This window comes from Metabacillus sp. B2-18, assembly GCF_021117275.1.
Taxonomy (GTDB): Bacteria; Bacillota; Bacilli; order Bacillales; family Bacillaceae; genus Metabacillus.
In genome coordinates, this window is sequence record NZ_CP088245.1 from 4,395,343 (window position 1) to 4,626,028 (window position 230,686).

General features: G+C 36.1%; 193 protein-coding genes, 4 pseudogenes and 1 riboswitch (2 of these 198 running past the window's edge). Of the genes and pseudogenes, 40 read left to right on the plus strand and 157 right to left on the minus strand.

All coding sequences use genetic code 11. The features are described from left to right. On the minus strand, window positions 1–124 hold the beginning of the coding sequence (locus tag LPC09_RS22190; RefSeq protein WP_231308322.1) for a helix-turn-helix domain-containing protein. Its footprint begins 1,430 nt before the window's first position; only the first 124 of its 1,554 coding nucleotides appear in the window; it begins with the start codon at window positions 122–124; its stop codon lies off the left edge, out of view. A gap of 127 nt (window positions 125–251) precedes the next feature. On the opposite strand from LPC09_RS22190, the gene LPC09_RS22195 reads away from it, so the two are divergent. From LPC09_RS22195 to LPC09_RS22205, 3 genes are all read left to right on the plus strand, one after another. After that, window positions 252–1,298, plus strand: coding sequence for a FecCD family ABC transporter permease (locus LPC09_RS22195; RefSeq protein ID WP_231308324.1), 1,047 nt, complete (start codon window positions 252–254; stop codon window positions 1,296–1,298). Next, window positions 1,298–2,329: a FecCD family ABC transporter permease gene (locus LPC09_RS22200; RefSeq protein ID WP_231308325.1), complete on the plus strand. Its 1,032-nt coding sequence runs from the start codon at window positions 1,298–1,300 to the stop codon at window positions 2,327–2,329. The genes LPC09_RS22195 and LPC09_RS22200 overlap by 1 nt, the downstream gene beginning before the upstream one ends. Before the next feature lie 127 nt (window positions 2,330–2,456). After that, window positions 2,457–3,668: an MFS transporter gene (locus LPC09_RS22205; protein WP_231308326.1), complete on the plus strand. Its 1,212-nt coding sequence runs from the start codon at window positions 2,457–2,459 to the stop codon at window positions 3,666–3,668. A 129-nt stretch (window positions 3,669–3,797) separates the two neighbouring features. Here LPC09_RS22205 and LPC09_RS22210 read toward each other — a convergent pair whose 3' ends face one another. Together LPC09_RS22210 and LPC09_RS22215 are read right to left on the minus strand one after the other, a co-directional pair. Next, entirely contained in the window at window positions 3,798–4,394 is a 597-nt protein-coding gene (locus tag LPC09_RS22210; RefSeq protein ID WP_098797119.1) for a class I SAM-dependent methyltransferase, read from the minus strand. Window positions 4,395–4,404: 10 nt separating this feature from the next. Then, on the minus strand, window positions 4,405–4,815 hold the full coding sequence (locus tag LPC09_RS22215) for an Lrp/AsnC family transcriptional regulator (RefSeq protein WP_098797118.1): 411 nt from the start codon (window positions 4,813–4,815) through the stop codon (window positions 4,405–4,407). 130 nt (window positions 4,816–4,945) lie between these two features. Here LPC09_RS22215 and LPC09_RS22220 point away from each other — a divergent pair, with 130 nt between their 5' ends. Then, complete coding sequence (locus tag LPC09_RS22220; RefSeq protein WP_231308327.1) at window positions 4,946–5,707, plus strand: MBL fold metallo-hydrolase; 762 nt, start codon at window positions 4,946–4,948, stop codon at window positions 5,705–5,707. Window positions 5,708–6,180: 473 nt separating this feature from the next. Here LPC09_RS22220 and LPC09_RS22225 read toward each other — a convergent pair whose 3' ends face one another. Then, a complete protein-coding gene (locus tag LPC09_RS22225) occupies window positions 6,181–6,483 on the minus strand; it encodes a hypothetical protein (protein WP_231308329.1) in 303 nt (100 codons plus the stop codon). Window positions 6,484–6,744: 261 nt separating this feature from the next. Here LPC09_RS22225 and LPC09_RS22230 point away from each other — a divergent pair, with 261 nt between their 5' ends. The 3 genes from LPC09_RS22230 (at window position 6,745) to LPC09_RS22240 (ending at window position 9,275) form a co-directional block, all read left to right on the plus strand. Then, entirely contained in the window at window positions 6,745–7,053 is a 309-nt protein-coding gene (locus tag LPC09_RS22230) for a PadR family transcriptional regulator (protein WP_098797116.1), read from the plus strand. Window positions 7,054–7,071: 18 nt separating this feature from the next. After that, on the plus strand, window positions 7,072–8,259 hold the full coding sequence (locus LPC09_RS22235; RefSeq protein WP_231308330.1) for a chromate transporter: 1,188 nt from the start codon (window positions 7,072–7,074) through the stop codon (window positions 8,257–8,259). A gap of 194 nt (window positions 8,260–8,453) precedes the next feature. Continuing rightward, entirely contained in the window at window positions 8,454–9,275 is an 822-nt protein-coding gene (locus LPC09_RS22240; protein WP_231308331.1) for an STAS domain-containing protein, read from the plus strand. A 125-nt stretch (window positions 9,276–9,400) separates the two neighbouring features. Here the strand turns inward: LPC09_RS22240 and LPC09_RS22245 are convergent, their stop codons facing one another. From LPC09_RS22245 to LPC09_RS22255, 3 genes are all read right to left on the minus strand, one after another. Then, complete coding sequence (locus LPC09_RS22245) at window positions 9,401–9,739, minus strand: DUF1048 domain-containing protein (RefSeq protein ID WP_231308333.1); 339 nt, start codon at window positions 9,737–9,739, stop codon at window positions 9,401–9,403. A gap of 13 nt (window positions 9,740–9,752) precedes the next feature. After that, window positions 9,753–10,079: a PadR family transcriptional regulator gene (locus LPC09_RS22250; protein ID WP_231308334.1), complete on the minus strand. Its 327-nt coding sequence runs from the start codon at window positions 10,077–10,079 to the stop codon at window positions 9,753–9,755. A gap of 234 nt (window positions 10,080–10,313) precedes the next feature. Continuing rightward, window positions 10,314–11,783, minus strand: a complete 1,470-nt coding sequence (locus LPC09_RS22255; protein WP_231309795.1) for a SulP family inorganic anion transporter — start codon at window positions 11,781–11,783, stop codon at window positions 10,314–10,316. Between the two features lie 254 nt (window positions 11,784–12,037). Between LPC09_RS22255 and LPC09_RS22260 the strand changes: the two genes are divergently transcribed. Together LPC09_RS22260 and LPC09_RS22265 are read left to right on the plus strand one after the other, a co-directional pair. Next, on the plus strand, window positions 12,038–12,457 hold the full coding sequence (locus LPC09_RS22260) for a universal stress protein (RefSeq protein ID WP_231308336.1): 420 nt from the start codon (window positions 12,038–12,040) through the stop codon (window positions 12,455–12,457). 124 nt (window positions 12,458–12,581) lie between these two features. Continuing rightward, window positions 12,582–13,058: a hypothetical protein gene (locus LPC09_RS22265; RefSeq protein ID WP_231308337.1), complete on the plus strand. Its 477-nt coding sequence runs from the start codon at window positions 12,582–12,584 to the stop codon at window positions 13,056–13,058. Between the two features lie 136 nt (window positions 13,059–13,194). Here LPC09_RS22265 and LPC09_RS22270 read toward each other — a convergent pair whose 3' ends face one another. The 20 genes and pseudogenes from LPC09_RS22270 to LPC09_RS22365 all read right to left on the minus strand — a co-directional run. Next, window positions 13,195–14,406: a PDZ domain-containing protein gene (locus tag LPC09_RS22270; protein WP_442920003.1), complete on the minus strand. Its 1,212-nt coding sequence runs from the start codon at window positions 14,404–14,406 to the stop codon at window positions 13,195–13,197. Window positions 14,407–14,438: 32 nt separating this feature from the next. Beyond that, complete coding sequence (locus LPC09_RS22275; protein WP_231308338.1) at window positions 14,439–14,786, minus strand: swarming motility protein SwrAA; 348 nt, start codon at window positions 14,784–14,786, stop codon at window positions 14,439–14,441. 139 nt (window positions 14,787–14,925) lie between these two features. After that, window positions 14,926–16,386 carry a S41 family peptidase gene (locus LPC09_RS22280; RefSeq protein WP_231308339.1) on the minus strand — a complete coding sequence of 487 codons (1,461 nt, stop codon included), beginning with the start codon at window positions 16,384–16,386 and terminating at the stop codon, window positions 14,926–14,928. A gap of 161 nt (window positions 16,387–16,547) precedes the next feature. Continuing rightward, window positions 16,548–17,837: a murein hydrolase activator EnvC family protein gene (locus tag LPC09_RS22285; protein WP_231308340.1), complete on the minus strand. Its 1,290-nt coding sequence runs from the start codon at window positions 17,835–17,837 to the stop codon at window positions 16,548–16,550. Between the two features lie 60 nt (window positions 17,838–17,897). Next, window positions 17,898–18,788 (minus strand): permease-like cell division protein FtsX, encoded by an 891-nt coding sequence (gene ftsX / locus LPC09_RS22290; protein ID WP_231308342.1) that lies wholly within the window; start codon window positions 18,786–18,788, stop codon window positions 17,898–17,900. Beyond that, entirely contained in the window at window positions 18,781–19,467 is a 687-nt protein-coding gene (ftsE, locus tag LPC09_RS22295; protein ID WP_098797105.1) for a cell division ATP-binding protein FtsE, read from the minus strand. The genes ftsX and ftsE overlap by 8 nt, the downstream gene beginning before the upstream one ends. A 252-nt stretch (window positions 19,468–19,719) precedes the next feature. Continuing rightward, window positions 19,720–20,655, minus strand: coding sequence for an HD-GYP domain-containing protein (locus LPC09_RS22300; protein WP_231308344.1), 936 nt, complete (start codon window positions 20,653–20,655; stop codon window positions 19,720–19,722). 116 nt (window positions 20,656–20,771) lie between these two features. Beyond that, window positions 20,772–21,110 (minus strand): cytochrome c551, encoded by a 339-nt coding sequence (gene cccB, locus LPC09_RS22305; protein WP_231308346.1) that lies wholly within the window; start codon window positions 21,108–21,110, stop codon window positions 20,772–20,774. A gap of 68 nt (window positions 21,111–21,178) precedes the next feature. Beyond that, window positions 21,179–22,039 carry a YitT family protein gene (locus LPC09_RS22310; protein ID WP_231309797.1) on the minus strand — a complete coding sequence of 287 codons (861 nt, stop codon included), beginning with the start codon at window positions 22,037–22,039 and terminating at the stop codon, window positions 21,179–21,181. A gap of 933 nt (window positions 22,040–22,972) precedes the next feature. Continuing rightward, a protein-coding gene (gene prfB, locus LPC09_RS22315; protein ID WP_231309798.1) for a peptide chain release factor 2 occupies window positions 22,973–24,074 on the minus strand; the annotation gives its coding sequence in 2 pieces (ribosomal slippage) (window positions 22,973–24,001 and window positions 24,003–24,074; 1,101 coding nt in all). Then, window positions 24,000–24,353, minus strand: a complete 354-nt coding sequence (locus tag LPC09_RS22320) for a hypothetical protein (RefSeq protein WP_231309813.1) — start codon at window positions 24,351–24,353, stop codon at window positions 24,000–24,002. The genes prfB and LPC09_RS22320 overlap by 75 nt, the downstream gene beginning before the upstream one ends. Continuing rightward, complete coding sequence (gene secA / locus LPC09_RS22325; protein WP_231308347.1) at window positions 24,298–26,808, minus strand: preprotein translocase subunit SecA; 2,511 nt, start codon at window positions 26,806–26,808, stop codon at window positions 24,298–24,300. Before secA ends, LPC09_RS22320 begins: the two co-directional genes overlap by 56 nt. A 353-nt stretch (window positions 26,809–27,161) precedes the next feature. Next, window positions 27,162–27,446, minus strand: a complete 285-nt coding sequence (locus tag LPC09_RS22330; protein ID WP_098797101.1) for a hypothetical protein — start codon at window positions 27,444–27,446, stop codon at window positions 27,162–27,164. Window positions 27,447–27,672: 226 nt separating this feature from the next. Next, the gene (gene rbsB / locus LPC09_RS22335; protein ID WP_442920004.1) at window positions 27,673–28,611 is read right to left on the minus strand and encodes a ribose ABC transporter substrate-binding protein RbsB; all 939 of its coding nucleotides are present in this window, start codon (window positions 28,609–28,611) and stop codon (window positions 27,673–27,675) included. Window positions 28,612–28,642: 31 nt separating this feature from the next. Beyond that, window positions 28,643–29,584 carry an ABC transporter permease subunit gene (locus LPC09_RS22340; protein ID WP_098797100.1) on the minus strand — a complete coding sequence of 314 codons (942 nt, stop codon included), beginning with the start codon at window positions 29,582–29,584 and terminating at the stop codon, window positions 28,643–28,645. Continuing rightward, window positions 29,581–31,083 (minus strand): sugar ABC transporter ATP-binding protein, encoded by a 1,503-nt coding sequence (locus LPC09_RS22345; RefSeq protein WP_231308349.1) that lies wholly within the window; start codon window positions 31,081–31,083, stop codon window positions 29,581–29,583. The genes LPC09_RS22340 and LPC09_RS22345 overlap by 4 nt, the downstream gene beginning before the upstream one ends. Further along, window positions 31,080–31,481 carry a D-ribose pyranase gene (gene rbsD / locus LPC09_RS22350; RefSeq protein WP_231308350.1) on the minus strand — a complete coding sequence of 134 codons (402 nt, stop codon included), beginning with the start codon at window positions 31,479–31,481 and terminating at the stop codon, window positions 31,080–31,082. The genes LPC09_RS22345 and rbsD overlap by 4 nt, the downstream gene beginning before the upstream one ends. Beyond that, a complete protein-coding gene (gene rbsK / locus LPC09_RS22355; RefSeq protein ID WP_231308351.1) occupies window positions 31,478–32,386 on the minus strand; it encodes a ribokinase in 909 nt (302 codons plus the stop codon). The genes rbsD and rbsK overlap by 4 nt, the downstream gene beginning before the upstream one ends. Window positions 32,387–32,396: 10 nt before the next feature. After that, the gene (locus LPC09_RS22360) at window positions 32,397–33,377 is read right to left on the minus strand and encodes a LacI family DNA-binding transcriptional regulator (RefSeq protein WP_231308352.1); all 981 of its coding nucleotides are present in this window, start codon (window positions 33,375–33,377) and stop codon (window positions 32,397–32,399) included. 168 nt (window positions 33,378–33,545) lie between these two features. Then, window positions 33,546–33,692 (minus strand): annotated as a pseudogene (locus LPC09_RS22365) (sigma 54 modulation/S30EA ribosomal C-terminal domain-containing protein); the annotation flags it as partial. A 108-nt stretch (window positions 33,693–33,800) separates the two neighbouring features. Between LPC09_RS22365 and hag (LPC09_RS22370) the strand changes: the two are divergent. After that, complete coding sequence (gene hag, locus LPC09_RS22370; protein ID WP_231308353.1) at window positions 33,801–34,742, plus strand: flagellin Hag; 942 nt, start codon at window positions 33,801–33,803, stop codon at window positions 34,740–34,742. A gap of 151 nt (window positions 34,743–34,893) precedes the next feature. On the opposite strand, the gene hpf is transcribed toward hag (LPC09_RS22370), so the two are convergent. From hpf to LPC09_RS22605, 47 genes are all read right to left on the minus strand, one after another. After that, a complete protein-coding gene (gene hpf / locus LPC09_RS22375) occupies window positions 34,894–35,448 on the minus strand; it encodes a ribosome hibernation-promoting factor, HPF/YfiA family (protein WP_098796394.1) in 555 nt (184 codons plus the stop codon). 200 nt (window positions 35,449–35,648) lie between these two features. Then, window positions 35,649–35,819 (minus strand): YjfB family protein, encoded by a 171-nt coding sequence (locus LPC09_RS22380; protein ID WP_231308354.1) that lies wholly within the window; start codon window positions 35,817–35,819, stop codon window positions 35,649–35,651. A 167-nt stretch (window positions 35,820–35,986) separates the two neighbouring features. Next, window positions 35,987–36,340, minus strand: a complete 354-nt coding sequence (locus LPC09_RS22385; protein ID WP_231308355.1) for a flagellar protein FliT — start codon at window positions 36,338–36,340, stop codon at window positions 35,987–35,989. After that, a complete protein-coding gene (fliS, locus tag LPC09_RS22390) occupies window positions 36,340–36,741 on the minus strand; it encodes a flagellar export chaperone FliS (RefSeq protein ID WP_231308356.1) in 402 nt (133 codons plus the stop codon). Before fliS (LPC09_RS22390) ends, LPC09_RS22385 begins: the two co-directional genes overlap by 1 nt. Window positions 36,742–36,759: 18 nt before the next feature. After that, on the minus strand, window positions 36,760–38,319 hold the full coding sequence (locus LPC09_RS22395) for a flagellar hook-associated protein 2 (RefSeq protein WP_231308357.1): 1,560 nt from the start codon (window positions 38,317–38,319) through the stop codon (window positions 36,760–36,762). A gap of 11 nt (window positions 38,320–38,330) precedes the next feature. Then, window positions 38,331–38,690, minus strand: coding sequence for a flagellar protein FlaG (gene flaG / locus LPC09_RS22400; RefSeq protein WP_331275814.1), 360 nt, complete (start codon window positions 38,688–38,690; stop codon window positions 38,331–38,333). 64 nt (window positions 38,691–38,754) lie between these two features. After that, the gene (locus tag LPC09_RS22405) at window positions 38,755–42,204 is read right to left on the minus strand and encodes a flagellin N-terminal helical domain-containing protein (RefSeq protein ID WP_231308360.1); all 3,450 of its coding nucleotides are present in this window, start codon (window positions 42,202–42,204) and stop codon (window positions 38,755–38,757) included. A gap of 1,094 nt (window positions 42,205–43,298) precedes the next feature. Next, window positions 43,299–44,192 carry a polysaccharide deacetylase family protein gene (locus LPC09_RS22410; protein WP_231308361.1) on the minus strand — a complete coding sequence of 298 codons (894 nt, stop codon included), beginning with the start codon at window positions 44,190–44,192 and terminating at the stop codon, window positions 43,299–43,301. Between the two features lie 127 nt (window positions 44,193–44,319). Then, window positions 44,320–44,568, minus strand: a complete 249-nt coding sequence (locus tag LPC09_RS22415; RefSeq protein WP_231308362.1) for an acyl carrier protein — start codon at window positions 44,566–44,568, stop codon at window positions 44,320–44,322. Between the two features lie 8 nt (window positions 44,569–44,576). Then, window positions 44,577–46,106: a class I adenylate-forming enzyme family protein gene (locus LPC09_RS22420; protein WP_231308363.1), complete on the minus strand. Its 1,530-nt coding sequence runs from the start codon at window positions 46,104–46,106 to the stop codon at window positions 44,577–44,579. Between the two features lie 27 nt (window positions 46,107–46,133). Beyond that, window positions 46,134–47,309 carry a Gfo/Idh/MocA family protein gene (locus LPC09_RS22425; protein ID WP_231308365.1) on the minus strand — a complete coding sequence of 392 codons (1,176 nt, stop codon included), beginning with the start codon at window positions 47,307–47,309 and terminating at the stop codon, window positions 46,134–46,136. 97 nt (window positions 47,310–47,406) lie between these two features. Further along, window positions 47,407–47,601, minus strand: a complete 195-nt coding sequence (locus tag LPC09_RS22430) for an FkbM family methyltransferase (RefSeq protein WP_231308367.1) — start codon at window positions 47,599–47,601, stop codon at window positions 47,407–47,409. Beyond that, window positions 47,592–48,545, minus strand: a complete 954-nt coding sequence (locus tag LPC09_RS22435) for a class I SAM-dependent methyltransferase (protein WP_231308368.1) — start codon at window positions 48,543–48,545, stop codon at window positions 47,592–47,594. The genes LPC09_RS22430 and LPC09_RS22435 overlap by 10 nt, the downstream gene beginning before the upstream one ends. A 30-nt stretch (window positions 48,546–48,575) precedes the next feature. Beyond that, window positions 48,576–49,634 carry a hypothetical protein gene (locus tag LPC09_RS22440; protein WP_231308369.1) on the minus strand — a complete coding sequence of 353 codons (1,059 nt, stop codon included), beginning with the start codon at window positions 49,632–49,634 and terminating at the stop codon, window positions 48,576–48,578. Between the two features lie 1,098 nt (window positions 49,635–50,732). Further along, on the minus strand, window positions 50,733–51,482 hold the full coding sequence (locus LPC09_RS22445) for an acylneuraminate cytidylyltransferase family protein (RefSeq protein ID WP_231308370.1): 750 nt from the start codon (window positions 51,480–51,482) through the stop codon (window positions 50,733–50,735). Beyond that, window positions 51,482–52,432 (minus strand): Gfo/Idh/MocA family oxidoreductase, encoded by a 951-nt coding sequence (locus LPC09_RS22450; protein WP_231308371.1) that lies wholly within the window; start codon window positions 52,430–52,432, stop codon window positions 51,482–51,484. Before LPC09_RS22450 ends, LPC09_RS22445 begins: the two co-directional genes overlap by 1 nt. A gap of 1 nt (window position 52,433) precedes the next feature. After that, window positions 52,434–53,411 carry a Gfo/Idh/MocA family protein gene (locus tag LPC09_RS22455; protein WP_231308372.1) on the minus strand — a complete coding sequence of 326 codons (978 nt, stop codon included), beginning with the start codon at window positions 53,409–53,411 and terminating at the stop codon, window positions 52,434–52,436. Then, window positions 53,412–54,578 (minus strand): UDP-N-acetylglucosamine 2-epimerase, encoded by a 1,167-nt coding sequence (gene neuC, locus LPC09_RS22460; protein WP_231308373.1) that lies wholly within the window; start codon window positions 54,576–54,578, stop codon window positions 53,412–53,414. Continuing rightward, entirely contained in the window at window positions 54,575–55,570 is a 996-nt protein-coding gene (gene neuB / locus LPC09_RS22465) for an N-acetylneuraminate synthase (protein ID WP_231308374.1), read from the minus strand. Before neuB ends, neuC begins: the two co-directional genes overlap by 4 nt. Window positions 55,571–55,575: 5 nt before the next feature. After that, complete coding sequence (locus LPC09_RS22470) at window positions 55,576–56,214, minus strand: acetyltransferase (protein ID WP_231308375.1); 639 nt, start codon at window positions 56,212–56,214, stop codon at window positions 55,576–55,578. Further along, a complete protein-coding gene (locus tag LPC09_RS22475) occupies window positions 56,204–57,259 on the minus strand; it encodes a sugar phosphate nucleotidyltransferase (protein ID WP_231308376.1) in 1,056 nt (351 codons plus the stop codon). The genes LPC09_RS22470 and LPC09_RS22475 overlap by 11 nt, the downstream gene beginning before the upstream one ends. An 18-nt stretch (window positions 57,260–57,277) precedes the next feature. After that, on the minus strand, window positions 57,278–58,453 hold the full coding sequence (locus LPC09_RS22480; RefSeq protein ID WP_231308378.1) for a LegC family aminotransferase: 1,176 nt from the start codon (window positions 58,451–58,453) through the stop codon (window positions 57,278–57,280). A 12-nt stretch (window positions 58,454–58,465) separates the two neighbouring features. Next, on the minus strand, window positions 58,466–59,449 hold the full coding sequence (locus LPC09_RS22485; protein ID WP_231308379.1) for an NAD-dependent 4,6-dehydratase LegB: 984 nt from the start codon (window positions 59,447–59,449) through the stop codon (window positions 58,466–58,468). Window positions 59,450–59,758: 309 nt separating this feature from the next. Further along, window positions 59,759–61,027 carry a motility associated factor glycosyltransferase family protein gene (locus tag LPC09_RS22490; RefSeq protein WP_231308381.1) on the minus strand — a complete coding sequence of 423 codons (1,269 nt, stop codon included), beginning with the start codon at window positions 61,025–61,027 and terminating at the stop codon, window positions 59,759–59,761. Then, window positions 61,024–61,374 carry a DUF8042 domain-containing protein gene (locus tag LPC09_RS22495; protein ID WP_231308383.1) on the minus strand — a complete coding sequence of 117 codons (351 nt, stop codon included), beginning with the start codon at window positions 61,372–61,374 and terminating at the stop codon, window positions 61,024–61,026. Before LPC09_RS22495 ends, LPC09_RS22490 begins: the two co-directional genes overlap by 4 nt. Before the next feature lies 1 nt (window position 61,375). Then, window positions 61,376–63,166 carry a motility associated factor glycosyltransferase family protein gene (locus LPC09_RS22500; protein ID WP_231308384.1) on the minus strand — a complete coding sequence of 597 codons (1,791 nt, stop codon included), beginning with the start codon at window positions 63,164–63,166 and terminating at the stop codon, window positions 61,376–61,378. A gap of 72 nt (window positions 63,167–63,238) precedes the next feature. After that, a complete protein-coding gene (gene hag / locus LPC09_RS22505) occupies window positions 63,239–64,063 on the minus strand; it encodes a flagellin Hag (protein ID WP_231308385.1) in 825 nt (274 codons plus the stop codon). A gap of 307 nt (window positions 64,064–64,370) precedes the next feature. Then, on the minus strand, window positions 64,371–64,601 hold the full coding sequence (csrA, locus tag LPC09_RS22510) for a carbon storage regulator CsrA (RefSeq protein WP_231308387.1): 231 nt from the start codon (window positions 64,599–64,601) through the stop codon (window positions 64,371–64,373). An 11-nt stretch (window positions 64,602–64,612) separates the two neighbouring features. Next, a complete protein-coding gene (gene fliW / locus LPC09_RS22515) occupies window positions 64,613–65,050 on the minus strand; it encodes a flagellar assembly protein FliW (RefSeq protein WP_231308388.1) in 438 nt (145 codons plus the stop codon). A 22-nt stretch (window positions 65,051–65,072) separates the two neighbouring features. Further along, window positions 65,073–65,642 (minus strand): DUF6470 family protein, encoded by a 570-nt coding sequence (locus tag LPC09_RS22520; protein ID WP_231308390.1) that lies wholly within the window; start codon window positions 65,640–65,642, stop codon window positions 65,073–65,075. Window positions 65,643–65,684: 42 nt separating this feature from the next. After that, complete coding sequence (gene flgL, locus LPC09_RS22525) at window positions 65,685–66,593, minus strand: flagellar hook-associated protein FlgL (protein ID WP_231308391.1); 909 nt, start codon at window positions 66,591–66,593, stop codon at window positions 65,685–65,687. A 10-nt stretch (window positions 66,594–66,603) separates the two neighbouring features. Next, on the minus strand, window positions 66,604–68,196 hold the full coding sequence (gene flgK, locus LPC09_RS22530) for a flagellar hook-associated protein FlgK (protein WP_231308393.1): 1,593 nt from the start codon (window positions 68,194–68,196) through the stop codon (window positions 66,604–66,606). Between the two features lie 17 nt (window positions 68,197–68,213). Beyond that, a complete protein-coding gene (locus tag LPC09_RS22535) occupies window positions 68,214–68,708 on the minus strand; it encodes a flagellar protein FlgN (protein WP_231308394.1) in 495 nt (164 codons plus the stop codon). A gap of 68 nt (window positions 68,709–68,776) precedes the next feature. Further along, window positions 68,777–69,214: a YaaR family protein gene (locus LPC09_RS22540; RefSeq protein ID WP_098798424.1), complete on the minus strand. Its 438-nt coding sequence runs from the start codon at window positions 69,212–69,214 to the stop codon at window positions 68,777–68,779. Between the two features lie 118 nt (window positions 69,215–69,332). Continuing rightward, a complete protein-coding gene (locus tag LPC09_RS22545; protein ID WP_231308395.1) occupies window positions 69,333–71,144 on the minus strand; it encodes a flagellin N-terminal helical domain-containing protein in 1,812 nt (603 codons plus the stop codon). A gap of 3 nt (window positions 71,145–71,147) precedes the next feature. Beyond that, window positions 71,148–71,603 carry a flagellar export chaperone FliS gene (gene fliS, locus LPC09_RS22550; protein ID WP_231308397.1) on the minus strand — a complete coding sequence of 152 codons (456 nt, stop codon included), beginning with the start codon at window positions 71,601–71,603 and terminating at the stop codon, window positions 71,148–71,150. Window positions 71,604–71,645: 42 nt separating this feature from the next. Next, window positions 71,646–71,942, minus strand: a complete 297-nt coding sequence (locus LPC09_RS22555; protein WP_098798444.1) for an EscU/YscU/HrcU family type III secretion system export apparatus switch protein — start codon at window positions 71,940–71,942, stop codon at window positions 71,646–71,648. After that, window positions 71,942–74,335, minus strand: a complete 2,394-nt coding sequence (locus LPC09_RS22560) for a hypothetical protein (protein ID WP_231308399.1) — start codon at window positions 74,333–74,335, stop codon at window positions 71,942–71,944. Before LPC09_RS22560 ends, LPC09_RS22555 begins: the two co-directional genes overlap by 1 nt. Before the next feature lie 83 nt (window positions 74,336–74,418). Then, window positions 74,419–74,682, minus strand: a complete 264-nt coding sequence (gene flgM / locus LPC09_RS22565; protein ID WP_098798420.1) for a flagellar biosynthesis anti-sigma factor FlgM — start codon at window positions 74,680–74,682, stop codon at window positions 74,419–74,421. Between the two features lie 81 nt (window positions 74,683–74,763). After that, window positions 74,764–75,189, minus strand: coding sequence for a TIGR03826 family flagellar region protein (locus LPC09_RS22570; protein WP_231308401.1), 426 nt, complete (start codon window positions 75,187–75,189; stop codon window positions 74,764–74,766). Between the two features lie 59 nt (window positions 75,190–75,248). After that, window positions 75,249–75,941, minus strand: coding sequence for a ComFC family protein (locus tag LPC09_RS22575; protein ID WP_231308403.1), 693 nt, complete (start codon window positions 75,939–75,941; stop codon window positions 75,249–75,251). Beyond that, window positions 75,941–76,216 carry a late competence protein ComFB gene (locus LPC09_RS22580; RefSeq protein ID WP_231308405.1) on the minus strand — a complete coding sequence of 92 codons (276 nt, stop codon included), beginning with the start codon at window positions 76,214–76,216 and terminating at the stop codon, window positions 75,941–75,943. Before LPC09_RS22580 ends, LPC09_RS22575 begins: the two co-directional genes overlap by 1 nt. A 69-nt stretch (window positions 76,217–76,285) precedes the next feature. Beyond that, on the minus strand, window positions 76,286–77,776 hold the full coding sequence (locus tag LPC09_RS22585; RefSeq protein ID WP_231308407.1) for an ATP-dependent helicase ComFA: 1,491 nt from the start codon (window positions 77,774–77,776) through the stop codon (window positions 76,286–76,288). Then, the gene (locus tag LPC09_RS22590) at window positions 77,773–77,976 is read right to left on the minus strand and encodes a Myb-like DNA-binding domain-containing protein (RefSeq protein ID WP_231308409.1); all 204 of its coding nucleotides are present in this window, start codon (window positions 77,974–77,976) and stop codon (window positions 77,773–77,775) included. Before LPC09_RS22590 ends, LPC09_RS22585 begins: the two co-directional genes overlap by 4 nt. Before the next feature lie 127 nt (window positions 77,977–78,103). Beyond that, window positions 78,104–78,946: a DegV family protein gene (locus tag LPC09_RS22595; RefSeq protein WP_231308410.1), complete on the minus strand. Its 843-nt coding sequence runs from the start codon at window positions 78,944–78,946 to the stop codon at window positions 78,104–78,106. A gap of 168 nt (window positions 78,947–79,114) precedes the next feature. Beyond that, on the minus strand, window positions 79,115–79,798 hold the full coding sequence (locus tag LPC09_RS22600) for a two-component system response regulator DegU (RefSeq protein ID WP_098798413.1): 684 nt from the start codon (window positions 79,796–79,798) through the stop codon (window positions 79,115–79,117). Between the two features lie 89 nt (window positions 79,799–79,887). Beyond that, complete coding sequence (locus tag LPC09_RS22605) at window positions 79,888–81,054, minus strand: two-component sensor histidine kinase DegS (protein WP_231308412.1); 1,167 nt, start codon at window positions 81,052–81,054, stop codon at window positions 79,888–79,890. 132 nt (window positions 81,055–81,186) lie between these two features. Between LPC09_RS22605 and LPC09_RS22610 the strand changes: the two genes are divergently transcribed. From LPC09_RS22610 to LPC09_RS22630, 5 genes are all read left to right on the plus strand, one after another. Beyond that, complete coding sequence (locus tag LPC09_RS22610) at window positions 81,187–81,819, plus strand: YigZ family protein (protein ID WP_231308413.1); 633 nt, start codon at window positions 81,187–81,189, stop codon at window positions 81,817–81,819. Between the two features lie 102 nt (window positions 81,820–81,921). Next, window positions 81,922–82,929, plus strand: coding sequence for an LCP family protein (locus LPC09_RS22615; RefSeq protein WP_212135706.1), 1,008 nt, complete (start codon window positions 81,922–81,924; stop codon window positions 82,927–82,929). A gap of 133 nt (window positions 82,930–83,062) precedes the next feature. Beyond that, window positions 83,063–85,702, plus strand: a complete 2,640-nt coding sequence (locus tag LPC09_RS22620; protein WP_231308415.1) for an N-acetylmuramoyl-L-alanine amidase family protein — start codon at window positions 83,063–83,065, stop codon at window positions 85,700–85,702. 1 nt (window position 85,703) lies between these two features. Beyond that, entirely contained in the window at window positions 85,704–86,351 is a 648-nt protein-coding gene (locus LPC09_RS22625; protein WP_231308417.1) for an SH3 domain-containing protein, read from the plus strand. Window positions 86,352–86,355: 4 nt separating this feature from the next. Then, window positions 86,356–87,876, plus strand: coding sequence for a SpoIID/LytB domain-containing protein (locus tag LPC09_RS22630; protein WP_231308419.1), 1,521 nt, complete (start codon window positions 86,356–86,358; stop codon window positions 87,874–87,876). A gap of 427 nt (window positions 87,877–88,303) precedes the next feature. Here the strand turns inward: LPC09_RS22630 and LPC09_RS22635 are convergent, their stop codons facing one another. The 9 genes from LPC09_RS22635 to LPC09_RS22675 all read right to left on the minus strand — a co-directional run bounded on the left by LPC09_RS22635 (window position 88,304) and on the right by LPC09_RS22675 (window position 99,008). Continuing rightward, the gene (locus LPC09_RS22635; RefSeq protein ID WP_231308420.1) at window positions 88,304–89,671 is read right to left on the minus strand and encodes an oligosaccharide repeat unit polymerase; all 1,368 of its coding nucleotides are present in this window, start codon (window positions 89,669–89,671) and stop codon (window positions 88,304–88,306) included. 212 nt (window positions 89,672–89,883) lie between these two features. Then, on the minus strand, window positions 89,884–90,939 hold the full coding sequence (gene wecB / locus LPC09_RS22640; protein ID WP_231308422.1) for a non-hydrolyzing UDP-N-acetylglucosamine 2-epimerase: 1,056 nt from the start codon (window positions 90,937–90,939) through the stop codon (window positions 89,884–89,886). A 4-nt stretch (window positions 90,940–90,943) separates the two neighbouring features. Next, window positions 90,944–92,533: an asparagine synthetase B family protein gene (locus LPC09_RS22645; protein ID WP_231308424.1), complete on the minus strand. Its 1,590-nt coding sequence runs from the start codon at window positions 92,531–92,533 to the stop codon at window positions 90,944–90,946. A gap of 9 nt (window positions 92,534–92,542) precedes the next feature. Then, entirely contained in the window at window positions 92,543–93,973 is a 1,431-nt protein-coding gene (locus LPC09_RS22650; protein WP_231308425.1) for a lipopolysaccharide biosynthesis protein, read from the minus strand. Continuing rightward, window positions 93,974–94,705: an N-acetyltransferase gene (locus LPC09_RS22655; protein WP_098798403.1), complete on the minus strand. Its 732-nt coding sequence runs from the start codon at window positions 94,703–94,705 to the stop codon at window positions 93,974–93,976. A 20-nt stretch (window positions 94,706–94,725) separates the two neighbouring features. Continuing rightward, entirely contained in the window at window positions 94,726–96,042 is a 1,317-nt protein-coding gene (locus LPC09_RS22660) for a nucleotide sugar dehydrogenase (protein WP_098798402.1), read from the minus strand. Between the two features lie 13 nt (window positions 96,043–96,055). After that, window positions 96,056–97,069, minus strand: coding sequence for a Gfo/Idh/MocA family protein (locus tag LPC09_RS22665; protein ID WP_231308427.1), 1,014 nt, complete (start codon window positions 97,067–97,069; stop codon window positions 96,056–96,058). After that, the gene (locus LPC09_RS22670; protein WP_231308429.1) at window positions 97,062–97,796 is read right to left on the minus strand and encodes a hypothetical protein; all 735 of its coding nucleotides are present in this window, start codon (window positions 97,794–97,796) and stop codon (window positions 97,062–97,064) included. The genes LPC09_RS22665 and LPC09_RS22670 overlap by 8 nt, the downstream gene beginning before the upstream one ends. Before the next feature lie 102 nt (window positions 97,797–97,898). Then, window positions 97,899–99,008 carry a DegT/DnrJ/EryC1/StrS family aminotransferase gene (locus LPC09_RS22675; protein WP_231308431.1) on the minus strand — a complete coding sequence of 370 codons (1,110 nt, stop codon included), beginning with the start codon at window positions 99,006–99,008 and terminating at the stop codon, window positions 97,899–97,901. Window positions 99,009–99,340: 332 nt separating this feature from the next. On the opposite strand from LPC09_RS22675, the gene secA2 reads away from it, so the two are divergent. Both secA2 and LPC09_RS22685 read left to right on the plus strand, forming a co-directional pair. Beyond that, window positions 99,341–101,701 (plus strand): accessory Sec system translocase SecA2, encoded by a 2,361-nt coding sequence (secA2, locus tag LPC09_RS22680; RefSeq protein WP_231308433.1) that lies wholly within the window; start codon window positions 99,341–99,343, stop codon window positions 101,699–101,701. 1 nt (window position 101,702) lies between these two features. After that, window positions 101,703–102,527, plus strand: a complete 825-nt coding sequence (locus LPC09_RS22685; protein WP_231308434.1) for an accessory Sec system S-layer assembly protein — start codon at window positions 101,703–101,705, stop codon at window positions 102,525–102,527. A 140-nt stretch (window positions 102,528–102,667) separates the two neighbouring features. Here LPC09_RS22685 and LPC09_RS22690 read toward each other — a convergent pair whose 3' ends face one another. From LPC09_RS22690 to LPC09_RS22700, 3 genes are all read right to left on the minus strand, one after another. Next, window positions 102,668–104,188, minus strand: coding sequence for a lytic transglycosylase domain-containing protein (locus LPC09_RS22690; RefSeq protein ID WP_231308435.1), 1,521 nt, complete (start codon window positions 104,186–104,188; stop codon window positions 102,668–102,670). A gap of 17 nt (window positions 104,189–104,205) precedes the next feature. Next, window positions 104,206–105,300 carry an NlpC/P60 family protein gene (locus tag LPC09_RS22695; protein WP_231308436.1) on the minus strand — a complete coding sequence of 365 codons (1,095 nt, stop codon included), beginning with the start codon at window positions 105,298–105,300 and terminating at the stop codon, window positions 104,206–104,208. Between the two features lie 211 nt (window positions 105,301–105,511). Continuing rightward, on the minus strand, window positions 105,512–107,647 hold the full coding sequence (locus LPC09_RS22700; RefSeq protein ID WP_231308437.1) for a M14 family zinc carboxypeptidase: 2,136 nt from the start codon (window positions 107,645–107,647) through the stop codon (window positions 105,512–105,514). Between the two features lie 266 nt (window positions 107,648–107,913). Here LPC09_RS22700 and LPC09_RS22705 point away from each other — a divergent pair, with 266 nt between their 5' ends. Further along, window positions 107,914–108,942, plus strand: a complete 1,029-nt coding sequence (locus LPC09_RS22705) for an acyltransferase (RefSeq protein WP_121663661.1) — start codon at window positions 107,914–107,916, stop codon at window positions 108,940–108,942. 579 nt (window positions 108,943–109,521) lie between these two features. Here the strand turns inward: LPC09_RS22705 and LPC09_RS22710 are convergent. The 6 genes from LPC09_RS22710 to LPC09_RS22735 form a co-directional block, all read right to left on the minus strand. Then, window positions 109,522–111,939 carry a S8 family serine peptidase gene (locus LPC09_RS22710; RefSeq protein WP_231308438.1) on the minus strand — a complete coding sequence of 806 codons (2,418 nt, stop codon included), beginning with the start codon at window positions 111,937–111,939 and terminating at the stop codon, window positions 109,522–109,524. 65 nt (window positions 111,940–112,004) lie between these two features. Further along, the gene (locus tag LPC09_RS22715) at window positions 112,005–114,680 is read right to left on the minus strand and encodes a hypothetical protein (protein ID WP_231308439.1); all 2,676 of its coding nucleotides are present in this window, start codon (window positions 114,678–114,680) and stop codon (window positions 112,005–112,007) included. A gap of 484 nt (window positions 114,681–115,164) precedes the next feature. Beyond that, entirely contained in the window at window positions 115,165–117,186 is a 2,022-nt protein-coding gene (locus LPC09_RS22720) for a glycosyl hydrolase family 18 protein (protein WP_231308440.1), read from the minus strand. Window positions 117,187–117,299: 113 nt separating this feature from the next. Further along, entirely contained in the window at window positions 117,300–119,075 is a 1,776-nt protein-coding gene (locus LPC09_RS22725; RefSeq protein ID WP_231308441.1) for a hypothetical protein, read from the minus strand. 46 nt (window positions 119,076–119,121) lie between these two features. Continuing rightward, window positions 119,122–119,679 (minus strand): hypothetical protein, encoded by a 558-nt coding sequence (locus LPC09_RS22730; RefSeq protein ID WP_231308442.1) that lies wholly within the window; start codon window positions 119,677–119,679, stop codon window positions 119,122–119,124. 152 nt (window positions 119,680–119,831) lie between these two features. Then, entirely contained in the window at window positions 119,832–121,433 is a 1,602-nt protein-coding gene (locus LPC09_RS22735; RefSeq protein ID WP_231308443.1) for an ankyrin repeat domain-containing protein, read from the minus strand. Between the two features lie 192 nt (window positions 121,434–121,625). On the opposite strand from LPC09_RS22735, the gene LPC09_RS22740 reads away from it, so the two are divergent. Continuing rightward, window positions 121,626–123,350: a hypothetical protein gene (locus LPC09_RS22740; protein ID WP_231308444.1), complete on the plus strand. Its 1,725-nt coding sequence runs from the start codon at window positions 121,626–121,628 to the stop codon at window positions 123,348–123,350. Window positions 123,351–123,438: 88 nt separating this feature from the next. After that, window positions 123,439–125,166 carry an O-antigen ligase family protein gene (locus tag LPC09_RS22745; protein ID WP_231308445.1) on the plus strand — a complete coding sequence of 576 codons (1,728 nt, stop codon included), beginning with the start codon at window positions 123,439–123,441 and terminating at the stop codon, window positions 125,164–125,166. Window positions 125,167–125,621: 455 nt separating this feature from the next. On the opposite strand, the pseudogene LPC09_RS22750 reads toward LPC09_RS22745, so the two are convergent. After that, window positions 125,622–127,025, minus strand: a pseudogene (locus LPC09_RS22750) (alkaline phosphatase); the annotation flags it as partial. A 218-nt stretch (window positions 127,026–127,243) separates the two neighbouring features. Between LPC09_RS22750 and LPC09_RS22755 the strand changes: the two are divergent. Beyond that, a complete protein-coding gene (locus LPC09_RS22755; RefSeq protein WP_098797836.1) occupies window positions 127,244–128,485 on the plus strand; it encodes a transglutaminase domain-containing protein in 1,242 nt (413 codons plus the stop codon). A 263-nt stretch (window positions 128,486–128,748) separates the two neighbouring features. Here the strand turns inward: LPC09_RS22755 and LPC09_RS22760 are convergent, their stop codons facing one another. Together LPC09_RS22760 and LPC09_RS22765 are read right to left on the minus strand one after the other, a co-directional pair. Continuing rightward, window positions 128,749–128,886, minus strand: coding sequence for a hypothetical protein (locus tag LPC09_RS22760; RefSeq protein WP_231308446.1), 138 nt, complete (start codon window positions 128,884–128,886; stop codon window positions 128,749–128,751). Window positions 128,887–129,181: 295 nt separating this feature from the next. After that, window positions 129,182–130,159, minus strand: coding sequence for an LCP family protein (locus tag LPC09_RS22765; RefSeq protein WP_231308447.1), 978 nt, complete (start codon window positions 130,157–130,159; stop codon window positions 129,182–129,184). 208 nt (window positions 130,160–130,367) lie between these two features. Between LPC09_RS22765 and LPC09_RS22770 the strand changes: the two genes are divergently transcribed. Beyond that, window positions 130,368–131,780 (plus strand): L,D-transpeptidase family protein, encoded by a 1,413-nt coding sequence (locus tag LPC09_RS22770; RefSeq protein WP_231308448.1) that lies wholly within the window; start codon window positions 130,368–130,370, stop codon window positions 131,778–131,780. A gap of 41 nt (window positions 131,781–131,821) precedes the next feature. Here LPC09_RS22770 and LPC09_RS22775 read toward each other — a convergent pair whose 3' ends face one another. The 6 genes and pseudogenes from LPC09_RS22775 to LPC09_RS22800 form a co-directional block, all read right to left on the minus strand. After that, a complete protein-coding gene (locus tag LPC09_RS22775; RefSeq protein WP_231308449.1) occupies window positions 131,822–132,820 on the minus strand; it encodes a hypothetical protein in 999 nt (332 codons plus the stop codon). 135 nt (window positions 132,821–132,955) lie between these two features. After that, entirely contained in the window at window positions 132,956–133,405 is a 450-nt protein-coding gene (locus LPC09_RS22780; RefSeq protein WP_231308450.1) for a hypothetical protein, read from the minus strand. Between the two features lie 169 nt (window positions 133,406–133,574). Further along, on the minus strand, window positions 133,575–137,087 hold the full coding sequence (locus LPC09_RS22785; protein ID WP_231308451.1) for a S8 family peptidase: 3,513 nt from the start codon (window positions 137,085–137,087) through the stop codon (window positions 133,575–133,577). Between the two features lie 1,085 nt (window positions 137,088–138,172). Beyond that, the gene (locus tag LPC09_RS22790; RefSeq protein WP_231308452.1) at window positions 138,173–140,047 is read right to left on the minus strand and encodes a hypothetical protein; all 1,875 of its coding nucleotides are present in this window, start codon (window positions 140,045–140,047) and stop codon (window positions 138,173–138,175) included. Then, a pseudogene (locus LPC09_RS22795) lies at window positions 140,005–141,732 on the minus strand (hypothetical protein); the annotation flags it as partial. The gene LPC09_RS22790 and the pseudogene LPC09_RS22795, both read right to left, overlap by 43 nt. Window positions 141,733–141,744: 12 nt before the next feature. Further along, entirely contained in the window at window positions 141,745–142,074 is a 330-nt protein-coding gene (locus tag LPC09_RS22800) for a hypothetical protein (protein ID WP_231308453.1), read from the minus strand. Window positions 142,075–142,395: 321 nt separating this feature from the next. Here LPC09_RS22800 and LPC09_RS22805 point away from each other — a divergent pair, with 321 nt between their 5' ends. Together LPC09_RS22805 and LPC09_RS22810 are read left to right on the plus strand one after the other, a co-directional pair. Beyond that, on the plus strand, window positions 142,396–143,058 hold the full coding sequence (locus LPC09_RS22805; protein WP_231308454.1) for a hypothetical protein: 663 nt from the start codon (window positions 142,396–142,398) through the stop codon (window positions 143,056–143,058). A gap of 13 nt (window positions 143,059–143,071) precedes the next feature. Continuing rightward, window positions 143,072–144,319: an efflux RND transporter periplasmic adaptor subunit gene (locus tag LPC09_RS22810; RefSeq protein ID WP_231308455.1), complete on the plus strand. Its 1,248-nt coding sequence runs from the start codon at window positions 143,072–143,074 to the stop codon at window positions 144,317–144,319. A gap of 568 nt (window positions 144,320–144,887) precedes the next feature. On the opposite strand, the gene LPC09_RS22815 is transcribed toward LPC09_RS22810, so the two are convergent. Together LPC09_RS22815 and LPC09_RS22820 are read right to left on the minus strand one after the other, a co-directional pair. Next, the gene (locus LPC09_RS22815) at window positions 144,888–146,450 is read right to left on the minus strand and encodes an N-acetylmuramoyl-L-alanine amidase (protein WP_231308456.1); all 1,563 of its coding nucleotides are present in this window, start codon (window positions 146,448–146,450) and stop codon (window positions 144,888–144,890) included. A gap of 133 nt (window positions 146,451–146,583) precedes the next feature. Then, entirely contained in the window at window positions 146,584–148,935 is a 2,352-nt protein-coding gene (locus tag LPC09_RS22820) for a 5'-nucleotidase C-terminal domain-containing protein (protein ID WP_231308457.1), read from the minus strand. 335 nt (window positions 148,936–149,270) lie between these two features. Between LPC09_RS22820 and LPC09_RS27435 the strand changes: the two genes are divergently transcribed. Further along, entirely contained in the window at window positions 149,271–150,638 is a 1,368-nt protein-coding gene (locus LPC09_RS27435; protein WP_269217403.1) for a L,D-transpeptidase family protein, read from the plus strand. A gap of 53 nt (window positions 150,639–150,691) precedes the next feature. Here the strand turns inward: LPC09_RS27435 and LPC09_RS22835 are convergent, their stop codons facing one another. Continuing rightward, the gene (locus LPC09_RS22835; RefSeq protein ID WP_231308458.1) at window positions 150,692–150,898 is read right to left on the minus strand and encodes a hypothetical protein; all 207 of its coding nucleotides are present in this window, start codon (window positions 150,896–150,898) and stop codon (window positions 150,692–150,694) included. 340 nt (window positions 150,899–151,238) lie between these two features. Here LPC09_RS22835 and LPC09_RS22840 point away from each other — a divergent pair, with 340 nt between their 5' ends. Then, complete coding sequence (locus tag LPC09_RS22840; RefSeq protein ID WP_231308459.1) at window positions 151,239–152,108, plus strand: hypothetical protein; 870 nt, start codon at window positions 151,239–151,241, stop codon at window positions 152,106–152,108. 45 nt (window positions 152,109–152,153) lie between these two features. On the opposite strand, the gene LPC09_RS22845 is transcribed toward LPC09_RS22840, so the two are convergent. The 10 genes from LPC09_RS22845 to LPC09_RS22890 all read right to left on the minus strand — a co-directional run bounded on the left by LPC09_RS22845 (window position 152,154) and on the right by LPC09_RS22890 (window position 165,706). Then, window positions 152,154–152,951, minus strand: coding sequence for a lamin tail domain-containing protein (locus LPC09_RS22845; protein WP_231308460.1), 798 nt, complete (start codon window positions 152,949–152,951; stop codon window positions 152,154–152,156). Between the two features lie 161 nt (window positions 152,952–153,112). Continuing rightward, the gene (locus tag LPC09_RS22850; RefSeq protein ID WP_231308461.1) at window positions 153,113–154,669 is read right to left on the minus strand and encodes an N-acetylmuramoyl-L-alanine amidase; all 1,557 of its coding nucleotides are present in this window, start codon (window positions 154,667–154,669) and stop codon (window positions 153,113–153,115) included. A 234-nt stretch (window positions 154,670–154,903) separates the two neighbouring features. Then, on the minus strand, window positions 154,904–155,839 hold the full coding sequence (locus LPC09_RS22855; RefSeq protein ID WP_231308462.1) for a CAP domain-containing protein: 936 nt from the start codon (window positions 155,837–155,839) through the stop codon (window positions 154,904–154,906). A 394-nt stretch (window positions 155,840–156,233) separates the two neighbouring features. Further along, entirely contained in the window at window positions 156,234–157,535 is a 1,302-nt protein-coding gene (gene nagZ / locus LPC09_RS22860) for a beta-N-acetylhexosaminidase (RefSeq protein ID WP_231308463.1), read from the minus strand. Then, on the minus strand, window positions 157,532–159,439 hold the full coding sequence (locus LPC09_RS22865) for a TcaA NTF2-like domain-containing protein (RefSeq protein WP_231308464.1): 1,908 nt from the start codon (window positions 159,437–159,439) through the stop codon (window positions 157,532–157,534). The genes nagZ and LPC09_RS22865 overlap by 4 nt, the downstream gene beginning before the upstream one ends. 147 nt (window positions 159,440–159,586) lie before the next feature. Beyond that, complete coding sequence (locus tag LPC09_RS22870) at window positions 159,587–161,065, minus strand: Hsp70 family protein (protein WP_231308465.1); 1,479 nt, start codon at window positions 161,063–161,065, stop codon at window positions 159,587–159,589. After that, window positions 161,055–162,140 (minus strand): nucleotide exchange factor GrpE, encoded by a 1,086-nt coding sequence (gene grpE, locus LPC09_RS22875; protein WP_231308466.1) that lies wholly within the window; start codon window positions 162,138–162,140, stop codon window positions 161,055–161,057. The genes LPC09_RS22870 and grpE overlap by 11 nt, the downstream gene beginning before the upstream one ends. Before the next feature lie 12 nt (window positions 162,141–162,152). Next, window positions 162,153–163,742, minus strand: coding sequence for an Hsp70 family protein (locus tag LPC09_RS22880; protein ID WP_231308467.1), 1,590 nt, complete (start codon window positions 163,740–163,742; stop codon window positions 162,153–162,155). A 12-nt stretch (window positions 163,743–163,754) separates the two neighbouring features. Continuing rightward, a complete protein-coding gene (locus tag LPC09_RS22885; protein WP_231308468.1) occupies window positions 163,755–165,278 on the minus strand; it encodes an Hsp70 family protein in 1,524 nt (507 codons plus the stop codon). A 200-nt stretch (window positions 165,279–165,478) separates the two neighbouring features. Further along, window positions 165,479–165,706 carry a hypothetical protein gene (locus tag LPC09_RS22890; RefSeq protein ID WP_231308469.1) on the minus strand — a complete coding sequence of 76 codons (228 nt, stop codon included), beginning with the start codon at window positions 165,704–165,706 and terminating at the stop codon, window positions 165,479–165,481. A gap of 73 nt (window positions 165,707–165,779) precedes the next feature. Further along, window positions 165,780–165,864: riboswitch (cyclic di-GMP riboswitch) on the minus strand. A 272-nt stretch (window positions 165,865–166,136) separates the two neighbouring features. Here LPC09_RS22890 and LPC09_RS22895 point away from each other — a divergent pair. After that, a complete protein-coding gene (locus LPC09_RS22895; RefSeq protein ID WP_231308470.1) occupies window positions 166,137–167,987 on the plus strand; it encodes an MBL fold metallo-hydrolase in 1,851 nt (616 codons plus the stop codon). 42 nt (window positions 167,988–168,029) lie between these two features. Beyond that, window positions 168,030–168,281, plus strand: a complete 252-nt coding sequence (locus LPC09_RS22900) for a DUF3006 domain-containing protein (RefSeq protein ID WP_231308471.1) — start codon at window positions 168,030–168,032, stop codon at window positions 168,279–168,281. A 159-nt stretch (window positions 168,282–168,440) separates the two neighbouring features. Here LPC09_RS22900 and LPC09_RS22905 read toward each other — a convergent pair whose 3' ends face one another. Both LPC09_RS22905 and LPC09_RS22910 read right to left on the minus strand, forming a co-directional pair. Further along, window positions 168,441–170,147 carry a methyl-accepting chemotaxis protein gene (locus LPC09_RS22905; protein ID WP_231308472.1) on the minus strand — a complete coding sequence of 569 codons (1,707 nt, stop codon included), beginning with the start codon at window positions 170,145–170,147 and terminating at the stop codon, window positions 168,441–168,443. A 133-nt stretch (window positions 170,148–170,280) separates the two neighbouring features. Continuing rightward, complete coding sequence (locus LPC09_RS22910; protein ID WP_231308473.1) at window positions 170,281–171,120, minus strand: class I SAM-dependent methyltransferase; 840 nt, start codon at window positions 171,118–171,120, stop codon at window positions 170,281–170,283. Between the two features lie 225 nt (window positions 171,121–171,345). On the opposite strand from LPC09_RS22910, the gene LPC09_RS27685 reads away from it, so the two are divergent. Continuing rightward, entirely contained in the window at window positions 171,346–171,762 is a 417-nt protein-coding gene (locus tag LPC09_RS27685; protein WP_442920005.1) for a Spo0E family sporulation regulatory protein-aspartic acid phosphatase, read from the plus strand. Here the strand turns inward: LPC09_RS27685 and LPC09_RS22915 are convergent. The 7 genes from LPC09_RS22915 to LPC09_RS22945 form a co-directional block, all read right to left on the minus strand. Further along, entirely contained in the window at window positions 171,717–173,033 is a 1,317-nt protein-coding gene (locus LPC09_RS22915) for an alpha-glucosidase/alpha-galactosidase (protein WP_231308474.1), read from the minus strand. The genes LPC09_RS27685 and LPC09_RS22915 overlap by 46 nt on opposite strands. Before the next feature lie 27 nt (window positions 173,034–173,060). Next, complete coding sequence (locus tag LPC09_RS22920) at window positions 173,061–173,888, minus strand: carbohydrate ABC transporter permease (protein WP_231308475.1); 828 nt, start codon at window positions 173,886–173,888, stop codon at window positions 173,061–173,063. Further along, a complete protein-coding gene (locus LPC09_RS22925; RefSeq protein WP_231308476.1) occupies window positions 173,888–174,814 on the minus strand; it encodes a carbohydrate ABC transporter permease in 927 nt (308 codons plus the stop codon). The genes LPC09_RS22920 and LPC09_RS22925 overlap by 1 nt, the downstream gene beginning before the upstream one ends. A 92-nt stretch (window positions 174,815–174,906) precedes the next feature. Then, the gene (locus tag LPC09_RS22930) at window positions 174,907–176,169 is read right to left on the minus strand and encodes an ABC transporter substrate-binding protein (RefSeq protein ID WP_231308477.1); all 1,263 of its coding nucleotides are present in this window, start codon (window positions 176,167–176,169) and stop codon (window positions 174,907–174,909) included. Between the two features lie 256 nt (window positions 176,170–176,425). Next, window positions 176,426–177,451, minus strand: a complete 1,026-nt coding sequence (locus LPC09_RS22935) for a LacI family DNA-binding transcriptional regulator (protein WP_231308478.1) — start codon at window positions 177,449–177,451, stop codon at window positions 176,426–176,428. Between the two features lie 685 nt (window positions 177,452–178,136). Further along, the gene (locus LPC09_RS22940) at window positions 178,137–179,537 is read right to left on the minus strand and encodes an IS110 family RNA-guided transposase (RefSeq protein WP_231308479.1); all 1,401 of its coding nucleotides are present in this window, start codon (window positions 179,535–179,537) and stop codon (window positions 178,137–178,139) included. Window positions 179,538–179,668: 131 nt separating this feature from the next. Beyond that, a complete protein-coding gene (locus LPC09_RS22945; RefSeq protein WP_231308480.1) occupies window positions 179,669–180,097 on the minus strand; it encodes a hypothetical protein in 429 nt (142 codons plus the stop codon). Between the two features lie 386 nt (window positions 180,098–180,483). Between LPC09_RS22945 and LPC09_RS22950 the strand changes: the two genes are divergently transcribed. Next, entirely contained in the window at window positions 180,484–181,113 is a 630-nt protein-coding gene (locus LPC09_RS22950; RefSeq protein ID WP_231308481.1) for a response regulator transcription factor, read from the plus strand. Between the two features lie 48 nt (window positions 181,114–181,161). Here the strand turns inward: LPC09_RS22950 and LPC09_RS22955 are convergent, their stop codons facing one another. From LPC09_RS22955 to LPC09_RS22970, 4 genes are all read right to left on the minus strand, one after another. After that, on the minus strand, window positions 181,162–183,441 hold the full coding sequence (locus LPC09_RS22955) for an ATP-binding protein (RefSeq protein WP_231308482.1): 2,280 nt from the start codon (window positions 183,439–183,441) through the stop codon (window positions 181,162–181,164). Window positions 183,442–183,485: 44 nt separating this feature from the next. Then, window positions 183,486–183,659 (minus strand): hypothetical protein, encoded by a 174-nt coding sequence (locus LPC09_RS22960; RefSeq protein ID WP_231308483.1) that lies wholly within the window; start codon window positions 183,657–183,659, stop codon window positions 183,486–183,488. A gap of 15 nt (window positions 183,660–183,674) precedes the next feature. Next, a complete protein-coding gene (locus LPC09_RS22965; protein ID WP_231308484.1) occupies window positions 183,675–183,836 on the minus strand; it encodes a hypothetical protein in 162 nt (53 codons plus the stop codon). 170 nt (window positions 183,837–184,006) lie between these two features. Further along, the gene (locus tag LPC09_RS22970; RefSeq protein WP_231308485.1) at window positions 184,007–184,522 is read right to left on the minus strand and encodes a hypothetical protein; all 516 of its coding nucleotides are present in this window, start codon (window positions 184,520–184,522) and stop codon (window positions 184,007–184,009) included. Between the two features lie 260 nt (window positions 184,523–184,782). On the opposite strand from LPC09_RS22970, the gene LPC09_RS22975 reads away from it, so the two are divergent. Together LPC09_RS22975 and LPC09_RS22980 are read left to right on the plus strand one after the other, a co-directional pair. Continuing rightward, window positions 184,783–185,085, plus strand: a complete 303-nt coding sequence (locus LPC09_RS22975; protein ID WP_098797844.1) for a helix-turn-helix domain-containing protein — start codon at window positions 184,783–184,785, stop codon at window positions 185,083–185,085. A 44-nt stretch (window positions 185,086–185,129) separates the two neighbouring features. Beyond that, window positions 185,130–185,999, plus strand: coding sequence for an IS3 family transposase (locus tag LPC09_RS22980; RefSeq protein ID WP_231308486.1), 870 nt, complete (start codon window positions 185,130–185,132; stop codon window positions 185,997–185,999). Between the two features lie 213 nt (window positions 186,000–186,212). On the opposite strand, the gene lepB is transcribed toward LPC09_RS22980, so the two are convergent. Next, window positions 186,213–186,761: a signal peptidase I gene (gene lepB / locus LPC09_RS22985; RefSeq protein WP_231308487.1), complete on the minus strand. Its 549-nt coding sequence runs from the start codon at window positions 186,759–186,761 to the stop codon at window positions 186,213–186,215. A gap of 205 nt (window positions 186,762–186,966) precedes the next feature. On the opposite strand from lepB, the gene LPC09_RS22990 reads away from it, so the two are divergent. Beyond that, window positions 186,967–188,253, plus strand: coding sequence for a M48 family metallopeptidase (locus tag LPC09_RS22990; RefSeq protein ID WP_231308488.1), 1,287 nt, complete (start codon window positions 186,967–186,969; stop codon window positions 188,251–188,253). A 160-nt stretch (window positions 188,254–188,413) separates the two neighbouring features. Then, on the plus strand, window positions 188,414–189,865 hold the full coding sequence (locus tag LPC09_RS22995; protein WP_231307707.1) for an IS1182 family transposase: 1,452 nt from the start codon (window positions 188,414–188,416) through the stop codon (window positions 189,863–189,865). Window positions 189,866–190,395: 530 nt separating this feature from the next. Here the strand turns inward: LPC09_RS22995 and LPC09_RS23000 are convergent. After that, the gene (locus LPC09_RS23000) at window positions 190,396–191,643 is read right to left on the minus strand and encodes a NupC/NupG family nucleoside CNT transporter (RefSeq protein ID WP_231308489.1); all 1,248 of its coding nucleotides are present in this window, start codon (window positions 191,641–191,643) and stop codon (window positions 190,396–190,398) included. 276 nt (window positions 191,644–191,919) lie between these two features. Here LPC09_RS23000 and LPC09_RS23005 point away from each other — a divergent pair, with 276 nt between their 5' ends. Further along, window positions 191,920–192,681 (plus strand): TrmB family transcriptional regulator, encoded by a 762-nt coding sequence (locus tag LPC09_RS23005; protein WP_231308490.1) that lies wholly within the window; start codon window positions 191,920–191,922, stop codon window positions 192,679–192,681. A 37-nt stretch (window positions 192,682–192,718) separates the two neighbouring features. Here the strand turns inward: LPC09_RS23005 and LPC09_RS23010 are convergent, their stop codons facing one another. The 9 genes from LPC09_RS23010 to LPC09_RS23050 all read right to left on the minus strand — a co-directional run bounded on the left by LPC09_RS23010 (window position 192,719) and on the right by LPC09_RS23050 (window position 205,392). Further along, entirely contained in the window at window positions 192,719–194,002 is a 1,284-nt protein-coding gene (locus tag LPC09_RS23010; protein ID WP_231308491.1) for an NCS2 family permease, read from the minus strand. Window positions 194,003–194,017: 15 nt separating this feature from the next. After that, window positions 194,018–194,830, minus strand: a complete 813-nt coding sequence (locus tag LPC09_RS23015) for a purine-nucleoside phosphorylase (RefSeq protein WP_231308492.1) — start codon at window positions 194,828–194,830, stop codon at window positions 194,018–194,020. 17 nt (window positions 194,831–194,847) lie between these two features. After that, window positions 194,848–196,155 (minus strand): amidohydrolase family protein, encoded by a 1,308-nt coding sequence (locus LPC09_RS23020; protein ID WP_231308493.1) that lies wholly within the window; start codon window positions 196,153–196,155, stop codon window positions 194,848–194,850. A gap of 347 nt (window positions 196,156–196,502) precedes the next feature. After that, a complete protein-coding gene (locus tag LPC09_RS23025; protein ID WP_231308494.1) occupies window positions 196,503–197,711 on the minus strand; it encodes an ROK family transcriptional regulator in 1,209 nt (402 codons plus the stop codon). 177 nt (window positions 197,712–197,888) lie between these two features. Then, entirely contained in the window at window positions 197,889–199,649 is a 1,761-nt protein-coding gene (locus tag LPC09_RS23030; protein ID WP_231308495.1) for a glycoside hydrolase family 2 protein, read from the minus strand. Window positions 199,650–199,676: 27 nt separating this feature from the next. Next, on the minus strand, window positions 199,677–201,314 hold the full coding sequence (locus tag LPC09_RS23035) for an extracellular solute-binding protein (protein WP_231308496.1): 1,638 nt from the start codon (window positions 201,312–201,314) through the stop codon (window positions 199,677–199,679). Between the two features lie 344 nt (window positions 201,315–201,658). Further along, window positions 201,659–202,024, minus strand: coding sequence for a hypothetical protein (locus LPC09_RS23040; RefSeq protein WP_231308497.1), 366 nt, complete (start codon window positions 202,022–202,024; stop codon window positions 201,659–201,661). A gap of 548 nt (window positions 202,025–202,572) precedes the next feature. Continuing rightward, window positions 202,573–203,693 (minus strand): IS3 family transposase gene (locus tag LPC09_RS23045; RefSeq protein WP_231307522.1). Its coding sequence is split into 2 segments (ribosomal slippage): window positions 202,573–203,411 and window positions 203,411–203,693, totalling 1,122 coding nucleotides; the frame shifts between segments, so codons are not numbered across the junction. Window positions 203,694–203,937: 244 nt separating this feature from the next. Further along, a complete protein-coding gene (locus LPC09_RS23050) occupies window positions 203,938–205,392 on the minus strand; it encodes a phospholipase D family protein (RefSeq protein WP_231308498.1) in 1,455 nt (484 codons plus the stop codon). A 232-nt stretch (window positions 205,393–205,624) separates the two neighbouring features. Here LPC09_RS23050 and LPC09_RS23055 point away from each other — a divergent pair, with 232 nt between their 5' ends. After that, window positions 205,625–205,798 (plus strand): hypothetical protein, encoded by a 174-nt coding sequence (locus tag LPC09_RS23055; RefSeq protein WP_212135605.1) that lies wholly within the window; start codon window positions 205,625–205,627, stop codon window positions 205,796–205,798. Between the two features lie 169 nt (window positions 205,799–205,967). On the opposite strand, the gene LPC09_RS23060 is transcribed toward LPC09_RS23055, so the two are convergent. The 5 genes from LPC09_RS23060 to LPC09_RS23080 all read right to left on the minus strand — a co-directional run bounded on the left by LPC09_RS23060 (window position 205,968) and on the right by LPC09_RS23080 (window position 213,772). Then, window positions 205,968–207,650: a methyl-accepting chemotaxis protein gene (locus LPC09_RS23060; protein WP_231308499.1), complete on the minus strand. Its 1,683-nt coding sequence runs from the start codon at window positions 207,648–207,650 to the stop codon at window positions 205,968–205,970. A 48-nt stretch (window positions 207,651–207,698) separates the two neighbouring features. Next, entirely contained in the window at window positions 207,699–209,156 is a 1,458-nt protein-coding gene (locus tag LPC09_RS23065) for a sugar ABC transporter substrate-binding protein (protein ID WP_231308500.1), read from the minus strand. A 254-nt stretch (window positions 209,157–209,410) separates the two neighbouring features. Then, the gene (locus LPC09_RS23070; RefSeq protein ID WP_269217404.1) at window positions 209,411–211,096 is read right to left on the minus strand and encodes a glycerol-3-phosphate dehydrogenase/oxidase; all 1,686 of its coding nucleotides are present in this window, start codon (window positions 211,094–211,096) and stop codon (window positions 209,411–209,413) included. 294 nt (window positions 211,097–211,390) lie between these two features. Further along, entirely contained in the window at window positions 211,391–212,917 is a 1,527-nt protein-coding gene (gene glpK / locus LPC09_RS23075; RefSeq protein WP_231308502.1) for a glycerol kinase GlpK, read from the minus strand. A gap of 33 nt (window positions 212,918–212,950) precedes the next feature. Further along, a complete protein-coding gene (locus tag LPC09_RS23080) occupies window positions 212,951–213,772 on the minus strand; it encodes an MIP/aquaporin family protein (RefSeq protein WP_231308503.1) in 822 nt (273 codons plus the stop codon). 428 nt (window positions 213,773–214,200) lie between these two features. Here LPC09_RS23080 and LPC09_RS27690 point away from each other — a divergent pair. After that, a pseudogene (locus LPC09_RS27690) lies at window positions 214,201–214,460 on the plus strand (hypothetical protein); the annotation flags it as partial. Between the two features lie 56 nt (window positions 214,461–214,516). Here the strand turns inward: LPC09_RS27690 and LPC09_RS23090 are convergent. The 11 genes from LPC09_RS23090 to LPC09_RS27695 all read right to left on the minus strand — a co-directional run bounded on the left by LPC09_RS23090 (window position 214,517) and on the right by LPC09_RS27695 (window position 225,300). Next, the gene (locus LPC09_RS23090) at window positions 214,517–216,265 is read right to left on the minus strand and encodes a methyl-accepting chemotaxis protein (protein ID WP_231308505.1); all 1,749 of its coding nucleotides are present in this window, start codon (window positions 216,263–216,265) and stop codon (window positions 214,517–214,519) included. A gap of 268 nt (window positions 216,266–216,533) precedes the next feature. Then, a complete protein-coding gene (locus LPC09_RS23095) occupies window positions 216,534–216,971 on the minus strand; it encodes a DUF3862 domain-containing protein (RefSeq protein ID WP_231308506.1) in 438 nt (145 codons plus the stop codon). Window positions 216,972–217,254: 283 nt separating this feature from the next. Further along, complete coding sequence (locus LPC09_RS23100) at window positions 217,255–218,187, minus strand: DUF3298 and DUF4163 domain-containing protein (RefSeq protein ID WP_231308507.1); 933 nt, start codon at window positions 218,185–218,187, stop codon at window positions 217,255–217,257. A gap of 499 nt (window positions 218,188–218,686) precedes the next feature. After that, on the minus strand, window positions 218,687–218,920 hold the full coding sequence (locus tag LPC09_RS23105) for a hypothetical protein (protein ID WP_231308508.1): 234 nt from the start codon (window positions 218,918–218,920) through the stop codon (window positions 218,687–218,689). 77 nt (window positions 218,921–218,997) lie between these two features. Further along, window positions 218,998–219,852 (minus strand): transposase, encoded by an 855-nt coding sequence (locus LPC09_RS23110; RefSeq protein WP_231308509.1) that lies wholly within the window; start codon window positions 219,850–219,852, stop codon window positions 218,998–219,000. Then, window positions 219,804–221,318 carry a YifB family Mg chelatase-like AAA ATPase gene (locus tag LPC09_RS23115; RefSeq protein WP_231308510.1) on the minus strand — a complete coding sequence of 505 codons (1,515 nt, stop codon included), beginning with the start codon at window positions 221,316–221,318 and terminating at the stop codon, window positions 219,804–219,806. Before LPC09_RS23115 ends, LPC09_RS23110 begins: the two co-directional genes overlap by 49 nt. Before the next feature lie 284 nt (window positions 221,319–221,602). Beyond that, entirely contained in the window at window positions 221,603–222,808 is a 1,206-nt protein-coding gene (locus LPC09_RS23120; protein WP_231308511.1) for a PPC domain-containing protein, read from the minus strand. A 33-nt stretch (window positions 222,809–222,841) separates the two neighbouring features. After that, a complete protein-coding gene (locus tag LPC09_RS23125; RefSeq protein ID WP_231308512.1) occupies window positions 222,842–223,477 on the minus strand; it encodes a DUF4352 domain-containing protein in 636 nt (211 codons plus the stop codon). A gap of 358 nt (window positions 223,478–223,835) precedes the next feature. After that, window positions 223,836–224,123 carry a hypothetical protein gene (locus LPC09_RS23130; protein WP_231308513.1) on the minus strand — a complete coding sequence of 96 codons (288 nt, stop codon included), beginning with the start codon at window positions 224,121–224,123 and terminating at the stop codon, window positions 223,836–223,838. 654 nt (window positions 224,124–224,777) lie between these two features. Then, on the minus strand, window positions 224,778–225,095 hold the full coding sequence (locus LPC09_RS27440) for a lecithin retinol acyltransferase family protein (protein WP_269217405.1): 318 nt from the start codon (window positions 225,093–225,095) through the stop codon (window positions 224,778–224,780). Further along, the gene (locus LPC09_RS27695; RefSeq protein ID WP_442920006.1) at window positions 224,998–225,300 is read right to left on the minus strand and encodes a lecithin retinol acyltransferase family protein; all 303 of its coding nucleotides are present in this window, start codon (window positions 225,298–225,300) and stop codon (window positions 224,998–225,000) included. The genes LPC09_RS27440 and LPC09_RS27695 overlap by 98 nt, the downstream gene beginning before the upstream one ends. A gap of 505 nt (window positions 225,301–225,805) precedes the next feature. Here LPC09_RS27695 and LPC09_RS23140 point away from each other — a divergent pair. After that, window positions 225,806–226,000: an aspartyl-phosphate phosphatase Spo0E family protein gene (locus LPC09_RS23140; protein ID WP_231308514.1), complete on the plus strand. Its 195-nt coding sequence runs from the start codon at window positions 225,806–225,808 to the stop codon at window positions 225,998–226,000. A gap of 21 nt (window positions 226,001–226,021) precedes the next feature. Further along, window positions 226,022–226,177 carry a hypothetical protein gene (locus tag LPC09_RS23145; protein WP_231308515.1) on the plus strand — a complete coding sequence of 52 codons (156 nt, stop codon included), beginning with the start codon at window positions 226,022–226,024 and terminating at the stop codon, window positions 226,175–226,177. 363 nt (window positions 226,178–226,540) lie between these two features. Here LPC09_RS23145 and LPC09_RS23150 read toward each other — a convergent pair whose 3' ends face one another. Further along, a complete protein-coding gene (locus LPC09_RS23150; RefSeq protein ID WP_231308516.1) occupies window positions 226,541–228,148 on the minus strand; it encodes a pre-peptidase C-terminal domain-containing protein in 1,608 nt (535 codons plus the stop codon). A 464-nt stretch (window positions 228,149–228,612) separates the two neighbouring features. Beyond that, the gene (locus tag LPC09_RS23155; protein ID WP_231308517.1) at window positions 228,613–229,665 is read right to left on the minus strand and encodes a hypothetical protein; all 1,053 of its coding nucleotides are present in this window, start codon (window positions 229,663–229,665) and stop codon (window positions 228,613–228,615) included. Between the two features lie 267 nt (window positions 229,666–229,932). Here LPC09_RS23155 and LPC09_RS23160 point away from each other — a divergent pair, with 267 nt between their 5' ends. After that, complete coding sequence (locus LPC09_RS23160; RefSeq protein WP_231308518.1) at window positions 229,933–230,151, plus strand: hypothetical protein; 219 nt, start codon at window positions 229,933–229,935, stop codon at window positions 230,149–230,151. Window positions 230,152–230,166: 15 nt separating this feature from the next. Here LPC09_RS23160 and istB read toward each other — a convergent pair whose 3' ends face one another. After that, window positions 230,167–230,686, minus strand: partial view of an IS21-like element helper ATPase IstB gene (gene istB / locus LPC09_RS23165; RefSeq protein WP_098799614.1) — the 3' portion only. 245 nt of this gene lie beyond the right edge of the window; the window shows 520 of its 765 coding nt (coding positions 246–765); the start codon falls outside the window, past its right edge — the gene reads right to left on this strand; it ends in the stop codon at window positions 230,167–230,169.

Consider the following 230,686-nt stretch of genomic DNA (forward strand, 5'->3'; position numbering starts at 1 on the left):
CTGAAGCAATATAAATAAGGCTAATATGCCCATTCATGACGTGGATGAATTCCATACCTCCATCACGGATTTTCATCATATCTAACTTAAAATGATGAAGCTTAGTCAAAAGTAAATGTGTCATAAAAGCACCTTCCTTATTTTTGAAAAAGAATTGACAAACTGAATGTAACAATAGTAGATTAATAGACAATTACGACAGTAAATGAAAATGATAATCATTTACACGAAAAATAAAAGGAATGATTACGATGAAAAACCATTCAATGACTGAATTACCATGCGATTCACCATCTCAATCTGTGAAGAAAAATAACGCAACAGCACTGAGTTTATTTGGTTTGCTTTTCATTTTTATTAGCTTAATTGTATCCATTGGTCTTGGTGCAGTTCTGATAAAACCTTCTGTTATCATTGATTCTTTTTTTTCGTTTCAAAATGGAAATATCGAGCATCAGCTTATCTGGGAAATACGCATTCCACGTGCTTTAACAGCAGCTTTAATTGGGGCAACACTTGCTGTTGCAGGAACAATCATGCAAGGACTAACACGAAATCCCCTTGCAGATCCATCAATTATTGGCATTACACATGGTTCAGGATTAGCCATCGCAATTTCTCTTGCGTTTGTGGGATCTGGATCTTATTGGGTTCTTCTTCTTTGGTCATTTGCAGGATCAGCGATTGGTGCATTCTGTGTTTTAGCTTTTTCGATGATATCAAGAGATCGAATCTCTCCTGTAACACTTACTTTAGCCGGAGCTGCCTTGAGTACACTTTTTAGTGCCTTATCAACTGGTATTGCGCTTTATTTTCAAGTATCCCAAGATCTTAGCTTTTGGTTTGCAGGTGGGTTATCAGGAACAAAATGGCTTCATGTTTTTATTCTCCTTCCTACCGTTATCATTGGCTTAACACTTGCTTTATGGATAAGTCGTTCGCTAACGATTTTAGCTATGGGAGAAGAAGTCGCTACAGGACTCGGACAATCTTATCAAAAAGTTCGTTGGATCGGATTGATTAGTGTTATTTTACTGTCAGGTGCTGCTGTTTCAATTGCAGGTAGCATCGGCTTTATCGGACTTGTGATTCCACATGTAATTCGGTTGCTTGTTGGTCCCGATTATCGTTTATTGCTACCTCTTAGCGCGATTGCTGGAGCCTTTCTTCTTGTTGTCGCAGACATCGGCGCCCGAATGATCAACCCACCATTTGAAACACCTGTTAGTGCGGTTACTGCCCTTGTCGGGGTACCATTTTTCCTTTATCTATCACGTCAGAAAAGGGGGTATATGTAATGGATTGGAAAGAAGCATTTCTTCAATCAAGATTATGGTTATTCCTACTTATGTTCTTGATTTTCAGTGTTTTTATTGTCAGTCTCTCAACTGGTGTTTTACCCATATCACTCAAAGAAATTTTTGCAACTATTTTAGGAAATGGAACTCCTCAGCAAGAGCTTGTTTTGTATCAATTAAGATTACCGCGAATGATTATTGCTATGTTAATTGGAGCAGGGCTAGCGCTATCAGGAGCGATTCTTCAAGGCTTATCACGTAATTCATTAGCTGATCCTGGAATACTAGGAATAAATGCAGGAGCAGGATTAGCTGTAGTGTGTTGTATTTTCATATTTGGGCAATCAAAAAGCAGTATTCTTTCTTCCACTTTTTTTCTACCTGTTTTTGCGTTTGTAGGCGCTTTACTCATTGCACTCTTAATCTATAGCTTTTCTTGGAAAAACGGAATTGATCCTGGACGTCTCCTTCTTATGGGACTTGGCTTTAATGCCCTATGTGGGGCCTTATTAATTATTTTTCAACTAAAAATGGATCCTAAAGATTTTCAAGCTGCAACGATATGGCTAACAGGTAGCATTTGGGGAGCACAATGGCCGTATGTATGGGCATTGCTACCTTGGATTCTGATTTTAATTCCGATCTCTTTTTTAAAAGCAAGATCAATGAATCTGCTTCAGTTTAGTGAAGCTGTTCCACATGTTCTTGGTCTAAAGGTTGAGTCTGAGCGCAGGTTTTTATTAATTCTTTCAGCAGCTTTAGCTGGAGCATGCGTAGCTGTTGGTGGTGGCATAGCATTTATTGGACTATTGGCTCCTCACCTTGCCCGTCGACTATGTGGAGCAAATTATTTCAGCCTATTACCTTTATCTGCTTTAATCGGTGCCCTTCTTTTACTTGTTGCTGATATGATTGGGAAAAATCTCTTAGCACCGGCTGATATTCCAGTCGGTATTGTGATCTCTGTTATCGGAGCTCCCTATTTAATTTATATGTTACTTACTAGAAAGGGAACTGGCTTGAAAAGCTAACTAAATGACTTACCTTCTCTGCTATTATAAATAATAATGATAATCAATTTCAATAAGACTGTGGATGAATATTCAAATATGTACATATCTAATCCGAAATAATACGAGAATGTGAGGCTGCTTACTTATGAGAAAAAATAGAAATGTGTGGATTCTGCTAACAGGTGAATTTGTAGCAGGATTTGGATTATGGCTGGGGATTATCGGTGATCTTGAGTTTATGCAGGATAAGGTATCTTCTGATTTCTTAAAATCTCTTATTCTTATAGCTGGTATTTTTGCAGGAATGATCGCTGGCCCACTTGCGGGAAAGATTACAGACCAATATAACAAGAAGACGATCATGCTCTACTCTGGTGTAGCACGACTTATCAGTGTAGCTTTTATGTTTATCGCGATCGAAACAGGCTCTGTTTGGTGGATGATTGCTTTTCTCGTTTCGATTAATCTTTCGGCAGCCTTCTATTTCCCAGCATTGCAAGCAACTCTCCCTCTTGTTGTGGAGAAAAAAGATTTATTGCAGCTTAACGGAATACATACAAATGTTTCTACCCTATCCCGCATTCTTGGTACAGCCGCTGCTGGGATTTTCTTAAGTGTAATGTCACTTTGGACGCTTTATTTGTTGGCGTTTATCTCTTATGTTGTTCTTTTTATTCTTACATGCTTCTTAAAAGTAGATGAACAAAAGGGTAAAGCTCAAGGCATTAAAGAAGATGTTGCTTCAAATGGACAAGGATTTAAAGAGGTGTTTCCTCTTATAAAAGGTCAGCCTCTTGTCCTCATGACACTTGTTTTAACGGTCGTACCGATTCTGTTTATTGGGGGCTTTAATCTAATCATTATTGCGATAAGTGAAATCCAAAACAATCCCTCAGTAAAAGCCTGGCTATATGCTGCAGAGGGAATTTCCTTTATGCTCGGTGCGTTTTTCGTTAAAAGATATGGTAACAAGTCTCCATATGCTACGTTATTGTTCTTCTCTACTATAATCGGGATTTCTCAACTAGTCCTTTATTTTACAAACATGCCGATTATTACAGTTGTAGCGTTTATTTTATTCGGCTTTTCAGTAGGCACTTTCTTTCCAACTGCAGCGACGATCTTTCAGACAAATGTTCCGAGTGATTTTCATGGTCGATTTTTCTCTTTCAGGGGAATGTTTGACGATTTCACCTATCAAATCGTTTTAGTCGCAACAGGACTTTTATTAGATATCATCGGATTTCAACAGATGACTGTGATCTTTGGTGTGTTGTCACTCCTAATTACGGGTTGTTTTTATATGAAGTTTAGGAATGGGAATAGAGAGAATTCTTTGTTTGAAGAAGCTGGGTGATGTAGATTGATTTATGGAACATGAATGTTATTAATATTGCATAAGCATAGCAGGCTGTCCCATTAATGAGATACCCTGCTATCCATATTTTCAGCCTTAACAGAACTTTAGTGTTAAGCTGTAAAAATATTACTTAACACTACTACATATAAACATCGAAGCATCTTGATTCATAAAAATACGCTGTCCATGATGAAAAGTCTTCATTTCAGCCGATTTAAATCCAACTTCGGATAATGTCTTTTTCAGTTCTTCATGCGAAAAGCCATTATGAACTTTTTGATGATGAATTTTATTGTTTTTGTCAAAATCAACAATGATTAGCTCGCCACCATTATTTAAGATGTTGAACAATTCTTGTAGTATTTTTTTCGTATCCGGAATATGGAGAAGAACTAGTGACATAAAGACGATGTCTGCCTTAAGCTCGGGCGTTTCTTGAGTAAAATCTGAATAAAGTACGTTTGCGTTAGTGATACCCTTGAGAGCAATTTTGGCTTTCGCAACCTCCAGCATTTCCTTTGATGAATCAACCAACAAAACAGAATCTACTAAATCAGATAATTCTAAACTAACGAGACCAGTACCACTTCCATAGTCTATTAATGATTTTGCTTGGCTATTTTGTAACTTTGATCTTACTTCCTTAACAATCACATTAGCTAATTCCATTCTTTCTTGTGTATCATATCTTTTTGCCATCTCTTCAAAAACGTTATGTTCCATAATTCGCTCCCTATTTATTAATAACAATCGTTAGTTTGTAGTTTGCATGCTCATTTAACTTCTCCAAAAATTGATTCATTTGTTCATTGGACGGAAATTTGCATTCGAGAAGATAACAGCCTTCCCCACTAATCTTATAATTATTTAGGATGTATTCATCATAAAATCCAATAAAAGATAGATACGGCTGGTGATTCATGCTTTGGGTAAAGATTGTAATAAAAGCATATATATTATAACCTAATTTACCTTGATTCACTTTAATCGTATACCCTTCAATCACTCCACTATCTTCTAGCTTCTCCACTCTTGCTGAAGTAGCCGGTCCTGTTAAATGGACTTTCTCGCCCAGTTCTTTCATTGTAATCCGGCTATTCTTAGAAAGCTCATTTAGGATTTTCATATCCGTGTTATCTAACATTTTCTTTAACTCCTTTCATTAATAAAGTAAAAAGGCCAAAAGAGTTTATTTATTCTATGTATTCATCGTTTGCTCATATTTTAAAATATACATTGTGCAAAGGAATTTTTAAAGAAAAGGAGTTTTTCACATGAAGATAAATACAATACGAAATGCGACGATCGTAGTTGAATATGCAGATAAAAAGTTTTTAATAGATCCAATGTTAGCACCAAAGGGAGCTTACCCGCCATTCCCAAATTCACCAAGACAAGACCAACACAACCCTTTAGTTAGCTTACCAACATCCATCGAAGAAATTATTAACGTAGATGCGGTGATTGTCACTCATCTACACTATGATCATTGGGATGAAGCGGCAAAAGACGCATTGCCAAAAGATATGAAAATTTTTGCCCAAAATGAAGAAGATGCCATAGAAATTCAAAGTGCTGGTTTCCAAAACGTAGAGGTTTTACAAGAGGATACAGTCTTTGATGATATCAAACTAATTAAAACAAAAGGTCAACATGGAAGAGGCGAAATCTTAAAGCTCACTGGTTTAGTATGTGGTGTTGTCTTCAAACATCAGACTGAGAAAACATTATATGTTGCCGGAGATACTGTGTGGTATGAAGACGTTCAAGAAGTGATCGATACACACAAACCGGAAATCATTGTAGTAAATGCTGGTGATAATCAATTCTTTGAAGGCGGTTCTCTAGTTATGGGGAAAGATGATGTTTTTGAAGTGTATAAAGCAGCTCCTGCCTCCAAGATTATTGCGGTCCACATGGAGGCTGTAAATCACTGGGGTTTATCTAGAGGAGAATTAAAACAATTTAGTAAGGATAAAGAAATGTCTCCTAATCTTTTAGTAACAGATGACGGTAATTGTTATACATTTAAATAGGACAGAAAGGCTTAATAAAACTTTTAAAGATTGGAGCATCTGTATAGCTTATTAAGAGTCTGTTAACATAATGGGGTGTTGAACTTTGTGTAACACTCCATTGTGTTTGTTTTTCTCTGTTATTTTATAGAAAGTTTATGTAGGAAATCAGCTACATGACATAAAGCCCCGTACATTACCTTAAATTTCATTCTAAACGAAGCAAAAAATACTGCCTTAACCTTAAAAAGGTGATTTATCTTCGATTTTGGAGTGTTTATCTTCGATTACTAGAATTTATCAGCGATTTTCTCTATTTTATCTGCGATTCTGCATATTCCTACTTATTTCGCCACCTTTGAAAACACATAAAAAGAAATTATCGTAGGTATTAATCTATTTACTATTTTTCAGTTGTTTTAAATGCCACGGTAAAAAATAAACAAATACAAAGATGAACAAAGGGATTGAGTACCATGTTTTCCATCCTTTGCTTACCATGTACCCCGATGCAACTCACCCCATTCAAGAAGATATGCAACAACTACCCATAGCCATCTATATAATACTGATTGGTACTTGTTTAAGAAATTAAGATAAACTAAGCCAATTGATAAAGGCACAAATGAGATAAAAATGTAGTCAATTAAATAAGTATCATGAGAAGGACCAATTTGAAAAGCTTTAAAAACATCACCAACTAATGCATCACCAAGCCAAGCTCCAAACCCCAGAATTCCCGAACTAAAGTAGATTTCTCTTAAGGTAAGCTTCTTTGGCATTAACAATAAAATCACCAAGAAAGCCCCAATAATTGCATAGGCATACCACATAGTGACTCACGGTCCTTCCGATAAACTTACCACTAATTTTCCCTATTTTTCTTTTTATATTCTTTACTCGAAGCTTCCTTGTTATGGGATCTATTAGAATAGTATCAACGTTAAGAATTTGTAAATATATCTACAAAGTATTGCAAATGTTAATCTCATGTTGTAGACTCTCGTTATCGAAAACCGATATTGTGTATTGATATTGAACTTTTCAGAGGTGATGATTTGGAAGACAAAGTTTTACGCAAACTATTTCTCGGTTTTATCCACATTCACATTTTACATCATGCCAAAGACCACCCTATATATGGAGTTTGGATGGTCGAAGAATTAAGAGAGCATGGCTATAATATTAGTTCTGGTACTCTTTACCCCATTCTACATTCTATGGAAACTGATGGATTACTAGAAAAAGAAGAAAAAAATGTTGCGGGGAAAATTAGAAAATATTACACAACGACCGAAAGAGGAAATGAAGTCCTAGTAGAGGCTAGAAAGAAAGCTTACGAGTTATTCAAAGAAATAAAAGATTAATAAAAGAAGGTGAGTTTGATGAAGAAAAAAAACCTAAGTTTTAAGGCACTTTTGGAAATACTTTTTATTTCTACAAGGCTTGGTTTAACGTCATTTGGAGGACCTGTAGCTCATTTAGGTTATTTCCACAATGAGTATATTCGAAGAAGAAAATGGCTGGATGAAAAAAGCTATGCTGATTTAGTTGCCCTGTGTCAGTTCTTACCAGGTCCAGCAAGTAGCCAAGTAGGTATTGGAATTGGTGTCATGCGAGCTGGAGTCTTAGGAGGAATTGTCTCATTTATCGGTTTTACATTGCCATCGGTTATCGCTCTTATTGTATTTGCATTAATTCTTCAAGGTATAGATGTTGCAGATGCAGGCTGGATACATGGGTTAAAAATTGTAGCCGTTGCGGTTGTTGCACATGCCATTTTAGGAATGGCACAAAAGCTTACTCCTGATTTAAAGAGAAAAACACTCGCTTTATTAGCATTAGTGAGTACCCTTTTATGGCAAACAGCCTTCACGCAAGTTGGAGTTATTCTTATTGCAGCTTTTATCGGATTTTTATTGTATAAAGAAAATAAAGATACTGATGATGCTGATTTACAAGTACCAATTTCAAAACGTTTTGCACTAGTGTGTTTATCATTGTTTTTTGGGCTTCTTGTCCTTTTGCCAATCCTGAGAGAAACAACAGCTTTAAATTGGATCGCAATGTTCGATAGCTTTTATCGTTCAGGTTCTTTAGTATTTGGTGGCGGCCATGTTGTTTTACCATTATTAGAACGTGAATTTGTGCCAACAGGATGGATGACAGAAGAAGCCTTTTTAGCTGGATACGGTGCTGCACAAGCAGTTCCTGGACCCCTATTTACATTTGCTGCCTATTTAGGAGCAGTGATGAACGGCTGGCAAGGAGGCCTTTTAGCCACAATCGCGATCTTCTTACCAGCATTTCTATTAATTTTTGGTACACTTCCATTTTGGGACACTTTACGTCGAAATCCTAAAATCAAAGGAGCCTTAATGGGAGTAAATGCAGCAGTAGTTGGAATTTTAATTTCTGCCTTTTATCAACCAATCTGGACGAGTTCCATTTTAACTCCAATTGACTTTGCCTTTGCTGCGATTCTTTTTACCATGTTGGTGTATTACAAGCTATCACCTTGGATCATTGTCATTGTTGGGGCTATTGGCGGATCATTAATCACACTAATATAAACAGAAAAGGACCTCACCTTTGTGGGGTTCTTTTTCCTTTTATAACAACGAGCAGCTGATAATTTACGTGAATAGGACTAATTTCTTTCTGTTGTAATTTAGGTCAAAGAATCGTTTATTTTTCTCAAACACTATAATAAAATGTATATAGGCAGTGGAATTCAAAAAATTCAAAACATATTGGGGGGAGCGCAGTGGAATTCTTCTACCATGAATCATATCAATTAAAAGATTTTTTTGAGAAAAACCTTCAAAACTTTGAAGAATTGCTTCTTTCTGAAGCTGTTAATGTAAAAGATATGATTGATGATATTTTACATATTGGAAATATCGATTTAGTTAATAATGCTAAGAAACTTGTTTTCTTTATTATTGACCAAAAAGAAAAAGAACTTCGACAGTTTGCCAAACATGAAGGTATTGCTTGGGCCACGCATTCAATTGATCTATCATTTAAATTAGAGTGGATACAAGCCATTCGTCGCACAGTTTGGTTCCTAATTAAAGAGTATAACAAGTTAACAAATGAAAAAGTTATTGAAAACTTTTTTACTCTTGAAAAAGAAGTAAATGATCAAATCGATGATTTTTTAAATGCTTTCTTTATAAGTTACTCTACATATAAGGATTCTTTGATTAAGGCACATAGAGAGCTGGTCGAGAACCTATCTGTACCAATAATTCCAATTAACTCCTGTGTTTGCATATTACCACTAATTGGAGCCATTGATGAATTTCGCACAAATATATTAGAAGAAAAGGTTCTAACTGAAATTGGTTTGCTACGCATTCAAACGTTAATAATTGATTTATCTGGAATTGCCGATATGGAGATTGATGTGATCGAACATTTATTAAAGATAATAGACGGTGCGAGTATGATGGGATGTAAATCAGTTATTACTGGTTTACGAGTAGAAGTAGTTAGAAAAATGATCCACCTTGGTATCTCATTTGAACCGAAAACCAAAACATTAGGAACACTGCAACAAGCTTTAAGTGAATATTTAAGTTAATTAAACTTATGGGAGGAGGATTTTATCATCCTCCTCTTCTATTAGTATAACTTTCTAAAGTTAGCACAGATGAATCTTCTTTTGGGTTCTAAACTAATAATAAGTCTGATGGCCAGGCAAAACCCTTACCCACGACCAATCGTATCGTTCAACTTCGTGCGATACTTATCCGACCACGTTTTTGTATCCTTCACGAGTTCATCGCAGAAAGAAGCCACGTCCTCACCTGTGAGGTCAGTAACTTTCTTGCCTTCCGCTGCACCTTCCTCAAAAAGGTCGATTATTCCATTAAAGATACAGCTGCATTCCTTCCAATCAGTAGGACCACCAGTAGTCCACATATACTTTTGAATGGCTTTATAAGCATGATGGTACTCACTTGGAAGAGCCTTCGCACGTGCCTCCATCGCTCTCCATTCTCGCTTGTCTTCCAGACTTCCGATCATTTTTTCAATTATATTCATATGAAATCTCCTTTTATTTTACTTTTGTTTTGAGTTCGTTAATTTTACTCGAGACAAATTCCCATTTTCTCCAAAAGGTTTCCAGATGCTCTTGACCTGCTGCGTTGAGTGTATAAAATTTTCTCGGCGGTCCCATATTGGATGGCTTTTTCTCAATATCCACCAGATTGTTTTTCTCAAGCCGCATAGTAATCGTATAAACTGTGCCCTCTACCACATCAGTGAAGCCAAGTTCTCGCAGCTGTTGTGTGATTTCATAGCCATAAGTTTCTCCACGACTGATGATTTCAAGCACACAGCCCTCAAGCACTCCTTTCAGCATTTCCGTTATATTTTCCAAAGCATTCCCTCACTTGTGTTTCGATTTCAACTTCTTTTTTCCACAGGTACCTTGTGATACCGATATTTAGTATTACTTACTACCGGTATATAGTAACGCAGAATAGCTTCACTTGTCAAGGGTTGAACTTCAAGCAATAAAGCCTGTTATTAAAGGTTTTCATAGGCGTTGTTTTAACAGATTTTCACGTCAAATAAAAAAACATCAAATCGTTTCGATTTGATGTTTTTATCATTAATGATTGGCTACTTTGGTTAAACCGCCTGGCTTATTATGAACAGAGATTTTCTCCATTAATTTGTTACTCTCTGTATTCACACCAATCAGGTTAACCTTCACTCCATTTTGTTGATATTTAATGATGACTTTATCAATAGCACCCACTGCCGAATCATCCCATAGGTGAGCATTTGTTAAGTCTAAATCAATTTCTTTTACATTTTCTCTATAATTAAAGCTTTCAACAAATTCACTAACAGAAGCAAAAAATAATTGACCAGACACACGATAGATTTTCTTGCTAGATTGACCTGAGGCTAAACTTGTTATCTTGACCTTAGATATTTTAGAGGCAAAGAAAATCGCACTTAAAATAATCCCAACAAGAACACCTTTTGACAAGTCATGTGTCAAAAGAACCGTGACCACTGTTACAACCATAACAATCGTATCTGTTAATGGTACCTTATGAAGGGTTTTTAATGATGTCCAGTCAAATGTTCCGATTGATACCATAAACATAACTCCTACAAGAGCAGCCATTGGAATTTGTACTAATAAGTCATTAAGTAGTAGAATGAGGATCATTAAAAATACCCCAGCCACTAAAGCAGATAAACGACCTCTACCACCTGACTTCACATTAATGACAGATTGCCCAATCATCGCACAACCAGCCATTCCACCGAAAAATCCTGAAACGATGTTTGCAATACCTTGCCCACGTGCTTCTTTATTTTTGTCACTGCCTGTATCAGTCATATCATCTACGATTTGAGCCGTTAATAATGACTCAACTAAACCTACAATGGCAATTGATAAAGAATATGGGAAAATGATTTGTAATGTTTCAAAAGTAAAAGGAATATCAGGTATTAAGAACATTGGTAATGTTTGAGATAACTCACCCATATCTCCTACCGTTCCAACATTACTTCCCGTCATTACAGCAATAATCGAAATCACAACAATTGCTACTAAAGGTGATGGCACTACCTTTGTAAAACGAGGTAAAATGTAAATAATCGCAAGAGCACCTGCAACCATTGCATACATTGGCCATGATTCACCTACAAAATGAGGCAATTGTGCAGTGAAGATAAGGATAGCCAACGCATTAACGAAGCCTGTCATAACCGAACGAGGCACAAATTTCATCAGTCTGCCTAATTTCAAAATCCCCATAACGATTTGAATAATACCAGTTAAAATGGTTGCTGCAAGTAAATACTGCAATCCATAGTCAGCAACTAATGTTGTCATAAGCAAAGCCGTCGCACCAGTTGCAGCTGAAATCATTCCGGGACGTCCGCCGACAAACGCTATTGTGACTGCAATACAAAATGAGGCATACAAACCAATCATAGGATCAACACCCGCAATAATTGAGAATGCGATAGCCTCAGGAATTAAAGCTAGTGCTACAACAATACCTGACAAGATGTCTCCTCTGATATTTCCAAACCAAGAATATTTAGTTGTCATATTCTCCAAAAAAAATCCTCTCCCTTTTCGCTATTATTTTTTAATGACTTTCAACTCTCATGAAAGTCGGGTCCGTTGTTAACAAAAAGCATTATAAATGATTTTTAAAGTATTGTGAAATAGACAGTAAGCGTATACATTTACCACATACTCTTTATTTCTCTATTTTTCTACTTCATGCAACTTAATATCAATATTTGTGTCGGTAAATTTTTACTTATCATATAATATCCTAATAGTAGGAGGTATATAGAATGTATAAAAGAATAGTATTAGCTTCTGACGGCTCGGAGCATTCAAAACGTGCAGCAGAAAATGCCATTCATATTGCTCAATATAGTAAAGGATCCAGAATTGATGTTGTGTACGTTGTTGACCCCGATCGAGCTAAATCAGATGTTCTTAGCAACTGGAACTCTGTAGATATTAACGATTATCGTAAAAAACGGATGAAGGAAGTTGAAAAAAAAGCACTGCAAGCCGGAGTATCATATGAAATGAAGATTCTGCACGGTGAACCTGGACCAACAATTGTTAAATATGTAAACGATAACAATATTGATCTTGTTGTGATCGGGAGTCGAGGGTTAAATAGACTTCAGGAGTTTGTCTTAGGAAGTGTCAGTCATAAAGTAGCCAAAAGAGCTAATTGTCCTGTGTTGATTGTGAAGTGAAAGAAAATCCACTTTCCTTTAAAAAGCTATTTAAGATTAGATGTTAATGAATTGAAAATTTTAATGAATGATTTTCATCTCTCTTAAACAAACTACCCTTATCAGCTATAAGGATGGATAAGAGATGAAAAATGTAGGGAAGTTAGAATCAGTTATGTGGAATATAGCATTGCCTGGATTCAGCCAATTACTAACAGGCCACTATGTTAAAGGCATTTTTTTTATTCTTTCAGAAGTAATCATTAACCTTAACAGTCATTTTAATCTTGCCATTATGTTTAGCTTTTTAGGGGAATTCGAAAAGGCATACTCTGTTACAGATTATCAATGGTTATTATTTTATTCATGTTTATACTTTTTTGCGATGTGGGATGGCTACAAAACCGCAATGCCTCCAGGAGAACAGTTTTCATTTCTTCCATTCGTTTTTTCAGCTTATTTAGTTACAGTGGGGTTATTTTATTGTGGTAAATTAAAATTATTTGGTCATTTAATTGGACCAGTATTTATGCCTATGCTCTTTGTAATTCCTGGCTTAATTCTCGGATTCACTTTAAGGTATATTATTTTAAAAATAGCGAAAAGAAGAGGTATAGTTTAATCTCTTACCTTTTCTGTTTTCAATAGATATCAAACAAAACAAATTACTCTATATAAAAATAGAGAAACGACATAATCGTTTCTCTAAAATTACACAGTCATATGATTTTTCATTAGATAGTATTAGGAACTTACTATTAAACAGCCTCATTCTCCCACTTCTTCTTAGCTTCCTGCACAAACAAAATCCCTAGTTCATGATGCTCACCATCATACAGTGCCCTTTGTGCATAACGAATTTCGCCGTTAAAATTGACTATTTCGAGCTTACAAAATGCTCGGTTTTTCTGGAGAGCTTGATAGAACTCGTCCACTGTTTTAACAGCATGCCCATTGACCTTTGTTACCATTTCCCCAACTTGGAGGGTCATTTTTTCTGCTGGTGAATGTGGAAGGATGCCTAGTATCATCAAGCCATGATCTCGTTTTGAAAAATAGAAGGCAGCGGAATCATCGTTCAGTCGCTGGCGGATTGTGATGAATTCACGTCCTACCATCGCAACAAACACAGCGATAAACGCGACCGGTGTAAACCAAATACTTGCCACCGCTAAGCATAGGGTTAACACACCTAGCCAAATGACCCGTTCTCCTGTTACCTTCATGCTTTCTTTTGGCAGTGAACCTTGAACACGCTGATGGAATCCAAGGAAAATTGGAATAAACAGCAGTAAAAACGGCTCTCCATTAATCGATACCACTGGCCACCAAGGTAGTGTTGAGGTTAACGTACCACCCGGAACAAGTAACAGCAATGGAAGCATCCACGTTCGTTTCGCTTGATGATTTCCAATTGGCAAACCTCTTGTACTCGTTTTTAAAAACGGAGACGTTTGGATATGTGCTGTACGGAAAATAAGAATTCCTTCCGCTATGACTAATAAGCCAGCTAGAATGCTGAGTGAAGCAAAGCTAGTCTCAGATAATCCAACAAAAAAAGAACCATCTGGAATAAAAGTTGCTGCTAGCAATGTTAATCCCACTGTAAAAGCAGCTGACAGCCATCGCAGCTGAAATGTAAGACCAATAAGCGCTGTAATAATCGCCATGAGGACAACGGTTCCAAATGGCAGACTTAAGCCTAATGCAAGAGAAAAGACAGAGACAATCAGTCCCAACACAATTCCTTTTGTATACGTAAACTTCATTTCATTATAAATATCAAACACACGAATATGAAAAGAATTTCTTTCTTGCTTAACACGAAGATAGCCATAGGCAAATGTTAAAAGGAAAAAAAGATAAAAGAGCGGATGGATAAAGAAGCGACCGGCTGCCCATAGCAACTCTAGTAACCAATCATCGATCAAAACAGAATCCCACCTTACTGTTTCTATTAGGTTAATCATATTTTAACATCTCGGTGGAAAATTTAGTATGCTTATTTTAAGTTGTTCCAAATACATGTGTTAGAAAGTGAAAAATCACTAAAGCAATCATCTTCCTCAATACCTAAAATAAGCACAATCGTTTTAATCGATTTTTTTATATCTGATAGAGAAAGCGAAAGTCGCTTATGATTTTTTAGTAAATAAGAAAAAAATGCTTTCACACATTCTTGATCGATCTGCTGTATTTTTTTGATGCTTGTGTAATTAGCAATATACATACTAAACAGCCGAACAGGCTTACTGGGGCTAGTGTGAAACTTATGTTCAGAGCTGCTTTCCATCAGCTCAGTTAAAAACTCCTGATACACCTGCACCTTTTGTAAACTGGAATTTCTCATGGTTAACCTCCTAAGTTTCACCGATATATTATAAAGGTTCGAACATAGAGGCTTTTTTTCGTCCTTAGCTGGGCTTGTTGTCAGGCACTAATTCAAAAAATCAGGGCTAACATGATGTTAGCCCTGATTCATTAAACGTTTATTTAAACAACGATTTTATCGCCATTTTCAACTGAACATCGTTGTCTTCTTTTCCTCGAAGCTCTACTACCTTTTGATTTAAAGTGTCTGCTGTTTGCAAATCAATTTTCCCGCTGATTGGAAGCTCATTTGTTTGCTGGAATGCTTTTACGGCATTTTCTGTTGCTTTACTAAAGTAGCCGTCCTCTCTTCCAGGTTCAAAGCCCAAACCCTTTAACGCAAGCTGTGCAGTTTTAATTTGGTCATTGTTCATATCAAACGTTAACGCCTTTTCAATTTGTAAAGGACTCGCTTGATATAGTGCCGGCTGTTCAACTTTAATTGTTGGCTCCACACCTTTTTTGTGAATCCAATTTCCTTCAGGTGTTAACCATTTGTAGAGAGTTAACTTGATATTGCTTCCATCTCCCATAGGAACAGCCTGCTGTACCGTTCCTTTACCGAACGAAGTTACACCGACAATTTCATATCCTGATGCTTCTTTTAATGCACCTGCTAAAATCTCTGAAGCAGAAGCACTTCCTTTATCAATTAACACAGAAACAGGATAGTCTTTTTTCTCAGAAAGCTTAGAGAAATAACGCTTTTTATCTCCATTGCGTTCTTGAATTTGGATATATGGGTGATCCTTCGTCACAAACTCTTTTAAAATTTCTTCAACACTTTGTAAGTAGCCGCCAGGATTTCCACGAACATCTAACACAAGTCCTTCAATATTGTCTTTCTCTAATTTTGTTAATGTTTCTTTAAAGTCTTGTGCAGTATTTTCAGAGAAAGAAGTAATTTGAATGTAACCAACCTTTTTCCCTTGATAATCCTTTGTTGAACCGAACACTGTTTCTAAAGGAATTTCATCACGAACAACATCAAATGTTAATTTTTCTCTTGTGTTCGGACGAACAACCTCTATCGCAACTTTTGTTCCTTTTTTCCCGCGAATTTTTAACACAGTTTCGTGTAAATCAAGGCCTTCAACGTTTTCTCCATCAATGCTCACGATTTGGTCATTTGGCTGAAGACCTGCTTTTTCAGCAGGAGAGCCTTTAAATGGAGAAACAATCGTTACTCTGCCTTCCTGCATGCCAACCTCAGCGCCAATTCCTTCAAAGGAGGAATCAAGTGATTGTGAAAACTGCGCTGCTGTTTCTTTGTCCATATATACAGAGTATGGATCTTCAAGCGTTGAAAGCATACCCTGAATTGCGCCTTCTAATAGCTCCTCTTCATCAACATCCTCAACATATTTTGTTGAGATTAATTCAAGAGCTTGCTTAAACTTATCAAACCCTTCAATTTCAGATGCTTGTTCTTCTTCAGATTGAAACACATTCCCAAACGTTGGGATCGCTTCAGCTTCCTTAGGTGCTGGATCTTCCGTAAGCTCTAATCCTACAAACATTCCACCTGCGCCAACGAGTACGCCAAGTGCTAGTAAAAATGCTGTGATTTTCTGATTCATCCTTTACCTCCTCATGCCAATATAGCCAGGTTTATGTAAATCATTTTGTAAGTAGACTTTTCCTATTATATGTAAAGCTTGGTCATATCATGTAAATAAAATCTGAATTAAAAAAGCCTCTTAAACATCAAATGTTTTAGAGGCTTTCTATGTGGGTAATATTATGGTAAATAGTCCAATGGATTAACAGAGCTTGAAGATCCGTTCCATGGTCCTTTATGAATTTCAAAGTGTAAATGCTGTCCTGTTGAACGACCTGTATTTCCCATGATGCCAATTTGCTGACCTTTGGAAACAGATTGTCCTGATTTAACATAGAATTGTTCCATGTGAGCATAAACAGTTGTGTAAACTTGTCCATTAATTTTATGAGAAATGTATACTACATTTCCGTAACTGCTTGAGTAGTTGGCACGTATTACTGTACCTCCTGCTGAAGCCACAATCGGAACATCAGCACTGTTAGCAATATCAATACCAGAGTGCAGCTTCTTACCACCTGTTACAGGGTGAATGCGGTAGCCATATCCTGATGTGAAGGATCCAGATGCAGGCCACGTAAAGCTCCCACTTGAAACAGCAGGTTTTTGTGAAGATGAACTATTGTTTGAGCTTGAAGGACTTGAGCTAGATTTCTTAGCTGCTGCTGCCTCAGCTTTTCGTTTTGCTTCCGCAGCTGCTGCTTCACGCTGACGCTTTTCTTCAGCTTCGATTGCTGTTTTTTGCTCTTCTAAAAATGCTGCTTCATCTTCTAACTCATGCATTTCATGAATGGCTTCATCATGCTGCTCTTGAACTTGTGCCATTAACTCTTCTTTTTTCTTCTTTTGACCAGCTAACTGCTGTTTAAGAGTTTCTAATTGTGTTAGGGCATTTTCAAGTTCTACTAATTTCTTATTTAGATCTGCCTCTGCTTGCTCTAACGTTTGCTTATCTGCTTCATGTGCTTTAATAATTTCACGATCAGCTTCTACAATTGTTGTGACCGCATTAACACGACCAACAAAATCTCCAAAGCTTTGAGCCCCTAGAAGCACATCTAAATAACTAATCACACCGCCAGATTCTTGTAGAGTACGAGCACGATCTTCTAAAAGCTTATTACGCTCAGCAATACGAGCTTTCACTTCTTCAATTTTTACTTTTAATTCTTCAATTTGCTTTCTAGATTCTTCGATACTTGCTTCTTGTTCACGAATTTTTCCGTTCGTTTCAGCAAATTGCGTGTCTATTTTTTTAATCTCTTCATCTAATTTCGCTTCTTTATCTTTAAGCTCTGAGATTTCACTTTCCTTTTGACCAAGATCAGAAGATACATCTGATTGTTTCTTCTCAATTTCTTGCTTCTTTTCCTGTAACGTTTGAGCGAAGCCAAGGTGGTGATTAGGTAGTAATAAAGTGCTTGTCCCTAAAACAGCAGCCAAGCTAAACGTCATTAGTTTTCGATTCATCTTGTTTCCTCCCCAACGTTATGTAAAAACTAGTAAACTAGCAATAAAAATATTGCTAGTTTACACTTTTAAAAACTTACGAACAGACATTAAACTTCCCCAAATTCCAATTAACGCACCGATGAACAATAGAAGAGCTGATATTTGGAAAAGGAATGGACTTGACGGTAATAACTCAACAAATGATCCTTGAAGCTTAGGAATCGCCCATGTGTACAGAGATTTATAAACAACGCCAATTAAAATAATCGGAATCACTGCACCAAAAACACCTAGGAATAAACCTTCAAGGAAGAATGGCCAACGAATAAATCCGTTAGTTGCCCCTACAAGTCTCATAATCTCAATTTCATGTCGACGAGCAACGATTGTAATTTTAATCGTATTAGAAATTAAGAACATGGCAGTAAAGATTAGTCCGATGATTAAGCCAATTCCAATATTACGAGAGATCGAAATGACATCAAATAATTTTTCAACTTGATCTTGACCGTATCTTACCTTAGAGGCATTATCCAATTTCGTAATCTTCTCGGCTAAAGCACTCGTATCATTTGGATCCTTTGCTTTTACAATAAACACGTCATTTAACGGGTTATTTTGTTCAAAAAGCTGGAATGACTTTCCTTCTTCTCCTAAGCTTTCAACAAGATTTTCTAGCTCTTTTTCTTTAGGAGAGAAAACAACGGTATCCACTTGTTCTATTTTTTCTATATTACTTTTAAGAGCATTTTGCGCTGCTTCATCTGCTGTTACATCGATCAATACACGAATCTCAACATCTTTTTCAAGATTAGATGCAACATGGTTAAGATTCATCATGATGACTAGGAATGTTCCGACTAAGATCAGCGTCACAGTCACCGCACTGATCGATGCAAATGTCATCCATGTATTTCTTGCTAAACTCTTTAAGCTTTCACGAATATGACGGCCAAGAGAATTAGTCATAAATACCATACTCCCCTCTTGCTTCGTCACGCACAATCTTTCCATCCTCGATTGCGATGACACGCTTTTTTAACGTGTTCACGATTTCTTTGTTATGTGTAGCCATCACAATCGTTGTTCCACGATCATTGATTTCTTCAAACAAGTGCATGATTTCCCATGATGTGTCAGGGTCAAGGTTACCCGTCGGCTCATCGGCAATCATTACTGCCGGATTGTTCACAATGGAACGCGCAATCGATACACGCTGCTGCTCCCCACCTGATAATTCATTTGGGAAAAATCTCGCTTTGTGTTTCAGTTGAACTAAGTCTAGTACATCTAGTACTCTCTTTTTAATATTTTTAGGGTTTTCACCAATAACTTCTAATGCAAATGCTACATTTTCAAAGACTGTTAGCTTCGGTAAAAGTTTAAAATCCTGGAAAACGACGCCGATATTACGTCTTAATAAAGGGACCTTGTTTTCCTTAAGCTTAGATAAATCCATTCCGTTAATGATGATTTTTCCACTTGAAGGCTTTTCCTCACGGTACATCATTTTAATAAATGTTGATTTACCTGCACCACTTGGTCCAACAACATAAACAAACTCACCTTGGTTGATCATTATATCGATTCCGTTAACGGCTAACACACCATTTGGATACGTTTTATATACTTCTGACATTTCTATCATAATAAACCACCTAAAGTTGTTTTTTGAATCTATGTCACTTTTTGTCGTTAATTGTCGAAAAAGTAGACATAGTAATTCCTTGTCTCTAAAACTACAAAATTTATTATAACATCAATTTTCGTCAAGAATAGACTAAATTATATTACATTTTCATTTCATGTCTGTTAATAGATGTCGAAACGCTGTAATATAGGAGGTTTTTTTGGCGAGTTTGGAATAATGTAACAAGAAAAAAACACTGATAAAATATCTTCAGTGCTTCTTTTTAATGAGGTGATGTTTATTTTTTTCAACATATGTAATAAAGGCATCAGCAATGGCTGGATCAAACTGTGTTCCTTTGCTTTTCTTTATTTCGTCTAGTGCTGCTTTAACATTTTTCTTCCCTCGGTACACTCTGCTCGTTGTCATCGCATCAAATGCGTCGGCAACTGCGGCAATTCGGGCTAGATACGGAATTTCTTCACCTTTTAAACCATTAGGATATCCTTTTCCGTCATATCTTTCATGATGGTGTAAAATGATATCTAAAATGCCTGTATTTTTATAGGTTGATAGGTTTTTTAGTGTATGGTACCCGACGCTCGGATGATCTTTTATTGTGTTGTATTCTTCTGCTGTTAGCTTCTCTTTTTTATTTAGAACGGCTTCTGGGATTGAGATTTTTCCGATATCATGCAGTAAACCACCAAGATAAACACTTTTTACTTTTTGTTCGGATAAGCCTAATTCCTCTGCGATTATTTTGGCATAGTAAGCAACATTCTCTGAATGCATAGCAGTGTACGGATCTCTTGAGTCCAGTAATCTTGAAAAGGACGCGGCTAATTCAACATTAACCTTTTGTTGACGGATGTAGCTTGATACTAGAACGGAAATGGCTGCCCCGACGATAAAATAGTAAACCCACACTAAAAAATAAGAGTCAATATAAGGGATACTATCAGGCGCTAAGAGATACCTCGCTAAAGAAACAAGTCCACTTTGCATGAGTAAAACAATCAGATTTTTATATATTAAGCCGAGCAGAATCATCACTAGCATTAACAAAACAACGACAAATCGACCATAAGGGGCTTTATCAGCTGTGAAAAGGATAAAGCCGCTGATAATATAAAGAACCCATCTAAATTTAGAGAGCGTTACCAATAATGGGTTTATAGAAGAGGTATCATGGTATATATTCATTCTTGTCTCCTTGGGAAAAATTTCTTAAAATTTAGTATACTACAAAATATGACAAAATCACCAAAATAGTGCGCTACCCACTAAAAAAAGGATAACCATTAGGCTATCCCTTACTCTTATTTCTTTTCAGCTAACCAAGCTGCCACAACTTCAGCATCTGCTTCATTTAAAATTCCCTTTGGCATACCACCTTGACCGTTGATGATGATGCTTGCAATTTCGTCCTGACTGTATTTTGCTCCAACTTCAGTTAGCTTTGGACCTGCTCCACCTTCAAGTTCACGACCATGACAGCCGATACAGCTTTTTTGATAAATCTCTTCTGCATCTCCGCTCGCTGTTTCTGTTGTGCCTTCAGTTGTATCTGCCGCTTCATCAGCAGGTGCATCTTCTCCACCACATGCTGATAAAACAAACACAGACCCTAATAATAAGGCGAATAATTTCGTTTTCAAAGGTATTCCTCCTTGCACCCGAATTTCATTATGTAAAAAGAGTCAATTCAAGGATTATTATAACCTATCTACACTCTTTTGAAACCTTCACCAAGCACCTCAGAAGCATCTGTAACTGTCACAAATGCGTGCGGATCGATACTTCGTACCAGTTGTTTCAATTTTGTGAATTCCGTTTGATCAACTACACACATGAGGACTGGTCTCTCATTATTTGTGAACCCGCCATGTGCTGCAAGTCTAGTAACGCCACGGTCGATTTCGGTGAGGATCGCATCCTGAACCTCGGCCTGTTTGTTTGTAATAATCATCGTCATCTTCGAACGCCCGAGACCAATTTGCACAATATCAATCGTTTTGCTCGTCACATATAAACCAACTAAAGCATAAAGTCCTCTTTCAATATCAAAAACAAATGCAGCTGATAGAACGATTAGACCATCAATAAGTGCCACACAAGTACCAAGTGACAGCCCTGTGTACTTATGAATGATTTGCGCAGCTAGATCAGTTCCACCTGTTGAAGCTTTACCGCGGAACACAATACCGAGACCAAGTCCTATACAAATTCCTCCGAAAAGTGAACCTAAGAGTGGATCCATTGTTGCTGGCTCCCAGTTTCTTGTTAGGTAAACGACTAATGGGACAAAAATGGTACCAATGAGAGTTTTGATCCCAAATTGCTTTCCTAGTAAAATAACTCCGGCAATAAATAGTGGTATGTTGAAGGCCCACTGAACATAGGCCGGCTCAAACCCAAACGTTGCATCAAGGATCGTACTAATTCCACTCACCCCACCTGATGCAACCCGGTTTGGTAGTAAAAATAAGTTGAATCCAATCGCAACAAACGATGAGCCAACTAATATGTAGACGTACTCAAGTATTTTTTCTAATGTAGGATTATATGTATCATTTCGTTTTCGCATATTCACCGCTTTGTTACCCTCCTTTTTTAAACAATGCTATCCTTGCCCTAGATGAGTATAGCACCCGTGATTTTATCTGTGAATAACACCTAAATAACGTGGTAACGAGGTAAAGAAATTAAGTGTTGTGGGGGGATTTTTTTTAGTGTTTGCTATTGTGGGGGAAATTATGGGGGGAGTGGTGTTTTTTGTGTAAGGGCGAGTTTGTATTGCTGAGGGTATGAGGTACATTTGACTGGCTTGGACCGGTGGTTTTGGTCTTCATCTTCTTTATGAAGTATATTTGGCGTGCGCGGAATGCTCGTTTTGGTCTTCATCACACTTATGAAGTACATTTCGCTTGCTAAGATTGCTGGTTTTGTTCTTCATTCCACTTATGAAGTACGTTTGGCTTGCTCGGGCAGCTGATTTTGGTCTTCATCTCCTTTATGAAGTACATTTCGCTTGCTCGGGCAGCTGATTTTAGTCTTCATCACACTTATGAAGTACATTTCGCTTGCTCGGGCAGCTGATTTTAGTCTTCATCACACTTATGAAGTACATTTCGCTTGCTCGGGCAGCTGATTTTAGTCTTCATCACACTTATGAAGTACATTTCGCTTGCTCGGGCAGCTGATTTTAGTCTTCATCACACTTATGAAGTACATTTCGCTTGCTCGGGCAGCTGATTTTAGTCTTCATCACACTTATGAAGTACATTTCGCATGCTTCGGCTGATGGTTTTGGTCTTCATAAAACTACAAAAATATTTTTTTCTAATTGTCTTTTTTAGTAAGTCGCTTTTAAAGTTAAACATTCTTGCTGCTGCTATATCTAGCATCACTCATTCAAATAAATGTAAACCAACAAATTTGATAAAGAAAAAACGCCCAGAACTGACTGTCCTCTTTATAAGAAGGAACAGCCAAACTCTGAGCGATTTTCATCACTATATTATTGAATCTTCGAACGTAAATACGCGTCAATAAACGGATCAAGCTCTCCGTCCATTACAGCATGAACGTTTCCGATTTCTGTGTTTGTGCGGTGATCTTTAACCATTGAATACGGGTGGAAAACATAAGAACGAATTTGGCTTCCCCAACCGATATCTTTTTGCTCACCACGAATTTCGGCAAGCTCTGCTTCTTGCTCTTCAATACGCTTTTGATAAAGCTTAGCTTGAAGCATTTTCATGGCGCGTTCACGGTTTTTAATTTGCGAACGTTCCGTTTGACATGTTACAACAATGTTAGTTGGAGTGTGGGTAATACGAACAGCTGAGTCTGTTGTATTGATATGCTGTCCACCGGCACCACTTGCACGGTACGTATCAATTTTCAAATCTTCTGTACGGATTTCGATGTCGATTTCTTCATTGAATTCAGGCATAACTTCACAAGAAACGAACGAAGTATGACGACGACCTGATGAGTCGAATGGAGAAATACGAACAAGGCGGTGTACACCTTTTTCAGCTTTTAAATAACCGTATGCGTTATGTCCCTTGATTAAAAGTGTAACACTTTTAATCCCCGCTTCATCACCAGGTAAGTAATCAAGTGTTTCAACCTTGAAGCCTTTTTTCTCTGCCCAGCGTGTGTACATACGAAGTAGCATTGAGCCCCAGTCCTGAGACTCTGTACCACCTGCGCCTGGGTGAAGCTCAAGGATTGCGTTGTTTTTATCATGTTGCTCGCTTAATAGCAATTGTAGTTCAAAGTCATTTAGCTTAGAAACTAAATCTTTTATTTCAGTCACTAGTTCTTCTTTTAACTCATCATCTTCTTCTTCTTTAACAAGCTCATATGTTAATTGAAGATTTTCATATGATTCGTGAAGTTCGTGGAATTGATCCACCATTTCTTTTAATGCATTTGTTTCATTAATAACAGCTTGTGCAGCGTTTTGATTATCCCAGAAATCAGGTGCTGTCATTTGTGCTTCAAGCTGTTGGATTCGTGCTTCTTTTATATCGAGGTCAAAGAGACCCCCTAAAGTCCGCTAAACGTTTAGCTGTTTTTTCGAGCTCTTGACGAATTTCTACTAGTTCCATTGAGTTCACTCCATTTAATATTTTTGGCAAGTATATGATGTCTCTCACTTTAAACAATTCATGGTGCTTGATGTGAGAGGTGAGATGTGAGACTTGAGGCATTCGGCGAACACCGATTGCACCGATTGCTTTTTTAAAACCACTCGCAACAAGAGAGAGGTGGGTGCACCTCTCTCTTTGATAATGATCTATTATATACGTTTCGATAGGTAAACGCCAGTTATTATTGGCCGCAGCAGTTTTTGTATTTCTTTCCGCTGCCACAAATACACGCATCATTACGGCCGATTTCCACAACTTTACGAGTTGGTTTTTTCTTAACTGGCTCATCGCCTTCTTTCGCGTGTACAGCTGTTTGACCTTTTGCAACCTCTTGACGCTCAAGGTTGTTGCGGATTTGCGCCTTCATGATGTACTTCGCAACATCTTCTTCAATAGATGCAATCATGTTTTCAAACATAGCGAAGCCTTCCATTTGGTATTCACGTAAAGGATCATTTTGTCCGTAAGCACGTAAATGAATACCTTGACGAAGCTGATCCATTGCATCGATGTGATCCATCCATTTTGTATCAACTGCACGAAGAAGGATTACTTTTTCGAACTCACGCATTTGTTCTTCGCCAAAGTCTGCTTCTTTTGCATCGTAGTGTGCAAGTGCCTTTTTATAGATCAACTCAGACATTTCCTCAGGATCTTTACGGCGAAGATCTGAAACAGCAAGCTCATCTTCTGTAAGAATGTTTGCATTCATATAGTCGATGATGCCTTCTAAGTTCCAATCTTCTTCTACTTCCTCTTTAGGAGTGTACATGCCTACCGCACGTTCGATCGTTGATTTTAGCATTTTCTCAACAATTTCACGGAGGTTGTCAGAATCAAGAACCTCGAAACGTTGCTTGTAAATAACTTCACGCTGCTGACGAAGAACATCGTCATATTGTAAAAGCTGCTTACGTGCATCAAAGTTATTACCTTCAACACGTTTTTGCGCAGATTCAACAGCACGTGAAACGATTTTACTTTGAATTGGCTGCGTATCGTCCATACCAAGGCGGTCCATCATGTTCATCATATTTTCTGAACCAAAACGACGCATTAATTCATCTTCCATTGAAAGATAGAATTGAGTGATACCAGGATCTCCTTGACGACCAGAACGTCCACGAAGTTGGTTATCAATACGACGAGATTCGTGACGTTCAGTACCGATTACAGCTAACCCGCCAACCTCACGAACACCTTCGCCAAGCTTGATATCCGTACCACGACCAGCCATGTTTGTCGCGATCGTGACAGCACCACGTTGTCCGGCATTTTCAATAATTTCTGCTTCTTTTTCATGATTTTTCGCATTCAAGACATGATGCGGAACACCTTTTTTCTTAAGAAGCTGAGAAATTAATTCAGACGTTTCAACGGCAACTGTACCAACAAGTATAGGTTGACCTAAGTCATAACGTTGTTTTACTTCCTCAACAACGGCACGGAATTTCCCTTCCATTGAACGGTAAACTAAATCAGCTCGATCATCACGAGCAATTGGTTTGTTCGTTGGAATCGCCACAACCTGCATGTTGTAAATATTACGAAACTCTTCTTCTTCCGTTTTCGCTGTACCTGTCATACCAGACAGCTTCTTGTACATACGGAAGTAGTTTTGGAACGTAATCGTTGCAAGTGTCATGCTTTCATTTTGAATTTCAAGACCTTCTTTTGCCTCAATTGCTTGGTGTAGTCCATCACTGTAACGGCGGCCCTTCATTAAACGACCTGTGAACGAGTCAACGATAACAACTTGTCCTTCTTCCACAACATAGTCCACATCATTTTGCATAACAAACTGTGCTTTTAATGCTTGGTTAATGTGGTGAAGTAATGCCACATGTGAAATATCGAAAAGATTTTCAATGCCAAACGCTTTTTCCGCCTTTGTCATACCATCTTCTGTTAACTGAACAGCCTTTGTTTTCACATCATACGTGAAATCTTCTTCCTGTTTAAGTTGACGAACAAAACCATTAGCTTGAATGTAAAGCTTAGTAGATTTAGCCGCTTGTCCCGAAATAATTAACGGAGTTCTCGCTTCATCGACTAAGATCGAGTCAACCTCATCGATTACGGCAAAGTTAAGCGGACGCTGTACCATTTGTTCACGATAAAGAACCATGTTATCACGTAAATAATCAAAACCTAATTCGTTATTTGTAGAATAGGTAATGTCTGCAGCATACGCTTCACGCTTTTCATCTTTATCTAAAGAATTTAAGTTAAGACCTACTGTTAAGCCTAAGAAATCGTAAAGTTGACCCATTTCATGTGCATCACGACTTGCTAAGTATTCATTGACCGTGACAACATGCACACCTTCACCAGAAAGCGCATTTAAATAAACAGGCATTGTGGAAGTTAACGTTTTACCTTCCCCTGTTTTCATCTCAGAAATATTTCCTTCATGTAAGGAAATACCCCCCATTAACTGAACCTTGTACGGGTATAGCCCCAACACACGCTTCGCTGCTTCACGAACAACAGCAAACGCTTCTATTAAAAGATTATCTAGCGATTCACCGTTCGCTACACGACCTTTAAACTCCTCTGTTTTTGCCTTTAATTGCTCATCAGATAAACCACTCATCTGACCGCTAAGCGCATCAATCTGATCAGCCATCTTCTCATAACGATTTAACGCACGCTTATTAAAATCAAACACCTTATTCAAAATTCCAAGCATCTAATACGCTCCTCTGTGTTTAGAGTGAAATTGCTTTTATGTAAAGTTTCGTCTATTCCCTATTTTAGCACTAGTTGGGGTGGTGGGGCAACAGGCGGGTGACATGGTTTGGTGTTGGGGGTGGGAGGGGGTTTTGGAGTGCCTGTCACTTCCCGAGTTTTGTCGGAAGAACTTCGGGGGGTGACAGGCACGACCCGAAGTTTGTCGATTAAAAAAGCACTCTTTTCACATAAAAAAACTTACCAAGAATAACCTTAGTAAGTTTAGAATAATTTATGATAGTTTATTCGCTAGATGGTATTGATAGTTGGAGTAATAGGAGCTAAAAACGAGGATCTAGTAGCAATAGTCATTTACGATTGATTTAATTCACGTAGCTTCTTTTCATGTTGTAATGTTTTAACAGAAATAAAGTCAACCGTTTCTTGCGTTTCCGTTAATTCCACACGAAAGCCATCCATTTTTTTCTCTATTCTATCTAATCGTCCTTCAATGCTGTCGAATCTTTCATCAACTCGTTCGAATCTTTCATCGATTTTCTCGAATCTTTCATCTACTTTCTTAAACTTTTGATCCATTTTATCTGAGTGTAATTTTAGTGCGTTGAGGATCTCTTTCAACATTGTCTCCTGTTCCATGGGTTTCACCTCCTTCTCTATCAACACTCCCATTATAACGGAATATACGTATTACCTCTATATGATTAAGTAGATTTACGATATCTTTACATAGCGGTGCCTGTCACGCCCCGAATTTTGTTGGAAAGACATCGGGAAGTGAGACATCGGGAAGTGACAGGCACCGCCCGAAGTTTGTCGAACGCAAAAGAGGACCCAATCCGGATCCTCTTCCTGCAATCTCACGTTATTTTACTAATTCAAGTTCAACAGGAATAAACTCTTCTACTGTTTCTCCATTCGCTACTTGAATAGCTGTGTCGATTCCTTTTTGACCGATGAGTGCTGGTTTTTGGGCTACTGTTGCAGCTAAGCGCCCGTCTTCAACAGCTTTTACTGCATCTTCTGTTGCGTCAAAGCCTACAACAACGATATCTGATAATCCTGCTGCTTCGATTGCTTGAAGTGCGCCTAGTGCCATTTCATCGTTATGAGCGAATACCGCTTGAATATCTTTGTTTCCTTGAAGGATATTTTCCATAACTGTTAACCCCTTCGCACGGTCAAAGTCTGCTGTTTGCTTTGCAGCTACTTCAATTGTATCTACTGCATCAACAGATTGGTGGAAGCCTTCTCCTCTTTCACGTGCTGCTGATGAACCAGGAATCCCTTCGATTTCGACTACTTTTCCTTCACTACCAAGCTGTTCTAAAATGAAGTCTCCAGCCATTTTTCCACCTGCAACGTTGTCAGATGCAATATGAGCAACAACTTCTCCACCTTCTGCACTTCGATCTAACGTAATAACAGGTACATCTGCACTGTTTGCTGATTCAATTGCGGCAGATACAGCTGCTGAGTCCGTTGGGTTTACTAGTAATACATCAACACCTTGTTGGATTAAATCCTCGATATCACTTACTTGTTTTGCTGAATCATTTTGTGCGTCAACAACAACGATTTCAATTCCTTTAGCTTTTGCTTGTTCTTCAGCACCTTCTTTTAATGTAACAAAGAATGGGTTATTTAGTGTAGAAATCGATAATCCAACCTTCACTGAACCATCATCGCTAGCGCCCTCATCAGATGAACTTTCTGAAGATGCGCCAGGTGCTTCAGTTGAACATCCTACTAATAAAATCATAGCAAATGCGAAAAATAAAATACTTTTAAACATGTTTTTCATTGTAAAAATCCCCCTTATTTCGGTTTATAATTTAAGCAGCTTTCTTACGATCAAGCAGTACAGCTAGTAAAATAACACCTCCTTTAACGACTTGTTGGTAAAAGGAGCTCACATTCATAATATTTAAACCATTGTTTAGAACACCGATAATCAGTGCACCAACCAATGTTCCAAAAATCCAACCACGACCACCAGAAAGACTTGTTCCTCCAAGAACAACCGCAGCAATTGCATCAAGCTCATATGAAGCACCAGCTGTTGGTTGTGCAGAATTTAATCGTGATGAAAGAATAATTCCAGCTAACGCTGACAGTAAACCTGTAATGGAGTAAATCCAAATTTTTACACGATCGGTTCGAATACCGGATAAAATAGCTGCTTCCTCATTACCGCCAATCGCATAAACTCTGCGACCAAAAGTAGTTTTCTTTAAGATAAAATATAAAATCGCATATGTTATTAACATCCAAATAACCGGCACTGGAACCCAGCCTACATACCCTTTTCCCATTAACACGAACAACTCACTGCTAGACAAACCTGTAATTGGTCGACCATCTGTATAAACAAGAGTTAATCCGCGGAACACCGTCATTGTTGCAAGAGTTGCGATAAACGGTGCAACCTTACCTTTTGTAATAATAAATCCATTGATGGCACCCATAATCGCACCAGCTAATAACCCTACTAAAATAGCTAAAATCGGATCCATGCCGCTAGCTAGCATACTCGCTGTTACTGCTGACGCTAACGCTAAAATGGAACCAACTGATAAATCAATTCCACCTGTCAAAATGACAAAGGTCATACCAAAAGCAATAAGTGCATTAATCGAAACTTGACGTAAAACATTTAAAATATTATCTACTGTCATAAAATTTGGACTCACAATAGAAAGAATGATTGTGATAATAAGTAAACCAACAAGTGGTCCTAACTTTTGCAGTTTTGATGTAATAGATTTTGAGTTCATGATTCATTCCCCCCAGTAGCTGCTTGCATAATTTTTTCTTGATCTGCTTCTTCTCTTAAAAGAGTTGTCGATAACTTTCCTTCACGGATAACAAGAATTCGATCACTCATTCCAAGAATTTCTGCTAGTTCCGAAGAGACCATAATGATCGCTACCCCTTGTTCTGTAAGCTGATTCATCAGTTGATAGATTTCTTTTTTCGCCCCAACATCAACACCTCTTGTTGGCTCATCCAGAATCAAGATCTTTGGCTCTATACCAATCCATTTGCCAATCACGATTTTCTGTTGATTTCCACCACTCAGAGACTTCACTGGGAGCTCACGACTAGCTGTTTTAACGTGTAATTTTTGTATTAAATCATCAACAAATGACTCTTCTGTCTTAGACGAAATCACACTTTTTTTAGAAATTCTCCCTAAATTTGTTAGTGAGAAATTTTCACGAACAGACAAGCCAAGTACTAAACCTTCACTTTTTCGATCTTCTGTTATAAAACCAATTCCTTGTTGAATCGCATCATAAGCTGATTTGATGGATACTTCTTTTCCATCGATTATCACTTTCCCACTTTGCTTATGACGATAGCCAAAGATTGCTTCCATAATCTCTGTTCTACCAGCTCCCATTAAGCCAGCAACTCCAAGAATTTCTCCTTGTTTAACTGAGAAAGAAATATTTTCAAATTTTCCTTTGCAAGTGAAGTTTTCAATGTTTAATCGCTCAGGACCAAGTGTTGTTTTTCTTTCTGGAAAACGATCACCTAATTGACGGCCAACCATCATTTTGACAATTTCATCAAAGTTTGTTTTCGGAATTTCTTTTACACCAATGAACTGACCGTCCCGTAATACAGAAATGCGGTCACAAATTTGGAAGATTTCCTCCATTCGGTGTGAAATATAAACAATTCCAACCCCTTCATCCCTTAATGAACGAATAACCTTAAACAACGCTTCGATTTCTCGATCCGTTAATGCGGCTGTTGGTTCATCCATGATAAGAACATCCATATTAGCCGCAACAGCTCTAGCAATCTCGATCATTTGTTGTTGACCAACAGATAGCTCTCCTGCCTCTATATCAGGATCAATTTCAATTCCAAGTCGATTTAAATATTCCTTCGTTTTTTGTTTCATCTCTTTATGCTTTACAATGCCAAATTTGCTGTATGTAAGTTCCTTTCCTAGAAACATATTGTCTGTAACGGATAAATACGGAATAATATTTAGCTCCTGATGAATCACGGCAATTCCTGCATTTTCAGCTTCCTTTGCATTTTTAAAATGCACTTCCTTACCATTCATATAAACAGTGCCTGCATCACGCTCATAAATTCCTGTTAAGATCTTCATCAGCGTTGATTTTCCTGCACCATTCTCACCCATTAAAGCATGTACTTCACCTGGCATAATTTCAAACTCTACACCTTCAAGTACTACGTTACCTGAGAAAGCCTTAGAAATTCCTTTCATCTGAGCTAAAGGAGTTTTGCTCATTTAAAAATCACTCCCGCATGTAAAATGATATTGGCATAAGGAGTTACTTCCCCCGTTCGGATAATCGCCTTTGCACTTTTACACTTTTCTTTTAATTTCTCATGTGATACATACTCTTTATTAACCTCTTCATCTAGTAAACTTAGAGTTTGTTTTTCAACTTCAGGATTCTGCTCAGAAATCTCTTCTGCTAAAGTGATTTTTTCAACCTCCATATCCTCTAGAATGACCTTCAAAGTTTTAAGAAAAGATGGATCACCTTGTTTAAGAGATAAGTCAATTCGAACTGTCTCATCAGGGATTGGCAGACCACAATCTGCAATCACAATCGTATCTGTATGACCTAGCCTTGAAAGTATTTCAGATATATGACTATTAAGAATTCCTTGCTTCTTCAACTTTTGTCATCCTCTCTTTGCTGTAAAAAACGTTCAACTTCTTCTTTTGTCGGCATCCCCGATTGTGCACCTAACTTCGTAACAGAAAGCGCACCAACCGCGTTTGCAAACCTACATGCTTCTTTTATGTCAATTCCTTCACTTAGTGAAACGGCTAATGCTCCATTAAAAGAATCTCCTGCACCAGTTGTATCTACTGCTTCTACCTTGAATCCTTTAATTTGACTTTCACCCTGATCGTAGATAAACACACCCTCAGGTCCCTTCGTTACAATACACTTTGACTTGATTTCCTCTAACTCATCAGGCGCTAGACTATTAGCAGCAAGAAGCAATTCCTGCTCATGTTCATTAGGAGTCAAATAATCTACTAAGCCTAAAAGCTCTTTTGGTAAAGCCTGAATAGGTGCCGGGTTTAAGATCACCGTTTTATTGTGTTTTTTTGCTAGTTTCGCAGCTTCCATTACACTATCTAGCGGAATTTCCAACTGTAGAAGAACAACATCACTGTCCGCAATAACGCTTTCATTTTTCATTACCATTTCAGGAGTTACCTCAAAATTTGCTCCCGAAACAACGATAATGCTGTTGTCTCCTTTAGATAAAGTAATAGTTGCTGTCCCAGTCGACACATGTGTAACCGGTTCCACATTATTCAAAATAATGCTTTCTTTTTCAAGATGTTCAAGTAGATCCTTTCCAAACATATCGTTTCCAACACAACCTATTAAGGTTACCTCAGCTCCCAGTCTCGCTGCAGCAACGGCTTGGTTCGCTCCTTTTCCACCAGGAATCGTGAAAAAGGATTCTCCCATAACCGTTTCTCCAACTTTAGGTATAACCTCTGTCTTTGTTACAAGATCCATATTGATGCTTCCTATGACCGTTACCTTCCGTTTCTCCATACGTTCCACCTCATCTTTTTGTAGACTGACCGATATTCAACGTAACATCCAATCGATGACTATACTCTTGTATTGGTTTACCTTCGATTAAATCTAATAAAATTTCTGCTGCTTTGTAGCCTATTTGATAAATCGGCTGAGCAATTGTCGTAAGCTCAGGGTTCGTTAATTTAGCAAGATTAATGCCATCAAAGCCAATGACTGATAAGTCCTCTGGAATTCTTTTGTCCAACTCAAGAGCAGCCTTAATAACACCTAATGCCATATAGTCATTTCCAGCAAAAATCCCATCAATATCGCTGTTTTCTATTAATAACTTCTTTGTTTGCTCAGTTGCTAGCTTAATATTAAAATTACCATTCAAAACCAGATTTTCATCAAACCAAGCTTCATGTTGAACTTCTTTTAAATACCCCTGATACCTTTCTTCGGCTATCGGTAAATCTTCAGGACCACGAATATGAGCAATCCTTTGACACCCTATGGCCTTTAAGTGCTGAACTGCTTGCCTTGCACCCTTCATATTGTCTACCGACACATAAGGAATATCTTTATCGATAAAACGGTCAACAGCCACAATTGGAATTTTATTTTTCACAATATGCATCGGCTTTAAAGTACTTGTCACAATAATGACGCCATCCACATATTTTTGTCTTAACATATCAAAATACTTTTTCTCTTTTTCCTCTTGATCATCCGAATTACAAAGAATCAATGTGTAGTCCTTGCTACTCATCACATCCTCAATTGCACGAGCAACCTCAGGGAAAAAGGGATTCGTGATATTTGGAACAATCAAAGCAATCGTTCTTGATTGCTTCTTATATAAACTACGAGCCACCGCATTCGGCGTATACTCTAGCTTTTTAATCGCATCTTCCACTTTCTTACGCGTTTCTTCATTCACATATCCATTATTGTTTAAAACTCTTGAAACAGTTGCAACGGAGACTTCTGCTTCTTTTGCTACATCTTTAATTGTAATCAACTGTTTCCACCTCATAAACAAATATCTGTAACCGGTTACAGGTAGGTCCAAAAAAATAACTTGTTATGTATGTAACCCGTTACATACATTGTAAACGGTACCAAGTTTAGGTGTCAACACTTTTTTATAAAATAAAACCAGCACCCGTTTAAGGTGCTGGTTTACGTATTATACAGTCGGCTCAATCAAGCCATATTTTCCATCCTTACGCTTATACACGACACTTGTCGTATTTGTTTTAGCATCTGTATAGACGAAGAAATTATGCCCTAGCATATCCATTTGAAGAATAGCTTCCTCAGCGTCCATTGGCTTTGTTGGAAGACATAACTGGCAAGCCATTAATATTTACAGTTCTTCACTAAAAATATAGATATAAATACCGATAATATAGATAAGAGTAAATTTAAGGATTTGATACCTATGATTATTCAACATAATATTTCAGCATTAAACACACATAATCAGCTCTCAAAAAGTAATCAATCTCAGTTAAAATCGATGGAAAAATTATCATCAGGTTTACGCATTAATAGAGCTGGTGATGACGCCGCGGGTTTGGCTATCTCTGAAAAAATGAGAGGACAAATTAGGGGGCTAGACCAAGCTTCCCGTAATGCTCAGGATGGAATTTCACTTATTCAAACAGCAGAGGGTGCACTAAATGAGGTCCACTCTATACTTCAAAGAATGAGAGAAATTACTGTACAAGCTGCTAACGATACAAACACGACTGAGGACAAAAATCAAATTCAGAATGAAATTCATCAGTTAACGAGAGAGATTAGCAAGATTGGAAACACAACAGAGTTTAACAATCAGAAACTGTTAATTGGTGATGGCTCTATAGCAAGTTCTTCTACTTTTACTTTTCAAATTGGAGCTAACGAAGGACAAAATATAGAACTACAGATACGAGACATGAGGAGTCAGGCGCTAGGATTAACTTCTGTATCAGGATCAACATGGGAAGGCTATCCTGTCTCAAGTCCCATCGGAACTGTATATTATAATTCTGTACCGATTGAACTTGGGAGTGATTCAACAACAGAAAATGAACTTACTTTACAGGTTAACGACCAGGATTCTGCAAACTCTTCTATGGTAATTATCGACCATGCAATCAAAATTGTTTCTGAAGAACGAAGTAAGTTAGGTGCCTATCAAAACCGGTTAGAACATTCTATTAATAACCTAATGACAACATCAGAAAATTTAACAGCATCTGAATCCAGAATTAGGGATTCAGACATGGCAAAAGAAATCATGAATCAAACAAAACAATCAATTCTCTCTCAAGCGGGACAAGCCATGTTGTCTCAAGCAAACCAGATCCCCCAAGGTGTTTTACAGTTACTAAGATAATTTTAAAGGTTGCAAGGATTGCATATAATCCTTGCAACCTTTTTTGTTGGAAAAGTCCCCTAATAATAAGCCAATAAAGTCTTTAAAGTTTAAATACTCACAAAAACTCACCTATAGAACTGAAAACAGCGCCCTGTAGGCGCTGTTCGAATTATACATGTGGCTCAATTAAGCCGTATTTCCCATCTTTTCGTTTATAAACAACATTTGTTTTATTCGTCTTCGCATCCGTATAAACGAAGAAATTATGACCCAACATGTCCATCTGAAGAATCGCTTCCTCACTGTCCATTGGCTTAAGGTTAAAGCGCTTCGTACGAACCACTTCTTCTTGCTCGTCTACTTCTTCTTGAACTTCATTTTCAGGTTGATAATTACTAAACACAAACTTAGGAGCTCCTTGTTCACGAAGCTTACGGTTCACTTTTGTTTTATGCTTACGAATTTGACGTTCTAATTTATTAACAACAAGATCGATTGCTGCGTACATGTCCTGGTGATTTTCCTCAGCACGTAACACAAGATCTGTCATAGGAATCGTTACCTCAATTTTAGATTCTTGCTCATTATAATACTTAAGGTTGATGTTCACATTGGCATCAACAGACTCTTCAAAGTATCTCTCAAGCTTACCAATTTTCTTTTCTGCATATTCTCTTAATGCTGGAGTTATTTCAATGTTTTCCCCTCTGACGTTATATCTCATGATTGAACTCCTCCTTTATGATAAAGCTATGTAGTACTACTTCTATATTTCCCTGCTTGTCTCCTGCTTAAACTGAAAAAAAATTCGAAAAATTTTGTGGATTTTGTAGAAGCATGCGGTTTTTATTTGTAAATAATTTGTTATTGGATAAAAAAGAACCTACTATAAATATATAGTAAGTTCAGAATAATATTACTGCTTCAAGCCTTTATATCAATAGACTTGCCTAATGTAGGATGGGAAGCTTTAAGCATTTCAACTGTTTGTTGACCTTTTTGTTCAACATTATCCAAAGTTTTCTTTGCTAAAGCAAGACTAACTTTTTGTCCTAGTGAAGCCTGAGCTTTACTTAATGAAAAAGAAACTTCCATAGTAACACCTCCTTATATCCTTTATCGGCTTATAAGAGAGGATCTTGAGTATGCATCATCCAAATTAAGATTTTCCACATAAAAAACACCTCCAAATACTTTAACGTACTATTTGAAGGTGCCATTTTATTTTCTTATTATTAGTGTTTCAAAGGTTTTTAGGTCAGTTATCTTCTCTTATCATAAAACATACCATCGGATACTGATACATCCTGATATGGATCAGCATATTGTCTATTTGTTACTTTTGCTTTTTTTAGATTCATCATATCTTGTTGGATTTGTGATTTCAGCTGAGCTAATCTTGCTTCTATGGTTTTATTCCATAAAATAATTTGTTCACCTAGTTGTTTTTCTTGATCATCTTTAGGTCTTATATTTTCTTTTATGATGAGTTCACGTTCTTCAAGCAAGGATGTAAGTTTCTCTATTAAATTTTCTCTGTCATCTGAATTAACTGGTTTTTCAACTAACTTAAATAGCTGTTCAGTAATTTTGTATATTTCAAGAACGGAGCTCACTAAGCCTGTCCACCTTGGCCATGCTGTTTTTGACGGTTAATTTGAATGACCTGTTTCCAGGTGTCCCGAAACTCTATAGCATAGTTTTCTACTTCTTTTAAAATAGATTGGTCATTCTTAATATTAGCTTCTACTAATCGATGATTCATATATTCATACATAACTTCAAATTTTTTAGAGACTTCAAAATCTTTATTTAGAGTGATCATTAACTCTGTAATAATTTTCTGGGCTTTTTGAATGTTTGTATTTTTTTCTTGAATATTTGAATCTTCTATTGCTTTTGATGCTTGAGAAATAAATTTGATACATCCGTTATAAAGCATTAGCGTAATTTCACCTGGCGTTGCTGTTGCTACTGCATTTTGTTGATAGGCTGAATACGGATTATTGATTGCCACTTATGACACTCCTTTTCTTTAAGCGAATTGTTGCATTAAGTAGTTTGATTGAGAATTTGCCTTTTGAATCGCTTGTTCCATTGCAGTAAATTGATTCCAGTATCTGTTTTCTATTTGAGTTAGACGATCTTGGAAACGACTTATTTGGGAATCTAAATCAACAATATTACGTCCGATTGAAAACTGTTGGTTTGTTGAAGTAAGTTTTCCAGCCTTTTTTTCAATACCAGCAACTGTATCATTGATAATATTTCGAAGTCGCTTTGTTAGTCCTAGTTCGGACTGTACAGTACTATCTTTTGTAGTTGTTGTACCATCTGCTGCGGTTGTTGTAATACGAGTCGCACCACTAAACATTTGAAACACTGCGTTTGGATCATTTGTAATGGCTTCCCTTAGCTTTGTTTCATCAATTATTAGTTTTCCATTATCTCGATAATTGGATGTCTTTATACCGATTTCCGCTAATTGGTTATAATCAGTATTTGCTCCTGTACCTGTATACGGAGTATATAAAGCAGTGCGCATCTTGTTTAATGAAGAAGACAGGACTGAATCATTTTTTAAAAGACCACTTTTGGCCTTTTCTTCCCATAGCTCAATTTGTTTCTCTGTCATTGACTCTTTTTCTTCATCTGAAAGTGGTTGATAACTTCGGTATCTCGCTTCACTGACTTCCCCATTTATTTTCTCAATTAATTCATTGTATTTGCTTACAAACTGGACGATTTTATCTACCATATTATCAGTATCATTCGAAACAGAGATAGTTGCAGTTTTTCCATTTGTTACATCATTTAATGTGTATGTGACATCATTAATCGTAAATTTGTTGCTAGATCTATCTGTTGCTAGTCCATTTATTGTAAATTCTGCATTATCCCCTGTTGTTGTAGCAGTAAGAGTATACGGAACCGTGTTATTCGTTTCCTGGAAGCCTAATTTACTAAATAGTGTATTTGCAGCTTCGTTTGCTATAGTTATAGAGGCACCATTTCCAGTATCATTTTTTGACATAACTACTTTACCATTTTCAGAAAATACATTGATACCTAATTCTTTTTTGCTTGACAGCTGCTTTAAGACATCCTCTAAGGTGGAGCCCGCTTTAATAGTTAATTCAATAACATCTGATTTCGTACCGTCACTATTGGTTACCATTGATTGAGTACCATCACCATTTGTAACCTTTAATTGTATCACAGTATCTGACGCAAATGTGTTTTGATCATAAGTTATTGCAGAGTTGGAAATCCAATTTGTAGAAGTAGCTAACTTACTTACTACAATTGAAGTATTAACATTTCCTGCATTCGCATTAGCTGTAGCAGTTACTGCACTAGGCATAGAACTTGTTACAGTCTTCTTTAGAAATTCCTTTTGAAGTGACATATTATCAAAAATATACTTATCAAAGTCACTTAAAAGGGTATTCATGCTACGATAATCATCTCGCTGCCATTCAAGTAATTGTTTTTTTTGAGTTAGTTTATCAAGAGGAATTCTTTCTGCTTTCATTAAATCACTAACTAGTGTATCGATATCCATACCACTAGCTAATCCACCTATTCGAACCATATTTTATCCCCCTATATTTTTTTATCAAACAGAATACCCATAAATTCTGTCATTTCCGAATATATATCAAGTATTTTTTTTGAGGGTATTTCTTTAATTACTTCATTTGTTTGGTCATTCACAACTGTTACATAGTATTCATTTAATTCATCATGAAGTTGAAATTTAATATGAGTGTTAGTTGGCTTTAGAAAATCGTTTAATCCTTTAATAATTTTCTTTAAACTCTCTTCATCCTGTTTCACATTCTTTCCTATTTCAGTTTTTACTTCTGAATCTTTTTTCTCTACAGTCTGGTATGTTAGTTCTGTGTTGTGAAGTGCTGGCTGTGAAGTAATTTTGTCGATAGACATAAAAACACTCCTCTGAATTAATTATCTATCTTTAATATCGGTAAATATTTATAGATGTTTAATTTATTGAAATTAAAAATTTTCATTTAAAAAGCCCCAGAACTTGTTCATGAGATTGTTTTAGATGTACCGCCATTGCTTGCTGTGCTTGAGATAATATTTGATCCTTTAAAAGATTCATTGTTTCCTTAGCCATGTCAGTATCTTGAATTCTACTCATGGAGGCAACTGTATTTTCTTCCATTACTGATAGATTAGTTGCTATATGATCTAGCCGGTTTTCTACAGCACCAACATTTCCTAGTTCTTGCAAAACAAAATCAAGAGCATTGTCAATGATTTTCAACCCCTGTACGGCATCATCTTGGGTTCTTAAACAAATAATATTTGTATCTCTTAGTAAATTATCAAAAGATGCAATTTCTACCTTGAAGTTTTGTCCTGAGTTAGCACCCGCTTGGAACGTAAATTCATTCGGTTCATACCCAATAGCTTGCCTAACACGATAGTCAACTGATAACGTATGATTTCCAGCACCAAAAGTGATCATATCCTTATTCAATACTATCTTACTATCCTGCAACGAATACTGGTCTATAGATAGCTGATTTCCATCTAAGGCAACTACTAAATGTGAAGGATCTATTTCCACCCCTGTTAAACTATCTCCTGTTTCATGGTCACAATAATTATGAAAATAGTTATTAGGCATATGATCATTTAATGATATGTCTAGTGAATCAAAGTATTGGACTGTAAATGATACGCCCGTTAGTGAATTAGTAACATCAGGACGCGCATTGCCCACAATTTCTACCTTCTGACCATCTACTGTATATCCATCTTCTGTAGTATCCTGCGCTTTTGAAATTTCCTCTCCATTCAAAATTACTTTATAGGCGTAAGAATCCTGAGGTATATTTTGCACTAACTCATTAGCAGTTAAAGAGTACACTCTAAAGTCTCCGGGATTATCATCAAACTCAGGACGATAAGAACCATGGAGGGACAGTCTATTTATATCAGGATCATATGAGAAACCATTTTCAGAATCATAAGGTACCTCCGTGCCATTTTGATAGACTCTAATTGCTTGTGGGCCTACTATACTATCAAGTCCATAATCAAGAGTATTTGAAGCAAGTTGGAAATCATAAGAATCATTTCCTCTACTAAAAGAGCTACTCTCATAGACATAACTTACTTTAACATCAGGATTGGATGTATTATTAGCTTCGGGACGCGCATCGCCGTAAAGCTCAATGCGGTTAGTTTGACTGTTGTAATAGTATCCGTTAGTTTTTGTTTCATCATATTCTACTTTAGCACCATCTACTTCAACTAAAAATGTAATTGGTTCACCTGTTCCGTATGTTTCAGGACTTGGTGACAAAGCAATTTCTATCTTCCCATCTTGGCGAGAAACGTCTTCTGTCGGGACAACCATCTGTATAGAATACGTATCATTTACATCAGGGCGGCTTGTCCCATAAAGCTCAATCGTATTTGTTGTTGAATTATATTGAAATCCATTAGTATTCGAATATTCGATTGCCTCTGTAGAATTTCGATATACACGTATAGAATTAGGTGACGTTGTACTACCCAAGTTATAAACTTCTGGCACATCGTATAATCTAATACCGTATACATCTTTAGAAGTAGATGTTGAATCATAAACATAATTAATCTTAACTTCTTCATTAGAGGCAATATCTGACCGTGCATCTCCATAAAGACTTATTCTACCACTTTCAAACGTATACCCATTGGTTTTAGTAGCATCATACTCTATTTCTTCCCCTCCAACATAAACACGTAAAGAACGATTTGTTGTAAGATCCGGATTTTCTAAATTATAGGTATCAATGTTGCTTGTTAAACTAAAAGTTTGAACTCCGTTTCGACTATCTACGTCATTAAAATATTCAATTTGTACCTCTTCAAGATATGAAGGACGAAGGTTACCATAAAACTCAATTTTCCCGCTGGCTTCATCCACAAAAACACCAGTTGTATTGTTAACATCTGTTGGTCTTGAAGAAAGCAGCTGATCACGAGTTACTTCCGTTCCACCCACTTTTATCCTTAGAGAACGTGGACCCACTTCTCCATGCATATTATATATTTCCGCTCCAGAAGGAATTGATGTCGTAAATATTTCATTTTGAAATGAATCTGAGACATAGAAGAATTTATAAAAATCTTGTGCATCATCGTCTGATTCACCACCTATGATCGCATCTCCGAAAAATTCAATTTCTCCTCCTGAAACCGTATAATACCCCCCGGTCGGTTCCGAACCAGTTCCATCCCAATAGGACAACTCTCTTTCTCCATTATCATTAACCTTTAAAACTCTTAAGGAAGCATCACCTGTGTTCATCCTGTATAAATCGGGTGATGATGGGAGTGATAGTTTGTTCACATTATCTTCTCGAGGCACTTTAAGTACATCAGAAGAGGGAATAAGCTCTATTGGTCCACTTGTTACTGTTTGGTTATTGAGGTCCACATTAACTTTTTTAATGTTACCAAGGTTATCCGAATATACGAATGAAGTATTCCCATTTTCAACGATTGGAGAAAAACTAAATCCTGAACTACCATCAAGGTAGTTGTATTCATATGTTTGATAACTAATCCAGCTATTGGATGTGGATGAACGTCTCTCCAAGATCAGCTCTGTACCACTATTTCTAAGCCTCATTAATGAATTGTCTGCAACCGTTTTTTGTACAGCAGTACTAGTTGCCTGACCTTCAATTGATACCTCACCTCCATCCTTAGGAACAATATATTGACCTCCATCACGTGAAGAGGTAAATACGATTGATTGTCCGTCTTGAGTCCATCTTGGAAGATGATCGTTAATCGTGGTACCGACATAAGCAACAGGTTGAGCACCACCTATAGTTGTGGGAGGATAATAGGTATAATTCAAGTCACTTGTTTCCATTTTAGGGAAAATATAATCGTATCCCTTAGTATTTATCGCAGTGTCAACATACTGATATTGTCCTACTTGAGATAATTGTATGGTTTTTGATGCAGTACGATCTTCATAAAGAAATTCACCATGTGTTTTATTAGATAATAATTTCATTGTATTAAATTCCGTATTGTGGACAATGTCATTTAGATCTTTTTTTAGCTCGTCTACTTCATTTTGTATAAGAAGTGTGTCGGCAGTAGTCAAGTTATTTGGTCGATCTCCAACCTCCGTGTTTGTTCCATTCATGGATTGTACAGTTAGTTCACGAATACGTTGGACGATATCTGTTATTTCTTGCATAGCCCCATCAGCTACCTGAACAAGAGAATTTGCATCTTGAACATTACGTATTGATTGATTGTGACCATTTGACAGTGCTCTCATTTTTTGGCTGATTGTCAATCCTGCTGCGTCATTTGCTGCACTTCTTATTTTTTGGCCATTGCCAATCTTATCAATTGTTTTCTGCAAATTGGTTTCTGTTTTTTTCATTTTATTAGTTAACTTTAATGATAATCCATTAGCGTTGATATACATGTTTGTCTTGCATCCCTTCTACTAGTGGCCAGCAACATAAAATCTTCATATAAAAAAAGAACTTTCTATGGAAATTAAAGTTTAATTTCTTCCTAATATTAATTTTTCAACTAAATAGTCAGTGGGTTAGATAAAATCTATATTACTTCTAAGTATGATTTAATATTAGATTTTCAATAAAATATTTAAAAGCTCCAAATCATTTTTTCTAAGTCCTAACCTATTGAGCATACTAAACACGAGAAAAGTGAGTAAACTTATTTAATAACTTGTTCCCTTTCAAATCAATAACCTAAAATACTCTTTATCTATAATTATTTTATCGGTATTTATTTAAGTTTATAAATAAATTTAGTACAAATCCCTCTATATAGTTAATATGATAAGGTCCATAAGCTATTGTCTCTTTCTTGAAAACAGATTATTAATAGCAATAGCATAATTTTTCTTTTGAATAAAATAACTTGTTAATGTAGCTACTCTTGTATTTTGAATTGCTAAGTTTACAACAATTATTTGTCGAAAAGGCAAAATTAATCTTCTGTTATAGATCTTATTGATATTACTGCTGAAAAAATCGGAAAGATATAATTAGAGGACTTAAATGAAATAAATTGGTTTAGCAGAATTTAAATAGTTTTAGAGTAATATCTTAGATGATTTGATTGGAAATCGAGTTCCATCATATTGAGGCAATGTATATTATTAATAATTACTTTAGTAGGTTAAGTAAACTTTATTTTATAATACGTTTCTAAGAATTCCCTTTTTGATCTAATATAAATAAAAAAGAAAACCCCAGAAGGTTTCCTAAATTTAATAAAAATACTAAATATTAATATACATGGTTGACTTACTGTTAATAAATGTATGATTTGATATTAAGAAGTGGTATTTAAGTGTTAGGAGACATCGCTCATTCTATCCAAAACTATGATTAAGACACCACCTAAACATGAACGTTATCACGATGGTTACAATTTTGAATATGATTTTTTTCGATTAGTTAATGCTTAGAAATCATGATTTTTTATCGGCATAAATTTAGCTTCTTTCATCTAATAATTCAGTTTCTTTATACTTAGATTATGTAATTAAAGGTTTAATAAATTTACTCTATTACAATCAATACGATCCAACCAAAATGAACTAGGGTCATAAATTTTACCACTATTAGTTGTAAATGCCCCCTTATACCCTGCTAATTGCAACTGTTTCTTTAGTTTTTCTCTCATATATACTTTATTTTCTCCACCACCAAATGGAGGGGTATACCAAGAAGGTGTAAAATTTAGATTGTCCTGAATAAACTTTGCACATGGAGCAATTTCATTATTAAAATACTCACTGACTCTACCATTAAACGGTATATGATTTGCTCCATGAACTCCAATAGACATTCCTGCTTGTTTCATTTTTTTAAATTCTTTAATACTAATATACATGTTTTGTATAAACTTTTCTTTTGAGCCAAAAAAGTTAAACACCATTTTTTCTAAAAAATCCTTACTTTGCTTAGATTCAAAAATAAAATTCAATGTATATTTAATATACCTCCTTAGTTGGGACTTCTCATAAGCATAAACGTTATTCGACTGGCACAATGCTCTTAACTCTTTTTGAGTTAGATGATCACGTAATTGGTCCCAAAGTAATTCTTCACTAAATGAAGACAGAGCTGCATGTACTAAATGGAAAACAGGAATTTCTCCTTCTAACAGTGGACCAGACATAACAGTAAAATACCCTGGCACTCCTTTTCTTTTCATTATATCAAAAGCAATCTCATACTGATCCCTTGTAGCATCATCAAATGTCAAAACACATTTTGGCTTAGGTGTAATTTTTGTAAGATCATCAGGTAACACAAACTCATGTGTTTTTCCTATTTGATCAATTTGTTCTTCAAATGCTTTTGGAGAAATTGGTACGCTTCCTTTCCACTCCTCAGGCTCTCTAACATAATGATACATAATTGCTAAATCCATTTTATCCACACCCTTGTTTATTATTTTTTCTCACCACGATAATCTTAAATTCTTATTAAAGTTTAAATAATAAAAATACCTACCTATCAAATAGGTAGGACCATATATAAAGTTATTCTCAAAAATGTTAATTTTCTTTCAGTTTACTTTCTATTAAGTTTATTAATTCTCCAACAATATGAAATGATGATGATGATATTTCTTCATCTGAGAACGTAATTCCAAATTCATCCTCAATTTCACAAACAAATTGAATAATACCAAGAGAGTCAACATAACCACTTTCTACATAATTTAGTGAAAAGACATCTACTGACTCATCAATGCTGTATTTTTTCTGCAGTGCACTTAAAACAAACACTGATACATTGTTCATATTTATTTTTATCCATTCCCTTCATTATTAAACTCGATATAATCTGTAATTTTCGATTTAACCAATTTTCCCATGGCATTTTTCGGCAATTCATCTAAAAAGAAAATCTTATGTGGTTGTTGATAATCTGCAAGGTTTCTCGCAGCGTGCATTTGAACAGTCCGCTTATTCAATTCACTACCTTCTTTAATTACAATTGCCAATGCAACAATTTCCCCGAGTCTATCGTCCGGAAAGGCAAATGCTGCACATTCACTTACAGCTGAAATTTCCATTACACATTTTTCTATATCTATTGGATAAACATTAGTGCCTCCTGTGATGATTAATTCCTTTTTACGACCGGAAAAGTAAAGATAACCCTCCTCATCAAGAAACCCTAAATCACCAGTCTTAAAATAACCATTTTGCATTGAATTTCTAAATGTTTCATTCATACCGTAGTATCCATCACAAATTAATGAAGTCATACAAGCTATTTCTCCAACCTCACCAGTGGGAGCTAATTCTCCATTATCTCTAAAAATGACAACGTCAGCTTCAGGTAAAGTCCTACCAACAGATTGCTTTTTATGAATTGCTTCCCTGAAATTAATACTCGTAACTGTTGACACTTCTGATGTCCCATACATTTCATGAAAATCGCAATGTAGCTTTTCTATCAATTCATTTTTAATTTTGGTGTCAAGTAGAGCAGAAGAAGAAACCACGCTTCTTAATGTGTTAATCCCTAATTCAATTGGATTAGATAAATATGAAGCAATCTGGTTTAACTGTGCAGACACTGCTATAGTAAATGTTACACCCTGCTCCTTTACACAGTCTAACCATAAATTTGGTGTAAATCTTGGTAATAATACGGAAGTTCCACCAATTAACAACGGGATTAATACAAGTCTTTCGGCCAATGAATGATATAGTGGTGTAGCAGCTAGAATCTTATCATCTCTCGTTATTTTATATAGATCAATGTGAGCAAATGCTCGTAAATATTTATTTTTTTGCGTTAAGCTTATAGGTTTTGGATTCCCCGTAGATCCAGAGGTCATTGTAATAATAAGGATCTCTTCACCATCAACTTCTTTGATGACCGGCCTCTCCACTGACATTTCTTCAGAATTAAGTAGAGATACAGTACCTTGATATTGATGATCAATACAAATACGAGAGCCTTCCACATCAATGCCTCCGTTTTTATCACACTGCTCAAAAAATGCACGACGAGCTATTATATGCTTAACATCAGCAACAGCGAAGGCCTTCCTAATTGAACTAATTGGCATTGTCGGATTAATAGGAACTAATCCAACACCAAGGTTTGCTGCTGCTAGTATTAGAGCAACTGAGGTAATACTATTATTCATTGGAATCCCTATATGGTCCCGGTAAGCAACTCCATTACTTATTAGGAAATGAGAGTATTGGCTAACCAAATTAGCTAGTTCTTGGTAAGTAATTGATTTACTTTCACACCATATTGCTGTTTTTTCCGGGTATGTTCTAACACTTTCATAGAACAAATCTGCAATTGTTTTCATAATGAATCCTTTCTTATTAATACATTGTTAATTTAGTAATAATTTTCGTCCTTCTTCTGCAGACTTATATGCAGCATAAGTCACTTTAATAGTGTCGTATGCCAACTTAAATCCTGACTTTGGTTCTCTATCGTAGTATATTGCTTCCATAAAATCCTGCATTTGATCTGTGTATCCACGAATGATTTCATCAGCGATAAATGGTTTATTCCACCCTGTTTTGGAGGGAAGCATTTCAGAAAGATAGACGTTGTCCAATCCGTCCTCATCTATAAAGTATGTTGTCATTAAATCATTCATTGTTAAATTGCAATTTATATTTGCGTCATTACAATAGAGTTCTACATAGTTTTTACTACCACCAAGACAGACATCCGTAGCTATTACTACAGCCTTTGAGCCGTCTGAGAAATTAACAATAACAGTACCATTATCCTCAACATCATTAGGACGTGCTGCAATATGTCTATGTTCATATTCAGTTAATGTTGGTGTTATTCTTCCCATATCAGCGAGAACACTCTCTACAAAAATCTCAACACCGCGTGCCTCGGCTTCTTGTTGCTTAAGCCATAATACTGCAGATAGAGGGTGTGAACCAGTTCGCAGAAATGTTCCGCCTCCAGTTTTAGACCATTCACCTGCTACAGGTGAGCTAGAACCTTTAAGACTTTCCTCGCCTTTCATGTAGAGAATTTTACTTTTTTTAGCAACAATAATTTCAGCTGCCTTCACTACAGCCGGTGCATAGACAAAATTTTCTGCGTACATAAACTTTTTATCAGATGAATCGATAATACTTTTCAGGTTTTCAATAGATTCAATGAGCTTGTCATACATATCTGATTTTGAGACGTTATCACCTACTGGTGCTTTGGTATTTTCATCACCAAAGTAACCCGTTAACGGTTTTTCACATATAACATGCTTTCCTGACTTTATAGTTTTTATTACCATTTCTTCATGTACATAGGGTGGTGTACAAATATCAATCACATCAATCTCAGGATCATTTAACAAGTCATCAAAATCATAAGATGCATTTTCAAACCCATATTTCTCTTTTGCTGGTAATAATTGTTCTGAACGCCGTGCAACAATTGTTTTAAATCGCAGTGGAATACCGCTTACCCGTTGTAAGGCATGCATATGGAGTTCAGTAGCTCGTCCAGCTCCAACCATGCCAACTACAATTTTCTTCATTCTATCTCTCCTAATAAACCTTAATTATATTAAGTTTTCTCCTACTGTTTGATTTGAAATCAATCAAAAATTCCCATAATATAAGATACATTAACTCTTATTCGGGAATTGCGTAACAAACAGTTTCGGCATCAACCATGTCAGTATAATGTCGAACAAACAATTTATAACCTGGATACAAATGTTTTATAAGTAGTGGAAGCTTATAATAATCCTCCAAACTATGGTAAAGACAAATTGCCAGGACTGGATTGTATTTCTTTATAATTTGACTTGCGCCTGTTAATGCCATCTCTTCGGCTCCTTCATCCCCATTTTCAGAAAAGTTACTCGTTCTTTCACAAGATTATCTAAGGTATCTGCTGCCACAGAAATCTCCCCCATTTCAGAGATATGCCCTGCAGTTTGTGAAGGTTGAAATTTCAAAACTGTTTTCTCACTCCAACATGCCACATTATATGTCTCAACATCTTTATATTTATTGCCAATAATTTTATGATTTAACTTCCTATATGTATCCTCATCAGCCTCAATAGCAATATATTTTTTATAATTCCCTTCAGTTAATTTAATAAAAGTTTCTAATGTATCTCCATCGAAACTACCACAATCACAGAATACTTCACTTTTCGTTAATTGAATAATTTCTTTATCAAAATATTGTTCAATCGTAGGGTCCGCAATTCCCTCTAAATAGCTATTGTCCAATGAGATCTTAGAGTTTAAAATTCCTAAAAAAACATCCTTTGAACGCTGATCTGATAAATAATCGTACACTTTTTCATAGCTTTCAAAATTGGAATGTATTATGTTAAATGGGGTTTCCTCTTGGAAATCAAAATAATCTTTTGCCAACCCAAATCCTCTGATGTCAATAATGTCTTGATCAACACCAAGCGAAATTAGCTGATTTTTTATTTCAACTAGATACTGGCTCGCAACTATAATGTTCATATCTGTTTTTCCCCGTACTTTTTGAAGGACTTCATTCGGAGACAAAACTAAAATTCCATTCTTGTTTGTTCCCCATCTAGTCTCATTATTATCAACAAAAAATTCCACTTTGTTTATAACACCGTATTCTTCCAGAAACTTATATACTAAATCCCCACCATTTCCAGTTCCCCATATAATTATCTTTTTTTTGTATTTTAGTTTATCAGCATAAGCTTTTGAATTTGCTTTATATTGATCTTCCTTTAATAATATATTTCGAAAATCACTCGAGCTTTTCATTATGATAACTCCTTTCAATTACAAACTTTATTATGGCCTATCTCTTATTTCATTCGGTCTATCCTGATCACCATCAGCTTTAAAAAACAAAGTACCTTCATGCTTATAATGAGCCCATATCTCTGCATTTTCGCGAACAAATGGTTCAAAATAATTAGGAATAATATTAGAGTCTTGTTCTATTCTTAGTGAAAATCCAGCTCTAAATATGTAATCTTCATCAAAGCCGAGTGTATAGAAATCAATGTATTCATAACCGTTATTCTTTAACATTCCTTCCAATGCTCTTCCTAAACCAGCAAAAAGTTTTTGATTACCGATATAATCAACTATTCTTAGTACCTTACTACCATTACACTCTACTGATCTTGTCATCATCAAAGCTCCAACCAACCCGTTTGAATCTCGCAGAGCATACACCTTATACTTATAATAAGGATGGTTAAAATACCTTTTGTTAATATACCAATAATCTTTATAAGGAATTGAATCAATACTCTCTAAATCAAATTCTCTCTTCACATCATTTATAGAAAGTAACTCAACAATAGTTGTATCTTGTACTTTAAACAGATGACCTTTATTATTCTTATCTTTAATTACAGCTATCTTGTATTCACCAATTTCATTATTCAAAAGATAATATTGCTTCATCATGGCCACTTTATCTCCAAAAAACATCCTTCTTAATGGGACTGTTGTATTGAGGTTAGCTCCATTGCCAATTTGAGTGCGGCAACCAGTTAAAGTAAATACTCTTTTTGCCAGTTCAACTCCTAAGAACGGAATATTTTCGCGACTGTCAACGACTTTCCACATACTTCCCCATATGTCTTTCTTATTTACATCTGTTGTTTTAGAGCAATTTAGAAAGCCAAATATTCCTTCAATAAACCCAGTATTTCTATCAATAGCTATGACAAAGTTAACCTGATTACCATCAACAAACTCATACTCAAACAGTTTTCTATCCAGAGCAAGTATATGACCCTTTCTCCAAAATTCATTAATAAAGCTCATTATTTTTTCAATTTCTGAATACTTTGCAAGTCTGATTTCATATCTTTCATCATACTTATTAATAGTCATTCGGTCCTTTCTAGGCTTACCTTTATCATCTAAGATAAATATTAGCTTTACCTCTCATAAATTAAGGGTATTTTCTGTACAAATACTTTATGGAAAACAGAATAGAGCATAGAATTATCCACTCTAAGTTCATATTTAATATCTCTATCAAATAAAAAATATTCTCTAATTACTTATACTATTAAATTAAGTTTTAAATATAGGTAATCCATAGGAAAAATCCACTTCTATAATTCCACTTTCAAAATACACTTTATATTTTAAATTTTTGTTTAGATTCTCATTAAGTTATGCTCAAGGCATAAGAAAAAGGTTCTAAGAAGTCAGCATTTAGACCCTGACCATTTGAGTTATATTTCACATTATCAACATCTTCCTTTTTAACAAGAATAAAATCAAAGTTAACCATACTCTCTATGACTCGTTTCTTTCAATATGGTTGACTAATTCATCATGATCTCCTTGAAATACTAGGATTTGTGTTTTCCCATTGTAATCTATATATAACGTTTTTAAATGTAAATCTTTTTTATTACTTATTATTTTTTTAGCTAATTAATCGAATTCAATGGCGAGAAATGAGTAACCTATTCCTTGAGTTAAAATTCGATTACGAGTTAAATATAATGGCTCTATCAAAGCTGACGATAATATACGAAAATAAATTAGTTACTAATCTATAGCATAAATGCAATAGATACGCTCCATGAGAATGACCATAACCAATAACTCGGTTAGAAACGTATTTTATATTATTATCATTTAAGAGTAATTTATCGCTCTAAAATACTTATAATATCAACTGCCTGCATATAGCTCATATCATTAAGTTCTTCTATATTTCCATCCAATATATCAACTACTGGTAAAGGTCCGCAAATACTTGCCTCATTTTTTTATAGACTTTTTAATCAATATTACCACCGAATCCTGGTACAAAGATTACCAAAACTGTCCTTTCATTTACACCATTTTGAGGAGTAGAAAACTCTATTTGTAGTTCTCAATTAGAACTACTACCTGTATATATATTATGATGCTGGAATAGCAATACTATGGTGTTCAGACATTAATTCTTGTCCCTCCTCACTATCTGCGTTATTTAATATTTCTCCTTACTTCCCCAAGTAATGGATAATTTTCAAACAAGTGCTTTCCGATCACTTCCATTAGTTCAAAATCATTCTCATGATCCAGGTCTAGTACAGCTGTATCCATCATCTTAATTACATCACATGTTCCTTCAAATAACCCTTTACCACTTACTAAGAATTCGGGAGAGTATGCATATAACGAGGCATTCATGTCATATATCTCTGGGGCCTCTTGCCTAGAATTAAATGAAGAATTTATTACACGTACATATCCATTTTCTGTTCTTTTAACCATGTTAAAGTATGGATTTCTTCTTGAATTTGTAACAGAAAATACAACATCTACCTGTGTATTCACCTTATGTTTGATTAAGTTTTCTACATCTAATGAAGTTCTTAGTGGAGACGTTATATCTAAATCTATAACCATATCATAGTTAACTGATTTTCTTTGTTTCATTATTTCTAAACTCTTTGCTATTACTTCTAATTTAGGTGTATTATCTAACCCTAAAGATGCTTCTCTTTCAATTACATCAATTTTTAAGGTACGATAGTCTTTAATCAATTTTATTAATTCAGCGCTATCTGTATTTAAAACAATATCACTAGAAATTTGAGGATTTTTCTGTCTATATAAATCAATTGCAGAAATCGTATAATACGGCAAGGGAAAGCCTAAAAACTCTTTCAGATTTTTATTCTTTATTCCTTTTGACCCAGCTCGACCACATATGGTAAATAGGATTTTCATTAAAATGTTCCATCCTTTGCTATCTTAAGAGTCTGTAGTGCCATTCTTAAATCATTATCGTTTTCTTTTTTGCCTTCTATTACGTTAAAGAAATGAGCCATTTCCTTTAACTGATAATCATTTCTCGTTTCATTGAACGATAACTTTCTCCCACTACTTAAAAAACGAACTTCACTTTTTAGTAAATCACCGACTATTGTTTCTTCCTCAGTAAAAAGTTGAATTTCTCTTATAGGCTCTCGACCGAAGTAATCCAAATGAACTTCCACAGCCATTTTCTGATATTTTCCTATATAAATGGATAAATCATCACTATTTATTTCTAAATTTGAGTATTTCCCTCTTATATTTAACACTTGCTCTGGTAGCCCAAATAAATAATTAATGTAGTCCCACTCATGGATTAAATCAATAGAAACACCTCCACCTTGCTCTTTTATAGCACTATAGGTTACTCTATAATCTACATGAGGTCTCCAAGCAGGAAGATAACTTGAGCATATGACTCTAGCACAGTAAACTTTCTTCAAATCATACTCATTCTTTAGGTATTCAATTACATTGGTATATCTCAATGGACAAGCAACATAATAGATACCTTCCTCCTTTAATGGAAGATCATCTAACGAAAGATCCGTTCGGTCAAATACAGGTTTCTCAATAAACATATGTTTTGTTTTAGATGAAAAACGTTTTATTGTGTCAAAATGAAGATGAGTTGGATTGGTTACATATATAATATCGTAATAATTTTGTACATTTTCATAGTCATAGTAGATTTTGTTTATTATTTTTTCTATCTCTTCATCCATTTCTTTTCCTGTTCTACTACTTCTGAACAAATCAATACTATACGTAATGTTTCTTTCTTCCAACACTCTTTTAATATTAAAGATATGTCTACACCCTATGGACCCTAAACCAATAACTGCAATATTATAATGCTTCATTTCATGCCTCAATCATGTCAATTAATTTTAAGATTTCTCTGTCCTTCTCAAAAGAATAGATTGGTTTCTTTTGATTATTCACTGATTCAAAAAATGCAGTTATTTCATTGTAATATGCATTTTCAACAACAAAATGACTATAGTTTTCTAATTGATCTATTTCTTTATAGAGGTCGATCACAACATCGACTTTTTTTTCATAATCATAGACTTTTAAACCTTGCGGAGAGCCATTCCAAGAAAGATATAATTGTTCTCCAAATACCTCTAGGTTCCTAACGGCCTTCCTTGATACAACATCAACTGCCAGTGTCCCCTTGTGACCGGAAGTATGTTCTACAATTGCTAAAAAATGATCATTGTAATTAATCGTTAAAGAACTATTTTTCCCTTTCACTACTTCTACATTAGTAATGTCTCCGAATACATCGACTAACCAGGGAAGCTCAATAGCAAAAATTTCTCTACAACCATTTGTACGTTTGTCTCCAACGAAAAAGTCGTTATAATGCTCCCAAGGATGCCAATCAGGTAAGTATTGGCCAACATGATATGTATAATTATGTAAGCCATTTGATTCTTGTACCAAACTTTTAATCTTCTTTATTTCCTCTCTATACAAAAATGTAGATGATATAAATAAAACTAAGTCCTTTTTTTTAGCCAAATTAATATTTCTCTCATATCCATCATGAACTAAGTTCAGTTCAGTAAACACATGAATATCTTGATTTAAACAATCAGTAATAATTGTATGGTGTGATAAAGGAGAGGTACATACAAATGCATAATTAATCTTATTTTCATTTAACAGGTCAGTTAATGTATTAAAAGTTTCAATACCATGAACTTCATTTGTTTCCTTCCTACGTTCTTCACTTTTATCCACACCGAATATCTGCATTGTTTGATTATATCTTTGTAATAATCGTATTCTTCTCTTTCCCATGGAACCTAACCCAATTACAACTACTTTCAATTATTTCATCTCACAATCATAGAATTTCTTTTGTAATGTAATTTTTTCGTTCAATAAGAATTCCCCTATATTTAATACTACCTGGTCCGATGTGTTTCCGTCCCCATATGGATTTACGGTTTCGGCAGCTATTCTCCTGAAGTTTTCACTTAAAGCCAATCTTATTGATTTCTCTATTTCCTTAGCTTCGGGCTTACAGTTTATTATGCTAGTTGCCTGCAGCCTACCCTTTTGACGATCTCCAATATTCACAGTAGGTATTTTAAATGAAGGTGCCTCAATAAGACCACTAGATGAGTTACCGATTACTAAATTACAGAACCTTAACGCACTTAAATATCTAGTCAGGCCTAGAGAGGTAAACGCTACTGCATGGTCGTTTTCATTAACATAATCGTCTATCATTTTATTAATAATACGGCCATCTGTATCAGCATTTGCTTTCGTAAAGATAAGACTCATGTTTTTAAAGCTTTTACATGCTTCAAGCAGGGACTCAAACTGTTCTTCTGAACGATTGTTTTCTAATGTTGTTGGATGAAAAGTGACTATGGCATATGGCTTGTCTAGTTTAAAATTAAGTGCATGTTCTAACTCATACTTTTTCATTAACTCCACGTTTAAAATATTCTCTATTCCTATTGCACCGACACAAAATACTCGATCTGGATGCTCTCCGAGCTGAATCACACGTTCCCTATATTCTTCAGTACTTGTAAAATGCAAATAACTCAGTTTAGTAATTGCATGGCGGATAGACTCGTCAGTTGCACCTTCTGTTTTCTCTCCTCCATATAAATGAGCTATTGGAATTCTCTGATTCATCGCTGCAATACAAACAGCTAAGGTCTCATATCGATCACCAAGTACAATAAGCAAGTCTGGTTTTAACCGTTCAAAATAATCCGCAAACCCAACCATTGCTAATCCCATAGATTTAGAAATAGATGAAGGAGTGTCTGAACTTAAAAGCATTTCTATCTTTTCATCAATAACGATACCATCCTGCTCGATTTCTTTATATGTTAAACCGAACTCAGGTGATAAATGTGCTCCAGTTACCACAACCCTTACATCAAATTCCTTCAAGATATTCAGTTTTTCAATTATAGGCTTTAATAAGCCATACTCTGCTCTAGTGGCGGTGAGTATGCTGATTTTTTTCATAGATCGATCAACTCATCTTCTTCAAAATCCCTATTAGCTATATTTCCAATTACTTCAAACCATTTCATAGGGCTTATACCATTTCCCGGCCTTTTTACTGTTATGTTTTCTTCAGTGAATGCTTCACCTTTCTTAATGCATCTATTTGCAACGATACTCTTTCTAGCAATCACTATATTTTTCAATTCTGAACCAGCAGGAATTTTGTTTCCATCACCTATCGCAACCTCAGTATTCCTTATTGCATTTACCATCTCTTTTAACTCAATTGGTTCTAGACTTGCCTTATGATCGGGACCTTCCATTTTTCTGTTAAGAGTAAAATGCTTCTCAATTACAGTTGCCCCTCTTGCAACTGCTGCAATAGATATGTGAATTCCCTTAGTATGATCAGAATAACCAACTGGAACATTTAACTCCTGTTTTATTGTATTCATGGCACTCAGGTTAACATCAACATATGGTGTCGGATACTCTGTTGTACAATGTAAGACCGTTATCTCCCCAGCTCCATATTTAACAAGTACTTCTAGAGCATCTTTAATTTCCTCCATAGTACTCATTCCTGTTGAAAGAATAATTGGCTTATTTAACTTTGCTATTTTTATTAAATATGGAAGGTTTGTAATCTCTCCTGATGGAATCTTCCACCTTTTCATATTTAAACTACTTAAAAAATCTATGCTATCAAAATCAAAACCTGTGGATAAAAACTCAATATCTTTGGACCGACAATAATTATTTAATTCAATAAACTCTTCAAATGATAGCTCCAATTTTTTTAGCATCTCTAACTGACTTTCATTAGCTGCTGTGTTTTGTTGTTGATATTCTGCCTTTTTTGCATTTTTAGATACTATATTCTTTGAAACAAATGTTTGAAACTTTATACAATCTGCACCTGCAGCCTTTGCACTGTCTACCATTTCTTTCGCTATTTCTATACTTCCGTTGTGGTTCACACCAGCTTCTGCAATTATGTATACACTCACATCCCTCAAACCTCCTTACAAGGGCTACCAAATGCTTCCTTACTATCTCCAATATCCTTTAACACGATACTTCCCATACCTATCATAGTATGTGAGCCAATTTTAATCTGTTGCTTTATTACACTATTTGCTCCAATATGTGTTTCTCTTCCAACTTGCACATTCCCACACATCACGGTTCCAGGAGCAATATGTGTAAATTCTCCTACTATACAATCATGTTCTATAATGGAAGCAGTATTAATTATTGCCCCATTATGAATAGTTGCCCCTGCATTAATCACTGCTTTTTTACCAATAAAAATTCCGTTACCCAACTGAACATCGTTACTAATAATTGCTGTAGGATCGATAATATTAGGAATAGTAAATCCGATATCTTCTAAAGTATTATACAAATTAATTCTTCTACTTGTTTTTCCTATACTACCTAAAGAAACAAAAGCGTGTTTATACCCTCCTTTGTACAGCTGGGGTAAATCTTTGTCAGTTCCTATAACGGAAGCAGATAGTACCTTCTTATTTAAAAATTCTTTTAGATCTACCACACCGATCTCAGAATACTGGTTTGTTAATAATAGAGTGTCTAATACTGATTTACAATGTCCGCCCCCACCAACTAAAATTATTTTTTTATTCATCATGGACTAACCTTTGTCTCATCTTCTCCATTTCATCTAACTGTCCCATATCATGCCAGGAATTTTCACTAATAGGATAAACACCAATTTTCTCTCCTGCCTTTTTATAACTATCAATAATATCTGGAAATCCAATTTCTTTATTATCTTCTAGTTCATCAATTACTCTGGGTTCAACGACATACATTCCTGTATTTGTGAAAAAGGATAGCTCAGGTTTTTCCTTCATTTCCTCTATTTCACCCTGCTCACTAATCTTAATAACTCCATATGGAATTCTAATATTCTTTAGGGAACATACCATAGTAATTAGGTGTTTCCCTTTCTTATGGAAGTTAAGAATCCTTTCATAATCCTCTTCAATCAAGATATCACAGTTAGATAATATGAATGTTGAACTTATTTTTCTCTTTAATAAACTTAATCCCCCACCTGTTCCTAAAGGTTGGTTTTCATCTATGTAATTTATTTCATAATCCTTGTGAATCTCATTAAAGTAAGCTTTAATCATATTCTTTTTATGATTCACTACTAAAAAGAACTGATCTGCCCCGTAGTTAGTAAATCTATTGATAATATGTTCTGCAATAGGTATTTCTCCAATAGGTATTAGTGGCTTGGGTAAAATTTTTGTATATGGATAAAGTCTTGTACCTAAACCACCAGCCATGATAACAACAGGTACTTTTAGCTTTTTATTAGGTCCAATTTCTTCATCATTCCACAATACTACTGACACTATATCCTCATTTTCATTAAGAACTGGTAATGCTTCAATATAATGTTTACGCATAATTCTTTTTGCTGAGTTTTTATCCTTTTCATAGACATATTTGGGTGAATAATTAGCTATATCTTTAACTTTAGCATCAAGACTACTATTTTTTAATATCCATCTTCTAATATCTCCATCAGTAATTACTGCAACAAAGCGTCCCTCTCTAACTACAAATAGAACCTTCTTTGCAACTTGATCTAGCAACGTCATTGCTTCGATCATCGTGGATTGTTCTTCAATTAAAAAGTCTTTTATGTCCAATTTACCCACCTCCTCTAAGCATTCAAGTTATTTTTTATTGTGTACATTTCTTAGACAATCAATTACATATAAAACATCTTCCGTGCTCAAGTTAGAACTACAAGGAATATTAATAATATGAGCTAAGTATGTTTTTGATTTTTCAATTTTATAATTTTGATTAGCTATATATGGCTGTTGTTCACTTATTAGATCCCATATAGGCCTTACTTGTACATTGTTAGAAGATAAATATTTTATCACTTGATCTCTCTTTAAAGGAAAATCATCCTTTATAAATAGTGCATAGAACCAATAATTACTTCTTATATTTTCATTAAAGTTAAGAATCTCTAAACCCGGAATTTCATTGATAAATTTTTTGTAAAGCTTATAATTTACTTCCTTAATTTTAATGAAATCTTCTAGTTGTTCCAATTGAGCTATACCTATGGCAGCCTGAAGATTTGTCATTCGATAGTTATATCCTATCTCATCGTGTATATAATAAAGCTCATCGCTTTTAGCCTGAGTAGTAAGATGTTTAGCTCTTTTTAGCAATTCTTCCTCATTAGAAACAATCATTCCTCCACCACCTGTGGTGATGATTTTATTGCCATTAAAAGAATAAACCCCTACTGTACCTATTGTTCCCGCATATTTCCCCTTATAAATACCATTAGTATAATATGTCCCCAAAGCCTCAGTAGCATCCTCTACAACTTTCAGGTTGAATTCTTCAGCAATTTTCATAATCTTATCCATAGATGACATATTACCAAATACATGAACAACGATAATAGCCTTTACATGTTTCCCTGTCCTTTTATTAATTAGCTTACCGTTAATAAAAGTGCATTCCATTCTACAAAATTCCATAAGCTTGTATGGATCCACACAAAGGGAATCATCACAGTCCATAAAAATCGGTTCTGCTCCTAGATACTTTACTGGGTTCACGGCAGCAATAAAAGTCAGCGTTGGAACAATAACTTCATCTTCACGTGTAACCCCACAAACTTTAAGTGCGATATGTAACCCGGATGTCCCATTTTGTACGGAAACAGCTCCTTTAGCATTTACATAATTACACACTTTTTCTTCGAATTCATTTACATAGGGACCGCCTGTTGATACCCACTCTGTTTCAATAGCATGTGTAACATACTCTAGTTCTTTCCCTTTAAAGTTAGGAACAGAAAGGGGAATAAACTTTTGACTCATTTGTCCCATCTCCTAAATGTTATATATATCCGGTTTATATTTATCAATGTTCTGCTTAAAAAACTCAATTGTTTCAGCTAAACCTCGTTCAAATGAATAATGTGGTTCCCAATTAGTTAATTTCTTAATTTTTTCATTAGATCCTAGCAGTCTGTTTACTTCACTATTTTCTGGTCTTAACCTTTGCTCATCACAAACGATTCTTGCGTTTGGATTAATTTGTTTAATAAGCTCTTCTGCTAGTTGCCCTATTGAAACCTCTTTCTGAGTAGCAATATTAATTTCTTCACCAATTGTATCCATTGAATTTGCAATTTCAATAAAGCCATTTGCAGTATCTTTTACATAATTAAAGTCTCTTGTAGGTGTGAGTGAACCCAGCTCAATTTTTTCTTTTCCTGAAAGTAACTGAGTAATAATTGTTGGAATCACTGCTCTTGCAGACTGACGTGGCCCATAAGTATTAAAGGGCCTTACTATTGAAATAGGCATATTAAAACTTCTATAAAAAGATTCAGCTAATCGGTCCGCACCAATTTTAGTTGCTGAATAAGGGGACTGCCCTTGGAAAGGGTGTTTTTCATCAATTGGAACATACTGCGCCGTCCCATATACCTCCGAAGTAGATGTAATGAGAACTCTTGAAGTACCCATGTCTCTAGCAGCCTGAAGCACATTTAATGTCCCCTTAATATTTGTGTCTATGTATGTATCTGGTGAATGATAGCTAAATGGTATTGCAATAAGGGCCGCTAAATGGAAGACTTTATCTATTTCTTTCATTGCTACCTTAACACCATTAGGATCTCTAATATCCCCTGTAACAACCTCTATTTCATTTAATATATCCTTAGGCAGGGTATCTAACCATCCCCATGCATTAAATGAATTATAATAAGCAAAAGCTTTTACACTATATCCTTGTTCAACTAGTTTTTCTGTTAAATGACTTCCTATAAATCCGTCAGCACCGGTCACTAATATACGATTAGACATCTTATTCACTTCCTTATCTCTTATTTATAATAAATAAATCAAATTTCTAAGTAGAAATTATATACTTATTTATTATATCGTTAAAGGATTGTATTAATTTAGAGTTCATTAAAATTAAATTTTAGTTTTTTTAGAAAAGATATAAAAAAAAGAAACTGATATCAAAATAATGGTGATATCAATTTCTGAATTTTTCAATATAGTTTTAAAAATTCTTATGAAGAACAATAGTTATAGGTAAATGTTGATGTGCAAATTATTATGAATTTATTTCTTATGGTAAACTTAGTTAATCGCAACCTAGTTGGGCTAATTAATACTTTTTAAAAATTGTTCAAGACTATTATGTTTCCATCCTTTAATAAAAGCCCCACCCTCGGTACAATTCCATAGTTCCACATTTCCCCTAAAATCCACAACGTATTTTTCAAACCACTTAAGATAACCGTACAAATGTTTTGGTGTTTTTACAGTTTCATTTTGATAGTAACCTTTTACCTCTATTAACTTTTCCAGTTCCATTTTTTTCACATTATGAGTACCCTTTGCATGGCTATAGCCATTTGTATAGGCCAAATCTTGCCCAACTAAAGCAATTCTACTAGCTCCAAACCATATCAATAAATCCAATAAACATGTCGCAACTGAACCACCTGTTTTAATTTTAGGTTCATCCCTCAATTGTGAAAGTTCTTCTGACTTAGAATAACCTTTCTGCCAAACAATATACCTTGGTCCCTGATACTGTTTAACACCTTCATGATTTGCTGTTCCTAAATAAAATAACGGAATATCCATATCTTTAGTGGTTTCAACAAATTGCTCCAAAATTGTAATCTGCGGGTCTGAAATCATAATTGCATTTGGGATAATTCTACTTTTTAACAAAGGAGTTAGTGCTGTACCTACACAAGCAATGAAAACTTCACCTGTCAAACTCGCAGCCTTGATTATAGGTATTTGCTTTGATAAGGATGGACCTGCTGATATTAGCAGTACAGACTTGCCATCAAGTTTGTTTTTCCATCCTGTTATCCCTTTATCCTCAAGCCTTAAGTTATTAAATAAGTTCTCTTCTAGTAACTTATTATTTTTACGTATAGTCCTCAAAAAAAACATATAATCTTCCAATAAAGTTTTTATTGAAGAAAGGTTATCGGGAATTAACTCGAGAGAAGGAGCATGTAACATGATCATAAAATCTGAATCATCTAATAAAGGCAACAAGCCTTCTTTAATTGTTTTCAAGTCATCCGATACATTTATGGTAATATTTTGTGTTTTCAATTTAGAAATACATTTTATCTCTTCCAACCAATTATAATAGTCAGGATTAAAATCAAAAACTATGATTGGAATACTAGGATAGATCTTTCTTAGCTGTATAATATGAAACCCTGCTCCCATACCAATTACACAAATTCTTTTGGGATTCTTACTTTCTACATCCCATTGGGTTACCCATCGCTTAGCTTCTTTAACCGGATCATATTTGCTATGCAGCAGGAATTCACGTTCTTTCTTTGTTAAAACAACAGTAAAATCACCACTAGCTGTTTGTATCAATCTCCACTTCATGATTCTACCTTATTTATAGTAAGTTGCCATTGTTTCAGTACAGGCGCAATTTCGTAATCTAGTAAGTCAGCTAGTAGAACATAATCTCTCATTTCTAATGAATCCACGACCTCCTTAAAATTATCTTTTAATGATATAAGTTCAATTTCTTGTAAATGTCCATTATTTTGTATCCCATTAATAGCTGCAAAAATCCATTGTAATCCTTCTACAAAATCCGGCATTTGACTCAAAGCGGTACCTTCATTTCCTTCCTGTAGATATTCAACAATTTCATTACATCCATTTATCATTCTAGGTAAATATTCTTTTAAACTTTGAATTGTTTCAAAAACAATCTTTTCCATTCTACCCTACTCCTTTTCTTTCACTCTCAATCGTATCTAATATTTTTAAAGTGTACTCTGCCGATTCTAATATACCTTTATATAAAGCCAGCGATTTCTTCATTACTCTCCTTTTTCTTTCTATAAGCGTTTCCCCTTCAACCTCTTGATGCGTATGATTAACCTGAAAACTTAAAGGCATAATCAAAAAATATATAATATTACTCTTAGAATATTCATTAATTTTATCATCTAGTGTATCAAGCTTCTTTAAAGCTTTGTTATCTATATACACTGTATCCATAGATAATCCATTAATTATCTCTATTGCTTTTTCAGTCATTCTAACTAGCTCTTGGAGATTTTTTTGTTCTATTTCAAAGCCCGAGGAGATGTTAGATTTTGATATAAAGTTATTTTTCTCTTCTAGGAAAGTATCAATAAATTCTTTATTATAACTCATAGAACAGTAGTTCTTAATAAAATCCTCAAAATCTAAGTTATTAATCCCTTCAATCTTTGCCCCCCCCTCCGTACAGTTGTATATATGGCGTTTGTCTCCAGATTTCCTAAAAAGATCAATCATATCCTCAAATACCTTTTTCATACTTAGTAAAGAATAATCACTAAGAATAGTTTTACCATAGTAACTCTTTACTTCAATATAATTCTTATTTTTATTTGTTTCGTTTTCAGAAATTTTTTTTAAGTTGCTGTTTCCAACAGCATGGCTAACATTATCAGTATAGGCAAGGTCTTGACCTATTAGACAAATTGGACCACTAGTAATTTTTTTAGCAATATAAAAACAATAGTTTGCAACTGAAGCTCCCCCAAAAACATAACCTAAGTCTTCACCTACAATTTTATTAATCCAATCTGATAAATCTTTATCTTGAGAATTAAAGATTACATTTACTCCATTATGATTTAGTGGTATTTCTTTATGAACGTTTAAACTATAAAAAAGAGATACGTCATCATAATCTAGACCCTCAAAGTGTTTCCAATTGGCTTCAGCACCGTCAATTGATACCACAATATGTGGTTTAATGCCAGCCTTAAGTAATGGATTTATAGTTGAACCTGCAGCTATAATAAGCGCAGACTGATTTTCTCTAATTTCTTTCAGTTTTCCTAATTGTTTATTTAACGATGGCCCTGAAGCAGCAATGATTACTGGGCAATCAAACTTATTTTCAATTTTTTTAAAGGGAGTAGATTTCCATGAATTATAAAGGTTATATAGCGTATTTTCTTGCCACAATTTCCCGTACTTAACCATAGTTGCTATGTTAACTAAAGACAATCTTACATTCTTTATAATTTCTTCTTTGAGGTGTTTTAATAAATGGGGATATAATCTCTCATAATTAGGAGAAGGTATAAACTCTAATTGCCCAATATTTCTAGTATTAACCAAATATCTTATTTCTTCCTCTAGTTGATTGTGTTCATAACCAACAATAAAAAACACTTGTTCACTCTCAAGTAATGGTTCTAAAGCACCTTTAGAATTAACCATTTCAAATAATTTAATGCTAGGTTCAATTATTAATAAAAAATCATTTTCTCCCATTTTATTAAGTAATTCTTTAGCTAGATAGGAATGCGCAAGACCAAATAGAACATGGGTATAGTTCTTCTTATAGTACTTATCAGCCAATTGTTTAGATTCCTTTAATGGGTTATATTTACTATTAAGGTAATATCCATTGAAAATAACTACAGGTAAGCCACCCTTACTGTTTTCAATTAATATATTTTCTTCCTTTTTTTCAAAGTCATCCTCTAAAACAGTTATATTTCTCATAAAAAATTCACTCCTAAACAAACCAAAATAGTAAGATGGACAACTTCAATGAGTTGTCCATCTTCAAAACTATTATCTTAATAGTTGTAATACTCCCTGAGGTTGTTGGTTGGCTTGAGCTAACATTGCTTGTGATGCTTGAGAAAGAATTGAATTCTTAGTTTGCGCCATCATTTCTTTAGCCATATCAACGTCACGGATACGTGATTCAGCTGCTGTTAAGTTTTCAGCACTTGTATCTAAATTGTTAATAGTATGCTCTAATCGATTTTGGTATGCTCCTAATTTAGAACGCTCAGAAGAAACTTTTGTAATTGCACTATTCACATTAGTAATAAAAGCAGTATAGTCTCCAAAGCTAGCTAAAGCTGTAATTGTCGCATCTGTTAAGCTACTTGATAAACTAGAAGCATTCATTGCACCAATACTTAAAGTAATAACTTGAGAAGAGTTTGCACCAACTTGGAAATTATATGTCCCTGAAGATTCGATAAGTTTTTGAGTATTGAATTCTGTATCTGTAGAAATTCTATCAATTTCTTTTTTAAGCTCTAGTAATTCAGAATTGATTGAATCTCTATCAGCAGTTACGTTAGTGTCGTTAGAACCTTGTACCGCTAACTCTCTCATTCTTTGAAGAATTGCATGCGTTTCATTTAATGCACCTTCAGCAGTTTGAATTAATGAAATTCCGTCTTGTGAGTTACGAGAAGCTTGCTCTAAACCACGGATTTGTCCACGCATTTTTTCAGATATTGATAGACCTGCAGCATCGTCTCCAGCACGATTGATACGTAATCCTGAAGATAATTTTTCCATTGACTTCATTTGTCCATTGTTAGCTTGTCCTAGTTGACGATATGTGTTAAGAGCTGCGATATTATGATTAATTCTCATTTTAATATTTCCTCCTTGAATGTTGTATTGATTCACATCCTTGTGAATCTTCTTTTAAGGTAGTACTCATGTCGGCCGCCATTAGTTCTACCTCTTACTTTATATATCGACAGTAGTTATAAATAGTTTAATAGTATTTTTTATTTTTTTAAGTAAATTTAAAAAGAAACTCTTATATCTAGTAATAAATTTTTTACCAAAGGTTTATGACTATACCTAATTTAACTATAAATTAAAATAGCAAGCATTGTTAGAACTCAATACATCAGCTATCACAATTCTCCAATAAAAAACCTTTAGCAATTAGCTAAAGGTCATACTTGATTGTTTTTAATTTATTGAGCAGAATCTCATTTATTGAAGCAGCTTCATTATTAGATTGCTGAATACTAAGGTAAACCTCCTTACGATGTATATCAACACTCTTTGGTGCTTTTATCCCAAGCTTTATTTGATCTCCTTGAACTGATACAACAGTTATTTCTATTTGTTCCCCTATCTGTATAGACTCTCCTACTTTTCTTGTCAATACCAGCATACATCCACCCCCTACTTGTTAACGGTCTCTTGAAAAAGTCTATGTTTTGTTGTATAGCTTGTCTTATTAAGAATTATTTGTTTCGCTAACATCTCTGAATGATTAACAACAATCGGCGCTTGAAGATTTGCAGTTGTATCCGTAAAGGGATCTCTTAATGATAAGATGGTTAGTACTTGAATTGTAGACTCATCACCTATTTTAAGTGCTTCCTTCTCATTACTAGTTAGATCGAATTCATAGTCTTTAAAAAACGAAAAAGGATCTGTAACGATAAATCCTAATTCTATAGTAGTCACGGACTGCATTATATAGTAAGGAGAATTCTCTTCAAGGGGTAATAGAACAAATTTCCTCTCGTCTATAAAGCCAGGCAATCCGTGCTCAAAGTATAAAATCTCTTCTTCATCTACTTTTATCATACCATGGTATTTTGTTTTCATTTCCATATAATCACATCCTAAATCAGCATTATGCCTTTATGTCAACAAAGTCCACACTAATTTTTAACTCATTTCTTTTTTGAAGATAAATCTCTACATTCCCTTGTTCATATTGTACATTAGGTTTATTGAGCTTAACATCTATCTTCGGTTTATTTTCCTTCGCCTCTATATAAACCTTTGCCGGCTCATAATTAATTTTAATACTGCCGTATGAAGGTACAAAAGTTATTCCAAATTCCTTCGCAGGTTTTTCACTGTTTTGTTTCGCCTGACTTACAATAGGGTTTCCACTATTCTCTATTTTCATTAGTTGATTACCTTGATTGACTCTACGGGCAATGCCAGCCAACAAATCTTGATACCCTTTTTGTGAAAATTCATCTACTCTTTGAGATATCGACTTTAAATCAACATCGGCTCTTGCCTGTGATTGATCAATGGTTAGTCGAGGGCTAGTTGTGATAATAGATAATTCTGCTTTTGGCTGTTCAATTGATAAATCAGCCATAGGTTGTTGAATATAATTCTTTGCATTCTTTGTTTGAATACCTATTTGAGCACTAGTACTCTCCATTCTCAATTGTGGAAATTCCAAACTAATCACTCCTAGTAAAAAAGCTATCCTAAAAAAGATAGCTTAACGTAAAAAGTCCATTAAAGTTGGTTGAATAATTTTAGAACCCGCAGATAGTGACGCACGATGAATACTTTCCTGAATGGTTAAGTCAGTAATCACTCGTTCCATGTCAGCATCTTCATTATCTGATAATATTCTATTTGCGATAACTTCCTGATCGGCAAGGCGATTGTCAATTAATTCAAGTCTGTTATATCTAGCTCCAAGCTCTGCTCTTTCGGCGGTCAGATTACCTAAGTGTTTATCCAAGTCAGTTAATAGCTGATCACCGTTTTCTAATGTACCAACACCATCAGTCAATTTTCTCTCTATTTCTTCTAATGTATTAATAAAGTCCTTGCCAAAAACATTGTGAGAATTAATGTTTACCTTTAACTGAACACCTTTTGACACTTCAACGTTATAAGAGGAAGTATCTTGTGTAAATGTATACTCTTTATTACCCACTGCATCTGTTATAAAAGCATCGTCTCCTATAGGAACAGTTTGCGTTTTTTGACCATTAAAGATATATTTTCCGGCTACTTGTGTATTAGCTACACCCATTAAATCTTCCTTAAGCTGGCCAATCTCAACACCGATTGCCTTTAAGTCCTCCGGGCTGTTCGTTCCGTTCTGACCCTGAACAACTAATTCACGAATTCTTTGTGTAATTTGAGTTGCCTGCTCAATACCTGCTTCTGAATTTTCCAGCCATGTATATGCCTCAGAGAGATTTCTCTGGTATTGTTCATTTTCAGTCAAATTTGTTCGATAAAACATTCCCTTAATTGCAACAACAGGATCATCTGATGGACGACTTATCTTTTTCCCTGTCGCTAATTGATCTTGATATTTACTTAAGTTTGAATAGCTATTACTCAAATTTCTCAATGAATTATTCGCTAACATGCTTTGTGTAACTCGCATATTAAATCACCTACCTTCCTGCACCCATACCGTTAATGATTTTATCTAGCAACTCATCCTGTAGCGAGATCATTCTAGCTGATGCATTATATGCATGCTGAAATTGAATCATATTCGTCATCTCTTCATCTAACGAAACTGCGCTAACAGATTGTCTTCGCTCTTCTACGGAATCTCTTAGGACCGTACTGTTTGTTGTTAATCTCTCCGCTTCCTGTGCGTTTACAGCCATGCCACCAATAACACCTTCATAGAAATTTTGTAGAGTTGTGTTCGTTCCACCAATGTCGATAACATCATTTTTAACATTTGATAGTGTGACAGCGTTATTTCCATTTCCGATTTGAGGCGAATTGCCATCTACCTTACCACCTGCTGCAATAAAATCAGTAGATTCTTTTATTTTATCTGAAATACTTAATGTGCTTGCAGCACCTTTGCTACTTGACCCAATATTAAAGAAATCTATATCAACTTTGACCTGTTCATCAATAGGATCTTTATCTTCATCATAATCCCTTAGATTCCAACCTTCACGGTGGACAGTATTAAATTCCGTTGCGAATTCATATGCCATGGTATCCAAATTGTTTAGCATATCAGGATATAAACCATATTCAACAACACTGCCGTCATCTAATGTTTCAGAATAACCATATGAATCTATTAATCCACTAATCTTCCCAGCACTATTAAAATCCAAAATGTTAATAGATTTTGAACCAATCTTAATACCTTCCGCGAGTCCCTCTGTAATATTTCCATTTTCATCAGTGATTTTTCTATAAGTAACACTAAACTCACTAACTCGTTGACTTTTTCCATCTACTAAAGTTCCTAAAATCTTACCGTTGTCATCAACAATTTCGACTGTTGCTGTTCCTTCAGAAATTTTTAGAGCGTTACCACCAGAAGCATTGTAAGAAACTTTAATATTTGCTAATGAAGACAATTTATCTAGTAGACGATCACGTTCGTCATAAAGGTCATTTGGTAAGTAGCCATTTGGTTCTATTTCTGAAATTTGTTTATTAATATTATTTAATTGATTTGCTAGTGAGTTAACTTCCTTCACAGAAACATCTAACTCATTTTTCAAATCACCTTGTACAGATTTAAGAGATGTCGCTAAATAGTTAAATGTATCAGCTACCGCATTTCCTCTTTCACGTACAACAGATCGTGCACCTGCATTTGTTGGATCTAATGCTAGATCCTGTAGTGACTGCCAGAATTTGTCCAAAGAACTAGCTAATCCTGTTTCTGATGGCTCGTTCATAATTTCTTCCATCTTTTGAAGCGCATTTGCTCTTGATTCCCAGTAACCCAATTTATTACTTTCCGAGCGATATTGAATATCTAAGAAGCTTTCTCTTACACGTTGAACACTTTCGACCTCCACACCTGTTCCCATTTGACCAGGAATTTGCGGTCGATTTAAACCAAGTGAAGGGTATGCTTCTGTTGCTTTAAAATTAACACGCTGACGTGTGTAGCCCTCTGTGTTGGCATTGGCAATATTATTTCCTGTTGTATGCAAAGCACTTTGCTGGGTAAACATACCTCGTTTAGCTGTTTCTAATCCCATAAAAGTTGAACGCATTTAGGTCCCTCCTATCATTAAGCCTTTGAATCAAATATAGAACGATTGATACTCTGAGTCTCATCAGAGGATTGATCGTTATAATTACTTGATTCCTGTTGTCCCAAAAGAAGATCAAGATTTAAATTAACAAAATTTAACGAGTGCTGAAGCAAATCCTGATTCAGTTCATTAATCTCTTTTAATACCTTCATTTGATCTACTAGCTGTTGTTGTAAATTTCTTAGTTTTTCTTTATCTTGAATTTTGTCAGAAGAAAGTAAATCAGATATCGTTAAACTCTGCGGAGAAATAGAAATCTCGTTTGCAAGTTGATGCTGAATTTTCTCTCTTTCATTATTTAATACTTCAATTGCTTTAATATGCTTTAACTCATCTTTCATTAATTCACCGAGGGCTTCGATATTATCTGCTTTTATGATCTCAGTTTTCTTTAACGCAATTTGATGAAGACTTTTTTGGAGCTTCAGTATTTTTTCTAAATTATGACTTAGCTGATCTTCAACAGACATACGACTCCCTCTTTCTTTCAATTATCTCTAATCTTTATATCGACCATTATCGATTATTATTTAGACCATTATGTGTAGATATTTATTAAAAGACCTTGAACTTCTCCAACAAGATTGAGAATGTTTAGCCCTTTTTGCTGCTTATTGAGCACTTCATTTGTTAAGTCAATTAGCTTACTGTCCACTTCTTTTACAATTTTATAGATTTTTGTACGACCTCTGCGATTAAAACCACGTTGATCCTCTAATTGAAGACCATTGTTAACTGCCTCTTCTAAAAATGTTTTTACTAGCTTTTTATATTTTTTCAAATCCTCTACAGTTCTTGACTCTGATAAAACTTTTCCTTGGTTTTCTATATCTTTAGCTAACGTAGCAAATCTTTCATATAGGGCATTTCCCCTTTTATTCGCCATCACTTCTGTAAAGCTTACAGATTCAGTTGCTACTGGCTGTTTTTTTTCTATGTTATTTAAAGTTGATCTTCCAATCTTTTGAACATCCATTTATTTCACCTCATTGGGTTATTAATAAAAACGATTGTTTTGCTACACCCATTTTATAAGAAGCATAAAAGAAAAAAAAGAGGAGGAGCCAATATATGACTTACCTCCCCAATGGTAATTATTTCAATAGTTGTAGAATTCCTTGTGGTAATTGATTTGCTTGAGCAAGCATTGCTTGTCCAGCTTGGTTTAAGATGTTGTTCTTCGTATATTCTGTCATTGACTTCGCCATATCTGTATCACGAATACGTGATTCAGCAGAAGTTAGGTTTTCATTAGCTGTTTGTAAGTTTGTAACAGTGTGCTCAAGTCGATTTTGGAATGCTCCAAGCTTACTACGCTCAGCAGATACAAGGCTAATCGCCTTATCGAAAGCAGTAATAGCTTGTTGCGCAGCATTTGCTGTAGAAACATTTACACCTAAAACAGCATTTACACCAGCCGTTGATAATGTAGAGAAATCACCATTACGTGCAATTCCAAGTGTTGCTGCATCCATTACTCCAAGAGATAAAGTTAATGATTCAGATGCGTTTGCCCCGATTTGTAAATCTACATTTAATTCTTTCCCTTTATCTGCCTCGAAGTCTCCATCAATAAGTGCAATATCAAGTCCATTTGTTGGGAGACCAATAGGGCTTATACCATCATCTGTTTTGGTTGTTCCTAATATTAAACTGTTATTAGAAACTGAGTGTACAGGAGCTAATGCTGGTACTGGTGTTGGGTTAGCATTTTTAGCTTGAGTAATAATGGCATCAATTTCACTCAATACTGTGTCTAAGTCTTTATCTGTTACATCAATAGTTGCCGCACTGCCAGTTAAGGCAGACGCCGGACTATTAAAGTTAATAGTTAGGCCATCAATCTTCAAAGCGTCTCCTGTTTTAGGCACTTCAGAGAACGTGATCGCAATTGGTTTTGCCTGAGCTGAATCAGGACTTGCAACTAAAGAAGTTGTTGGTGTGTTCGTTGCAGGGTCATTAAATGTAACTCCACTAGCAATATTTGTTGAGATGTTTTTACGAGTACCTAAATCTTGTACATCCTTAGGTGACATTGGATTTACTGTAGAAAGTGTTAGCTTACCATCAATAATTGTCCCCTCATTAGCTGCATCTGAATCTGTTGGTGAATCTTTAACTACAGCTAAAGATTGATTATCATTCTGAATAATCGCACTTTCTAATGAATCCATTAATTTGTTAATATTACTCATTCTTTCTGCATCAGTAGCAGCTGACTCATTCCATCCTGATATGTTTACAGCAATATTATCACCAATTACTCCAGGATTAGCTCCATCAGTTACATCTATTTCATAAGTTTTACCATTAATAACAAATGTTTTTCCTTCTAGATCAATTGAGGCTGCACTACCTAGCGCCGCATCAAACTGAATCTCCACTTTCGCAGGTTCAGTAGGCTCTGCAGTCACAACACCGCTCCAAGTTCCGTTAGCAGTATAAGCAACTTCAGATGTATTCACTTCTGCAAATGCTCTTCCTTCAGCAGAACCACTTAAAAGCTTCTTCGTGTTAAACTGTGTTGTATCAGCAATACGGTCAATTTCATACGTTAATTGATTAATTTCCATTTGAATTGCTTCACGGTCGCTGTCTTCTAACGTTCCATTTGCTGCTTGTACAGATAATTCACGCATTCTTTGTAGGATACTATGCGTTTCATTTAGCGCTCCTTCAGCAGTTTGAATTAATGAGATAGCATCTAGAGAGTTTCTTTCTGCCGTTTCTAACCCACGAATCTGTGAACGCATTTTCTCTGAAATTGCTAGACCCGCCGCATCATCAGCTGCTCTATTAATACGTAAGCCAGATGATAATTTCTCTAGTGTTTTAGAAGTTTGTCCCATTGTTTGCGAGAGATTTTTATAGGCATTTAGTGCTTGTATATTATGATTAATTCTCATAGTCTATTTCCCTTCTTCAACCGTATTTGGTTCTCTTTCATATACCATTACATTTCTTTCATATGCATTTGTTTTTCTTAAAAGCTGTTGCTGTATCTGACTTGATTTATTATTTTTCATTGCAGTTTGCCATGCCCCTGAGATATCTTCTAAAATTGTTAACACTTCTTTTAGAGGCTCAATATCTTTCTTCACATTAGCCTTAATCACAAGGTCTGCCATATAGTTGTAAAGAACATCAAGCTGTTCGGCAATAATACCTGCTTCGTAATTTATTCCTACACCTAAACGTTCTAGTATATCGTTCACTTTTTTTAGCTTTTCGTTTGCTTCTATCAATCTTGAAGCTTCAATGTCTTGTATTGCACCTTTTGTATGATCTATTAACGCTTCATATAGTAATGAAGTAATTTCTTGAGAAGATTTCTGGTAAATGATTTCTTTTGTTAAAAAGTCCATAATTCTACCTCCCATTTTATTATCGGAATATCCGGTCAAGTTTTAATACTTTTTCTCCATTTCTTCAATAAGAAGTAGAATTTCTGCTATAACAGAATAAAGCTGTGGTGGTACATTTTCTCCTAAATCTATATCTAAAAGATGTTGAACAAGTCCCTCATCTTCCTGCATTTGAATGTTATGTTGTTTTGCTAGTTCCATAATTTTGGTTGCAAGCAACCCTTTACCTTGAGCTATAACAGTCGGTGAACCACCTTTGGATTCATCATAGCGAATGACTGCAGCAGAAGGACCATTTATTTGACGACGATTTTTTTGATTAAAATATTGCTGTGACATCATACTGAAAAATCGTATCCTTTCTCGGTCATTTTAGACAATTGAGTTTGTTGGGCACTTGGTGTAACAGTTTCTGGTTTCTCATTTGTGTTAAGTGGCTCGAACTTGATTCCCGCGATGTTATAACCAATATCACTTAGCCTTTCTTTTGCTAGTTCAGCAAGAGGCTCCATTTTTTCTTGAAAGCCATGTTGATCATTCTTTATCTTTACAGAGAGCGTACGGTCAGTTGATGTTAGCGAGATTCCTACTTCTCCAAGTTTTTTTGTTTCAAAAAGAAAGAATAAGCTACAATTCTCCCAATCTATTTTTTCATTCTGATTTTTAGAGTTTACAAAAACCTTCACATTTTCTAATTTTTCTTGTAGTAATAAAGGTAATGTGAACATTAGACTTTGAAGTCCAGATGGGTCGTTTTTACTTAGTAGCTGCTGTCCAGTGATTGAATTGAGCACCCCGTCAGCTTTACCCTCTCCATCATTCATTTTTAATAAAAAGCTTTTAAGCGACTGTGGTAGACTTTCCTGATTTCGATCTCTTGATACAAGTGCCTGAGCATGATCCGTTTCATGTGTTAAGCCTAGATTACGTAAATATTCATACGCATTTCTAGCCATCGGCTCTTGTTTTAATGCATTCATTGACATTTCAAGATTTTGCGTTACTTGTTTTGATGCTGGTAAGTTTTCTAAATTTCCGAGCTCTTGTGACACAAAATGCTTCACACGGACATCTGAAGGTTTAAAGATCATTTTATCTAATACCGTTCTAACCTCTGAGACAATCTTTGTTGCTCCACTGAAATCACCTTTAGAAAGAAGCTTTTTAGCATCAGCTAGTTGAGCACTTGCCGTTAACATCTTCTTCTCGGTTCTCATATCTGCATAAAGCATAAAATCACTTCGAAGTATCGCTTGATCTAACTTTTGAATCACAGTTTCAAGCATCGGCTTTGCCGTGATGGTTGAACGCGATTTAAACTGTTGAACAAGTTGCTCCACAGTTTGTAAGCTTTTAGAAATATCGTTTTTAAAGTTTTTGAAATCAATTGCCATTTGCGAAAGTTTTTTTGATACTGTTTCCACGATAAAGTTCTTAGATTGAATTGGAAGAGACGCAATTAGCTCTTCTTGCATTTGGTATGCTTCTGCTTGGTCTACTTGAGTAATAGAATTCTGATTCTGCGATACGGGAATCTCATTATTTATTTTTGTTAGAGATTGCATTAATTCTTGTCTAGCACCAAGCTCTTTTCCACCATGAACAAGCTCTTCTGCTTTAGCTAGAGAGTTTGCAAACGTTTCTTGCTGCTTTTGATTTAAACTAGTGGCTTGATCGAGAACTGTTGATAACTTCTGAAAAACTTCATTCATGCTCGGTTCTTTTTTTAACACTTGTATAGCTTTTTGAATGAGTTGGCTTGAATTTGTATTGGTGTTATTAAGTGTAGTTGATTCTTTTTGCACTGTTTCTAGTCTGGGCTGCTGCACCTGTTCTTGGCCCTGATTAGCCACTCTTGCCATGTTTTCAAGCTTCGTTGCATCAGAAAGTTTCGATCCCACATTCTGTAATCGTCTCAGTTCAGCAGAAAAGGATTCTCTTAGCTTTTGAACAACTTCTTTAATATTTCTAGAGTTAATATCTGACTTTAGTTGATTAAGTAGTTCTAACTTCTTTGGATCAACAGTTACTTTTTCTAATAAATTTATAGCTTCTGATACCCTTTGGGCAGCTGCTTTTAATTGTAGTTGAGATTGTGCTGAGTTCCCTTCAGATTTCAAAGAATTTTCGGTTCTTCCTTGCGATTTGAATTGAAACTCTGGGTCTATTTGTTTTAATACTTCCTCAATCGAGCTTGCGAATGATTTCTCGTGTAATGCCTGGTGTACAGTCTTTATATGAATAGCTGTTGGTTCTAATCCTTTTTTCACCAAAGCTGAAAGAGTTTCAAGCTTTTGATCTAGTGTTCCATTTTTATCATCCATAAAGGTTTGGATTTGTTGAAAGGTATCTTTATTAAGGGGTATTCCTTTTGAAAGAAGGAAGTTAACAGCTGATTGTGTTTCATTCGAAACAGGTGCTCCACCATTTAATTGCTTTGCTACTCCATTTGTACCAGCTAACGAATTTGTTTTTTCTGTAGTAGACAAAGAGATTGCTTTGACTTGTGGAATTTCCTGTTTGGTATTCGTTATTTCAACTGTCACTTGATTTTGTTTAGGAGGCTCTCCTTCGAACTTTACTTTGACGTCCTGGCCTCTTATTTGTAGAATAGCTTCGTTTTGAGGCAGTCTTTCTTTGACGAGCGCACTGTAAATATCTCCTTCCTTCAATGGGACTGATTTTGTAGAAGGGATATGAGAAGAGACTTTAAGCTCTGAATTTATTTGCACTTTTCTCACTCTCCATGATTATGAATATTTCGGGTACGCTCGTCCTTGAGCTATAGTGAACATCCGTGTATTAGATGTTTATGTTACTTTTTATAAAAATTCAATAATCCTTTTGCAATTTCCTTTGGATCAATTGTGTAGGTTCCGTTCTCTAACTGTGCTTTAATTGCTTGTACCTTTTCTTCTCTTGCTTTTGCAACCTCGTTTGATTGCTGAAGATCAATTGCTTCAGTAGAAATTTCAACTTTGTCTTTCTGCACTTGTGATTTTTGATTCGCGAGATCGCTTTTCTCTTGGTTTCGTTTATAAGGATTAACTCCCATTGATCCTATATTATTTATTTTCATGAGTATTCCTCACTTTCTCATTCACCCTTCGAATGTCTACTCTGTATATCGGATTATATTAATTTATTATTTAGCCATTCCTTACTTTTTAGTACTTTGGGAGTAGAAAGCAGCAGTTGATGGCGAACTTTGTCGTTTGTTTCGTTCGCTAATCTGAGCTTCTTGCTCTACTTGGTGAAGCTGCTTGTGAATGTCTTGGCTACAACTCTCACATAAACGATCTTTTCTAATCGAAGTCCCACACTTCTCACACGGATATCCCAAGTTAGGAAAGTTTGATAACTGAATTCTTCCAGTTCGAATAAACTTCAAAATCAGGTCTCTAGACACACCAGTACCTTCCACAACCTCATCTAAAAGTGCTTTACGATTGTCACGTTTTCTTAAATAGGCATAAACTGTTTCAAATTTCTTTTCTTCTTCTTTATAACATTTATCACATACAGACCTAAATTGTGTTTGTACAAATAATGTATCACATACAGGGCAATTCGCTAATTCTCCCATAGTATATTCTCCTATTCAGTTTCTTTATATATAGTATATCGGCACATATTTTAATATTTTTAGCTTCTAATTAATGTTAAAGAGGAAACGGAAGCTGCTCCATTGTCTTTCAACACCTTAGCAGCATGTCTCAATGTACTACCAGTAGTATAGATATCATCAATTAATAGAATCTTCTTGTTCATTATTTTACTAGAATCTACTATAGAAAACACGTTTGAAGCTGTTAATCGTTCCTGTCGTGATTTTTTTGATTGTTTTTCATGGTGGGTTCGCGTGAGGATATCGATTTGAGCTAGTGGGAGAAAGGTAGCGAGCAGCTTTGCTTGGTTAAAACCTCGTTCATATAACCGCTCTGGGCTTAGAGGAATTGGAATCGTAAAATCTATTTTCTCTTTAACAAGATTTGTTTTGTAGCATGCTAAAAAGTCATTATGAAAAACCTCTACTAACGCAGCATCACCGCGAAACTTAAAGGTAGCAAGCAACTCTTTCATCGAATCATTATACTCAAAAACAGAAACATTTTTCTGTAGCATGTTTTTCCAGTGTTGGTCATTTTCCCATGTCTGACAATCCTGACAAACTTGCTCATTTTCTTGAGGTCTAAAACAAAGGGGACAGGTCGGGGATTGAATCTTTTTTAAACTCTGATAACACTCATCACAAGCTTTCGGCTCACTTAACAAAAAACTAGACCAACTCATTTGCTGCGAAAGCTCTTCATGACAAATAAGACATAAAATAAGCATCAAACTCCTTGTGTTTGACATAATGGTTGATCGGAAACAAGCTTTGCACATTCTGCTAGTTTCACTAATAGAGTAGTCATTTCCTGTTTATCTATAAACTCGGCTTTTACATACATCACCTTATCAATGTTCGTTACATAGCGTGGCTTTGTTTGGTTTAATGAAAGAGCAAGAATATCATCCATACATTCTGAACAAGTGCATTTGATATGAAGACCGTGCTTATATTCATCTAATAATTCCTTCATAATCCGTTCCATCGCATTAATAACCATATTCTTAAGTCTCCTCACTCAAATTATGAATATATTATGCCATATGAAAAGGATTCCGGAAAGTAGTTACTATTTTTTGGTAATATAGTCACTCTTGTGTGCTTTGTGATTCATTTGCCCTATATGGCTTTTGGCCTCTATCATGGCTTTTGTTTTTCCGTAATGAAAAAAGGTAATATTACCTGTGGGATAAGATGCACTTCTTCCAACTCGACCGGAGATTTGCACGAGAGCACTTTCTGTAAAAATACCATCCTCACTCCCAAGCACGGCCACATCACTATTCGGAATCGTAACACCCCTTTCCAAGATGGTTGACGTCACAATAATTGGCATCTCACCACTTCGAAACCGCAGGACTTTTTCACGGCGTTCTGGATCTTCAGCATGAACTCCTTCGATTCGCTGATCTAATTCTCTACACAAACCAACGACCTCATCAATAAGTCTTACAGAAGGCACAAATAAAAATGCCTGCTTTCCGCTTGTTAACCTCTCCTTCAGCCACTCCACGACATTCTTCGGGAGCTTCCCTTTACTAAGCTGCTTCCTCCAATTCCCACACCAAGCAAATTCCGGTACTGGCAACGGATGACCATGATATCGAGCGGGAATGGTCACGGCATCCCGCTTCTTCTGTTTTACTTCATTCTTCCAATTCTCAGATGGTGTTGCGGTTAAATAAATAAGAGAGCTTTCTACTTTCCGGGATTTTTCTACGGCGAATTGAAGAGAGGAGTCGGCAGAGTAGGGAAAGGCATCAACTTCATCTACAATGATGCAATCAAACGTTTGTTTAAAGCGCAGAAGCTGGTGGGTAGTGGAGATGGTAAGAGCTGCTGATTTGTGTTTTTCCTCACTGCCGCCATATAGAGCAGCTATTGAGGTTGAAGGAAATACATGTCGCAGGCGAGGAGCTAATTCAAGTACAACATCAGTGCGGGGTGTTGCGATGCAGATTTTTTTACCTTCAGAAAGTCCTCTCTCAATGCCTTTAAATAAGACCTCTGTTTTTCCGGCTCCACAAACAGCCCAGACTAGTAATTCATTGTTGTTTATCACAGCGTTTTCTACATGTTGCGAGGCCACGGCTTGACCTTTCGAAAGCTGGCCCTCCCATTTTAACTTGGAATCTGCTTTTTCTATGAAAGGTGGCCCACTCCAGCTATAAAGTGGGGTGCATTCACTAATTCTGCCCATCATAATACACTTTCGACAATAATGGCATTGCTGCTCCCCACATTTGGCACATGAGAAGGATGAAAAGAAGGCAGAGTTTGTGTTACCACATCGGGTGCAGGAAAGTCTTTGTTGTTTTCGTCTTATACCATAGTTTATCTGAATAAAGCCTTGCTCATAATGTGATTGAATTTCTTCTAGAGGGAAAGGAATTTCTGTAAGTAGTAATTCCTTCCCTTGAAGATGTTGTTGTAGTTTCTTTGAAAAAGAAAAATGCGGATTTTTTGATATTTGTGGTAGTTTCTCATACCTTGACAGAGGTTGACCTTCATTATAGGTAAAAACCGGAGTGAAAAACGAGTTGTTATGTATAAATCTCATATGTCACCTTTTAAAATCTTTCGGTAACGTTTTTCAACGCTGATTGGTGTACGTGACAGCTGTTCGGCAATATGTCTAAATTTCATTCCACTATTTCGTAATTCTAAAAGTTTTCGATCCTCAAGAGTTGTCCAATGGCGATATGTACGTTTACTTTCTTCTTGGTCTTGTTGCATTGTATGGTTGGATGGAGTATCCAATTGCTTAAAACCCCCTTATTTTTCTAATTTCTAGTATGAGTTAATTCTAGTTATATGTCTATATTTTTAGCAAAAATTAGGGAGTTAGTACTAATCAACCAGTACTAACTCCCCATAATATACCCTATTATTTCTTATACCATCCAATCCCAATTGCACCTTCACCTAAGTGTGTGCCAACGACGGGACCAAAATAACTTACCATACATTCGATATTTTCATACTTCTCTTGAAGCTCTTCTTTCATCTTCTCCGCTTCCTCCGGACGATTCGCATGAATCACAACAACCCTCATCGGCTCGTTATCCTTCGCATCCTCATGAAGCAAATCAAATACTCTATTTAGTGCCTTCTTTTTCGTACGCACCTTTTCATAAGGCACAATTACTCTGTTTTCAAAATGAAGAATTGGCTTTACTTGAAGTAAACTTCCAATTAGTGCGGCTGCCCCACTTAAACGTCCGCCTTTTTGAAGATTCGTTAAATCATCAACCATAATATAAGCACTCATTGTTTTTTTCATTTCTTCTAATCGTGCCATGATATCAGTCGGTGCTTTTCCTGCTTGAGCCATTTCTGCTGCTTCTAGCGCGTAGAACCCCTGTACCATTGCGCTTACTTCGGTATCAAACGTATAAACCTCTATGTTCTCTACCATGTCTCCTGCAGTTGCTGCTCCGTTATATGTACCACTAATACCACTTGAGAGATGAATTGAAATTACCGCGTCATATTCTTTTGAAAGTCTTTCAAATAGCTCAACAAACATTCCGATCGAAGGCTGTGATGTTGTTGGTAGGTCTTGATGTTCTTTCATTTTTTCGAAAAACTGTTTTGAAGTAATTTCAATTTCTTCCTGGTAGGTTTCATTCCCGAAGTTTACACTAAGAGGAATCATATGTATGTCATGTGATTCACGAATATGTTGAGGGATATATGCTGTACTATCTGTTACAATAGCCGTTTTCATAGTCAATTTCCTTCCTTGTCCATTATCGTTTTGTCCATTTCCCATTCTACCGGAAAATGCAGGGAATATCTATTTGTTTAGTGTATGTAATTTGTCTCACATTTTATTACTTGAAATTTTGGCAGAAAAAAAGAGCCAGCACTCCTCATAGAGTCTGACCCTTCACTCTTACTTCACTTCAACCCAACCATTTTTAATCGCGACAACAACGGCTTGTGTACGATCGTTCACATTCATTTTTTGCAAGATGTTACTTACATGGTTTTTAACGGTTTTTTCGCTTATAAACAATGCTTCTCCAATGCCGCGGTTACTTTTTCCGTCAGCAAGCATTTGAAGCACCTCACACTCACGACGTGTTAAAATATGTAATGGACGTCGAATTTCAGGCTGCATCGGCTGAAGATTAGCTTGTCCATTCGAAGTGGCAAGGCGTCTAAATTCGTTTACAAGGTTATGAGTAACCTTTGGATGTAAATAAGAGCCGCCGTCTGCTACAACCTTAACTGCTTCGATTAATGTGTCAGCATCCATTTCTTTTAATAGATAGCCTCTTGCACCTGTTTTCAGAGCGTGTGTTACATAGTTTTCATCATCATGAATCGATAGGATGATGATTTTTGTATCTTCATTTGCTTCAACCAATTGTTTCGTTGCTTCGACACCGTTCACTTTAGGCATATTGATATCCATGATCACAACATCAGGCTTGTGTGCATCAACGATTGCTAATGCTTCTTCACCGTCGTCACCTTCTGCAACTACCTCAAAGCTTGGTTCGAAATCTAAAATGCGTTTAACACCTTCACGAAATAATTGATGATCATCAATAATGGCAATTTTCGTCTTCATGAGCTTACGCCTCCCCATCGTCTATTCTAGTCTAAATGGCATCCATTACGTCAATATGTCTTTAGCCGTATTTATACTAGGAATTGGTATTAAGTGCCATGATATGGGACTTGGAACATGATAAAAGTCCCTAATCCAACTTTTGAGTCAATCGTCATCTTTCCGCCGAGAAGATCGACTCGTTCCTTCATTCCAATCAGTCCAAAAGATTTTTTATCTTTATTTCCTTTTGCTTCCTTAATATTAAACCCTATTCCATCATCTTTCACAATCATTGTAATCGACTCACATGTAACCTCAACTTTAACGGTTATTTCATTCGCATCCGCGTGCTTTAGTGCATTTGTGACAGCTTCTTGTGCTAGTCGGAATAACGCAACCTCAAATCGCGGTGGAAGTCGGTGTCCATCAATTTCGCCAATGCTTTGAAAATGAATTTTGGTTTTTCCATTATATTCTTCGATTGTGTCCATATATTTTCTGAGGGTGGGTATAAGTCCTAAGTCATCTAAAGCCATTGGTCTTAGGTCATAAATAATTCTTCTTACCTCATATAAAGCATTTCGGACGTTTTTTCGAAGGTTACGGATTTCTTTAAACCCTTCCTCCGCTCCCCTCTCACGATAAATACGTTCAATTAACTCAGAACGCATCATCACGTTCGCAAGCATTTGCGCTGGACCGTCATGAATCTCCCTAGACACACGTTTTCGTTCTTCTTCCTGCGCTTCTATAATACGCAAACCAAAATCCTGCTTTTGCTGGGCATCCTCTAACAGTATACCAACTTGGCGAAGATCGCTGTTTAAATAATTTAAAACAACGGAAATTTGTCCAACAAGCGCTTCTGATCGTTCAATAATTTCTTGAAGCCCCAGCAAACGTCTTTCTAAATCATCACGGCGATCACGAAGCTGCTTTTCGTGCTGCTGAAGCATAGAGTGCTCTACCTGAAGCTTATGAGCTTTTTCATAGGCTTCACGAATTTCATCTTCAGTAAAGTCTTTGAAATTTTTACTCACCTGTGAAAGTCGGTTTCGGGCAAGTCTGGCTTGAACCTCAAGCTTATCTCCCTCATCAATCACCGTATTCACTTGCTTTTTGATTTCAACTAACTCTTCTACTAAAGACTCATACTGCTGTCTGGACTGTTCACCGATTATAAAGATTTCATCCTTACTTCCAGCAACCGTCCCAATCATTTTGTCTAATATTTCATCAAGTAAATTACTATCTATTTTTTGACTGGAGTTCATTGTTTTCCCTCCGACTTTTATACCATAATTTTAGTTTGTCACATTTTTAACAATTGAAGTAAAAAATTTGTCGTTTTATAATAAAAGAATGTGCTATTCTAAATCTGCTTGCTTGTCAGGAGGTGTACAAGCATGCTTTCACACTATTATACCGTAAAAGGCTATGGAGAGCATGAAATTGTTATACAAAAATCACGTTTTATTTGTTATGTAGAACGAGTGAACACGGAAGAAGAAGCTACTCAATTTATTCAACAAATCAAGAAAAAACATCATGATGCCAATCATAATTGTTCAGCCTATTTAATAGGAGAAAACGATACCATTCAAAAAGCAAATGATGACGGTGAACCGAGCGGTACAGCTGGTGTCCCTATGCTTGAAGTTCTGAAAAAGAAACAGTTAAAAGACACAGTAGTTGTTGTTACCCGTTATTTCGGCGGAATTAAGCTAGGAACTGGCGGCCTCATTCGCGCTTACGGAAAATCGGTTTCAGAAGGACTATCAGCAATCGGAATCGTTGAACGCAAGCTGATGCGTGTGATGCATACAAAGATCGACTATACATGGTTAGGTAAAGTCGAAAATGAACTGCGAGATTCTATTTATAAAATAAAGGAAATTCATTACCTAGAGCAAGTCGAAATTGAAGCCTTTGTTGAAGAAGCTTCCATAAATACCTTTGAAAAATGGATGACAGAGCTTACAAATGGGCAAGGTTACATTATAAAGGGAGAAAATATTTATTTAGAAGAACCGATTTAATACCAAAGCTTTGATGATCTAGAAGGTGCCCGCAGAAAACAAGCGCCTCCTGCGAAACATTTCACGAAGCCTACCCAAACACTAAATAAATGAGGGATAGTAGTGGCTACTAGATTAAAAAATAAAAAAGTGAAGAAAAAGAAAAGCTTTTTGAAACGAATTCTTCTTTTTCTTTTACTTGTTCTTTTAGGTGTAGGCGGATATACCGGCTACACAATTTATAAAACCTATGCAGCAGCAAATCAATCGTATTCAGAATTGGAACGCGGTGAAAAATCTGAGCGAAGAGAAACAGCTGTTAAAGTAAATGAAGATCCATTTTCGATTCTTTTAATGGGTGTAGAGGATTATTCCTCGGGTGGAGAAAATGGACGTACGGATACATTAATAGTTGTCACCGTAAATCCAACACTTCAAACGATAAAAATGTTAAGTATCCCTCGTGATACATTTGTTACTCTCCCGGAGGATGGAAGTGAAACAAAAATAAATCACGCCTATGCCTTTGGCGGAAAAGAGTTAACAATTGAAACAACAGAAGAACTTTTGGACATACCAATCGATTATTATGCTACTGTTAGCTTCCAAGCGTTTAAATCAATTGTCGATGAGCTTGATGGTGTAACAGTCAATGTACCTTTTGATTTTTACGAGAACAGTGATGAAGACGGCAAACGAATTTATTTTGAAGAAGGACCTGCTGAGCTTGATGGTGAAGAAGCTCTTGCCTATGCAAGAATGAGGAAAAGAGATCCTCGCGGAGACTTTGGAAGAAATGACCGTCAAAAAGAGATTATTACAGCCATTATCGACAAAGCCACCTCTCCAGCTAATTTATTTAAAATTGATGAACTAGCTATGCACATCGGAGACAATGTTGAAACGAATTTTAGAATATCGCAAGCGATCGCCCTACAACAAAAATATCCAAACATTAATGGAGATAATATTGAAAAGCTAACAATTGAAGGCAGCGATGAATATATTAATGATATTTATTATTTTATTCCGGATGAAGAAATGCTTGAAGAAGTGCAGCTTGAGCTACAAACACATTTAGAGCAAGAACAACAAACCTCGACAAGCACCTCTTCAGATTATCAAAACTAGACAGATTAAGACATTATTCCCAAAGACAAACTTTTTATAGTTTGTTAGAATATTTATATAACTTATCCTCTGAATTTCCCTTTCAGAGGTATTTTTTTGCCAAATAAAATATAGGAGAGGAGAACTAGGTATATTGAAATGGTTTAGAACACTTATTGCTGTCACCTTCTTGTTTTTAAGTATCGGTCAGCCGTTCTCTACATATGCGGCGGAATCAACCGAACCCTACCCCTTCATCGGTCAAGTAACTGGTGATACTGTTAGCATGCATAAAGGTGCTACGACGAACTATGATGTTGTTTCTACATTGAAAAAAGGAGAAATTGTGGGGGTCATAGGAGACTTTACCAACAATTCAAATGAGGAATGGCTGAACATTTCTGTGAACTCCGTGAAAGGCTGGGTTAAGAAAACCAGTGTTTCCCCATTGGAGGAAGCACCCTCATCACTCTACGCAAACAAAAATCTTGCCGATGTTAGAAAAGGAGCATCAACATCTTATCCTTCTGTTGAAACATTACAATACGGACAGAAAGTAACCGTAATTGATACGTATGTAAGCACACAAGGAGAAATTTGGTATCGCATTGATTTAGGAAGTGTTCAAGGTTGGGTGTATAGTGAACAATTAACTAAAACACCTGTTGTCCAATTGCTTCAAACAAATCAATCCACAACCGTTCATAGTGGTGCAACATCTTCATACAAAATCGTCGCTACTCTTGAAGAAAATGTTGAATTAACTATTATTGATTCTTTTACCAATAATCAGCAAGAAGTATGGTATCGAATTCAGCTCGAAGATGGAACAAAAGGTTGGGTCCATTCAGAATTCACTGAAGTAATTCAAGAGAATAATGACACAACACAAAGCTTCCCTATTGTTTATGTGAAAAATGTAGGTTCCAAGATTCATAGTGGTGCACTAGATTCATATCGTGTTGTGTATCTACCAAACCAAAATGAAGCATTACAAGTTATTGATGAATTCACGAACAACTTAAATCAAACATGGTACCGTGTTGAATTAAGTGCTGATTTAAAAGGCTGGATTCTATCAACCGAAGTTCAAGAACAACCCCTTCATGAGAGTCAAATTGTTGGGAACTATGTTTTTGTTAAAAATGATGGAGCTGTTGTTAGAAAAGGTGCATTAAGCAGCTATCCTACAGCAGATACATTAACGGTAAATGATGATCTGAAGGTAATAGGCACATTTATTAACCAAAACGACGAATTCTGGTTACGTGTTCAAACATCAAACAATGTAACAGGCTGGATACTTGCTACAGACACTCAAAAGGAAACGATAGTAAACACCACTTATTATCTTAATACAAACGGTGTTGTAAGAAGCGGTGCCCTTGATTCTTATCGTCAGTTAGCATCACTTTCTCAAGGTTCTGCTGTTTACGTTATTGATACTTTTGAAAATAACAATAAAGAGCTTTGGTATCGAGTGACATTAGAATCTGGTGAGAATGGCTGGATCAAGTCAACAGCTGTAACGAGCAAACAGTTCCACCTTAATAAATCATTCGTTGTTGGTACTAATAGCACCTACGTTTATAAAGGTGCCATGCATCATTATAAAAAAGTAACAAAACTTCCATATGGTTCGAAGGTAAAAGTTTTATTCGAATTTATTAATGATAAAAATCAACATTGGTACAATGTTCAATTATCAAATGGAACAAAAGGCTGGGTACCTAAGGCAGAATTATTTACTAGCCTTTCAGACAGAACCTTTGTTTACCCGCTTAACGCCAATGTGCTACACAAAAGTGCAACTGCAAGCTCTGGATACAACACAAAAGTTCAAGCAGGTGAACAATTAATTTACCTTTGGAGTCACAATGAATGGATTAACGTTGAAAATTCAAAAGGTGTCCGAGGCTGGATCCTAAAGAATGACACAAGGGAATTCATTCCAAACATTTTCTTAAATCCTAAGGTTTCTCAATCAGGAAATGCCACAACATTAGTTTGGGATAAATCATTGAATTTTGCTGTAGGAAACAAGCTTCTTTCAAATGGAGTTGTTCAGCTAACAGGAAGCAAGCTTCATACTGTTTTACCTTCTCAATCGATTAAAGGATTGAAAAACATCTCAGCTACATCTAGTGCCATTACGTTAACACCTGAATCAGGCTATTTGATTGGAGTACGCAACAACAGCAAGCAAACTCAGGTTAAGGTCATGCCAATTGGATTAGCTGGTAAGAAAATCATTGTTGATGCAGGTCACGGAGATCAAGATCCAGGTGCCGTTGGTCCAACAAAATTAAAAGAAAAAGATGTAACATTAGACGTTTCAAGAAAATTAAAAGCAGAGCTTGAGCGCCAAGGAGCAATTGTTACCCTTACTCGAAGTGGTGATACGTTTTTAACTTTGGCACAGCGTGTTGCGATTGCAAACTCATCAGACAATGATGCCTTTATTAGCATTCATGCAAATGCTAGTGTGAGCACATCTGCACGAGGGACAGAAACATACTATAACACTGCCTATAACTTTAATGGCCCAAAAAGTAGTGTACTAGCTTCTTATATTCAAGATTCATTAGTTGATAGAATCAACACCTACGACCGTGGCACAAAAACAGCGAACTACTATGTACTAAAAAATAACGAACTACCAAGTGCATTAGTTGAATTAGCCTTTATCTCAAATCCAAACGAAGAGTCCATGCTAAAAAACGACATTACACGTGGACAAGCTGCTGTTGGAATTGCTGAAGGCCTTAAAAAATACTTCACTGGAGGAAACTAAGATGAAAAAGAAAAGTATGTTTGTTATCTCTTCTGTTTTTCTTACTGGATTTTTAGTAGGAAGCTACACCCCTACTCAAGTCGGCTCAGCTGCAAGCAATGTTGTGCTAGCAAGTGTTGAGTGGGTAACAAACCAAATCAATCCTCTTCAATCACGAGTAACAAAACTGGAAAGTGAAGTAGCCTCTCTAAAAAACGCCATAAAAGATGGTGGTGGCTCTGAGACAACTTTGCCTTCTAAAGTTTATGTAAGCAGTACATCTGCAACCGTTCATAAAGGAGCAACTAAAGATTACGCAGTTGTTGCTACGTTTATGAAAGGAAAAGAACTTTCTGTTATTGACGAACACGATGGTAGCACTGGTAAATGGTATCGCGTTGAATATGCAACAGGCAAATATGGCTGGATCTATTCTGGCGATGTTTCAACAACAACAGTCGCTAAGCTTTCAACTGTAACAATCACAGCAACAGCAACCGTTCATAGAGGAGCAACAACAGATTATCGTTCAGTTGCTGTATTACAAAAAGGGACAACCGTTAAATATGTAGGTTCGTTTACTAACAACAACGGTGAACTTTGGTACAACGTTGAATTATCAAACGGTGTAAGAGGTTGGATTCAAGCAATCTATGGAGAGGTGAAATAATAGTATGGCTAAAAAAGTTCTATTAGGTGTTTTTCTGACACTTAGCCTACTATGGAATGCAGATGCCGCTAATGCTGCATCAATTAAAACATATTCTAATCCCGTTGCTGTCCAACTCGTTGATATTTCAACTAGTACACTTAAGCTTCAAAGCATCTATGAATTAACGAATAAAGCAAACAACCAAAAAACTTACTTTTTACCGGGTCTTAATATTACGATTACCCGTTCACAAAGCAATGTAAACATTGACGCAGGATCTGCTTCTTTTTCTTCAGCAAGTGGATTTGAATTAAAAGAAGTGTATAACGTTGCCCAATATGCACGTTTCACCACAACAACTGATCTTAAAAGTGGTGCTACATCAGATTATCCAACAAGAAAGTCGTTAACAAAAGCAGAAACAGCTGAATATATTGGAAGCTTTGTTAACAACAAGGGCGAAACATGGTTCAACGTTCAGGTTGCAGATGGAACAAAGGGCTGGGTCCCTGCTAAAACAACCTTAATTGACAAAAATACCGTTTCGCTGCCGACGATTGCCTACGGTGCTAGCGCTTATCGAGGCGGTATGTCTCTTCTACCAAAAACAGCTGGTAAAGTAGCAATCGTCAATAATCTTGATCTAGAAGACTACTTAAAAGGTGTTGTACCAAATGAAATGCCAGCATCATGGCATAAAGAAGCTTTAAAAGCACAAGCAATTGTAGCGAGAAGCTATGCGGCTAACAGCATGTCTTTAAAAAATACAACTGCAAGCCAAGTGTACAAAGGCTACACATCTGAAGATGCTAGAACGAATCAGGCTGTTAGCGAAACAGCTGGTGTGGTCGTGAAGTATGGCGGTAAGCCAATTCAAACATTTTTCTACTCAACAAGTGGCGGCCGAACTGCAAATGTTGGTGATGTTTGGAACTCAAATCAAGCGAGCTTCCCATACTTGATTTCCGTTGATGATCCTTACGAAAATTCACCACACAGCAACTGGCAAAACTCATTTACATCAAGCATGATTCTAAACAGCTTCGGATTAGATCCAGCAACAACAACACTTTATGATATTAAAACAAATCCAACAGGAGCCAATGGCGAGATAACAAGTGTCACCATTAGCACGTCTGCTGGAGAAAAAACAGTCACAGGTAACGAGCTCACAATCCGTAAGCTCTTCCCAATCGAAGGAAGCTACGGCTTCTTAAAATCAAACTGGTTTACGTTAAACGTAGATAAAGAATACACCGTTCAAACCGCTAGTGGCCAACAATCACAATTAAGTGTTTCCGGCCAACAAGTCATGACGGGCACAAACACAACATCAACAATTTCATCATCAGACGTTTCCATTCAAACAGCAAGTGGAACCATCACAAAAGAAGCTGACCCTGCCTCTATTACCGCTACAGGTAAAGGCTGGGGCCACCGTATCGGCATGAGCCAATACGGCGCCAAAGGCTTCGCCGAAAACAACTGGAAAGCTGTTGATATTGTGAAGCATTACTTCCCTAATACGGATGTTTCGAAATAATGGATACTAAAAAGCATGGATCTGAATTGATCCATGCTTTTTATATTTCTGTAAACTCAGTGATGTTAGATATAATTAATAACAATGCCGAACTCTTACAATATTATTGATACCCATTTACCTTTTGCAGCTGGGGCGAGTCAACATTACTTAAATGAAGACCATCTTGCTTACACGGGCGAACCAGATTGGTCTTCATCACTCATATGAGAACCATCTCTCTTCCATTATTCACCCAACTTGGTCTTCATCACTCATATGAAAACCATCTCTCTTCCATTATTCACCCAACTTGGTCTTCATCACTCATATATAACACCATTTCCCTTGCACGTCCTCTAACAATCAAAATTATCACTCTACATTGAGACTATGAAAACAATAAAAGCCCCATCCACAATGTGAATGGAGCTTTTCCATCAACTTATCATTCCTTCACCGACGTCCATTTCCCCGTCCTCTGACTGATAAACTCCAACAGCCTCAAGAAAATGAAAGGTGCAATTAAGACAATTAATATCGCAACCCATAACGTATTAAGAAGGAAATCTGTAAATCCACCGATTACAACTCTTGGTATATTCACCGTGAAATACACAAACAAGGCAATGTACAATGGATTTTTTTGCAAACGAAGAAACGCAATATAAATCAATTGAATAAACACGCCAACATAAACGGTACCAAGTATTAATCCAATATATCCAAAGTTCGCAAAAGCTTCTCCTGCGAATAAAGTGTTTAACACCCCTGCTGTTCCCTCTTCGACACGTTGTGGGAAGTAAACCTCCATCGCTAAACGAGCTGAACGTATTTGTTCAATATCGTAAAGGCCGATGATTGAAGATGGCAAGCTCTGTCCCATTAACAGCGGCATTTTATCAGAGAATAGCTCTAAATGCATGTAGTATCCAGCAATTTGCGTAAGAATTAAGCGACCGACCGGACCACGATTATAATCTAAAAATGCACTTGGATCGGACACACCTTGAATGACTACATATAAAACAATAATTCCACCGATGGCTATTGTCCCAAGAGCAATCACACGTGACCACGTAAGCTTAATCACTTGAAGGTAAAGCAGTAATAAAATAAACATTAATAAATAGAAGAAAATCGGTGCTTTAGACAAATCATAAATTTGAATAAACACTGAGCATGAAAATGTAATAAGAAACAGTGCAATCCATTTCATTTTCATTGTTTTATAGCTATAAATAAACGTAATCATTGATAAAATCGGTGTTAGACCGATCGCAAAAATGTTACGAATGAGTGTATTCCCCTGGAAGCCTCGGGCAGCTTCAATACGAAGCTCAGCTAAGTTGCTGCTACCTAGCAGCAATTCAACAAGTGGAATGGCTTCTAAATAATAGATTGTGTAGGCAATCGATAGAAGAGAAAGTCCTGTTAACCCTAAGTACACAAGATATGTTAATTTGTCTTGTTGAATCACGATAGGACTTTTTAGATAAGTATCAAATTCCTTTTCCGCTCGAAAACCAATCAAGTTTGACACAAAATACATTGACAATGGCAGCATCACCATGACAAAACAAATCGTATAAAAGCCAATCACACGATAACGATCGTCTGATAACAGATTAATCATATAATGCTTATCAATGTCCAAGGCGATAAGTAAACTACCAATAAAGGAAGAAATAAATAATGAATAATAGAAGACAAGAGAAAGTAAATTTGGTTTTAATATGGACATCGTTCCTGCGGACTTTTTAAACAAATAAAAAGATAGAACAGCTACAATGAGCCAAATCGTGATATATAGCACTTGATTAGACCTCCAGCTCTGATGTTCTAAAATTGAAGCTTCTTTCGTAAATATTGTTGAAGTGACTAGATAACTAGAATCACCAACAATACCTGCGAAAATAGCCTAACTGAGTTTTTCATAATTCCGGAATTGACTGGCACCACCAACAAAAACCAGGATTGACAGACACCACAAACTAAAAAGGGGCGTCCGTTAAGCGCCCCTCTTTCTTATTTGTCGCTTATCATTTTAACAATTTTTTCGGAGGTGTTTCCATCCCCAAATATTGGTGGGTAGTCAGAATGGCATGGTGCTTGAACGGCTTCTAAGATTTTCTCTGTATCTGCTCCAACTAAAATGTTGGCATCTTGATGTAATGTTTCAACCCACTCGGTTTCATCACGAAGCGTCACACATGGAGTCTTCACAAAGTAAGCCTCTTTTTGTACCCCGCCAGAGTCTGTTAAGATCTTTTTCGCATTTTTTTCTAAAGAAAGCATGTCCAAGTATCCGATTGGTTCAATAACCTTTAAACCTGGAATGGCGTCAAGATCTATACCAGATGATTTTAGCTTGTTCTTAGTTCTTGGGTGAATAGGCCATACCTTTGTTCCTTCAACCTTGCTGAAAGCATCAAGAATATTGTTCATACGCTCAGGATCTTCTGTGTTTTCAGCACGATGAACCGTAATTAAGTAAAATTCTTTTTCTGTTAAGCCCAAGTCGTTCATTAACGTTGATTTGTCAGCAATGTCTTGGTTATACATAACCGCGTCATACATAACGTCTCCAACGTTAAAAACGTTTTTCGTAATGTTTTCTTTTTCAAGATTTGAAACAGCCGTATCTGTTGGGCAAAATAGAAATTCTGACACATGGTCTGTTAAAATACGGTTTACTTCTTCAGGCATTTTTTTGTTAAAGCTACGTAAGCCTGCTTCGATGTGAACAATTGGGATATGTAGCTTTGATGCAGCAAGTGCTCCTGCTAATGTTGAGTTTGTGTCACCGTACACTAACACATAATCAGGTTCTTCTTTTAGGATAATTTCTTCAATACTTGTTAGCATATTTGCCGTTTGAACACCGTGAGATCCTGACCCTACGTTTAAATGATAATCAGGCTTTGGAATGTTCAATTCCTCAAAAAAGATATCAGACATATTGGCATCATAATGTTGACCAGTATGAACAATGATTTCTGTATGTTGCTTTCTAATTTCACGGGAAACAGGACCTGCTTTAATAAACTGTGGTCGTGCCCCAAGTATCGTTACAATCTTCATATTATCAACCCTTTAAGTTATTAATATAATTTTTCACTAGAATTGAATTGATGTTATAGGGAGTATGATATTTGCTTCCCTTTACTTTAAATGATAGCGAATTAAGATATTGAACATAGTTACCCGTAATTCCGTACCATTCCATCGGATCTTTATGATAACGGCTGTACAACTCTTTTTTATTATAAACCTTCTTTAACAGAGGATAGAGTGCCCCATATTTGTTTTTATAAGAAGTAGTCTTTCCAACCGGATTGTTCGGCTTATCAAAGTAATGGGGATACATTTGATGCAAGGTATAATCATATAAGTATTTCTTAAAACGTTGATCAACCGGAACCTTTAGAAAGAATTCTACGAGAAGGTCGTCCCACAGTGGAATTTCCCAGCCCTGATGGTAGAATTCGTATACTCTTAATGAGTTAATAATAAATTTCCCTTGTCGTTCCTTCCAATCCCAATACTCAAACAACGCACTTGCTTCTTCACGATTTTCAAAAGGTAGTCCTTGAAGTTGTTCAGCAATAGACGTATGTACAGCCTTCGTAACCTGATGATCATTTGTTATCCATAAGCGATGATGCTTTTTCATAATTTCCTGAACAATTTCGTCTACTGTATACGAACGATCAATCATTAACTCATATGGAATATGACTTCCCGCGATAAAATCTCCTGAATGACCAGGCATAAACACATATTCATGGTCTTTTGCTTCTAATTTTTGTAGAAGACTTTTGACTGCTGGCCAATCTTGAATATGGGCGATTGATGATAGATTCGTTCCGAAATCTTGATACTTTCTCCACTCATCTGAATGATACCATTGAAACCAATCGCTTTTTGTATATGGAAAAACAGACCAATCTAAGCCAAGACGGTTCGCAATTTCCTTACTCCGTACCGCTTCCTTGCTTGTTGGAACGCCATATGTAAAGGTTGTGATGTTTTTAACATCATATTCCTTTAACAACAGAGCAATAATACGAGAATCATATCCCCCACTTAAAGGGATAATCACTTTTTTATCTTTTATACGCTTAACCATTTGATCAAACGTTTGATGAAAAAGCTTTGAGAGCTCAGTAGCTGCTTCCTCTACATCCATTTCTATTGGAGAATGATAGTATCTGAAGTACGTTTCTTGACCAAGATTCTTCCCGTTAAAAATAAGAAATTGACCAGCCTCAACTTGATACAATCCGTGATAAAGAGTACGATTGCCCGCGGCATACCCTGTTAAAAGGAATTCAGAAACCGATAAATCATGAAGCTCAGTATCAACATCACTTTGTGAAACCTGATCTTTAATGATGAGTCGGTCGTTTTTTTGTTGATAAAACAGAGGAATTGTTCTTTTACGATCAACTGCAGCAATTGTTTTCTCAGGATCATGATAAACAAGCGCAAACTCACCCTTAATTTTCTCAAAAAATTCCCGATGAAAGGATAGTTGAATGAGTTCATCAAGAGAGTTACTTGTAAACAGCTTATCTTGATAGTAAAAGTATCCCCTAAAATATAATTCTTTATTGTCTATTTTTAACTGTGACCAGCTATTTGAAAGAGTCAGGCTCACATTATTGATTTCCAAGTCAATCACCTAATTTGCTGTTTCGTGGATTGTTTTTTTTCTTAGCTCTTTATCAACACGAGTGATAAGCAGGGTAGCAAGATACACGCCCCAAGCTAGAACGATGTATAGTGTAGATAATCCATTTTCCTGTACATAAACAATCCCGATCGTGCCGATAAGCATAATAAGAAAAATTAAAGACATTTTCCAGTATGAAACTGGTACATAGTATATTTTTTGACTTTTGATAAAAATATAAATAACCGCTATGATATTTGACACTAAGAAAGCCACAACGACTCCCCATATTGTATACTTTGGAATCAACAGAAGATTTAATACAATATTTAAAACGGCTGCTGCCATAAATGCATAGGAAATAATTTTTGTTTTCTTTTGAAAGAAAATTCCTACTGAAATAATTAGATAGTAGAAGTTTAAAAATGTTGCGGCTGCAAGCAGTGCTACATATTGATAAGCAGATTCATATCCATCTCCTAGCAATAAAATAACATAAGGCATAATGGTTGCCACAACGAGTACCCCGACTGTACCCATGATTAAAATGATCAGGTACACTTTCGAAAAAAGCTCTTTACTATCAGGCTTGTCCTTTAATGACATTGAATAAGGTCTCCATGCCATTTGGATTCCACTTGTAACAAGCGTAATCAGAGCCGCAAATTTCGTCGCAACTCCATAGATCCCAACATCTTCAGCTGTTTTCATAAACGCTAAAAAGAACGAGCTGGAGTTTAAAATCACCCAGAATGCGATTGAAGCTGGTACTAGTGGTAGTCCGTACTTCAATAAGTCCTTTAAAACCTCTTTATTAATCTTAAAGTTGATCGCTTTAGCTAAAGGTCGGGCCAATAAAAGGACAATCAGAACTCCACTAATAATGCGGGCATAAATAATTCCTTCAACAGATTCAATAACCAGTTCAAGGAAAAGATAAGAGCCAATCGCTACTAATAGCATTTTCAAAACAGTGAGAATAACAACCTTAAGTGTTTTAAATTCATATCTTAGCACCGTCAAAACAAGTGCTGATAAGGTATCTAATAATAAAATGGCTATACTCAGATACAACAGATAAAGTCCATTGTCTGACTTTAGTAAGGTGTCTGCAAAAAACGGACCTACTATCACAACGACAAGAAAAAGAAGTAAAACCATAGCTAACCGTATATTTAATACATTTTGTACATATACTTTTCGCTTGTTTTCATCCTTCGTATCAAAATAATAAAAAGCTAATGCAGAATCTGTTCCTAGTATAACTAAAAACAGCAGCATCGAAGTCCATCGGTCAATAATATCAACTGGTGCATATTCTGGAGCAGTTAAAAAATGTGTGTAAACCGGCATCATAATGAATGCAATCATTTTCGTTCCAACATTCATTAATGCATAAAGGAGGGAATCCCCTCCTAGACGTTTTAAATTCTTTAACACCTATAACAGCTCCCGTTCCTCAACCATTCGTACAGGCTTAGCTGGGAACCCTTTTACAACTGTTTTTTGTTCCGTATCTTTTGTTACCAATGCCCCTGCTGCAACAAATGTTTCTTCTTCGATAACAACGCCTGGTAAAAGAATTGATGCTCCACCTACACGTGCTGCGCGTTTTACGACTGCGCCTTTAATTTTATCGAAGCGTTCTTCCGTACGTCCCATAAAGTTATCATTTGTTGTTGTCACACATGGTGCAATAAAGACGAAATCTTCAAGTGTTGTGTAAGCTGTGATGTAAGCATTTGATTGAATTTTTACTCTGCGACCGATTTTCACATAGTTTTCAACCGTTACACCTCTACCAACAATACACTCAGGTCCGATTTCTACGTTTTCACGTACACTCGCTAAGTCAGCAACAAGTGTTGAGGAACCGATTGTTGAGCCGGCATAAAGCACTGCATTCGTACCAATTGTTACATCATCTTCTAATTGAAGAGGTGCAACAGCTCCTGAAAGCTTCACAGTTGATGTTTTCCCCGGTGAAGGCTGTTTTCCTAGTACAGCTCCATCTGCAATACGAACATTGTCACCAATCACTGTGCCATCATAAATCGTTACATGATTACCGATTGTTACGTTTTCACCGATCTTTACATGTTCGCCGATCACATTAAAGTGACCAAGTGTAACTGAATCGTTCACAACTACTGTTGAATGGATACTATTCATACGATCCGCTCCCGTCTTTATTACAGTTTGATATATCTCTCTGGCTTTTTCTCAACATCTTTTAATGCATTACGAGTATCAAATACAACGCGACTGCTGTTTGCAATCAATTCATAATCAAATGTTGTATGATCTGTTGCAACTAATACTAAGTCAGCTGAAGATAATAGATCTTCTGTTAAAGCAACTGTTTCAATTTGCTTATCAAGTAAACGGAATGCTGGTACAAATGGATCAACCACTGTATAATCCGCACCCTCTTTATCTAAAATCGTTAAAATATCTAAAACTGGTGATTCACGAACATCATCAATATCCTTCTTGTAAGCAACACCTAAAACCGCAACTTTTGCTCCACGAAGTGCTTTGCCATCATGGTTAAGAATGCGCATCATACGATCTACAACTAATTCTGGCATTGAGTTGTTAATTTCACCAGCAAGCTCGATTAAACGAGTGTGATAGTTGTATTCACGTGCTTTCCACGTTAAGTAGAATGGATCGATTGGAATACAGTGACCACCAAGACCAGGGCCTGGATAGAACGCCATAAAGCCGTATGGTTTTGTTTTTGCTGCATCGATCATTTCCCAAACGTCAATTCCCATTTTTTCACAAAGAATCGCCATTTCGTTTGCTAACGCGATGTTAATGTGACGGAATGTGTTTTCGAAAATTTTCTCCATTTCCGCAACAGCTGGGCTTGATACTTCAAACACGTCTCCTTCAAGAACCGCACGGTATAGTGCAGACGCAACCTTTGTACAATTTGCCGTTACACCACCAACAACTTTTGGTGTGTTTTTCGTTTTGAATTGCTTGTTACCTGGATCAACACGTTCTGGAGAGTAAGCAACGAATACTGTGTCTCCACACACTAAGCCTTTTTCTTCTAATGCCGGTACAACGATTTCTTCTGTTGTTCCAGGGTATGTTGTTGATTCTAAAACAACTAACATGCCTTCACGCGCATACTTCGCAATTTCTTTTGAAGAGCTTTCTACATAAGATGTATCAGGCTGTTGATGGTGATCAAGTGGTGTTGGTACACAAATCGCCACAGCATCTACTTCTGTAATACGGTTATAATCTGTTGTTGCTTCAAGCATGCCCGACTTGATGATTTCTTCTAGATCTTCGTTCACAACGTCACCAATATAGTTTTGCGCGTTGTTTACTTGATCAACACGGCTTTGTTGTACATCAAAACCGATTACTTTAAAGCCAGCTTTTGCTTTTTCAACCGCTAACGGTAAACCTACATATCCTAAACCAACAACTCCGACAACCGCTTGTTTATTTTCAATTTTTGATAAAATCGAATCTAAATGAGACATTACGTTCACTCCTTTATTGTAAAAAGACTTTCTTACCTGTTTCCGCTGATTCTAAAAACGCTTCAATAAGCTTTACAGGTGCTAGTCCGTCTTTACCAGTTACCACTGGCTCTGTATTTGTTTCAACTGCACGAACCATATCCTCGATAATCCATTGATGACCTGGTTTACCAAATGGATCTTCTTTAATAGTTTCGATTAGTTTGTTCTTTTCTTCTTCGTTTATATCACTTACATTTAATGTTTCGAAATAAATCGCGTTCGGTCCGCCTACTTTTACTGTACCCGCTTCACCGAAAATCGATAGAGATTCTTCAAGATTTTTTGGATAAATCGTAGTTGCCGCTTCAATAACACCTAAAGCACCACTTTCAAATTCAACAACACCAACTGCTACATCTTCTGTTTCAATGTTACGAAGACGAGTTGCTGCCATTGCTTGAACCGATTTAACTGGTCCCATGAACCAAATTAACAGATCTAAATTATGTATCGCTTGGTTCATTAACACACCGCCGTCAAACTCCTTCGTTCCTCTCCAAGCAGCTTGATCATAGTACTCTTGACCGCGATTCCAACGAACCGTTGCATTCGCATGGCTCAGCTTACCAAACAAGCCTTTTGATTTAATATCTTGAAGAGCACGAATAGCTGGACGGAAACGATTTGGGTGAACAACAGAAAGCTTGATATTCGCTTTTTCTGCAATTGCAATAATCTTCTCAGAGTCACTGCTCGTTAACGCCATTGGCTTTTCCATAACAATGTGCTTGCCCTTAGCTGCAATGATTTCAGCAAGCTTAAAATGAAGTCCTGATGGCACACAAATATTTACAACATCAATATCTGTTTGCTGCTCAAGCATTTCATTTAAATCCGTATATACGTTACATAACTCTTTATATTCTTCAAGGCGCTGTGCATTTGTGTCACAAACCGCCACAAGATTTGCACCTTCAGCATTATTAATCGCATCAATATGTTTTTGAGCAATAAACCCTGCCCCTACAATCGCAAAATTAATCATTTAATGCCCTCCTAGCTTCACGAATGTATCTCCAAAGTAATAAAACAACTAACATTAGAAAAAAGCTCAGTGCAAATGATACAACTGCATTTTGAACTAGGTAATTGTCTGATTGAGTGATGGTTTCGCTAATTAATCTTGGTGGATCAAAAAGCAATAAGTCAGTCTTCATTCGACTAATAGATGTTTCATATTCAAATGCTATTTTATTCATAGTAGCAGCAGCAACTAAAAGGTCAGGATCTACTGTTTCACCTTCTTCTATTTTTTCAATAGCATCATTATACGTTGGTAAAAGCTTGCCATTTTCCTTTAGACCTTTTTCGTATATTTCAACCGTTTCTTGTGTACGATCATATCTTTCTTGGTAATTTTGTTGTAAATCCTCGGCATAAGAGGTGACTAGTTTTGTAAGCTGTTTATGAACGTCATCTCTATTATCAGCTGTTACCTTAATTTGGACTTGTTTGCTTTTAACAACTGTAAACTCAGCATCAGAGCCCTGTTGATCTTTAAGATATTCTGCTTGCAATAATTCAGGGTCTGTTAACTTACCTTTTATATCAGCAGTATCAAAAATCGCCTTCCCAACATACTCCCGACTACTAAACATTGAAAATGCTGACACAATGAGGCAAATGACTAATGGAATACCAATAAGCAGCCACTTTTTTCTCCAGAAAAACACTAGATTTTTATAAAACAGATATTCTTTTTTTTCGGACATTATATTTACCCTTTCTTTTGCATTGGATAAATGGAAAGAACCCGCCTCTTGGCGAGCTTCTTTCCAAAAGCATGTTTTCTCAAAAAGTCCTATAAAAGACTTTTATTGATAAAATTTCGTTACACACTCAACAACATATTGTTGTTGTTCTTCTGTTAATTCTGGGAACATTGGTAACGAAATGGCTTCCTTAGCCGCTTTTTCCGTAATTGGGAAGTCACCTTCTTTATATCCAAGATCCTTGAACACAGGTTGAAGGTGTAACGGCTGTGGATAGTAAATCATTGTTGAAACGCCTTGTTCTCCTAAGAACTTTTGAAGCTCATCACGTTTTTCAACTCGAATTGTATATTGATGGAACACATGGAAGTTCCCCTCAACTTCAACAGGAGTAACAATGTTGTCACCTAGTGAAGCTTTTAACAATTCAGTATAACGGTTCGCAATGTTTCTGCGCTTTTCGCTCCAATCATTTAAATGTGGGAATTTCACATTTAAGATCGCAGCCTGCATTTCATCTAAACGGCTGTTGTAGCCAAGAACATGATGATAATACTTTGGCTTACTTCCATGAACTCTGATCACGCGCATTTTTTCTGCAAGATCTTCATGCTTTGTTACAATCATCCCTGCATCGCCATATGCCCCAAGGTTTTTTGTAGGGAAAAAGCTATATGTAGCAGCGTCACTTAATTGACCAACTGTATTTCCTTTGTATGTAGCCCCAATTGCTTGAGCCGCGTCTTCAATCACGTATAAATTATGTTTTTTCGCAATTTCCATAATTGGATCCATGTCGGAGCTTTGACCATAAAGGTGAACCGGCATGATTGCTTTTGTTTTGTCGTTAATTTTCTCTTCAATCTTAGCAGGATCAATATTGAACGTAACAGGATCAATATCAACAAATACAGGAGTCGCATTGCATCTAGCAATCGCACCTGCTGTTGCAAAGAATGTAAATGGAGTTGTGATCACTTCATCACCAGCAGTAATTCCACTAGCCTGAAGTGCAATATGTAAAGCGTCACTACCATTTGCAACACCAATCCCGTAAGGAACATTACTATATGTAGCAACATCTTGCTCTAATTTTTTTACATTATCGCCTAAGATAAAGCGTGAAGATTTCATAACCTCATCTAATGTTTGAAGAATTTCATCACGTAGAGTCGCATATTGCTCTGAAAGATCGAGCATAGGTACTTTCATAAAAGAATCGTCTCCTTTATAACTAATAAAGATTTTACAATCTATGATATTCTACCACAATTTATGAGATAATTGTCACTATCTGTCGTTTATTTCTAATTGTAATAATCGTAATGTTTGTAATTTAGACAATTTCTAGCGTAACCTCCCGAATAGTGTGTCCAGAAATCTCCTTTTTAGTTTAAAAAAGAACAAATTGTTTAAACTAAACCCGGTTAATATTCGAAACATTTCCTCTAATTCCCTACCAATTAAAAGGAAGTAGTAGGAAAACTCGAAACTTGTTATGATATAATTATGGTCGAACATTAGAGGAAAATGGGGAATCAGACATGTCAGTTATGTTAAATCAATATACAAAATTAAAGTCTCGTTCTGAAATAAAAAAGTTAGAAAAACTAGTAAAACAAATTAACGCATTAGAAGCAGATTTACAAGCTTTAACTGATGAAGAGTTACGCGCTAAAACCGCTGACTTTCAAGAGGCCATTCAAAACGGTAAAACATTAAAAGACATTCGTGTTGAAGCTTTCGCCGTTGTAAAAGAAGCCGCGTCACGCGTCATTAATCAGCGCCACTATGACGTTCAGCTGTTAGGTGGACTCGTTTTAACAGACGGTAATATCGGGCAAATGCAAACAGGTGAAGGGAAAACATTAATGGCTTCTCTTCCAAGTTATTTATTCGCTCTTCAAGGAAAAGGCGTTCACGTCATCACTTCAAATGAATACTTAGCACAGCGTGATTTTGAGTTAATCGGACAAATTCATCAATTCCTTGGATTAAACGTTGGTTTAAATGTTGCTGATTTATCACCTGCTGAGAAAAAGGCTGCATATGATGCTGACATTACGTATGGAACTGGAACAGAGTTCGGTTTTGATTATTTACGTGATCATATGGTACTCAGTGAAGCTGACAAAGTTCAACGTGGTCATCATTTTGCCCTTATTGATGAAATTGATAACACATTAATTGATGAAGCAAGAACACCATTAGTGATTGCGAACAAATCGACCATTTCATCAGAGCTTTTCGCCATTTCGTCTATGCTCGTTAAATCTCTTAAAAAAGAAGAAGATTACGAATTGAATCTTTCGTACAGACAAGTTCACTTAACAGAGCAAGGCGCTGCTAAGATTGAAAAAGCTTTTGGAATTGATAACATTTATAGTGCAAACGACCAAGTGCTTTATCATTTCATTAATCAATCACTACAAGCACATTTTATCTTCAAAAAAGACCGTGATTATATTATTCGCGAAGGAAAAATCGAATTGGTGGACTCCTTTACAGGTCGTGTTATGGAAGGCAGAAGCTTAAGCAATGGTCTTCATCAAGCGATTGAAGCTAAAGAAGGCTTACAAATTAACGAAGAAAATATTACACAAGCGTCTGTTACGGTGCAAAACTATTTTAGAATGTACTCAACTCTTTGCGGAATGACAGGTAGCGCCCTTCCTGCTCAAAAAGAGTTTTTAGAAACGTACGGCATGGATGTTGTGAGTGTACCAACAAACCGTCCAAACCAACGTATTGACCAAGAAGACTTAATTTATAAGGACCTAGAGTCTAAATATAATAAAGTCGTACAACTGGTTAAAGAAATGAACGAAACAGGTCGACCAATTTTAATTGGGACAACCTCGATCGAGCAATCAGAAACCATCTCAGAATTGTTAACAAAAGAACATGTGAAACACCAGCTGCTTAATGCAAAAAGTGCTGAAGAAGAAGCGAAAATGATCTCTATTGCTGGTCAAAGAGGAATGATCACAATCGCAACAAATATGGCTGGTCGTGGAACAGATATCCTTCTAGGTGAAGGTGTTGCTGAGCTTGGTGGCCTTTATATTCTTGGTACAGAACGACACGAAAGCCTACGAATTGATATGCAGCTAAGAGGTCGTGCCGGTCGACAAGGTGACCCAGGTTCAACGCAATTTATTTTGTCATTAGAAGATCACCTAATGAATCAATTTGACGATGAAGAGCTTGAGAAATATAAGAAAAAAATTAAAACAAACGAAGAAGGTTTGATTCTTAGTCCAAATCCTTTGAAATTTGTTACAACAGTTCAAGAAACAGTTGAAAACAGTCATTACTCATCAAGAATTCATTTATTAAAGCTTGATGATGTACTCGATCAACAGCGTAAAGTAACTTATAGTAAACGCAATGAATTGCTTAACACATCAGATATTACTGAGCAATTTGAAAGCGAATTGAACGAATATCTTGATTACCTTGTTAAGACGACTGTAACAAATGATATTGACCTAAAAGATGACAAACTTGAATTTTTCATCTATCAAATCAATGAGTTATTTGGATTAACACTAAACAAAAATGAACTTGTTGATCTTGAAGAAGATGAATTACGTGAGCTAATCCAGCCGACTGCAAATGAATTCTTAGCTTCTCTAACAGAGCTATTAGAAGACGAAACGGTGAAAAATCAAGTAAGAAATATCATGATCAAAACATTGGACCAAATGTGGCTTGAGCATATGGAACGCATCGAAAGCCTAAAAGAAGGCATTCACTTACGTGGCTATGCCCAAGAAGATCCGTATCGTTTATTTACGATGGAAGGCTTCGAGCTTTTCAACGAAAGCACGACAAGCTTCCAATACAATATGGCAACAAAAGTATATGCGTTCAAAAAAAGTATAGAAAAGGAGGATGAGTAACGTGACAACAACTGATACTGTTGAAACAACATTATCCATTCATCCTGACTGGGATTTAAGCAAGCAAGAATATTACGTTTATCAATTTCATCACAATCAACTAGATTTGCTAAAAGAAAACCAAATTTCGATTACAGGAATTAAACTAGAAGAATTTGATGACTTGATTTATGTCACAGCATTTATTCGTAATACCCTTCCTAAAGGAATTAAGTTTGAGCTATTAGATTTATTAATTCTCAACAAAGACAAACAGGCCGTTGCCAGAGAAACGTTCGACATGGAAAAATTCGGAGAGCTTCCTGCAAACAGCTGCCGCCCTTGGTCATTTGTTTTTGAAAAATCTAGCTGGAACAATGAAGAAGGAATCTCCTTAGAAGACTGGCAAATTGCCTTCGAACTTAAAAAGAAACCAAACGCTATCCATCAGCTAGACCTAGAACAAAGCTGGGAAGAAAACCTATCAAAAGAACGTAAAGAGCATTTCAAGCAGCTTGTTGCAAAAATGCCTCCTCTTAAGCAAAACGAAGTTAACATTATGGGGCTTGAAGCAAAATTCAACGATGAACAAAATCTTGTTGTTACCCTTCTTATTCGAAACGGCAGCTTAAAGAACATTCATCTTGAACAGCTTCCACTTGTTGTTGAGGATGCTAACAAAGAAGTTGTCGCAAAAGGTGTGTTTACACTAAATAAATTAGAAGTAAAAGCAAACACAAGTAAGCCTTGGACATTTATCTTCCCAAGGGATTTGATAGTAAATCATCAGCCTGATTTATCTAAGTGGAAGGTGTATCCTTTGACTGGAGAGCAGAAGGCGGAATAGCTTGAGAGAAGAGCTTGGATTTTATGATCCAAGTTCTTTTTTTATTTTTATGGCAAATTTAATAGAAGGAAGAATTTCATGTCTTTTCTCTTAATATACAAAAAACCCCACAAAGTTTCTTCTGTGGGGTTTTATTCCTCTTAATGCGGGGAATAGTTTACTAAGCCTTTATCATTCGGTAGGTAGTATCCGCCACCGACATTTAAACGGTTACCATCGATTGAATAAACTCTAGCACGTTCGCCTGGTTGAATGACTTTGTGAATAGAGCCATCTGGCGCATACATGTTTACCGGCTTTTTAGCTATCGCAAAACCTTTGTAAAGTAGGACAGAACCATCATTTTTCAGAACCTGTAATCCGGTTTCTTCAGATCCGCCAACGTAGACATATTGGCTATCATAATCATATACTCTTAGATTATGACCTGGTCCGTAGGTTGTTCCTTGTTCTGTTAATTTACCATCTTTCAAAACAAATAGCTTAATATTTTCTCTTGTGTTAGCTCGAGCAATCATCACAACCATGTTTGGATCATAACGTTTAATATAGTAGTCTCCACCAACGTTATAGTAATCACCCATGGCACCGAATAGCTTAATCATTTCACCTTTTACAAGTGTTGGGTTTCCTTCATTCGTTTCGGTAATAGTGAACGTACCATCTTTATTATCTCTTAACAAAGGAACATCATCACGAATGATTACTCTACCAACCGGCTGACGATGATTTGTCGGGAACGTTGCATGAGGAACTGTAAGTGTTGCTGGTTCCATTCCCTGTAAATTCGATGTTGCCATATAACCTTCTTTACCATTAACACTTACTTTAAAGAAGGAAAAGAAGTTTGCTGAACTAGTAGACTCATATGGTCCAGCTAAGATTTTCACTTTACTTAGCGGCTCAATTTTGTCAGTAATAGAGGAACCAACTGTATCATGGTAGTCACGAAGGTTTGATACACCGTTAGCCAAACTGCTTTTAGATGTATAAACTACATCTCCTGCTTCCATGGCCTGTACAGAAGGTGTGTTCCAGCTATCAATATTATATTGAAGCTTTGTAAACTGTAATGTTCCATCACTCTTATAAGACGTTTCGATTTTAGGTGTTGCTGTAATTTTCACGCCCGTATTATCTCTTCTAAGATAATCAAAAACCTTTTCTTGATAAGGCTCAGCATGTTCATTTGGGTCATTACGTTTTGATAGTCCGTTATAAGCCCAAACTGCAAAATACCAATGCTCAATTTTCGTACGATCATGATCATTGATTTTCGGGATGAAAGGATAACTCCATTTCTCATTCAGGATTTGAGCACCAATTTTAATGTTGTACTCTGTATCCGTAAGTAGCCTTTCCTTACTAATCTTTTTATCTGCTAATTCTTGATCAGATAAAGTGATTTGCATCATTCCGATTCCGCCGTCATCACTGACAATCGGATTACCGTTACTGTCAAATTGTTTCATGCCTGTTTCGCTATAAGCAATGGCCTTTAAAATTTCAGGAGGTATATTATATTGTTTCGCTACCTCAACAATTAATTCTTTTTTCTTTTGATACGATAACTCATCGTACGCTGCTTCTACTGATGATAGATTAATAGAACTTAAAACAAGCGTGACGATCATCAATAGGCTTAGACTAAGCTTACGCATGCCAGATTCCTCCCCTATTAGTTCGATAGAATGATCTCTTCAACAGCCTTCTTTCGTTCTTCTAGCTGTGTTCTTATTTCATTAAGGCTTTGGTAAGATCCTGCATGAAGTGTATTACCATAGGCTTTAATTTCATTCGCTCGTTTTTCTAGTCTATCATACTTTTCCAGTAGATTACCAGCTTCATCTAAATTTCCAGCTTCTACTGTTTGTTCAATTGTATCTAGTAAACCGTACATAGATACCTCGTAGATTACTGTTTCTTTAGCAATTTTAGCTGGTGTGATTGATTCATTGTTAAATCGCTTACGAAGCTCTGAACCGTATAAACGACTGAATACTGTTTCGCTTTTCTTTATATTTGATGAATGCTGATGATATAGATTAACTGATTCATCTGTTAAGCTTTGATTTGTAATCATTGTGTCTGTTAATTGTTTTGTGCTTCCTGCTAGATTCGACGATAAATTAACTGAATCTATTACATGAGCTGTTCTTAGTACATATTCTTTCGCTGCTCCACTATCAGCTTGCTTACGAATTTCGTTATATGTTGATAACACGTCTTGATTTTGTGTTGTTGTGTCTGAAGTCAAAAAATGCTGTGAAGTTGTTTGCCAAAGCTGCTTTGCTTCTGCATCAACAGAGTTTAAATAAGTAGACAGCCCTTCCAGACGTTTGGCACCAAGATATCTAGTATTCCAATATGATTCGTCTAGCTTACTTACTGAAATACCTTTAGATGATGAGGCATGAACAAACTCACTATTACCAATATATATACCAGCATGTGATGCACCCGGCTTATATGTAGTAAAAAAGACAAGATCTCCAACTTCAGGTTTACTTACCTTTGTAAGATTGCTTGAGGCATACATATCTGCGGCGGTTCTAGGTACTGAATATCCATATTCTTTTAACACATAATTAATATATCCAGAGCAATCAAAACCACTTGGAGTTATTCCACCAAAAAGATAAGGAACTCCTAAATATTTCTTACTCTCTTGGATAAATTGCTGTTCATTTATTGTAGAATCCGCGAAGGCCTTAGAATGCGCTATCAAAAATACAAACGAACATAACATTAAAATGAATAAGTGCTTCTTCATAACAATCACCTCTCTAAATGTACCTCTTTATTCTACCAAGCATATTGTCTCTGTTACGTTACAGTAACGTTAAATTTGTCGCTTTATATTACAGTTTCTTTACAAATTAAAATAAAGTTCGACAATTCCCCCTTTAATTGATCTCATTTTTCGATTGAAAACAGAGAAAAACCCACAAATTTACAATTAATTTGTGGGTTTTTGATGTCGTTTATTGAATAGAATATGTTTCTTGTAACAATTGTTTGATAGATTCATTTAAAAGAGTAGAAACCTTCTCATTAAAAAGTTGCTGCTTTTCATTTACTAGTGCTAGTTTCTGCTCATCACTTTGTCCTGCTTCAATCTCTGCCTGCAGAACAAGGATTTCTTCACCTAGTAGAACTGCTTCTTTAAATGTGCTTAACTCAGAAAGCTTACTAATGGCTTCATCATATAATACTTTGGATTCAGCATCTAAAGATGTTTCATCAATTAACGTTATTTGTTCTTCAGCATGATGAATTGAATCAAGTAAGCTTAAATCACTGCTGATCTTTGTTAAGCTTTCGTAATCAGTATATAACTGTTCAATTTCTTGGAAGAAGAAAACAGCTTCATCAATTCCTACAATTTTTTTATATTGCTGAATTAATGATTCTCTTAAAGTAACAAGCTGTTCCTCAATTTCCGGATGATCAGGATATTTACCAGGATATAATTTATTACCCGCTTCCTTAATTTGAACAGAACGATCTTCTAAGCGTTCTAATACAGCGAATCTCTCTTCAATCTGTTCAAATTGCTCGTTATTTAGTTCTTTCTCAATAATGTTCAATAGGTTATATCGAGAAACTTCGTAAATAACTGATTCTCTAGCAATTTTACTTGGACTAATATACTTATCTCGGGTTAATTGACGATATTGACTACCATAAACACTACTCATCACTTGTTCAGCTTTGTTAATGCTTGATGACATCGCATTATACTGAGCAACAAAGTTATCATCAATTTTATTTTGATTAATTAGTGTTGTAAAACGACCTTTTTGCTCTAAAAGCTGATCTCCTACATAAACCGCATCTATAAATCTAGCTGCATCTAGCTTACGACTCTTCGCTTCCACAATGTATTGTGATAGGAAGTCACGATCACTCTTTGTTAAACCAGTAAGCGATTGTTCAGCTGTTTTTATTAAACTACCAGTCTTATTGTATAGAGAGATAAATGAAGTGCTAGCCTTAATATCTGCCGTAGTTTTAAGATTGCTTGTGTGATAAGGGCTTAGTGACTTACTAGCTAAAAATGCATCGTTTACTTTTTTCGTTGCTGCTGCCTTTACTGGGTTATATTTTGTTAAAAATAACTTATGACCTTCGTTTGCAGCGTAAAGACCAATTGTTTTGTTTTCGCTCCAAATACTTGAGAAATAAGAAAGTGGTACACTTGTTTCACCTACATAAGGTGAAATTTCAATCGTAAACGCAGGGCGTTTGTAATGAGAGATAAACCAATCTGTAAGTCCTCCACCAGATTGATATCCTTTAGGGTAAATAAGGGAATAGCCCGTTGTTTTTCCAATTGATTTTGCCAAAGCATGATCTCGATCGTACCATGAACCAGTTTGATGAAAATCCCAATATAAGATTTCACCACTACTATGATAACTTACAACCATTTCTGGTTTTGTTTTATTCGTAAAGTCGACCATTGTAATGGTTTCTTTAGCGTAATTAGCTCTTGGGCCCGGGTAGTTTTTAAAATAGGGACGTCCGGGACTACAACAAATGTTATTCCAATCAGCATCATACTGTCTGTTCAAATCTATTCCTTTAGCATTCGCTTTCCATCTTCGGAAATCCATACTACCATCATTCATTTTAATAATTGCTGCATGATCTGAGCTAGGAAATTTCTTTAAACCAAATTGCTGCAAAGTAACACCATCTGGGTTAACCATTGGAACAAACCATATAGTCGAGTTGTTTAAAACGGATCTAACATTATATCCATGATAAGAAGAACCATTTTTATAGGCATTCGCATATTGATCAATCATGTTCATATTGACCATGGTTGTCATCCATTCCCGGGCATGGTGAGAACCGTTCACCTGAACAACCGAAGTTCCCTTTCCTAGTGAGACCGCATAGATGTTTCGACCATACTCACTTTTCCCAATCACTTTATATGAAATTAAATCAGGATAAGCTTGTGCAAGTTCCTTAATGTCCTGCTCCATGATTTCGTACGTATAAACTTTATTATTGCTCACATAAGAAGCAGCAGACGTGCTTTCTGGAAGTGCGAACAATACTACTAACGTGAATAAAAAGAAAAAAGTACATAATTGCTTCGTCCTCAACCTTAGATCCTCCTCATGACCTCGTAATCTATAACCTTACTAATCATACCAAATTTCGACATTGTCGTGAGGATTTTTTCAAAAAATGTCATTTCCTTTTTCTGCTTTGATTTACTAGATTTTATTTGGTATATTTTTCTTTGATAGAGCGGATTTTTCTGCAGAATTCGACTTCCCCCAAAAATAAAGGTTATAATTTTTTCCATTTTTTCAAAAGCTAATTTAATCGAGATAACAGGAAGATATACTTCAAGGAGATTTTTTACATGACTAAATCGAGGATCTTTTATTTTGATAATTTACGAATTGTCGCAACCTTTGCAGTTGTACTTTTACATGCCGCTGCCCCTATTTTATATAAGTTCCAAACTGTTACAAGCACTACCTGGTGGACAGGGAATATTTATGATTCTTTAACAAGATGGTGTGTACCAATCTTCTTTATGCTAAGTGGCGCTCTATTGCTCAATCCCGATAGAACGGATAAGCCAATGATCTTTATCCGTAAACGCATTAGTAAAGTAATTATCCCCTTACTTGGTTGGAGCACGTTTTATTTAATTGTTCAGATTAATCGAGAGGTCATTATTAATGATCCTTTCATGATTACAAAGGCTTTTTTTGAGAATGATGTGTATTATCATCTTTGGTTTTTATATGTGATTATTGCCATTTACCTCATTCTCCCTGTTTTAAAAGTTTATATTGCTGGTGCAAGTCAGAAAAATCTACAATATTACTTACTGCTTTGCTTTATCGTGACAAGTGTATTTAGTTATATTAGTAAATTTCATGAAATTACCGTTGATATAAAGGTTGAAGCTGCAACTGGTTATATTGGCTATTTTCTTTTAGGCTATTACCTGCATCGATATGGATTATCGAAAATCACAAAAATAGTGATGTATCTACTCGCAATCGTCGCTAGCATCGTGATCATTCGCGGCACCTATGACTTAACAGTTCAAAACGAAGGCTTCTTTGATGGATTTTTCTATCATTATTTAAATATGCCTGTTGTATTTCTATCCATTGCAGTGTTTATATTCTTCCAGGACTTTAAGTTCGATTTAAGCCGGTTCTTTTTATTTTCAATCATTAATAAAACAAGCTTAGGAATTTATCTTTTGCACCCATATATTTTCCTACTTCTTTTGGAAAACTACGATATTCACGCTCATACCGTGCGTGCCTGGGCTGGCATTCCGATATTGGCGACATTCACACTACTTGTAAGTATGATTGTTGTGATGATTCTTCAGAAGATACCGGTTGTGAAAAGGTTTGTGCCGTAAAAGAGGACTGTCGAGGTGAAACTAACGGGTTCGATTCTGAAGTACAAAATACTAATTAACATTGCTTCTCGTACAATAAATTGCACTTGATTTAAAATTTAGCAAGTTAATCAACACAGTAAAATGCTTGGAGACATATATACTCCAAGCATTTTTTATATCAACATAAACATCCAATTAAGTCAATTTTCAAATCTTCAAGAATTGCCGAGAAATAAGATACTAAAATAAGCGGAAAAATTCCTCTTAAAAAGAAAATATCATGAAATCTAGCTCATATAGACGGAAAGATTCCGCTTATTGGATTAAAAAAGGCGAAAATGGACCATTTTACTTTGCTTAACCGGAAAAATTCCGCTTATATCCCCCAACCGAGCTCCATTCTTCAGTCTAACCGGAAAAACTCCGTTTATTTAAACTCTCAGTTACTTTTTATCACTGATAGTTAAATATATTTTTTGAACACCAACCAATTGGGATGCGAATTTTCATGGTGACAAAAGCTTATGTCACCATGTTAATTTAAGACTTTTCAAGTCAACTTTACCCCTATAAAAATAGAGCCGACATCTGTCAGCTCTAATTTTTTATAAAATAAAAATCCTCTTTCCGATCAACTACATAATATCCGTTCCCAAGATCCACTTTTCCATTTCCGATGCTCTTCACATAATATAAATTACCCTTTTTCAGCGTACTGTGCCTCGCTCCATTTGGAGCATATAACACAATATCTTTTTTAGGTTTTACGTATCCCATTAGGTAGAAGCTCTTTTTGTCAGCCTTAATGGTATAACCGCCACCAACTTCATATTTTTGATCGTTATAGGAATACACTTTAATCGCTTCGCCCTTTTGCAGCATGCGATAAACATTTCCGTTAGGATCATATAATGGTGTTGGCTCTTTAATTAACGCCCTACCAATGTAAGCAATGGTTTTTCCTTCTTGATGTCTAACGTAATACTCTCCGCCAACATTATAGTAATGACCTGAAACACCGAATACCTTGAGTTGTTCTCCTTTTGTTAAACCACGATAATAAGTAAAGGTATTGTCACTATTTTTGCGGTATAACCCAAGTCCATCTCGACGGATAATCACACGTGCCGAAGGATGGTCGTGATCAACCGGTAGCGTAATGTTCGGAATCAACATATCATTCAGCTCATACGTAAACGTGCTAACATCACTTGTAGCTGTTCCACTAACAACAGCTGCTTTAATTGTTGTTGATTCATAGATTGGAATAGAATTCACATATGAAAGACCATTCACACTAGAAGGTGTTGATCCATCAAGAGTGTAAACAATTCGTTTATTTGATGTTGACGATAATTTCACCTCAAACGGTTGAGTATATTTCCCTGATGGAACTGTAGCTGTTGGACTTACTAATGGAACATTTTGATTAGTAGATATCACACTTAGTTGATATGGTGTTGACGACCAACGGTTATGATAGTCCGAAATAATCACATAATAGGTGCCAGGTGAAGCGAGAAATGAGTATGATTCTGCTTTTCCTAGGCCGTATTCATCTATATAATCGACCATTTCAAGGGTAGAGCCTTCCAGCTTTTCAATATCGATGCTTAAATCAAGCTCATTCGACATTCCTGTAAGGTTGATATCAACATCTGTATTCGAATCCACATGAAACACATACACATCATAATCATATGGAAAATTCATCTTTTCCGAATGATATTCATAGTACCCAATATCAAAAGCACCTTCTGTTGTACCAGAAACTTCTTCTTCGACTGGAAGTGATGTAGTTAAGGTTTTATACATATTAGGTATTCCATATCCATAATCTTTCTTCCAGCTTCCGTTTGCCCCTAATTCGAGAAGCCATTCAACCTCTCTTGGAGTTAAATCTGGACGTTCACTTAACAATAGGGATGCCATTCCAGCAACAACTGGTGCTGAAAAAGATGTCCCACTTACTACCGAATAACCACCTTCTGAATGAAGTGAATACATGTCCTCACCTGGTGCTGCAAGGTCAATCCACTCACCACGATTTGAAAAATAAGCAAGAGCTTTACTTTGATCTGTAGCAGCTACACTGATAACTGGTAGATATGTGGCTGGATACATCGGCTCTCTGCTTGTATCATTACCCGCTGCACCAATCAGAGTAATCCCTTGCTCAAAAGCTTCCCATAGTGCTTCATTTTCAATATCAGAATAATAATAGCTTCCATAACTCATATTAATAATGTCTGCACCTTGTTCAATTGCATAATGGATTCCTTTAATTTGATTCTCAACTGTTGAGTGGCCCTCACGATCACTAACCTTCACCGGAATGATTTTAACATTTTGATTAATTCCCGCTATTCCCGTTCTATTGTTGGATATAGCTGCGATTGTTCCAGCTACACTCGTCCCATGACCATGATCATCAGCTGGATCAGAATCATTATTCACAAAGTCATAACCATTAAGCACTTTACCCTTCAGATCCTCATGGCCTTTGCTCACACCCGTATCTAGTACCGCAACTTTCACTTCATTTCTAAACGAAAATGAATTCCAGGACTTAGGAAAATCAAGGGCTGGAATATACCATTGATTTGAATAGTAATAGTCATTCGGAGTAGCGCTCATTTCCACTTTATAGTTAGGCTCTGCATTCTCGACACCATTCAATTCTTTTACTTTTAATAAAGTATTCTCGTAATCTAGTTCATTAGGAATCTTAAATGTATAGAGAGTCGTATTTGAGCTTGATAAATCAGTTGTTTCAACTAACTCTAGACCTAAGGAATGGAACTCAGATAAATCTACGTTTCCTTGAATAATCATTTCACGATTTTCAACAGCATCTTCGTTAATTGATTGTTCTTGCTGATTGCCTTTCAATGGCTTTGTTTTCGTCATAAATTCATCTGTAACCTCAGATGGCGTTTCTTCGGCAGAGGCATGAAAATGAACTGGAGTAATAATCATAAGAATAATGGCAAAAAATCCGACTAGTTTCCTCATAGCTGCCTCCCTTTATTAAAAGATAATATAAAGACTGACCCAAACCAGGTCAGTCTTTATATGACTTAACTCTTACTGTATTCCATACTACTTTTATCATACAAGATGTAATACCCGTTTCCAATCTCTAATTTATTTCCATCTGTATTGGAGATAAACAGCTCTTCACCTGCTGATAAAGTAAGAACAGGTTCTTCTTCACCATATTTGTAAAGCTCCGTATCACCCAGTAGCTTGACAGCACCAGTAAAATAGGTCACTTCTGCGGATTTAGCAATGGTATAACCATTACCAACATCATACTTTTCATTATCATAGTTAAACACTTTAATTTCTTCTCCAGGGAGCATCATTCTAAATGGCTCGCCGGTAGGAGTATAAATTTGAGTCGGTATACTCGTAAACACTCTACCAATATAGGCAGATGTTTTTGAAGCCTCATGATAAATATAATAGCCGCCACCAGTATGATAATATTGGCCTTCTAAACCGTATACTCTAAATGCTTGCTTAGATTGTAGGTTTTTATACGGCACCATATTTCCTGCTACCTTTTTATAAAGAACAACAGGTTTTTTCGTATAAACACGCGCAATTGGGAATGGTGATTCAGTTACTGTGACATGTGGCAGTTGAATTTGCGTCGGCTCAATCGCCTTGTCATTCGTTAACTTAGATTGCTTCACTTTCCACAAGTTAGCTCCACTATTAAAGTATAAGTAGCCATCATTACCTTTAGCTAATGTATTTACATCACCTTGTCTAAAAATCTTAATCGAAAAATTAGTAAGACTTACCTTAAATAGTGTATTTTGAACAGTTCCATATAAATAACCATCTTCACCATCAATTAATGATTCATTCTTACCCATTCCTAACACACTCTCAGGAATGATCGGATAAATATCAATTCGTTCTGGTTCGACTTCAGGTTCAGGCTTGGAATCTGTTTCCGGATTTGTTTCTGTATCTTCCTCAGTATCTGTTTCAGTATCTTCTTCCGTTTCCGGCTCAGGCTCTGGGGCAGACTCTACTCGTGGATAATACACAATAAACTTATTATCAACGATTCCAAATATCTTCCCATCTTCATCCCATTTTAATGCAGAAACCATGATGCTGTATCCGTTAGAAATAGATACTTCTTCAGCTGTATAAGTCTCTTGATTTAAGTCGATTTTAAAAATACTCGCACTATCCTCGGTTTTTACACCTGTGCCATCATAAACAGACGTACCAGCATATAAAATATTCTTTTCTTTATCATATGTAGCTGATACAACACTTTGTCCTTCTTTTAATACGATTTGGTCTATGATTTCTTGATTTTTCGTATCATAAATCGTCACTAAACCTGAATGTTCTCCTCGTTTTGGAACAGAGCCGATGAATAAACGGTTGTTTTCATCATCTGCGACAAGAGCTGATGGACGAGATTGACCATCACTTGATAATGAAAGAATTTTTTTCGGATTCGATCCTTTACTCCATACTTCAGTTGGATCATATTCGTAAATATCGCCATTAGGATATGTTCCAAAATATAGCTTTCCGTTGGATTCAGTGATTCCTTCTACTTGTCCAATTCCACTAAAGGTTTGATTCATGGCGATAGACGGAGTATATCTAGATAAATAGCCAGAAATAAACCCTGAGCTATAAATATCGCCTGTTGAACTACTTCCGATTCGAAAAATTTCAACAAACTGTGGTGGAAGCTTTAATACAGTAAGTGAGAACCGATCAGTTTGATAATTATAGTCATAAAATTTACCGAGATTTCCTGCCAATCCAATTACTTTACCTTCATCCGGAATGATATCTAGTGACACAGCACTGGATCCGTTTAAATCTGATTGGATTTCTTTACTCGATTTTGATACATAGTTGTATTCGTATAAAGATCCTTTTAAGCTGTAAAATACAGTTGTCGCATTTGCCTTCTTTTGTGAAACCCCTCTAGAATCAGCCTTAAACTGATTTACCATTTCATCTGTTTCAAGATCATAATGAAGGATCTCATTTGTTCCTTCCATCTTTGCGAACAACTGTCCGTCTACGATATCAAGATCATAAACAGATGAGCTAGATTTTGTATAGTCTTCTAAAAGATTTGTTTTTTCATTTGTAATTAAGTTCCACTTAATCAGTGCTGCAGGTGATCCAACTCCTACATATAAGGTATCCTCAGCTTCATCATAAACAACGCTTCTCGCATATTGTCTACCTTGCATTACTGTGCCAAAATCTTTAAAGCCTTCTTCTTGATTGTAAGAAAATACTCGACCACCATAAGAAGTAACACCAAATAATCGATCATTTTTCTCATCGTAATTCAAATCCCAAATAACAGTGTCCGAATTCGTAGTTGCCTTACCAAGGTCTTCTAGGTTATTCGTTAGTAAATCATATTTGTACACATGTTCATTTGGAGTTGTTCCAATGTAAACCTCTCCGTCAAAAGTTGCTTCAATTGACCAAGCAGCCTTTGCTCCTTCAAGTTCCTTTAAATCAATCACTTTCTTTGTTTGATAATCTACTACCGCTACTTTTGCAGGCTCTCCTTGTAACAGAGCTACATAATACGTTTTCCCTTGAACGGTAACACTTTTTCCTCTAATTACATTTAAATACTCTACTTTAGGACCCAAATTCTCGAAATTTGACTCCTCAGAATTCGAGGCAGCTTGTCCCTTAATAGATGGTATAATGAAGCTTATACACATGATTAACAAACCCAAATAAATAACTCTCCTAAAATTAAACAAAATCTCCTACTCCTCGACGAAATTTGATAGTCTCTTTCTACCTTTTATTCTATGTGACTTTCCTAATATTTTAAAGGGATTTATTGTTAAACTTTATGGAACATTTTGTTAATAGTTATGTTAATTAACGTTTTTTTCTAAATAAATTTTATATAAAAACCATAATAAACCCTTGATTTTTCTAGAAGTCCTTATTTTTTTCCCCACTGAAAAATAAAGAAAAAACTTTCTTAATAAATTGTGAAAAAACAGCATAATTTTCCCTGAAATGTGGTAAAATAGTCTTTGTTCCCGTAGTTTCATAAATATGGTAGTATTCCATATTGTTGGACAGCTTTCCATAATTATGACATCATTTTCGTTTTACTATAGGGTTTGGATTTTTCTTTTAGACAAGTGTATGATTAACATAAAGGCCTCCAAGTGGAGGTCTTTATGTTGATACCTATTTTTCATCTTAATGTCTCACAAACGAAGCTAAATTCCGATCAATTTTTATATAATATCCTCCACCAACGTAAAATCTGTCACCATCAATACTGTAAACTCGGATATATTCATCAGGGCGAATATGTCTGTGTACCGCCCCATTCGGTTTATATAAAGTTAGATAGCTTTTTGGCTTTAAAAACCCCTCATAAAATAACACATTGTCAGTTGGTTTGATATAATAGCCCCCACCAACATTATACTTATTTTCATCATAGGAAAATACTTTTATTGCTTCCCCTTTTTCTAAGTACCGATAAAACGTACCATCCGGCTTATATAACACTTCCCGATTCTTTATCAATAACCGCCCAATATGAAGACTCATTCGGTCTGTTTTTTCTATATAATATCCACCGCCAACATCATATTTATTTCCTTGAGCGCCAAACACATTAATCACTTCGCCTTTTTTGAGCAGCTTATACTTAAAATAGGAACCATTTGGCTGCTTTTTTAGTAGCTGTGTATCTTCCTTTAAGTACAGTCTCCCAATAATCTGACCATGGTTTGTCGGAAGAGCTGTGTTCGGAATAATAATAGGTGTGTTTTCTTCGTTAGGAACCAAATAAAGAAGCTGTCCGATGTAAATCACATCTGTTGTTAACGAGTTATACTCCTTTAACTGTGTGACTGTTAATCCAAACTTTTTGGCAATACTAGATAATGTATCTCCTCCGCGGACAACATAGGTTGTGCTATCCCCTGCTGGCTCCTCCACAGCTGGACTTTGATCACTATCGACTGTTGTAGTATGGGTTGTTAACCAAGCTCGATAATTCTCCCATATACTCGGGTCCTCTTGCCCTAGACTCCAGCTTCCTGTTCCCTTTAAACCATACTTATGAACTAAATTCACTTTTGCTTGAATGGACCTTTCATTTTCATACCAAAGATGATAAGTACCAGCGGTTAATGTTCTTCCCGCCACCGTCATAATTGGATCTGTTGATTTTACTTCAAAGGTCATCATCGGTGACTGACTTTTTGTATCATAGGTTGTAGTTGTTTTATATTTACTTGTAATTTCACTTACCCTGCTATTTGATAGTCCATAGCCTCCATAACTTTCTCCTTGCTTCCAGTAACGACCGTAAAAAGGAATTCCAAGCACAATTTTTTCTGGAGGAACCTCTTCACCTAATGCATACTTAATCGAGTTTTCTACAAACGAAAGACTTGCGACAGGACCCTCAGGACTTCCCTGAAAGCTTTCATCATAGGCCATTATCATAATATAGCTGGAGTATTGGGCTAGCTGTTTATAATCATAGGAGCCGTGCCAGCCTTTATTCCACCCATAAGGATTGGCCGCTACTGCAACAGAAACCTCCTTATCTGCAGGTATCTTCTCTCTTAGTAGTCGAACTAAGTCAGTATAATTGTCCCGATCAACATCTGTTACATTTTCTATATCAACTTGAACTCCATCTAAATTGTAAGTAACGATTGCATCTGCAATTTGTTGAGACAACTGTTCACGATTAGCTAATGCTGTTCTCCCTAATGTCCGATCCCAGTGATTACTTAAGAATGGCACAACCTTAATCCCACGATTATGCATTTCGTTTACAAACGTTTTATCAACTTGAGACGTTAATTTTAGTGACCCATCACTATTCAGATCAAAATAGCTTGGAGAAACAAGATTAAGGTTTCCACCCGTGCGATCAATCTGACTTATGTAGCTTTTGGTATTCCCAAAGTATAGATATGTCATATTAAAATCAGCAACATGTGCTGAAGCTTTTTGCGTCGTATGAAGAGAAAAAGCTGAAACAAGTACAACTCCTGCTACAACCTTTACTGTCGCATGTTTAATATCCGGAAAACGTTTTTGAATATATTCCTTTGCCGTTGCATGTAAATCATCTATTTTCCCTTTAAATCCTAATTCACTTGAAAATTCTGTTGAAAAAGAATCTAAATAAAGAGTAATCACAACTTCATTGTCCGTCGTTATGATTTTATGTCGTTCAAATAATTCCATGGATGACACTCCCACTGACAGATATTATTGATTAGCCTGTACAATTCCTCTTTTTTTATGAATAAAAAACACCTTGTATTTGTAAGGAATACAAGGTGTTTTACTAAATCATATTAAAGAGAGTACTTCCACAAACTAACTCCATCATGAAAATAAATCGTTCCATCTGGAGATTGAATCACTTGTTTTACATCTCGTTTTTGACGTAAATAGGTGAGTCTATGATTTTTCGGATTCATTTTGAAGATCGTTCCTTCGACAACTCCGTAGAGGTATCCGTCTTTTCCTATTAATAAGGAACCATTTGGTGAATGACCTGAAACATCGTTCACAATTTTCTTGCTGAACACGACACCTTTAGCAGGATGGTAAGCATAAAGAATTTCATCTGCTAATCCCCAAATCATTCCGTCATTTGCCACAGCAAGAGCTGAATAAAAACGGATATTTTTAAATGGCATCTTTAATATAACAGGGGCTGCATTTGCATTATTCGCAGCAACTGTAAACAATGTTGCGTTCGTTTTAGCAGGATCTACATTTGGTTTTCCAAAAATAGATGTTCCTCCATAGATTTTTCCCTGGGATTTTGAATATGATAATGACACAATGCTCTGATCTTTAATCAGCTGATTTTTAACTGTGGCTTTATTCGAACCAACATCAAGAATCGCTAACGCTCCACCACTATACCCTGAACGTGGTGTTGTTCCGATATATAATTTATTTGTATTCGGAAGATGAAGAACAGCACTTGGTCGATCTTGCCCATATCCACTTAAATTAAGAAGCTCTCTAGATGTACCAGTAGATCGGTTGTACTCAATCATCTTCGCTTGCGGATAAACACCCAAATACATCTTATCGTTAATATAAGCAGAGCCTTCTACCTGACCAGTTGTTCCTTTTACCTCGGTTTTCTTCGTGCTCGGTGAATAAATACCAAGACTACCATTTAAAAATCCACTGCTAAACACATTTCCCTGACCATCAGAACCAATATGATGTAATTCAATCGGTTGGGCAGGTAGAGTCATTAAATCATGTTGAAATTGCTGACTGTCAAAATCATACGTAAAATAACGCTCATTACTACCTAATTTGCCCACAAGTGTATCGTTATCGATAAAATCAAAGGAAACAATTGTACCCGGAACCTTACGATCTACCAAAAGCTTACGTTCCTTCGTTGTTAAGTTAAACGAATAGATCGAATTTTGATAGCCATAGTACACAACATTTCCTCTAGGCGATTTCGCGGATACACCAAAAGAGTCTGCTGCAAATTCACCAAGATATTTCCTTGAATTCACGTCATAGTATAAAATCTTTCCGCTTGGATTTACCTTCACAAACAAAAGATTGTCAACAACATCTAAAGCTTGAATGTTCTTTTCATTTTTATAAGCACTCGGTAAGAGCAGCTCTTTTTTTCTCGTTTTCACATTAAGTGCAACAAGCTCTGCCGGAGAACCTAAGCCAACAAAGAGATAATCATTGTCTCCATAAGCAACACTCTTCGCATCCTTTTTACCTGAAAGAATCGTGCCGTAATCATAAAAGCCTTTGCCATCAACAAATTTAAAGGCCTTTCCTTCATTTGAAGTAACACCATAAAACGCATTGCTTGAGCTTGAATAATCAAGATCCCAAATAACCGTGTTATTTTCTGTTGTAGCTTTTCCAATTTTCGTAAGCTGTTTTTTGTTCACATCGTATTTGTATAATAATTCGTTTGGTGTGGTTCCGATGAAAAACGTACCTGCAGGACCTTCTTCAATTGACCAGCCTGCCGTTGTGTTCGCAAGAGGTTCTACGTCAACTAGTTCTTTTGTATAAAGATTTGTTACAGCTAACGTCGCCGGAAGTCCTTGTAGAACAGATAGCATAAGGTGTTCTCCATTTGAGCTCGCGCCAAACGTTGCAACTGATACATTAATATTTGTTAATTGAGGACCTAACTTTTGAACAAGATTCGTATTTTTTACTCGATTTTCCGTTTTCGTTAAAAACGTTGTAACCGCTGCTGGCAGTTGTGCATAGACCAGCTTTTTTAATATCAACGGCTCTTTTCTTTAAACGTTCTAATTTTTTTAAATCACTTGTTGCTTTTTGTCCATTCCCATCAAAGTAAGATCTTTCGATGATATCCAATAATCTAATTTGCGATACTTCATAAATCACTCGTTCTTTTGTTATTTTTGATGGCTTTACATATTTGTTAAGTAGCTTTGAACGAGTAGAGCTCCCGGATACCTTACCAATTGCCCGCTCCGTTTTGGTGATATATGCTGTGAAATCGTTATAAAGCATATCAATTGTTTCCAGGTCACCTTTGTTGATAGCTGCCTCCATATTGGCGCGCCTTTGCAGCAGCATATTCCCTACATTTTCAGCATCTTTAAGTGCAGTATTTGCTGCATGTGTTGGATACGAGAATGAAAAAAGTGATAAAAATAAAATAATAGATAGTAGTGCTTTTGCTGTTCGCATGTTTACCTCCTACATTTCCTACAATGTGTCCCTTTTTTTCTAATAATAGGATAATTATACTATTACACTATTTAGGTTTCTATCGTTTTATGTTGAAAAGGTGCAAACCCATAAAAAATAACAGAGAGCGTCTTTGCTCTCTGTTACATCTATTATCTATAGGAATCTAATAAAGCCACCATCGCCTCATAATTTTCATAATCAGCAGAAGGCATATCAAAAACAGTTAAACCACTTCCATCAACAAGTGTTGTATCTGCTCCGTTTTCAAGTAGGACTCTAGCTGTTTCAACATGATTATAAGAAGCAGCCCACATAAGTGCAGTTTGTCCCATTTGATCTTGTGCATTAAGATCGGCACCAGAATTAATCAAAAGTTGAGTAATTTCCGGTCTTTCATGACCAGCTGCATACATTAACGGTGTACGCTGGAACACATTATCATCGACATTCACATAGCTCGCATCAAAATGGTTGTCTAAGAAATATTGAACAATCTCAATATTGTTGCCAATAATCGCACTGCCCATTGCATCTTGTCCATGTATATTCGTTTGTAATGGATCGGCTCCGTGATCAATTAGTAATTTAACAATATCCACATTTGAATACTCAGCAGCATATTGAAGAACAAGCATGTCCGAATTCATCGTGTTATCTGTTACAACAAGTTCATTTAAGTTAAATGTGTTCTCAGTAAGAAGAGTTTGAACAGTCGTTGTGTCACTATTTGAAATGGCTGACCAAAGTTCATTAACAGCATCACCCGTGTCTACTGGAAGCTCTCCTCCATTAACCAACAAGTTAAGATAATCAGTTAACCCAAATTCCATATTCCTTAAATACTCTTCAATTGCTACAAGCTCTGCATAACCACCGGTAGCTTTGATTTCAACTGCTCTATTTTTTAATCTTTCAAGTTTAGTAAATTCTTTTTGTGCTTTTTCTGCATCAGAATTTAAGTACAAGTCATCAGAAATCATATTTAATAAACGATATTGGGAAATTTCATAAATTGTGCGTTCAATTTCCATTTTTACGGGTAGTACATAGAATTCATCAAGCTCAGCACGGTATGCTTTTCCTGCTACCTTCCCAATTTTTTGTTGAGTTAGCTTCATTTGCTTGGTTAGGTTGTTGTACAGTTCGTTTGCCATGTCAATATCTTCATAATAATCAATAGCATCACTATATTCGTAAAGAAGTTCACTTAAATAAAAGCCTTGTAAATCAGCTTCCCAATATCTTAAGTCCTGGTCAATAACCGCTGGCAATGCTGCATAACCACCGGCTTGTTTAATTGCTACTGCGCGTTGTTTTAACCGCTCAAGCTTCGCCGTGTTTCTTTCAACTTTTTCAAATTCATAATTAAAAATATCTTCCATAATAACATCCATTAATCGAGATTGAGACACCTCATAGATCGTACGCTCAACAGCTATTTTTGCGGGAACTAAGTATGTTTGCGCTAACCTTTCACGATTCGAAGCTCCTGATACCTTTCCGATCTTAATCTCTAGCTGACGAATTTCACTTGTTAACGTATCATAAAACATGTCAATCGTAATAAGCTCACCTTTATTAATAGCATTGTTATAAATTGATAGAATCGCATTTAACGATCTACCTTGCTCCACAGCTGCATCATAGTTGGTATGACTTTGAGCTGCTAGGGCAGTTGTTTCAGTTGCTAATGGACTAATAGGGCTTACAAGTAAACCTACGGATAAAGCAATAATCGGTAATTTTTTCAACAGACGATCTCCTCTACGGTAAAAATAAATAATAGATTACTTCGTCATTTTATCATGCAAGCACTACTTTAGAATTAGGATTTCATTCCCATTTATCTACTAGATCCTTTCCTAAGCAACTTTAAATATTTTCATTTTATGGTAATATATTCATAGGTTTATAGAATTATATTTCATAGGAGGATTCAACCATTGAAAAAAGCACTATTTCTTTTAACAGCTATTTTCACTCTTATTTTCAGTGCCAACATCACTCATGCAGCTGCAAAAGATGATGCAAAAGCACTTGGTCAAGGACTTCTGAAAAAGCTGTCATCATTTGAACAAACAATTAACGCTGGTGATATTGAGGACATACATAATCAATATGATGCTATGTCAAATGAAATTAAAAAAACGGAAAGAGCCATTGGGAAGGTTTCAGGAAAATCTAACCGAGATCAATTGAACAATACCTATGTGCGTCCCGCAAAAATTGCGAGAGAACGTGTGATCTATGAGGTTTCTCAATACCGTTTATTACTCATTATCGAAAAGCAATATATTGAAGGCCAACTCGATAAAGCGCAAAGCAATTTAGAAAAGTTAGAGCGCCTGAAGAAAAGAGCCGTTGAAATTAAAGAAGCGGGTGGATATAAAGCGGTTCCCGAAACAATCACTAACACCTTAACAGAGTGGGAAAGCAACATTAAATCTGAACTAAACACTAGCAACCCTGAAGACGGTTGGAAAGCCTCATTTACTGGTGAACCATTATTTGAAGGAAATGTACAAGACGACGGCAGCCTACTTTATGGAAATTATAATATTGTTGATGAAGTCTACAAGGCAGATATTATGTCTTTTGATGTGAATGGAACAAAAAAGAATTCTTGGACTGTACAAGATCACCGAGTTGAACTAGGCGGTACAAAGGAAGACCCGCGAATTGTGACAATTAACTATACAAAGGGAGCCGTTACTTCCTACACAACCGATGGAAAAAAAGAATGGACTTATTCAGTAAATCAAAGCATGGAATTTGAAGATTTCTACCTAATTGGCGAAAACGGAACAGTTTACTTAGTTGTAAAAGATAAAATTCATGCTGTTTCATCTAGCGGTAAGCTTCTATATTCACTCTCTAAGCCGACTGGTGCCTGGGATATGAAACTAGGACCAAATGGATCAGTTTATGTGATAAATATCGACATAAACAATTGGAAAGATAGCACGCTAACAAAGTATTCGAATACAGGAAATGAAGAGTGGACTAACAGTCTAGCGATTGACAACCCAGAGATCAATTACATTAACCATTTTGAGCTACTGAAAGTTGATCATAATGTGTATGTAAATATCATTTATGGTGGAGATGATTATTTCTCTTCAATAGATACCCTTTATTCTTTTAATCCTGAGGGCGAAAAGAACTGGGAAGCAAATGATATTGGGTATGTATATGATTTACGTGAATATGGACTAAGCACTTTAATCTTAACTGGTTCACACTATTATTCTTTAGATGCTAATGGAAATATTCAAAAAGAGATTGAGATTATCCCTGACTTTTCGGATGACTATATTCACAGCAGCTTCTTCAGTTCTACTAACCAGCTTTATATGAATACTAGTGAATATATCGCAAGCATCACACCGAATGGCCAATTCAGTTGGCAATCAAATATTCCTTATACAGAGTGGGCATCTCTTTATCCACTTAATAACAAGATTCTATTTACTCCATTTGATGATAATAAAGCTTATGTTTATTCAAATAATGGAGACAAATTAGGAACATATAATTTGGGTTATACAGGTGGGTATATAAGATTATCAGCTGAAAATCCAAATACAAACACAATCTTCTTAACGCAAAGTGAGTATATTGAAAGTCTTGATCAAATTAAAACAACATTACATGCGTTAAAGTATTAGTTGATTATTATGGTAAGATTATAGAAAGAGGAAGGAACAGCTACATGGCTGTTTCTTTTTCTTATGTAGTTTACGGAAGGTGCGTCTAATGGTATTTATCATTTATCTTTTTTTATTGTTATCTCTCATAAGCTTCGGGCTTTACCCTAGTGAGTTAATGTACAAATATTCCCTCGTACTGTTTGCTTTCGTAGGGATTTATTTACTCATTCGTTTCATACGTCATCAACCTATTTATATTCCTCTATGGTTATTGCCGATACCTCTTTTATACTTGTTTACTCTGTTCTTAGGTGCTGAATCTGTTCAAGGGACCTTGGATCAATTTCTAGTTTGGAGCACGGTTATTGCTTTTGGTGTGTTATTTATCCACCTAAAAAACCCCAGTCAGCAACTACCATTAATCCTTGCTGCTCTAAGCTGGACAATGATTATAGGAACCTATTTTATTTTAATAAAAATCATTTCGTTTCCACATTTTATTTTACCTTTATCTAAAGAACTTTCCGGACTTGGTGAGCGCCTTGGAGGATTTTTGCAATACCCAAATGCTTTTGCATCCTTTCTTGCTGCCATCATTTTGTTTCATCTTGTCCAAGCTATGAAGGAGTCAAAAAAACATCTTTACTTCCTTCATAGTTTCATTGTCCTGCCGGCATGGCCTTTGTTTTTATTAACAGAGTCTCGAGGGGCATGGCTTCTATTTGCCGCAGTATGGGTGATGTCATTTTATGTTGTATCAGCAAATCGGCATGTACAATATTTTCTTTTATCTTCCTTTATGATTTCAGGTGGAACTCTTCTTTATATGTTATTTACGTTAAGTGGTACGATTAAAATTACATTTTTATCGATAATTTCACTGATGTTCTTAGGTGTCATTGTTTGGATTGGAGACAGATTTAAAGTTTTAGAGAAAGTACCTAACCTTAAGAACCGTCATATCTTTCCACTAGCCCTAATAGTCTTTATCGTTTTAACAGTGAGTGACCTTTATTGGAAAGGATTGTTTTACAGAATCTTACCTGACTCCTTACAACGTCGTTTAGGATTTGATGTTGGTACGTTTTCAGAGCGAGTACTGTATTGGAAGGATTCGCTGGAACATTGGGAGCAATTTACCTGGATAGGACTTGGCGGAAAAGCCTGGCAGCTGTTCATGTATCGTATTCAATCTTCTCCGTATTTAACAAGTGAAGTTCATAATAGCTTTTTAAATATATGGATTGAAATTGGGATCGTTGGACTGATCTATGTTTGTATTATTTTAATTAAAGTTGGCTATCGTTTATTGCGTAGTCATGCAGCGGCGTTTCCTGCTTTTCTCTTTTTATTAATACACGGAATGTTGGAGTTTACTTTTTCCTATCCTTTCTTTTTACTTTTTCTGTTGTGTCTTTTAGTCACTCCAAAGAAGTTGGAGCTATCTTCTTTAAAAAACAAAATTGCGATATCAAGCACATTTATCCTTCTTGTTAGTAGTGCCTTGTTATCCTATCAATTTCTGAATGCCGATTCAGCGTATAAAGCAGCAAACAGTTCATTGACTAGAGAAGAAGCACAGCAATGGATTCTAAAGGCTATCGATAAAAACGCATGGGAAACTGATTATGTCCGCTTTGCCGTAGAAAATAATCTAGTTTCAGGAAATGAAAAATTAAGATTACTAGAACAATCTTTACAATATGAACCAAATCATGCTTGGTTGCTTTATCAAGCTGGTAAGGCTGCGGAAGAAACTGGAGATTTTAAGAAAGCAGAGGATTATTATGAGCTTTCTAAAGAGAATAACCGCTATCCTAATAGAAGGAATTGATTAAGGGAAAAGCTTTGTAGGAGAAAGATCCCACAAAGCTTTTTCTTTATATCTTAGTGTTTTGCATAAGATACTTTGCTATCTGCTTGAACGTAGTATCCGCCACCTACATGGATTTGATCTCCATCTACACTATAAACACGGTACATGTTACCTTTTTTAAGTGTTTTTTCAGCCTTACCATCTTTCATTAAAGAAGTATCAGCTTTAATAGTAACAAAACCAACATAGAATACTACTTTTGAATTATCATGCTTAACAGTATAGCCGCCACCTACGTCATACACACCGTCTTCTGAGCTAAATACGCGAATGCCTTCGCCAGCTTTTAACGTACGGAATACATCACCGTTAGGCTTATACATAGTTGTGTCATTCTTAATTAAGATACGACCAATATGTTTACCTGTTTCTGGCTTTTCTTCATTGTCATCACCAGGTACATAGTTTTCTTCAAGAAGATCAAAGATAATTTTTGCTTGATCTGTATTGTCGATTAATCCAGCAAAACGCTCGCTTTGTGGACCATATGCATATACAGGTACATCTTCACCAGTGTGTCCACCAGTAGTCCAACCAGTAACAGAATGGTCATCTACGATTGCTTCAATTGCATTATCAATAGCTGTACCGTTTTTTGCAACAGCTGCATCTTTCACAGCCTGAATTTCTTCTTTAGTGATCTTGCTGTAGAAATCAGCTGCAATGTACTTTTTCATGATTCCTTCAACATCAGCTTTGTCGCCAGCAGCAAAGATTTCAGCTGCAATGTAGTCAGGTGTTTTTGAGAAAGCTTTAATTGGTCCTACGTGGAAGTTGTAGTCTCCACCTGGAGAAGCTTTTGTGTTAGATCCAAGAGAAATACCACCAGTAGCATGGTCAGCAGTTGTAACAACTAAAGTGTGACCATCTTTTTCAGCAAATTCGATTGCTGCTTTAAATGCTTTTTCGAAATCTTCCATTTCACTCATCGTACCAACAACATCATTGTCATGCTCTGCCCAGTCGATTTGGCTTCCTTCAACCATTAAGAAGAAACCATCTTCGTCCTTGCTTAAACGCTCGATTGCTGTTTCAGTCATTTCTTCTAATGAAGGAATGCTGTCTGGACGGTCGATCATTTTTGGAAGACCACCATCAGCGAATAAACCTAAGATTTGCTCGCTATCATCGTTCATAAGCTCTTCTTTTGTTGATACAGTTGTATAACCTGCATCCTCAAATTCTCCTACAAGATCACGCTTATCTTTACGCATATCAGCAGAGAAGTTCTTTAAACCTCCACCAAGAAGAACGTCTAATTTATGCTCGCCATTTACTAATTCATCAAAGTAGTCATTAGCGATTGCATCCATATTTTTACGGCTCTCATCATGTGCACCATAAGCAGCTGGTGTAGCATGCGTAACCTCAGAAGTTGCAACTAAACCAGTTGCTTTTCCCATTTCTTTTGATTGCTCAAGAACTGTTTCGTATGGATTTTTTTCATTGTCCATACCGATTGCATTATTGTATGTCTTGATACCAGATGCCATTGCTGTTGCTGCAGATGCAGAGTCAGTAATGTTTTGTGCTGGATCATCCGGATATGTAGTTTGCATTCCGACTAAATACTTGTCGAACTCAGTTGGTTCCATTTCTTTTGTTTTCGGATTATCCTTCATGTAGCGGTGTGCAGCAAGCGGAGAAGGCCCCATACCGTCACCAATTAAAAAGATAACGTTTTTAATTTCTGGATCGCCTTTACTTTTTGCACTTGAAACAGTTGTATTTGATGTTGCCCCAATAACACCTGCAATGGCTACTGAAGATAGAATTGTAACCGGGACTAATTTCTTGAAAAGATCTTTACTTTTCATTGCTCATCCTCCTACTAGTTATCTTGTACACTAGTTTTATATTAATAGAGTTTTGTTAACCAAGTATTTACCTATTGTAAATTGTGGTAAAAATTATGTAAAAAATGTAAATATATTGTCAAAACATTGTTTACTTTTTTCCATTGTCGGGAAGTTTACTAGTTTGTGATAAAAGTTTGCTATAATTCTAGTAACTCTAATAAAAGGTGGTAGGTAGGATGTTGATGCTAAGGAGAGCCTTGTTACTAGTGATCCTGTTTTTTAGCTTCTCACATGTACAAGCTTATGCGGGTTCTTGGGAAGTTCCATATAAAGATGCATTAAACGTAGCTAATCAATTGAAACAAAAGCAAACATCATTTGATCGGGCAATCAATCAAGGAAATCTTGAGTTAGTCGATTCTTTATATAATGATTTTTCAGCTATGATCGGAAAAACAGAAAGAGCTATAGGGAAGGTTCCACGCAGTTCAAAGCGTGAGTATTTGTTGAAAGAATTTGTAAGACCAGCAAAAATCTCCAGAGAACGGGTCATTTATGAAGTATCACAGCTTCGTTTGCTAGAGCAAATCGATGCAAACGTGAAAAAAGGAAGCTTTAATGAAGCAAAAAACTTACTAGCAAAGCTTGATCGTTTAAAGAAGAGAGCTGTTGAAATTAAGAATGCGGGTGGATATGCTTCACTACCTGCTGCGGTAAATAGCTATCTTACAAATTATGAAAACACCTTGAGAGATACAATAGAAACAGGTAGTGCACCTAGCCTTTATTCTTCTATTTATAATGGAATCTCGAGTATAAAGCCAGAAATTAATGTTGGGAGTTTTTCAAAGGATTCAGATGTTGTTTTTGAAACATTGAATTCGGTTCTTCAAGATCATCCCGAGCTTTTTTATTTTAGCTATAAAGGGAGTTTGTTCTGGTCTGATGGGAGATTTGAAATTAAGTATCTTTATTCTACTAGTACAATCTTATCGATGAAGAGTCAGTTAGAGCAAAAGGCTAATCAGATTCTGGCTCAAACGATTACTCCTGGCATGTCTGAGTACGAAAAGGTAAAGGCCATTCATGATTACCTAGTTTTGAATATGGCGTATGATTATGATAATTATCTGCGAGGGTCTCTACCTGAAGATTCTTATAATGTGTATGGTGCACTTATTAAAGGGACAGCGGTTTGTGAAGGCTACACTGAAGCTATGATTTATTTGTTAGGTAAGTTGAATATTGAAACGAAGTATGTAACAGGTACAGCTAACGGTGGGGCTCATGCTTGGAATAAAGTAAAGATCGATGGTGCGTGGTATAACGTCGATGCAACTTGGAATGATCCTGTTCCGGATAAGAAAGGGTATGTGCGTTATGATTACTTCCTGGTGACGGATAGTGAATTGGCGAAGGATCATAAGTGGGATAATTCTGGGTTTCCGAAGGCGACGGATGGGCGATATATGAAATAGGTGGTTTTTAGATATGGCGGGCAGTCCAATTTTTGTGAGATTGGGCTGTTTTTGTTTTGTGTGAGACTGTTAGCACTTATGGGGGAGGTGTTTTGTCGGTCATCTCCTTTATGAACGACAGTTTCTTCTTTTTTTGGTAGCGTTTTGTCGTTCATCTCCTTTATGAACGACAGTTTCCTCTTTTTTGGTAGCGTTTTGTCGTCCATCTCCTTTATGAACGACAGTTTCTTCTTTTTTTGGTAGCGTTTTGTCGTTCATCTCCTTTATGAACGACAGTTTCTTCTTTTTTTGGTAGCGTTTTGTCGTTCATCTCCTTTATGAACGACAGTTTCCTCTTTTTTGGATTGTGGTTTGTCGTTCATCATCTTATGAAAACCAATTTCCCCAATTTTAACTCTCACCTTGGTCTTCATCTCCCACATGAAGACCATCTCACCCTTATTCCAGCACCACCTTGGTCTTCATCTTCCTTATGATGACCATCTCATCCTTATTCCAACACCACCTTGGTCTTCATCTTCCTCATAAAGACCACCTCCCCCCATTTCCACCACCACTTTTATCTTCACCCAACTTAAGAAGACCCTCCACCACCACTCTGGTCTTCATCTGCTAAAAAACAACTACTTCCCTTACTCCCATTAAACAAAAAACGCCCAGGCCACCACAAGGCCTGAGCATTCCCTCAAAATCTAATTACTGTTCCTCATCCGAATCACTCGTCACCACCGACGAACCGCCATTCAAAAACGCATCCAACGCCGCTTTATTCTCTTCCATATCAATCTCCAATACAGAACCTGCATGAGAATAACTTTTACTTGTGTACGAGCCCTCAACAGGAATTGTCATTGTTTCAATGTCTTCTGGTGTGTTTAAAACAAAGTCTTTTAAAATACCAATCACTTCAGCACCATCAACATTTGTTTCAATATAAGGCTGTACCGTTCCAATTAATTTAGGAAGCTTCGTTACACCATTCACACTAATTAATTCGTCTTTTAAAGCATTAATTACTTTCTGTTGACGTTCAACTCGTCCAAAGTCACCTTTGGCATCTCCACGGTATCTTGCATATCCAAGCAGCTCTGCTCCATCAAGCATTTGCACACCAGGCTCTAGACTTACACCAATGTTTTTAGACATACTGTGTTCAACATCCATCTCAATTCCGCCAGGTGCAAGTGTATCAACAACCTGCTGGAAGCCTTTGAAGTCAACTAATGCATAATAATGAAGATCAATTCCAAAGTTTTCTTCAATTGTTTTTCTTAACAATTCAGGGCCGCCTAAGAAGTAAGCTGTGTTCACTTTATAGTTTTTGTAATCCGGTATTTCAACATACGTATCACGCATGATCGATACAAGCTTAGCAGTTCCTTCTTTTGTATCGTATTGTGCAATCATGATCGTATCAGTTCGTGACTTTTCTTCACCTCGGGAATCAATCCCGAGTAACAGAACATTAATTTTCCCTAACTTATCGACTGCTGCTCCTTCAAAGTCAGTCGCAGCATTTTTATCAAATCCCTCACCCGCTGCCTGTAGGCCAGTGTAATATTGATAAAAAATAAAACCACCAAAACCAAGTATAAGAACTAGAAGGAAGAAAAACCCTCTAACAAATTTTTTTTTCTTTTTTTTCTTTTTATGACGATCTTGTCTTTTATTCATCGTTTATCCTCTTTCGTAATAGATAGTAGATTACTAATAAGTAATTGTATCATTTTTTTTGTATTTTGAAAGTTAAATTTAAGGCACTTTTGGGAATTTTAAACAAATGTTCTCTCTTGTATTCTATTCTGTTTGTCTATAGACTTAAAATTAATGATTTTATCGTAGACCTATATAGTAGAAGAAAACGGTATTGGAGGTATTTTTTTTGAAAAAGCATCTATTATTTTTCTTAGCACTTCTGGTTTGTTTTTCGATGATTCCACAAACTTCAAATGCAGCCAGTCAGCTGAATGGCTTTGATTCTATGAACCAAATTAGAGATGAAAGCCAGATCATCATCGTGAATAACAATGGTGGCATCGGTGCTATCCTCACAACATATGAAAAAAGTAACGGTGAGTGGAGAAAAGCTCTTCCAACCATGTCGGCCGTCGTTGGTAAGAGCGGTATTTCAACTAAGCAAAAAGAAGGTGACGGTATTACACCAACTGGAGTGTACTCTCTTGGCACTGCTTTTGGCTGGGGTGAAAAACCAGCTGGTGTTAAGCTGCCATATCGAACTACAACAGCAAATGATTATTGGATAGATGACCCAGCTTCTTCTGATTACAACAAATGGGTTACCTATAATGGAAACCCTAATACTCGCTGGAATTCCTATGAAATTTTAAAGCAATCTCTTTACAAATATGCAGTAGCGATTAACTACAATACAGACCCGATTGTGAAAGGAAAAGGAAGTGCGATTTTCTTACACGTATGGAGAAGCTCAACAAGTCCAACAGCTGGTTGTGTTGCTCTTGCAGAAGAAAATGTAAAGAAGCTTTTAACATGGATTGATCCTGCGAAAAAGCCAATCATTGTAATTGGAAAGACAAGCCAAAATAACAATCTTTTAAATGATCATGCTGAAGAAGCAGCAAGGCAAGCTGTAGCAGATGCTCAAATAAAGGCCAATAAGCTAAGAGGTAAATACGTTGCATCATCTGTTGAAGAAGTAGCTCTTTCTCCTCAATTTAACTCAGACTATTCAGTTGCGAAAACAGCGGTCTTAAACGCACAGACAAAAATAAATCTACTTCAAAGTACGAAAAAACATGAGCTACAACAAGGGCTAGATGCAGTTAAACCCTATCAAATACGATCAGCTCAATTCATTGATGCTGTTAATTACGGAAAAAATGAAGTAGAAGCTTCAAGAACCAGCGTTTATGAGTTTGTACAAAATGATACATTTACTCCTGAACTAGTTCAGTCCTATCATTTACTATCTGTGAATATTAGAAAAGAAGAGCTTATAATAGGGAAGGTTTATGGAAGTGAAACACGCAAATACATGGCTGAGGCACTTGTTAAGCAAGCGAAGATTGTTCGTGAGACGGTTATTTACGAGGTTTCTATTTTTGAGCTATTAAATAAAATAAATAATCTCATGGCTCAAAACGATCAAGCAGCTGCTTTTAAAGAACTAGAAAAACTCGATCGTTTAAAACATCGCGCAGTTGAAATTAAGGAAGCAGGAAATAAGCTATACCCTGGAAAATATCCAGATCTACCCAGCATGAAGGCTTTCTTAGAAACGTATGAAGCAGAAACGAGAAGCAAATTAAATGAGTAATAAAGGTAAGGGCAGCCCTCTTCTAGGCTGCCCTGCTTATATTAATAATTATCTTTATTTTCTAAATACCCATCATAAAATACACTTGGTGTTTTATTTTTAGAATCAGCATTAAAAACATTGAAGGTGTAGCCACAAGATCCTACATAATACCGATATGAATCTTCAGGGAACGAAGAAGGTACATAGCCTTGGCAAGCAGATGAAGCATAAGCATACCAAACAGCCCCATTTTCAGTAGAAAAGTAATCAATTGCATTCACAATGTTAGTTGCCCATTCTCTTACAGCTTCATCATTTCCTTTTGCATTGATTTCATCTAATTTTTCTAAACTAGACCTAGAAAAGGATCTAAGGAAAAAGCCGAAACCATCTTCACCAACTGGTTCCATCGTCCATCCTTTTAACTCAAGTAAACTACCTTCATCATTGATGTAAACATGATTCAAGTAAACTAAAAAGTCGTGAATGGTCCCTATTTCAGATGGGACGATTTCTTCACTTGTATTCGCGTTAAGCCGCTCAACAATATAGCTTTCCCACCAATGTAATGAACGATTGATGGATGTTGGTAGGCTTTCGTATCCTCCAGCTTCTTTTATTTGCTTTGCTCTTTTTTGTAGCCTTTCAAGTTTGGCGTAATCACTTTCCGCTTCAGCTAATTGATTTAAGTCAAAGCGTTTATCAATGATATATAACAATCTTATTTGAGAAATTTCATAAATTACACGTTCTTTTGCTATTTTAGCCGGACGAACATACGTTGTATTTAAGTAATTTCTGTTTGAAGAACCTGATACTTTTCCAATTAGTAACTCTGTATTGCGAATTTTTTTCGTAAACGCATCATATTGAGCATCCACATTATATAAATTTCCAGAGTTTATATAGCTATTAAACTTTGATAATTCCTTTTTCAATTCTTCTCCCGCACTCACTGCACGCTGATAATTTGAGTTCGATGCAGCATATGTACCTGTGGCTGGTATCATAAGCACAAAAGCAAAGATGAGAGATAGAATACCATTGAATCTTTTCATTTTGCACGCTCCTTTTATTAATCTGCTAAACCATTTTACCATTAAGTAACAAAAGGGTGAGTGTAACATTTTTACCATTTTTATTCCTGATTTTATAGAACAAAAAGCCCCACAATTTATTGTGGGGACTTAAAATTAATTCACAACTGTAATAGTTTTCAAGACATTTAGACCATTTTCATCGACATAATACTCTAGTGTTACATTACTACCTTCTTTAATAGAATCAAAGTCAACTTCTGTTTCTAGCGTTTGGAAGATCATAGGTCCGTGATCCGCATGGTCAACTTCAATGCTATGTGTATCAACTTGTCCATTGTAGACACCTTCTAGACTTTCAGTGCTCACTTGTTCAGAATCTACCGCAGGTTCTTCCGTTGCTTCTTCCCCTTCAGCCTCTTGCGTTACTTCTGCTGTTTCTTCTTGAGGTTCTTCTGTTTCTTTTACTTCTTCAGTTGCTTCAGTTGTTTCATTTTCTTCTATTGTATTTTCTTCAGTTGATCCATTCGCGCTTTGTTTTACATCCGTACCACATCCCGCAAGGAAAATGGAGGTTAAAAGAAATAAAACAGCTAACATTCTCATTATGATCACCTCATTATACTTATTAAGAATATGATATCAACAATGTCGAAATTGGTCAAAATTAATAAAGTACTAAAAATCGTTCAAAAGCAGTTGATAAATAAACGTTTGATTAAGATGTAAATCGTAAAAGACCCTCTATGAATCTCTCATAGAGGGCCTAAGAACCTTATTGAAGTGTTAACTTATATGGTGAAATGCTAGCATTACCATTTTTATCTTCTACTTTAAAGAAGTAAGTACCTTTTTTCAGGTTCACATAAAACTCTTCAGAATCTCCTTTTCCATAAAGATCCTTTTTAAGAATTTGCTTTCCGTTTGCTTCATAAAGACTTATTACACCATCTATATCCGTTGGTACATCTAGTGATACTTTATATTTCTGTTTTGCGTTTGGAATTACAAGCTTATAGTAATCAACATCACCTTTACCAGTTGATGGATTTAAGTAGCCTGTACCCGTTAATTTCCCACTTTTGTCTTTGCTTAGTGAAATTGGTTTTGATGGAACATTATTTTTAATGACAGACCCTTTGTCTTCATCCACTTTATTCCCTGAAGCGAATGTAAACTTGTAATCTTTGAATGATGCTGTTCCATAGTAATCAAACAAGACAACAAAATAACCTTTTCCTTTTGATGCATGGAATGATCCACGTTCTTCATCACCAGAGAAACCGAAGTCTGTAATTGTTAATTTCCCTTCTTCTTCAACGTCTAATTCTCCATCTCCATCTGTGTCCTCAATGACAAACACAACTGGATCTAATTCTCTTTGAATTTGTTTAGGATATTTACTATTTGTCTTACTTTCCACTGGTTGTACTTGATATCCGTAAATACCATTTGAATCCGGTGTGAAGTAGAACATGTCCATATCTTGCTCTGTTGAGAAGTTACCAGTGATCGTTCCTGGCTTTAACTCTGTAGCTTCTGCATAAACATCGTTTGATTCTTGCTTATCAACTGGAGATTCAGCAACAAACTTGGCAGAGAACGTGTACTCGTTAGAGTTTGGACGATAATTCGGATCTGCTAACTTAATATAGTATGTTTGATCAGCTTTTAATCCTACATACGTTTTCTCATTCATTGATACTCCAACCATATCAAAGTATAGATTAGAAGCTAGCATATTAAAGCTACCTGTTTCAGGATCTTGCTGATAAATTTCAATTCCAGCTTCTGCTCCTTTGCCATCATAAGAAACTTCATATAATCCTGTTTTATCTAGCTCAACCGAATACCAGTCTTCATCACCGCTATATTGGAAATAACCTGTTTTTACTTCATCCACAGCGTATGGCATTGCAATCTCAGGGACAAGTGAATAATAATCTTCTTGGCCTCCCATTAGTAATGCCAATAAATCTTCTAAAATACCATTTCGAATACTATCTTTTGTTGTATAAGCTTGTTCCACGTCTTCCTCTGTTACTTCTTCAGAGTAGTCATATGCTGCCTCGGGGAACTGATCTTCATCAGCTGGTAATACTGTTTTATCGAGTGTTACTTGATAAGGGATGTTTGAAGAAAACCCTCTTGTTAAATCTAGTCCTTGATCTAAATATCCCCACATTAACAATTCAGATAATGGGTTATTCGTTACTTCAAGAATATAAGTAGCTCCAGGCATACCAGTAAATGTGAATGATTCACCTTGTCCATATCCTTTGTCATTTACAGCGTCGTAAAGCATCTTCTCTTCGATAACTTCCCCGTCCATCTCAAATTTCTCAACCATATAAAGATTTAGGGTAACGTCAATTCCAGGAACACCTGTTGAACTAAATTCGTATGTTTCTGAACTATCACTGCTTTCAGGAACAGAGAACGTGAAAAAGTCACTATCACCAATATTTAATGGATCAACAGGAACTTCTTCATCAGCTGGTGTTTCTTCTTCTGAAACTGGTGGTGTTGCTTCAGTGAAATATAGGTTACCTGATTTGTATGGGAACTTTGTAATAGAAGCCATATTTTCTTCAGATAAACCATCTTCTTGTAACTCAGCTACTTTTTCAACCGTTAATGTGTACGTTTGTTTTGCTGATTCACTATATTTCTTCAATGCATCTTTAACGCCAATAACAACAGTTCCTGCTTCAGGTGCTTTGTATAAGGAAGCCTCTGTTGCACCAACTGTTACATCGTTTACTGTTAGCTTTTCTGCTGCTGCTTCTGTTTCTCCTTCTGGGAAGAAATAAAGCTCATATTCATAGTCATTATTCTTTTTATAAGGATCTAAGCTTACTTGTACATATTCTCCTGCATTTACAGGCAATTGATAGTAATCTGTTTGATAAAGCTTCGTAATAGCTCCTTTTTGAACAGATTTTTCTTCACCATCAAGTGTTTTTGCTTTTTCTACTAATTGATCTTCTGATACTTTTTCTACCGCTGGTATTTTTGAAGTATCATATTTTAAGGCATTAATAGGATTGATTAAACCAAATCCATAAGTTGTGTCATAGCCTTTGCTACCTAAATCTGTTGCAGTAGTATTTAAAATATACTGAACTTGCTGTGGCGTTAATTTAGGATTTTTTGATAATAGTAATGAAACGGTTCCAGCTACAACAGGCGAAGCCATTGAAGTTCCATCAAGCTCCATAAAAGTAGAACCGCGTTCCGCATCATAAGCTGAGCTGTAGATGTCTTGACCTGGCGCAACAACATCAACAGATGAACCATAAGTTGAGAATTCAGCTAGCTGATTTTCTTCATTCGTTGCCCCTACGCTAATAACACCATTGAATGACGCTGGATATTCTAGCATTTCAGATCCACTATTACCTGCTGCTGCAACAACAGTAATATTCGCTTCAATTGCTTTATCAATTGCTTCTTTAATAATTGGAGAAGGGTATGTTGATCCAAGACTTAAGTTAATCACTTGTACCTTTTGTTTAACCGCCTCTAAAATACCTTCCGCAACAGAATAATCACTTGCAAACATTGAGCGATTAAATACATCAATCGATACGATTTGAACATTTGGGTTAACTCCATAGCCACCCACTTCATTGTTCTTCTCAGCAGCAATAATCCCAGCTACATGTGTACCATGTAAATCTGTTGCACCCTTTTTCATAGGATCCATTACATTATAGTTATAAACGATCTTATTCTTTAATTCAGGATGATTCGCATCAACACCCGTATCAACTACGGCTACTTTTACTTTGTTTTTACCTGCTAGTTTTGTAGCATCATCAATTTTAAGATTATCTAAATGATACATCTCAGATCTCTTTTGGTCCGGTAAACCAAGCTTAGAGATTTTAGCACTCTTAGAAACCGATTGAACATCAGCACGCTTCATATAATCTGCTGCTACTTTATCCAGGTTCTTCTTATTCGTTACTCGAACAACGTCATATTGAAGAGAGCTTACTTTCTTCACTAATGTTGTACCCATTTTTTTATGAGTATTAGAAGAGATACCTTTCTTATACTTAACAACTAAAAGGTCATCGTAAAACACTTCTTCCTCATTTTTTGACGTAGGAAGAGATTGTACACTTGAATTCTTAAATCCAAGCTTGCTTAATGCTTCGTTATAACTCTTTTGAGCTTGCTCTGGCTGACTCGTCGCATAGCTTACCTGACTTTGCCCCACAGAGGAAAAAGTCAAAGCTAAAGCAAATGCCATAACGCCTGCCTTCTTAAAACTTTTCATGTGCCTACCCACTTTCTTTTTTATTACTTCCACTTATTAGTTTACGACATAATTCCTTTTTTTTCCTCCTTTTTAAATGAGAATTTTTTTCATTTTGGTAAAATGGCACTTTGGGAGGGGGGTGAATCGTTGGTGCTATGGGGTTCGTGGTACTTTTGTGCTATTTAAATATAAATTAAGGAAATTGGTGGAGCAATGTGATTGAGGTGGGGTTGATTTTTGTTGTTACTATTGGGGGTATTATATAGATTTGATAACTTTTATTAATTTACCTCTTGAAGACGGACATAAATTTTGGTTGGGATGGGTATTCTATATATGTGTGTGTTACCTTTTTGAGTGCTGAAATATGCACTCTTTTTTAGTTTGAATGAATTCTATTTTTCTCAAGTTAAAAATAAAATTAAAAAATAAACATTTAAATATATCAATGTAGTACCTTTCTTACAATTCTTAATGTATTTAATAAAATAACTTTTATTATATTTTTTTACAAATATTTTGTATAAGGCAATTTTATTTATAGGTGTATCACCTTTTAGAGTGTGATTTTATATTTTAAGAATCACTCCCTGCAATTACTTGATATGTTATTTGAATAAATTCACTATGTCTTGTTAAGTTAATATCTTCTTTTAATGGGGAAGGCATTCGAATAGTTTAAATAGCATAGGGTAATTGTTAATTGTATTTAAATTAGTTAAGATAGCAGATTTTCACACTACATAAAACTAACAATCAACTCCAATGTGATATATATTGATATAATTTTGATCACTTAACAAAAAATCAGATAAATGAATTTAAAAACTTCTGAACTTGTTGCTACATTCTATTTTTGTAATCTAGTTCCGCCCTTTTAACATCATCAAAAAATAACAGTAAATATTCGGTTGTTGCGTAACCCAACCTCTTAACTCTCCTTAAATAAAAAAGCCTAATCCATAAAAGAATTAGAAATAGGCAAGTCAGAAAAGTATTCTATTTATATTTAATATGTTTGAAATACTGTATCATTCAGATTGTTAGATAAAAATGATGTTACAGAGTATCTATAACATCATTTCTAAAGTCTTATTGTAAAATTAAATAAATTTTACAATTCCATCCTCTACAATAAAAGTATCACCCATATTTAAGGATGAAAATGCCACAGCTTGAACATCTTGTGTTGGTGTTGGATAAATCTCTTTTAATTTAGCTAATACAGCCTTTTGATCATCCTTCAATCCAGTATACGTTCCCACTACTTGAGCATAATCTAAACCTGTAAAGAACACCGCAAATTCTTCTTCTGATACTGTATCGTCTTCATCTTCTCCATCTGCATCAGCAATTAAGGAACCGATTGGAGTTACATCAAGGTTTTCTTTTGTTAGTAGGTCTGCAAGTTCCTTAATTAATTCTTCATTTACACCTTCTAACTTAAGTGTTTCAATTTTATCTCCTGTTGCTTCAACGATGATTTGGTTAATCTTCTCCAGATCAGTTAACTCTTGTGTTGGCGTTGGATAAATCTCTTTTAATTTAGCTAATACAGCCTTTTGATCATCCTTCAATCCAGTATACGTTCCCACTACTTGAGCATAATCTAAACCTGTAAAGAACGCCGCAAATTCTTCTTCTGATACTGTATCGTCTTCATCTTCTCCATCTGCATCAGCAATTAAGGAACCGATTGGAGTTACATCAAGGTTTTCTTTTGTTAATAGGTCTGCAAGTTCCTTAATTAACTCTTCATTTACACCTTCTAACTTAAGTGTTTCAATTTTATCTCCTGTTGCTTCAACGATGATTTGGTTAATCTTCTCCAGATCAGTTAACTCTTGTGTTGGCGTTGGATAAATCTCTTTTAATTTAGCTAATACAGCCTTTTGATCATCCTTCAATCCAGTATACGTTCCCACTACTTGAGCATAATCTAAACCTGTAAAGAACACCGCAAATTCTTCTTCTGATACTGTATCGTCTTCATCTTCTCCATCTGCATCAGCAATTAAGGAACCGATTGGAGTTACATCAAGGTTTTCTTTTGTTAATAGGTCTGCAAGTTCCTTAATTAACTCTTCATTTACACCTTCTAACTTAAGTGTTTCAATTTTATCTCCTGTTGCTTCAACGATGATTTGGTTAATCTTCTCCAGATCAGTTAACTCTTGTGTAGGCGTTGGATAAATCTCTTTTAATTTAGCTAATACAGCCTTTTGATCATCCTTCAATCCAGTATACGTTCCCACTACTTGAGCATAATCTAAACCTGTAAAGAACGCCGCAAATTCTTCTTCTGATACTGTATCGTCTTCATCTTCTCCATCTGCATCAGCAATTAAGGAACCGATTGGAGTTACATCAAGGTTTTCTTTTGTTAATAGGTCTGCAAGTTCCTTAATTAACTCTTCATTTACACCTTCTAACTTAAGTGTTTCAATTTTATCTCCTGTTGCTTCAACGATGACTTGGTTAATCTTCTCTAGATCTGTTACTGGTATTTGCTCATTTGGATCAATTTTAAATTTAGAATAATCCCAAACAAATGCTATATTATCTTCCTGATCCACCTCAAATACATATAGGTATGGGGTACTTTGATTTATTCCCAGAAATAAATCGTTAATTTCATATTCTGATATTCCAACTGGTATTTCTTCACCGACAACATAATCTGTATGGTCACTTTTTACTATATAAACTAATCGGTTCCCTTCAGCTAGTATTGCATTAGTAACTCTTGGCCCACCATGTTCAGTTGATGTAAGAAAATGTATATCATGAGATACATTTATTAAATCACTTGAGATTACTTCATGATTGAGTGTGACTTCAGCACTTACATATTTTCTGACATCTGACGAAGTTGGAGTATATTTTTCATCAGTAGCTCCTTCAATCGCTACTCTGTTATCGCCATTTAAGTTATCTACTCTATACCATTGAATACGATCTCTTCTTGTCTCTCCCACCCAGTAGGCAAAATGACAGTTAACTCTCTACCAGCAATTGCCTGGTCAGATTCACTATCAATTCCATCAATTGTTAGTGTAGTTTGCTCTCTTACTGAAATAGAATATGGAGAACTCGATGTTCCATCACTTTTTATATTATTTGCCCTATCTATAGCCTCAATATAATACTGAACCCCTGATGTTGTTACATCTTCCGGTAGAATATCGAAATTGTAATTATTATCAACACCCTTTATCATATCTACTTGTATATATTCTGTTTCACCTGTTGTTCTGTAAAATAATTTTACACTCGCAACTTCTACATTATCACTAACATCAGCTGATATATTTATAGATTGATTTTCTACCGCCGTTGTTACTGGAGTATGTGAAATAGTTGGCAATGTTCTGTCACTAGGGGTAGGAGTTCCCCCTGGACTCACCGGCGGTACAGTATTCCCCGGAACCGGAACCTCAACCCCATCCGAATCCTCAACTTTACCTTTATTATCAACAACAATCTTGTCTGTTACTGACTTATCCTTCTCAATCTTCTTAACAACTGCATTCTCTGCAACTGAAATTGCTGCATTACTATTTTTTATTTTTACTAGTGTAGAAGATAAATCTCCCTTTAACAGAACCAGAGAATTTTTATCTTTCGTCTCAACTTGAAGAGATTGTAATAATGCTCCATTTTCTGCATCAATTGTTGCTTTAGCGTTAAGGATCATTTCTAATACTTTAGCACTTGCTCCTAATTTAACCTCTGCACCTTGTCCGCCTACTGTTACCTTAGAAGATGATAGATCTCCATTTAAGGAAACAATTCCAAGATCTTGAGCAGGGCTGATTACTAAGGACGGAATTTTCACGCCAGTTTCTGCTGTGATATTTGCACTTTGATTAAGCACTAGTTCACCAATGATGCTAGTTTTTCCAAGGATCAGTTGGATAGGTACTGGTATATCTAAAATACTTGAGATTCCTTTAGTTGTTGATACAACCTTTTGTTCCTCAACTTTCACACTTCCTGTTACATTCACATTTGTTAATGTCACTTTACCAGCTGAGCCGTCTGCACCTTTAAGGATGATATTTCCTTTTACCTCAAGGTTTTTAAGCTCAATGAATGTACCTTTAGGAACTGTAACAACGATATCTTTTTCAATTGTTTGAACTTCATCTTCTCCATAAACAGTTGGCTTGTTAGCATCTGTTGAAGTTCCTTCTACAGTAATTGTAAAGCCACTTTCGATTACTTCTTTGGCTTGTTTTAAAGAGTCAGCCATTTTCTTTAATTCAGGGTATTTTCCTGGGTGAAGTTTATTTCCTTCAGCTTTGATCTCAACCGCTCTTTTTTCAAGACGATCTAATTTTGCGAAGTTTTCTTCTGCTTCTGCAACTTTACCTTCTTCTAACTGTCGAGTGATTAGGTCTTGTAAAGTGTAGCGTGATACTTCATAGATAACTGATTCTCTAGCAATCTTTGCATCTAGAAGAAATTCCCCACGTACTAGTTCACGATTTTGTTCACCGTATACTTTACTAAAAACACGTTCTGCTCTATTAATATCTGCTGATAATTCATGGTATGTTTCGACCATATCTTCATCAATAACATCTTCGTTTATGTATTGTGTTAATTCATTTGTTTTCGCAGTTAGGGCATCTCCGATCTTGATTGCGTCAATTAATCTTGCTGCTTTTGATTAAGTATTTTTTGCTGCATCTAGTTGAGCAACAAGAGCACTTTTATTTGCGGATACGTTTGCAAGTGCTTTTTCAGCCACTACAATGTCTTTCTTCGCTTTGTCATAAGCATTGACGAATTCTTTGGAAAGGCTGATACTTTTTACTTTACTTAGGTCGTAGTATCCTTTTAATTGATTGGAAGAATCATAGGCTTGTTTGACTAGTTTTGAAACATCAGTTGCTGCAGATGCGTCAGCTGGTCCAGCTGCTACAAATGCCGCCCCAGTTAAAGCTGTAACTGCTGCTGCTTGAATGAGTTGTTTTTTTAATTTTTTCTTTTTCTTCAAAATAAACACTCCTATACTAGTATTTTCCACCTAGTCATATTACCACATTTATACATAGCGTGTGTAATATTATGTATTTTTCTTGAAGAAAATTGGTAAAATTGTATTTCGAAAGGGATTTCCTATTAAAACTAATAGGATAAAAGGATTATTCATCATGAAATAGTCCAATCCTATATAACAAGTTACAATTTCTTAGTAGATACTAATATCTATAAAAATGATATTTTAATTTCTTCATAGGTCATCAAACCTATTTTCCATTCTCTGCAAATTAAGTTAGAATACAAATATAGACATATTTTTAAAAGGAGCACACGAATGAATTACCATTTGAACATAGTGAAAGGGCTATTTAGACCACAAATCAGCCTTTATCAACTACAGAAAGCAGAAGCTATCAAAGGAGTTTTCCCCAAACTGATTTTGCTATATGTTTTATGCTTAATCACTTATGCAACTAGTACATATTTCGGAATCGGAACGGAAACTTATTCTGGAAATATTACAAATTATACGTTAGAAGAATATGAATCTGGCAAGCTGCTATTACTTGGAGGAAAGCTCATTTCTAGCATTCTATATCCAACCCTTTTTATCTGGTTTGCCTCCATATTTTTTTGGATCTTTCTAGAAATCCCTTATATAAAAGTAGTCATCGTGCAATCGTTTGGATTTGCTTTCTTACTACTTGGACAAATTGTAACAATGCCAGTTTTGGTTTTACTTGATCTAAATCTGATAAGCAATCCTTTTTCTTTTGGTGTACTTAGTCAATACGCATTTGAACATGAGTATTGGAACTCTTTTTTCGGTTCCATCACATTGTTTCATCTAGTAGCATTAATTCTTCAATACTATTATTTAGCATCTCTTAGTGAAAAAAATAGATATGTAGCTCTTACTCTTTTGATTTTGTTCTACCTAATAACTTGGCTACTGACAGGGTTAATGGCATTCATTAAAATCCCTGTATTATTCTAAGGAGGTGGACGAAATGAAAAGATGGGTAAGTATTGTGTTAGCAGTTATTGTTATCGGATTTATTGGAACAAACGTTTATTTAATTTTTAAAGATGATAGTAAGGTTCAGCATACCGTTCATGTTGAAAAGTGGACTCGAGTACAGGAACGAGATATTGTTGAAACGTTTGAAACAGATGGGATCTTGGTCCCGAAGGAAGAACAGGATGTATATCTTCCACTGGAAAACATTGAATTTCAGCAATTTCTTGTAGAAGAAGGAGATGAAGTGGCGATTGGAACTCCTTTATTTTTATATACATCACCTGAAATCGATTCTTTGAAAGAAACACTCGAATCAGAAATCACACAGGTTGAGGGTGAAATAGAAGGTGTTGAAGACTACATTGACTCTCTAGAAGACTATCAAAGCTCCATCCCTAGTACCACATCTGAAATAGAGGTAGACTCTATTCTTGAAGATGGGTTAAAGATTGATGTACACGCATCCTCTGAAATGATTGAAAGCACAATTGAGCAGGAAATTTATAAGCAGGAGCTTGAAAAACGAAAGCTTGAAGAACAAAAGACGAAGTACGAAAATCAGTTAGACAACATTAATGAACAAGAAAATTCGGCCTCTATGGTCAGTAACATAGACGGAGTTGTTGTTGAAGTTAATAAAAATCTCGGAAACCCTATTATTACAATCGCATCAAATGAATTAGCAATTGAAGGAGAATTTTCAGAAAAGCAACTCAAAAAAGCTGATACTGGTATGAAATTGACTGCAACTGCTTCTGGCGAGAAAAAGAAGCTCGAAGGTACACTTGATAAAATCAATCCATATCCAGTCAATGAACCAGCAATTGACAAGGAAAATGCGTATAACTTTGTTGCAAGCATTCTTGAACAGCCAGAAACAGCACCAATCGGGACAAAAACAACGGTTTCTGTTGTAACGGCGGAAGCAATTGATGTACCTGCAATACGTGATGGAGCGATTCATGGAAAGAAAACTTCTTATGTTTATCAGTTAAATGAAGATGGACAAATTAAGAAGAAAACGGTTGAAAAAGGCTTGAGCTTTGATGGTTATACGGAGATTGTTAAAGGTTCTGACATTGGAGAAGTTACGATGCTTAGTCCAGAGAAAGCACCTCAAACTAACACTAGCTTTGTAACCGAAATGAAGCCGAAACAGATTACAAAGGCTGCTTTGAAGGACTTTACTTCTCGTGAAGTTTGGAAATATATATTGATTGGTTTGGTTGAGCGGTAATTAAAAGAACCCGAGTATGTTAGTTTAACGGTTTTTGTTTTGAAGTACAAAATTAGAAATAACCGTACTATTTGCACTTAAATTAAGAGATAATATGATTAGCAAAAATGCTTGGAACATTGTGACTCCAAGCATTTTTACATTATTTTGCATAGAACTTTTACTAAATTTCAAAAGATAAACGGAAAAATTCCGTCTAAATAGAGAAATACCAGCATTTTTCACAAAATAAGGGGAATTACTCCGCTTATATGAACTTATTCTTTAAAATTAGCTATATAGAGAGCAGTTAGCCGGAATATTTCCGCTTATATCGGCCTTTTAAGCATCTATTGTATACTTTAACCAGAATTTTTCCGCCTATTAATTGCTGTATCTCTTAGAAAAAATCAACAATGAATAACATCAGAGAGTCTTAACTACCATAACCCTGCCACTTTCAGTACATCAATCTCCTCGCACACTGACACTAATTTTGCCATCCTGTTAAAAGAATGCTAATTAAGCTTTTGTACTCGAAAACCGAATTACTTAATAGTAGAAACTCAGGTTTCTTATTGGTTATGATTCAGGGTGTAACAATCACCCGAACTTCTTTCTCAACTTCTTCCAATGTTTCCTCAATCATTACCGGCAGTAACTCATATCCACCTACCTGCTTAATCGCATCCGCTCTACCTTTCAGACGTTCTAAGACAGATAATTTTGCCTCAGCCTTCACCAACTGATTTTCGGCAGTCAATTTCCGCATTACTTCTATTAATCTAAGCTGCGAAACTTCATAAATTGTCCGTTCTACGGCAATTTTCGCAGGTCTAACATAGGTAGTATTTAATGCCTGTCGATTTGAAGCTCCACCAACTTGTCCAATTTTCACTTCCGTTAAGCGAAGCTGTGCTGTTAGTTGATCATATTGGCCGTCCACTACATAAAGATCTCCATTGTTAATCGCTTGGTTATATCTATTTAGTAAACGGGTTAACAACGCACCCTGTGTCTCAGCTTCACTTTTTCTTAAGTCGGCATTTATTTTACTAGGTAGCGCTTGATATCCGCCTACCTGCTTAATGCCAATTGCCCTTTTCTTTAAACGTTCAAGCTTCTTTGTTTCACTGATGGCTTGGTTTTCATTTCCCACATTAATAGTTGATTGAATCGCATCTAATAGACGATATTGTGAAACCTCAAAAATCGTTCTTTCTACCGCAATTTTCGCAGGCCTTACATACCGTTCATTTAAGTTAGCACGATTTGATGAGCCTGAAACTTTCCCAATCTTACTTTCTACATTTTTCAATTTCTTTGTAAAAGAATCATAGAGTGTGTTTACCACTTTAAGATCTCCAGCTTCAATCGCTTTGTTATAAGCTGCTAACTGCTGAAGTAATTTTTCCCCTTCAGCTGAAGCAGAGCCATTCAAACCAAAGAAGTGATCAACTCCGTTCGCCATTCCTTCAGCAAGCTTTTCTTGATAGGCATTTGTTGATAGCTTTTGATCTTCCTCTGGATTTGACATAAACCCTACTTCTGGAAGAACAACAGGCTGTTTCGCCCAGTTAAAGCCAGTAATATCAGTTCTTGGTGATAGACCATCACCATTCGCTTTATTGGCACTGGTTGATTTTATTACTTCATTAATCATGTGAGAAGCTGCCAATTCACTTTTTTCATTAATGCTTTTTGTGTACGAGCCTGATGGATATAAAACATGAATTCCTGTTATATTTCTGTTTGTGCTTCCATCTGCATGAACTCGGATTGTTAAATCTGCACTTTTTGCATTACAAAACTGTGCGCGATCCACATTGCTTAAATTCACATCATGATGTGTTCTTGTCATATATACTTGATAGCCTCGTTCTTTTAACTTTGCTTCTAGCTTTTTAGAGATTTCTAAAACTAGCACATATTCTGGCTTTTTCGTTGAAATGCCTTGTGTACCTGAAGATACTTTAGCTTTCATTGTTTTAGATCCTGGTGCGTTTGGTTCTTTCGTATTATTACCTTTTCGTTGATGACCTGGGTCAATACAAATAACCTTAGATTCAGCGGCTTGTGCTTTAGAATTTGGATGAAAAATACCAACCACTAATATTAGTCCAAGTATGATGTTTACTATCTTTTTATTCATTTGTTCCCCTCCGAACTTTCATATCCAACTATATTATCGGCAAAGGAATGTTGATATTTAGTGCTTATGTAAAAAAATTACAACAAAAAACCAAGCCCTAGTTCTAATGAGCAGGGCTTGGTTAAAAACTACATTATTCCGCTACATCCACAATACGACCTTCAATCACTGGTTCAACCGTCACAAGATTCGCCACATAATCTCTTAAGTTCTCCCAATCAGATAAACCTAAGTCTGTTACGCGTCCTGCAGCGTACGCATCAGCGAAGACTGTATAGCCGTCTCCACCTTTTGCTGTGAAGGCATTTGTTGCGATTGCGTATTCTTTTGCTGGGTCAAGTTGAACGAAGTTACCTTCTGTTTCTTCTACTTCAACTGTTACGACACGCTCACCTTTTGGCTTGCTGCTATCATAAGTGAATTTCATGCCTGAAACATGTAAGAATCCACCACTTTCGTTTGGTGCCTGTCCTACGCTGTGTTCAAGGGCAGTTAAGATTTCCGCTCCAGTTAGGTTCATTGTTGCTAGTGTGTTTCCAAATGGTAATACGGTTAACACATCACCTAACGTAATTTCACCTGCATCAATAGAAGCACGAATTCCGCCACTATTTTGCATCGCAATGACTGTATTTGGCTTAAATTGTTTCGCTTTAGCTAGCATACCATCTGTGATCAAGTTACCTAATTCTGTCTCACTGTTACGTACACTTGGTGCTGTTGGATCTTCAGCTGTTGTACGTGGATTTGCTAGTTCTTTTGCTGCTGTTGCACCTGTTGAAGTGTCTCTGATTGTAGCAATTTGATCTGAGTATTTTTTCAGCAATTCTGCTGCTTCTGCATTTTCTACTTTGTCTGCTACTTTAATTAATTGAGCTGCTTCATTTGTGATGATACCTTCATTATTAAATTCAACATCTACAGTACCTAGATATTCACCGTATTGGCTAGCTTGAACAATTAAAGTTGGATCCTTTTCCACACCTGCTTCGTCTTTGTTAACAACAGTTCCAGTGTCTAGCTTCGTATGACTATGACCACCAACGATAATGTCAATACCATCTACCATTTTCGCAAGCTCAAGGTCATTATCATATTCTACATTGTCATCATAGCCGATATGTGTAATCGCAACGATTTTGTTAATACCTTCTGCTTCAAATGCCGCAACTGCTTTTTCCGCTTCAGCAATGTAATCTTCAAAAACAACGCTACCTGGGCTTGAGAGAGTAGCTGTTTCTTCTGTAGTTAAACCGAAGAAACCAACTTTTTCACCGTTAACTTCTTTGATAACACCACTATAAGCTTGACCATTAGCAGGCTCTTCAGTAATTTCATCATGAAATAGGTTCTTCATGTTCTCATCCGCTGAAAAGTCAACGTTCGTGCTAACAAATGGGAACTCGGCACCTTTTACGAAATCAGCTAATGCCTTATGTCCTTCAGGGCTTGAGCCAAGGTCGAATTCATGGTTACCAAACGTCATAAGATCATATTTTACAAGATTCATAAATTCAAGGTCTGCTTGTCCTTTGAATTCATTGAAGTATAGAGTTCCAGAGAAAACATCTCCTGCATTTAGTAAAAGTGCTTCTGGATTTTCCTCTCTTACTTCATTCACAGCTGTTACAAACTTTGCGATGTTTTCGATGTGTGCATGTGTATCATTTGTGTGCATAAGAGATAATTCAAATGGAAGATTTTCTTTGATCTTGTCTTTGCGTTCTTTTGCTTTTTTCGCCATTTCAGGTAGATCCGGGTACTTACCTGGGTGTAGTTTATTTCCTGCTTCTTTAATCTTAACGGCTCTTGTTTCTAAGCGATTGAGCTTTTCGTAAGCAGCCTTCGCTTCATCTATTTTATTGTCTACTAATAATTGATCAATTTGATTTTGTAGGGTATGCATAGAAACTTCGTAAATAACCGTTTCTTTTGCAATTTTTGCATCTACTAAAAATGCGTCGCGGATTACTTGTCGATTTCCTTCACCGTACACCTTACTGAATACTCTTTCCGCTTTGCTCATTTGTAAGGATAATGCATGATACGCGTCAACAAGCTCTGTATTTAATGTATCAGCTTCCACTAGTCCGTTTAACGTCTCTTGTAATGTTTGTAGATCTTGTCCAGTTTTAATTGCATCAATGATTCTAGCTGCTTTTAACAATTTATCTTTGGCTACATTAAGCTGTGCTGTTAGATTCTTCTTTTCTGAACCATCTTTTAGTTGCTGCACCGCTTTTTCAGCTTTTTTAATATCTTCACTTGCTTTTGCATATGCTGTAGAAAAGTCAGTTGAAATCGTAACTTTTTGTTGATTTCTCACATCATAAAACTTCACTAGCTTGTTCGCTGAAACATGTGCCTCTGCGACAGCGCTTTGAACGTTTGATGCTGCCTCCACCTGTGGACCTGCTGCGACAAAAGCTGCTGTGATAATTGCTGAAGTAGCTACTACTTGTGATACTTTTTTTGTTTTTTTCATTTTAAAAAAAGCTCCCCTTTTTCGTTTGTTTATAAAAATACAGCCACAATCAAAAACTGAAGAAGACGTTTTCAGTCATCCCAAAATGAGTATAGTATACAACTTACTAGTTTACTAGACATAAGTCAGATAATATATCTAACTTTTTACTTACTTTTTTGGACTATTTTGGTTTTTTCAGAAAAAATGAGAGGAAAGCAACAAGTAAGAGCATGTCGAAATAAAACCTTTCTATCTACAAAAACACATAGCATTCGCTCCAGTTTTTTACATTTTTTTCATCTAGCAAACTTTATACTAGACAAAAAGAATCTAATAATTAGTGGGTGAGAGTATTGAAGAAAATCGGGATAATTTTACTTTTTGTGATCGGATGTTTTTTAGGATTACAACAACCAGCGCAGGCAGCAGGAAATGACCAATTTATCATTATTAACAAAGCAACTAACAAACTAGCATTTTTTGATAACTGGAAGCTTGTAAAAGTATTTGATGTAGCAACCGGAAGAAAGGACTCATACACTCCTGAGGGCAGATTTCGAATTGTAAATAAAATCAAAAACCGTCCTTATTATACGAAAAACATACCTGGCGGAGATCCGCGTAACCCATTAGGAGACCGCTGGCTTGGATTAGATGCAAGAGGTACATATGGAACAACATATGCCATTCACGGCAACAGTAACGAAAGCTCGATTGGAAGATATGTTAGCTCTGGTTGTGTGAGAATGCACAATAGCGAAGTACGCTGGCTATTTTCGCAAGTTGAGTTATACACAACAGTTGTGATCACAAATTCAAGTTCATCTTTTGAAGAGCTTGCAGTGAAGCATAACTATTTATCTCCAGATGTACTCAATAAAGTGAATGCTCAAAAAGCAGGCAACGCCCTTCTTAATGAATTATCAAATTACCAAGCAGCAATGAATGCTGGCTCTGTTACAAATATGAATAGCCTATATGACCGCTTTACAAAACAATTAAAAGCAACAGAAATCGCAATTGGAAAAGTTAGTGGAAAAAGCAACCGTGATCAGCTTGAAGCAACCTATGTTCGCCCTGCTAAAGTAGCTGTGGAACGAACCATTTATGAAATATCTCAATATCGACTATTAAAGACCGTTGAGGAGCACCTTTCAAAAAATAAATTAACACATGCAGAAAATGAGATCGCAAAGCTAGCCGGCTTAAAACGACGCGCTATTGCCATCAAAAATGCTGGTAATTATGAAGCGCTAAACCCTAAAATTGGCCGATCACTTCAATCTCTTGAAGCAACTGTTCAAGGCACGATTACACAAATATCTCTTACCCACTTTAATCAAGCCATCGGTAGTGCCAACATAGCGAATGTGAATAATCTATACGATTCCTTCACACGCAAAATTAGAACAACAGAGGTAGCCATTGGTCAGGTATACGGAAGCGCCAATCGTAAAGCACTTAATGATCAATACATCACTCCTGCCAAAATCGCAGTGGAAAGAACCATTTATGAAGTATCGATTTATCGCCTATTACTAAAAATTGATGTGTTAATCTCATCTAATAAAATCGATCAAGCCAAGAGCGAGCTTTCAAAACTAGACCGACTCAAGCGCCGTGCGATCGAAATTAAGCAAGCAGGCGGCTATAGAAGCCTACCAGGTCGTATTTCTTCAGACCTAACTAAGCTAGAAGAAAACTTACGAGCAAAACTATAGAAACCATAATAAGGTGACTCATATATCGTGTGTATGAGTCACCTTTTTTATGCCTACCCCTCCTTTTTCCGGTCGTAAAAAGGAATCATCGTATACTTAATAGCAACAGCTAAAAAAATCAAAGCAAAGCACTGAAGATATTCATTCAGCTCAAACATCACTTCTTCTTTAAACATAAATACATCTAAAAGGATCGCAGAAAGAAGTAAAGCACCTGAAATACTGCTAAGGTAAAACAAAAATCTTGAGAAGATTCGCATGTTTTTTCATTCCTTTTCTCTAAGTTAGAGGTTTTTTTCATACAGAATATCCTTTCACCAGTTGATCTATACTGATCTCCTTATTGAGAGTAAGAATTCTATACATGCAAAAAAATTGGATAAGTTGCAAAAATGCACATTGAAATTGCAAACTATCCAGAAGTTGCAAAGGAAAAACTAAAATCGCAAAGAAACTAGGAATAGTTGCAATAACCTGCTTCCCGCCTCTTTCTACTCAGAAAATTTGGTAGGCACCATTGACTAATTCCGACAAAATTAGCCGAATTCTCCAGTTATAATAAATGAGTTGTAACAATTTCATGATCCGGGAGGAAAGCACGTGAAAAATTTCTTTAGTAAATTAGTTATTCTTGTGATTGCTCTAACCATTGGGGTAACAACACAAGCATCCGCTGCAACTAGTGTCGCTTACAAAGATGCTGACAAAAGTGGAAAAGTTTTAACAGAACTACGTTTATCGTTTGAAGACTCGATTGATGCTGGAAACTTAGAACTTATTGACTTATCTTATGATGACTACTCAGCAGCGATCAAAAAGACAGAACGAGCAATTGGCAAGGTTTCAGGTAAAACAAACCGCCGTGCCTTACTAGAAAAGTATGTAACACCAGCCAAAATTGCTAGAGAAAGAGTGATTTATGAAGTATCACAGCTGCGATTACTACATATTATCCTTGGCCTACAAAGCTCCAACCAATTTACAGAAGCTGAAGCAGCTTTCCAAAAGCTTGAGCGCCTTAAAAAACGTGCAGTAGAAATTAAAGAAGCAGGCGGATATGAACAGCTTCCTGAAGAAGTAGCCTTAACATTAGATTACTACGAAGAAACAGTAGTAGAAATTTTTGAATCATATAAAAATGGCGATCAATTAAAGCTATTAATTAACCTTTTATCTACTTACGGGTATTTAAACTCCAGCAGCCCAAACGAGTATTTTATTCTTGGAGCTAATCCAGAAGTGGAAAATGGTTTCTGGTTAGGCTATCAATCACCAACTTACGGTGACGATGTTTTCATGGCAACACTAAAAAGCTTTGACGGAACAAAAGCAACCTTTGAATATGACCTTTCTTGGGACGATAGCGATGAAATAAGAACAGGCGAAATCTTCTTTGAAAATGGTGTGATTACTTTACACTATCTTGATTTTGAAGGAAATGATGTGGCTGTGGAGTTTACGCTATATTAATAGAAGTAGAAGAAACCTGTTCCAGTAGCGGAACAGGTTTCTATTTTATCTATATTCGCTAACAAGTTCACCGTCAGCATTATATAACAATGCAGCATCTCCATTATTATTCCACATATAGCTTGTTGTCCATAGTTGTTCATAAGCGCCATCATAAGCATCTGGACCTGATAGGACAGCTATGTAGTAGCCAGCTTCCATTGTTGAGCCTTCTGGAAAATCATAGCGTTGATTGCCTTCTTCACTGATTAAGTACCAGCCTGAAATATCAACTGTTTCGTTTGTATCATTCATAACAGTAACAGACTCCCACTCAAGGTCAACATCTGAAATATAAATGCCTCGTGGTGTAATAATGCCTGCTAAATAGTCTTCTGTATATCTTAAGTCAAAATCAACAGCTTCTGGAAGAGCTTCATATCCACCAGCCTTCTTAATTTCTACAGCACGTTTCTTTAATCTCTCCAACTTTTCAAGGTTTGCTTTAGCTTTCTCTACATTATCTTCGTAAACTTGATTTTCAATAATCAAGAGTAATCTATACTGAGAAACTTCATAAATAACACGCTCTCTTGCAATTTTGGCTGGTTTAACATATGTATTATTTAAATAGTCACGATTTGATTTACCTGACACTTTTCCAATTGAAAGCTCAGTCTTTTTAATCTCATTTGATAGTGCATCATATTGACTATCAATTGCCCTAATTTCACCTGAAGCTATTGTTTCCTCAAAAGTTGCTAGCCTTTCTAATAATCTTTCACCATTGCTTTTTGCTTGATTCGCTGCCGTATTTGCATATGTCGTGCTTACAGTACATGTGATAAGCACAACGGTCAGCATAAAAATAAACTTCTTTAACCTAATATCCTCCTTAAATCCTATTACATTTTTACCTTATTATCCTAACATAAAAATGAATTTTTAGCATATTTTAGTAGATTTAAGAGTGATAAGTACAGAAAAAAGAAGAGCACAACCTTTTGCACCCTTCTCCATATGGTCTACTTATAATAATCCAAAACTCCCAATAAGATTGCTTCCGCTGCATTATCACGGAATTGGCTCGTTTTTAGTCTAGCTGCTTCAGCTTCGTTCGAAATAAAACCAAGCTCAGCCAGTACGCTAGGCATAGTCGTATACTTAATCACATAGAAACCAGCATCTTTTACTCCGCGATTTCTAGTACCTAGCTTTTCTATTAATCTAGTTTGAATTTTTTCTGCTAACTTTTTACTCGCAGCACTTTCATAATTTCCGTTCCAATATGTTTCTGTTCCATTAGCCGATTCACTAGTGGCAGCATTAATGTGCAAACTGATGAAGATATCAGTTTTCGCATTATTTGCAACCTTTGCCCGATCTTGTAGTTCCAAGAACGTATCATCTTTTCTTGTCATGACGACCTTTGCACCCTCAGCTTCAAGCAACTTCTGTACCTTTAAGCCAACATCCAGCACAATATCCTTTTCTTTAAGGCCAAAGCCTACAGCACCGGAATCCTTACCACCATGACCAGGGTCAATGCCAATTACTTTACCCGATAACAACGCGTCTCCTGTTTCTTGAGAAGAACCGATAACAAGGTAATTTTTATGCACATAACAAACGGTACCATTCACCTTAATTTGTGCCCAATCACCAACAAACTTATATACTGTTACACTGTCTCCATTATAAAGCTTCCCGACAACATCTGAATCTAATGACGGCTCTGAACGAACATTTAACGCACTAGCTGTGACTACTGCTTCAACTGGAGATGAACCTGAGTTTCCACCAGCTGCATAATCTTTCTTCAGCTTTTGTTCAGTTTGAAGTAAAGATTGTGTAATAGAGGTTGGTACGTTTGCATAATTACCAGCTTTTTTAATTTCTACTGCTCTATTTTTCAACCTTTGTAAAACAGCAAAATTGCTATTTGCTTGTGTTAAACTTCCTTGAGTAATGTACGTATTGATTTTGTTTAATAATCGAAATTGAGAAACTTCGTAAATAACGCGTTCCTTAGCAACTTTTGCAGGTGTTATGTAATAATCAAGAAGAATACGGCGAGATGTTGATCCGTACACTTTACCAATTGTTGCTTCCACCTTTTTTAACTGTGTGGAATACTTATCATATTGACTATTAATCTCACTGATTTGTCCTTTATTAATAGCGGACTCAAACTGTTGCATATACTTACGAAGTGTATCACCGTTTGTTACACTATCAATTAAATAAGCAGCACGAAGACGATATACATTAGCTGCATTTAATCTTTTTTGTAAGTCGCTTTTTCTAGAATCACTTAAGTTATAAATAGCTGTTTGCGCCTCATTTATAGAAGCTTTTGACTCGTCATAAACAGACATAAACGAGGAGGAAATATTAATTTGCTTTGACGAACTAAGATTATAATACGATTTTAAGGCTTCTGCATCTTCTTCCGCTTCACTGACTAATTTCTCTACCGATGTGTATGAAGTTGCCGCCGATACATTTGATGGAGAAATGTACCCAACTACACATAACAAGACTGTAAGAAACATAGCCGTGAAAATATGTCGGTTCTTCAAGCTTTCAAACTCCTTTCAATCTGTGATTAGAATAATATACCAATGTGTTTATTTTACTAGAAAAGTGGATAACTTTATATGAAAATTGTAGAAAAGTGTTGGATTTTTGGTAGGTATTTTGAACGATTTTTAACAAATTGTCCTTCCCAAACAAAAAAACAGGCCGATCTTGTTAGATCGACCCGGGACGCGGGGACAGGTTCTTTGTCCCAAATGGGACAAGGAACCTGTCCCTTAGTTTGCAATATGCAGTATTGTTACATGGTCATGATCAACGCCAACACCAGAGTAACTAATGTCATTTTGGAGTAAAATCTCTCTGTTTTGTGAGCTGTTTAGTAATTCTGAAACAGTTTTACGTGCAGATCCCCAATTTTTGGCGATATTCACACCGTAGCTTCCACCGCCTGATGTTAAGCCGTAGCGTTCTAATAGGTCTTCAATTGAGCCATATTTTGAAGAATAAAGAGAAAAGTAATTACTTGCATACATATCGTTTGATTTCTTTCTTGCTACTGCGCTTAGCTTTTTATGTATTGTTAATGGTTTAATTCCATTTTCGTGGCGTTCCATATTAACTAGCAATAGCACATCAAGCTCGTAATTGTTAATCGTAAAGCTTACAGCTGGATCTGGAATGGCAAACGTATTATTTTTTAAAGGAACTTCGATACTTTCCAATTGTTTATTGATTGATCCTGGTACAGCTGCATAGTTACCAGCTTTCTTAATCTCCACCGCTCTTCTTTTTAAGCGATCAAGCTTCTGTAAATCACTATTTACTACGCTTACCTTGTTTGCGATTGCGTTCTTTCCAATTGCCTTAAGTAATCTAAATTGAGACACTTCATAAATAACACGCTCTCTTGCAACCTTTGCAGGTCTTACATATTTTGCTTGTAAAGATTTACGTGTACTAGATCCTGAAACTCTTCCAATTGCTCTTTCCGTTTTCTTGATTTGATTAGATAGTGCATCGTACTGTGCATCAATATCATAGATTTCGCCACTGTTAATTTTTTTATTAAAATCATTTAACAAATAAAGAAGGTACTCCCCTGCATTAACAGCAGTTCCCTTTGATGATGCCTCAGCCTTACCTGGAGTGTAAAGAGTTAGAATTAGAACTACACTTAAAACCAAACTAAATGCGATTTTCGAAAATCTCATTCACTTATCCTCCTATTTTTTACATTTATACCTGACCTATCCAATTATCCTATTATTGTCATATATGTGTCTAGAAAAATTACAACCTGTAAATCTTAAATCCCAGTAATATCAAGGGTCTAGCGCATAAAACACAACTTTTTTATCAGATAAAAAAGGGGTTAAAAGGCCTAAAGGACTAAAATGTATTTTTTTCAGATAAAAAAGTACTGTTCTAAGCTCGACAAAATTCGCGGGAGATTTGGGCCGGTTCACGTCCCATGCTCATGGGACAGTGAACCTGTCCCCTTGCCCCAAAGCAAAAAACCTTACTCATTTGAGTAAGGTTTTTTGAACAAACATTTAATTAAGTCACTTCGTTTCATTCGACAAACTCCAAGAAGAGGCACTAACTTTACTGCCGACTAAGCTTATGCGTCAAAATCTTCCTCACAGCATCGTCAATTCTTTCTTCAGATATTTCCTTCGATTCTACTGCTTTTAAAATTCCGTTGAATACGGCTTTTTGGTTTTCTAGTGTGTGGCAGACGAGTAGGAGGTCTGCTCCGGCTGCGATGGCTTGTGCTCCTAAATCTTCATAAGTGAAGTATTTGTTAACAGCTCCCATTTCTAGGTCATCTGTGACAACTAGACCTTTAAAGCCAAGCTGTTTCTTTAATAAATCTGTCATGATCACTTTTGAAATACTGGCAGGGTTTTCTTTGTCATAAGCCGGGTACTTGATATGGGTTACCATGACAAAGAATTGATCATTATCCACATCTTTAATCATTTGCTTGAAAGGATAGATATCACTGTTTTCAAGGTCAAGCTTGTCCGCTTCAACAGACGATGTTTCAACGTGTGGATCAACATCACTTCGACCGTTACCTGGAAAATGTTTGAGCGTTGTAGTGATACCTGAATCCATCATACCTGCAACAACCTGACGACCAAGACTATCGACTTTTTTAGGATCCTTACCGAATGAACGGCTGTCTGTTGCTGATAAATCTAAAACGGGTGCAAAGTTAACGGTAAAGCCCATTGATAACAGCTCTTTACCTGTTCTTTGTGCAGTTGTATAAACTTCCTTTGGATCATTTTTTTGACCAAGTTCCTGCTGCGAAGGAATCGGTGACACTTGATCACGCATTCGGACAATTTGGCCACCTTCTTGGTCAATACTAAGAATAAGAGGAAGTCCATTTGCATCTTTTGAAAGTTGCTGTAAATCTCCATTTAATGACGCCACTTGTTCTTGATTTTCCATGTTGCGGTCAAAAAGAATCACACCACCAACATGGTATTCTTTAATCATTTTTGTAATATGATCGTCAATCGATGTGCTGTTAAAGCCAACCACCATCATTTGTCCGATTTTCTCTTGAAGTGTCATTTCAGACAAGATGGCATCAACTTTTTGCTCAATGCTGTTTTCCGAACTCAACGTTTGAGCAACTTTTTCCTTTGATTCCTGACCCTTCTCGTCAGTCACCGGTTCTTCTTTAGGTTCTGTTTTTACCTCATTACTGCTGTCTTCCGTTTTCTCATTTGAGACCTTAGGCTGTTCTACTGCTTCACTTTTTGGTCCAGCACTCGAGTTTGTTTGGTCTAAAATGGCGAACACAAGAAACCCTGTACAAATAGCAATTAGTGTAGATATTGCTACAACTAGCTGAAGCTTGTAAAGCTTTCTTTTTCTACTTCGTCTCATTGCGCCTCCACCCATGAACCTACTTTACTTAGTTCTGGATCATCCAAAGTCCAACGGCCACTTTCTTTCACAAGATTCCAATAACCTGACCATTGTTGAACTAAAGTTGTTCCATCTGAATTATCATCATAAGAAGTCATCTCAATATATGCCCTTCCTTTGTTATCTTCTATTTGCTGTACTTCAATATACGTAAGCTCATCATACATATTTGCTTGAAGTCCTTTTACCCAGCCTTTTTGAGTTACTTTACTTTTCCGTTTTGAAGAAAATAGATTATAAGCTGTATCAAAATCATCACTACTAATACTACCATAATGTAGACGTACAGCACTTTCAATCGCACCACTATCATCTAAAGATTCTACAGGGTATGAGTCTGTTCCTGCAAGGTAAGCAGATGTATCCTCTGAATAGAACGTATCTTCATAATAAGAATCTTCTTCATACGAATAGTCAGTTGCTTCTCGAACCGTTTCAGAATATGTTTCTTCCGTATATAATAGTTTATTAACGGCTAAGCTATTGTCTGCTAATACTTTAATAATATAAGAGCTATTAAATCCTTTTTCATTCACAGAGCCATCTTGATAATAAATATAATACTGTTCATATGTTGAAACTTTGTAGGTAGATGCATCAACTTTAGTAAAGTCATCAACCTGAAAACTTATGATTTCCTCCGTAATTCCTTTACTTTCTAGATAATCGATATATTCTCTTTGTGTGTTATAGGTGTCCCCACTAGGATCAATTAGGTTTTCCACAACGGCAAAGTTTCGGTCATTTACAGCTTGAATCGAGGCAGCTGAATATTGATTCATAAAGCCTACAACTTGTTCTTGTGTGAAGGATGGGACAGGTTTTTCCTGCTGAACTGGTTCAGCTGGCTCCGTTTCTTCGGGCGCTACTTCAGCAGCATTTGTCTCCTCTTCTGCCACTTCATTTGCTACTTCTGTTTGAGCTGGTTCAACTGATGTATTCGTATCATCAGAATCAACAACTAACCCGATAACAAATAACAATGCTAGCACTGATACGACGCCAATTCCGAGCTTCTTCAGCGTCGAAACAAATTTATTTTTCGGTTTAACGTATCTCGTTTTCTCCTGCTCATTTTGTTCTGAACGGTTAGGTTGTTCTTGTTGCTCCTCAGTAACCGGCTTTTGTGGCTCAACCTGTTCTACTTTTGGTTGTTCCTTCTTTTCTTCAACATCAGTAGGTGTTGATACTTCTTTTGTTGGCTTTGGCTTCTCTTTCTCAACTAATCCACCTGTTGGTTTTTCAGGTTTTCTCTCTGCTTCTTTCGCATTAGCCAACATCGACTCAAGCTCATCAACGGACGTTGGGTTATCAATTGTTAGCTTTTCAAGATCACCTTCATCAATATTGGAGTAGCTTTGGATAAGTGATGAAAGCTGTTTAATATCAGATGATTGACGGTGCTCTTTAGCACTTTCTAATGCTTTATACTCTCCTGCTCCGTATAGAATCACTTTTCCATCGTTAGTCATCCAAATGTTTTCAGGAATAATGGCTCCATGAACAAATTTTTTGCTATGCAAATGACGAACAGCCGCTATTAGTTGGTGTGTAGCATCAAGACCTAGCTGACCTAGATCTGATAAAGGTTTACCTTCCTCGTAATCAACCAATGCATACACTTGAGAATCGTTTAGCATTGAGATTGTTGAAACACGGGGCAAGTTTTTATAATTTGTAATATTCAGCTGATAGTCCTCATAGATTTCGTACCATTTACTTTGAGTGAGTCCGTCTTTGTTATTAGAATAATCAGCAAGACGAAGGATTGAGAGTTGATTGTTTTGCTTTACTACATAGACTGTTAAGCCGTTATTCGTTGAAAACAGCTTCTTTATGATGTCAAAACCTTCTATTTTCACTGCACCCATCCTTTCATTTTTTATTGTAGTAAAACACATGAATGAACCACGGGATTTTGTTTTTAAAAACATTTACCCCGTGGTAGTTATCAGAATTTCTTACCTGTAATGCTTATAGGATTAGCGCTTATCCTATTACAAAGCTATTTATGTTAATTTCACATTTTCGACTTTACGGATGTTGCTTTCCTTTTGAACAATTGTCACCGAAACAGATTGCTGTTGGTTAATTCTAAAGGTAATATCGATGTCCAGTTCACCTGCAGGACATTTTTTTAGTCCCGCTACATGAATCCGACCAATTCGCTTGTTGTTTTTGATAAACTTGGAGGAGCCTTGATATAAATCAATATCAAGTTCTTCACAATTATCTGTGTTCGTTGTAAATACCCGGGTTGCTTCACATGGAGTACGACGGTTACTTGGAATTAACACACTGAACCTGCCATCACTTAACCCAACACCTAATGCATGAGCTGTTGCGGTTTTAATTTCGATTTCCTTTGACCAGCCAATTCGCTCATCTAAAAACGCTGCATAAACACTAGCTCCTTGTGCAACACATAGATCTGGGTCAATATTTCCGTACGTTTTGGCATTGCCAATTTTTTGCGAAAGAAGCTCATCAATCTTCGGAATTCTGCTTGATCCTCCGACTTTAACAACTCTGTCTATATCCTTTTTAGAAAGTGACGCCTTTTCAATGACACTATCAATGATCATGTCCATTTTTGCAAAATAGCTTTCAATGCTGTCCTCAAATTCAGAACGCTCGATCTCAAGCTCAATATGCTGACTTGGAAGAATGTTCGGCTTAATAATGTCAGCAAAATCTTCATACGATAAAATTTCCTTTGTTTCCTTTGCTGCTTCCATTAATAAAGCAGTGGCTTTTATTTCATCTTCTTTAGAAACTCCTGAGAAATTCAATTGAGATTTTTCTTTTATTAACTCAGCCAACGCTTTGTCAAAATCAAGTCCACCAAGACGATCATCTCCACCAGTAGCAAGCACTTCAAACGTAAGTTTCTCCTTACTATTTGTTAATCGGAAGATGGTTAAGTCAAAGGTTCCTCCACCTAAGTCAAACACCATGATAATCTCATCGTTTAATGCTTCTTCTTCATGAATACCATAGGCAAGAGCTGCGGCCACAGGTTCTTGAATAATTCCGAGTACATTCAATCCAGCTAAAGAGGCAGCTTCAGATGTATTTGTACATTGCAGGGCTGTAAAATAGTAAGGAACTGTTACTACGACACCCGTTGGATCAAATCCAGGTGTTGTTTTTTCCGCATATTCATAAATATCTCGTAATATCATTGATGAGATTTCAATCGGCGTGTACTCTTTATCTCCCAGGCGAATACTTTGCGCTCCATCATCCATCATTCGTTTTACACCGATAATCGCGTTTTCAGGATCAATGAAAGCACGCTTCAACGCTTGGTTACCAACTAACGGCTTTTCTTGGCGTTCATCAAAGTAAACAACAGAGGGCAGTGTATAATCTCCACCCTTTGTTTGATATACCTTAGGTCCTTTCTCCGTCCACCTTGCAATTGCGGAATAGGTTGTTCCTAAGTCAATTCCGAGTGCCGGCTTCTTTTCGTTATCAAACCTCATCTTCATTCCCTCTTTGCTCAACAACTTGTTTATTTTTCACAACAATCACCTGTGCAGGTCGAATATCAAATTCTTCTTTTATAAAAGTTAAACCATATCTCACAACTTCTTTGATTTGCTCATCTTGAAATGCAGGATCTTCCACAACCCCAATAGGCTCATGCTTTAATTCATTAAATGACTCACCGATTTCCGGGCTGAAATACTCAATTGAAAACATATCAAAAAGTCGTTTAATTTCATTCATTAGGATTTGATAGATTTCAAGCCATTTTTCAACTTTTTCACAATCTGCGCTATTCTCTGAGCTTAGTTGCTCCAGAAGTTCTTTTCCGTATTTATCTCCACTGAAAAGACCATCCAACACAGGTGCAACACCTTTTTCGATGAATGTTAGGAAACGTTTTTGTGCTGCTTGATTATGCTCATCGAGTTGATCTAACACATGTTGATTGTTCTCAATCGCCTCTTTTAAGAGTTCGATTTTTGCTTGAATACTCTGGTCTTGTTGTTGAACAGTTACTTGTTCTTGTAATTCAATCTGCTGGTCCTCATTCGTGATTGTGTTTGCTTCTTCAGCTTCAGCAGCTTCTTCAAGAACCTCTTCATCATGTGAAGGAGCAATCTCTGCCCCTTCTTCGGTCGGGTCTTCGTTCGCTGTTACAATATCACTTTCCTGTGCTATTGTTTCCGTGACAGCCTCTTCGGGTTCTACACTAGCTTCTTGCTGTTCTGAAAACATCAGCTTCTCTCTCATGACTTCATCATTAATAAACTCATCTATTTCCGTTTCAAGTGGCTTTTCAGGATTCAGCCTACGTAAAAGGCGGCTTGCACTTTTCACAGACAAACGGATTCCGTCTCTGCGATTTTCAAGCTTTGCTTTAACGTCCTCTGAAAAGTCATCGTCTACAGCTGATTCTTCATATTTTTGTTCGAAAAAGGACATAAGTTTCGTTACTTCTGTTTCAAGCCCTTGGAATTGATTTTTCCATTTGTCTAAGGAGTTTGCCTTTTCTTGATAATCAGTCTGGGTTTTTCCAAAACTCTTCAATGTATCTTTAAATTCTGACATTATCTAAAACTCCTAATCTCTTTTTATCGTAATTTCACTTGCGATACTGTCTTCACCATCTAATCGTGCCGAAACAATCACTTCATTTTGCTGGTTTACTGTGAAATTAACATAAATGCGGTGCTTTCCTTTTGGTGCTGGCGGAATACCTGTTAAGAAAAATTCACCAATACAAATGCATTTTTCGTCACCAACACTTTCAACAAGCTCTGGTGTTTGGAAAACTGTAATACGCATTTCTGTCATATTATCTTCAGGAGTGCTATAAACTTTTTCACTTGAAACAGTCGGCTGCTCGTTTGTTAGCTCAACACCTTTTTCAATGATTGCGTTAAAGCGTCCACCACGAATTTCAATACCAAGATGATGTGTAACAATGTTATTCATTTCAATCTCAGTATCTAGTTGATCTTCTTTTTCAGCCTCATTTGTTTCTTCCAATTTGTCAGTTGGAACTCCAAGGCTTGCACCAAATACAGCGGCACCCTGCGCCACAACTGTATCAGGGTCGATATTTGAGTATGGCTCTTTATTTAAGATTTCTTTAATTTTTGTACTAACTAATGGAATACGTGAAGATCCGCCAACTAAAATAACACGGGAAATATCGTTCGTTGTTAGCTTTGCATTTTCAAGTGCTTTTTTCATCGTATCCATTGTTTGATTGATTAATGGCTCAATTGCTGCATCAAAATCATCACGAGTTAACTCATATTCAACATTGTGAATGTTTCCGAACTCATCTTTAATTAAGTTAGAAATTTCAATCGCTGCAAAGTCTACTTCAGATAATTCCTTTTTCGCTTGCTCACAAGCTTCTTGTAACTGCTGCTGAGCCGCTAATAAATCTGTTGCTGACACACCTTGGTCTGCAACAAGGTCGAATATATCAATCTTGCTTTTTTCTTTAAAATCATCATTTACTAGCTTCATGATGGCTTGATCAATGTCGTAGCCACCAAGCTGAGGATCTCCCTCTTTTGCTAGAATTGTAAATTTAGCTGGAGAATCTTCGGAAACACTATCAACCTTTAGAATTGAGACGTCAAACGTACCTCCACCAAGGTCATACACCATGATTGTTTGATTACGTCCCACTTCCATTCCGTATGCAATCGCAGCTGCAACAGGCTCTTCTAGCAAGTACGTAACATTTAAACCAGCTAATTCAGCTGCTTCTCTTGTTGCACGCTTTTTGTTATCATCAAAGTTTGCTGGAACACAGATGACAGAATAAACAGGTGTTCCTTTTAAATCGATTTCTTCTTGGTTAATGACATATTCACGAAGCTTTGATAAAATTTCAGCCGAAATATCTTCTGGACGATATACCTCTCCGAAAAATTCACGGCTCCATTCTGTTCCCATTTCACGTTTAATAAAGGAAACTGTGTTTTCTGGGTCAATTAAGATACGGCTTTTCGCTGTTTCTCCGACTTGGATATTATCCTCCGAACGAAAGCTAACAACAGATGGAAGTGTTAGTTCTTTCCCTAATTTGATCATATGTGGCTTACCTTTTCGGTAAATAGATACAGCCGAGTTTGATGTACCAAGGTCAATACCTAGAATATATGGACTGTTTTTTTCTGTAATTGCCAATTTTGACTCCCCCTATTTATTAGTGTTTATAACAACTTTTACTGGTCTTAGATCACCGCTATGAAGCATTGACTCAATTAATGGAATATCTAAATTCCCATCTTCTTGATATGAACGGAAAATTAATGATTCTCTTCCAACCTCAGCACTAGAGAAGGTTAAGATTCCACTTTGATCTATTTCAAACAAAGCGACAGCAATTACTTCTTGTGCTTGAGGTTTGTGTATTTTTAAAGTTAACTCTCCAATTTTTGATTCATCAGTCGGAATTCTTGATTCCGTTCGATACACTTGTAACCGAAGTTCTTTTTGATAAGGTTGAATTGTAAAGCAGATTTCAGCACCTGTACAAGGCAACTTTGTATTTTTGTTAATTAAGTGAAAGACTTTAAACTCATTAGTTTCCATTTCAATTAACCCAATACCAATCGAGTGTGAGGTAACCTCTTCTACTTCAATTGGAACTGGTGTCGAATCTAAATCAGGGGCAGAAAGATTAGCTGCCATAATCGCAGCGCCTTGTGCAACAATCTCATCAATATTATCTGCAATGTACGGTTGTTTGATCTGTTTAGCCACTACCTCCTGAACGGCTCTCATTCTTGTCGAGCCACCAACGAGAATCACTCGGCTAATATCATTTTTGGTTAGCCCTGCTGCCTTAAGTACTTCTTGAATTTTATCAATTGTACGATCCAATAAAGACTGAGTGAGTTGGTTGAATGTGTGAATATCCACTTCTTCATCTAAATGAGTGCCAAAAATATCAGGAATTGTAATATCAGCAAAATCGCTTTCTGATAATTCCTTTTTCAATTCCTCAACAGCCTCTTTTAATTGCTGAATTGCAGTAGATCCGTTGTTGCTATTTTTTACACTTCCTGATACATTTAGCTTCTTCATTAAGTACTCTGTGATCGCCTCATCGAAGTCATCGCCACCGAGCATGCTGTCACCATCAACTGCCACAACGCGGAAGTTGTTGTTTTCAACTTTAAGAATAGAAACGTCAAATGTTCCACCACCAAGGTCATACACCATAATTGTTTGGTTGCGTTCTTTATCCAGGCCATAAGCAATAGCCGCTGCAGTTGGTTCAGACAGCAGTCGTAGAACATTTAGTCCTGCCATTTCTCCTGCTTTTCTTGTTGCTTCACGTTGCTCATCAGTGAAATAAGCTGGGATTGTAATAACGGCATCCTTAACCTCTTCCCCTATGTACTTACTTGCTTCAACTCTAATTTTTTCAAGGATGTTTTTCGCTACATCAACTGGTGTTACGGTTCTATTGTGAACGTGATACACTTTGTCTCTGTTTCCTATGAATCTTTTGGAAGAAGCAATACTGTTTAGAGGATCAATATAAAGTCGTGCCTTTGCCGCATTTCCAACAAGAATTTGGCCATTGTCTTTATATGAAATAACAGATGGCATTGTTTTACGTCCATCTACTGGAATGGTTTCTACTTTTCCTCTCCGATAAACTGCTACTGCTGAGTTACTTGTGCCTAAATCAATTCCAATCGCTGTACCCATGCTATTGCTCCTTTATTTTGAAGTTATGAAATAAACCTATAAATATAGGGAATCTACTAGATTAATTAAATTTGAATTTTTCTAACCTATACTGCTTATATTAGGTCTAACTACTTATTATTATCGGTTTATTTTTTTGATATTTAAGTAAGTTATGGGAATTATATGGTTTTTTTAAAAAGTAAAGTCTATAAAAACAACTAGCTTTTTACTGCCTTTAGTACAATAAATAGTATCACTCCAGGAATCATCCCCCACGGAAATGTCATAATAATCCCAAGAAGAACAAGCCCGATAATTAACAGTTTTCCAAATGTATTAAAAATACCTGAGAAAAGAGCAAATCCTATTTTGAAAATTCCGTTAATGATTTTTATTGCTGGCCAAATTGTCAATAAAATAGCAAGAACAATAATAATGATATGCATAGTTTATCCCCTCATTTTTATATAAAAAAGAAAAACACTATGGTTCAAATTTGCCATAGTGTTTCCTAACGCTCATGGCAGCTTGACGATCATAGCACTAATGCCTTAGACTCATAGCTTTGCGTCCTCACCTTTCAGTAAGTTTGCCTTTTTCTTATTATTTACTAGTTATAAAGTTATAAATACCGATATTGACTCTAGTTATATTATACCAAAATCTCTACACCCTTAAAAAGAACTTTGTGACTTTTTCGACTTTTTCTGCACTGCCATAGGGACAGGTTCACTGTCCCATTATTCTTTTTCCAAAGGTGGACAAATAACGGGCCACAGAACCAGGCCCTTTGTCTCATTTCCAATAATCCCCCCTGGAAATCCCATTTCTTTTCCTTTACCATAGACCATGGATATCAAATAAGGGGGTATTCTTTTGACACTAAAGAGAAAACTAGTAAACACACTACTACTAGGTACAACATTATTATTAGCTCCAGTTGTAACGAATGCATCTCCAGGAGGTTTGGATTCTAACGGTGGTCATACTTGTCGTACAAACTGTTCACAGCACGGCTTAGAAACCGGTGAATATCACTATCACAGAAATGGTGAGATTGTTAAGGTCCCTACTCCAACTACAAACACACCTACAACAAATATGAGCAATGTAGCTTACCAAGATGCTGTAAATCAAGGTAAGATCCTCAATTCCAAATTATCAGCTTATCATCAGGCAATTAACAGCGGAGATATCGCGAAAATAAATGGACTATATGATGCTTTTACGAAGCAATTAAAATTAGTAGAATCAAAGATTGGGAAGGTATCTGGTTCATCTAATCGCTCAAGCTTAAATGAGCAGTATATAAGACCTTCAAAAATTGCGATTGAAAGAACAATTTATGAAGTTTCTCAGTACCGTTTGTTAAGTGTTATTAGTGCAAATGTTGGAAATGGGAACATTGGGCAAGCTATTTCTAATACAGAAATGCTTGAGCGTTTAAAGGATCGAGCTGATGAAATTAAAGATGCTGGTGGATATCAACAGCTCCCAAGTGGAGTGAATAAATCATTACGTGCTACTGAGGCTAACCACCAAGGAAATCTTCTTACTCACTTGCTTGCAACATATAATGTGGCAATAAATAGTGGCGATATATATGAGGTTGACTTCCTATATGATCAATTTACAAAGCAGTTACGCATAACAGAATTAAAGATTGGACAAGTTTCAGGTCCAAATAATCGTTCAGCATTGAATGAAAAATATATTACACCAGCCAAAGTTGCAGTTGAACGCACGATCTACGAGGTTTCACAGCTTCGTTTAATGTACGTGATCGTTGACTTAATTGAGAGCGGTCAAACTAGTGAAATTGATTCTAAGTTTAAAGTGTTAGATCGTTTGAAAAATAGAGCAGATGAAATAAAGGATACAGGTGGCTACAAAGCACTTCCTTCTATTATTAAAACAGATCTTGAAAGCTTAGAAGGAGACCTTAGAAATCCTCAAGACTTTTCAGGTGTAGGACTTTTTGAAGCTCATTTCATTGATGTTGGACAAGGTGACAGTACGTTATTAGTTACTCCTAACGGTAAAACGGTTTTAATTGATGGTGGTAAGGAATCTGAAGCAGATCAATTGGTTCAACACCTTACGGACTTAGGAATCCAAACGATTGACTTAATGGTTGCCACTCACCCTGACGCAGACCATATTGGCGGACTGGTGCCTGTCTTAGAACAATTTGAAGTAAAAAAAGTGGTTGATTCAGGTAAATCACATACAACTCAAACATATATGGATTACCTGGCACTTATTGATCAGAAGAATATTCCGTTTGAAATTGCAAAAGAGGGTTCATTTTTGAACGTAGATTCTGCAGTTACAATTGAGGTTTTAAACGCATTAGAAGAAAGCAGTGATACAAACGATTCATCAGTTGTGTTGAAGGTATCATATGATGAATCTGACTTCTTATTAACTGGTGACGCGGATGCTGAGATCGAAGCAGAAATGATGGCAGAAGGCTACAACCTTGACTCAGAAGTGTTAAAGGTTGGCCACCACGGTTCTGACACATCAACATCTCAAGCATTCCTAGAAGCAGTTGATCCAATTATAGCCGCTGTCTCAGTGGGAGATAATAGCTACGGACACCCTGCCCCATCTGTTATGGACCGTCTAACAAGCTATGGAGTAGAACTCTACACAACACTCCAAAGCGGCGACATCATCATGACATCAGACGGACAGGAAATCACAGTTTACACAGAACGTTAACAAGGGGACAGGTTCCTTGTCCCACTCTAATGGGGTGTTTTAGTGAAAGCCAAAGTTTACACAATTGACCGCTTCGAAAAGGACTTGGCTGTTTTGCTCTTAAGAACAGATGAAACAGTTCAGGTTGATGTTCCGCGCAATCAGTTGCCGGATAGAATAGAAGTAGGTAGTATTCTCGAGGTTGAGTTTACTGGTGACGGGTCTGTTTTATTCGCAAACATTCTAGAAGACGAGACAAGTACTGCTAAGAATAATGCTCAAGAGTTACTGAATAAACTAGCCAATAAAAATTAAAGCGGGACGTGGGGACAGGCACCTTGTCCCATCATTAAAAAGCTAGGATGAATTCTCCATATTGAAGATAAAGAAGGGGATCCATTGGATACCCCTTCTCCTATGGGACAGTGAACCTGTCCCTCTGTCCCGACCTTTGGGACAGCGCACCTGTCCCTATTAAGCTTCAAATCTTTTAATTAAGCCGTTTAGGTCATCAGATAATTTCTCTAGCCCTTCTGCACTTCTAGCTATTTCTTCCATAGAAGTACTCGTTTGCTGAATCGAAGCAGATGTTTGCTCAATTCCTGCCGCTGATTCCTCTGAAATCGAAGCTATATTCGAAATCGAGTTGTTCATTTTTCCACATTCATGGTCGATATCACTTAACCTCATAGCAACACCTTGAATTTTATCTACAACTTCAGTAATAGCCTGATGAATTTCCCCAAATGTTTTTCCAGTTGTTTGAATATCACTCGTCCCTTTTTCAACTTCACTGTAGCCTTCTTCTAAAGACGTCACAACATTGTTTGATTCTGTTTGAATGCTATTCACAATTCCAGTTATATCAGAAACAGATAAAGTAACTTGCTCCGCCAGCTTACGAACCTCACTAGCTACAACTGCGAATCCCTTACCATGCTCCCCTGCTCTAGCTGCCTCTATCGCTGCATTTAAAGCAAGTAAATTTGTTTGTTCAGCGATTGATTGGATAACACCAACTAAGTTTGAAATTTCCTTTGATTGAGTATCAAGTTGTTTTACTTTATCAACAGACTCTTTCACAATTGTATTAATTTTATCCATTTGACTAATGGAGGATTCCATAAGTCTAGTGCCTTCCTCTGTAAGTCCTTGTGCTGAAACTGCAGAAAACACAATGGTTTCTCCAAAAGAGTTGGATTCTTTAATTTTATCTACAAAGCCACTCATTGTTTCTGCCAGCTCTGATGCATCATTCGCTTGGGTTTCTGCACCAGCTGATAATTCTTGCATCGTGACTGCGACTTGGCTGCTTCCTTCTCTTACTTCTGCAGAAGATTGAGTTAGCACTAAACTTTGTCCTGATACATTTTCCGAAACAGAAGAAATCTGCTTGATCATGTCTCTTAAATTAACCAACATAGAGTTCATCGCCACACTAAGTTGACCAATTTCATCTTTACTATCATAATCACTTTCTTCCACTAATAGATTTCCATTCGAGATCTCGGTTGCCATATTGATAACATTATTTAATTTTTGCTTAATTTGACGGTTCACAAAAAATGCAATCATAACTCCTATGATGATATTAAAGAGAATAGCACTGAAGATGATTATGATCGTCTCTTTAATACTAGCCTCTGTTGCAACTATCGCTTTATCACGGGCTTCGTTAATCATTTCCTTTAGCTCTACTAGATGACCCACAACCTCATTGCTCAATGCGTGAGTTAATTTTCTGTTAGCATCAAGGCCTTCCGTACTCCCACTTTCTACTTCCGGAACAATTTCTTCCAAAAATACTCTGTTCATTTCGTTATCACTATTTTGAATAAAAGTGAAAAGCTCTTCTTCTCTCTTGGTATCAATCGAACTTTTTAGTTCTTCTTGAAGACTATTAAATAATGCTCTTTTTTCTTCAAAATCAGTAACAAATTTTTCTTCCGGTGAGTTAATATAATCCGCGATTCGACCATCTTTATCTCTAAAGATACCAGCCATATCTGCTGTTTTTACTGCTCGCTCTCCTCTTCTCTCAAGTGCAGATAATTGATCTTGTATTTCTTGCATTTCATTGTATATAAAAAATGCAGAAATCGTGAAAAGGATAATCGAGATGCTAAGTGCAAGATTATACTTCACACCAAGTTTAAGGTTTTTAAATCGTTTAAATAACATCCTAAGTGCCCCCAAAATAGTCTTTTGCTTTTATTATCGGTTAATTTTGAAAGCACTTTAGTATTTAAGCAGATAAAGTGACAAAAAGGGAGATTTCTTTCGACAAAATCCGGGAAGTGACAGGCACACCTGCCTATCTAGGTCTCCAGCTAAGCAAAGCCGCATTATACTCATTCCTATAAATAAACTTCCCATCCTCACACACAATATATTTACTTAGAACATCCTCCACCAATGATAGATCCACATCTTTGGTTAGAATTTTACTCATATTTTTCTCTAAGCATTCTTCATACGATGAATATACCTGTGTTCTGGATAAAGGAATGATCTTACAATCTGCATAAATTCCTAGTTCATATAATAGATTGAGCAAATCAATATAATCTTTACGTGGAAACTTCACCTGAATACCGTATTGTTCATGAAGTTCTAGGTAATGTGGCTGTATTGGACCTGTTGTCATCCCAATGATAGCTAATCGCCCCGCATATTTATGAATATGAAGCAATGCTTTTTTAATTTCAAACATCCGATAAAAGCAATTAAAGCCAAAGATAACATCATAGTTTTTATTTAGCTCTATATGTTCCCACTTTTCATGAATGAACTCAACGTCCGTCATATTTCGTTTATGTAATTCTCCCTTTAAAAAATCAAGAATTACTGAAGAACTATCCACAAGTGCTAGCTTCTTTACTCTTTCAGCTAACGAAAACGTATAATTTCCCCATCCTGGTCCAATTTCAAGTAACTCGTCTTGTTCATCTATTAGACTTGAAACATGCTTCATTATTTCTATAGCATAAGAATCTGGTTTACCGATATTCTCTTTCTTTTTTAGCAACTCCTGCCAAAAATTCTCCTCACTCTGGTCATTTATCATTCTCTCAGGCAGATTTCCTTGCCAGTCTTTTATCCCTTCCTGCCACTTTTCTTCAATACTCAGTAACCTATTCTTTATATTTTCCATGTGACCTCCAGCATAAGTTTATTGTTTCCACTGTTCCAACGTATATATTTATCTTAGCTACTATTATTATATCGTTATTATTGGCTTTATAACTAAGTAATAGATTCGAGTAGCTTATTAGTATTAGTTAGTCATTTTATTTCAAGCTTCGAAACTTTCGATTCACATTTTCACCATAATAATGTAAAATAATTAGGTAAATATACCTATCAGGAGTGACTGAGATTGGTTACCGCATTAACATCAAACACTCTAGAACTACTAGAGAAACAACTAGAAAAATCAATTAGCGAACTACAAGAAGAACTAAAGAAAACTGTTAAAAGCTTTGGCCTCAACAGTACTAGAACAATAGGCAAGAGTAAACAATTAGATAAATTCATTTTCGAACTACAAGTATTAAAGCAAATTAAAAAAAGTTATAGGGGGACAGGCACCTTGTCCCATTTTCTCATTCAACATAAAAAAGGGTGTCCAATCGTGGACACCCTTTTTTTGGTGGGACAAAGGACCTGTCCCTCACTATTTTCCCTCACTATTTTCAAATGGCGTCCAATCGTGGACACCCTTTTTTTAGTGGGACAAGGAACCTGTCCCTACTTCACACCCACTCCCGAAAACTGCGGCAACCACTGTCCGTGAGCTTCAATTAAGTCGTCACACATAGAGATGATGTCGTCCATGGATAGTTCGGCAGCAGTGTGTGGGTCAAGGAGTGCTGCCTGGTAGAGTGCTTCTTTTTTTCCAGTGATAGCTGCTTCAATTGTTAGTAGTTGTGTGTTAATGTTTGTTCTATTTAGGGCAGCTAATTGCTCTGGCAGGTCTCCGATGTAAGTCGGCATTATACCGCTTCTGTCTACTACACATGGTACTTCAACGACCGCTTTTTCAGGCAAGTTACTGATTAATCGACCTGTATTCAGGACGTTTCCACCAAATTTAAATGGATTGTTTGTTTCCATAGCTTCGATGATTCGAGATCCGTATTCGTGGGATCTTGTGTGAGTAAGCTGGCTATTATGAACCATATCCTCTCTCATCGTTTCCCATCTTTCAATTTGTTCCACACATCGACGTGGATATTCGTCTAATGGAATATTGAATCGATCGATTAACTCCGGGTATTTGCTTTTGATGAAATATGGATGATATTCCGCATTATGCTCGGAAGATTCTGTTACATAGTAACCGAATTTATCCATTAACTCATAGCGTACCATGTCATCATGTTTCCCTTGTTGTTTTTCCTTTGCAAGACGCTTAATTTCTGGATATAGATCTTTTCCATCACGTTTTACTTCAAGTAGCCACGCCATGTGGTTAATCCCAGCTATTCTCTCTTCAATGCCTTCATGATCCATTCCCAAATCTCTGAACAAATGCTCCGTACAAATCTGTACACTATGGCAAAGTCCTACAGTTTTGATATTTGTATAGCGAAGCATTGCTCCAGTTAATGTTGCCATTGGATTTGTATAGTTCAGGAATAGAGCGTCCGGACAAACCTCTTCCATATCCTTAGCAAAGTCCAGCATAACAGGAATAGTACGCAACGATCTAAAAATACCGCCAATCCCGATCGTATCAGCGATCGTTTGACGTAGCCCATATTTTTTAGGAATCTCAAAATCTATTACTGTACTTGGCTTATAGCCTCCCACTTGAATTGCATTAATTACATACTTCGCACCTCTCAAGGCTTCCTTGCGATCACAGTAAGCCTTAATTGTTACGTTGCTATTGTAGTTTTGCTTTAAGTTGTTAAGCATATTCTCTGAATCTTTTAATCGTTGTTCATCAATATCAAATAATGCGAATTCAAATCCCGCTAAAGCTGGAACAAACATACAGTCACCTAACACATTTTTTGCAAATACTGTACTTCCTGCACCGATAAATGTAATTTTAGACATCCTTAACATCCTTTCTTTTATAAAAAATTAGCCTTTAACTGATCCAGAAGATAAGCCGGCAATAAAATATTTTTGTAGAAATAAGAATAGTATTGTCATTGGCAGCATCGCTAATATCGCCGCAGCTGCTACTAAGTTTAGATTGTTTTGATTTTGCCCAAAAAAGCTTGCTAGTGAAACCGTTACAGTGTGCATTGACTTGTCTTGCAAAAAGAAGATGGCAAATTGATAGTCATTCCAGATAAAAACACAAGCTATAATCAGCACGGAAGCTGTTACAGGCTTAAGCAACGGAAACACAATTCGAAAGAACGTTCCAAGTGTACTTGCTCCATCAATTTTCGCTGCTTCTTCCAGCTCTTTAGGGACAGTTGAACGGATAAATCCTGCATATAAAAAGATCGTTAGTGGCATAAATGCCGCAACATTATTTAAAATCGCTACTTCATACGTATTCATCATTCCAATATTTACGACCATTTTATATAACGGTACCAAGGCCGTTAGTGGCGGAATAATCATAATCGCAATAAAAAGAAAATAAAAAATCTTATTTAATGTTGTTTGACGGCGCGCCATTGGATATGCTGCCATCGAGCCAAAGAAAATAAGCAAAGCAGCAGAGAAAACGGTAATAATCGTTGTATTCACAAACGACGGACCTAAATTTGCAATCGTCCAGGCATCTGAGAAATTTTGAAAGTTTAATTCTTTAGGAAAAACCCATTTTGAACTAAAATCCCCCTTAGCCTTTAAAGCAGTTGTCACCATAATATAGAAGGGGATAATATGAATGAACATAACGAGTATCGATACACCTGTTAGCAGCTTTTTATTTTTATTAAGGTGTTCCATTATGCTTCAATCTCCTTCCGCTTAAAGTAAATAAGGGCTGATAAGCTCAAAATCAGAATGATAAATGCCATAAACACACCTTGTGTCGCAGCATACCCCGCATCCTGTCTCTTAAAATATAAATCATACATAAAAGTGGACATTGATTGTGATGCATTACCCGGGCCGCCACCTGTTAAAGCAACAATCACATCAAATAGCTTCAATCCACCGATAATATTTAACACCACATTGATTGTGATTGATGGCATTAACATAGGCAATGTGATGTTTTTAAATTGTTGAAATGAAGTTGCCCCATCAATTTGTGCGGCTTCATAGTAATCTTTTGAAATACTTTGCAATCCAGCTAAATAAATAATCATCGCGATCCCAACGAATTGATAGGTGTTAACAAATACGATGATCCATGTGTTCATCTCAGGGTTTCCTAATGCATTGATTTTTTCAAAACCAAAGAATTGCAACGCATCATTAAGGGCTCCACCTTGAAAAGCGAAGAAAAAGTACCAAATATACCCCATAATCAACGGGCTAATAATAACCGGTAAATAAATAATCGTCCGTGTAATAGCCTTCATTTTTATGCTTTGATTTAACAGCAACGCATATAAAAGCCCCAAAGCATTCTGGAAAATGGTACTTCCGATTCCGTATAGAAGCGTATTTTTCACAACTAACCATGTTGTAGGATCTGCAAAAAGTCGCTTATATTGATCAAAGCCAACAAAATCATAGTCTTGAGAAAATCCGTTCCAATTTGTAAAAGAAAGCTGAATTCCATTGAAAAAAGGATAGAGAATAAACAGAAAAACAACGGCAAAACTCGGAAGATACATCCACCATAGTGATGATTGCTTTTTTATTTTGAGCTTTTTTGACTTATTCGCTACTGATCTCTCAGTATTTGTTACTAATTCGCTCATTTATTTCCACTCCTCATTTAGACTTGTGGTATTTTAAGGAGAAAGCAAATCCACCTTCTCCTGTAATAAATACCTCAGCCCTTCCATCGAAGTTACTGATTTCTTAATCGTGTATACTCTTCACCCATTTTTTTCGAAAGTTGTTCAGGTGTTAAAGTATCAGCAAACAATTCTTGACCAGTAGTAGCCATTACATCCCACATTCCACTTGGTAAGTAAACACGATCGAAGTAAGGCTCAACAGCAATGTCTTCATACTGTTTGTAGTATTCTGAGAAGTAGTTTTCTGCATCTACATTTGTTAGAGCATCTGGTGCAGACGTTCCTTGTGCCATTTTTTCAATGTTTTCCGGCTGTGCCATAAATTCAATGAACTTTTTCGCTTCTTCAGGGTGCTTGGTATCCTTCCACATCGCAATGGTGTGGCGCTCTCCACCAATCCAGCTTTGCTCATCACCTTCATGGAAAGCAGGAACAGGCATCGTTCCAACCTTCACATCAGGATTTAATTCCGTGGCATCAGGCCCTAGTGATCCCGCTACAAATGTAAAAGCAATTTTATCTTGAGCCATTAATTCTGTAGCCTGCTGAAGTTTAGCTGTAAGCACGTCTTCATTGATAACCCCTTTGTCCTGAAGCTCCTTCATTAGTTCCGGTAGTGGTGTATAGTTCGACCAATCAAATGAACCATCCACTAATGCATCTCCATGACTATTTTTTTCATCTGTAATAACTAGAGGAGTAGCAAGCTGATCATAAATTTGACCAATCGTCCAGTTGTCTCCACCCGGAATCCAAAGAGGTGTTACTTCTCCATTACTTTCTTCTTTAATTGTTTCTAAAGCTTTGACAAACTCATCAATTGTATTAGGAGGCTCTACACCATACTTTTCTAATACATTCACATTAAAGCTAATGCCATCTTTTGCTTGATTAATGGGAAATGCATAGACTTTACCAGTGTCATCTTTCAGAATTTTATCTAATGCTGGATCGAGGTTTTGTACCCAATCCATATCTTTTTGATCTGCTACATATTCACCGTAACGAAGCTGTGACCAACCATGTGTATCAAATAAATCCGGCATATCATTTGCCGCCATTTTTACACGAAGCATATCTTCATATCCTCCACCAGGAAGGTTTAAGTCAATCTTAATTTCAGGATTTTCCTCTTCAAAATCTGCAACAACACTTTCAACCGCTTTCTTTTCACCTTCATTACTCAACGTTAAGAAAAAAGATAATGTTACTTTTCCGTCCTCTGCCTCATTAGATGCTCCTTTGTTAGAACAACCAGCTGCAAATACAGAGAAAGCGATTACAAAAGCAATCACACTTATCAACTTTTTCATTCTTATCCCCCACTTTTTCGTTTCTAAAGAATACCAGTCTGTTTTTCTTTTCTTTCGATAAAAGCTAGATTATAATGAAAGTCTAACTATTTTCCCAATTTGGGAGCCTTAGAGATAAAAAGGATGATGAATATTACCTAAAAAATACATTCTGCCAAATGGATTTTTTACATTCATTATTCCTTTTTATCTCTTATTTTTTGAAAACCGAATACTACTCGTGAAGAAAACCACCCCCTTTAAATGCTCACTGTTTTTATCGATTTGCACCACAGCTTTGACGTACCATAAGCTTTGTTGGAACCGTTACCTTCAAAGGAATTTCTCTCCCATTCATTTTATCAAGTAGCAACTGAACACCAACTCTTCCCATTTGTTCTGTATATACTTTTACAGTAGTTAACGGAGTACTTGCAAATCGTGCCATTTGAATATCATTAAAACCTACAATGGCCAGATCCTCTGGTACTTTTATATTCGCTTCTTGTAAAGCATGCATCGCGCCGATTGCCATGGAATCTGATGCGACGAAAAAAGCTTCAGGTAAATTTCCTTTTTTGATGAACTCCTTCATAAGGTCGTACCCTTGAGTCATCGTGTACTCGCCAATGATGACATACTCCTCACAAAATGTCCCTTTTGACTCAAGAATCTTTTTATAGGTTGAAAATCGTTTATTCACAACGACTTTATGATCGGATAAGTAATCTCTTTCTGTTCCGCCAAGATATCCAATTTTCTTATATCCTTGGTTAAACAAATGTGTTAAAGCATTTTCTGTTGCCTTTTCAAAATCAATCACAACACAATCGAAATTTTCTTCGTCAGGACAATGATTGATAAATACAACATTTTTTATTTTCCTAATACTCTCAAGAACCTCCATACTAGTTCCACCAACAACAATCAGTCCATCTAATTCATGATCAAAGGTTTTATCATCATCTGACATTCTGATCATTTTGTTTGCATAAATCCCCTGATTAGAACACTCATTTTCCACCCCTTTTCTTATCGCGGTAAAATAAGGGTCTTCAACTCCATCTATTTTTTCCTCTAACGTATGAACAAATGAAATTCCTACTCTTGGTTGTTTTTCATGAAAAGAACTTTGTGTACCTTTTCTCTCTTTTAAAGTGGTATATCCAAGCTCTTTAGCTATATCTAAGATGCGTGCTCTTGTTTCATCGGTTACCGATAAACTGGGATCATTATTTAACACTCTTGAAACAGTGGAACTAGCCACATTTGCTTTAGCTGCAATTTCTTTTATCGTTGCCATTTTGACTACCTCACTATTTATCTAATAAACTTTTACTATTTTTTCCTTATTTTTACTAAATGTTTCCTTCGTTAGATAAAGTTTACCAACTATTTTAAGCGTTTTCAATACATTTTTTACTAAAATCCTGTTATTTTTTTCTTTCTTGTTGAATTAAACATTGCAATACATCACTATTTTTTATTCCAAATTAAATATCCATATAAAAACATCACCTAAAACACAAGGAAACATTTACTGAATATTTTCTAACACAACTAAAATTCATCTTTAAAAAAACAACCCCCACCTTATATGATGGGGGTTGTTACTTTATCCAGCGTTCGTATTTTACTGTGGTAGTGTTTCATTCGACAAACTTCGGGAAGTGACAGCGTACTATGTCAATAAGAATTTTAAAGTTTTTGAACAACTTAAATACACTAAACGTATTTTTGTAAAAAAAATACAGTAAACAACTGACAGAAAACACTATATAGGAATCTCACTCTTTTAAGATCTGAATAATAACCTTACTTCGCTTCAATTCTGTAGGGATGCAACCTGGTTAGTACAAGTCATAGTTAACGTACAATTCGCATTTACAGGACGAAGTAAATCATGCTGTCACTCGAGGTCTTGTTGCCTCCGGCACCAAAGTCGATTTTACTTCGATCCTAGAAGAGGAGACTCCATTTTTTATAATTTAAGCTGCTAATACTATTCTTAAAAATTCTTCCGTTTTTGTGTAGTTGAGCTTCTTCTTAATTTCAGATAAATAACTATATTGTGGTTGTTTTGATTGATAAGGCTTTTTGTGTTGTAACATAGAAAAGGCTATTCTTATAAATTTATTTCCTAAAGCTATATAGGCTTTTCTTGCATGTTTTCCTCGTTCCCTCAATCTATCAAAGAAAGGTCGTAAGTCTTTATTGTGTTGTGCCAACGATTTACCTACGGTATACACGATGAATCGTAAGTGCTTGTTTCCCTGCTTAGAGATCTTGCCGTAGAAGCCTTGTGTTCCTCCAGACTGAATAATAATTGGATTTGTACCAGCTTTTTTTATAAGTTGGCCGGCATTCTCGTAATGAGAAACTTCACCTAATTCGCTAAAGAACTCTGCCGCAGTAATTACTCCTATTCCTGGAACTGTTAATAGAAGTCTACCTTCTGTTTGGAGTAATACCCGTTCTATTTCTTTCTCGAGAATGATGATTGTTTCGTTTAGTTGCCTTAAATCCTTAAGTGCTAGATGAAGTAAAAGTAATTCTGCAGACAGATCTTCCTTTGGTTTAACAATTGAATTCTCGGCTACGGAAAGTAGGGTATTCATGGTATCTTCTCTCATTCTTAATTTTTGTAATCGCGAGATTTCCCTAATGCCTGTAAGTCCAAGAGATAAAACATCTGAAGGATGGGGGTAATGCTCCATGAAAATCAACGAGGACTTTCCCCAGAAATCACTAAAAATAAGTTTTTTCCTTGGTATATTACCTTTTACTTCAATATATCCTTGAAACTCTCTCCAGATATGATCCATCAAAGTCCGTATTTTCACACGAGTTTTTGAGCGCTTTTGAACCTCAGTTCTTCTTGCACGAGTAAGTGTCATTAATTTACGAAAATTACCTTCTGGTAATTTGTTTTCCATACCTTTATTTTGCATTAAGGCATGAGCGATAGCGTAAAGGTCGAGGTCATCTGTTTTACTCCAATTTAGAGCGCTAGCTCTTTCCTCATGAGTTGTCGCTGCATTTATTAAAGTCACATGATATCCAAACTTACTTAATTCTTTTACAATGTCCTCATAATAATGACCAGTAACTTCCACTCCAATCAACAGTTTTTCTGCCTGGAGTTCTTTTTCTGCCTTTTTAATCCTCGAGCATATATCCTTTATTCCTACCTCGTTTATCCCAAAGAAAAATGGTTTTTCTATAACATCACCAAAGTAATTACAGATAAGAGCCTTTTGAAAATACTTTGCCGCATCGATCGCTACAATTAAAACTTTTTCTAAATTTAGTCCTCTAAGTTGTGAACTGAATTGACTACCTTTTCTTCCTTGTATATTATTAATATAGTTTTTGTTTTTTAACCCCATGTGTTTCTCCTCCGTGTTGGTTGATAGAATGAGGTTCCCTGTCAGGTACTTTAATCTTACAACATGGAGAACACTGGGGTCTTTTTTTATTTAAAGACTATTCGACATTATTATCTAATACACCAGGCACCCTAAAACAAAGGAACTACAAAATACCTTATTTTAGGCTCTAATCGTATAACCTCTTCATAACTTCCATTTTTGTCGTTCCAATTTATCGTTAATAACACTTCATCTTTTTTATTTTCTATGGTTTCAGTTGTTGTTAGGTAATTGTAGTTATGACCGTTTTCTACTTCTTCTTTACTGTCTACCGAATGTAGTTCTGTTCCGTTTTTAGTAAGGATAACATTTGAAATAGTGACTGTTTCTTTTCCGTTCCAAGTAAGGTTACCATTCCAAAAGCCTTTAGGGCTTCGTTCATCCTTGAACGTTGTTTTCCAGTCCTTATTTTGAGAGTATCCTTCCCACTCAGGGGGTTGATTTAGTGAGTAGATGACCCAGGATACAAGGCACAAAATGAAAATAGCTATGAAGTAAATTATTTTTTTATTCGTCATGTGGTCGTCTCCGTCTCCAGTTTTTTCCTATATCATACATGGACGGAACTAGGTTGAATAGAGTACGAATGACCTATTACCCTTTTTGATCACTCTATACATATTTCAGCTTGCGTTTAGAACCTTTTTCATCATTTTGCACATACAGAAAGCCCATTCGAGACCTACTCAAATGGGCTTTCTACCTCTATAAGCACCCTTTTTCTAAGAATTCGGTGCCCACAATGAATTTACAATACTGCTACCAAAAAACGGACAGAGGGACAGGTTCTTTGTCCCTATCCACTTGCCAAAATCCGTTAATTTAGTGAGACAAGGGACCTGTCCCCTTGTCCGCAGATTTGGTGTATACTTGAAAAAGAGCTGATGAACGAGGGTGATTTTCAATGGTTAATGTATTAGTTGTAGATGATCATATTGCAGTAACAGAAGGTACAAAGGCAATATTAGAAACGTGTGATGACATCTTTGTTGATACTTTGTCACCCCCTTTTTCTATCGATTTGATTAAGGACAAAGATTACTCAAAGTATGATGTTATCTTGATGGATATAAATTTAGGCCTGGAACAAAACGGAATTGAAGTGTCCAAACTCATTCTGAAGGATCAGCCTAATTGCAAAATCATTATTTACACGGGATATGATATTGAGGATTATTTTGTAGAAGCTGTAAAGAATGGGATTTACGGAGCTATTAATAAAAATACTACAAAACAAAATATTGTTACTTATATTAACCATGTTCTTAATGGGAATATTGTGATGTCATTAGAGCTTTGTAAAAGATCTCTTAAGACCTCCACAAAGCCACCAAGAGAGAAGGTTGGTTATACAGAACGCGAGCGTAAAATCCTAGAATTATTAGGAGAAGGTCTAACGAATCAGGAGATTGCAGATAAAATTTTCGTGAGTAAACGAACTGTTGAGTATTCCATTACTGAGATATTTAATAAGTTGAATGTATCGTCACGAGCAGAAGCCGTTTTAATCGCAAAATCTGAAGGACTCTTATAAATAGGAAAGATAACCTCCTTGTCTCATGGCAAGTGTAGGTTATCTTTTTTATATTTCAATGATAACTTTAAATCCGTCACCAGGGTTCGTATCTATCTTCATTGTTCCGTTTAACAGCGCAACTCTCTCACGAATACCTGATAACCCCATACTGCTCTCCTTGGAAAATATTGTATCAGCACCAGCGCCAACACCATTGTCTTCATAATGAATAACCAATACCTCTTTAATATTAACTAGGATAAGGTTAATATGTGAAGCCTCAGAATGCTTAGCCGCATTGTTTAACAGCTCTTGAACAATTCGATAGATATTTAATTGTACATCTAAATCCTCAGGTTCCTTAAGGTTGTTAATATTTAAGTTAACCGTCATTTGATGGTTTTCTTCATGTTGATAAATTAACTTTTCCAAACCCTTTTTTAACCCTAGATCATATAAAACATTCGGTCTTAATTCATAGCATGTTTCTCTAGTTGTCTTAATAACCTTCGTGATATGATTCATCATTTTATTTATCTCATCAGTACTTACATCATTACCACTTATATACCATTCACTCGCTCTTTCAAAATTCTTTTGAAGAGAAAGCAAGTCTTGTAAAACTGAATCATGAAGGTCCTTCGCAACCTCTGATCTTTGTTTTTCTTCTAGTTTATAGAGTACTCGGTTAAGCCAAATTGGGTTTGACTCTTCCTTTGAATGCTCCAAGTTTTCAAGATATGACATGAGGTTTTCAATCTTTAAAAAGTTCTCAAGCGTTACATGTGTGTAATAAGCAAGGGTTTTTAGATAAGAGAGTTCGTCTCTTGTTAAGATCGGTGTGTTTATTTTGGAAGTACATACAAGTAAGTAGAAGTTTTTATCCACTTCACCTACATTGATAATAAATCCTCTATTAACTTCGATAATCTGCCCTACAGTTCTATTACATTTCTTAATTTCTTCTTCATATTCTAGGATATCTTGAGCAAGCTCACTCAGTAAAATAGAATCCTTGCCAATTTCAACATGGTAAATATCACTAACTAGTGTGATATCTAGTATTGTTTTCTTGAGTTCATCCATTACCTGACTAATATTATTTGCATTCCTTAGACTTTCTGTATAGCGAAAGATACTCTGTTGATAATTTTTCTTTTCAGAAAAACGGTTTAATTTGCTGTCTAATATTTCCTTATAGTAAAACGTTAGCATATAGATAAATATGAAAAATACAAATAACCTGATTGAATATAAAATAGGGTTATTACCTTTTGTCATCGCAACTACAGAAATACTAAGTAATCCAGGAATTAATCCTATAAGAAAGTAATAGCGTACTCGCCCAATAACAAAATCGATATCATGAATTTTGTCAGCTAAAAATTGATAAACTAACGCTGTTGGGATAATTATTAGGAATCCAGCTAATATAATCGGAGGAAAAATATAAACCCTAAACAATACATATGGAATAACATAAAAAATAACAAACGGTGTAATGGCAATGATATTTGAAATAAGCAGCACTTTAATTAGATATTTTTGTACCCTATAATCTATACGTCTTAATCCTAAAACCATTACAATAAATCCAATTACATATAGGATAAAAAATGACAATAAGTTTATAGATTTCTGATAAGCAAATTCTACAAATATCATTTGCTCAATCAGTACATTTAGGATAACTACAAAATATCCTATCTTATAGCACCATTTGCTAAACCACACCTTTCCAATATCTGAAAAGTAATGGTAGATAAACTGTAAGAATAATACTGGAACAGATAGAAAAGTAACAAGATTTAAATTTCTAAGTAGTACCTCTCCTCTAGTAGATCCTCCACCACTAAAATATGCAACTGAGAGATCCAGTAGAAAAATAATGAGGTAGAATGAAGGGCGATTTAAGCCATTTTCTGTTGTATTATAGATATGGAAGCATGCATAAAGCACTAAAATAGCGACAATAGATGGTACGATAATTTGAAATACGGTTTGCAAATCAAACGTATAATCAAAATGAAAATCTTCTATTTCACCATTTGTTTTTAGGACGCTTATTCGATCTGATTGTTCAATTCTTTCATATTTATTTACTAGTTTATAATTATGTGGATCTTTACCATTGACTGAAAGTATAATATCTCCGGGTTTGAGTCCAGATTCTTCCGCTATTGAACTTGGTTCTAACTCAACAACTTTAACTGGTTTATCTGGATCATTTGTAACCCTTGCCCCGATATAAGGGTGCATAGTTATAAAAACTGTAGTATAGGCAACAATTGATAGGAAGATGATTACTGCAATGGTGAAGAACACTCTTGACTGTCTTATATTCACTTTGCTTCTAAATAACTCCTTTATGCTTTAAAAGCATATGATGATTACATCCAGAATTTAGATAGTGACACTTTACTATGATCTTTAATCATTTTAATAACCTGAAGAGTCTCTTCCTTCGTTACTTTCACTAAAGAAGCTGTACCTGCTAAAACCGCTTGCTTTTCTGTCTCATTGTTTCTTAGGTAATTAACTGTTTGCTCAACTGTTGGATTCATTCCAATCTCTCCTTTTTATATGGTTTCTAAAAGTACATCTTTTATTGCTTTTTGTGCTATCTCATCTACATAAAGCAGGCATGAGCGATTTAAAAGTATTTGTTCTAGTTCTTCTTTGTTCTTAGGATCAATTAGGTATGCTACTATATCGGATATTTCATAGTTTGATCGAATCATCATACCCTCCTTTAACACTTCTATTTTACTAAAATTGTAAGGGATTTGAAAATAAATATTTTGTAAAATTGGGAGGGCGAATAGCAAAACAGGTCGTAATACCCAATATTTCATGATTACAAATACCCAATTCCAAAAATTTGAATTATTTTATTTTTATATCCTTAAATTTATAATGTAATATTTTTTTGAGTATCCATTAAATAACTAGAAATCGCCTTTACATTCTTCAAGTTTTTCCCATAATCCACAACAGTAGTTGGAACAGCAGGCTTACTTTGTATATGTACCTTAGAATTTTCCGCATTGATCTTCTCAACATTAACCACAATTGTATCTCCCCAGGTTAGGGCGTTTACTGCTGTTTTAGCGCGGATAATACCTTCCTGCTCATTTTCATAAGTGATTTTTGCACCTTTAATCGAAAGCACCGCCTTTTTACATAGCTCAAAGACAGGCTTGCATGGCAGAGTTAATTCAATTACTTTTTCCTGCTTCACACTACTAGTTCCTGATTCTCCAATTGACTTCATTGAAATTTTGTTAATGATTCCTATCATGACAGCCATTGCTAATCCAAAAAAGAAACCTACCGTAATTCCTAGTTCCAGTTCTTGAAACAAAAGGCCCATAATAAGTCCAAAAGAAATGCTAGTTATGAAAAAGATCGTGAGCAGTTTCTTCATTTTATTTTTCTCCTCCAATAAAAAAAGCGTCCCACCTTTCGTAGAAACGCTATTGTATAGTATAAATAGTACATACTTTGTAGATATGCATTCAATGCTAACTTTGAATCCCAACCGCTTGCATAATCTCGGTAAGTGATAGAAACCATACATTCATTTCGACAAATTTCGGGAAGTGACAGTGCTCGACCCCCTTATAATGGACATATGAATTATAATTAAAGTACGACATATATACATTTTTATTGGGGGGATAAGAGATGGCAAAACAACATAATACTGTCGAAACTAAGTTAAAAGCTGTTCGTAGAGTATTGGAAGATCTTACACCAGTGGCAATTGTGGCTAAAGATTTAGACCTTCATCGTGATACGGTTAATCGATGGGTTAATGCATATAAGAAAAATGGAGAAAAAGGATTAATTAATCCTAAATCTGTTGCCCATTCTTCAACTCAAAAACAAGATGAAAAGATAAGAGAGTTAGAAAAGAAACTTAAAGAAAAAGAACTAGAGAATGAAATCCTAAAAAAGTTCCAGGCCTTTCTCAAGGAGAAAAAATAAACACAAAATATGAGGCAATTACCCACTTGAGAGAGGAATATTCTGTGGTGTTGTTATGTAAGGTTTTAGGGGTATCTAAAAGTGGATATTACGCTTATATTAAACGTCCTAGTAGAAAAATTGGTAAAGGGGATCGTGAAATTTTAAGCCTTATTAAACGTATCTATAATCGTCATCAGGGCACCTATGGTGCTAAACGAATTTCGAAAGTATTGAAGAATAAAGGAATAGTAGTGAATCACAAAAGAGTAGCTCGCTTAATGAAAGTAACAAACTTAAAAGCCAAAGTAAGACGGCCAAAAACAACCAAAGAGTCTAAAGTTCAAGCAGCTGGTTTTGTATATGAAAATATTTTAAAAAGAAATTTCAAAGCAGTTCACCCTAATCAAAAATGGGTAACAGATATGACTGAGGTATGGATTGGGTCACATAAAAGATGTATCTCAGCTATTCTAGACTTATTTAACAGTGAAATTATTGCTTTTGAGATTAGCACAAGTCCAAACACTGAATTAATTGAAGCTACTGTAAAAAAGGCGATGAAAAATAGAAATCTGAAAGATTTAAAAGGCGTAGTCATTCATAGTGATCAAGGAAGTGTCTATAGATCCCTTAGTTACAATGAATTAAGCAAGAATCTACACTTTACTCCGAGTATGTCACGTAAAGCAAATTGTTGGGACAATGCGGTAATAGAGAGCTTTTTTTCCCAACTAAAATCTGAGTTTCCATGTTTTTATCCCACAAATAACATAAAAACAAGTGATACAAACTTTAAAAAATATGTACATTATTACAACGAGGAACGAATTCATACAAGAACCGGTTTTGTTTCTCCAAGTGAATATTATAAGGATTATATCCAAACTAAGAAGCTGGGGCTTTGCGTATCAAACTTCAAAGCAGCAACTTGATATGAAGTGGTGGGCATGATTGCCTTGTTTGGTATGCCAACCATTAACTAAATGGCTGGCTTTTTGGTGGCAGAATAATGCCCACAGAGGCTCCATGTCAAGTATTAAATAAATCTCAGTTTAAAATTCAAAGGACAATTACATTTCATTTATTTTCCAATTTTGTCGTTTTGTTTTTTGTCTATTTATTGGGGGTTTGACCACAGGCACCACCTACTCCGGAACTCCCACCGCATTCACAGGATAAAACCGAAACTTCACTTCACCAACGACAGAGTCATATGGTACGAATCCGAATAATCTGCTGTCTTTGCTGTCTAAGCGATTGTCTCCCATTACAAAGAGCTTGTCTTTTGGTACTTTTGTTTCTCCTGTGATTTCTTCGAGGGTGAAGTCAAATGTTAGTTCTTCTAATGGATTATTTTCTTTATTTTCTCTTAAATACTCTTCTGGGAATTCTTCGCCATTGATAGAAAGAACATCATCTTCCATTTTAATCGTATCGCCAGGTAGACCTATTACTCTCTTTATATAGTGTTCTCCTTCAAGGTCTGGAGCATCAAACACGACCACATCAAAGCGCTGAATCTCTGATGTTTTACTCAGTATCACCCGATCCGCATCATGTAATGTCGGTGACATGGATTCTCCAAATACAGATGTTGGGGTAAAAATAAATTGTCGACAAACAAAAACAATGATAATCGCAAGTGCAAGTGTTTTTATCCAAGAAAGTATTTCTTTTTTTGTACTAGCTTTCATTCTTGTTTTCCACCTCATACTTCAAATTTTCCCATGAAAATAATTTCCAATTTCACCCTGTTTTCAACCACTTAAATCATACCACATTTCTAAAATGTATTTCCCATCCTTTCCCTAAAAGAAAAGGTTGTTTTTATATTCATTTTCATCTTTAAACATCATATAATGAAATTTGTCTGTTAGTAACTGTTAGGAGTTGAAAAAAATGGAAAACAATAAAAACCTTGTCCATAAGCACGAAGAAACGCTATTTATTATCTGTGTCATCGTCAGCGTTTTTATGGCATTATACTTACTTCTTTCGATCATTGGTGTTTTTATCGTATTAGCGATTGGATTAATATCACTATTCTCACATGCTCTCTCTATGGCACACATCCAATTAAATGGGGTGAGATTAAGAGAAAATCAGTTTCCTGAGCTTCACAATAAGGTGATCACTCTTTGTCAAAAGATGAATTTAGACAAGGTCCCTGAAGTGTATGTAATTGAATCTGGTGGACTTTTAAATGCTTTCGCTACAAAAGTTCTCGCATTATTCGGGAAAAACATGGTTGTGCTATACTCTGATTTCATTGATATTGCAGAGGATTCAGATGACTTCGATATCGACTACGTCATTGCACACGAGTTAGCTCATATCAAAAGAAATCATATTGCTAAAAGTATACTACTCTCTCTATCTATGTGGATACCATTCCTAGGCACAAGCTATTCACGAATGGCAGAATATACATGTGACCGTATGGCAGCCCATTATACAGAAAAACCGGAAAATGCTATCAATGGTCTTTTAGTTCTAGCTGCGGGTAGAAGGCTTTATAACAAAGTCAATATTCAAGAATATTTAACGCAATACAACGAAAAACGGGGGATTTTTGCTATTTTAACTGAGTTATTATCAACACATCCTCCTATTCCAAAGCGTATTCATGAGATAGAACTTTTCACATATGGTGAACCATCCGTACAGCTAAAAAGCAGAACAAAGAGAATTGTTTTGTTAATGTTCGTTATCTTTGTTGTTATTCCAACAATTTTCATTGGTTTTGGTGTAGGAACTGCTGTTGTTCTATCACAATTCACTAGCAAACTGGATGAATTTTTCACGGAGATTGAATATGGAGCTGAATATACTCCTTTAATGCAGGCTGTAATAGATGCTGATCAAGCAAAAGTGGAGGACCTTTTACTAAGTGGTGAAGACCCTAATGAAGTAAATGAATACGAAGAAAGTGTCCTAATGATCGCTGTTACAAATGATCAGGCCGACTTTATTCCCTTGCTCGTTGAATATGGCGCAGATCCTAACTGGCAGGATAGCTGGGGATGGACGGCATTAATATCTGCTGTTTATGAAGAGGATATTGATACTATTAAAAAATTATTAGAAGCAGGTGCAGATCCTGCTCTTACTGATTCTGAAGGAATATCAGCTGTTGATCATGCTTATGACATTGGAAATGATGAGATTATTGAGTTGTTAAATTAAGGGGACAGGTTCCTTGTCCCATTTATTAAGTGAAAAATCCCTCCCTTAAAGAGAGGCCACTGAAAAAGTCCAAGTAAAAGGTAGAAAGATTCACTTAGGTGAACCTTTCTACCTTTTTTACTTTATAATTAAAATTATAAATATAAGTGGGTGGTTTCCAATGATACAACAACAACAAACAATGATGTTTAGTCCATATGTGGCTCTATATGATATCGTCGTTCCTCAGGATAATATGTTACGAAGAATTAAGGATCTAATTGACTTTTCTTTTATTTACGAAGAATTAAAGGATAAATATTGTCTAGATAATGGGCGGAATGCGATAGATCCTATTCGCATGTTTAAATATTTGTTTTTGAAAACCATTCATGATGTTTCAGATGTTGATATTATCGAGCGTTCAAAATATGATATGTCCTTCAAATATTTTTTGGATATGGCTCCGGAGGAAGCCGTTATTGATTCAAGTTCTTTGACAAAGTTTCGTAAGCTTAGGTTAAAAGACATGAACTTATTAGACATGCTTATCAATAAGACAGTGGAGATTGCCATTGAGAAAGAGATTATTAAAAGCAAGTCCATTATTGTAGATGCCACCCATACAAAGGCGAGATATAATCAAATGACTCCAAAAGAAATACTAATGGAGCGCTCCAAAAACCTCAGAAAAGCAATTTATAAAATTAACGAGAGTATGAAGAAGAAATTCCCCGTAAAGCCAAACAATGATCTACTTGAAGATGAGATTACTTATTCCCAAGAGCTCATTGAAGTGATTGAAAAGGAAGAAAGCCTTTTAGAGTATCCAAAAGTCAAGGAACATCTTAATCTCCTGAAAGAAGCCGTTGCAGATGATATCGAACAGCTACAGTCCATGAATGATCTAGATGCCAAAGTCGGACACAAAGCAGCTGACTCATCATTCTTTGGCTATAAAACTCATCTGGCGATGAGTGAAGAGCGAATTATTACAGCCGCAACGATTACAACCGGAGAAAAAAATGATGGAAAAGAGCTACAGACACTTGTTGAGAAAAGTATAGATGCAGGAATGGAAATTGAAACGGTTATTGGGGATACTGCGTATTCTGAGAAAGACAACATTCAATATAGTAAGGAAAATGGAATTAAACTGGTCTCAAAATTAAATCCTTCCATAACTCAGGGTACCCGAAAAAAAGAGGATGAATTTGAATTCAATAAGGATGCGGGCATGTATGTCTGCAAGGCAGGGCATATGGCTGTACGGAAAGCTAGGCAAGGTAAAAAAGGAGTAGGCAAAAACCAAGTTGATACCTACTATTTTAATGTTGAAAAATGCAAGAGATGTCCTTTCAGAGAAGGGTGCTACAAAGAGGGAGCCAAAAGTAAAACATATTCTGTTTCCCTTAAGTCTGATCAACATTCATCCCAAGCACAATTCCAGAAAAGTGTATATTTTAAGGAAAAGTCTAAAGAGCGTTATAAAATTGAAGCGAAAAATAGTGAATTAAAACACAGACACGGGTATAATGTGGCAAAATCCTCGGGTCTAATTAGCATGGAGTTGCAAGGCGCCATGGCTATATTTACGGTAAACATTAAAAGAATTCTAAAGCTACTAGGGTAAAATTAGAGAAAATATGTGGCTAATGCAAAGAAAGAGCCGACTTTAATTCCTAAAAAAGGAAAAAAAGTCGGCTCTTTTTAAACTCACATGAATAATCTTTAAAATCGTCAGATTTTCAGTGGCCTCCTTAAAGACGGGAGGGATTTTTGTTACATTAATTAGGTTACACCTTTACTTTCCCTTTTACATATAAATGCATTCCAGATGACGATGCTGATCGTTCTATTTCTACTCCATTTAATACGCAAAATAATTTTAGGATTGTAGGAAGCTATTACCTCCGATTGCAGATTCCAATAATCAATCAAACATGCTAGCACCTTAGTTAGAAAACTTTCACATCAAACTAGTTTAACAGGATATCTCAAAATGCACTTCACTAACCTATTTATTTACAATTAAAAGAAAAAGCCCACACGAGATTCCTCTCACATGAGCTTTCTGATTATCATATCAATACGGGACACGGAACCTGACCCCTTGTCCCCGGGACAATGAACCTGTCCCTTAGGAACAACCTTAGGAACACCTTAAAACAACATCCCAGCAATCGCTGCACTTAAAAGTGATGCCAATGCTCCGGCGATGACACAACGCACGCCTAGTTTAGCGATGTCTGGGCGTCTGCTTGGGGCAAGACCACCTAAGCCGCCTAGAAGAATAGCAAGTGATCCGAAGTTTGCAAATCCACATAAAGCAAAGCTAATAACAATGTTTGTTTTATCTGATAAATTAGCCATTTCAGGTGTAAATGCAGCATATGCTACAAATTCGTTTAAGACAATTTTTTGTCCGATGAAGCTACCAGCTTGAAGCGCCTCTGCCCAAGGTACACCGATCATAAACGCAATTGGAGCAAAAACCCAGCCTAATATCATTTCTAGTGAAAGTGATCCAAATCCGAACCAGCCACCAATTCCACCTAACATTCCGTTAACTAGTGCAATTAAAGCAATAAATGCTAGTAACATTGCACCTACATTAAGAGCTAAACCTAATCCGTCAGATGCTCCGCGTGCCGCTGCATCAATTACGTTTGCTGGTTCGTCATCTTTATCATCAATATCTTCTGCTGAATTAATTGATTCAGCTGTTGCAGCAGTTTGTTCTTCTACTGCTTTTTCCGTTTCAGGAATCATGATTTTTGCCATGATTAAACCTGCAGGTGCTGCCATAAAACTTGCTGCTAAAAGATATTCAAGAGGTACGCCCATTAATGAATATCCAATTAAAACAGAACCTGCAACAGATGCAAGACCACCTGTCATAACGGCAAAAAGCTCTGATTGTGTCATTTTAGCAATATACGGACGAATAACTAGTGGTGCTTCCGTTTGTCCAACAAAAATATTCGCTGCTGCTGACATTGATTCTGATTTACTTGTTCCTAATAACTTCGAAAGTCCACCGCCAATGATTTTAACAACCCACTGCATAATTCCAACATAGTAAAGGACTGAAATTAGCGAAGAAAAGAAAATAATAACCGTTAAAACTTGAAAGGCAAAAATAAATCCGATCCCTTCATTTCCTATTAAACCACCAAATAAGAACGTTACACCTTCATTTGTGTAGCTCGTAATATCTTGTATCTTCGTAGATAGCCAGTTAAGCGCTTTTTGTCCAAGCTCCCATTTTAAAACAATAAAAGCAAATAGTATTTGAATAGCAAGTCCACCTAAAACCGTACGATAATTAATCGCTTTCTTATTGTTTGAGAATAAAAATGCAATTCCTAAAATAAAAACAATGCCCATAATTCCCCAAAGAAAATTCATTATGGATCCCCCCATATTTTGAGTTAAATTAAACTGAAATCCCTTTCATTTTACAAAACGTCAGATGTCCTACCTCTTTAAATTATATTAAGTTACCACTAGATTAGTAACCGCATACATAGCATACATTATTAAAGTATTGTTTGTCAAACGAGTTTTGGTTGTAGAAGTCGAATTTTGTCGATTATCAGATACCCATTGGCATAATACCTCCATTTAAATTATTATATTTAGTAGATAGTATGTACGAAAATGTGATTAGTTATAGGAGGATTTATGTTACAGAAGTTTGGTTTTTCACAATATGAAAGTAGTGTTTATGAAGTTCTAGTGTCTAGTGAGGAGCCAATGGATGCTACCAGCATTGTTAAATATTCAGGTGTTCCAAAATCAAAGGTCTATGAAGTTATATCTCGCATGATTGAAAAAGGAATGATACTAGATTCTGTTTCTGAAAACAAAAAGTATTATACCGCGTTGCCGTTATCACTTGCAATTGAAAAATTAAATACAGAATTTCAAAATAATTTAAAACAACTAGAAAACACAAATTTTCAAAAAAAATCATACTATGATGAGCATGTTTGGAGTTTAAAGGTTGATGCATCAATTCGAGCACAAAGTAAACAGCTTGTGCAAGAAGCAAAGAACTCTATTCGAATTTCCACTTGGAATGAAGATCTTAATGATTATTTACCGCTATTAATTGAAAAGGAAAAACAGGGAGTAGATGTTGAGGTACTAGTAGTCGGTAGCATTGACACGCCCCTATCAAATATTCATGCCCTTATTCCTGCATCAGAGCACCAGTCACTTGAACATTTTCGCTTAATTATTGTAGATGACAAAGAAGTTATTTTTGCTGGTATGGAAGAGAATGCCTGGCAGGCCTTAAAAACAATGTCCAAACCATTTATTAAGATTTTTACAGAGTTTTTCTACCATGACCTTGCCTTAGCAAAAATTAATGAAAAGCATTATGATTTGGTAATGAGTGATTCTGATATAAAAAGTACCCTTATGAAATTAAGATATTAATTAGAAAAAACCACTTTAGAGTGGTTTTTTCTAACTCCTAATGCAAAAGTAAAGCCGAAGCAACAACATTCAACAGAAACAGAGTTGAAATCACATATATAAGCGGTGACACTTGCTTCCATTTACCAATAGCAATCTTCACGATCGGATACACAATAAAGCCGAACGCCAATCCATCGGCAATACTCGATGTCATAGGGATACAGATAATGATTAAAAATGCCGGAAATCCCTCTGAAAGATCATGAAAAGGAATGTCTTTCACTGACGACATCATAAGTGCCCCTATTAAAATCAACACAGGTGCTACGGCATTGCCAGGGATAAGCTGAATTAAAGGCATGGCAAAGATCGATAAACCAAATAAAATAGCCGCCACAAAAGCAGGTATCCCCGTTCTTCCACCTTCAGAAATTCCTGCCGCACTCTCAGCAGAAGCGATTGTTGGACTTGTCCCAACTACCCCTGAAGCAATCGTTGAAATCGCAACAGCTTTGTACGCTCGGGGGAATTTTTTCATATCAGGCAGCATTCCGCTAAGTAACCCCATATTTTCAAATAAAACAATCATTGTCATTGAAAAAACAGCGATCCAAAATGGAATTTGCAGTAAATTCAGTTCACTTAATTGAAATAAATTGTTATTCGATGTTTGGAAGTCCACGATACTACTATGATTTCCATCAGCAAGTGCAATTGTCATCACACTCGTCACAACAATACCGATTAACAAACTACCTTTGATATTCCGGACAAATAGTATTAATGTTATGATAATTCCTACAATTGTCGAGACTGTCACTGGACTATTCAACTGACCAAGTGCCAGCATTGTTGTTTCACTAGATTGAATGATTCCACCCTTTTGTAAGCCTATAAAAGTAAGAAATAGTCCTATTCCAACGGTAATTCCATGCTTTAATGAAGTCGGAACCGATTCTAGTATTTTATGTCCATACGAAGACATGCTAACAATAAAGAAAAATAATCCTGACAAGACGATCACTAACATCCCTTGTTGAACGGAAAGCCCTAAAGATTGAACCATTGTATAGCTAAAAAAAGCGTTAACTCCCATGCCCGGAATCATAATAATTGGGGCATTCACCCATAAGGCCATTAGTAGGCATCCTATAACGGAGGCAACAATCGTTGCAATGACAGAAGCGCCTAAAGGAATTCCGGCATCTTTTAAAATTAAAGGATTCGCCAATATGATATAAGCGCAGGTGAAAAACGAAGTAAAACCAGCCATAACCTCTGTTTTAAAAGTGGTCTTATTTTCTGCAAGCTGAAAATGTTGATTTAATTTTTGAAGCATCATTCATTCCTCCGTCTACAGCTCACTAACAATTTCTTTTACTAACAATAAAAATTGAGCTTTAATGTTCTCCGTCGTTTCCATAACCTCTTCATGTGTTAAAGAAACCTCAGAAATTCCAGCGGCCATATTACTGATACAAGAAATTCCGAGCACCTCTAGCTCACCGTGCCTAGCCACGATTACCTCTGGAACAGTTGACATTCCCACTGCATCTGCACCTAAAACACTTAAAAGTTTGATCTCAGCTGGTGTTTCGTAACTAGGTCCAAGCATACCAGCGTAAACACCTTCTAGAACGTTTATGTTATGTTTACTTGCCACTTTTTTTGTTAATTCAATTAGTCTCTCTGAATATGCCTCAGACATATCTGGAAATCTCACGCCACCTTCATTTGGACCGATTAAAGGATTTTGCGATGTCATGTTAATATGATCGTTAATAATCATTAAATCACCTGGTTTAAAATTAGGATTAATCCCTCCAGCCGCATTTGTCACAATAAGCTGCGTAACACCAAGAGCTTTCATGATCTTAATTGGATATGTAACAGCATCAAGAGAATGACCTTCATAAAAATGAAAACGTCCTTGCATGGCGATTACTTGTTTACCTTTTAATTCTCCGATAACTAAACGACCTTGATGACCTGACACGGTTGAAACAGGAAAATGTGGAATTTCATCATAGTTAATATAGGTTGCGTTCTCAATTTCTTCTGCTAATACCCCAAGTCCAGATCCTAATACTAGTCCAACAGTTGGACAAAACTTAATTTTTGATAATATATAATCCTTTGTTTCTTGAATTCGTTCGCTATTTTTCATTGCTTTCTCCCTCCAGGTTAGCTAATAAGTTCTCTTTTCAAACGATTTGTTTCTGCTATTATTTTTTCTTCATCAATCGTTAAGCAGCTTCCCTCTTTCACGACTTGTTTGCCGTCAATATATACATCACAAACATCGCTTCCCTTAGCGGCATATACTAAATGCGAATATGCCTCACTAACTGGTTGTAAATGCACTTTGTCATAAGGATAGATTGTAATAAAATCAGCCTTTTTTCCAACTTCTAAGGAACCTGTATGTCCCATTCCAATCGCTTCTGCTCCGATTCTTGTTGCTAAAGCTAATGTTTTCTCAGCAGGTAGCTTCGTTGCGTCTTTATACATTCCTTTTTGAAGCAAAGCAGCAACTCTCATTTCCTCAAACATATCTAAGTTATTATTAGAAGCTGTACTGTCAGTCGCAATTCCCACTTTTATATCTTTATCTAGAAGACTAACAATATCAGCAACCCCTGACCCTAGCTTCAAATTACTTATAGGATTATGGGCAACTCTTACATCGTAATTCTTTAGAATGTCTCTTTCTTCATCATTAAGAACCACTCCATGTGCCATTACAGTAGGCTGATTAAATATCCCCAAGCCTCGAAGATACTCAACAGGACGAGCTCCGTAACGTTTTTCAATATCCAAAATTTCATAGTCTGTTTCAGATACATGAATATGGATCATTAACTCATTTTCCTTCGCTATTCTAAGGCTTTCTAGTAGAGCATCTGTTGTACAGGAATACGGACTGTGCGGTGCAACCATTGTTGTAAATCTTCCATCTGCGACAGTTTTGTAGATTTTAGCAAAACGCTCGGCTTCTACTAAATTGCTTTTTTGTTCTTCGGGGGTGCCCATGCTAAAGATTGTATGAGAAAAAGCTCCTCGAATCCCTGTATTCATTATGGATTCAATCACCACATCAGAATCGATTCCATTCGGGTTAAACATATCTGAGAATGTTGTCGTCCCTGTTTTTAACATTTCTAAAATTCCAAGCTGAGCACTGACAGAAGCAATCTCTGTTGTATATTGCTGTTCCAGTGGCCATATTTTCGTCTCCAACCACGGCTTTAGCAGCATATCATCACCACTACCGCGCAAAAGAGTCATTAAAATATGTGAATGTGCATTAACTAACCCCGGAAGAACCCATTTTCCTTTTAAATCAACAACTTGGTCAACATCAGTTCCTTCAGCCTTATGCTTGCCGATATAGGTAATTTGATGATCTTCGGTAATCATCATACCGTTTTCATAGACTTGATTATCACGATCTAAAGAAAAGAAAGTGGCATTAATATAAGCTGTTTTCATTCTATTGAACTCCTCCTTCTCTGTTTTAATTCTTGTATCCGCTTCTCAAAACATTTATGGTTACCACCACAAAGGTAACCTGTTTTTGTTGTTTTTGTCAAGGGGACAGGCACCTTGTCCCGGTTCTTTGGTGGTGGGACAGAGGGACAGGTACCCTGTCCCAATTCTTTGGAAAAAAGAACAATCATCGGCACTTAAAAACAAAAAAGCCCACACGAGATCTCTCTCGCATGAGCTTTCTGCAACACCATATTATATTATGTAAAACAGGAGTGGGACGAGGTGCCTGTCCCCACGTCCCATCTAAATACGAAAGTGGGACAGGGAACCTGTCCCTACCGCAACCTCTAATGCAACCCGCCAACCTTAAACATCTCCCGCAGCACCAACGCCACTGCTCCTAATACCATTCCTTTTTTACCTAACTCTGAACAAACAATTGAGACTTCTTCCTTCGAGCTTCTAATGGTGTATTTTTGGACCATATCTCTTACACGAGATAGCAGAATATCTCCTTCTTCAAAAATACTGCCCTCTAAAATAATTTTTGTGGGTTTCAAAATATTAATCAAGTTTGCTGTCGCTATTCCCAATGATTCACCTGAATCTTGAAGGATCTTTTTCGCAAGTTCATCGCCTTCTTTGGCTGCGCGGAATATAACTGGAATTGAAAGTTCGTTTTCCGTCATAACGGAATCTTTATTGTCCTTAAGCTTCCTCTTCGCTCGATCGAGAATAGCAATTTCTGAAGCGTACGCCTCTAAGCATCCGTGGTTTCCGCATTGACAGCGCGGTCCATTGATATTTACGATGGTGTGGCCGATTTCTCCAGCTGTATTAAATGAACTTTTATAAATCTCGTTATTAATAACAATTCCCGAACCAATTCCTCGACCAACACTGATACAAATAAAGTCTGAGATTTCTTGTCCTTGACCGAACCAGCTTTCTCCGATAGCTAACGCTCTTACATCATTTTCGACGATCACGGGTATAGAGAATTCCTTCTCTAGAATTTCTTTAAGGTGAATATCTTCTAAGTGCAAATGTGGTGAAAAAATAGCGATTCCGTTATCAGGGTCAACTAATCCGTGCATAGCAAAACCAATTCCCAGGATCAGGTCTTTTTCTGCATTTGTTTCTTCCATAACATAAGAGATACTAGACTTTATCATTTCAATAAACTCTTCTTTGGAAGGAAGCTCTGTTATATCTTTTTTATAATCAAAAACCATTTTTCCGTCCATTGTTGTTAATATGACGCGGATAACTTCGGCGGCAGCATACACACCAACAACATAGTAGGCCGAATAGTTGATTCGTAACATGATCGGCTTTCTACCACCCGCTACTGCTGTATCCGATTTTTCCTCTGTAATTAAATTTCTTTCTGCTAACTCACTTACTAAAGCTCCAACGGTTGGTTTAGTTAACTTGGTTAACTTTGCAATTTCCGCTCTTGAAATTGGTTCTTTTAATCGAATCAAATTCAGGATAGTTGATTGATTTTGCGATTTCATCCCTTCGAAGCTTCCTATGTTAAGACTAAATATCATGCCCCTACACCTCTATTTTTTATATCTAACGTAACAGTATATTATAAAAGTTAAATTATTTAATTAATTTGATTTAATTATAAACCATTTATGTATTGTGATAAATATCCTACCTAAACTGACAGTAAAAAATCCTTATGTTCGATAAGAACACAAGGATTTAAAATTTTTAGCAAACTATTTCTGATCATTTATTTCCTTAATTTTTTTCAGATCACATTTAGGGACACGATCATATGTTAGCAAGCCATTAATTTCTTGCTCAACATCTGTTAATTGAGTGTAGCAGAACCCCTGAATAATCGGGCTATTCATTAGTGCCTCTGTATGTTTCTTATACTCTAAAACAAAATCTTCTTCATTTCTAACAGATGAGTAGCCCCAGCCTTCAGTATTGTCAACTTGATAGGCAATCCCGCCGTACTCTGTAATCAGAATCGGTTCATGATTGTAGGAAAAACCATTCGCATAAATCACACGGTTTGCTGGAGTTGTTGAGATGGCACTTTCAACATCTTTATAGGCCTGCTTCAATTCTTCTTCGTTCCTATAATTATGGATTCCACAAATATCAGAGATTGTGTGCTCCCAGCCGTCATTTGAAAGAACAGGCCTTGTTTGATCAACAGACTTTGTGTTCCAGTACATCGATGTGGCATGTGCTTGCTGCTGTTTATCATGAGCCACTCGAGAAATTCCCCAGCTTTCATTTAATGGGAGCCAGACAATGATGGATGGATGATTGTAGTCTCTTTTAATCACATCAAACCATTCTGTTGCTAGGCGGCGTGCGGCTTCTTCACTGTATTCAGAAGCGTTAGCCATTTCTCCCCACACTAAGAAACCAAGTTTATCTGCCCAATAAAGATAGCGTGGATCCTCAACTTTTTGGTGCTTTCTTGCTCCATTAAAGCCCATTTCCTTCGCCAATTCGATATCTTTTTTCAGTGCGTCATCAGAAGGTGCTGTTAATAACCCTCCAGGAAAATAACCTTGATCTAGAACAAGTTTTTGATAATAAGGTTTGTTATTCAGCATGAAAATGCCATTTTCAATGGATACCTTCCTCATTCCAAAATACGAGTCTGCTTGATCTAAAATCTTTTCCCCTTCTCTTAAAGTGAGAGTTACATCAAACAGATTCGGATTTTCCGGTGACCAATACCAACCTGAACCATGAATATTACTTCTGTCTGTAAAACGATTTCGGATGTTATAGCTTCTTTTGTTATAAATCTCTAGCATATTCGTCTGATCAGAGATGATTTTTTCTCCATTAAAACGAATATCAATAGATAATGAGAGATTGCTTACATTTTCTCCATCAATCTCAAATTCAAGCTCAATATCTCCGCGATCAATTTCAGGAGTCCAACGAATCGAGCTTAGTGAGGACTTCTCAATCGGCTCCATCCATACCGTTTGCCAAATTCCTGAAGTTCTAGTGTAGAAAATCGACTCTGATTTTTCATGCCAATATTGTTTTCCTCTAGGAATCGTGACATCCTCTGAAGGATCTTCAACACGAACCGTAACAGTTTCTTCTCCACCCCAATTTAATAAGTGCGTGATATTAACGGAAAACGGTGTATTCCCACCTTCATGAAAGGTTGCAAGATTGCCATTTATATAAACCCACGCACGATAATCGACAGCTCCAAAATGAAGAATAATTTCTTTATTACTCCAACCTTCAGGAACTGATAGCTTACGTTGATACCAAACTACATCATGAAAGCTCTGATCGTTAATGCCGCTTAGCTCTGTTTGAAAAGCAAAAGGCACGTTAATTTGTTGTCCTGTTGGAAAAGTATCAAACCATTTCTTTGTGAGACCCTCGTTCTGATCATCAAAAGCAAAGTCCCATTTTCCGTTTAAATTAACCCATTCTTTACGTACAAATTGTGGTCTTGGATAGTCGTTACGCGGTATAGACATATTTTTCAATCCTTCCTAAATTCGTTACTATTTTATCCCTGTTTGTGTTACACCTTTAATGAATGAACGCTGACCGATAATAAATAAAAGTACAGCTGGTATTGTTGCAATCGAAGTTAAAGCCATTAATTTTGCAGGTGACGATACAAAGCTACCTTGCTGCATAACGGCTATTCCCGTTGTGATCGTTCTCATCTCTGGAGAGCTTGTTGTCACTAATGGCCATAAGAAATCATTGTAAATCGTCATAAAAGTAAAGATTGCTAGAGTCCAAATTACAGGACGAGCTGAAGGAAGAACAACCTTCAAAAACACCTGCCATTTGTTCGCTCCATCAAGATAAGCAGCTTCCTCTAATTCCTTTGGAAAGCTTCTAAAATATTGATAAAGAAGAAAAACTCCAAACGCATTGGCTGAGTAAGGTAAAATTAACACGGCATACGTGTCCAGAAGACCGAACGTTCGAAATTCCATATAAAGCGGGAGAAACGTGATAATCCAAGGAATCGTCAATGAACCTATAAAAATACTAATTAACGTCTTTTTAAACGGCACATCTAAGCGAGCAAGTCCATATGCTGCAAGTGTGTCTACAAATAACACGAGTAGCGTTCCTGCTATACCAACGAATAACGAATTTGTCATCCATTTCAAGACGGGTGTATCCCCATCATTGGCAAATATGTATTGATAATTTTCTGCTGTAAAAACCTGTGGCAACCATTTTATCCCTGCTGTAAAGGCTTCTTGTTGCTCTGTTCCTAATTGAGGCACTGGTGCTACACCATAGTTGATACCAGCTTTATCCCATTGCTCCATCATCCAAGGACCGTTTAACTGCATCGCGTTTTTCCCTTGTAAAAACAGTGTTACTTCCCCGTCTTGTTGAACATTTTCCGGAGAAACTTTTTCTTTTGCCACTAAATCTCTTAAGAATGTTAAAGCTTCAACACCTTCTGGGCTGTTGTAATTCGGTTTACCATCCTTCATTAACTCTCCACCATTTTGGAAGAAAACAGTTGGATAGATAAACTGATTCGGCCATAGAGTTGGAACAACAAATCCATATTGATTTTTCGATTTGTCTGTAAGCTTTTTAGCTGCTTCTACAAATTCTTCTCGATTTGTTGGTGGATTTTCAGGATCCAAGCCAGCCGCTTCAAACATATCTTTGTTGTAATAAAGAATTAATGGATGAATATCAAGTGGAATCGAGTATTGTTTATCATCAACAGTTCCTGCTTGCCAAGCTGTTTCAGAATAGTCTTCAGCTTTTACACCCGTATCCGCAATGGTATCTGTTAGATCTTTTAAAAGATTTTTCTCTGCATAGTTCGTAAGCTGATCTGTATGAACAATCATCACATCAGGTGTATTCTTTTGATCCGCAAATGCTAGATCAACAGTTTTATAGTATTCATCTTGTGGAACAATCTGTAAATCTACTTTATAGTCAGTTTGTGATTCATTATAATTTTCTACAATTGTCTTCATTCGCGGGCCATCTGCTCCTGAAAATGGAGCCCAGTATGTAATCTTTGTTGCTCCACTATCTCCACCATCTGAGCTGCTGCTTGCATCTTCATTACCCCCAGCACAACCAACAAGAGCACCAACAGTTAAAAGCGTAGATAGCGCAATACCTAACCATTTTTTCTTTTTCATTCCCTTACCCCCTAATTAGATAATTTCCCCGCTTGGAATTAAGCGGTTACAAACACGGCATAAAGTAAGTTAGTTAAATTAATTTACTTTATAGTGTATATAATAAATGGTTGGTTTTGGATTGTCAACGGTTACATTTTTGAGAAGCTAAAAGCATAATTCCTGTTCCATTGTCCTACACAGCAAAAGAATGATATCCAATTACTGGACACCATTCTTTAGTTTCCATAAAAAAACTAGTGAGCTTCATAGAGAAGATCACTAGTTTGCTTTTAATGTGTTGAATTAATATTAAATTGATTTAAGAGACTGCTGGGACGTGGAACCTGTCCCAGCAGTCTCTTTTAATAATCTGTTTTTAATTCATTATTAATCTTTTCAAGTAACTCCCAGTCTACTTCTCCATCAAGTTCATGAGTTAGATCTTCAATAAGCATAAATGCCTGTTGAACCATTCCCCCATCATAACCAAATTTCACAAAATAATTATTTTTAAAATAAACAAACCAATAATACCGGCTGTAAAGAACCTCACAATAATTAAATGGAGAGTTTGCTACAATATCCTGAATAAATTGCTTTAAGAACAGAAAATAATGTAATACCTGTGATAATTCTTCATCCTCTACAGTAATAATATTCGATAAATCTAACTTAGGATGTAAGGTCTCAAATAAATTTTCAAGTTCTTTTCTATTAATAATCTTCATATTTTGACCACCTTATTCAGGTTTGTGAGACAGGTATCTTGTCCCAATTATTAAATAAGAAGCCAGGCACCCAATAATCTGGCCTCACGTATTTCAATATAAACATTGTAACTGAAGATCAATTCCTATATTTCCTACAAAAAACTAGTGAACTTCATAGAGAAGATCACTAGTTTACTTTTACTTGATCGAATTAGTATAGGATTGCCAGACATACTGAGTCACGGTACAGCTTTTTTGCCTCTTAGAAACTGCTTTACCAATCCCTTCTAATATCTGTTAGTTCACTCCATAAAGGCAATAGACTATTTTGCTTCATAAAATCATCAAACCTATTACAGTTATTTTCTTTTATATTATTGCCTTCTAGCCAAATAGTATCACATTCATCACATATATAAATAATACGCTTTAATTTTTCTATCCGTGCTTTACAAACAATACCTTGACCATCACAAAAAGGGCATTACATCACGAAATAGCACCTCCTTACACTTATTATAATAATTGATGGGGACAAAGGGACAGGTTGGATAGTCAACACTAAACTAGACAACATTTTTAAGGTGTCCAAGTTTAAATTCAATTGGGCTAAGATAGCCTAATGTTCCATGGATTCGTTTGTGATTAAACCAATGGATATACTGTTGTAGTTCGTTCTCTAATTCTTCAAGACTATCAAAATGACGTCCCTTGACAAACTCAGTTTTAATGATTTTAAATGTAGCTTCTGCTACTGCATTATCATATGGGCATCCTTTCATGCTTAGCGATCGCTGGATATTAAAAGTCGCTAATGCCTCGTCAATGAGCTTATTCTTAAACTCACTTCCTCGATCTGTATGAAACAGCTTAATCTTACGTAAATCTGTTTTGATTGACGCTAACGCACGATAAACTAATAAAGCATTTTTATGACGACCGATACTATATCCAATAATTTCACGGTTAAAAAGATCAACAAATATACATATGTATTGCCATTTTTTATTGACTCTCACATATGTTAAATCACTTACTACGACTGATAATGCTTCGTCTTGTGTAAACTGACGATCAAGCTCATTTTTCTGTTCCGATTCGTTTGTCCCACTGGCATGTGGCTTGAATTGCGCTAGAGTATATGAAGACACCAGGCCTTGTTCTTTCATTATTCGTCCGATTCGACGTCTAGACACAACCTTTCCACGCTTAGCTAGTTCCTTTTTGATTTTACGAGTCCCGTAATTTTGGAAACTCTCATGAAAAATCTCAATAATATCTGAAGTGATGTCGTCTTCAGCCTGACGTTCTTTTGCTTCATAATAATAAGTACTTCTAGGTATTTGTAGGACCTTGCACATTGCTGATATCGAGTATTTGTGCTGGTTATTCTTAATCACATTTACTTTCGTCCTAGTATCAGCGCGGCTTGCTTTAAAATGTCATTCTCCATTTCTAATTGCTTATTTCGCTTTCTAAGCTCAGCTAGTTCCTTTTGTTCCGGTGTTAAATTGTCTTTTTCCTTGAAAGAACCAGAAGTTTGATTCTGACTCACCCATTTATCTAAAGACGAAGGAGTAAGATCATATTCTTGAATAATCTCTTTTCTAGGTTTGCCGCTGTTGTAAAGCTGCACAATCTGTTGTTTAAATTCCTCAGTAAATGTTCGGCGTTCTCTTTTAGTCATTGTAGATTCTCCTCGATAATATTATCTGTAGTCTACTTGACCTTAATTTTTCTGTCTAGTTAAGTGTAGCCGATTCAGGTTCCTTGTCTCAGTCCATAAGGAGGCAGTTCGGAATTAGTTTAGAAGAGAAGGATTTTTAGACCACGCGCGATTTCTCCAACATGAGCCTTCTTCTTTAGCATTATGTGGGACGAGGAACCTGACCCCTCGGTCCTACCCCTCGGTCCTAGAGACCACATTGTCCCTAATAAGTTGTCATTTGAAAAACCTTTTGCACGATATACATCATGTATTTAAATACAGATAAGCGATTCTGGTATTTTTCATACTCCACCGTGTAAGTGCCGTCTTTATTGTTCCATATTCGATTGAAGTAATCATCAACTTCTTTTATCAATTCACTGTTTGTTGGTGCTACGATTTTCATACTTTCTTCTAAGTTATAGTCATCAAGATTTCGAGAGGTATAATTGGTCGAGCCTCCTATAACAATTGATTCTTGTTGACTCTTTATGTAGATGAGCTTTGTGTGATATTGCTCTTTATTGGTGGCATACCATCTAATTTTAATATTTTCATAGTCAAAATTCTGTAACTCTGCAGCGATGGGTAGATTCGGCAAACCGATTTTTTCTTGTCCAAAGGCATTTTGGTTAGGATCTAAAACGATGTTTATTTTTACTCCTCGTTCTGCTGCATCTTCAATGCTTGTTATGATATCTCGATCTGCCAAATAAAACATGCCGATCCAAATTTCATTTTCCTTTTTTGCCTTTTGAATGGCTTGAACGACATGATCCTGGACCTTGCCCTCTGTAAGAATCTGAGCCGTCACTGATAACTCTTCATTTGAAGTGGAAGGTTGAATAACCTTATCTAATTCTGCCTCTGTAGGAAATGACTTAAGATTTCCATTTGAAAATTCAGCGATTGCTTTTTCTGCTTTTACCATATCCTTCAGAATTTCCCCTTTTACCTTAAAGGCAATATTCGAATGAAATCCACTAGCATCATGCGGATTGGCAGATAGGACGAGCCCAGCATCCTCTGAGATCACCACTTTCCGATGATTTGCTTTTACATTCAATAATTTCAAATAAGAACGAGCAGTTACATTTGGTGCTGAGCTCTCCATTGGATTTGGAAGCCAGCCATATCCAGCTTGTCCAAACCACTTAAATGTTGCTCTCCAAATACCAGAATAGATTAGATTAGGGTCACGCAGTTTATCTAAATCTGTATATACTACTTCTACCCCACTGTTCTTCAGTGGATCAATTTGCTGTGCTTTATGTGAGCCATATGTTGTATTAATTTCATCGGTAATAAAAACGACCTTTAGGTCAGGGTACTTCTTTTTTTGTTTTTCGATAGATCTCATTAATTTTTCACTATGCTTTGGGTATGATCGTTTGTTATCCGTGTAGCCATTCACAAGGAAAAGATCAAGAATTAGAAAATGTTCGGCTTCTTCAATTGCTTTAAATACTTCGGTAAAAATGGAGTGATCATGCACTTCTTCTCCATCTTTTTGATAGGTGAGGTCGTATAAAAACTCCACATCTTGTTGGGGCATTGTATGTGCTGTACCTTGATAAGAAATGCCGGGTGGAAGGGGTTTAACTCTGTGATAAATCATGATGGATGTTAGTATTATAATGATAATGCCAATTATGATCATCTTTCTCTTTTTGCTCATTGGGTTCCCTCGCATTGGTTTTTTCTTTCTATACCCGCTTTGTTAAGTTTAGAATCCTCGGAACAAAGATACAGCGTTAAGGCTTGTCTAGATTATGTCAGTATCAAGACATTTTCTTCTCGCGGTCTTTCCCCCTCCACCTCTCACCCAAATTTCTATCCTTCCACCTGTTAATTTTCATAACAAACTAACCACCTGTTGAATATAATGCTTAAAAAGGAGGAGGATCATCATGCTAATGGAGTTACTGATTTATATGATGATTGGGTTAGTCCTTTCACTTTATAGATATAGAGGTATTACTCAATTCAAGGCGATTTTAACCATCTTTTTTTGGCCTCTTGTTTTATTACATTCTTACGTCGAGTTGGTTGAGAGAGTTAAATATAAAAATAGAAAACGTTAAGTCATCTGGGACAGAGGGGCCGGTCCCTCGTCCCATTTTAAAAGTAAAAAAGCTCATGTAAGATTTCTTTCACATGAGCTTTCTAAATTAATGTCTGGTTGGGACGAGGAACCTGTCCCCACGTCTCGTCCTACATTAATGTCTGGTTGGGACGAGGAACCTGTCCCCTCTAAACTTTAAATTTGTTGACCATTCCGTTCATGTTTTCTACTAGGATCGTTAGTTTGTTTGCACTTTCGGCTATGTTTTCTACTGTTTTATTTTGTTCTTCTACTGATGCAGAGATTTGTTCTGAGCCTGTGGCGTTATCTTCTGAGATCGAAGCAATGTGCTCAACGGATTCAATAATCTGGTTACTGCCTTGTTGAATACTGATAAATACATCTGATATCTCGTTAACCCTTCTAGACATTTCTTCAATATTTTGTTTAATATCCACAAACTGCCTTCCCGTTATTTCGATTTGTTCAGTTCCTTTATTTACTTCCTCATATCCCTTATTTAAGCCCTCCGCAATTTCAGTTGTTCCTTCCTTAATGCTATAGGCAATAGACGAAATATCTTCTACTGATCTTGTAACCCCTTCAGCGAGTTTTTTCACTTCAGATGCCACAACCGCAAATCCTTTTCCTGCTTCGCCTGCTCTTGCTGCTTCAATAGAAGCATTGAGTGCAAGTAGATTCGTTTGATCCGCAATTTCCTTAATAACACCTACGATACCAGTGATCGAATGTGTTTTATCTTCGAGGAGTTTAATTTTCCCTACAGATGTTTCCATTACCTTATTGATCCTACTCATTTGCAGTAACGATTCACTCATCTGTTTGTCTCCGTTAGTGGACACATCTAAAACTTGTTTAGAAAATTGGACTAACTTTTCACTAGATTCATTTGCAAAGATTATTTCTTTATTAAAGTCTCTTACTTTTTGAGATATACTCGTTGCATTTTCAGCTTGAACCCTTGTACCAGTTGCTAGCTCTTCAATTGTTGCTTCTACTTGTTGGCTCATATGTCTTACTTCTTCTGATGAATTCAAAAAAGTAGAACTCTGATTATTGACTTCATTTGAAAGTTTTGTAACCTCGGTTATCATTTCCCTCAAACTACCTTCCATATGAATAATAGATTGAGAAAGATCACCAATTTCATCGTTAGACGTAATGTCTATATTTTTTTCTTTCAAATCTCCCCCTGCAATATCACTAGCGAGATTTACCATCTTATTTAGCGATTTTCCGATTTTAAGAGAAAAAATAAATGCGTATATAATACTTATGATCCCTAATAAAATGATAACAATAATACTTAATATACCAGTGAAATTCGATTTATTCGTTAATTCCTCACTGTGTATTTTTTGCTGTTTTAATTCAACTGACATATAATCCTGAATCCCCGCCTGAATTAATCGAGCATATCTTTTCATTAGCTTGTTTTGTTCGACCATTTCAGAAGAATCTTTACTCTGAAAAACTTTTTCATTTTCTTCTGAATAAGAAAGTAGCATTCTGCTAGCAGAATCAAACGCCTTTAATTCTTTTTTACCTGAAACATTCTTTTTAATAAGTTCAAGATTAGTATTAATTTTATCGAACTTTTGTTGAATAATTTCTTTCTTTTCTGGTGTTTGATCTAAAATATATTTCGATATATCTTGTGAAATTTCATTTGTTAACGAGATAATTTCATTTGCTAACACATTCTTTGTTACCATTATATTTTGCTGATCAACAAATGATTTCATTAGTGAATAAGAAATCAAACTCACTAATGACATAAGAAGTATAATCGCTGTAAAGCTAAAAATAAGCTTCTTCTTCATTGAAAAACGAATTTTTTTCCGTTCCATCATATTTACCCCTTTAATTTCTATATCAAATCCTAGAAAGATTTCTGTTTATTTTACCGGTGCTCCAAACGTATAGTCATACCATTGGTCAGGTGTTTGAGTTTTTATACCAAAAATAGTCTCACCATCTTTAGTGACCATTGGAATGTTTGGGGTAATTATATTGTGAGGAATATCTCCATCTTTTGTTATAATTTTCATTAGTGTCCTCATCCCTATGTCAGCAATAAATGGGGTGTAAGGTGTATTTACTTCAAATTTTCCTTCTTTGACATTATTTATCGCTGTCTTAGAATCATCGATTGATAAAAAGATCATCTTTTTACCATCGTCTCTACTATTTAATCGATTCTTTTCATTCGCAGCATCATATGCAGCTATGGTTTCATGGTCTCCAGTACCAAAAACAACATCGATTTTGGAAAATTCATTTAATGCTAACTGCATATTAGCTAAGGCCTCAGCGGTATTATCATGATCATGATAAGATTTTAATATTTTAATATCTGGAAAATAACTTAACACCTTTAAAAAGTGACCAGTTCTATTAGCATCAGCAGTACTTCCAAGAGGCTTTCTTAAAAGTAAAACATTAGCTTTGAGCTCGCTCTCTTGTGCCAATTTCCATACCAAATACATACCAGCTTGTGCACCATTTGCAGGGAAGTTTCCTGTTACTCTACTTGTTGTGGCTTCTAAACCAGTCATTCTATCAACACTTACTACAGGTATACCAGCTTCAAGTGCTCTTTCAACAGGGGCAATTGTGGTTTCTGATTCAACCATAGGCCAGGTTAAGATCCCATCAACCTTCTGCAGGACAAAGCTATCAATAATATCAGCCATGCTATCATTATCCCACTGAGCATCCTTCACATCTAATTCAACATTTGAATGCCTATCTGCTTCCCACTGGGCAGAGTCTGCTAGTCCAACATTCCATGGCTGATCAAACCCATGAATAGCAACCCCAATTCGATATACTTTATCCTTATCTCCTACGGGTCCTTCATTCAAGCTTACATAATTTGCAAATGGTAGTTTTATATTTAAATCACTAAATGATCCCTTAACTTCACTACCTGCACCATTTTCCCATTTATAGTTATCATACGGATCTCCAGTTGGATAACTGTTCATATACGATTCAAACTTTTCTCTTTTAAATAGTTCAGCTATTTCATTATTAGCATTTGATAAAGGAATATTAATGAAAAACTCTAAAATATCACTCTCTGATAGTCCCTTTGACGGTAAGCTTTCAAAATAACTTAGAGCATCCTGTCCACTTAGACCTTTAACTTCTTCAAAAAAAGGTGACAAATCCGTTTTTTTAACAGGAGTGTTACTTGTAGAAGAGCCTTCATTAGATTGATCTATTTCTTTTATTTCTGTAGACGAATCTTCCTCCTGTTTCTCTAGAGTTACTTTATTTGTACATCCAGAAATAATTAAATTAAGACAAATCACACTCATTAAGGTTATGCTACAAATTAATCTCTTCATCTAGTAAACCCCTTTTATTTTTTTAAAAATCTAAAAAGGAAAGCTGCAACAATAAACTTCCAAATTAGATTAACTATATCATAAGACCTATACCTTTTGAACCAGATTCTGTTCCTATATTTTTACCAGTCGAATCATATAAAATAGGAACCGGTTCCTATTTTCACCGGTGTCAATACTGCATTTTTTAAAGGCAAGCTAGATAAAAATGCTTGCCCAGGTCACTCTGTATCAAAGATTTCAATGTACATTTTTTACACACTTTTTTGATCAGGAAGTTTCTCAGAATCTTCAGGAACAATCGCATCATGTATGTGTTTTTCTAGCTCATCGGAAAAATGGAGTTCCTGTTCCTTTGACCAGTTTAGGATCGTAGTCATATAGGTAGCCACAGGATCTTTCCATTTTTGTACCCAACTTATATCAAAGAAAAGACTACTTGTTCTTCTAATAAAAAAGTCACATAGTGTTTCTACCATTTCATGTTCAATTCCGTAGATCAGTGATGCAAATACTTCTAGAGATAGTCCTGCCTGCTCTGCTTCGACGCCTCTATGTTTTATGATTTCATAAAGATAGGAAATATTAGATCCATATCGATTTACTAGCTTCGTAGCTTCTTCTTTGGTTAAGCCAAGTTCAATCCCTTCATGTACTTGTTCAAGAACAAAGAAAGGATACTGTTCTGAGCCGCCGACATTTCCTCCTGAAAGAATTACCTTATCCGTGGAACACTTAGGATAATCACTTCCATGTAATTCTCCTAACACAAGATCGACAACACCTTCTGCCATTTTGCGATAGCCTGTTAATTTTCCACCTGCAATGGTCACCAGTCCAGAACCCGAAACAAATATTTCATCTTTTCTTGAAATTTCAGAAGGATCTTTTCCTTCTTCATCGATAAGCGGTCGTAACCCAACCCAGCTTGATTCAACATCGTCCGGAGTTAAGTGTAGATTTGGAAACATGTAATTGGTTGCCTTTAGAATATAATCTCGATCTTCCTTCGTCATTCTTGGGTGGCTAATTGTTCCTTTATAGTTCGTATCTGTTGTCCCGACATATGCTTTATGATCACGTGGGATCGCAAACATCATTCTTCCATCTTTAAAAGGTGTATCGAAATATACAGCTTCTTTTAATGGAAACCGCGATTGATCAATAACGAGATGTACTCCTTTTGTTAAATGTAGATATTTCCCTTTTTTTGATTGATCTTTTTCTCTTAACGTGTCCACCCATGGTCCTGCTGCATTTACGATTTTCTTTGCATAAATTTTTCTTTTTTCCCCTGTAATTAAATCCTGAATGGTAACTCCTATTATCTTTCCATTTTCATAAATAAAATCTTCTGCTTTTGTATAATTTGTCGCTAACACTCCGCGGTTTACTGCTTCCTTTATGACTTCGAGTGTTAAACGCGCGTCATCTGTTCGATACTCAACATACACACCAGAACCCTTTAATCCTTGTTTACGTAAAAGAGGCTCACGTTCAAGAGTTTTCTCTTGGTTAAGCATACTTCTTCTCTCACCTTTTTTTACACCAGCTAAAAAATCATATACCTTCAGTCCGATTGATGTAGAAAATTTACCAAATGTTCCATTTTCAATGATCGGTAGCATCATCCATACTGGCGTTGTAACATGTGGTGCATTTTCATAAACGATGGCTCTTTCTTTTCCTACTTCAGCAACAAGCTTTACCTCAAATTGCTTCAAGTAACGTAGACCACCATGAACTAGTTTAGTAGATCGACTTGAAGTTCCTGCGGCGAAATCCTGCATTTCAATTAAGCCAGTTTTTAATCCACGAATTTGAGCATCTAAAGCAATTCCCGATCCTGTAATACCTCCTCCAATAACGAGCAAGTCTAAGGTTTGACTCTCCATATTATCGAGGTATTGGGTGCGGTTTAAACTTGAAAACTGAGTCATAACGATCATCCTTTCAAAATTACTTTTTAAAAACGTTCTGTTAAACTTGAATATTGATTACTACTTCTATTACACAGGTTAGAGATCCTCATGTAAGAACCTGACATCTTCCCCTTTAATCCACCTTTCATAACCAAAAAATGGGACCACAACATTAACTGTAAAGAAGCTCTTTTACAGCCTAGTTGTGGTCCCTCATAATCTCTGACCATACCTATTAACTTGTATAAATAATCTTATAATTTATTACATAATGATCTTACAAATCTCTAAGTGATCCAACAATTAATTTGCTTAAGTCGTTTGCAATTTGTTTTGTCGCTTTTTAGGTTTAAATGCCATTGTAGCCTCAACAGCTTGCTGCCATCCTTCATAAAGTTCGTCTCTTTGTTCGTCCTCCATTGAAGGCTCAAATGATTCATCAATTTGCCATTGTGTAGCAATTTCTTCGCGATCCTTCCAGAATCCAACTGCTAAGCCGGCTAAATATGCAGCACCTAAAGCTGTTGTTTCATTAACAACAGGGCGTTCAACTGGTACGTTCAAAATATCACTTTGGAAGTTCATAAGGAAATTATTTTTAACAGCGCCTCCATCTACTCGTAATTTCTTTAATTGAATTCCTGAATCTGCCTCCATTGCTTGCAGTACATCCTTCGTTTGATAAGCAAGAGACTCAAGTGTTGCGCGAACAAAATGCTCTTTTGTTGTTCCTCGAGTTAATCCAAAAACAGATCCTCTTGCATCGCTATCCCAATAAGGTGTACCTAGCCCTACGAACGCAGGAACAACATAAACTCCGTCTGTTGAAGCTACTTTTTCTGCATAACCTTCAGATTCAGGTGCGTTTTCTATCATTTTTATTCCATCACGTAACCATTGAATAGCGGAACCAGCGACGAAAATACTTCCTTCTAAAGCATACTCTACTTTTCCATCAATACCCCATGCAATGGTTGTTAGTAATCCATGCTCCGAAGGTACCGCTTTTTCTCCTGTGTTCATTAACATAAAGCATCCAGTACCATATGTGTTTTTGGCCATCCCTTTTTCATAGCAAGCTTGCCCGAATAATGCTGCCTGTTGATCTCCTGCTACACCGGCAATTGGAACTGCTTCTCCAAAGAAGTGATAGTCAGCTGTTTCAGCATAAACCTCTGAAGAAGATCGAACTTCAGGTAACATAGATCTTGGAATATCTAAAATCTCTAGCAATTCATCATCCCACGCTAACTCATAAATGTTATACATGAGTGTTCTTGACGCATTGGTATAATCTGTTACGTGCTTTGTACCACCAGATAATTTCCAAATTAGCCAAGTATCAATTGTTCCGAATAAAAGTTTTCCTTCATTCGCTTTTTGTCTTGCACCTTCAACATTATCAAGGATCCATTTCACCTTTGTTGCTGAAAAATAGGCATCAATTAACAATCCTGTTTTTTTACGGAAAATATCATTATATCCATCAGCTTTTAATTCTTCACAAATATCAGCCGTTTGTCTTGATTGCCACACAATGGCATTGTAAACTGGTTTGCCTGTTTCTTTATCCCAAACAACCGCCGTTTCACGTTGATTCGTAATTCCAATACTCGCAATTTCTTTTGGAGAAATATCTTTTTTAGCTAACACTTCTGCCATAACAGCTAATATAGAACTCCATATTTCTAGCGCATTATGCTCGACCCAACCTGGTTGAGGGAAATATTGAGGAAATTCTCTTTGTGCAACTTCTACAATTTCCCCATTTTTATTAAATAGAATGGCTCTTGAGCTAGTAGTACCTTGGTCCAATGCTAAAATATATTTCTTTTCCATATGAATTCCTCCTCAAATTTATATCAGAATTTTTTAGACTACCTTTTGTTTATTGACTTCAATTCCTTTATTTAAATTAGAAATCTTTGCAACTACTGCAATGATAGCTAATGCCCCTATTAAAATATATAACGGTGTAATGGAACCGCCTACATATAATGCTTGATAAAACTGGGCTCCTAGAACACCACCTACAATTGGTCCTATGACAGGAATCCATGCATATTTCCAGTTTGATGATCCTTTTCCCGCTATTGGTAATATGAAATGAGCGATGCGCGGCCCTAAATCACGAGCAGGGTTAATTGCATAACCTGTTGTTCCACCTAAAGATAACCCGATTGCTGTAATGAAGAAACCAACTATAATAGGATTTAATCCTTCAGTAAATTCATTTACTCCAATAAATAAAAGTCCAAAAACTAATACGGCTGTACCTAAAACCTCACTTATAAAATTAGCTGGAGTATGTGCAATTGCTGGATCAGTTGAGAACACAGCTAGTTTTGCTCCTTGATCTTCCGTAGCCTTCCAATGTGGATAATAATATAACCAAACAATTGTTGCACCAAGAAATGCCCCTATCATTTGCGCAGCGATATATGATGGTACGTCTGCCCAAGGAAATTGCCCAACAGATGCCAAGCCAACAGTTACAGCTGGATTTAAGTGAGCACCACTTATACTACCAACGGCATAAACCCCGAACGCAACCGCAAATCCCCATCCCAAAGTAATAACAATCCATCCAGAACCCTCTGCTTTTGATTTGTTAAGGACTACACCCCCAACAACGCCGCCACCAAAAATAATTAAAATCATTGTTCCAATAATTTCACCTAAAAATGCTGACACGCTAATTCCCCCTCTGCCTATTTAATTTTTTCATTAACAAGCTAACAGTTTGCTAATTTTAGAGATAAAAAAAGACAGCTAATAGTACTAATAGGTTTTAAGACCTATTAATATTACTAGCTGTCTCTCAAAGACTCATCAGCACGGCTCTTAACTTGTTAAATTTATTATAAAGGATAATTCCGGGTTTGTAAACGCTTTATTTTTATATTTTTGGGACAATTATCCGGGTCACTAAAAACAAATCCTAAATATTAAAAATAAAAGAAAAGAAAACCCTCCTACTTTGGTATTATTGAATCGACCAAGAAACAATTAATCAAAGAAGGAAGGTTTTCTCTTTATGCTTACAGAAAAAAATGCAATTAAGCATCTACTTTTTATTATGCAACAGAATTCCAGAAACTCATAAACTTAAACTATTATAAGAGTTTAAAAAGGAATACAGGAAAAGAGCATGCCAAGAGTGGGAAAATGGCGTGATGTAGAATTTAAATGGGCTAAATCCTGCCAGAGGGTACGGTCAAAAAACATGGCTTTACAAGCAAAATTAACTGCATTAACAGTAAATTTAAAGAGGATAGCAGCAATACTATCCTCTAAGAAAGAAGCTGAATCTAATTTTATTTCCATTTTCTCCAACTTTTTTGTTATAGATTATGAAATTCGCCAAATGCGTGCTGGGTAGGTAATAATACTTTTTCAGTGGCTACGGACAAGGAACCTGTCCCCGTGGGCCGCCCCCTACAACCTAAACTTCTGAATAACCCCCTGCAACTCCTGCGCCATCTTACTCAAAGATTCTGCAGAACCAGCAATTTCATCCATTGAAGCACTTTGTTCTTCAGCAGCAGCTGCTACTTGTTGAGTGTTGGAGGATGATTGCTCTGATATATGGGCCACTTCTTCAACAATTCCTACCACATTTTGCGACCTTGAATTTACTTCTTCTACAATTGTGGATACTTCCTGCGTTTGGGAGGTAACTTGTTCGATCAATTCTGCTATGCCATGGAAGGTCTCGCCTGTTTGATGAACCATTTTGATTCCTTCTTCGACAACAGCCGTTCCTTCATTCATAGAAAGTACAGCTTGAGTTGCCTCGCTTTGTATGAGACTCATAGATGTTTGGATTTTCCCAGCAGCTTGGCCCGACTGTTCGGCCAATTTACGAACCTCATCAGCTACGATGGCAAACCCTTTTCCTTGTTCTCCAGCCCTAGCCGCCTCAATAGCAGCGTTAAGAGCTAATAAGTTTGTTTGATTGGCAAGTTCTGTTATGAAATAAACGATTTCATTAATTTCCTTTGTTTTTTCACCTAGACTATTCACAACATTCGAGGTTGTTTTCACCTTATCCTGCATCATCTTCATTTGCGCAATCGTCTGAGTAACCACATTGCTTCCATTATTAGCTGATTTATTTGTTTGTACAGTAAGTTTCACAACCTCTTGTATCGATTTAGTAACCTGGCTCATACCTTCTGAAATTTCTGCAACAGTAGTGTTCGCTTGGCTTGTACTTGAAACCTGCTTCTCTGATCCAATAGCAACTTCTTGGATTGATGTTGAAATCTGCTCGGTTGCCTTTTTTGTCAAATCCGAACCTGCTGTTAGCTCTTCAGAGGATGCTGCTACTTTTTCCGCAGAATCACCAACTTGTTTAATTAACCCTTTCAAACTATCAACCATTCTATTAAAATTCTCTGCTAATTCACCAATTTCATCTTTTGACTTGAAAGGTAGTGGTTCTACTGTTAAATCACCGTTTGCGACACTTTTTGAGCTTTCTGTAATCGCTATAACCGGCTTTGCCATTACCCCGGAAAACACCGAAACAACAATAACTCCTATTACGATTGATGCTCCTAATGTAATTAACAGGTTCATCAATACGCTATTTGCTCCTTGGTTAAAGTCCATCGTATAAGTACCAGCAGAAACAATCCAACCCCAATGAGAGTCTTGCTCTGCATAGGTGATTTTTGGTTCAACTTTATCTGGGTTATCAGGTAAAGCCCAATCATACGTTGAAAATCCATTCCCATTTAAGGCCTGTTCTACTACCAATTTCCCAACCTTTGTTCCGTTAGGGTCCTCTGAATCCCAAATATTTTCCCCTTCTTTACTAGGATGAGCAATTAATGACCCATCATCTGAAATAACAAACATATATCCATGTTCACCAACATCGATGTCTTTGTTGATTGGTCTTGTCCCATCGGCCCCTTTTTCTCCGAGAATAACAGTCTTTACTTTATCCTGTGCTTCTTCAAGAGTCATGGTTCCCTGTTCAACTTCGCTGTTTAGTAGGTCGATCATTTCAAGAACCAGTTGAACGTTATTTTTCAGCTGGGCTTGACCTGCTGCATCTAGTTCATCTACTGTTTTGGTGTAACTAGTGAACCCAATAACCGCACTAGGAATAATTAATAATAGCAAACTGAAAAGTAATAATTTTGTGCGGATTGAGTTAAGGAATTTAAGGTTCATCTTGCTTTCCCCCTTTAAGATCAATGTTAAGCGCTTTCATTCCTTTGTCTAGTATTAGACTAATTTAGACAAAGGTATGGTACTTTTTACGTATATTACAAGGAAATTTTATATGATAATCATACTAGATTTAATAGATTAATGTACAGTTAATTTCGAATATTCCTCACTTTATAATCTCTAAAGTATTTTAATACAAAAAAATCCCACAGAGCCTATTCGACTGTGAGATTCCTTTTTACTTGGTGGGACAAGGAACCTGTCCCTGCTATTCCAACCCAATCTGCGTCTTATCAATCAATTGCCCACCCTGAAATGTAAAGTTTGCGGCTTTATTTTCATCGCCAGTTTCCCACTTATACATAACTGTGTGAACCTCAGATCCTTTCTCTCCTGCTTCGGACATGACTTCCCCATCGGAACCGATGATTTGTTTCACTTCATCGTATGTCATGCCATTTTCGATTTGTTTATACTTTTCAACTGTTAGAAGTTCAGCCTCATTCTTCACCTCTGATTGCTCCTCTTCTTTTGAGCTATCTGCTGAATCCTCTGTTTGTTCAGTTGTGTGACTCTCTTCTTGTTGAGACTCTTCCTTAGTAGTATCATTACCTTTATTTACTCCCCAAATGATAAGCCCAACTAAGATAATCACAACAACTATCGCCGCAACTAGAAAACCTAATCTTTTATTGTTTGATTTCAAGAATACGTACCTCCATTACTATTAAAAGTTTTACATTATTAGGATAACATTGTAAGTGTGTATAATTCTACAGGGACATGGGGACAGGTACATTGTCCCATCCATAAAGAGAGTTGTAAATTAAGGGAACATATACCGTTTATGCTATTCATTACAATCTTTCCACAAAAAAACTAGCGAATTTCAATAGAAAGTCGCTAGTTTACTTTTACTTACTACTATTAAATTTCACCACTGGAAGATCAAAGTATTCCAGAGACTGTTGGGACGCGGAACCTGTCCCCTAATTATAAACAACTGCAGGTACGATCACTTCTGGATTTCCCGAAGCGTATGGAGCTACTTCGTATTCTTGGAAGAATAGTTTAACTCCTTTTGCATTGTAAACCCATGGACGATCGCTGTCGTTAATGACAATTTGGTTTACTGAATCAAGTAATAACATTTCTTCACCGCGTTTTTCTTGATTTCGTAAATCATTATATGCATAGTTTCTAACAGTCTTTAATTTTCCCTTTATTGCTGATGATAAGTTAATTGTGTTTCCTGTTAAACAATCAAAATTCAATGTGTAAATACCGCTCATCCCGTGAGCACCACCTGTATAGGCATACTCTCTAAAAAGAACACTTAGACGATGTTCTTGGTTATAGTGGATTTCAAATGAAAAGTCATATTCCCAATCCCAAAAATCTCCGTATCCATAATCATCCCAATCTTCTCTTGCTAGAGCTTCTTCCTCTTCAAAGCTTATGATTGTTTCGTTGATAGATTGAGCAATTGAATATAGCTCGTCATTGATTTTCTTTTCTGCCTTTTTGTCAAACATATTAGTTACTTGAGGATAAATAAAATTTGTACCTGGGTATGATTTCTTCACGATTCTTACACCATTAGCAGCTTGTAATCTAGATTGAGATGGAGTCTCATACTTTACTGAACTATCATTTTTTATATACTTTCCTCCACCAATTCCTAAATAGCCGTTACGGTTTGTATAAACTCTGTTTAATTGGTTTTTTTTAGCAGTGCCTGATTTAACATATTCATCATCAGACTTAGTGTAGATATTAACATCTTTTAACATTGTAACTCGACCAATTTGGCCTTTTTTCAGTTCCATATTCCCCCACATAACCTTAGCAGCTGCCGATTGAGGTTGTACGAAACTAAGAGATAATAGTAAAACAAGTAATAATGGCAAAACCTTTTTCATAAATAAACCCTCTCTTCTAGTACAAAAGTATTATTAACTAGAAAAATATTATCATGATTATTCAACAAACGGAATGTATATTAATTGACAAAAAACGACAGGGAAACGACAGGGGACAGGTTCCTTGTCCCGTTGAAACTTCTGTTGTTAGATAATTACACACCTACTACATAATTACAAATTGTGAAAACGTCTAAATGCTAGAAGTATATTATGAAAATCTGAATAAAGTAATTTACCTATATAGTTATATTGAAAACTTGTATTTAATATAAGGAAAAAATCGTACTGTGCATATGAGGGGTGGTGCAACGGAACACTTCTCCAATTTCGGATATAGATTCTATGGGAAATCTAGAGGTAGGAGGGGTTTTTGTAATTTTGATTGCAACTACTATGGCTTTTCCCTGTGATGTATTCATAATCAGAGCAGGACGATATTTACCACCCTGCTTATCTTGATAAGGTACAAACACCCTGTATACTTCACCTGGTTTCATTAATCACAAAGCCAATCTTCCGCAAACTCTTTATGTGCTTTATTTTTGTAATTAACATTAACTGTGCCGTCTTCTCCAACATAAATAGCCTTGCTACTTTTCTGAAGTTTATCCATATCAAAATCAGTATCAACTTTGAGAGGGATTGTACTTAATTTTCCTTTATAAACACTTTTTAACTTAGTACGATGCTCTTGAGATCTCATTAAGGTGCTACGAGAATGACTTCTCATTATTATTGCCTCCCTAATATGTATCATTAATATTCATACTAACGAGTACTTATATTATTGTCAATTTATGGGACAGTTCATCTGTCCCTCTGTCCCGTTGTGGGACAAGGTACCTGTCCCACCCGTTCAATCACAGACCTGGATACACCGGTCACTCTCGACAGCTGCCTTATTGAGACGCCATTCATCTCTTTCAACTTACTTAAAATTAAATCTCTCTTTTCTTTGTCCATTTGTTGCAAAAGACTCACATGTGTAACCCCCATTTCATCGCATAAGTAATCTTTCACTTCACTATCAGTTACTCTTATTCTCACATGATCATCTAAGCATTCATCATCATTGGGCTGTCCCATAAATTCTTTATACAATTTAATAGAATCACTTCTATCATCCGAAAACAATTCAAGTCCATAATCTATATCAACAATCTCTGACTTAACAAAATATTCGTTCACACTCGTCCATTTACTATCAAAAACACTCCCAGCCAGTCCCGCTTTTAAAGGATTTTGATGTATATATCTTAAGACCTTTAAAAAAGAAACTGAACTCTCAACTACTTCACTTTTAAAACGGTCCTGAAACAAATGCCCATAGCGATCGTATTTCATGTTATACCAGTAAACATAGCTTGAGCTAATTCGTTTTACAGAATCTGAAACACTTTCTGCCTCTTCTTTCAATAAAAGGTGAACATGATTATCCATTAAACAATACCCATATAGTTGATATTTACATTGATCTCTATATTTCTTGATGGTTTCTAGAAATCTTATTCTATCCACATTGTCTTCAAAAATTGTCTGTTTATTTACTCCTCTTAGCATCACGTGATAGATACCACTTCGACTCTTTTTCCTTGCTATTCTAGGCATAACAATCACCTCAACTCCCGAAAAACTGTTCGTCTTAATTGAATAGCCTTCCATACGGACTCTTCCGTTATCTCTAGTTCTCCTGCTAAATCTGCGATCGTTCTGGCTAAGCGGAAAATTTCAATTTGAACGCGGTTACTCCACTGATTTTTAGTTGCTTCCCTCATTATTATTTTTTGTTGTTTTTCCGTCAAAGGGCTGGTTTTAATTAATAAATCATAAGCTACTTTTGCATTAGTAACCTGCTCTTGATACCGAGTAAATTGCATCTCCCTCGCCTTCCCCACACGACAACGTATTTCGAGGGATGTTTCTTCCTTCCCTGTAACCTGATCGAGATCAACAGAGTTCAACGAAAGCAGGATATCCATTCGATCATAAACAGGTCCCGATACACGATTACGATAAGCTTTGATTTGTTTTTGAGAACATGTGCAATAGTGAGAGGAAGAGCCGAGGTAACCACATGGACAGGGATTCATAGCCCCGATGAGGATAAAAGAGGCTGGGTATGTCACAGTTGAGTGAACTCTGCTAATAGTGACCTTTCCCGTTTCAAGAGGTTGACGAAGCATATCTAAGGTTTTCTTCGTAAATTCGGCCATTTCATCTAGGAAAAGAACACCATGGTGAGCAAGTGAGATTTCACCTGGCTTTGGATAAGATCCACCACCAATAATCGCGATGGCAGAGGCAGAATGATGCGGATGTCGAAATGGAGCCATTTGGGGATCATACAGTCTTTCGTTTGCGAGTTGATATAAGCTTATTACTTCTAATTGTGCCGACTTAGAAAGTGGTGGAAGAATGGACGGAAATGTTTCAGCAAGTAAGCTTTTTCCACAACCGGGTGGGCCGCTCATAAGGACATTATGACCTCCGGCAGCAGCTATTTCTAGTGCTTCTTTTGTAAATTGATGACCTATAATGTGTGAAAAATCCTTTTGGTGATCGAAGAAAGGGGGTTCCTGTATAGGTGAGGGTGTGAATGTCTGTAATGATAAAGGGGGCTGACCACATAATAAATTTATAACATCTTTGATATGCTGAACAACAACACACTCGATTCCGCTTAACATATCAATTGGTATACGCGGATCGTATGGAAGAAAAGCTCTTTTATAGCCCAACTTCACAGCAGCAATTAACGCAGGCAGCATCCCTTCTACCCTTTCAATCGTGCCATCTAGCGACAAAGCCCCTATGAACATGGTGTCGGGCGGTATCTGTTCCTTTATATAATTCTTTTCCTTAAGAATTCCAATGGCGATAGGCAAATCAAACAACGGACCATTTTTCTTCTGTTCTGATGGTGATAAATTGACTACTACCTTCTCGGCTGTCCCCGAACTAACAATCGACCGAATCGATGATAATACACGTTCCTTTGATTCTTTGACAGAAGTATCCGGCAGTCCGACAATGACCATGGACTCCACTCCGGGGCGTACTTGGACTTCTACTTGTACTCTATAACCTTCTAAACCTCTTAAACCAACGCTTGAGATTTTTACTGTCAAAGGCATGACCTCCTTATATCATAATTATGAACTTCATTTTAATAGGAAAAATAATGAGCTTATTCTGTGGGGGAATAATAGATGGTAAGGTTGGAGATATAGGTTCATTTCGACATTATCTGGGGAAATCCTGCATAAACATATTAAAAATTTCTATTGTTTTAGGTCAAATATGTTTACCGTTAAAACGCTTGTCTTTCGCTAAAGTGAACAGGTAAAAAAAGTGGGGGCGGGAGAGACAAGGAACCTGTCCCTCCGTCCCCAGGGCCAATGAACCCGTCCCCTTATCTATCAAGCTGTACATGCTGAGTTGGAAGGACATAGTATCCTCCACCTACCATATAGCGGCCGTTTTCAACTGCATATACTCTGACAGTTTGTTTTGGGTTGAACTTTTTGAACAATGTTCCATCAGGAGTGTAAACATTCATTGCAGATTCTTTTCCCCACACATGTCCGTAGTAGTAAAGAGTGTCTCCTTTATTTCCTTTCAGAACATAATACCCGCCACCTACTTGGTAACGATCTTCTTGTACTTCAAATACCCTTAAGCCTTCCCCTTTTAGTAGCTTTCTATGGGCTTTTCCCTGTGGGTTGTAAAGGACGATATCTTCATTTTGTATGAGAACTCTCCCAATCCAAGGAACTTCGCTTTTCGACTTTACCGATAATTCAATCTCATATGGAAAGCTAGGAAGGTCCGTTTGCATAATCTCATCTACTTCTAAGAAATAAGTGCCTGCTTTCAGCTCAACATTGTAAACAATGTCACGATCTTCAAAAGGAGTATTTGATCGTTGAAAATCTTTGAATACATTCTCTCCATTACGATCATCAATCTTTAACCAACCAAAACTTTCCGGCTCTCTTTTATGCTTTAGTGTGACAGTACTATCTTCAATAAGAGTAAATTTGTAAGTATCAATTGAATCATTTGAGTTAAAAAAGCCTTTATAACGCTTGTTAAGCTCTAAATCATTTGCTTCGACTCTTAATTGGTTGTCTTCCTTTTCAAAGTACTCACCCGGCTCAAAATCAACACTGAATGAATAATTGATTTCGCTAGGAGCTCTCCCAGCTGAAAGAACTAAGTAATAAGTTCCAGCTGGAAAGCCAACATTTGCCTGCTCATCTCCAATTTCTCCTGGGTTAGATGAATACTTAATAAAACGATTATCTACTTTTCCATTCGTTAGTAAGACTGCCACATCACCTTTAACGTCACTACTATCAACATTTAATGTGACTAAACCACTTTCCTTCAATTCGAATTTGTAATAGTCATCTTCTTCACTCACTCGATCTCCTTTAAACGTAGATTCATATTCTTTATTTAATTCAATTGTTGTTGCTGCTGAAAAAGTTTGATTAGGCTCTACATCTATGAAGGTTGAGTTGACTTCCGCAGCAATAGTATCTGCTGGCACTGCTATTGTTAAAATCCCAAATGTTAAAACTGATAATACTAAACTAGTAAGATGTTTTTTCATTATTATTCCTCCAATTGACTAAAAAATTAGTAGTTATTCTACAGGCAATGGTACTTCAACAACCATTGGGTCCCTGAGGTTTTGACCTGCCACTTCTGTTATTCTTAAGGTTAAATTTACGTCTTCTTTCGGAGCAATCATCACCTGATTTCCCTCTTTGTATCCACCAGGAATCACATCTGAACCATCTTCTAATTGATTGTACATATTTGTCCCATGAATATTTCCACTCTTTACTTCTCCATTAGGTGTAATGACGTCAAACGAAACCATGACCATGCTAGAAATTTCCTCATCAGAAGAATTTGTTAATTTTGCATTAAGAATGGCGTATCCATCTTCTGAGTTAGTTGGCGTTGAAGCTTGAACATGCCCGGTAGCAAATTTCCGGTAAATACCATCCACTTTATAATAGTGGTTTAACGTAACCTCGTAATCACCTACAGTCACTGTTTTATTAATCTCAATGGGTTTACCATCCTTTGGTCCATTAATTTTATCAATTTCTTCATTGGTTAAAGCATTTAACTCTTCTTGTGTCATTTCAGATGGGTCCAATTGTTTAGAAACTACCTCACTATCTTTGGTGGTTTCTGTTGTTGGAATCGTTTCTGATTGTGTACATCCTGCTAATAAAATTAGTACTAAGATTGTTATCGCTTTTTTCATATTTACCTCCAAGTCTTTAATCTAGGTGCCTTGCAATCAACTCTCTTTGAACCATGGTCATATTTAATGAGAAAATAAAGAACGCTAAAATGCCTATCACCGTTCCGATATTCGAAAAATCAAATGAGTTAACGATGTATTTTGAAATGAAAGCCATCAGAACTCCTGCTAGGAAAATTAAAACTGCATTAAGATAGTCTCTTTGTAGCATATTGCCTGCGCCAAGTGAGATCATGTTAATAAGATAGAAATTCCGTACCTTACTTTTGTTAAGAAGTCCGAAACCCAACTGCTAAAATGATCATTGCCCATTTAATACTAAAGTAAATTAACAATCCGATCGTCTCCTCTTTCTAAATTAATGAAAATGATTGTTTTCCTCACTATACTCATGCTGCATCTCAGATTGCCTAGCGTTTTCATTATGAGTTCGAACCATCCTATCATGAAACTCCATATGTTCTTCTGCTTCTTTACTTGATGAATGGTCCCAGTGAAGGTAGCTAGTACCCCCACTTCTTCGAAAGAATAAGATGTTTGCAATGAAAAAAACAACGATGCCTTTAATGGTGATGGTTAGTGGCACAAACAATTCCGAATGTGTAATCATCTGTAGGTTACTAGCAGAAACTCTTAAAATACTCAATTCGATAATCACCCATAAGACAACAGAAATTAAGAAAATAGAAACACCCTCAAAATACTTTCTTCTGATAAAATGACTTGATCCCAGGCAAATGAAATCACAGATAAGTAAAGGGCATTTTCCCAGAATTTTTTTGGGCAAAATCAGACTGAAAATTAATAGGAAAACTAGAATGGATAACGCATAAAATGGGTTAAAAAAATTAATCATGAGTACCACACCCTTCCAAATTACTGGTGTATAAAATTGACGTAAAAAACAAAAAATCTCCTCCTTTATGGAAAGTTGATAAAGATTAAATATACAAAGACACAACCAAATAAGCCTTTTTGAAAGGGCCAAAAATCCTATTCATTTGGTGTATTAAATGTATATTTTTCTTTATCTCCCTTTAAAGGAAGAGATATATATAATAAGTGTATAAGTGTAAATTGCGAGATGTATATAATAAGTGTATAAATGTATAAATGTATAAATGTATAAATGTATAAATGTATAAATGTATAAATGTATAAATGTATAAATGTATAAATGTATAAATGTATAAATGTAAATTACAATGTATAATATAGTAATATATTACTATATTGGGTTTAATTTGTAAATAGATTTCTGTTAACTAATTTTAATAAATCTGGGACAAGGAACCTGTCCCTAAATGGTTGCCAGCTTTACAAACGATTCTACTTGATGACTTTGATGAACACCTGTTTTAACCCATATGGCAAAGTGTTCACAGTTATTTACTACGAGATTATATTCCTTTTGCCCTAAACATTTTTTTGCATTTTGTATTGTTTCTTCATTTGTATTCAAAGGTCTTTTTTTGAATAGCGTGTATAGCTCTAAAAATAAGTTAACATTTTTAAGAAGATCATATAGAGGGTCTGTTTGCCTTACCATTGTTTGAAATGCTCCAGTTTTTATATCTGGACACTGTGATTGGAGGGCTTTTGATAGACGAATGTGCACGCTCACAATCCAAGATAAAAAAACTATCAGATCCCCTTAGAAAATGGTTCATATCGGTTTCCATGATTTCGTTATTTTTCATGTCAATATCTGAGTCTTTAGAGGTAAAGTGAATCACTCTATTATTTCCTATGTATACTCCATAATGTTCAAACGGGACCCCATGTTTAGTTTTCCGTTTAACCCCTATAACATCCCCTGCCACTAGCTTTCTATTTTTCTGTTTATATTCTATAAATTTCTTAACACTTTCCTCAGCCGCTTTTGTCCCAATTATACTAATCCCGCTTTTAATTAGTACAGATGAAATAGAAGGGCCTTTCTTAAGTACGGTATCAATAGCTATCTTAGTCAGAAATGAAGGCAACAAATGGGATTATCCTTATCAGTTGTTTTACTTTAATATTTATTAAATATGTGTAGTTAATTTGAAAAAATGGTAAAATTTACTCACAGACCTATATAGTATCATTTTATCACTTAGCTAAGATATATAATTCTGTAAAAATGCTTTTATGTTGAACCTTATTTACCTTCTGCTCAAAAGGAAAGCATATGTTTTCTAAAATATCCACTTTACTGCTGGGACAAGGAACCTGTCCCCGTGTGTTTCCCGTGTGTTTTAAAAATTTTAATTTACATATTTGGAATATCTCTGGTAAAATCAACTAAAGAAATTAGTTCTTTTGAACCAAAGGAGGAGTTTGAAAATGCAGCCTCTATCCGTATCCGAACCAACATCACCTACTAATGACGACTTATTGATGAAAATTAACTTTCTCAAAATTGAATTAATTGAAGTTGGCTTAGTAATTGGACTGAACCATCCTATAACGATTTCCCTTAGTCAAAAACTAGATAAGTTGATTTCAGAGTACCAAAAGACCCAAATTTACGGACATTAAAGTTTAGGAGATTATATGCAAATGGATAACGAATTAAGTAAAGAAATCATAGAGTTAGTAAAGATAGCCTCAGAATCTGGGGTAAGTAAAGAGGATTTCATTAAATTCTTAGAAGAAAAGAGCAAAGAAAAAATCAAGAAACCTACATCTTCAGCAATAAAAGAGAAGACAAGTTAAAAATCTTACATGTGAGTTTTGTTATAAAGTATATCCAATGACAATCTGAGTTAAAAAAGCTTGTACTTGTTTCACACTGATCGTTTTATTACATTTTTCTTCCATATCTCTCCCATTCTTTCACCTTGGACATCCAAATGCTGACTTCCATTAATGATGTGCCATGATTTACTCAGAAATAGAGCTTCTGTGTACACCTCTATAAAAAAAGTGGTCAGGCAAATAATTCGCTCCTATCTTTTATTAGAGAAACATAAAAGTAAATTTACAGTGTTCCTCGTCCAAATGAAAAGCTCACCTGAGATATCTCTCCAGCGAGCTTTTCTAAATAACTATCTTTTGCCGTATGGGGCAGGGAACCTTTTAGTAAAATGCTCTCAAACGATATGCAGCCTTGTTATAATCACTGCTAGAGTCTGGTACAACTCGGATGTAATAGGTCACTTTCTCTCGAACATCATACTCAATCACTTCATTATTTCTTGCACCTCTAGTAGACGATTCTACGCTAGTTCCATATTGATCATATAAGTATAGTTCATAATCCTCTGGTAATTGATCAAGAACTACTCGCAATGTGCCTGGGTTTGGCGTGATTTTATACCAATCAATGTCTAAGCCATGTTCGATTTTAAATTCATACGAAACACTATTTATTAATGGAAATGCGTTATCCATAACATTGTTTGCTTCTGCTAAACTTGCAAAATAAATATTATTTTTAGGATAGTCTGCTCTTAAACGATATTTATCGTCCTTTGAATAATCATCATCTGAATCACCTAAAACATAAATATAGTAAGTGCCAGCTTCTAAATCTGATACATATATTGATTCTGATAGATTATTTCCCTTTGTTGACCTTGAAACTATTTCCCCAAATTTATTAACAAGATATACCTCATAATCATACCGAAGAGTATCTAAAGTGACATGAACATCTCCCCTTTTATCTGATGTAAATGTATACCAGTCAATATCCTGTGGATCTTCTAATGTATCCAGATAATATCTCCCATTTTCAATAAGGCTTGCACTAGTCATTGTATCATTTGAACCATTTTTGTTATTTGCTTCGTATGTTACTTTCAGTTTATATTCATACTCACTATAATCATCGTTTCCATTCGGATAAACCTTTATGAAGTAATTTCCGGCTACCGCTCTTTCTATTGTAATATATTCACCGTTAGTTCCACCACGACTTGACCTAGCAACTAGATTATCTGCACGATCATAAACAGCTACTTCATAATCTTTTGGAAGATCAGTCAAGCTAACACGAATATGCCCAGCATCATTAGCATTTAATTTATAATAATCAACATCCGTACTATCTGAAATTTTCCCTTTATAAATCACACCTGATTCAATCGAATTTGCTGAATTCAGCGTGTTATTTGCTTCAACTTCTGCTTTTATTACTTGGTTTTCAATAGGATTTTTGTGATTTCTTATATCTGATTCCCATTGTGACAGTGATTTATTCACAGATGACGGTAATCCAGCATAACCACCTGCTTGTTTTATCTCGGTAGCTCTTCTTTTTAATCTATCAAGTTTCCCTAGATCATTTTTTAATTTTGATAGATTTCCACTTTGTAAATGTCCCTCCAGGATGGTTAATAAACGGAATTGAGAAACTTCATAAATTACACGTTCCCTAGAAACTTTGGCTGGAGTCACATATTTAGTATTTAAATTTTTTCTATTTGAACTGCCAGGAACCTTACCGATCGCTTTTTCAGTCGTACGAATTAATGAAGATAATTGGTCATAATAAAGATCTAGAGTAACAATTTCTCCTTCATTTATACGCTGATTATATTGTGAAGCCGTAGCTTTTAATTTTTCTCCTAAATTAACTGCATTTAAATAAGCCTGATTATTCGCCGCACTTGCATTTGGGACAAATAATATGCTCGTACTAAGTAAAATGATTAATGTAAAAATCGAAACGATCTTTTTCATATAAATCCTCTCCTTCTCCTATTTTTCCTTCCTCAATCTTATCTGATTATGTAACATGCGGGTTGCTTTGCTTATTCATCTTTTCCAAAATGCACGACACCGCTTTTAAAACGACCAAACACCTAATACCATACACCACCAACTTTATCAAAATTTCCCAACAGGAATATTGTAACATTTTATTTGAATAGTCTTCTACAAATATAAGTAATTTCTACTATATAATTTCCCTCTTACTATCATTTTCGTACACTAGGAAATTACTACGCATATACCTTCTTTAATTCATTTTAAAGATAAGAAAAAGACGAGAATAGCCTTTTTACTGCCATTCTCGTCTTCTTTTATTCTACTTTTTTTGAAAAAGTGTTATAGTCTTCAAAAATTTGTTTCAGCAAAGTAATGGAGCATTATTCCTATACAAGACGATGTTTATCGAATTTCGCAATGAAGGACCATTACTTTTACAACGGAAATGAAAATGAATAGTTTTCAGTGCCTTCCATTGTAAATGACCATACTATTGAACCATTTTCTATTGTTAGACTACCATCAGTAAACGTCGTTGGATATGGGCCATCAATAATACTATACTCGACAGCAAAAACATCATTAGTGCCCTCTTTAATTGTTCCTACGATAGGATAACTCCCAACGCCTTGCCCTTCATATCCTAAACCAAAGGCAAATGAATCATAGCTCATAATATACAAAACTTGACCATTCCCTGTGTAAAGTTTTTGCCCTATATATACACCTTCTAATATACTTTTTGAAGCTTCCGCTACATTGGCACTTAATTCTTCACTATCAGATGTACCAACACCAGGATCAAGACTAGTTAGGAAAGCAATCACTTCATCTAAATTATCTTCATTTACTCTAGCAACCCCTGCAGCTATAAATGTCTCTACAGTTATGTTTGTCCAATCTCTATTTTTCTGAGCGTCTTGTATTGCTTTTAAAGCTTGTTGTGCTTCTTCATTATTGTCAGGATTATTATATGTATCGAGTACTCTTTCACGGTTTACTAAATACTCACTTATTTGGATTGGAAGACTTTGATATCCTCCTGCATTTTTTATTTCTACCGCTCTTTTCTTTAATCTCTCCAATTTTGAAAATTGTTCAATGGCTTCTTCTCGTTTTCCGTTTTTTTGTAAGTTTTCAATTATTTTCATTAATCTAATTTGTGAAACTTCATAAATAACACGTTCTTTTGTTATCTTGGATGGTCTAACATATGTTTTTAACAAATTGTCTCGATTTGATTTTCCAGGAACTTTCCCAATTGCTCTTTCAGTTTTTTTAATGTAGGTTGTAAAATCATCGTATAGTTCATTAACTTTTACGAGATCTCCATCGTTTATCGCTTCCTCAACCATTGCTTTTCGATCATTTAACATATTTCCAAGGTTATCCGCATCTTTATACCTAGGATTTGTTGTTGCAGATACTGAAGAAACAAATAATGTAGTAACCATTGTGAATAGTAAAACTCTTAAAATACTCTTCATTATTATCAATCTCCTTTCTAGTGACAATTATAACATAATTTAGGTAAAAATACCCAGATTAGATAAGTTTTTCAAGCGGTTTATGCATAATTAGCTCCTGGGCCTGAATTGGGAAAGAAAAATATCATAGTCGCATTTTTAAGCCTTTCGTTACACTTTTGGATAACAAGTGGCGTTTGTTAAATTAACACTCAAAAAGGTCTTATAAATGATATATTTATATTAATAGTGACAGTAAATTGTGAAAATATTTATGGGGCTGGTATCGTGGTAACCGCATGGATCGGAAGTATTTCTTTTCTGTTAGTAGCTATTTTGTACGTATTTTTGGCACTTGGTTTTCCCTATGGAGATTTTGCAATGGGTGGAAAATATAAAGTAATGCCGAAGCAAATGAGATTAACTTGTATCTTTTCTGTTTTTATTCAATTAATTGCAGTCATGTTTTTATTACATGTGGGGAATTGTGACCGTCAAGTAGAATGACACAATTTTTGCTCATTAATTTGAAACACTTTGTTCCCCAAATATGGTAGAACGATGCTTCATACGATAACTATCTTCATTTAAATGAATAATCTCTACTCGATGCAGAATTCTATCTAGAATAGCTGTTGTTATAGCTTGATCTCCTAATAATTCTCCCCATTCTTTTGGAGCCTTGTTAGAAGTTAGAATAATGGACGATTGGTTATATAAATCGTTTATTAAATGGAAAAACATATTTGCTTCTTGTTGATCCATTGCCATGAACATCAAGTCATCTATGATAACTAAATCTGCTTCTCTAATTCTCTTCATTCTTGCTTTAGATTTGCGCGTGAATTCTTCCGTTTTCAGATTATGAACTAGGTCTCCCATTGAAGTAAAAATAGCTTTGTATCCTTGGTTTATTGCCTCTATACCTAGCCCGACCGCCAGGTGCGTTTTGCCTACACCAGGCGGTCCTAGTAATATTAAATTGTATAACTGTTCAACCCAAGTTAAGTCTCTTAATCTATTTAATTGTTTATTACTTAAA

Bases quoted from the DNA above. Each gene is read 5' to 3' on its own strand.
- LPC09_RS22195 (WP_231308324.1), top strand. From the start codon at position 252: ATGAAAAACCATTCAATGACTGAATTACCATGCGATTCACCATCTCAA.
- LPC09_RS22200 (WP_231308325.1), top strand. From the start codon at position 1,298: ATGGATTGGAAAGAAGCATTTCTTCAATCAAGATTATGGTTATTCCTA.
- LPC09_RS22205 (WP_231308326.1), top strand. From the start codon at position 2,457: ATGAGAAAAAATAGAAATGTGTGGATTCTGCTAACAGGTGAATTTGTA.
- LPC09_RS22210 (WP_098797119.1), bottom strand. From the start codon at position 4,394: ATGGAACATAACGTTTTTGAAGAGATGGCAAAAAGATATGATACACAA.
- LPC09_RS22215 (WP_098797118.1), bottom strand. From the start codon at position 4,815: ATGTTAGATAACACGGATATGAAAATCCTAAATGAGCTTTCTAAGAAT.
- LPC09_RS22220 (WP_231308327.1), top strand. From the start codon at position 4,946: ATGAAGATAAATACAATACGAAATGCGACGATCGTAGTTGAATATGCA.
- LPC09_RS22235 (WP_231308330.1), top strand. From the start codon at position 7,072: ATGAAGAAAAAAAACCTAAGTTTTAAGGCACTTTTGGAAATACTTTTT.
- LPC09_RS22245 (WP_231308333.1), bottom strand. From the start codon at position 9,739: ATGAATATAATTGAAAAAATGATCGGAAGTCTGGAAGACAAGCGAGAA.
- LPC09_RS22255 (WP_231309795.1), bottom strand. From the start codon at position 11,783: ATGACAACTAAATATTCTTGGTTTGGAAATATCAGAGGAGACATCTTG.
- LPC09_RS22260 (WP_231308336.1), top strand. From the start codon at position 12,038: ATGTATAAAAGAATAGTATTAGCTTCTGACGGCTCGGAGCATTCAAAA.
- LPC09_RS22265 (WP_231308337.1), top strand. From the start codon at position 12,582: ATGAAAAATGTAGGGAAGTTAGAATCAGTTATGTGGAATATAGCATTG.
- LPC09_RS22270 (WP_442920003.1), bottom strand. From the start codon at position 14,406: ATGATTAACCTAATAGAAACAGTAAGGTGGGATTCTGTTTTGATCGAT.
- LPC09_RS22275 (WP_231308338.1), bottom strand. From the start codon at position 14,786: ATGAGAAATTCCAGTTTACAAAAGGTGCAGGTGTATCAGGAGTTTTTA.
- LPC09_RS22280 (WP_231308339.1), bottom strand. From the start codon at position 16,386: ATGAATCAGAAAATCACAGCATTTTTACTAGCACTTGGCGTACTCGTT.
- LPC09_RS22285 (WP_231308340.1), bottom strand. From the start codon at position 17,837: ATGAATCGAAAACTAATGACGTTTAGCTTGGCTGCTGTTTTAGGGACA.
- ftsX (WP_231308342.1), bottom strand. From the start codon at position 18,788: ATGACTAATTCTCTTGGCCGTCATATTCGTGAAAGCTTAAAGAGTTTA.
- ftsE (WP_098797105.1), bottom strand. From the start codon at position 19,467: ATGATAGAAATGTCAGAAGTATATAAAACGTATCCAAATGGTGTGTTA.
- LPC09_RS22300 (WP_231308344.1), bottom strand. From the start codon at position 20,655: ATGAATATATACCATGATACCTCTTCTATAAACCCATTATTGGTAACG.
- LPC09_RS22310 (WP_231309797.1), bottom strand. From the start codon at position 22,039: ATGCGAAAACGAAATGATACATATAATCCTACATTAGAAAAAATACTT.
- LPC09_RS22320 (WP_231309813.1), bottom strand. From the start codon at position 24,353: ATGATGCGTGTATTTGTGGCAGCGGAAAGAAATACAAAAACTGCTGCG.
- secA (WP_231308347.1), bottom strand. From the start codon at position 26,808: ATGCTTGGAATTTTGAATAAGGTGTTTGATTTTAATAAGCGTGCGTTA.
- LPC09_RS22330 (WP_098797101.1), bottom strand. From the start codon at position 27,446: ATGGAACAGGAGACAATGTTGAAAGAGATCCTCAACGCACTAAAATTA.
- rbsB (WP_442920004.1), bottom strand. From the start codon at position 28,611: ATGAAAAACATGTTTAAAAGTATTTTATTTTTCGCATTTGCTATGATT.
- LPC09_RS22340 (WP_098797100.1), bottom strand. From the start codon at position 29,584: ATGAACTCAAAATCTATTACATCAAAACTGCAAAAGTTAGGACCACTT.
- LPC09_RS22345 (WP_231308349.1), bottom strand. From the start codon at position 31,083: ATGAGCAAAACTCCTTTAGCTCAGATGAAAGGAATTTCTAAGGCTTTC.
- rbsK (WP_231308351.1), bottom strand. From the start codon at position 32,386: ATGGAGAAACGGAAGGTAACGGTCATAGGAAGCATCAATATGGATCTT.
- hag (WP_231308353.1), top strand. From the start codon at position 33,801: ATGATTATTCAACATAATATTTCAGCATTAAACACACATAATCAGCTC.
- hpf (WP_098796394.1), bottom strand. From the start codon at position 35,448: ATGAGATATAACGTCAGAGGGGAAAACATTGAAATAACTCCAGCATTA.
- LPC09_RS22380 (WP_231308354.1), bottom strand. From the start codon at position 35,819: ATGGAAGTTTCTTTTTCATTAAGTAAAGCTCAGGCTTCACTAGGACAA.
- LPC09_RS22395 (WP_231308357.1), bottom strand. From the start codon at position 38,319: ATGGTTCGAATAGGTGGATTAGCTAGTGGTATGGATATCGATACACTA.
- LPC09_RS22405 (WP_231308360.1), bottom strand. From the start codon at position 42,204: ATGTATATCAACGCTAATGGATTATCATTAAAGTTAACTAATAAAATG.
- LPC09_RS22410 (WP_231308361.1), bottom strand. From the start codon at position 44,192: ATGGATTTAGCAATTATGTATCATTATGTTAGAGAGCCTGAGGAGTGG.
- LPC09_RS22415 (WP_231308362.1), bottom strand. From the start codon at position 44,568: ATGAACAATGTATCAGTGTTTGTTTTAAGTGCACTGCAGAAAAAATAC.
- LPC09_RS22420 (WP_231308363.1), bottom strand. From the start codon at position 46,106: ATGAAAACAATTGCAGATTTGTTCTATGAAAGTGTTAGAACATACCCG.
- LPC09_RS22425 (WP_231308365.1), bottom strand. From the start codon at position 47,309: ATGAAGAAAATTGTAGTTGGCATGGTTGGAGCTGGACGAGCTACTGAA.
- LPC09_RS22430 (WP_231308367.1), bottom strand. From the start codon at position 47,601: ATGGCATTAACAGGCGCAAGTCAAATTATAAAGAAATACAATCCAGTC.
- LPC09_RS22435 (WP_231308368.1), bottom strand. From the start codon at position 48,545: ATGAAAAGCTCGAGTGATTTTCGAAATATATTATTAAAGGAAGATCAA.
- LPC09_RS22440 (WP_231308369.1), bottom strand. From the start codon at position 49,634: ATGACTATTAATAAGTATGATGAAAGATATGAAATCAGACTTGCAAAG.
- LPC09_RS22445 (WP_231308370.1), bottom strand. From the start codon at position 51,482: ATGAAAATCCTATTTACCATATGTGGTCGAGCTGGGTCAAAAGGAATA.
- LPC09_RS22450 (WP_231308371.1), bottom strand. From the start codon at position 52,432: ATGAAGCATTATAATATTGCAGTTATTGGTTTAGGGTCCATAGGGTGT.
- neuC (WP_231308373.1), bottom strand. From the start codon at position 54,578: ATGAAAAAAATCAGCATACTCACCGCCACTAGAGCAGAGTATGGCTTA.
- LPC09_RS22470 (WP_231308375.1), bottom strand. From the start codon at position 56,214: ATGATGAATAAAAAAATAATTTTAGTTGGTGGGGGCGGACATTGTAAA.
- LPC09_RS22480 (WP_231308378.1), bottom strand. From the start codon at position 58,453: ATGAGTCAAAAGTTTATTCCCCTTTCTGTTCCTAACTTTAAAGGGAAA.
- LPC09_RS22485 (WP_231308379.1), bottom strand. From the start codon at position 59,449: ATGTCTAATCGTATATTAGTGACCGGTGCTGACGGATTTATAGGAAGT.
- LPC09_RS22490 (WP_231308381.1), bottom strand. From the start codon at position 61,027: ATGAAGTGGAGATTGATACAAACAGCTAGTGGTGATTTTACTGTTGTT.
- LPC09_RS22495 (WP_231308383.1), bottom strand. From the start codon at position 61,374: ATGGAAAAGATTGTTTTTGAAACAATTCAAAGTTTAAAAGAATATTTA.
- LPC09_RS22500 (WP_231308384.1), bottom strand. From the start codon at position 63,166: ATGAGAAATATAACTGTTTTAGAGGATGACTTTGAAAAAAAGGAAGAA.
- hag (WP_231308385.1), bottom strand. From the start codon at position 64,063: ATGAGAATTAATCATAATATCGCAGCTCTTAACACATATCGTCAACTA.
- csrA (WP_231308387.1), bottom strand. From the start codon at position 64,601: ATGCTGGTATTGACAAGAAAAGTAGGAGAGTCTATACAGATAGGGGAA.
- fliW (WP_231308388.1), bottom strand. From the start codon at position 65,050: ATGGAAATGAAAACAAAATACCATGGTATGATAAAAGTAGATGAAGAA.
- flgL (WP_231308391.1), bottom strand. From the start codon at position 66,593: ATGCGAGTTACACAAAGCATGTTAGCGAATAATTCATTGAGAAATTTG.
- flgK (WP_231308393.1), bottom strand. From the start codon at position 68,196: ATGCGTTCAACTTTTATGGGATTAGAAACAGCTAAACGAGGTATGTTT.
- LPC09_RS22535 (WP_231308394.1), bottom strand. From the start codon at position 68,708: ATGTCTGTTGAAGATCAGCTAAGTCATAATTTAGAAAAAATACTGAAG.
- LPC09_RS22540 (WP_098798424.1), bottom strand. From the start codon at position 69,214: ATGGATGTTCAAAAGATTGGAAGATCAACTTTAAATAACATAGAAAAA.
- LPC09_RS22545 (WP_231308395.1), bottom strand. From the start codon at position 71,144: ATGAGAATTAATCATAATATACAAGCACTAAATGCCTATAAAAATCTC.
- fliS (WP_231308397.1), bottom strand. From the start codon at position 71,603: ATGGACTTTTTAACAAAAGAAATCATTTACCAGAAATCTTCTCAAGAA.
- LPC09_RS22555 (WP_098798444.1), bottom strand. From the start codon at position 71,942: ATGTCACAGCAATATTTTAATCAAAAAAATCGTCGTCAAATAAATGGT.
- flgM (WP_098798420.1), bottom strand. From the start codon at position 74,682: ATGAAAATAAATAATATAGGATCAATGGGAGTTAATCCTTATAAACGA.
- LPC09_RS22570 (WP_231308401.1), bottom strand. From the start codon at position 75,189: ATGGGAGAATTAGCGAATTGCCCTGTATGTGATACATTATTTGTACAA.
- LPC09_RS22575 (WP_231308403.1), bottom strand. From the start codon at position 75,941: ATGCTTATTTTATGTCTTATTTGTCATGAAGAGCTTTCGCAGCAAATG.
- LPC09_RS22580 (WP_231308405.1), bottom strand. From the start codon at position 76,216: ATGGTTATTAATGCGATGGAACGGATTATGAAGGAATTATTAGATGAA.
- LPC09_RS22585 (WP_231308407.1), bottom strand. From the start codon at position 77,776: ATGAGATTTATACATAACAACTCGTTTTTCACTCCGGTTTTTACCTAT.
- LPC09_RS22595 (WP_231308410.1), bottom strand. From the start codon at position 78,946: ATGAAAACGGCTATTGTAACAGATAGTACAGCATATATCCCTCAACAT.
- LPC09_RS22600 (WP_098798413.1), bottom strand. From the start codon at position 79,798: ATGAAGACGAAAATTGCCATTATTGATGATCATCAATTATTTCGTGAA.
- LPC09_RS22605 (WP_231308412.1), bottom strand. From the start codon at position 81,054: ATGAACTCCAGTCAAAAAATAGATAGTAATTTACTTGATGAAATATTA.
- LPC09_RS22610 (WP_231308413.1), top strand. From the start codon at position 81,187: ATGCTTTCACACTATTATACCGTAAAAGGCTATGGAGAGCATGAAATT.
- LPC09_RS22625 (WP_231308417.1), top strand. From the start codon at position 85,704: ATGAAAAAGAAAAGTATGTTTGTTATCTCTTCTGTTTTTCTTACTGGA.
- LPC09_RS22630 (WP_231308419.1), top strand. From the start codon at position 86,356: ATGGCTAAAAAAGTTCTATTAGGTGTTTTTCTGACACTTAGCCTACTA.
- wecB (WP_231308422.1), bottom strand. From the start codon at position 90,939: ATGAAGATTGTAACGATACTTGGGGCACGACCACAGTTTATTAAAGCA.
- LPC09_RS22655 (WP_098798403.1), bottom strand. From the start codon at position 94,705: ATGAATAGTATCCATTCAACAGTAGTTGTGAACGATTCAGTTACACTT.
- LPC09_RS22660 (WP_098798402.1), bottom strand. From the start codon at position 96,042: ATGTCTCATTTAGATTCGATTTTATCAAAAATTGAAAATAAACAAGCG.
- LPC09_RS22665 (WP_231308427.1), bottom strand. From the start codon at position 97,069: ATGATTAATTTTGCGATTGTAGGGGCAGGGTTTATTGCTCAAAAACAT.
- LPC09_RS22670 (WP_231308429.1), bottom strand. From the start codon at position 97,796: ATGTCCGAAAAAAAAGAATATCTGTTTTATAAAAATCTAGTGTTTTTC.
- LPC09_RS22675 (WP_231308431.1), bottom strand. From the start codon at position 99,008: ATGAAAGTACCTATGCTCGATCTTTCAGAGCAATATGCGACTCTACGT.
- secA2 (WP_231308433.1), top strand. From the start codon at position 99,341: ATGTCAGTTATGTTAAATCAATATACAAAATTAAAGTCTCGTTCTGAA.
- LPC09_RS22690 (WP_231308435.1), bottom strand. From the start codon at position 104,188: ATGCGTAAGCTTAGTCTAAGCCTATTGATGATCGTCACGCTTGTTTTA.
- LPC09_RS22695 (WP_231308436.1), bottom strand. From the start codon at position 105,300: ATGAAGAAGCACTTATTCATTTTAATGTTATGTTCGTTTGTATTTTTG.
- LPC09_RS22705 (WP_121663661.1), top strand. From the start codon at position 107,914: ATGACTAAATCGAGGATCTTTTATTTTGATAATTTACGAATTGTCGCA.
- LPC09_RS22710 (WP_231308438.1), bottom strand. From the start codon at position 111,939: ATGAGGAAACTAGTCGGATTTTTTGCCATTATTCTTATGATTATTACT.
- LPC09_RS22720 (WP_231308440.1), bottom strand. From the start codon at position 117,186: ATGGAATTATTTGAACGACATAAAATCATAACGACGGACAATGAAGTT.
- LPC09_RS22725 (WP_231308441.1), bottom strand. From the start codon at position 119,075: ATGCTATCTGTTCTACAAGGACTTCCGGCGACGTTAGCTGTAACAAAT.
- LPC09_RS22730 (WP_231308442.1), bottom strand. From the start codon at position 119,679: ATGCGAACAGCAAAAGCACTACTATCTATTATTTTATTTTTATCACTT.
- LPC09_RS22745 (WP_231308445.1), top strand. From the start codon at position 123,439: ATGGTATTTATCATTTATCTTTTTTTATTGTTATCTCTCATAAGCTTC.
- LPC09_RS22755 (WP_098797836.1), top strand. From the start codon at position 127,244: ATGTTGATGCTAAGGAGAGCCTTGTTACTAGTGATCCTGTTTTTTAGC.
- LPC09_RS22765 (WP_231308447.1), bottom strand. From the start codon at position 130,159: ATGAATAAAAGACAAGATCGTCATAAAAAGAAAAAAAAGAAAAAAAAA.
- LPC09_RS22775 (WP_231308449.1), bottom strand. From the start codon at position 132,820: ATGAAAAGATTCAATGGTATTCTATCTCTCATCTTTGCTTTTGTGCTT.
- LPC09_RS22780 (WP_231308450.1), bottom strand. From the start codon at position 133,405: ATGAGAATGTTAGCTGTTTTATTTCTTTTAACCTCCATTTTCCTTGCG.
- LPC09_RS22785 (WP_231308451.1), bottom strand. From the start codon at position 137,087: ATGAAAAGTTTTAAGAAGGCAGGCGTTATGGCATTTGCTTTAGCTTTG.
- LPC09_RS22805 (WP_231308454.1), top strand. From the start codon at position 142,396: ATGAATTACCATTTGAACATAGTGAAAGGGCTATTTAGACCACAAATC.
- LPC09_RS22810 (WP_231308455.1), top strand. From the start codon at position 143,072: ATGAAAAGATGGGTAAGTATTGTGTTAGCAGTTATTGTTATCGGATTT.
- LPC09_RS22815 (WP_231308456.1), bottom strand. From the start codon at position 146,450: ATGAATAAAAAGATAGTAAACATCATACTTGGACTAATATTAGTGGTT.
- LPC09_RS22820 (WP_231308457.1), bottom strand. From the start codon at position 148,935: ATGAAAAAAACAAAAAAAGTATCACAAGTAGTAGCTACTTCAGCAATT.
- LPC09_RS22835 (WP_231308458.1), bottom strand. From the start codon at position 150,898: ATGCGAATCTTCTCAAGATTTTTGTTTTACCTTAGCAGTATTTCAGGT.
- LPC09_RS22845 (WP_231308460.1), bottom strand. From the start codon at position 152,951: ATGCTGACCGTTGTGCTTATCACATGTACTGTAAGCACGACATATGCA.
- LPC09_RS22855 (WP_231308462.1), bottom strand. From the start codon at position 155,839: ATGAGATTTTCGAAAATCGCATTTAGTTTGGTTTTAAGTGTAGTTCTA.
- nagZ (WP_231308463.1), bottom strand. From the start codon at position 157,535: ATGAGACGAAGTAGAAAAAGAAAGCTTTACAAGCTTCAGCTAGTTGTA.
- LPC09_RS22870 (WP_231308465.1), bottom strand. From the start codon at position 161,065: ATGAGGTTTGATAACGAAAAGAAGCCGGCACTCGGAATTGACTTAGGA.
- grpE (WP_231308466.1), bottom strand. From the start codon at position 162,140: ATGTCAGAATTTAAAGATACATTGAAGAGTTTTGGAAAAACCCAGACT.
- LPC09_RS22885 (WP_231308468.1), bottom strand. From the start codon at position 165,278: ATGGGTACAGCGATTGGAATTGATTTAGGCACAAGTAACTCAGCAGTA.
- LPC09_RS22890 (WP_231308469.1), bottom strand. From the start codon at position 165,706: ATGCATATCATTATTATTGTTCTTGCTATTTTATTGACAATTTGGCCA.
- LPC09_RS22905 (WP_231308472.1), bottom strand. From the start codon at position 170,147: ATGTTATTTAAACGATTTAAAAACCTTAAACTTGGTGTGAAGTATAAT.
- LPC09_RS22910 (WP_231308473.1), bottom strand. From the start codon at position 171,120: ATGGAAAATATAAAGAATAGGTTACTGAGTATTGAAGAAAAGTGGCAG.
- LPC09_RS22915 (WP_231308474.1), bottom strand. From the start codon at position 173,033: ATGTCTAAAATTACATTTATCGGTGCAGGAAGTACAGTATTTGCAAAA.
- LPC09_RS22920 (WP_231308475.1), bottom strand. From the start codon at position 173,888: ATGGAACACCTTAATAAAAATAAAAAGCTGCTAACAGGTGTATCGATA.
- LPC09_RS22925 (WP_231308476.1), bottom strand. From the start codon at position 174,814: ATGAGCGAATTAGTAACAAATACTGAGAGATCAGTAGCGAATAAGTCA.
- LPC09_RS22930 (WP_231308477.1), bottom strand. From the start codon at position 176,169: ATGAAAAAGTTGATAAGTGTGATTGCTTTTGTAATCGCTTTCTCTGTA.
- LPC09_RS22935 (WP_231308478.1), bottom strand. From the start codon at position 177,451: ATGGCAACGATAAAAGAAATTGCAGCTAAAGCAAATGTGGCTAGTTCC.
- LPC09_RS22940 (WP_231308479.1), bottom strand. From the start codon at position 179,537: ATGGGGTTAAAAAACAAAAACTATATTAATAATATACAAGGAAGAAAA.
- LPC09_RS22945 (WP_231308480.1), bottom strand. From the start codon at position 180,097: ATGACGAATAAAAAAATAATTTACTTCATAGCTATTTTCATTTTGTGC.
- LPC09_RS22950 (WP_231308481.1), top strand. From the start codon at position 180,484: ATGGTTAATGTATTAGTTGTAGATGATCATATTGCAGTAACAGAAGGT.
- LPC09_RS22960 (WP_231308483.1), bottom strand. From the start codon at position 183,659: ATGAATCCAACAGTTGAGCAAACAGTTAATTACCTAAGAAACAATGAG.
- LPC09_RS22965 (WP_231308484.1), bottom strand. From the start codon at position 183,836: ATGATTCGATCAAACTATGAAATATCCGATATAGTAGCATACCTAATT.
- LPC09_RS22970 (WP_231308485.1), bottom strand. From the start codon at position 184,522: ATGAAGAAACTGCTCACGATCTTTTTCATAACTAGCATTTCTTTTGGA.
- LPC09_RS22975 (WP_098797844.1), top strand. From the start codon at position 184,783: ATGGCAAAACAACATAATACTGTCGAAACTAAGTTAAAAGCTGTTCGT.
- lepB (WP_231308487.1), bottom strand. From the start codon at position 186,761: ATGAAAGCTAGTACAAAAAAAGAAATACTTTCTTGGATAAAAACACTT.
- LPC09_RS22990 (WP_231308488.1), top strand. From the start codon at position 186,967: ATGGAAAACAATAAAAACCTTGTCCATAAGCACGAAGAAACGCTATTT.
- LPC09_RS22995 (WP_231307707.1), top strand. From the start codon at position 188,414: ATGATACAACAACAACAAACAATGATGTTTAGTCCATATGTGGCTCTA.
- LPC09_RS23000 (WP_231308489.1), bottom strand. From the start codon at position 191,643: ATGAATTTTCTTTGGGGAATTATGGGCATTGTTTTTATTTTAGGAATT.
- LPC09_RS23005 (WP_231308490.1), top strand. From the start codon at position 191,920: ATGTTACAGAAGTTTGGTTTTTCACAATATGAAAGTAGTGTTTATGAA.
- LPC09_RS23010 (WP_231308491.1), bottom strand. From the start codon at position 194,002: ATGCTTCAAAAATTAAATCAACATTTTCAGCTTGCAGAAAATAAGACC.
- LPC09_RS23015 (WP_231308492.1), bottom strand. From the start codon at position 194,830: ATGAAAAATAGCGAACGAATTCAAGAAACAAAGGATTATATATTATCA.
- LPC09_RS23020 (WP_231308493.1), bottom strand. From the start codon at position 196,155: ATGAAAACAGCTTATATTAATGCCACTTTCTTTTCTTTAGATCGTGAT.
- LPC09_RS23025 (WP_231308494.1), bottom strand. From the start codon at position 197,711: ATGATATTTAGTCTTAACATAGGAAGCTTCGAAGGGATGAAATCGCAA.
- LPC09_RS23030 (WP_231308495.1), bottom strand. From the start codon at position 199,649: ATGTCTATACCGCGTAACGACTATCCAAGACCACAATTTGTACGTAAA.
- LPC09_RS23035 (WP_231308496.1), bottom strand. From the start codon at position 201,314: ATGAAAAAGAAAAAATGGTTAGGTATTGCGCTATCTACGCTTTTAACT.
- LPC09_RS23040 (WP_231308497.1), bottom strand. From the start codon at position 202,024: ATGAAGATTATTAATAGAAAAGAACTTGAAAATTTATTTGAGACCTTA.
- LPC09_RS23050 (WP_231308498.1), bottom strand. From the start codon at position 205,392: ATGAGCAAAAAGAGAAAGATGATCATAATTGGCATTATCATTATAATA.
- LPC09_RS23055 (WP_212135605.1), top strand. From the start codon at position 205,625: ATGCTAATGGAGTTACTGATTTATATGATGATTGGGTTAGTCCTTTCA.
- LPC09_RS23060 (WP_231308499.1), bottom strand. From the start codon at position 207,650: ATGGAACGGAAAAAAATTCGTTTTTCAATGAAGAAGAAGCTTATTTTT.
- LPC09_RS23065 (WP_231308500.1), bottom strand. From the start codon at position 209,156: ATGAAGAGATTAATTTGTAGCATAACCTTAATGAGTGTGATTTGTCTT.
- LPC09_RS23070 (WP_269217404.1), bottom strand. From the start codon at position 211,096: ATGACTCAGTTTTCAAGTTTAAACCGCACCCAATACCTCGATAATATG.
- glpK (WP_231308502.1), bottom strand. From the start codon at position 212,917: ATGGAAAAGAAATATATTTTAGCATTGGACCAAGGTACTACTAGCTCA.
- LPC09_RS23090 (WP_231308505.1), bottom strand. From the start codon at position 216,265: ATGAACCTTAAATTCCTTAACTCAATCCGCACAAAATTATTACTTTTC.
- LPC09_RS23100 (WP_231308507.1), bottom strand. From the start codon at position 218,187: ATGAAAAAGGTTTTGCCATTATTACTTGTTTTACTATTATCTCTTAGT.
- LPC09_RS23105 (WP_231308508.1), bottom strand. From the start codon at position 218,920: ATGAGAAGTCATTCTCGTAGCACCTTAATGAGATCTCAAGAGCATCGT.
- LPC09_RS23110 (WP_231308509.1), bottom strand. From the start codon at position 219,852: ATGGAAGGCTATTCAATTAAGACGAACAGTTTTTCGGGAGTTGAGGTG.
- LPC09_RS23120 (WP_231308511.1), bottom strand. From the start codon at position 222,808: ATGAAAAAACATCTTACTAGTTTAGTATTATCAGTTTTAACATTTGGG.
- LPC09_RS23125 (WP_231308512.1), bottom strand. From the start codon at position 223,477: ATGAAAAAAGCGATAACAATCTTAGTACTAATTTTATTAGCAGGATGT.
- LPC09_RS23140 (WP_231308514.1), top strand. From the start codon at position 225,806: ATGCAGCCTCTATCCGTATCCGAACCAACATCACCTACTAATGACGAC.
- LPC09_RS23145 (WP_231308515.1), top strand. From the start codon at position 226,022: ATGGATAACGAATTAAGTAAAGAAATCATAGAGTTAGTAAAGATAGCC.
- LPC09_RS23150 (WP_231308516.1), bottom strand. From the start codon at position 228,148: ATGAAAAAGATCGTTTCGATTTTTACATTAATCATTTTACTTAGTACG.
- LPC09_RS23155 (WP_231308517.1), bottom strand. From the start codon at position 229,665: ATGAAGAGTATTTTAAGAGTTTTACTATTCACAATGGTTACTACATTA.